Source organism: Streptomyces sp. HUAS TT7 (assembly GCF_051550175.1).
GTDB lineage: Bacteria > Actinomycetota > Actinomycetes > Streptomycetales > Streptomycetaceae > Streptomyces.
Map to the genome: position 1 here is coordinate 6,687,292 of NZ_CP196175.1, position 227,060 is coordinate 6,914,351.

At 71.1% G+C, this 227,060-nt stretch carries 193 protein-coding genes, 1 tRNA gene, 2 rRNA genes and 5 pseudogenes (2 of these 201 only partly in view); 126 read left to right on the plus strand and 75 right to left on the minus strand.

What is annotated here, in order from left to right; genetic code table 11:
• The 4 genes and pseudogenes from ACSHXC_RS30095 to ACSHXC_RS30110 form a co-directional block, all read left to right on the plus strand.
• Positions 1-147, plus strand: a 23S ribosomal RNA gene (locus ACSHXC_RS30095); it begins 2,976 nt to the left of the window's first position.
• 105 nt (positions 148-252) lie between these two features.
• Positions 253-369, plus strand: a 5S ribosomal RNA gene (rrf, locus tag ACSHXC_RS30100).
• 136 nt (positions 370-505) lie between these two features.
• Positions 506-1,513 (plus strand): annotated as a pseudogene (locus tag ACSHXC_RS30105) (hypothetical protein); the annotation flags it as partial.
• A gap of 387 nt (positions 1,514-1,900) precedes the next feature.
• Positions 1,901-2,782, plus strand: a complete 882-nt coding sequence (locus tag ACSHXC_RS30110) for a hypothetical protein (RefSeq protein WP_438296902.1) — start codon at positions 1,901-1,903, stop codon at positions 2,780-2,782.
• Between the two features lie 76 nt (positions 2,783-2,858).
• Here the strand turns inward: ACSHXC_RS30110 and ACSHXC_RS30115 are convergent, their stop codons facing one another.
• Complete coding sequence (locus ACSHXC_RS30115) at positions 2,859-4,142, minus strand: DUF1015 domain-containing protein (RefSeq protein ID WP_438294570.1); 1,284 nt, start codon at positions 4,140-4,142, stop codon at positions 2,859-2,861.
• Between the two features lie 72 nt (positions 4,143-4,214).
• Between ACSHXC_RS30115 and ACSHXC_RS30120 the strand changes: the two genes are divergently transcribed.
• From ACSHXC_RS30120 to ACSHXC_RS30135, 4 genes are all read left to right on the plus strand, one after another.
• Positions 4,215-5,243 carry an HAD-IIA family hydrolase gene (locus tag ACSHXC_RS30120; RefSeq protein WP_438294571.1) on the plus strand — a complete coding sequence of 343 codons (1,029 nt, stop codon included), beginning with the start codon at positions 4,215-4,217 and terminating at the stop codon, positions 5,241-5,243.
• Between the two features lie 51 nt (positions 5,244-5,294).
• On the plus strand, positions 5,295-6,350 hold the full coding sequence (locus ACSHXC_RS30125; protein ID WP_438296903.1) for a FecCD family ABC transporter permease: 1,056 nt from the start codon (positions 5,295-5,297) through the stop codon (positions 6,348-6,350).
• Complete coding sequence (locus ACSHXC_RS30130; protein WP_438294572.1) at positions 6,347-7,375, plus strand: FecCD family ABC transporter permease; 1,029 nt, start codon at positions 6,347-6,349, stop codon at positions 7,373-7,375. The genes ACSHXC_RS30125 and ACSHXC_RS30130 overlap by 4 nt, the downstream gene beginning before the upstream one ends.
• A gap of 65 nt (positions 7,376-7,440) precedes the next feature.
• Complete coding sequence (locus tag ACSHXC_RS30135) at positions 7,441-8,241, plus strand: ABC transporter ATP-binding protein (RefSeq protein ID WP_438294573.1); 801 nt, start codon at positions 7,441-7,443, stop codon at positions 8,239-8,241.
• Between the two features lie 276 nt (positions 8,242-8,517).
• Here the strand turns inward: ACSHXC_RS30135 and ACSHXC_RS30140 are convergent, their stop codons facing one another.
• Positions 8,518-8,865, minus strand: coding sequence for an SCP2 sterol-binding domain-containing protein (locus tag ACSHXC_RS30140; RefSeq protein ID WP_438294574.1), 348 nt, complete (start codon positions 8,863-8,865; stop codon positions 8,518-8,520).
• A gap of 42 nt (positions 8,866-8,907) precedes the next feature.
• On the opposite strand from ACSHXC_RS30140, the gene ACSHXC_RS30145 reads away from it, so the two are divergent.
• From ACSHXC_RS30145 to ACSHXC_RS30155, 3 genes are read left to right on the plus strand one after another with little or no spacing between them, the layout of a single operon-like run.
• Entirely contained in the window at positions 8,908-9,225 is a 318-nt protein-coding gene (locus tag ACSHXC_RS30145; protein ID WP_438294575.1) for a hypothetical protein, read from the plus strand.
• Between the two features lie 50 nt (positions 9,226-9,275).
• On the plus strand, positions 9,276-10,091 hold the full coding sequence (locus tag ACSHXC_RS30150) for a TlyA family RNA methyltransferase (RefSeq protein WP_438294576.1): 816 nt from the start codon (positions 9,276-9,278) through the stop codon (positions 10,089-10,091).
• Complete coding sequence (locus ACSHXC_RS30155) at positions 10,088-11,017, plus strand: NAD kinase (RefSeq protein ID WP_189961931.1); 930 nt, start codon at positions 10,088-10,090, stop codon at positions 11,015-11,017. Before ACSHXC_RS30150 ends, ACSHXC_RS30155 begins: the two co-directional genes overlap by 4 nt.
• A gap of 21 nt (positions 11,018-11,038) precedes the next feature.
• On the opposite strand, the gene ACSHXC_RS30160 is transcribed toward ACSHXC_RS30155, so the two are convergent.
• Positions 11,039-12,391: an FtsX-like permease family protein gene (locus ACSHXC_RS30160; RefSeq protein WP_438294577.1), complete on the minus strand. Its 1,353-nt coding sequence runs from the start codon at positions 12,389-12,391 to the stop codon at positions 11,039-11,041.
• A 168-nt stretch (positions 12,392-12,559) separates the two neighbouring features.
• Between ACSHXC_RS30160 and recN the strand changes: the two genes are divergently transcribed.
• The 3 genes from recN to ACSHXC_RS30175 all read left to right on the plus strand — a co-directional run bounded on the left by recN (position 12,560) and on the right by ACSHXC_RS30175 (position 16,331).
• Complete coding sequence (recN, locus tag ACSHXC_RS30165) at positions 12,560-14,278, plus strand: DNA repair protein RecN (protein WP_438296904.1); 1,719 nt, start codon at positions 12,560-12,562, stop codon at positions 14,276-14,278.
• Between the two features lie 19 nt (positions 14,279-14,297).
• Positions 14,298-15,020, plus strand: a complete 723-nt coding sequence (locus tag ACSHXC_RS30170) for a hypothetical protein (protein ID WP_438294578.1) — start codon at positions 14,298-14,300, stop codon at positions 15,018-15,020.
• A 231-nt stretch (positions 15,021-15,251) separates the two neighbouring features.
• The gene (locus tag ACSHXC_RS30175; RefSeq protein WP_438294579.1) at positions 15,252-16,331 is read left to right on the plus strand and encodes a glycosyltransferase family 4 protein; all 1,080 of its coding nucleotides are present in this window, start codon (positions 15,252-15,254) and stop codon (positions 16,329-16,331) included.
• Positions 16,332-16,334: 3 nt separating this feature from the next.
• On the opposite strand, the gene ACSHXC_RS30180 is transcribed toward ACSHXC_RS30175, so the two are convergent.
• Together ACSHXC_RS30180 and ACSHXC_RS30185 are read right to left on the minus strand one after the other, a co-directional pair.
• On the minus strand, positions 16,335-17,969 hold the full coding sequence (locus ACSHXC_RS30180; RefSeq protein WP_438294580.1) for a PucR family transcriptional regulator: 1,635 nt from the start codon (positions 17,967-17,969) through the stop codon (positions 16,335-16,337).
• A 184-nt stretch (positions 17,970-18,153) separates the two neighbouring features.
• Positions 18,154-19,959 (minus strand): glycoside hydrolase family 15 protein, encoded by a 1,806-nt coding sequence (locus tag ACSHXC_RS30185; RefSeq protein ID WP_438294581.1) that lies wholly within the window; start codon positions 19,957-19,959, stop codon positions 18,154-18,156.
• A gap of 424 nt (positions 19,960-20,383) precedes the next feature.
• Between ACSHXC_RS30185 and ACSHXC_RS30190 the strand changes: the two genes are divergently transcribed.
• From ACSHXC_RS30190 to ACSHXC_RS30250, 13 genes are all read left to right on the plus strand, one after another.
• Positions 20,384-22,060 (plus strand): CTP synthase, encoded by a 1,677-nt coding sequence (locus ACSHXC_RS30190; protein WP_438294582.1) that lies wholly within the window; start codon positions 20,384-20,386, stop codon positions 22,058-22,060.
• Between the two features lie 92 nt (positions 22,061-22,152).
• Positions 22,153-22,779: an NUDIX domain-containing protein gene (locus ACSHXC_RS30195; RefSeq protein WP_438294583.1), complete on the plus strand. Its 627-nt coding sequence runs from the start codon at positions 22,153-22,155 to the stop codon at positions 22,777-22,779.
• Between the two features lie 168 nt (positions 22,780-22,947).
• Complete coding sequence (locus tag ACSHXC_RS30200; RefSeq protein WP_438294584.1) at positions 22,948-24,975, plus strand: tetratricopeptide repeat protein; 2,028 nt, start codon at positions 22,948-22,950, stop codon at positions 24,973-24,975.
• A 163-nt stretch (positions 24,976-25,138) separates the two neighbouring features.
• Positions 25,139-26,254 carry an alanine dehydrogenase gene (gene ald, locus ACSHXC_RS30205; RefSeq protein ID WP_189962313.1) on the plus strand — a complete coding sequence of 372 codons (1,116 nt, stop codon included), beginning with the start codon at positions 25,139-25,141 and terminating at the stop codon, positions 26,252-26,254.
• A gap of 404 nt (positions 26,255-26,658) precedes the next feature.
• Positions 26,659-27,777: a ParA family protein gene (locus ACSHXC_RS30210; RefSeq protein ID WP_053723364.1), complete on the plus strand. Its 1,119-nt coding sequence runs from the start codon at positions 26,659-26,661 to the stop codon at positions 27,775-27,777.
• On the plus strand, positions 27,762-28,307 hold the full coding sequence (locus ACSHXC_RS30215; RefSeq protein ID WP_438294585.1) for a hypothetical protein: 546 nt from the start codon (positions 27,762-27,764) through the stop codon (positions 28,305-28,307). Before ACSHXC_RS30210 ends, ACSHXC_RS30215 begins: the two co-directional genes overlap by 16 nt.
• A gap of 108 nt (positions 28,308-28,415) precedes the next feature.
• Positions 28,416-29,501 (plus strand): segregation and condensation protein A, encoded by a 1,086-nt coding sequence (locus ACSHXC_RS30220; protein ID WP_438296906.1) that lies wholly within the window; start codon positions 28,416-28,418, stop codon positions 29,499-29,501.
• A complete protein-coding gene (gene scpB, locus ACSHXC_RS30225) occupies positions 29,498-30,118 on the plus strand; it encodes an SMC-Scp complex subunit ScpB (protein ID WP_053723367.1) in 621 nt (206 codons plus the stop codon). The genes ACSHXC_RS30220 and scpB overlap by 4 nt, the downstream gene beginning before the upstream one ends.
• On the plus strand, positions 30,118-31,281 hold the full coding sequence (locus ACSHXC_RS30230; protein ID WP_438294586.1) for a pseudouridine synthase: 1,164 nt from the start codon (positions 30,118-30,120) through the stop codon (positions 31,279-31,281). Before scpB ends, ACSHXC_RS30230 begins: the two co-directional genes overlap by 1 nt.
• Positions 31,282-31,440: 159 nt before the next feature.
• A complete protein-coding gene (pnuC, locus tag ACSHXC_RS30235) occupies positions 31,441-32,037 on the plus strand; it encodes a nicotinamide riboside transporter PnuC (RefSeq protein ID WP_438294587.1) in 597 nt (198 codons plus the stop codon).
• Positions 32,034-33,116, plus strand: coding sequence for an AAA family ATPase (locus ACSHXC_RS30240; RefSeq protein ID WP_438294588.1), 1,083 nt, complete (start codon positions 32,034-32,036; stop codon positions 33,114-33,116). The genes pnuC and ACSHXC_RS30240 overlap by 4 nt, the downstream gene beginning before the upstream one ends.
• Positions 33,113-33,892: an NUDIX hydrolase gene (locus ACSHXC_RS30245; RefSeq protein WP_386038576.1), complete on the plus strand. Its 780-nt coding sequence runs from the start codon at positions 33,113-33,115 to the stop codon at positions 33,890-33,892. The genes ACSHXC_RS30240 and ACSHXC_RS30245 overlap by 4 nt, the downstream gene beginning before the upstream one ends.
• Entirely contained in the window at positions 33,889-34,902 is a 1,014-nt protein-coding gene (locus tag ACSHXC_RS30250) for an ADP-ribosylglycohydrolase family protein (protein ID WP_438294589.1), read from the plus strand. The genes ACSHXC_RS30245 and ACSHXC_RS30250 overlap by 4 nt, the downstream gene beginning before the upstream one ends.
• A 7-nt stretch (positions 34,903-34,909) precedes the next feature.
• Here the strand turns inward: ACSHXC_RS30250 and ACSHXC_RS30255 are convergent, their stop codons facing one another.
• From ACSHXC_RS30255 to ACSHXC_RS30265, 3 genes are all read right to left on the minus strand, one after another.
• Positions 34,910-35,686: a nucleotidyltransferase domain-containing protein gene (locus tag ACSHXC_RS30255; RefSeq protein ID WP_438294590.1), complete on the minus strand. Its 777-nt coding sequence runs from the start codon at positions 35,684-35,686 to the stop codon at positions 34,910-34,912.
• A gap of 17 nt (positions 35,687-35,703) precedes the next feature.
• The gene (locus ACSHXC_RS30260; RefSeq protein ID WP_438294591.1) at positions 35,704-36,183 is read right to left on the minus strand and encodes a Rieske (2Fe-2S) protein; all 480 of its coding nucleotides are present in this window, start codon (positions 36,181-36,183) and stop codon (positions 35,704-35,706) included.
• 209 nt (positions 36,184-36,392) lie between these two features.
• On the minus strand, positions 36,393-36,728 hold the full coding sequence (locus ACSHXC_RS30265; protein ID WP_438294592.1) for a DUF952 domain-containing protein: 336 nt from the start codon (positions 36,726-36,728) through the stop codon (positions 36,393-36,395).
• Between the two features lie 270 nt (positions 36,729-36,998).
• Between ACSHXC_RS30265 and ACSHXC_RS30270 the strand changes: the two genes are divergently transcribed.
• From ACSHXC_RS30270 to der, 4 genes are all read left to right on the plus strand, one after another.
• Entirely contained in the window at positions 36,999-38,084 is a 1,086-nt protein-coding gene (locus ACSHXC_RS30270) for a prephenate dehydrogenase (RefSeq protein ID WP_438294593.1), read from the plus strand.
• Between the two features lie 157 nt (positions 38,085-38,241).
• On the plus strand, positions 38,242-38,949 hold the full coding sequence (gene cmk, locus ACSHXC_RS30275; protein WP_344375655.1) for a (d)CMP kinase: 708 nt from the start codon (positions 38,242-38,244) through the stop codon (positions 38,947-38,949).
• Between the two features lie 107 nt (positions 38,950-39,056).
• Positions 39,057-39,644 (plus strand): lysophospholipid acyltransferase family protein, encoded by a 588-nt coding sequence (locus tag ACSHXC_RS30280; RefSeq protein WP_438296908.1) that lies wholly within the window; start codon positions 39,057-39,059, stop codon positions 39,642-39,644.
• Positions 39,645-39,714: 70 nt separating this feature from the next.
• A complete protein-coding gene (gene der / locus ACSHXC_RS30285; RefSeq protein ID WP_438294594.1) occupies positions 39,715-41,163 on the plus strand; it encodes a ribosome biogenesis GTPase Der in 1,449 nt (482 codons plus the stop codon).
• Positions 41,164-41,197: 34 nt separating this feature from the next.
• Here der and ACSHXC_RS30290 read toward each other — a convergent pair whose 3' ends face one another.
• Both ACSHXC_RS30290 and ACSHXC_RS30295 read right to left on the minus strand, forming a co-directional pair.
• A complete protein-coding gene (locus ACSHXC_RS30290; RefSeq protein WP_438294595.1) occupies positions 41,198-41,590 on the minus strand; it encodes a hypothetical protein in 393 nt (130 codons plus the stop codon).
• A 127-nt stretch (positions 41,591-41,717) separates the two neighbouring features.
• Positions 41,718-42,491, minus strand: coding sequence for a hypothetical protein (locus tag ACSHXC_RS30295; RefSeq protein WP_438294596.1), 774 nt, complete (start codon positions 42,489-42,491; stop codon positions 41,718-41,720).
• Positions 42,492-42,996: 505 nt separating this feature from the next.
• Between ACSHXC_RS30295 and ACSHXC_RS30300 the strand changes: the two genes are divergently transcribed.
• The 3 genes from ACSHXC_RS30300 to ACSHXC_RS30310 all read left to right on the plus strand — a co-directional run bounded on the left by ACSHXC_RS30300 (position 42,997) and on the right by ACSHXC_RS30310 (position 46,016).
• Positions 42,997-43,668 (plus strand): transglycosylase family protein, encoded by a 672-nt coding sequence (locus ACSHXC_RS30300; protein WP_438294597.1) that lies wholly within the window; start codon positions 42,997-42,999, stop codon positions 43,666-43,668.
• A 243-nt stretch (positions 43,669-43,911) separates the two neighbouring features.
• Positions 43,912-45,192, plus strand: coding sequence for a glycosyltransferase family 4 protein (locus tag ACSHXC_RS30305; RefSeq protein WP_438294598.1), 1,281 nt, complete (start codon positions 43,912-43,914; stop codon positions 45,190-45,192).
• Positions 45,189-46,016 (plus strand): transferase, encoded by an 828-nt coding sequence (locus tag ACSHXC_RS30310; protein ID WP_438294599.1) that lies wholly within the window; start codon positions 45,189-45,191, stop codon positions 46,014-46,016. The genes ACSHXC_RS30305 and ACSHXC_RS30310 overlap by 4 nt, the downstream gene beginning before the upstream one ends.
• Here the strand turns inward: ACSHXC_RS30310 and ctaD are convergent.
• Entirely contained in the window at positions 46,013-47,734 is a 1,722-nt protein-coding gene (gene ctaD / locus ACSHXC_RS30315; protein WP_438294600.1) for an aa3-type cytochrome oxidase subunit I, read from the minus strand. The genes ACSHXC_RS30310 and ctaD overlap by 4 nt on opposite strands.
• 457 nt (positions 47,735-48,191) lie before the next feature.
• Here ctaD and ACSHXC_RS30320 point away from each other — a divergent pair, with 457 nt between their 5' ends.
• Positions 48,192-48,407 (plus strand): I78 family peptidase inhibitor, encoded by a 216-nt coding sequence (locus ACSHXC_RS30320; RefSeq protein WP_438294601.1) that lies wholly within the window; start codon positions 48,192-48,194, stop codon positions 48,405-48,407.
• Positions 48,408-48,499: 92 nt separating this feature from the next.
• Here the strand turns inward: ACSHXC_RS30320 and ACSHXC_RS30325 are convergent, their stop codons facing one another.
• Positions 48,500-49,504 carry a phosphatase PAP2 family protein gene (locus ACSHXC_RS30325; protein WP_438294602.1) on the minus strand — a complete coding sequence of 335 codons (1,005 nt, stop codon included), beginning with the start codon at positions 49,502-49,504 and terminating at the stop codon, positions 48,500-48,502.
• Positions 49,505-50,006: 502 nt separating this feature from the next.
• Between ACSHXC_RS30325 and ACSHXC_RS30330 the strand changes: the two genes are divergently transcribed.
• On the plus strand, positions 50,007-51,686 hold the full coding sequence (locus tag ACSHXC_RS30330) for an MFS transporter (protein WP_438294603.1): 1,680 nt from the start codon (positions 50,007-50,009) through the stop codon (positions 51,684-51,686).
• Between the two features lie 73 nt (positions 51,687-51,759).
• Positions 51,760-52,953 (plus strand): acyl-CoA dehydrogenase family protein, encoded by a 1,194-nt coding sequence (locus tag ACSHXC_RS30335; RefSeq protein WP_438294604.1) that lies wholly within the window; start codon positions 51,760-51,762, stop codon positions 52,951-52,953.
• Positions 52,954-53,060: 107 nt separating this feature from the next.
• On the opposite strand, the gene ACSHXC_RS30340 is transcribed toward ACSHXC_RS30335, so the two are convergent.
• A complete protein-coding gene (locus ACSHXC_RS30340) occupies positions 53,061-53,498 on the minus strand; it encodes a cell division protein SepF (protein ID WP_438294605.1) in 438 nt (145 codons plus the stop codon).
• A 322-nt stretch (positions 53,499-53,820) separates the two neighbouring features.
• Between ACSHXC_RS30340 and ACSHXC_RS30345 the strand changes: the two genes are divergently transcribed.
• Positions 53,821-54,972: a DUF5685 family protein gene (locus tag ACSHXC_RS30345; RefSeq protein ID WP_438294606.1), complete on the plus strand. Its 1,152-nt coding sequence runs from the start codon at positions 53,821-53,823 to the stop codon at positions 54,970-54,972.
• Between the two features lie 11 nt (positions 54,973-54,983).
• Here ACSHXC_RS30345 and ACSHXC_RS30350 read toward each other — a convergent pair whose 3' ends face one another.
• Positions 54,984-55,931 carry an ABC transporter substrate-binding protein gene (locus ACSHXC_RS30350; RefSeq protein ID WP_438296910.1) on the minus strand — a complete coding sequence of 316 codons (948 nt, stop codon included), beginning with the start codon at positions 55,929-55,931 and terminating at the stop codon, positions 54,984-54,986.
• A gap of 458 nt (positions 55,932-56,389) precedes the next feature.
• On the opposite strand from ACSHXC_RS30350, the gene ACSHXC_RS30355 reads away from it, so the two are divergent.
• The 10 genes from ACSHXC_RS30355 to ACSHXC_RS30400 all read left to right on the plus strand — a co-directional run bounded on the left by ACSHXC_RS30355 (position 56,390) and on the right by ACSHXC_RS30400 (position 66,692).
• Positions 56,390-57,244, plus strand: coding sequence for an amino acid ABC transporter permease (locus ACSHXC_RS30355; protein ID WP_438294607.1), 855 nt, complete (start codon positions 56,390-56,392; stop codon positions 57,242-57,244).
• On the plus strand, positions 57,241-59,013 hold the full coding sequence (locus tag ACSHXC_RS30360) for an FAD/NAD(P)-binding protein (RefSeq protein WP_438294608.1): 1,773 nt from the start codon (positions 57,241-57,243) through the stop codon (positions 59,011-59,013). The genes ACSHXC_RS30355 and ACSHXC_RS30360 overlap by 4 nt, the downstream gene beginning before the upstream one ends.
• A gap of 35 nt (positions 59,014-59,048) precedes the next feature.
• The gene (locus tag ACSHXC_RS30365) at positions 59,049-59,933 is read left to right on the plus strand and encodes an amino acid ABC transporter permease (RefSeq protein ID WP_438294609.1); all 885 of its coding nucleotides are present in this window, start codon (positions 59,049-59,051) and stop codon (positions 59,931-59,933) included.
• Positions 59,934-59,941: 8 nt separating this feature from the next.
• On the plus strand, positions 59,942-60,694 hold the full coding sequence (locus tag ACSHXC_RS30370; RefSeq protein ID WP_438296912.1) for an amino acid ABC transporter ATP-binding protein: 753 nt from the start codon (positions 59,942-59,944) through the stop codon (positions 60,692-60,694).
• Positions 60,694-61,701: an ABC transporter substrate-binding protein gene (locus ACSHXC_RS30375; protein ID WP_438294610.1), complete on the plus strand. Its 1,008-nt coding sequence runs from the start codon at positions 60,694-60,696 to the stop codon at positions 61,699-61,701. The genes ACSHXC_RS30370 and ACSHXC_RS30375 overlap by 1 nt, the downstream gene beginning before the upstream one ends.
• Before the next feature lie 113 nt (positions 61,702-61,814).
• A complete protein-coding gene (locus tag ACSHXC_RS30380) occupies positions 61,815-62,837 on the plus strand; it encodes an LLM class flavin-dependent oxidoreductase (protein ID WP_438294611.1) in 1,023 nt (340 codons plus the stop codon).
• The gene (locus tag ACSHXC_RS30385; protein WP_438294612.1) at positions 62,824-64,125 is read left to right on the plus strand and encodes an NtaA/DmoA family FMN-dependent monooxygenase; all 1,302 of its coding nucleotides are present in this window, start codon (positions 62,824-62,826) and stop codon (positions 64,123-64,125) included. Before ACSHXC_RS30380 ends, ACSHXC_RS30385 begins: the two co-directional genes overlap by 14 nt.
• 4 nt (positions 64,126-64,129) lie before the next feature.
• Positions 64,130-64,927, plus strand: a complete 798-nt coding sequence (locus tag ACSHXC_RS30390; protein ID WP_438294613.1) for a DUF1684 domain-containing protein — start codon at positions 64,130-64,132, stop codon at positions 64,925-64,927.
• A 192-nt stretch (positions 64,928-65,119) separates the two neighbouring features.
• Positions 65,120-66,025 (plus strand): S1 family peptidase, encoded by a 906-nt coding sequence (locus ACSHXC_RS30395; RefSeq protein ID WP_438294614.1) that lies wholly within the window; start codon positions 65,120-65,122, stop codon positions 66,023-66,025.
• Between the two features lie 187 nt (positions 66,026-66,212).
• Positions 66,213-66,692: a hypothetical protein gene (locus tag ACSHXC_RS30400; RefSeq protein WP_189961971.1), complete on the plus strand. Its 480-nt coding sequence runs from the start codon at positions 66,213-66,215 to the stop codon at positions 66,690-66,692.
• Between the two features lie 21 nt (positions 66,693-66,713).
• On the opposite strand, the gene ACSHXC_RS30405 is transcribed toward ACSHXC_RS30400, so the two are convergent.
• A complete protein-coding gene (locus tag ACSHXC_RS30405) occupies positions 66,714-67,610 on the minus strand; it encodes a DUF4231 domain-containing protein (RefSeq protein WP_438294615.1) in 897 nt (298 codons plus the stop codon).
• Between the two features lie 541 nt (positions 67,611-68,151).
• On the opposite strand from ACSHXC_RS30405, the gene fxsBH reads away from it, so the two are divergent.
• Genes fxsBH through fxsT form a run of 4 tightly spaced genes read left to right on the plus strand, consistent with a single transcriptional unit; the run spans position 68,152 to position 76,358 of the window.
• Entirely contained in the window at positions 68,152-70,341 is a 2,190-nt protein-coding gene (gene fxsBH, locus ACSHXC_RS30410) for a radical SAM/SPASM protein FxsBH, inactivated beta-hydroxylase extension form (RefSeq protein WP_438294616.1), read from the plus strand.
• On the plus strand, positions 70,322-71,107 hold the full coding sequence (locus ACSHXC_RS30415) for an aminoglycoside N(3)-acetyltransferase (RefSeq protein WP_438294617.1): 786 nt from the start codon (positions 70,322-70,324) through the stop codon (positions 71,105-71,107). Before fxsBH ends, ACSHXC_RS30415 begins: the two co-directional genes overlap by 20 nt.
• A 30-nt stretch (positions 71,108-71,137) precedes the next feature.
• Positions 71,138-72,451, plus strand: coding sequence for a TIR-like protein FxsC (locus ACSHXC_RS30420; RefSeq protein ID WP_438294618.1), 1,314 nt, complete (start codon positions 71,138-71,140; stop codon positions 72,449-72,451).
• Entirely contained in the window at positions 72,435-76,358 is a 3,924-nt protein-coding gene (gene fxsT / locus ACSHXC_RS30425; protein ID WP_438294619.1) for an FxSxx-COOH system tetratricopeptide repeat protein, read from the plus strand. The genes ACSHXC_RS30420 and fxsT overlap by 17 nt, the downstream gene beginning before the upstream one ends.
• Before the next feature lie 27 nt (positions 76,359-76,385).
• Here fxsT and ACSHXC_RS30430 read toward each other — a convergent pair whose 3' ends face one another.
• Positions 76,386-77,252 carry an alpha/beta fold hydrolase gene (locus ACSHXC_RS30430; protein ID WP_438294620.1) on the minus strand — a complete coding sequence of 289 codons (867 nt, stop codon included), beginning with the start codon at positions 77,250-77,252 and terminating at the stop codon, positions 76,386-76,388.
• A 136-nt stretch (positions 77,253-77,388) separates the two neighbouring features.
• On the opposite strand from ACSHXC_RS30430, the gene ACSHXC_RS30435 reads away from it, so the two are divergent.
• Entirely contained in the window at positions 77,389-78,249 is an 861-nt protein-coding gene (locus ACSHXC_RS30435) for an SPFH domain-containing protein (RefSeq protein WP_438296914.1), read from the plus strand.
• 220 nt (positions 78,250-78,469) lie between these two features.
• Positions 78,470-81,091, plus strand: a complete 2,622-nt coding sequence (gene adhE / locus ACSHXC_RS30440; protein WP_438294621.1) for a bifunctional acetaldehyde-CoA/alcohol dehydrogenase — start codon at positions 78,470-78,472, stop codon at positions 81,089-81,091.
• 69 nt (positions 81,092-81,160) lie between these two features.
• Here adhE and ACSHXC_RS30445 read toward each other — a convergent pair whose 3' ends face one another.
• The gene (locus tag ACSHXC_RS30445; protein WP_438294622.1) at positions 81,161-81,814 is read right to left on the minus strand and encodes an acetate uptake transporter; all 654 of its coding nucleotides are present in this window, start codon (positions 81,812-81,814) and stop codon (positions 81,161-81,163) included.
• A complete protein-coding gene (locus ACSHXC_RS30450; RefSeq protein WP_438294623.1) occupies positions 81,811-82,827 on the minus strand; it encodes a DUF3533 domain-containing protein in 1,017 nt (338 codons plus the stop codon). The genes ACSHXC_RS30445 and ACSHXC_RS30450 overlap by 4 nt, the downstream gene beginning before the upstream one ends.
• Positions 82,828-83,004: 177 nt before the next feature.
• Here ACSHXC_RS30450 and ACSHXC_RS30455 point away from each other — a divergent pair, with 177 nt between their 5' ends.
• The 3 genes from ACSHXC_RS30455 (at position 83,005) to ACSHXC_RS30465 (ending at position 88,317) form a co-directional block, all read left to right on the plus strand.
• A complete protein-coding gene (locus tag ACSHXC_RS30455; protein ID WP_438294624.1) occupies positions 83,005-83,793 on the plus strand; it encodes a VOC family protein in 789 nt (262 codons plus the stop codon).
• 94 nt (positions 83,794-83,887) lie between these two features.
• Positions 83,888-87,349, plus strand: a complete 3,462-nt coding sequence (locus ACSHXC_RS30460) for a DNA polymerase III subunit alpha (protein ID WP_438294625.1) — start codon at positions 83,888-83,890, stop codon at positions 87,347-87,349.
• Positions 87,346-88,317, plus strand: coding sequence for a DNA polymerase Y family protein (locus tag ACSHXC_RS30465; protein WP_438294626.1), 972 nt, complete (start codon positions 87,346-87,348; stop codon positions 88,315-88,317). Before ACSHXC_RS30460 ends, ACSHXC_RS30465 begins: the two co-directional genes overlap by 4 nt.
• A gap of 20 nt (positions 88,318-88,337) precedes the next feature.
• Here the strand turns inward: ACSHXC_RS30465 and ACSHXC_RS30470 are convergent, their stop codons facing one another.
• Complete coding sequence (locus ACSHXC_RS30470; RefSeq protein WP_438294627.1) at positions 88,338-89,000, minus strand: hypothetical protein; 663 nt, start codon at positions 88,998-89,000, stop codon at positions 88,338-88,340.
• A gap of 341 nt (positions 89,001-89,341) precedes the next feature.
• Between ACSHXC_RS30470 and ACSHXC_RS30475 the strand changes: the two genes are divergently transcribed.
• Positions 89,342-90,202: an esterase/lipase family protein gene (locus ACSHXC_RS30475; RefSeq protein WP_438294628.1), complete on the plus strand. Its 861-nt coding sequence runs from the start codon at positions 89,342-89,344 to the stop codon at positions 90,200-90,202.
• A 72-nt stretch (positions 90,203-90,274) separates the two neighbouring features.
• Here the strand turns inward: ACSHXC_RS30475 and ACSHXC_RS30480 are convergent, their stop codons facing one another.
• Positions 90,275-91,303, minus strand: a complete 1,029-nt coding sequence (locus tag ACSHXC_RS30480; protein WP_438294629.1) for a lytic polysaccharide monooxygenase — start codon at positions 91,301-91,303, stop codon at positions 90,275-90,277.
• A gap of 203 nt (positions 91,304-91,506) precedes the next feature.
• Here ACSHXC_RS30480 and ACSHXC_RS30485 point away from each other — a divergent pair, with 203 nt between their 5' ends.
• Positions 91,507-91,983 (plus strand): GNAT family N-acetyltransferase, encoded by a 477-nt coding sequence (locus tag ACSHXC_RS30485; protein WP_438294630.1) that lies wholly within the window; start codon positions 91,507-91,509, stop codon positions 91,981-91,983.
• A gap of 41 nt (positions 91,984-92,024) precedes the next feature.
• A pseudogene (locus ACSHXC_RS30490) lies at positions 92,025-92,606 on the plus strand (class I SAM-dependent methyltransferase); the annotation flags it as partial.
• Between the two features lie 64 nt (positions 92,607-92,670).
• On the opposite strand, the gene ACSHXC_RS30495 reads toward ACSHXC_RS30490, so the two are convergent.
• Entirely contained in the window at positions 92,671-93,171 is a 501-nt protein-coding gene (locus ACSHXC_RS30495; protein WP_438294631.1) for a DUF402 domain-containing protein, read from the minus strand.
• Between the two features lie 140 nt (positions 93,172-93,311).
• Here ACSHXC_RS30495 and ACSHXC_RS30500 point away from each other — a divergent pair, with 140 nt between their 5' ends.
• Positions 93,312-93,686 (plus strand): GntR family transcriptional regulator, encoded by a 375-nt coding sequence (locus ACSHXC_RS30500; protein ID WP_438294632.1) that lies wholly within the window; start codon positions 93,312-93,314, stop codon positions 93,684-93,686.
• A 166-nt stretch (positions 93,687-93,852) separates the two neighbouring features.
• Here the strand turns inward: ACSHXC_RS30500 and ACSHXC_RS30505 are convergent, their stop codons facing one another.
• On the minus strand, positions 93,853-94,947 hold the full coding sequence (locus ACSHXC_RS30505) for a DUF5925 domain-containing protein (RefSeq protein WP_438294633.1): 1,095 nt from the start codon (positions 94,945-94,947) through the stop codon (positions 93,853-93,855).
• A gap of 128 nt (positions 94,948-95,075) precedes the next feature.
• Between ACSHXC_RS30505 and ACSHXC_RS30510 the strand changes: the two genes are divergently transcribed.
• Positions 95,076-96,461 (plus strand): xylan 1,4-beta-xylosidase, encoded by a 1,386-nt coding sequence (locus tag ACSHXC_RS30510; RefSeq protein ID WP_438294634.1) that lies wholly within the window; start codon positions 95,076-95,078, stop codon positions 96,459-96,461.
• A gap of 8 nt (positions 96,462-96,469) precedes the next feature.
• Here the strand turns inward: ACSHXC_RS30510 and ACSHXC_RS30515 are convergent.
• The 5 genes and pseudogenes from ACSHXC_RS30515 to ACSHXC_RS30535 form a co-directional block, all read right to left on the minus strand.
• A pseudogene (locus ACSHXC_RS30515) lies at positions 96,470-97,666 on the minus strand (lipopolysaccharide biosynthesis protein); the annotation flags it as partial.
• Between the two features lie 154 nt (positions 97,667-97,820).
• On the minus strand, positions 97,821-98,627 hold the full coding sequence (locus tag ACSHXC_RS30520; protein WP_438294635.1) for a polysaccharide deacetylase family protein: 807 nt from the start codon (positions 98,625-98,627) through the stop codon (positions 97,821-97,823).
• Positions 98,624-99,649: a glycosyltransferase family 2 protein gene (locus tag ACSHXC_RS30525; RefSeq protein WP_438294636.1), complete on the minus strand. Its 1,026-nt coding sequence runs from the start codon at positions 99,647-99,649 to the stop codon at positions 98,624-98,626. The genes ACSHXC_RS30520 and ACSHXC_RS30525 overlap by 4 nt, the downstream gene beginning before the upstream one ends.
• The gene (locus ACSHXC_RS30530) at positions 99,646-100,509 is read right to left on the minus strand and encodes a glycosyltransferase family 2 protein (protein ID WP_438294637.1); all 864 of its coding nucleotides are present in this window, start codon (positions 100,507-100,509) and stop codon (positions 99,646-99,648) included. Before ACSHXC_RS30530 ends, ACSHXC_RS30525 begins: the two co-directional genes overlap by 4 nt.
• A gap of 329 nt (positions 100,510-100,838) precedes the next feature.
• Positions 100,839-101,255, minus strand: coding sequence for a hypothetical protein (locus ACSHXC_RS30535; RefSeq protein ID WP_438294638.1), 417 nt, complete (start codon positions 101,253-101,255; stop codon positions 100,839-100,841).
• A gap of 270 nt (positions 101,256-101,525) precedes the next feature.
• Here ACSHXC_RS30535 and ACSHXC_RS30540 point away from each other — a divergent pair, with 270 nt between their 5' ends.
• Positions 101,526-102,335, plus strand: coding sequence for an SGNH/GDSL hydrolase family protein (locus tag ACSHXC_RS30540; RefSeq protein WP_438294639.1), 810 nt, complete (start codon positions 101,526-101,528; stop codon positions 102,333-102,335).
• Positions 102,336-102,344: 9 nt separating this feature from the next.
• On the opposite strand, the gene ACSHXC_RS30545 is transcribed toward ACSHXC_RS30540, so the two are convergent.
• A complete protein-coding gene (locus tag ACSHXC_RS30545; RefSeq protein ID WP_438294640.1) occupies positions 102,345-103,967 on the minus strand; it encodes a serine/threonine-protein kinase in 1,623 nt (540 codons plus the stop codon).
• A 292-nt stretch (positions 103,968-104,259) separates the two neighbouring features.
• On the opposite strand from ACSHXC_RS30545, the gene ACSHXC_RS30550 reads away from it, so the two are divergent.
• Entirely contained in the window at positions 104,260-104,523 is a 264-nt protein-coding gene (locus ACSHXC_RS30550) for a hypothetical protein (protein WP_344375730.1), read from the plus strand.
• A gap of 28 nt (positions 104,524-104,551) precedes the next feature.
• On the opposite strand, the gene ACSHXC_RS30555 is transcribed toward ACSHXC_RS30550, so the two are convergent.
• The 3 genes from ACSHXC_RS30555 to ACSHXC_RS30565 are packed head-to-tail and all read right to left on the minus strand — an operon-like array spanning position 104,552 to position 107,538.
• Positions 104,552-105,748, minus strand: a complete 1,197-nt coding sequence (locus ACSHXC_RS30555; protein ID WP_438294641.1) for a CaiB/BaiF CoA transferase family protein — start codon at positions 105,746-105,748, stop codon at positions 104,552-104,554.
• Positions 105,749-105,796: 48 nt separating this feature from the next.
• The gene (locus ACSHXC_RS30560) at positions 105,797-106,579 is read right to left on the minus strand and encodes an ABC transporter permease (RefSeq protein ID WP_438294642.1); all 783 of its coding nucleotides are present in this window, start codon (positions 106,577-106,579) and stop codon (positions 105,797-105,799) included.
• Positions 106,576-107,538, minus strand: coding sequence for an ATP-binding cassette domain-containing protein (locus ACSHXC_RS30565; RefSeq protein WP_438294643.1), 963 nt, complete (start codon positions 107,536-107,538; stop codon positions 106,576-106,578). Before ACSHXC_RS30565 ends, ACSHXC_RS30560 begins: the two co-directional genes overlap by 4 nt.
• A 64-nt stretch (positions 107,539-107,602) precedes the next feature.
• Between ACSHXC_RS30565 and ACSHXC_RS30570 the strand changes: the two genes are divergently transcribed.
• Both ACSHXC_RS30570 and ACSHXC_RS30575 read left to right on the plus strand, forming a co-directional pair.
• A complete protein-coding gene (locus tag ACSHXC_RS30570; protein ID WP_438294644.1) occupies positions 107,603-108,310 on the plus strand; it encodes a TetR/AcrR family transcriptional regulator C-terminal domain-containing protein in 708 nt (235 codons plus the stop codon).
• Positions 108,311-108,357: 47 nt separating this feature from the next.
• On the plus strand, positions 108,358-108,891 hold the full coding sequence (locus ACSHXC_RS30575; protein WP_438294645.1) for a GNAT family N-acetyltransferase: 534 nt from the start codon (positions 108,358-108,360) through the stop codon (positions 108,889-108,891).
• A 7-nt stretch (positions 108,892-108,898) separates the two neighbouring features.
• Here the strand turns inward: ACSHXC_RS30575 and ACSHXC_RS30580 are convergent, their stop codons facing one another.
• The 3 genes from ACSHXC_RS30580 to hmgA form a co-directional block, all read right to left on the minus strand.
• A complete protein-coding gene (locus ACSHXC_RS30580; RefSeq protein ID WP_438294646.1) occupies positions 108,899-110,104 on the minus strand; it encodes a type ISP restriction/modification enzyme in 1,206 nt (401 codons plus the stop codon).
• Positions 110,105-110,213: 109 nt separating this feature from the next.
• The gene (locus ACSHXC_RS30585) at positions 110,214-110,963 is read right to left on the minus strand and encodes a GntR family transcriptional regulator (RefSeq protein ID WP_438294647.1); all 750 of its coding nucleotides are present in this window, start codon (positions 110,961-110,963) and stop codon (positions 110,214-110,216) included.
• A 23-nt stretch (positions 110,964-110,986) separates the two neighbouring features.
• Positions 110,987-112,312, minus strand: coding sequence for a homogentisate 1,2-dioxygenase (gene hmgA / locus ACSHXC_RS30590; RefSeq protein WP_438294648.1), 1,326 nt, complete (start codon positions 112,310-112,312; stop codon positions 110,987-110,989).
• Between the two features lie 102 nt (positions 112,313-112,414).
• Between hmgA and ACSHXC_RS30595 the strand changes: the two genes are divergently transcribed.
• From ACSHXC_RS30595 to ACSHXC_RS30615, 5 genes are all read left to right on the plus strand, one after another.
• Complete coding sequence (locus ACSHXC_RS30595) at positions 112,415-113,035, plus strand: TetR family transcriptional regulator (RefSeq protein WP_438294649.1); 621 nt, start codon at positions 112,415-112,417, stop codon at positions 113,033-113,035.
• A gap of 78 nt (positions 113,036-113,113) precedes the next feature.
• Positions 113,114-115,336 (plus strand): molybdopterin oxidoreductase family protein, encoded by a 2,223-nt coding sequence (locus tag ACSHXC_RS30600; RefSeq protein ID WP_438294650.1) that lies wholly within the window; start codon positions 113,114-113,116, stop codon positions 115,334-115,336.
• A 122-nt stretch (positions 115,337-115,458) separates the two neighbouring features.
• Entirely contained in the window at positions 115,459-116,853 is a 1,395-nt protein-coding gene (locus ACSHXC_RS30605; RefSeq protein ID WP_438294651.1) for a CitMHS family transporter, read from the plus strand.
• A 246-nt stretch (positions 116,854-117,099) separates the two neighbouring features.
• Positions 117,100-118,494 carry an aldehyde dehydrogenase family protein gene (locus ACSHXC_RS30610; protein ID WP_438294652.1) on the plus strand — a complete coding sequence of 465 codons (1,395 nt, stop codon included), beginning with the start codon at positions 117,100-117,102 and terminating at the stop codon, positions 118,492-118,494.
• Between the two features lie 89 nt (positions 118,495-118,583).
• Positions 118,584-119,663 carry a Zn-dependent alcohol dehydrogenase gene (locus ACSHXC_RS30615; protein WP_438294653.1) on the plus strand — a complete coding sequence of 360 codons (1,080 nt, stop codon included), beginning with the start codon at positions 118,584-118,586 and terminating at the stop codon, positions 119,661-119,663.
• A gap of 209 nt (positions 119,664-119,872) precedes the next feature.
• On the opposite strand, the gene ACSHXC_RS30620 is transcribed toward ACSHXC_RS30615, so the two are convergent.
• Complete coding sequence (locus tag ACSHXC_RS30620; RefSeq protein WP_438294654.1) at positions 119,873-120,877, minus strand: DMT family transporter; 1,005 nt, start codon at positions 120,875-120,877, stop codon at positions 119,873-119,875.
• A gap of 85 nt (positions 120,878-120,962) precedes the next feature.
• Entirely contained in the window at positions 120,963-121,616 is a 654-nt protein-coding gene (locus ACSHXC_RS30625; protein ID WP_438294655.1) for a TetR/AcrR family transcriptional regulator, read from the minus strand.
• Between the two features lie 66 nt (positions 121,617-121,682).
• Here ACSHXC_RS30625 and ACSHXC_RS30630 point away from each other — a divergent pair, with 66 nt between their 5' ends.
• From ACSHXC_RS30630 to ACSHXC_RS30640, 3 genes are all read left to right on the plus strand, one after another.
• Positions 121,683-122,840 (plus strand): acyl-CoA dehydrogenase family protein, encoded by a 1,158-nt coding sequence (locus tag ACSHXC_RS30630; protein WP_438294656.1) that lies wholly within the window; start codon positions 121,683-121,685, stop codon positions 122,838-122,840.
• Positions 122,841-122,928: 88 nt separating this feature from the next.
• Positions 122,929-123,216 (plus strand): YiaA/YiaB family inner membrane protein, encoded by a 288-nt coding sequence (locus ACSHXC_RS30635; protein ID WP_438294657.1) that lies wholly within the window; start codon positions 122,929-122,931, stop codon positions 123,214-123,216.
• Between the two features lie 72 nt (positions 123,217-123,288).
• The gene (locus tag ACSHXC_RS30640; protein ID WP_438294658.1) at positions 123,289-123,924 is read left to right on the plus strand and encodes a TetR/AcrR family transcriptional regulator; all 636 of its coding nucleotides are present in this window, start codon (positions 123,289-123,291) and stop codon (positions 123,922-123,924) included.
• A gap of 84 nt (positions 123,925-124,008) precedes the next feature.
• Here the strand turns inward: ACSHXC_RS30640 and ACSHXC_RS30645 are convergent, their stop codons facing one another.
• On the minus strand, positions 124,009-124,470 hold the full coding sequence (locus ACSHXC_RS30645) for a MaoC family dehydratase (protein ID WP_438294659.1): 462 nt from the start codon (positions 124,468-124,470) through the stop codon (positions 124,009-124,011).
• Positions 124,471-124,666: 196 nt separating this feature from the next.
• On the opposite strand from ACSHXC_RS30645, the gene soxR reads away from it, so the two are divergent.
• Positions 124,667-125,128, plus strand: a complete 462-nt coding sequence (gene soxR, locus ACSHXC_RS30650) for a redox-sensitive transcriptional activator SoxR (protein WP_438294660.1) — start codon at positions 124,667-124,669, stop codon at positions 125,126-125,128.
• 57 nt (positions 125,129-125,185) lie between these two features.
• Here soxR and ACSHXC_RS30655 read toward each other — a convergent pair whose 3' ends face one another.
• Both ACSHXC_RS30655 and ACSHXC_RS30660 read right to left on the minus strand, forming a co-directional pair.
• A complete protein-coding gene (locus ACSHXC_RS30655; protein ID WP_438294661.1) occupies positions 125,186-125,893 on the minus strand; it encodes a 3-keto-5-aminohexanoate cleavage protein in 708 nt (235 codons plus the stop codon).
• A gap of 152 nt (positions 125,894-126,045) precedes the next feature.
• The gene (locus tag ACSHXC_RS30660) at positions 126,046-126,657 is read right to left on the minus strand and encodes a hypothetical protein (RefSeq protein ID WP_438294662.1); all 612 of its coding nucleotides are present in this window, start codon (positions 126,655-126,657) and stop codon (positions 126,046-126,048) included.
• Between the two features lie 551 nt (positions 126,658-127,208).
• Between ACSHXC_RS30660 and ACSHXC_RS30665 the strand changes: the two genes are divergently transcribed.
• On the plus strand, positions 127,209-130,043 hold the full coding sequence (locus ACSHXC_RS30665) for a penicillin acylase family protein (protein ID WP_438294663.1): 2,835 nt from the start codon (positions 127,209-127,211) through the stop codon (positions 130,041-130,043).
• 18 nt (positions 130,044-130,061) lie between these two features.
• On the opposite strand, the gene ACSHXC_RS30670 is transcribed toward ACSHXC_RS30665, so the two are convergent.
• Positions 130,062-131,375: a serine-threonine protein kinase gene (locus ACSHXC_RS30670; protein WP_438294664.1), complete on the minus strand. Its 1,314-nt coding sequence runs from the start codon at positions 131,373-131,375 to the stop codon at positions 130,062-130,064.
• 114 nt (positions 131,376-131,489) lie between these two features.
• The gene (locus ACSHXC_RS30675; protein ID WP_438294665.1) at positions 131,490-132,713 is read right to left on the minus strand and encodes an exo-beta-N-acetylmuramidase NamZ family protein; all 1,224 of its coding nucleotides are present in this window, start codon (positions 132,711-132,713) and stop codon (positions 131,490-131,492) included.
• A gap of 581 nt (positions 132,714-133,294) precedes the next feature.
• Between ACSHXC_RS30675 and ACSHXC_RS30680 the strand changes: the two genes are divergently transcribed.
• The 3 genes from ACSHXC_RS30680 to ACSHXC_RS30690 all read left to right on the plus strand — a co-directional run bounded on the left by ACSHXC_RS30680 (position 133,295) and on the right by ACSHXC_RS30690 (position 136,387).
• Positions 133,295-134,068 carry an SDR family oxidoreductase gene (locus tag ACSHXC_RS30680; protein ID WP_438294666.1) on the plus strand — a complete coding sequence of 258 codons (774 nt, stop codon included), beginning with the start codon at positions 133,295-133,297 and terminating at the stop codon, positions 134,066-134,068.
• Positions 134,065-135,717: a class I adenylate-forming enzyme family protein gene (locus ACSHXC_RS30685; RefSeq protein ID WP_438294667.1), complete on the plus strand. Its 1,653-nt coding sequence runs from the start codon at positions 134,065-134,067 to the stop codon at positions 135,715-135,717. Before ACSHXC_RS30680 ends, ACSHXC_RS30685 begins: the two co-directional genes overlap by 4 nt.
• A 73-nt stretch (positions 135,718-135,790) precedes the next feature.
• Positions 135,791-136,387, plus strand: coding sequence for a TetR/AcrR family transcriptional regulator (locus ACSHXC_RS30690; protein ID WP_438294668.1), 597 nt, complete (start codon positions 135,791-135,793; stop codon positions 136,385-136,387).
• Positions 136,388-136,414: 27 nt separating this feature from the next.
• Here ACSHXC_RS30690 and ACSHXC_RS30695 read toward each other — a convergent pair whose 3' ends face one another.
• From ACSHXC_RS30695 to ACSHXC_RS30720, 6 genes are all read right to left on the minus strand, one after another.
• Complete coding sequence (locus ACSHXC_RS30695) at positions 136,415-137,629, minus strand: acyl-CoA dehydrogenase family protein (protein ID WP_438294669.1); 1,215 nt, start codon at positions 137,627-137,629, stop codon at positions 136,415-136,417.
• 9 nt (positions 137,630-137,638) lie between these two features.
• On the minus strand, positions 137,639-138,661 hold the full coding sequence (locus tag ACSHXC_RS30700; protein ID WP_438294670.1) for a phosphotransferase family protein: 1,023 nt from the start codon (positions 138,659-138,661) through the stop codon (positions 137,639-137,641).
• Between the two features lie 139 nt (positions 138,662-138,800).
• Positions 138,801-139,121, minus strand: a complete 321-nt coding sequence (locus ACSHXC_RS30705; protein WP_438294671.1) for a DUF202 domain-containing protein — start codon at positions 139,119-139,121, stop codon at positions 138,801-138,803.
• A complete protein-coding gene (locus tag ACSHXC_RS30710; protein ID WP_438294672.1) occupies positions 139,121-139,513 on the minus strand; it encodes a YidH family protein in 393 nt (130 codons plus the stop codon). The genes ACSHXC_RS30705 and ACSHXC_RS30710 overlap by 1 nt, the downstream gene beginning before the upstream one ends.
• Before the next feature lie 25 nt (positions 139,514-139,538).
• A complete protein-coding gene (locus ACSHXC_RS30715; RefSeq protein WP_438294673.1) occupies positions 139,539-140,054 on the minus strand; it encodes an NUDIX hydrolase in 516 nt (171 codons plus the stop codon).
• Between the two features lie 34 nt (positions 140,055-140,088).
• On the minus strand, positions 140,089-140,985 hold the full coding sequence (locus ACSHXC_RS30720) for a DMT family transporter (RefSeq protein ID WP_438294674.1): 897 nt from the start codon (positions 140,983-140,985) through the stop codon (positions 140,089-140,091).
• 166 nt (positions 140,986-141,151) lie between these two features.
• Between ACSHXC_RS30720 and ACSHXC_RS30725 the strand changes: the two genes are divergently transcribed.
• Positions 141,152-142,807: an FAD-binding dehydrogenase gene (locus ACSHXC_RS30725; protein ID WP_438294675.1), complete on the plus strand. Its 1,656-nt coding sequence runs from the start codon at positions 141,152-141,154 to the stop codon at positions 142,805-142,807.
• Here the strand turns inward: ACSHXC_RS30725 and ACSHXC_RS30730 are convergent.
• Positions 142,804-143,244: an ASCH domain-containing protein gene (locus ACSHXC_RS30730; RefSeq protein WP_438294676.1), complete on the minus strand. Its 441-nt coding sequence runs from the start codon at positions 143,242-143,244 to the stop codon at positions 142,804-142,806. The genes ACSHXC_RS30725 and ACSHXC_RS30730 overlap by 4 nt on opposite strands.
• Positions 143,245-143,430: 186 nt before the next feature.
• On the opposite strand from ACSHXC_RS30730, the gene ACSHXC_RS30735 reads away from it, so the two are divergent.
• From ACSHXC_RS30735 to ACSHXC_RS30750, 4 genes are all read left to right on the plus strand, one after another.
• Positions 143,431-144,381, plus strand: coding sequence for a hypothetical protein (locus tag ACSHXC_RS30735; protein ID WP_438294677.1), 951 nt, complete (start codon positions 143,431-143,433; stop codon positions 144,379-144,381).
• 74 nt (positions 144,382-144,455) lie between these two features.
• Complete coding sequence (locus tag ACSHXC_RS30740; protein WP_438294678.1) at positions 144,456-146,048, plus strand: APC family permease; 1,593 nt, start codon at positions 144,456-144,458, stop codon at positions 146,046-146,048.
• Positions 146,049-146,131: 83 nt separating this feature from the next.
• Complete coding sequence (locus tag ACSHXC_RS30745) at positions 146,132-146,863, plus strand: molybdopterin-dependent oxidoreductase (RefSeq protein ID WP_438294679.1); 732 nt, start codon at positions 146,132-146,134, stop codon at positions 146,861-146,863.
• Positions 146,805-147,470, plus strand: coding sequence for a cytochrome b/b6 domain-containing protein (locus ACSHXC_RS30750; protein WP_438294680.1), 666 nt, complete (start codon positions 146,805-146,807; stop codon positions 147,468-147,470). The genes ACSHXC_RS30745 and ACSHXC_RS30750 overlap by 59 nt, the downstream gene beginning before the upstream one ends.
• On the opposite strand, the gene ACSHXC_RS30755 is transcribed toward ACSHXC_RS30750, so the two are convergent.
• Together ACSHXC_RS30755 and ACSHXC_RS30760 are read right to left on the minus strand one after the other, a co-directional pair.
• Positions 147,456-148,862 carry a GntT/GntP/DsdX family permease gene (locus ACSHXC_RS30755; RefSeq protein ID WP_438294681.1) on the minus strand — a complete coding sequence of 469 codons (1,407 nt, stop codon included), beginning with the start codon at positions 148,860-148,862 and terminating at the stop codon, positions 147,456-147,458. The two genes, ACSHXC_RS30750 and ACSHXC_RS30755, sit on opposite strands and share 15 nt — an antisense overlap.
• 12 nt (positions 148,863-148,874) lie before the next feature.
• The gene (locus ACSHXC_RS30760) at positions 148,875-149,384 is read right to left on the minus strand and encodes a gluconokinase (protein ID WP_438294682.1); all 510 of its coding nucleotides are present in this window, start codon (positions 149,382-149,384) and stop codon (positions 148,875-148,877) included.
• A gap of 177 nt (positions 149,385-149,561) precedes the next feature.
• Between ACSHXC_RS30760 and ACSHXC_RS30765 the strand changes: the two genes are divergently transcribed.
• Both ACSHXC_RS30765 and ACSHXC_RS30770 read left to right on the plus strand, forming a co-directional pair.
• Positions 149,562-150,263: a FadR/GntR family transcriptional regulator gene (locus tag ACSHXC_RS30765; protein WP_438294683.1), complete on the plus strand. Its 702-nt coding sequence runs from the start codon at positions 149,562-149,564 to the stop codon at positions 150,261-150,263.
• 230 nt (positions 150,264-150,493) lie between these two features.
• Positions 150,494-151,951, plus strand: a complete 1,458-nt coding sequence (locus tag ACSHXC_RS30770) for an amino acid permease (protein ID WP_438294684.1) — start codon at positions 150,494-150,496, stop codon at positions 151,949-151,951.
• 63 nt (positions 151,952-152,014) lie between these two features.
• Here the strand turns inward: ACSHXC_RS30770 and ACSHXC_RS30775 are convergent, their stop codons facing one another.
• Complete coding sequence (locus ACSHXC_RS30775) at positions 152,015-152,722, minus strand: TetR/AcrR family transcriptional regulator (protein WP_438294685.1); 708 nt, start codon at positions 152,720-152,722, stop codon at positions 152,015-152,017.
• Between the two features lie 69 nt (positions 152,723-152,791).
• On the opposite strand from ACSHXC_RS30775, the gene ACSHXC_RS30780 reads away from it, so the two are divergent.
• The 4 genes from ACSHXC_RS30780 to ACSHXC_RS30795 are packed head-to-tail and all read left to right on the plus strand — an operon-like array spanning position 152,792 to position 157,789.
• Positions 152,792-154,333, plus strand: coding sequence for an APC family permease (locus ACSHXC_RS30780; protein ID WP_438294686.1), 1,542 nt, complete (start codon positions 152,792-152,794; stop codon positions 154,331-154,333).
• A gap of 36 nt (positions 154,334-154,369) precedes the next feature.
• Positions 154,370-156,013: an amidohydrolase gene (locus ACSHXC_RS30785; protein ID WP_438294687.1), complete on the plus strand. Its 1,644-nt coding sequence runs from the start codon at positions 154,370-154,372 to the stop codon at positions 156,011-156,013.
• 55 nt (positions 156,014-156,068) lie between these two features.
• The gene (locus ACSHXC_RS30790) at positions 156,069-157,154 is read left to right on the plus strand and encodes an S-(hydroxymethyl)mycothiol dehydrogenase (protein ID WP_438294688.1); all 1,086 of its coding nucleotides are present in this window, start codon (positions 156,069-156,071) and stop codon (positions 157,152-157,154) included.
• Entirely contained in the window at positions 157,154-157,789 is a 636-nt protein-coding gene (locus tag ACSHXC_RS30795; RefSeq protein ID WP_438294689.1) for an MBL fold metallo-hydrolase, read from the plus strand. Before ACSHXC_RS30790 ends, ACSHXC_RS30795 begins: the two co-directional genes overlap by 1 nt.
• Before the next feature lie 208 nt (positions 157,790-157,997).
• Here the strand turns inward: ACSHXC_RS30795 and ACSHXC_RS30800 are convergent, their stop codons facing one another.
• The 4 genes from ACSHXC_RS30800 to ACSHXC_RS30815 all read right to left on the minus strand — a co-directional run bounded on the left by ACSHXC_RS30800 (position 157,998) and on the right by ACSHXC_RS30815 (position 161,240).
• Positions 157,998-158,897: an amidohydrolase family protein gene (locus tag ACSHXC_RS30800; RefSeq protein ID WP_438294690.1), complete on the minus strand. Its 900-nt coding sequence runs from the start codon at positions 158,895-158,897 to the stop codon at positions 157,998-158,000.
• 46 nt (positions 158,898-158,943) lie between these two features.
• Positions 158,944-159,255 carry an L-rhamnose mutarotase gene (locus ACSHXC_RS30805; protein WP_438294691.1) on the minus strand — a complete coding sequence of 104 codons (312 nt, stop codon included), beginning with the start codon at positions 159,253-159,255 and terminating at the stop codon, positions 158,944-158,946.
• Positions 159,252-160,196 carry an aldo/keto reductase gene (locus ACSHXC_RS30810; RefSeq protein WP_438294692.1) on the minus strand — a complete coding sequence of 315 codons (945 nt, stop codon included), beginning with the start codon at positions 160,194-160,196 and terminating at the stop codon, positions 159,252-159,254. Before ACSHXC_RS30810 ends, ACSHXC_RS30805 begins: the two co-directional genes overlap by 4 nt.
• A gap of 108 nt (positions 160,197-160,304) precedes the next feature.
• Positions 160,305-161,240, minus strand: a complete 936-nt coding sequence (locus tag ACSHXC_RS30815) for a pseudouridine synthase (RefSeq protein ID WP_438294693.1) — start codon at positions 161,238-161,240, stop codon at positions 160,305-160,307.
• A 197-nt stretch (positions 161,241-161,437) separates the two neighbouring features.
• On the opposite strand from ACSHXC_RS30815, the gene ACSHXC_RS30820 reads away from it, so the two are divergent.
• Complete coding sequence (locus ACSHXC_RS30820) at positions 161,438-162,964, plus strand: beta-ketoacyl-[acyl-carrier-protein] synthase family protein (protein ID WP_438294694.1); 1,527 nt, start codon at positions 161,438-161,440, stop codon at positions 162,962-162,964.
• Between the two features lie 67 nt (positions 162,965-163,031).
• Here the strand turns inward: ACSHXC_RS30820 and ACSHXC_RS30825 are convergent.
• Positions 163,032-163,119, minus strand: a tRNA-Leu gene (locus ACSHXC_RS30825).
• 187 nt (positions 163,120-163,306) lie between these two features.
• Here ACSHXC_RS30825 and ACSHXC_RS30830 point away from each other — a divergent pair.
• From ACSHXC_RS30830 to ACSHXC_RS30840, 3 genes are all read left to right on the plus strand, one after another.
• Positions 163,307-164,638, plus strand: coding sequence for a M20/M25/M40 family metallo-hydrolase (locus ACSHXC_RS30830; protein WP_438294695.1), 1,332 nt, complete (start codon positions 163,307-163,309; stop codon positions 164,636-164,638).
• Between the two features lie 191 nt (positions 164,639-164,829).
• Positions 164,830-165,063, plus strand: coding sequence for a chaplin ChpH (gene chpH, locus ACSHXC_RS30835; protein WP_189962051.1), 234 nt, complete (start codon positions 164,830-164,832; stop codon positions 165,061-165,063).
• A 139-nt stretch (positions 165,064-165,202) separates the two neighbouring features.
• A complete protein-coding gene (locus ACSHXC_RS30840; protein ID WP_438294696.1) occupies positions 165,203-166,207 on the plus strand; it encodes a chaplin family protein in 1,005 nt (334 codons plus the stop codon).
• 73 nt (positions 166,208-166,280) lie between these two features.
• On the opposite strand, the gene ACSHXC_RS30845 is transcribed toward ACSHXC_RS30840, so the two are convergent.
• A complete protein-coding gene (locus ACSHXC_RS30845; RefSeq protein WP_438294697.1) occupies positions 166,281-166,469 on the minus strand; it encodes a DUF5703 family protein in 189 nt (62 codons plus the stop codon).
• 47 nt (positions 166,470-166,516) lie between these two features.
• Between ACSHXC_RS30845 and ACSHXC_RS30850 the strand changes: the two genes are divergently transcribed.
• Positions 166,517-167,191: a hypothetical protein gene (locus ACSHXC_RS30850; RefSeq protein ID WP_438294698.1), complete on the plus strand. Its 675-nt coding sequence runs from the start codon at positions 166,517-166,519 to the stop codon at positions 167,189-167,191.
• Positions 167,192-167,262: 71 nt separating this feature from the next.
• Here ACSHXC_RS30850 and ACSHXC_RS30855 read toward each other — a convergent pair whose 3' ends face one another.
• Together ACSHXC_RS30855 and ACSHXC_RS30860 are read right to left on the minus strand one after the other, a co-directional pair.
• Positions 167,263-169,563 (minus strand): helix-hairpin-helix domain-containing protein, encoded by a 2,301-nt coding sequence (locus ACSHXC_RS30855; RefSeq protein ID WP_438294699.1) that lies wholly within the window; start codon positions 169,561-169,563, stop codon positions 167,263-167,265.
• On the minus strand, positions 169,560-170,543 hold the full coding sequence (locus ACSHXC_RS30860; RefSeq protein ID WP_438294700.1) for an aldo/keto reductase: 984 nt from the start codon (positions 170,541-170,543) through the stop codon (positions 169,560-169,562). Before ACSHXC_RS30860 ends, ACSHXC_RS30855 begins: the two co-directional genes overlap by 4 nt.
• Before the next feature lie 171 nt (positions 170,544-170,714).
• Here ACSHXC_RS30860 and ACSHXC_RS30865 point away from each other — a divergent pair, with 171 nt between their 5' ends.
• Positions 170,715-171,770: an LLM class F420-dependent oxidoreductase gene (locus ACSHXC_RS30865; protein ID WP_438294701.1), complete on the plus strand. Its 1,056-nt coding sequence runs from the start codon at positions 170,715-170,717 to the stop codon at positions 171,768-171,770.
• Between the two features lie 229 nt (positions 171,771-171,999).
• Positions 172,000-172,788: a ferritin-like domain-containing protein gene (locus ACSHXC_RS30870; RefSeq protein ID WP_438294702.1), complete on the plus strand. Its 789-nt coding sequence runs from the start codon at positions 172,000-172,002 to the stop codon at positions 172,786-172,788.
• Between the two features lies 1 nt (position 172,789).
• On the opposite strand, the pseudogene corA reads toward ACSHXC_RS30870, so the two are convergent.
• A pseudogene (gene corA, locus ACSHXC_RS30875) lies at positions 172,790-173,777 on the minus strand (magnesium/cobalt transporter CorA).
• Between the two features lie 68 nt (positions 173,778-173,845).
• Here corA and ACSHXC_RS30880 point away from each other — a divergent pair.
• The 5 genes from ACSHXC_RS30880 to ACSHXC_RS30900 all read left to right on the plus strand — a co-directional run bounded on the left by ACSHXC_RS30880 (position 173,846) and on the right by ACSHXC_RS30900 (position 180,703).
• Entirely contained in the window at positions 173,846-174,532 is a 687-nt protein-coding gene (locus ACSHXC_RS30880; protein WP_438294703.1) for a histidine phosphatase family protein, read from the plus strand.
• 68 nt (positions 174,533-174,600) lie between these two features.
• Entirely contained in the window at positions 174,601-175,191 is a 591-nt protein-coding gene (locus tag ACSHXC_RS30885; protein WP_344375820.1) for a DUF3090 domain-containing protein, read from the plus strand.
• Positions 175,155-175,976 (plus strand): SCO1664 family protein, encoded by an 822-nt coding sequence (locus ACSHXC_RS30890; RefSeq protein ID WP_438294704.1) that lies wholly within the window; start codon positions 175,155-175,157, stop codon positions 175,974-175,976. The genes ACSHXC_RS30885 and ACSHXC_RS30890 overlap by 37 nt, the downstream gene beginning before the upstream one ends.
• Positions 175,977-176,301: 325 nt before the next feature.
• Complete coding sequence (gene mshC / locus ACSHXC_RS30895; RefSeq protein ID WP_438294705.1) at positions 176,302-177,531, plus strand: cysteine--1-D-myo-inosityl 2-amino-2-deoxy-alpha-D-glucopyranoside ligase; 1,230 nt, start codon at positions 176,302-176,304, stop codon at positions 177,529-177,531.
• 136 nt (positions 177,532-177,667) lie between these two features.
• A complete protein-coding gene (locus ACSHXC_RS30900) occupies positions 177,668-180,703 on the plus strand; it encodes an NPCBM/NEW2 domain-containing protein (protein ID WP_438294706.1) in 3,036 nt (1,011 codons plus the stop codon).
• A gap of 61 nt (positions 180,704-180,764) precedes the next feature.
• Here the strand turns inward: ACSHXC_RS30900 and ACSHXC_RS30905 are convergent, their stop codons facing one another.
• The 4 genes from ACSHXC_RS30905 to ACSHXC_RS30920 all read right to left on the minus strand — a co-directional run bounded on the left by ACSHXC_RS30905 (position 180,765) and on the right by ACSHXC_RS30920 (position 185,960).
• On the minus strand, positions 180,765-181,295 hold the full coding sequence (locus ACSHXC_RS30905; protein WP_438294707.1) for a hypothetical protein: 531 nt from the start codon (positions 181,293-181,295) through the stop codon (positions 180,765-180,767).
• Positions 181,296-181,349: 54 nt separating this feature from the next.
• Positions 181,350-183,086 (minus strand): S8 family peptidase, encoded by a 1,737-nt coding sequence (locus tag ACSHXC_RS30910; RefSeq protein WP_438294708.1) that lies wholly within the window; start codon positions 183,084-183,086, stop codon positions 181,350-181,352.
• Between the two features lie 416 nt (positions 183,087-183,502).
• Positions 183,503-184,900, minus strand: a complete 1,398-nt coding sequence (locus tag ACSHXC_RS30915; RefSeq protein ID WP_438294709.1) for an NADP-dependent succinic semialdehyde dehydrogenase — start codon at positions 184,898-184,900, stop codon at positions 183,503-183,505.
• Between the two features lie 76 nt (positions 184,901-184,976).
• Positions 184,977-185,960 (minus strand): PAC2 family protein, encoded by a 984-nt coding sequence (locus ACSHXC_RS30920; RefSeq protein WP_053723482.1) that lies wholly within the window; start codon positions 185,958-185,960, stop codon positions 184,977-184,979.
• Between the two features lie 368 nt (positions 185,961-186,328).
• Here ACSHXC_RS30920 and ACSHXC_RS30925 point away from each other — a divergent pair, with 368 nt between their 5' ends.
• From ACSHXC_RS30925 to ACSHXC_RS30945, 5 genes are read left to right on the plus strand one after another with little or no spacing between them, the layout of a single operon-like run.
• Complete coding sequence (locus ACSHXC_RS30925; protein WP_438294710.1) at positions 186,329-187,648, plus strand: enolase C-terminal domain-like protein; 1,320 nt, start codon at positions 186,329-186,331, stop codon at positions 187,646-187,648.
• Positions 187,645-188,421, plus strand: coding sequence for an SDR family NAD(P)-dependent oxidoreductase (locus ACSHXC_RS30930; protein ID WP_438294711.1), 777 nt, complete (start codon positions 187,645-187,647; stop codon positions 188,419-188,421). Before ACSHXC_RS30925 ends, ACSHXC_RS30930 begins: the two co-directional genes overlap by 4 nt.
• A gap of 26 nt (positions 188,422-188,447) precedes the next feature.
• Complete coding sequence (locus ACSHXC_RS30935; protein WP_438294712.1) at positions 188,448-189,485, plus strand: sugar ABC transporter substrate-binding protein; 1,038 nt, start codon at positions 188,448-188,450, stop codon at positions 189,483-189,485.
• Between the two features lie 2 nt (positions 189,486-189,487).
• Positions 189,488-191,047 carry a sugar ABC transporter ATP-binding protein gene (locus ACSHXC_RS30940; RefSeq protein ID WP_438294713.1) on the plus strand — a complete coding sequence of 520 codons (1,560 nt, stop codon included), beginning with the start codon at positions 189,488-189,490 and terminating at the stop codon, positions 191,045-191,047.
• Entirely contained in the window at positions 191,044-192,075 is a 1,032-nt protein-coding gene (locus tag ACSHXC_RS30945) for an ABC transporter permease (protein WP_438294714.1), read from the plus strand. Before ACSHXC_RS30940 ends, ACSHXC_RS30945 begins: the two co-directional genes overlap by 4 nt.
• Positions 192,076-192,163: 88 nt before the next feature.
• On the opposite strand, the gene ACSHXC_RS30950 is transcribed toward ACSHXC_RS30945, so the two are convergent.
• The 7 genes and pseudogenes from ACSHXC_RS30950 to ACSHXC_RS30980 all read right to left on the minus strand — a co-directional run bounded on the left by ACSHXC_RS30950 (position 192,164) and on the right by ACSHXC_RS30980 (position 200,096).
• Complete coding sequence (locus ACSHXC_RS30950) at positions 192,164-192,835, minus strand: FadR/GntR family transcriptional regulator (protein ID WP_438294715.1); 672 nt, start codon at positions 192,833-192,835, stop codon at positions 192,164-192,166.
• 64 nt (positions 192,836-192,899) lie between these two features.
• The gene (locus ACSHXC_RS30955) at positions 192,900-193,976 is read right to left on the minus strand and encodes an LLM class flavin-dependent oxidoreductase (protein WP_438294716.1); all 1,077 of its coding nucleotides are present in this window, start codon (positions 193,974-193,976) and stop codon (positions 192,900-192,902) included.
• A 126-nt stretch (positions 193,977-194,102) separates the two neighbouring features.
• Positions 194,103-194,510: pseudogene (locus ACSHXC_RS30960) on the minus strand (glycerol-3-phosphate dehydrogenase C-terminal domain-containing protein); the annotation flags it as partial.
• 568 nt (positions 194,511-195,078) lie between these two features.
• A complete protein-coding gene (locus tag ACSHXC_RS30965; protein WP_438294717.1) occupies positions 195,079-196,629 on the minus strand; it encodes an FAD-dependent oxidoreductase in 1,551 nt (516 codons plus the stop codon).
• Between the two features lie 5 nt (positions 196,630-196,634).
• Positions 196,635-198,161 carry a glycerol kinase GlpK gene (gene glpK / locus ACSHXC_RS30970; RefSeq protein ID WP_438294718.1) on the minus strand — a complete coding sequence of 509 codons (1,527 nt, stop codon included), beginning with the start codon at positions 198,159-198,161 and terminating at the stop codon, positions 196,635-196,637.
• Between the two features lie 40 nt (positions 198,162-198,201).
• Positions 198,202-198,978, minus strand: a complete 777-nt coding sequence (locus ACSHXC_RS30975; RefSeq protein WP_438294719.1) for an MIP/aquaporin family protein — start codon at positions 198,976-198,978, stop codon at positions 198,202-198,204.
• Between the two features lie 353 nt (positions 198,979-199,331).
• Positions 199,332-200,096: an IclR family transcriptional regulator gene (locus ACSHXC_RS30980; RefSeq protein WP_438294720.1), complete on the minus strand. Its 765-nt coding sequence runs from the start codon at positions 200,094-200,096 to the stop codon at positions 199,332-199,334.
• 291 nt (positions 200,097-200,387) lie between these two features.
• Between ACSHXC_RS30980 and metH the strand changes: the two genes are divergently transcribed.
• The 4 genes from metH to ACSHXC_RS31000 all read left to right on the plus strand — a co-directional run bounded on the left by metH (position 200,388) and on the right by ACSHXC_RS31000 (position 208,496).
• Entirely contained in the window at positions 200,388-203,909 is a 3,522-nt protein-coding gene (gene metH / locus ACSHXC_RS30985) for a methionine synthase (RefSeq protein WP_438294721.1), read from the plus strand.
• Between the two features lie 129 nt (positions 203,910-204,038).
• The gene (locus ACSHXC_RS30990) at positions 204,039-204,740 is read left to right on the plus strand and encodes an HAD family hydrolase (protein WP_438294722.1); all 702 of its coding nucleotides are present in this window, start codon (positions 204,039-204,041) and stop codon (positions 204,738-204,740) included.
• Between the two features lie 490 nt (positions 204,741-205,230).
• Positions 205,231-206,832 carry an ABC transporter substrate-binding protein gene (locus ACSHXC_RS30995; protein WP_438294723.1) on the plus strand — a complete coding sequence of 534 codons (1,602 nt, stop codon included), beginning with the start codon at positions 205,231-205,233 and terminating at the stop codon, positions 206,830-206,832.
• A 71-nt stretch (positions 206,833-206,903) separates the two neighbouring features.
• Positions 206,904-208,496, plus strand: a complete 1,593-nt coding sequence (locus ACSHXC_RS31000; protein WP_438296916.1) for an ABC transporter substrate-binding protein — start codon at positions 206,904-206,906, stop codon at positions 208,494-208,496.
• A gap of 337 nt (positions 208,497-208,833) precedes the next feature.
• On the opposite strand, the gene ACSHXC_RS31005 is transcribed toward ACSHXC_RS31000, so the two are convergent.
• Together ACSHXC_RS31005 and ACSHXC_RS31010 are read right to left on the minus strand one after the other, a co-directional pair.
• Entirely contained in the window at positions 208,834-209,505 is a 672-nt protein-coding gene (locus ACSHXC_RS31005) for a response regulator (protein ID WP_053723497.1), read from the minus strand.
• Between the two features lie 127 nt (positions 209,506-209,632).
• Complete coding sequence (locus ACSHXC_RS31010) at positions 209,633-210,490, minus strand: RecB family exonuclease (protein WP_438294724.1); 858 nt, start codon at positions 210,488-210,490, stop codon at positions 209,633-209,635.
• 88 nt (positions 210,491-210,578) lie between these two features.
• On the opposite strand from ACSHXC_RS31010, the gene ACSHXC_RS31015 reads away from it, so the two are divergent.
• The 3 genes from ACSHXC_RS31015 to ACSHXC_RS31025 all read left to right on the plus strand — a co-directional run bounded on the left by ACSHXC_RS31015 (position 210,579) and on the right by ACSHXC_RS31025 (position 213,640).
• Positions 210,579-211,925: a site-2 protease family protein gene (locus tag ACSHXC_RS31015; protein ID WP_438294725.1), complete on the plus strand. Its 1,347-nt coding sequence runs from the start codon at positions 210,579-210,581 to the stop codon at positions 211,923-211,925.
• Positions 211,926-211,981: 56 nt separating this feature from the next.
• Positions 211,982-212,869 carry a tRNA (adenine-N1)-methyltransferase gene (locus ACSHXC_RS31020; RefSeq protein WP_053723500.1) on the plus strand — a complete coding sequence of 296 codons (888 nt, stop codon included), beginning with the start codon at positions 211,982-211,984 and terminating at the stop codon, positions 212,867-212,869.
• Between the two features lie 189 nt (positions 212,870-213,058).
• Positions 213,059-213,640 carry a hypothetical protein gene (locus ACSHXC_RS31025; protein WP_438294726.1) on the plus strand — a complete coding sequence of 194 codons (582 nt, stop codon included), beginning with the start codon at positions 213,059-213,061 and terminating at the stop codon, positions 213,638-213,640.
• 32 nt (positions 213,641-213,672) lie between these two features.
• Here the strand turns inward: ACSHXC_RS31025 and ACSHXC_RS31030 are convergent, their stop codons facing one another.
• Positions 213,673-213,951, minus strand: coding sequence for a ferredoxin (locus tag ACSHXC_RS31030; protein WP_189962083.1), 279 nt, complete (start codon positions 213,949-213,951; stop codon positions 213,673-213,675).
• A 240-nt stretch (positions 213,952-214,191) separates the two neighbouring features.
• Between ACSHXC_RS31030 and arc the strand changes: the two genes are divergently transcribed.
• From arc to prcA, 6 genes are all read left to right on the plus strand, one after another.
• Positions 214,192-215,958, plus strand: a complete 1,767-nt coding sequence (arc, locus tag ACSHXC_RS31035; protein ID WP_053723538.1) for a proteasome ATPase — start codon at positions 214,192-214,194, stop codon at positions 215,956-215,958.
• A 234-nt stretch (positions 215,959-216,192) separates the two neighbouring features.
• Positions 216,193-217,704: a depupylase/deamidase Dop gene (dop, locus tag ACSHXC_RS31040; RefSeq protein WP_438294727.1), complete on the plus strand. Its 1,512-nt coding sequence runs from the start codon at positions 216,193-216,195 to the stop codon at positions 217,702-217,704.
• A 120-nt stretch (positions 217,705-217,824) separates the two neighbouring features.
• Positions 217,825-218,043: a ubiquitin-like protein Pup gene (locus ACSHXC_RS31045; RefSeq protein WP_016325855.1), complete on the plus strand. Its 219-nt coding sequence runs from the start codon at positions 217,825-217,827 to the stop codon at positions 218,041-218,043.
• A 104-nt stretch (positions 218,044-218,147) separates the two neighbouring features.
• Positions 218,148-218,345 carry an endonuclease domain-containing protein gene (locus tag ACSHXC_RS31050; protein ID WP_438296918.1) on the plus strand — a complete coding sequence of 66 codons (198 nt, stop codon included), beginning with the start codon at positions 218,148-218,150 and terminating at the stop codon, positions 218,343-218,345.
• Positions 218,297-219,142, plus strand: coding sequence for a proteasome subunit beta (gene prcB, locus ACSHXC_RS31055; protein ID WP_189962086.1), 846 nt, complete (start codon positions 218,297-218,299; stop codon positions 219,140-219,142). The genes ACSHXC_RS31050 and prcB overlap by 49 nt, the downstream gene beginning before the upstream one ends.
• A 55-nt stretch (positions 219,143-219,197) precedes the next feature.
• Positions 219,198-219,956: a proteasome subunit alpha gene (gene prcA, locus ACSHXC_RS31060; protein ID WP_344375862.1), complete on the plus strand. Its 759-nt coding sequence runs from the start codon at positions 219,198-219,200 to the stop codon at positions 219,954-219,956.
• A gap of 33 nt (positions 219,957-219,989) precedes the next feature.
• Here prcA and ACSHXC_RS31065 read toward each other — a convergent pair whose 3' ends face one another.
• The gene (locus ACSHXC_RS31065) at positions 219,990-221,012 is read right to left on the minus strand and encodes a LacI family DNA-binding transcriptional regulator (protein WP_438296920.1); all 1,023 of its coding nucleotides are present in this window, start codon (positions 221,010-221,012) and stop codon (positions 219,990-219,992) included.
• 175 nt (positions 221,013-221,187) lie between these two features.
• Between ACSHXC_RS31065 and ACSHXC_RS31070 the strand changes: the two genes are divergently transcribed.
• The 6 genes from ACSHXC_RS31070 to ACSHXC_RS31095 form a co-directional block, all read left to right on the plus strand.
• A complete protein-coding gene (locus ACSHXC_RS31070) occupies positions 221,188-222,447 on the plus strand; it encodes an MFS transporter (protein WP_438294728.1) in 1,260 nt (419 codons plus the stop codon).
• A 9-nt stretch (positions 222,448-222,456) separates the two neighbouring features.
• Positions 222,457-223,818 carry a Pup--protein ligase gene (gene pafA / locus ACSHXC_RS31075; RefSeq protein WP_053723508.1) on the plus strand — a complete coding sequence of 454 codons (1,362 nt, stop codon included), beginning with the start codon at positions 222,457-222,459 and terminating at the stop codon, positions 223,816-223,818.
• Between the two features lie 135 nt (positions 223,819-223,953).
• Positions 223,954-224,964: an FKBP-type peptidyl-prolyl cis-trans isomerase gene (locus ACSHXC_RS31080; protein ID WP_438294729.1), complete on the plus strand. Its 1,011-nt coding sequence runs from the start codon at positions 223,954-223,956 to the stop codon at positions 224,962-224,964.
• Positions 224,965-225,004: 40 nt separating this feature from the next.
• The gene (locus ACSHXC_RS31085; protein ID WP_053723510.1) at positions 225,005-225,376 is read left to right on the plus strand and encodes an FKBP-type peptidyl-prolyl cis-trans isomerase; all 372 of its coding nucleotides are present in this window, start codon (positions 225,005-225,007) and stop codon (positions 225,374-225,376) included.
• Between the two features lie 147 nt (positions 225,377-225,523).
• Positions 225,524-226,474, plus strand: coding sequence for a helix-turn-helix transcriptional regulator (locus ACSHXC_RS31090; protein ID WP_438294730.1), 951 nt, complete (start codon positions 225,524-225,526; stop codon positions 226,472-226,474).
• Between the two features lie 16 nt (positions 226,475-226,490).
• Positions 226,491-227,060, plus strand: the 5' portion of a protein-coding gene (locus tag ACSHXC_RS31095) for a helix-turn-helix transcriptional regulator (RefSeq protein WP_053723512.1). 405 nt of this gene lie beyond the right edge of the window; 570 of the gene's 975 nt are visible here — the first part of the coding sequence; the start codon lies at positions 226,491-226,493; the stop codon falls past the right edge of the window.

The window sequence follows — 227,060 nt, forward strand, 5'->3', positions numbered from 1 at the left end:
TCTAAGCGGGAAGCCTGCTTCGAGATGAGTGTTCCCACCCACTTGATGGGGTAAGGCTCCCAGTAGACGACTGGGTTGATAGGCCAGATGTGGAAGCCCGGTAACGGGTGGAGCTGACTGGTACTAATAGGCCGAGGGCTTGTCCTCAGTTGCTCGCGTCCACTGTGTTTGTTCTGAAGCAACGAACAGTTGCTGGTTGAGCAGAACCCACTTAATTGAAAAGTGTGCTTGTTCGCTCGAAACCGATAGGGTTTCGGTGGTCATAGCGTTAGGGAAACGCCCGGTTACATTCCGAACCCGGAAGCTAAGCCTTTCAGCGCCGATGGTACTGCAGGGGGGACCCTGTGGGAGAGTAGGACGCCGCCGAACAATATTTCAGGACCCTTGGTCCCAGCGTTCACGCTGGGACCAAGGGTCCTTTTGTTTTTCCGCTTTGCTTTGCCGAAGCGCGTCGGGCAGCCGACTGCGCGAGAATGACTGCAGTACCCGAAGACTAGGAGTCACGATGTCCACCAACTCTCCCGACGATCGTCCGGAGCGCGAGCCGCGCCGTCAGGACGGTGGTGACCGGGGCGGCTACCGCGGTGGTCGAGACGACCGCGGTCCGCGTCGTGACAACGACCGGGGTGGTTACGGCGGGCGTCGTGACGACAGCCGTGGTGGCTCCTCCGGCGGCGGTTACCCCCGCCGTGACGACCGCGGCGGCCGCCCCGCCGGCGGTGGCGGCTCGTACGGTCGCCGTGATGATCGTCCGGCGCCGCGTCGTGATGACGACCGTGGTGGGTTCCGTCGGGATGACAACCGCGGTGGTGGCGGTGGGTTCCGTCGTGACGACAGCCGTGGTGGCTCCTCCGGCGGTGGGTACGGTCGCCGTGATGATCGTCCGGCGCCGCGTCGTGACGATGACCGTGGTGGGTTCCGCCGCGATGACAACCGTGGTGGTGGCTCGTACGGCGGTGGCTTCCGCCGGGACGACAACCGTGGTGGCGGTAGCTCCTATGGCCGTCGTGATGATCGTCCGGCGCCGCGTCGTGATGACGACCGTGGTGGGTTCCGTCGGGATGACAACCGCGGTGGTGGCGGTGGGTTCCGTCGTGACGACAGCCGTGGTGGGTCCTCCGGCGGTGGGTACGGGCGTCGTGATGATCGTCCGGCTCCGCGTCGTGACGATGACCGTGGTGGGTTCCGCCGTGACGACAGCCGTGGCGGTGGTGGCTCCTACGGGCGTCGTGATGATCGTCCGGCTCCGCGTCGTGACGATGACCGTGGTGGGTTCCGCCGCGATGACAACCGCGGTGGCGGTGGTTCGTACGGGCGTCGTGATGACAACCGCAGCTCGTACGGGCGTCGTGATGATCGTCCGGCTCCGCGTCGTGATGACGAGCGTGGTGGGTTCCGTCGGGATGACAACCGTGGTGGTGGCTCGTACGGCGGTGGGTTCCGTCGTGACGACAGCCGTGGTGGCGGTGGTTCGTACGGGCGTCGCGACGACCGGCCGGCTCCCCGCCGTGATGACGACCGTGGTGGTTCGTACGGTCGCCGTGATGATCGTCCGGCGCCGCGTCGTGACGATGACCGTGGTGGGTTCCGTCGTGACGACAACCGTGGCGGTGGTGGCTCCTACGGGCGTCGCGACGACCGGCCAGCTCCCCGCCGTGATGACGAGCGCGGTGGCTATGGGCGTCGTGATGACCGTCCGGCTCCGCGTCGTGATGACGACCGTGGCGGGTTCCGTCGGGACGACCGGGGCGACCGGGGTGGGTACCGCGGGCGGGACGACCGGCGTGATGACCGCGGTGGCTACGGGCGTCGGGACGACCGGGATCGCGACCGCGAGCGCGAGCCCGTCAAGCGGCTGCCGATCGACGAGGACGTCACCGGCGACGAGATCGACGCGGATGTGCGCCAGGAGCTGATGAGCCTGCCCAAGGGCCTCGCCGAGGAGGTTGCGTGCAACCTGGTGATGGTCGCGCGGCTCATCGACGAGGAGCCCGAGCAGGCCTACGCCTACTCCCGCATCGCGCTCCGGCTCGCCTCCCGTGTGGCCGCCGTTCGCGAGGCCGCCGGATTCGCCGCGTACGCCACGCAGAAGTACTCGGAGGCCCTCGCGGAGTTCCGCGCCGCGCGCCGGATGACCGGCTCCGTCGAGCTGTGGCCCGTCATGGCGGACTGCGAGCGCGGGCTCGGCCGTCCCGAGCGGGCGCTGGCGATGGCCGGCGAGCCCGAGGTGGCCAAGCTCGACAAGGCCGGCCAGGTCGAGATGCGCCTGGTCGCGGCCGGGGCACGGCGGGACATGGGGCAGCTGGACGCCGCCATCGTGACCCTGCAGAGCCCCGAGCTCGCGTCGAACTCCGCGCAGCCCTGGACCGCGCGACTGCGGTACGCCTACGCCGACGCGCTCCTTGCGGCCGAGCGTGAGGACGAGGCCCGCGAGTGGTTCGCCAAGGCGCTTGAGGCGGACAAGGACGGCACGACCGACGCCTCCGACCGGCTCGCCGAGCTCGACGGTATCGACTTCGTGGACGCCATGGTCGAGGACGACATCGAGCCCGACAGCGACATCGACGCCGAGGGCGACCTCGACGAGCCGCGCGTCGAGATCGAGGACGAGCCCGACTTCGACGACGAGGGTGAGGAAGAGGACGACTTCGAGGGCGACGACTCGGAGATCGTCCGCGCCGCCGAGGTCGTCGACGCCGACCTGGTGGAGCCCGCGCCGGGCGAGCCCGTCCCGCCGGTCGAGAAGGTCGAGAAGGTCGAGAAGGTCGAGAAGGACGCCTGACGGCTGGCGAAGGACGCCTGACGTCTGACAAGTGAAAAGAGGCGGTGCCCCACCTGGGGCACCGCCTCTTTTTTGTTCAGTTCACGGTCAGGCTGCGCAGCACCAGGCCCGTGGCCGGTTTCGGGCCGAACGAGGTCGACTTGCGGGGCATCGTGACGCCCTGGCGGGCCAGGTCCCGGACGACTTCCTCGCGTACGGGATGCATCAGGACCGCCGTCTTGTTGTGGCGTTCCGCCTGCTCGACGGCCGCGGCCGTGTCATGGATGTACGCGATGTCGTCGGGCGTGTCCGGGATGTGCCAGATCTCGTCGAGCAGGGTCGAGTGCAGGACCGTGGCGTCGAGCGAGCGCCAGGCCGGCGGCCGGTCGGCCCGGATCGTACGGGCGAGCAGTGCCTCGTCCGGGCGGTCCAGGAGGTGGAAGCGGCCGTCGCCCGCGAGCAGGAAGGCGTTGCTCTCGGACGCCGCTTCACTCAGCGCCTCCAGGGCGCGGGCGAGCGGGACTTCGAGCGTGCGGACGCGGAAGGCGTCCGAATCCGTGACCGCGGCCAGGGCCTTGGACACCGGGAGGCGGTGCAGGAGGCGGTGGATCGCGCGGACCCGCAGCGGGTAGCGGGCGGTGTCGACGAGCAGGACCAGGCCGAAGTCCCAGGGGCCCGGCGAGGTCTGTTCGTCGCGCAGGCGCAGATAGGTGGCCCAGCGGTGGTGGCCGTCGGCGATGACCGCCTGGTGGGCCGTGAGATCGGCCTGGACCTCCGCGAGATCGGCCGGATCCGTGAGTGCCCACAGGCGGTGGCGGAAGCCGTCCTCCGTGGTGGTGCGCAGGAGCGGCTCGCGCAGGATGGTGCGGTCGATGACGGCGGTCGCGCCGGTCGGGGTGGTGTTGCCGTGGTAGGTCAGGAGCAGCGGTTCGAGGTGGGCGGCGGTGGTGCGCATGAGGTCCGCGCGGTCTTCGACGACGTGCGGCATCACGTCCTCGTGCGGCAGGACGATGCCCGCGGCCGGCTCGGACAGGGCGAGCGCCCCGATGAGACCGCGCTGCAGTATGCCGTCGCCCTCCTGCTCGTAGACGTACAGGGCGGGCTCGGGGTCAGGGGCGAGGACGCCCTCGTCGAGCCAGTCGTCCAGGGTCAGGGCGGCCTTCCGGTTGCGGGCGGCCGGAGAGGACGCCTGCGGGAGGATCAGCCGGACGATGTTGTAGGGATCCGCCGACTCCAGGTGTAGCAGCCCGTCGGGGCGTACAACGACGTCGTACGGCGGTGAGGTCACGGCGGCGAGGCTGCCCACCCGCTCGGGAACATAGCGCAGTCCGCGGAACGGGATCAGGCGCAGCCCGAGGTCCGCACGCCCAGTTGTGCTCATCCGTGCATCGTATGTGGGAGACGGGTATGCGCGATGATCGGGGGGAGAGCATCGAACGAGGAGTGGATGAAGATGAGCCAGATCGGCCGGATCATGCCGAGCGGCAGCGAGCGGGCGCTGAACGAGGCGTACGACACGGCCCTGCTGGATCTGGACGGGGTGGTCTACGCGGGCGGTGCGGCGATCGCGCATGCCGTCGATGCGCTGGCCGTGGCGCGGGACGGCGGGATGCATCTTGCTTATGTGACCAACAACGCGCTGCGGACGCCGGACGCGGTGGCCGCGCACCTCACCGAGCTCGGTGTGCCCGCCGAGCCGGCCGATGTGATCACCTCGGCGCAGGCGGTGGCCCGGCTCATCGCCGATCAACTCCCGCGGGGATCAAGGGTGTTGCTCGTCGGCGGCGAGGGGCTGCGGGTCGCGCTCCTTGAGCGCGGGCTCGTGCCGGTGGAGTCGGCCGACGACGATCCGGCGGCCGTGGTGCAGGGGTACGGCGGCCCGGACATCACCTGGGCGCGGTTCGCGGAGGCCTCGTACGCGGTGGCCCGCGGGGTGCCGTGGTTCGCCTCCAACACCGATCTGACGATTCCGAGCGGGCGGGGGATCGCACCCGGCAACGGTGCCGCGGTCGAGGTCGTCCGGATCGCGACCGGCGCCGAGCCCCAGGTGGCGGGCAAGCCGCTGCCCCCGATGCACCGCGAGACGGTGCTGCGGACCGGCGCCGAGCGGCCGCTGGTGGTGGGGGACCGGCTCGACACGGACATCGAGGGCGCGTTCAACGGCGGTGTCGACTCGCTGCTCGTGCTGACCGGGGTCACCGACGCCGCGCAGCTCCTGGCCGCGCGGCCCGAGCACCGGCCGACCTTCGTCGACGCGGATCTGCGCGGCCTGCTGACCGGGCAGCCCGAAGTGGCCGAGAGGGAGGGCGGGTTCGTGTGCGGCGGGTGGACCGCGTCCGTGGCCGACGGGGCGTTTGCGCTCGACGGGGACGGGGAGGCGATGGACGGGCTGCGGGCGCTGTGCGCGGCCGCCTGGACGCGGGCCGGCGACGGGGTGTGCGATCTCGACCCGTCGAAGGTGCTGGAACTGCTGGGCCTCTGAGCCCGGGGGTGCGTCTGAGTGAGTGCAGGGTAGGCTAGCCTAACTTGGGTGTTGGTAGACAGTCCTCCTCAGCCGCGTGACGGGACCACGTCCGCGCCCCCGGCCCCGACGGCCGGGCGCCGTACGCTACGGGCCGCCGGTCTGGTCGTGTCCGTGGGTGCCCTGGTGCTCGTAGCCGTCGCCAGCATCGCCGTCGGCGCGAAACCCATGCCGCTCGGAGACGTCTGGCACGGCCTCTTCCATGCCTCCGGTACCGCCAACGACGTCCTCATCCATGACGTACGGGTGCCGCGGACGCTGCTCGGGCTGCTCGTCGGGGCCGCGCTCGGGCTCGCCGGCGCGGTCATGCAGGCGCTCACCCGCAACCCGCTCGCCGAACCCGGCATCCTCGGGGTCAACGCCGGAGCGGCGGCCGCGGTGGTCTCCGCGATCAGCTTCCTCGGTGTCAACTCCCTTACCGGGTATGTGTGGTTCGCGTTCCTGGGGGCCGGCGTCGTGTCGGCCGCGGTGTACCTGCTCGGCGGCAGCCGGGCCGCCACCCCCGTGCGGCTCGCGCTCGCGGGGACCGCGGCGAGCGCCGTGCTGTACGGCTACATCAACGCCGTGCAGCTCACCGACTCCGCCGCCCTCAACCAGCTGCGGTTCTGGCAGGTCGGCTCGCTGGCCACGGCGGACATGGCGACCGTCACCAGGGTCGCGCCGTTCATCCTCGTCGGACTCGTCGCCGCCCTGCTGCTCGCGCGGCCGCTCAACGCGATGGCCATGGGCGACGACACCGCCCGCGCGCTCGGCGCCCATCTCACCCGGACCCGTATCACGTCGATGGTCGTGATCACCCTGCTGTGCGGGGCGGCCACCGCCGCGTGCGGGCCCATCGTGTTCATCGGCCTGATGGTCCCGCACGTCGTCCGGGCCATCACCGGGCCCGACCTGCGGTGGATCCTGCCGTACGCGGCCGTGCTCTCGCCTGTGCTGCTGCTCGGCTCCGACGTGGTCGGGCGGGTCATCACGCGGCCCGGCGAACTCCAGGTCGGCATCGTCACCGCGCTCATCGGCGGGCCCGTCTTCATCTATCTCGTACGCCGCAAGAGGATGGCCCAGCTGTGAAGGCGATACGTGTCCCCGGCGGCCTCTCCTTCCGGGCCGAGCCGCGCGCGCTCGCCGTGGTGTGCGGGCTCGCCGTCCTCGCGCTCGCGGCCGGCGTCGTCCTGATCGGCACCGGCGACTTCACGATCGCCCCCGCCGACGTCGTGAGCAGCCTGCTCGGCTCCGGCACGCCCGCGCAGGACTTCATCATCAACGAACTGCGGCTGCCGCGCGTGCTCGTGGCGCTGTTGGTGGGTGCCTCGCTCGGGATCTCGGGGGCGCTGTTCCAGTCCATCTCCCGCAATCCGCTGGGCAGTCCGGACGTCATCGGCTTCGGGCAGGGCTCCTCGGTCGGCGCGCTCACGGTCATCGTGTTCTTCCACGGCGGCGCGGTCGCGGTCTCGTTCGGTGCGCTGGCCGGCGGGCTCGCGACCGGTGTCGCCGTCTACCTCCTGGCCTGGAAGAAGGGTGTGCACGGCTACCGGCTCGTGCTCGTCGGCATCGGCGCGGCCGCGATGCTCACCGCCGGCATCCACTACCTGCTCACCAAGTCGACCCTGGTCGACGCCACGCGCTCGATGGTCTGGCTCACGGGCTCCCTCGACGGGCGCGACTGGGCCCAGGTCCGGCCGCTGTTCGTGCTGTTCGTGGTGCTGCTTCCGGTGGTCCTCACGTACGGGCGGCCGCTGAGGATGCTGGAGATGGGCGACGACGCGGCGTACGCGCTCGGCGTGCCGGTGCAGCGGACCCGTACCGTCCTGATGCTCAGCGCGGTGCTGTTGAACGCCTCCGCCACCGCGGCCGCCGGGCCCATCTCCTTCGTCGCGCTGACCGCGCCGCAGCTGGCCCGCCGCCTCACCCGCGCGACCGGGCCGAACATCCTCGTCTCCGCGTGCATGGGCGCGGCGCTTCTGGTCGTCGCCGACTGGGCGGCACAGCGGCTGTTCGGCGAGAGCACGCTGCCGGTGGGGGTGCTCACCGGGATGGTCGGCGGCGTCTATCTGCTGTGGCTCCTCGTCACCGAGCGCAGGGCGGGCCGCATGTGAGCCGCCCCGCGACGCCCACCACCAACTCCCTTGCGGATTACGGCACTTCACCCAGGAGTACGAGCATGCAGCGCCTCAGCGCCGAATCGGTCACCCTCGGCTACGACCAGCGGGTGATCGCCAAGGACCTGTCGGTCGAGATCCCGGACAACTCCTTCACAGTGATCGTCGGGCCCAACGCATGCGGCAAGTCGACCCTGCTGCGCGCCCTGTCCCGGATGCTCAAGCCGGACCAGGGGCGGGTGCTGCTCGACGGGCAGAGCATCCACTCGCTGCCCGCGAAGAAGGTCGCCAGGACGCTCGGACTGCTTCCGCAGTCCTCCATCGCGCCGGACGGGATCACGGTGGGGGACCTCGTGGCGCGCGGGCGCTACCCGCACCAGGGGCTGCTGCGGCAGTGGTCGCCCGAGGACGAGCGGATCGTCCAGGAGTCCATGGACGCGACGGGGGTCGGCGGGCTCGGTGAGCGGTATGTCGACGAGCTGTCCGGGGGGCAGCGGCAGCGGGTCTGGATCGCCATGGCGCTCGCTCAGCAGACGCCGCTGCTGCTGCTCGACGAGCCGACGACGTTTCTGGACATCCAGCACCAGATCGAGGTGCTGGACCTTTGCGCTCGGCTCCATGAGTCGCAGGGGCGGACGTTGGTGGCCGTGCTGCACGATCTCAACCAGGCGGCTCGGTATGCCTCTCACCTCATTGCCATGAGGGAGGGGCGGGTGGTGGCCGAGGGGGCGCCTTCGGAGGTGGTGACGGCGTCGCTCGTCGAGGAGGTCTTCGGGGTGCGGTGCCAGGTGATCCCGGATCCGGAGACGGGGACTCCGCTGGTGGTGCCGGCGGCGCCTCGGCGGGGGGCGTTGGTGGGCTGAGTCTTCCCCACCCCGCCCCTTCCCGCTGTGACACTCTGCGGCTCCGCCGCGTGGCCTCCGGGGGCTGGAAGGGGGTGAAGCCAGTTTTCCTGGGGCTCTGCCCCAGACCCCGTTCGCGCCTTAAGGGCGCTCGTCCTCAATCGCCGGACAGGCTGAAGATGTCGGTGCGGGCCAGCGCTGATGCTGCTAGGGGCGCGGGGAACTGCGCGAGCACGCACGGGCCGCAGACGAACAGGGTCTGGGGGCGCGGGGAACTGCGCGGGAGGCGGGCCGGGGTCAGAGCAGGGTTCTCAGGCGGAGGAGGTCTCGGAAGCCCGCTTCCAGGCGGACCCTGCCCGACGCCCAGGCCTTCGCGAAGTTCAGCTCCCCGTCCACCATCGCCACCAGATCGTCCCCCTTCATCGCCAGGCGGATCTGGGCCTTCTCCCGGGGCGGCCCGGAAGCCGTGTCGTGGACCTCGATGCGCCCGGACCGGAGGCGGCCCGCGAACGTGACGTCCAGGTCCGTGACGTGGCAGCTCAGCGAGCGGTCCAGCGCGGCGGCGGCCTGCACGTCGCCCTCCGCCCGGGCCAGATTGTCCGAAAGTTTGTCGAGTGCGCTGCGGCACTCCTCCATGGTCGCCATCGTGATCGACCGTACCTCAGGGCTTCGCGGTAGCGTCTTGGCATGAGCGACTCGATGCCGGGCCCCGAGGTGGAAGCCGTCGTGGAACCCGAGCCGGGACCCGAGGTGGCCGGGCCCTCTCCCCTGGACGTACCCCGTACCCCTACCGGCGACGCCGGGATCGACGCCCTCGTCGAGCGGCTCGGGGACGTCGACCACCTCGGTACGGACGGACACCTGGAGGTGTACGAGGATGTACACCGGGGGCTGCGCGACTCACTGACCGCGCTCGACGCCAGGCAGGGGCCTTCTCCCGGCCCGGGGGCCACGGCGCCGGGAACCTCCGGGACGGTCCGGCCGTTGGCCGACCAGCGCCCTTAGCGGTCCGCCGGACCGCCGACAGAACTACGACTACAGGAGCTGAACCGAACGTGGCAGGAGTGGCACGCCGCCGCCTCGACGCCGAGCTGGTGCGCCGGAAACTCGCGCGGTCGCGGGAGCACGCCGCCCAGCTGATCGCCGCGGGGCGGGTGAGTGTCGGCAAGACCGTCGCCACCAAGTCCGCGACCCAGGTCGAGACCGCTGCCGCCATCGTGGTCGTCGAGGACGACAGCGACCCCGACTATGTCTCGCGCGGTGGGCACAAGCTCGCCGGCGCCTTCGCGGCTTTCGTGCCGCAGGGGCTCAGGATCGAGGGGCGGCGGGCGCTCGACGCGGGCGCGTCCACCGGCGGCTTCACCGATGTGCTGCTGCGCGCCGGAGCCGGGCACGTGGTCGCCGTCGACGTCGGCTACGGACAGCTCGCCTGGTCCCTTCAGAGTGACGACCGGGTCACCGTGAAGGACCGTACGAACGTACGCGAGTTGACGCTCGACGACATCGACGGGCAGCCCGCGGACATCGTCGTGGGCGACCTCTCCTTCATCGCGCTCGGCCTGGTCCTGCCCGCCCTCGTGCGCTGCTCGGCGCCCGACGCGGACCTGGTCCTCATGGTCAAGCCGCAGTTCGAGATCGGCAAGGAACGGCTCGGGAGCGGCGGCGTCGTACGCAGCCCCGAGCTGCGGGCCGAGACGGTGCGGACCGTCGCGGCCCAGGCGGCCGCACTCGGCCTCGGGGTCGTCGGGGTCACCGCGAGCCCGCTGCCCGGGCCCTCCGGCAACGTCGAGTACTTTCTGTGGCTGCGGGCCGGGGCGCCCGCGCTCGATCCCGCGGACGTGGAGCGCGCAGTGGCGGAGGGACCTCGTTGAGCTCGTCGGAGAACAACCCGGAGAACAGCACGGCGGCACGCACCGTATTCCTGCTCGCGCACACCGGAAGGCCGGCCGCCATCCGCAGCGCGGAGCTGGTCGTACGGGGCCTGCTGCGCAGCGGCCTCGGCGTACGGGTGCTGCGGGCGGAGGCGGCCGACCTGCCGCTGCCCGCCGAGGCGGAGATCGTCGAGGAGGCCACCCCCGAGTGCCTCGACGCCTGTGAGCTGCTCATCGTCCTCGGCGGTGACGGCACCCTGCTGCGCGGCGCCGAGCTCGCCCGGGCGTCCGGCGTGCCGATGCTCGGCGTGAACCTCGGCCGCGTCGGCTTCCTCGCGGAGGCCGAGCGCGACGACCTCGACAAGGTCGTCGACCGGGTCGTGACACGGGCCTACGAGGTCGAGGAGCGGATGACCCTCGACGTCGTCGTGCACAACAACGGCGATGTGGTGCACCAGGACTGGGCCCTCAACGAGGCGGCCGTCCAGAAGGTGTCGCCCGAGCGGATGCTGGAGGTCGTCCTGGAGATCGACGGCCGGCCCGTGACCGGGTTCGGCTGCGACGGCATCGTGTGCGCCACCCCGACCGGTTCGACCGCGTACGCCTTCTCGGCCGGCGGGCCCGTGGTGTGGCCCGAGGTCGAGGCGCTGCTCATGGTGCCGATCAGCGCGCACGCGCTGTTCGCCAAGCCGCTGGTCACCTCGCCCACCTCGGTGCTCGCGGTCGAGGTGCAGCCGCACACGCCGCACGGCGTGCTGTGGTGCGACGGGCGCCGCACGGTCGAACTCCCTTCGGGCGCGCGGGTGGAGGTGCGGCGAGGGGCCGTTCCGGTACGGCTCGCCCGGCTGCACCACGCCTCGTTCACCGACCGGCTCGTCGCCAAGTTCGCCCTGCCGGTGTCGGGTTGGCGCGGCGCGCCGCACTGACCGGTCCGTATGCGGCGGGCCTCAGGACGCGGCCAGCGTCCTGATCGCCCGCCTGCGCAGCGCCGACCGCACCGGCACACCCGTGGCCAGCAGGGTGAGGACCAGCGTGCCGCCCGCCATGCCGAGTGCGGTCGGCCACGGCAGGTACGGGATCCACGAGCCGAACGCGGCCGTCAGCATCGGGGCCAGGGTCGCGAGCGCGACCACCGCGCCGAGCACCAGGGCCGTGGCCGCGACGATGCCCGCCTCCCACGCCGCCATCGAGCGGACCTGGCCCGGCAGGGTGCCGACCACCCTCAGCAGGGCTATGTCGCGGCGCCGCTCGAAGGAGATCATCGCCAGGGTGTTGGCCGCGGCGATCGCGGCGAAACCGGCGTAGAGACCCGTGCCGAAGTAGTCGAGCCAGACCTCGCCCGCGCTGCCCGCGGAACCCGTGTAGTGGGCCGCCGTCGTATGCATCGCGATCTTGGTGAGCCCGAAGCCGGTGACCAGGACCAGCGGCACCACCGCGGCCGAGAAGCGGCGCGGCTGTGAGCGGACGTTGAGCATCGCCAGGCGCGCGCTGCCGCCGAACCGGCGGGCCGGCGCCGAGACGAGGCGGGCGGCCGGGCCGACGATCTTCGGGCCGAGCAGCCCCGCTCCGACGCAGAACAGCAGCAGCACGAGGAACGAGGCCTGCCCGGCCTTGTCCGACGACTGGTGGGCCAGGGACAGCGACAGGGCGCCACCGCCCGCCACCGCGATCACGCCCAGCGGGGCCCGCACCTTGCCGAGCCCGCGCCGGCCCGCCGACGCCTCGTCCAGGGCCCGCGCCGGGCGCAGCATCGAGAAGCGCAGCGAGGCAAGGAACGCGGCGAGCGCCGAGGTCACCACGGCGACGGCCAGACATACGGGCAGCGCGAACCAGGTGAACCGGTACGTCACCTCGGCCGGGACCAGGCCGTGGTCGCGCAGCCCCGCGAACCAGACCCGGCTCAACAGGCCGCCGCCGAGCAGGAACCCGGCGAGCGCGGCCGGCACCGCGGCGGCCACTGCCTGGACCACCACGGCTCGCCGCACCTGCCGGGGCCGGGCGCCGATGGCGCGTACCAGGGCGAGCTCGCGGTGCTGCTGGGTCACCGCGGTGCCCATCGTCGAGGCGATCACGAAGATCGACATGTAGATGGAGCCGATGAGCATCACGGTCGCCATGTCGCCGATGCCGTTGGCCGCGAGTGCCCCGCGGGCCTGTGTGGACAGGCCCTTTGTCGATGTGCTGACGAGGAGGGTCATCGAAGCGCTCACCACGGTCGCGGCGAACAGCGCGGCCACGAACGTCCCGACGAATGCCGGGCGGTGGCCGCGCAGGGCGGAGTGGGCCAGTCCTGTGCTCATGCTTCAACCCTCCCGGGGAGGGTGGTGCCAGGACCATCCGGCCAGCATCATGATCTTGCTCGGGTTTTCCCCCGTACCGACGGTTGGGACTCCACGAGATGGTGACGGGCCGGGGGGCGTCGCACACCGGGCCCAGGACCTCGTAAGGTCGTGTCCGTGTTGGAGGAGATGCGGATACGGTCGCTCGGGGTCATCGACGACGCTGTCGTGGAGCTTTCGCCCGGTTTCACCGCGGTGACCGGCGAGACCGGTGCGGGCAAGACCATGGTCGTCACCAGCCTGGGGCTGCTGCTCGGCGGACGTGCCGACCCCGCCCTGGTACGGATCGGCGCCAAGGCGGCGGTCGTCGAGGGGCGGATCGCGCTGCGGCCCGGCACCTCGGCGGTGCTGCGGGCTGAGGAGGCCGGGGCCGAGCTCGACGACGGCGCGCTGCTCGTGAGCCGTACCGTTTCGGCGGAGGGCCGCTCGCGGGCGTTCCTCGGCGGGCGGTCGGTGCCGGTCGGGGTGCTCGCCGAACTCGCCGACGAACTCGTCGCGGTGCACGGCCAGACCGACCAGCAGGGCCTGCTGCGCCCGGCCCGGCAGCGCGAGGCGCTCGACCGGTACGCGGGTGACGCGGTGGCGGGCCCCCTCGCCAAGTACGCCGGGGCCTACAAGCGGCTGCGGGCCGTCGCCGTCGAGCTGGAGGAGCTGATCACGCGGGCGCGCGAGCGTGCGCAGGAGGCCGATCTGCTGCGGTTCGGGCTGAACGAGATCGCCGCCGTCGAGCCGTTGCCCGGCGAGGACGCCGAGCTCGCGGCCGAAGCCGAACGGCTCGGGCACGCCGAGGCGCTCGCCTCCGCGGCGGCCGTTGCGCACGCGGCCCTGGCCGGCAACCCCGAGGACCCGGAGAGCGTGGACGCGACGACCCTGGTCGCGGGCGCGCACCGGGCCCTTGAGGCCGTACGTTCCCACGACCCCGCGCTCGCGGCGCTCGCCGAACGCATCGGCGAGGTCGCCATCCTGCTCGGCGACGTGGCGGGCGAACTCGCCGGATACGCCGACGACCTGGACGCCGACCCGCTGCGGCTCGCCGCCGTCGAGGAGCGCAGGGCCGCCCTGACCGCCCTGACGCGCAAGTACGGCGAGGACATCACGGCCGTACTCGCCTGGGCGCAGGAGGGGGCCGCGCGGCTCACCGAGCTCGACGGCGACGACGACCGGATCGGGGAGCTCACGGCCGAGCGGGACGGGCTGCGGGCCGAACTGTCCGTCCTGGCCCAGGAGTTGACGGACGCCCGCACCGAGGCCGCGGCCCGGTTCGCGGAGGCCGTCACCGCCGAGCTCGCCTCGCTCGCGATGCCGCACGCACGGGTGTCGTTCGCCGTCGGCCAGAGCGAGGATCCCGAGGGCGTCGAGGTCGGCGGCAGGACGGTGGCGTACGGGCCGACCGGCGCCGACGAGGTCGAGCTGCTGCTCGCCCCGCACCCGGGCGCACCGCCCCGGCCCATCGCCAAGGGCGCCTCGGGCGGTGAGCTCTCGCGGGTGATGCTCGCCGTGGAGGTCGTCTTCGCGGGCACGGACCCGGTGCCGACGTATCTCTTCGACGAGGTCGACGCGGGCGTCGGCGGCAAGGCGGCGGTCGAGATCGGCCGCCGGCTCGCCAAGCTCGCCAAGTCGGCGCAGGTCGTGGTGGTCACGCACCTGCCGCAGGTGGCGGCGTTCGCCGACCGCCAGCTCCTGGTCGAGAAGACCAACGACGGCACGGTCACGCGGTCCGGCGTCACGGTCCTGGAGGGCGAGGACCGGGTGCGCGAGCTGTCGCGCATGCTGGCCGGCCAGGAGGACTCTCAGACGGCCCGGGCGCACGCGGAGGAACTCCTGGCCACCGCCCGCGCGGACGGATAGCCCCCGTAGGTTGATCCGTATGGCTGATGTGGCGGGTGGGATCAGGGCGTTCGGTGTGGCCGGAGCGGTGGCGCGGGCTGCCTACTCCGGGCTCAGGACCCGGCGGGACGAGCGGTTCACGCGGAAGAACTACGCGGGTCGCACCGTCGACCTGTACTCCGGTCCCGCACTCGCGCTCGGCGCGCTCGCCGGAAGCGCGACCCTGCGGACCCGTGCGGCCGGGCTCGTCGCCATCGGGGCGGGCGCACTGTGCGGGGCGTACGACGATGTCCGAAAGGACCACCGGCGCGGCTTCCGGGACCACCTCGCGGCGCTCGGGAGCGGCGAACTCACCAGCGGGGCCGTCAAGTTGATCGGGATCGGCGGGGCCGGTCTGGCCGCCGGGGCGCTGCTTAAGGAGCGGCCTGTCGACACATTGCTCGCCGGGGTGGTCGTGGCCGGGACCGCGCACCTCGTCAACCTGGTGGACCTGCGCCCCGGCCGCGCCACCGGCCTCGTACTCGCGCTCGGCGCTCCGGGGCTGCTGCGCGGGCCCGAGGCGGCCGTGCCGATGGGAGCCGCGGCCGCGATCCTCGCCGACGACCTCGGCGAGCGCACGATGATCGGCGACAGCGGCGCGCACGCGCTGGGGGCGGCCCTCGGCGTCGCCATCGCCGGCGGCAACGGGCGGACCGGACTCGCCGTGCACGCCGCCGCACTGCTCGCCGCGGCCGCCTGGGCGGAGTCCCGCATTCCGCGCTGAGGGCCTCGCGCGTCCGCACCGGACCGCCCGGGCGGAGCCCTGTATTCCGCGAGCCGGAACCCTTGGCGCACGTGTTCGTTCACCCATCGGAGTGCTTCAGGTGTGGTGATCTCCCCGGCGCGACACGGAAGGAACCTCCGGACGGTGCCGGAACGCCCGTACGGACTGGCATCCTTGGCCGGGAACCACCGACCTCCACCGCCGACTCGGCCGCTCCGGGAGCCTGTTCACGTGACTCAGCTGCGTACGGTCCAAGTGCTGGGCGGCGGCAGCGCGGGCAGCAGCGCGCACGTCAGGTCGCTCGCGGCCGGTCTGGCCGCGCGAGGCGTACGCGTCACCGTCTGCGCCCCCGCCGAACTGGAGCGGGAGTACGACTTCCGCGCCGCCGGGGCTCATTTCGTACCGGTCTCGCGGCGCAGCGACCCGGCGGCGGTCGGCGCCCTGCGGGCCGCCTGCGCCGACGCCGACGTCGTCCACGCGCACGGGCTGCACGCGGCCGTCCGTGCCGCCCTCGCGCTCCGGGGCCGCAAGGGCGTGCCGCTGGTCGTCACCTGGCACACCCGCGCGCACGCCGAAGGCGCCCGCGGCCAGGTCCTGCGCCTCCTGGAGCGCCGGGTCTCGCGGGCCGCGGCCGTGGTGCTCGCCACCTCGTCCGACCTCGTCGACCGGGCCCGCAGCCGCGGCGCGCGGGACGCCCGGCTCGCCGCGGTCGCCGTCCCCGCGCCCCGCCTTGCGTCCGGGCTCCTCGACGACAAGGCGCGGGCCGAACTCGGCGCCGTGGACCGGCCGTTGCTGATGGCCGTGGGCAGCCTCGTCGAACACCGCGGCTACGAGGTGCTCCTGGACGCGGCCCGCACCTGGCGCGATCTCGACACCGTGCCGCTGCTCGTCATCGCGGGGGAGGGGCGCGGGCGGGCCGCGCTGCAACGCCGGATCGAGGCGGAGTCCCTGCCGGTGCGGCTCGTCGGGCGGCGCGACGACATCACCGAGCTGCTCGCGGCCGCCGACATCGCGGTCCTGCCCAGCCGCTGGGAGGCCCGCTCGCTGCTCGCCCAGGAGGCGCTGCGCCTTGGCGTGCCGCTGGTCGCGACGGCCGTCGGCGGTGTGCCGGAGCTGGTGGGGGACGCGGCGCTGCTCGTCCCGTACGGGGACGCAGAGGCGCTCGCGGACGCGGTCGTACGCCTCCTGGCGGACCCCGGGGCGTGCCGCGCCCTGGCCGAGGCGGGGCGGGCGCAGGCCGAGACCTGGCCCACCGAGGACGAAACGGTTGCTCAAGTCCTCGCCGTCTACGACGAGTTGGCCCCTTCGTAGGTCCTAGCCCGCCACGTGCCGGCGGGCCCGCAGCGCGAGCGACAGGGCGAGCACCGTCTGAGGGTCGTCCAGATCCGTGCCGAGGAGGTCCGCGATGCGGGCCAGGCGGTTGTACAGGGTCTGCCGGTTGAGATGGAGCTCGCGGGCGGTCTCCGCCTTGCGGCCCGCGTGTGCCAGATAGGTCTCCAGGGTGGGCAGCAGGGGCGGGCGGGAGGCGCGGTCGTGGGCCTGGAGCGGGCCGATCGCGCGCTCCACGAACGCGGCGAGGTCGGGGTGTTCGCGCAGCCGCCACAGCAGCAGGTCGATGTCGAGGCGGCGGGCGTCGTACCAGGGCCGCTCGGGCAGGCCCTGGGCGGCCGCCGCGGTTTCCGCCGCGTGCCTCAGGCCGGCCCCGGCCGCCGCCCAGCCACCGGCCACACCCACCACGACCACCGGCTGCGTCCCGGCCCGCGCGCCCATGAGCCCGGCCCGCTCGACGCCCGCCCGCAGGGCCGCCGCGACCCGGTCGGACACCGCCGTACGCTCCGACTCCGAGCGCAGCCCGAGCAGCAGCGGCACCCGGCCCTCGACGGGGCGTACGCCGAGCAGGGCCGGCACGCCCACCGAGGACAGCTCTTCGAGGACGGCGCGTGCCAGGACCGCCCAGTTGCCCGTAGGGGCGAGCTCGGAGGCGAGGCGCATCACCACCGGGAGCAGCGGCCCGTCGCCGGGCTTGAAGCCGAGGACCTTGGCCTGGCCGGGCGCGTCCTCGGGGGTGATGCGGCCCTCGGCGAGGTCGGTCAGGAAGTCGCCCCGGCCGCGCGCGGCCAGCTCCTCCTCCTGGCGGGCCTGCATGAGGACGACGGCCAGGATGCCCGCGGCCCGCTCGGCCGCCATCCGGTGCACGGGAAGGAGCGGCGGGCCGACCGCGAGCAGCGCGAGGCGGGCCCGGACCGCGCCCGCGCCGTGGCCGCCACCCGGCACGTCCACCAGGACCGCACCCGTCGGCGGCCCCGACGCGCGGGCCTCGCGCTGGCCGCGCAGCCCCTCCCAGACCTGGAGCGGGTCCGCGGCCGCCTCGCCCGCCTCGCAGGCCGCGGCGTACAGGAGCTGGCCGTCGGGGGTCTCCAGGAAGACCGGGTTGGCGGTGAAGTCGGCCAGAATGCCGAGGACTTGAGGAATTCCGCCGCCCCCGAGCAGCGCGCCCGTACAGCGCTGGTGGACCTCCTCGGCGCGCTGGAGCAGGGCGTAGTGGCCGTTGACGATCTCGGTGTGGATCTCCTCGGTCACCGCGACGAACGGCACCTCGCGGTGCAGCTGGACCAGGGGGAGCCCGGCGGCCCGCGCGGTCTCCACGATGGTGGCCGGCAGCCGGGCGAAGCGCGGGCCGAGCTCGACCACCAGGGCCGCGATGCCCCGGTCCGCGAGCCTGCGGACGAAGGCGCGCTGTTCGGCGGGGCGGGTGCCCAGGCCCAGGCCGGTGGTCAGGAGGAGCTCGCCGCCCTTGAGCAGCGAGGCGATGTTGGGCACCTCGCCCGCGTGCACCCAGCGCACCGTGCGCTGCAGCCGCTCGGCGCCCGCCACGACCTCCGGGAGGCCGCCGCGCAGCCCCGGCAGCTCCAGCGCCCGCTGCACGGTGATCCCGCCCTGCGTGTCCACCGCACCCACCTCTCGTCCCGCGGGACCCGGAGCCCGACCCCGGGACGACACCGCATGCGCCGGACGCTACCTGCGGTTACGCGCCCGGACCCGCCCGTTGTGGCGTACGTCACCCCGATATGCGGACGGGCCGCCTCCGAGCGCCCGTGGGAGCTCGGGGACGGCCCGTGGGCCGGTCCCTCCGTCAGCCGCCGTACGCGCCCGACGCGGTAAGGCGCAGGGCCGTGTCGATCAGCGGAACGTGACTGAAGGCCTGCGGGAAGTTGCCGACCTGGCGCTGGAGGTGCGGATCCCACTCCTCCGCCAGCAGTCCGAGGTCGTTGCGCAGGGCCAGGAGCTTCTCGAAGAGCTTGCGGGCCTCGTCGACGCGGCCGATCATCGCGAGGTCGTCCGCCAGCCAGAACGAGCAGGCCAGGAACGCGCCCTCCTCGCCCAGGAGGCCGTCCAGGTTGTCCGCGTCGCCGCCCGTGGTCGGGTAGCGCAGGATGAACCCGTCCGGCGTGGACAGCTCGCGCTGGATCGCCTCGATGGTGCCGATCACGCGCTTGTCGTCCGGCGGCAGGAAGCCCATCTGCGGGATGAGCAGCAACGACGCGTCCAGCTCCTGCGAGCCGTAGGACTGCGTGAAGGTGTTGCGTTCCTTGTCGTAGCCCTTCTCGCAGACGTCGCGGTGGATGTCGTCGCGCAGCTCGCGCCACTTGTCGAGCGGGCCGTCCGCGTCGCCGGACTCGATGAGCTTGATCGTGCGGTCGACGGCGACCCAGGCCATCACCTTGGAGTGGACGAAGTGGCGGCGCGGGCCGCGCACCTCCCAGATGCCCTCGTCCGGCTGGTCCCAGTGGCTCTCCAGGTAGCGGATCAGCTTGAGCTGGAGCAGCGAGGCGTAGTCGTTGCGGGCCAGGCCCGTCATGTGCGCCAGGTGCAGGGCCTCGGTGACCTCGCCGTACACGTCGAGCTGGAGCTGGTGGGCGGCCCCGTTGCCGGCCCGTACCGGCGTCGAGTTCTCGTACCCGGGCAGCCAGTCGAGCTCGGTCTCGCCGAGCTCCCGCTCGCCCGCGATCCCGTACATGATCTGGAGGTTCTCGGGGTCGCCGGCGACCGAGCGGAGCAGCCACTCGCGCCAGGCGCGGGCCTCCTCGCGGTAGCCGGTGCGCAGCAGCGAGGACAGGGTGATCGCGGCGTCCCGCAGCCAGGTGTAGCGGTAGTCCCAGTTGCGCTCGCCGCCGATGTGCTCGGGCAGCGACATCGTGGGCGCGGCCACGATGCCGCCGGTAGGGGCGTAGGTGAGCGCCTTCAGCGTGATCAGCGAGCGGACCACGGCCTCGCGGTAGGGCCCGTGGTAGGTGCAGTGGTCCACCCACTCCCGCCAGAAGTCCTCGGTCGCGACCAGGGACGCCTCGGGCTCCGGCAGCGCGGGCTCCTCGCGGTGCGAGGGCTGCCAGCTGATGGTGAACGCGACCCGCTCGCCGGGCGAGACCGTGAAGTCGGAGTATGTCGTGAGGTTCTTGCCGTACGTCTCCGCCTCGGTGTCCAGCCACACCGAATCGGGACCCGCGACGGCCACCGTACGGTTGTCGACCTTGTGCACCCACGGGGTGATCCGCCCGTAACTGAACCGCATGCGCAGCATGGAGCGCATCGGGACCCGGCCGCTGACGCCCTCCACGATGCGGATCAGCTGCGGGGCGCCGTCGCGCGGCGGCATGAAGTCGGTCACCCGCACCGTGCCGCGCGGGGTGTCCCACTCGGACTCCAGGATGAGCGAGTCGCCCCGGTAGCGGCGGCGGTCGGCCGCCGGTGGCTGTTCCTCGGCACCGTGTGCCGGGCCGACCCGCCAGAAGCCGTGTTCCTCGGTGCCGAGCAGTCCGGCGAAGACGGCGTGCGAGTCGAAGCGGGGCAGGCACAGCCAGTCCGCCGTGCCGTCCCGGCAGACCAGTGCCGCGGTCTGCATGTCTCCGATGAGTGCGTAATCCTCGATGCGCCCGGCCACGTGCAATCTCCAGTCGAACGGCCACGTCCGCCCCTGGGGGCGCTTACAGCGACAGCGGTCAAGGGTTCGCCAACGAGCGCATGTTCCGGATGACGGACGGGGTGTTCCCGTGCTACCAGGTGGCTCGGCAAGCGAGTGTCCGAGCAGGATACGACGCACCCCAGTGATCCGCTTGAGCCTTCCTCGAACGCCGTTGGGCCGAATGGGTGAGGCTCGTACTCAGGGCTGACCAGCCGGATACAGAGCGTGGCCGGACGCGGTCTCCCGCTGTCGCTGATACCCTGGTAGCCCGTGGCCGGGTGCTGAAAAAAGCCCCGAACCGCAGCGACGGCACCCCTGGAAACGCGTACGGATTCCGTACAAGATCCACACAGGGTGACCGGCACGCATTCCACACAGCGACCACGGGAGCCCCCTCTTGGCCATGCAGCCCAAGGCTTTGCGAAACAGCGCAGCCACGACGACCAAGCACATCTTCGTCACCGGGGGTGTCGCCTCTTCCCTCGGCAAGGGTCTGACTGCCTCCAGCCTGGGTGCGCTCCTCAAGGCGCGGGGCCTGCGGGTCACGATGCAGAAGCTCGACCCGTACCTGAACGTCGACCCGGGCACGATGAACCCGTTCCAGCACGGCGAGGTGTTCGTCACCAACGACGGCGCCGAGACCGACCTGGACATCGGCCACTACGAGCGCTTCCTCGACGTGGACCTCGACGGGTCCGCCAATGTGACGACCGGCCAGGTCTACTCGCAGGTCATCGCCAAGGAGCGGCGCGGCGAGTACCTCGGTGACACCGTCCAGGTCATCCCGCACATCACCAACGAGATCAAGCACCGCATCCGCCGGATGGCGACCGACGACGTCGACGTCGTCATCACCGAGGTCGGCGGCACGGTCGGCGACATCGAGTCGCTGCCGTTCCTGGAGACCGTCCGTCAGGTCCGCCACGAGGTCGGCCGCGACAACGTCTTCGTCGTGCACATCTCGCTGCTGCCCTACATCGGCCCCTCGGGCGAGCTGAAGACCAAGCCGACCCAGCACTCGGTCGCCGCCCTGCGCAACATCGGTATCCAGCCCGACGCGATCGTGCTGCGCGCCGACCGCGAGGTGCCGCTGTCCATCAAGCGCAAGATCTCGCTGATGTGCGACGTGGACGAGGCCGCCGTGGTCGCCGCCATCGACGCCAAGTCGATCTACGACATCCCCAAGGTGCTCCACACCGAGGGCCTGGACGCCTACGTCGTCCGCAAGCTGGACCTGCCGTTCCGCGATGTGGACTGGACGCAGTGGGACGACCTGCTGGACCGGGTCCACAACCCGCTGCACGAGGTGACCGTCGCGCTGGTCGGCAAGTACATCGACCTGCCCGACGCCTACCTCTCGATCACCGAGGCCATGCGGGCCGGCGGCTTCGCCAACAAGGCCCGCGTCAAGGTCAAGTGGGTCACCTCCGACGACTGCAAGACCCCGGCCGGCGCCAAGAAGCACCTCGGCGACGTGGACGCGATCCTGGTGCCCGGCGGCTTCGGCGACCGCGGCGTCAACGGCAAGATCGGCGCGATCCAGTACGCCCGCGAGAACAAGGTGCCGCTGCTCGGCATCTGCCTGGGCCTGCAGTGCATCGTCATCGAGGCGGCCCGCAACCTGGCCGGCATCCCGGACGCCAACTCCACCGAGTTCGACGCCGCCACCGCCCACCCGGTCATCTCGACGATGGAGGAGCAGCTGGCCTACGTCGAGGGCGCCGGCGACCTGGGCGGCACGATGCGGCTCGGCCTGTACCCGGCGAAGCTCGCCGAGGGCTCCATCGTCCGCGAGGTCTACGACGACCAGCCCTACGTCGAGGAGCGCCACCGCCACCGCTACGAGGTGAACAACACCTACCGCGCGGAGCTGGAGAAGAAGGCGGGCATCGTCTTCTCGGGCACCTCCCCGGACAACAAGCTCGTCGAGTACGTCGAGTACCCGCGCGAGGTGCACCCCTACCTGGTCGCCACCCAGGCGCACCCGGAGCTGCGCTCGCGCCCGACGCGCCCGCACCCGCTCTTCGCGGGCCTGGTCAAGGCGGCCGTCGAGCGCAAGACGGGCAAGCCCGCCAAGTAGTCACCACCAGTTAACGTTGCCGGGGTACGGACCCTTTCAAAGGAGCCGTACCCCGGTTCTGTTTTGTGCGCGCACTGTGGGAGGACGCCGTCATGGCCATCGAGGACACCGCCGAACACTGGCAGGTCGTGGCGAGTGCCACCCCGTTCACCGGCCACAAGACCGGGGTGCGCACCGACGACGTCGTGATGCCCGACGGCGCGGTCCACCAGCGCGACTACCAGGTCCACCCCGGCTCGGTGGCGATCGTCGCCCTGGACGACGAGGGCCGCGTCCTGGTGCTGCGCCAGTACCGCCACCCCGTACGCCAGAAGCTGTGGGAGATCCCGGCCGGGCTCCTGGACGTGCCCGGCGAGAACCCGCTGCACGCCGCCCAGCGCGAGCTGTACGAGGAGGCGCACGTCAAGGCCGAGCAGTGGCACGTCCTGACCGATGTGTACACGAGCCCCGGCGGCAGCGACGAAGCCGTACGGATCTTCCTGGCGCGGGACCTGTCCGAGGCGGAGGGCGAGCGCTTCGAGGTCTCCGAGGAGGAGGCCGACATGGAGCTGGCCCGGGTCCCGGTCGCCGATCTCGTACGGGGCGCCCTCGCGGGGGAGCTGCACAACACCTGCCTGGTGGTCGGTGCCCTCGCGCTGGCTGCGGTCCTGAACGGCGACGGCGTCGACGCGCTGCGCCCGGCCGGGGCGCCCTGGCCGGCCCGCCCCTTCGAGGAGTGAGCCCGCCGTGCGGGTGACCGATCTGAAAATCCGCTGATCCGATCGGGCGACATCGGGCGGAAGTGGGCCCTGCTCCGCCCAAACGGTCACGAAGGGTGAACTACGCTCGGACCGACCGTGCGGAGACCCGCATGGTCTCCAGGTGCGCAGGCGGACGGAGCGTGGCCCGTGACGGATCAGGCGGTGGACGTTGGCGGCGCTGCCGCTGGGCAGCGCACGGGTCAATTCCTGGGCAGGCAGCGGGAGTTGAAGGAACTCCGGGCCGACATCGAACGGGCCGGACTTGACACTCTGTCAGGGAAGAAGTCGCCCCGGGCCCGGGTCCTGCTGATCGCCGGCCGACCCGGATCCGGCCGCACCGCGCTCGCCTCCGAACTCGCCCGCCAGGTGGCCGGCGACTACCCCGACGGCGTCCTGCGGGCTGCGCTCGCCGAACCCGGCGGGGTCCGTGTACCGGCCGACCGGGTCGCCCGGGACCTGCTCGACGCCCTGAAGGTCCCGGCGCCGCCCGGAGCCGGCCAGGACGAGCTGACCGAACTGGTCCGCGGCGCGCTCGCGGACCGCCGCGCGATCGTGCTGCTCGACGACGCGGCCGACGCCGAACAGGTCGGCCCGCTCCTGCCCGACACCTCCCCGTCCCTGGTCGTGGCCACCGCCGAGGGGCCGCTCACCGGAATCCCGGACGTGCGCCCCTGCACGCTCGGCGGCCTCGACGTGAAGTCGGCCGTCGAACTCCTGGAGGGCTTCACCGGCGCGGTCCGCGTCACGGTGGACCCGCGCGCCGCCGAGGCTCTCGTCGAGGCGTGCGGGGGACAGCCGGCGGCCCTCGTCCTGGCCGGCGGCTGGCTCCGCGCCCGCCCCAAGGCCGCCGTCTCCGACGTGGCCAGACAACTGCGCACCATGTCCGACGACGGGCCCGAACTCCCCATCGCCGCACGGCCGTTGGCGCGCTCCTTCCGCCTCGTGTACGACTCCCTCTCGCAGCAGGCCGCGCGGATACTGCGACTGCTCACGTTCGCCCCCGCGGGGATCGCCGACGCGCACACCGCCTCCGCGCTCGCCGGCTGTTCGGTCTCGGGCGCCCAGGCGGTGCTCGACGACTTCGTGGCGTGCGGCCTGCTGCGGCGGGACCCGGACGCGCCCGAGCAGTACCGGGTGCCCGGCGCCCTGGCGCCGCTGCTTCGCGCGCTCTGCGAGAGCGTGGACCGGCCCGGCGAGATCCAGCTGGCCCGGGCCCGGATGCTGGAGCGGACCGTGCGGCTGCTCCAGTCCTGCCGGGCGGTCACCGAGCCGGAGGGCTCGCCCGCCCGCAGGAAGCTCGCGGGCCTGCCGCGCGCGCTGCGGTTCCCCAGCGCGGACGTCGCCGACGCCTGGCTGCGCGGCCGCAGGCCCGCGCTGCTCGCGGCCGCCCGGCTCGCGGTGGAGGACGGCGAGCTCGACACCCTGGCCCGGCGCCTGGTGGCCGCGCTGGTCCGCGCGCTCGCCGCACACCGGGGCGCCGAGGCCGCGGCCCCCGACCTGTACGGCCTGCACCAGCTCGTCCTGGACGTCGCCGAGCGCCGCGAACTGCACCGCGAGAAGGCTGCGGCCCTGCTCAACCTGGGCGACCTGGACGCCGAGGCCGGGCGGACGGCCGAGGCCCTGGCCCGCTACCGGGCCGCCCTGGACGCGGGCCGCGCCGCGAACGACCCGTACGCGACCGGCCGTGCGATGGAATCCGTAGGCGGCGCCCACCAGGAGCTGGGCGACTGGCACCGGGCCGCCGACTGGTACGGGCGGGCCCTGTCCCAGCGGCTCGCGCGCGGCGAGCGGGCGGACGAGGCCCGGCTCTACGGGCGGCTCGCCACCGTGCACACGTATGCGGGCCGCTACGGAGAGGCGCTGCGCGGCTGGCGGGCCGCGGTGGCCGGATACCGGCGGCTCGGTGACCTCCCCAGCCAGGCAAGGGCGTTGAGCGAGGCGGCCCGGGTCCAGGAGTACGCGGGGCGCCCCGAGGAGTCGCTGCGCACCTGCCGCGAGGCGGTCGAGTCCGCGCGCAAGGCCGGTGATCTGCGCCTTGAGGCCGCGCTCCAGCTCAGGCTCGCCGACACCCTGGACCGGCTCGGCGACCCGGCCGCGGCCCGGCTGCACCGGGCCACGGCCGACAGATTGCTGGAAGATGAGCCGTCAAGGGCAGGGGACCTGCGAAATCCGTAGTGCTTCGGCCAAAGATTAAAGCTTTGTAAGGGTAGACAGCGGGAAGACCTTCATTAGACTGGGTGAGCCGCAACTTCCTGCGGTGTATCCCGGTGCGCCCGTGTGCGGCCGGGTATGTATCGCATTGCCCCCGTTTTCCCCTGAGTCAAGGACCGTGATCGACGTGAAGGTCGGTATCCCCCGCGAGGTCAAGAACAACGAGTTCCGGGTGGCCATCACCCCCGCCGGTGTGCACGAGCTCGTGCGCCACGGCCACCAGGTCTTCGTCGAGCAGAACGCCGGCGTCGGCTCCTCGATCACGGACGCCGAGTACGTCTCCGCCGGCGCGGAGATCCTCGCCACCGCTGACGAGGTCTGGGCCACCGCCGACCTGCTGCTGAAGGTCAAGGAGCCCATCGCGGAGGAGTACCACCGCCTCCGCAAGGACCAGACGCTCTTCACCTACCTGCACCTCGCCGCCTCCCGCGAGTGCACGGACGCCCTCCTGGAGTCCGGCACCACCGCGATCGCGTACGAGACCGTCGAGACGGCCAACCGCCAGCTGCCGCTGCTCGCCCCGATGTCCGAGGTCGCCGGTCGCCTGGCCCCGCAGGTCGGCGCCTACCACCTGATGCGCTCGGCCGGCGGCCGCGGTGTGCTGCCCGGCGGCGTCCCCGGCACCCACGCCGGCCGTGCCGTCGTCATCGGCGGCGGCGTCTCGGGCTGGAACGCGGCCCAGATCGCCGTCGGCATGGGCTTCCACGTGACCCTGCTCGACAAGGACATCAACAAGCTCCGCGAGGCCGACAAGATCTTCGGCACCAAGGTGCAGACGATCGTCTCCAACGCCTACGAGCTGGAGAAGGCCGTCATCGAGGCCGACCTCGTCATCGGCGCGGTGCTCATCCCCGGCGCCAAGGCCCCGAAGCTGGTCACCAACGAGCTCGTCGCCAAGATGAAGCCCGGAAGTGTCCTTGTCGACATTGCGATCGACCAGGGCGGCTGCTTCGAGGACTCGCGTCCGACCACCCACGCCGAGCCGACCTTCATGGTCCACAACTCGGTCTTCTACTGCGTCGCCAACATGCCGGGCGCGGTGCCGAACACCTCCACCTACGCCCTCACCAACGCCACGCTGCCCTACATCGTGTCGCTGGCGAACAACGGCTGGGTCGAGGCGCTGCGCCGCGACGCCGCGCTCGCGCTCGGCCTCAACACCCATGACGGCCAGGTCGTTTACGGCCCGGTCGCCGAGGCCCACGGCCTGGACCAGGTCGAGCTGCACGCGCTGCTCGGCTAGCAAAACGCCGGTTCGTCAACCCGGACCGTCAACCTCGTACATCCGGCCGGACCTTGTCGACCAAGGTCCGGCCGGATGTGTATCGCGACACTTCCGCCCACCTGTGCCAGGCTCGCTCAACTCGCCTCGAACGTAACCCTTTAACCGTTTCGCGCACCGGTGAAACGCGCGTCTGAGTGCCCGTACGCCCTTGACAGAGTGGTGTTCGGTTGCCGACACATCGGGCCGGGTCCGGCGGATTGTGTTGCTGCGGACCGGTGACACGCCATAGAGTCGCCAACCGTCGGCATGGTGCCACGCTGACCTATCGATAAAGTTTCCTGGTCACGTCCAAGGAGGTAAGACGACTTGTGAATGAGTCGACATTTACTCCCGGAGGTGGTCAGTCAGGAATCCCTGCGGGGATGTCCGTACGGGGCCAGAGCCCTTCGGGGCCCGAGGCTGTCGGCTCCGTCGCGGTCCGCACCTTCGAAACCACCCAGCACATGACGACAGCCCCACGGATGATGGACGGCCTACACGTGAACGCCACGGCCGGCAACGAGAGCGGCCGGGAGACCGCCGCTCTCGCCGACTTTGACGAAGTGCCCCAGGGGCACTTCTACGACCCCGACGCCGAGTACGAGCCCGACCCCGAGTACGCGGCCACCCTCGCACCCGACGCTGCCCGCCAGCGCCGCGAGCGGATCGGTCCGACCGGACGGCCGCTGCCGTACTTCCCGATCCCGGGTCCCCTGACCGACCACGGTCCCGCGAAGATCATCGCGATGTGCAACCAGAAGGGCGGCGTGGGCAAGACGACGTCGACCATCAACCTGGGTGCCGCGCTCGCCGAGTACGGACGCCGCGTGCTGCTCGTCGACTTCGACCCGCAGGGAGCCCTGTCGGTCGGCCTCGGCGTCAACCCGATGGAACTCGACCTCACCGTCTACAACCTGCTCATGGAGCGGGGCATGTCGGCCGACGAGGTGCTGCTCAAGACCGCGGTCCCCAACATGGACCTGCTGCCGAGCAACATCGACCTGTCCGCCGCCGAGGTGCAGTTGGTGAGCGAGGTCGCGCGCGAGTCCACGCTCCAGCGGGCCCTGAAGCCGCTGATGCAGGACTACGACTACATCGTGATCGACTGTCAGCCCTCGCTCGGCCTGCTCACCGTCAACGCCCTGACGGCGGCTCACAAGGTGATCGTGCCGCTGGAGTGCGAGTTCTTCGCGCTGCGCGGTGTCGCGCTGCTCACCGAGACGATCGAGAAGGTCCAGGAACGCCTCAACCCCGACCTGGAGTTGGACGGCATCCTCGCCACGATGTACGACTCCCGCACGGTGCACAGCCGGGAGGTCCTGGCCCGCGTGGTCGAGGCCTTCGACGACCACGTCTACCACACGGTCATCGGCCGGACCGTGCGCTTCCCGGAGACCACCGTCGCCGGTGAGCCGATCACGACGTACGCCTCCAACTCCGTCGGCGCGGCCGCCTACCGTCAGCTCGCCAGGGAGGTGCTCGCCCGGTGTCACGCCGAGTGAGTCTGCCCGGGGCCGACGAGCTGTTCCGTACGACCGGGGGGATGGCGCTCTCGCCGTCCGCCCCGAGGCGAGGGGCCAACGGCGAGGCGAGGGTGCCGGCTCCGGCGGGCGAGAGCGAGCCCGTCGCGGCAGAGCCCGCGCCCGAGGCGGAGCACACCGCCGCCGAGGAGGACTCGGGCTCTGCCGAACCGCGCAGCCGCGGCTCCGCCGAGACGGAGACCTCCAAGACCCGGCGCACGCCCGCGCAGGGCGGCTCCTCCGCCGGCTCCGGCACCGCCCAGCAGCGGCGCCGACAGCGGGCGGCCAACCGGCGGCCCAGCGGGCGCGAGCGGCACGACGAGAAGATCACCGTGTACGTCTCCGCGGAGGAACTCATGGACCTGGAGCACGCGCGCCTGGTCCTGCGCGGGGAGCACGGGCTCGCGGTCGACCGCGGGCGGATCGTCCGTGAGGCCGTCGCCGTCGTCCTCGCGGACCTGGAGTCGCGGGGCGACGCGAGCATTCTCGTACGGCGTCTTCGGGGGCGGTAGCCGTTAGCCTGCGGCGGAGCCGCTCCGCCCGCCTCTCCACCCTCTGGACCACTCTTGCCGACTGCTGACGAGCCCCCTGTCCCCGCTGTGCGTGCGGGGCGCCGTGCGCTGGGGCGGGGGCCGGGTGAGCCTTTCCCCACCCCGCCCCTTCCCGCTGTGACACTCAGCGGCTCCGCCGCGGGCCTCCGGGGGAGTTCGTCGGGCGCGGCTGAGTGGGCAGCACCGGGGGCTCCGCCCCCGGACCCCCGCTCCTCAAACTCCCCCAAGGACTACGTCCAGGGGGGACCCCCAGGGGCTGAATTTGAGCAGCCCGGCACTGAATCGTTCCCGGCCGACGACGAGTTGGCACTTGCCGAAGCCGAAGCCGGGACGCAAAGTGAGCCCGGGCCCTGTGACGGTCGGTTCACCGTTCGGCTGGCCAACTTCGAAGGGCCCTTCGACCTTCTGCTTCAGCTGATCTCCAAGCACAAGATGGACGTCACCGAGGTCGCCCTCTCCAAGGTCACCGACGAGTTCATGGCGCACATCAGGGGCATGGGGCCCGACTGGGATCTGGATCAGACCACCGAGTTCCTCGTGGTCGCCGCCACCCTGCTCGATCTCAAGGCCGCCCGGCTGCTGCCCGCCGCCGAGGTGGAGGACGAAGCCGATCTCGCGCTCCTGGAAGCCCGGGACCTGCTGTTCGCGCGGCTGCTGCAGTACCGCGCGTACAAACGCATCGCCGATATCTTCAGTGAGCGACTGGACGGGGAAGCGCGCCGCTACCCCCGTACCGTCGGCCTTGAGTCGCATCTTGCCGAGCTGCTGCCCGAGGTCGTCATCAGCATCGGTGCCGAGGGATTCGCCAAGCTGGCCGTGAAGGCCATGCAGCCCAAGGCGAAGCCGCAGGTGTACGTCGATCACATCCATGCCCCGCTCGTGTCGGTGCGGGAGCAGGCCGAGATCGTGGTGGCCCGGCTGCGGGAGGCCGGGGAGGTCAGCTTCCGGGTGCTTGCCGAGGACGCCCCGGACACGCTCACCGTGGTCGCCCGGTTCCTGGCCCTCCTGGAGCTGTACCGCGAGAAGGCCGTCGTCCTGGACCAGGACGAGGCGCTGGGGGAGCTGATGGTGCGCTGGAGCGGCGGAGACGGCGACGGGGCGCCGACGGTGACCGACGAGTTCGACCAAGTGGTGACGGAGGAGGAGAACGCGTGACGGAGGAGCTGGAGCTGAAGCCCGCCCTGGAAGCCGTCCTCATGGTCGTCGACGAGCCCGCCACCGAGGAACACCTCGCGAAGGTCCTGGAACGGCCCAGGCGAGCCGTGGCGGACGCCCTGCGGGAGCTGGCCGACGAGTACACCGTCCAGGGCCGCGGATTCGAGCTGAGGCTCGTGGCGGGCGGCTGGCGGTTCTACAGCCGGGCCGCCTACGCGGACGCCGTCGAGGGCTTCGTCCTGGACGGCCAGCAGGCCCGGCTCACCCAGGCGGCCCTGGAGACCCTGGCGGTCGTCGCGTACCGCCAGCCGGTGAGCCGCTCGCGGGTCTCCGCGGTGCGCGGAGTGAACTGTGACGGGGTCATGCGGACCCTGCTCCAGCGGGGTCTGGTCGACGAGGCGGGCACGGAACCCGAAACAGGTGCGATCCTGTACAGGACGACGAACTACTTTCTGGAGCGGATGGGCCTGCGAGGCCTGGACGAGCTCCCGGAGCTCGCGCCCTTCCTCCCCGAGGCGGACGCGATCGAGGCCGAGACGCTGGAGGGTGTGCCGTCGTTCGATCCGGACGCGCCGGACGCGCCGGAAACCCCCGCAGACGACAAGACGGAAATGTGATGCGAAGCAGCAGCGGCAGGAACAGCAGCGGAAACAACGGCGGGAGCCGTGGTGGCAACAGCGGCGGCCGCGGCAGCAGCAGTGGCGGCGGTGGCCGGGGCGGCAACCGCGGCGCCGGTGGCGGGCGCGACGACCAGCGCAAGAGCGGCGGCCCGCGCCAGAGCGGCAGCGGCAAGCCGCGCCCCCTGCGCCCCGAGGAGCGCACCTACGACGTGGGCGGCGACGCCCCCCGCAGCGGACGCGGCGCCTCGGCGCGCGGCGGCGCCAAGGGCGGCCCGAAGTCGCCCCAGGGCGGTACCCCGGTGCGCCGCGGCCCGCACGGCCAGCGCCTGGGCCAGGCCCGCCCGCGCGAGCTCGACGCCAAGATCGAGCAGCGCAACCGCGACCGGTACGCCGACAAGCCGGACGTGAAGACCCCCAAGACCTTCCCCGGCGCCGAGCAGGAGGGCGAGCGGCTGCAGAAGGTCCTCGCCCGGGCCGGCATGGGCTCGCGCCGAGCCTGCGAGGAGCTGATCGAGCAGGCCCGTGTCGAGGTCAACGGCGAGATCGTGCTCGAACAGGGCAAGCGCGTCGACCCCGAGAAGGACGAGATCAAGGTGGACGGCCTGACCGTCGCCACCCAGTCGTACCTGTTCTTCGCGCTGAACAAGCCGGCCGGCGTCGTCTCCACCATGGAGGACCCGGACGGCCGCCAGTGCCTCGGTGACTACGTCACCAACCGCGAGACCCGGCTCTTCCACGTCGGCCGGCTCGACACCGAGACCGAGGGCATCATCCTGCTCACCAACCACGGCGAGCTGGCCCACCGTCTGACCCACCCCAAGTACGGCGTGAAGAAGACCTACCTGGCCGCCATCACGGGCCCGCTGCCGCGCGAGATCGGCAAGCGCCTCAAGGAGGGCATCCAGCTGGAGGACGGCTACGCGCGGGCCGACGCCTTCCGCGTCGTCCAGCAGACCGGCAAGAACTATCTCGTCGAGATCGAGCTCCACGAGGGCCGCAAGCACATCGTGCGCCGCATGATGGCCGAGGCCGGCTTCCCGGTCGAGAAGCTGGTGCGGGTCTCCTTCGGCCCGATCGGGCTCGGCGACCAGAAGTCCGGCTGGCTGCGCCGCCTCACCAACACCGAGGTCGGCATGCTGATGCGCGAGGTCGACCTCTAGACACCGCCAACACCCGCTGACAGAGCCCGGTTTCCCGTTTCGTACGGGGAGCCGGGCTCTTTCGTCGCGTGCGCCCCCACCTTGTGCGCCCGCCCGAACGGCCTTGTGCGGCCACCCCGACACCTTTATAGTCAAAGTGACCATTAAGGAGGTGCGGGCGTGAGCCTCACCTGGACCGAGATCCTCGGCTTCGCGACCGGCGCGCTGTGCGTCTGGCTGGTGGCCCGGCAGCACATCGCCAACTGGCCGGTGGGACTCGCCAACAACGTGTTCTTCATCGTGCTGTTCCTCCAGGCGGGCCTGTACGCGGACGCCGGACTCCAGGTCGTCTTCATCGCCCTCGCCGTGTACGGCTGGTGGACCTGGGCCCACGGGGGTGGATCGGGTTCCGGCGCGCTCGTGGTCCGGCGGATGACCCGCACCGAGTGGCTGTGGCTGCTCGCGGCAGGGGCGGTGGGGACCGTGGCGCTCACCTTCCTGCTCGGCGCGGCCACCGATTCGACCGTCCCGTTCTGGGACGCGCTCACCACCGCCCTGTCGCTGACGTCGACGTACGGGCAGTGCAGGAAGCTCGTCGAGTCCTGGTGGCTGTGGATCGCGGCGGACGTGGTCTACATCCCGCTCTACGCCTACAAGGAGCTCTATCTGACCTCGCTCCTGTACGCCGGGTTCCTGACCCTGTGCCTGGTCGGACTGCGCGGCTGGCGGCGCGAGCTCGGCGCGCGCCCGGCCCGGCTCGCGGAGGTGGCGGCATGAAGGCCCACGAACACGGCCTGGTCCTCGGCAAGTTCTATCCGCCGCACGCCGGCCACCACCATCTCGTACGCACCGCGGCCGACCGCTGCGAGCGGCTCACCGTCCTGGTGTGCGCGGCCTCCGTCGAGACGATTCCGCTGGCCGAGCGGGTCCAGTGGATGCGCGAGGTGCACCCGGACGCCCGGGTCCTGGGAGCCGTCGACGACGTGGAGATGGACCTCAACGACCCCGGCATATGGGACGCGCACATGGCCGTCTTCCGGGGCGCCGTGCCCGAACGCGTCGACGCGGTCTTCACCTCCGAGTCGTACGGCGGCGAACTCGCCCGCCGCTTCGGCGCCGAGCACGTCCTCGTCGACCTCGACCGCACCCTGTTCCCGGTCTCCGGCACGGCCGTGCGCAAGGACCCGGTGGGCACCTGGGACTTCCTCGAAGCGCCGGTACGGGCCTGGCTCGCCCGGCGCGTGGTCGTGCTCGGCGCCGAGTCGACCGGCACCACCACGATGGCCCGAGCGCTCGCCGGGCACTACCGGGAGCGCGGCGGCCCCTGGGCGGGCACCCGGTGGGTCGAGGAGTACGGGCGCGAGTACAGCGAGGGCAAGCTCGCCGCCCTGCGCTCCCGCTACCCGCAGGCGCAGTGGGAGGACGTCGAGTTCGGCTCGGACGAGTTCCCGGTGATCGCCGAGCGGCAGAACGAGCGCGAGAACACCGCGGCCGGGCTCGGCTCGCCCGTGCTGTTCTGCGACACCGACTCCTTCGCCACCACCGTGTGGCACGAGCGCTACATGGGCCGCCGCAACCCGCGCGTCGAAGCCGTCGCCGAACGGGCCGCCGCCCACCACCTGTGGCTGCTCACCGACCACGAGGGCGTGCCCTTCGATGACGACGGACTGCGCGACGGCGAGGAGCTGCGGCCCTGGATGACCGACCGGTTCCGGGCCGAACTGACCCGTACCGGGCGGGAGTTCATCGAATTGCGCGGCCCGCACGAGGAGCGGCTCGCCACCGCCGTCGCCGCCGTCGACGCGCTGCTTGAGCGGGGCTGGGGCCTCGCCGACCCGCTGCCGGAGCGACGATGACCGCCGTCGGCCCCCGGGCCCTGGAGGGGGGCGCCCGGGGGCCGGCGGGAAACGTGCCCGAGGGGTACGACCCGCACGCCTTCGAACCGTTCGCCGTCACCGTGGACCTCGCCGTCTTCACGGTCCGCGGCGGCGCCCTGCACGCGCTGCTCATCCGGCGCGGCCAGGAGCCGTACGCGGGGGCGTGGGCGCTGCCCGGCGGGTTCGTGCTGCCGCGCGAGTCCGCCGAGCTCGCGGCCCGGCGCGAACTGGCCGAGGAGACCGGCCTGCCCGACGACGTCGTGGCCGGGCTGCACCTGGAACAGCTGCGCACCTACAGCGAGCCGGACCGCGACCCCCGCATGCGGGTCGTGTCGGTGGCCTACACCGCGCTCGTGCCCGACCTGCCCGAACCGCGCGGCGGAGGCGACGCGGCGCACGCCGAGTGGATCGCCTTCGGCACCTGCGGACAGCTCGCCTTCGACCACGCCGACATCCTCGCCGACGCCCGCGAACGCGTCGGCGCCAAGCTCGAATACACCTGCCTCGCGACGTCGTTCTGCCCGCCCGAGTTCACCCTCGGCGAGCTGCGGCAGGTCTACGAGACGGTCTGGGGCACCGCCCTGGACCGCCCCAACTTCCGCCGCAAGGTCCTTGCCACGCCCGGCTTCGTCGAGCAGGTGGCAGGCGCCTCGCGGCTGACCGGCGGCCGGGGCAAACCGGCCGCGCTCTACCGGGCGGGTCCGGCCACCGCGCTGCATCCGCCCCTTCTGCGCCCGGAGGGACGACAGACATGAACCGTGCTGCGAAACAGACGGCGACCGGTGCCTTGATCGGCCTCGCGCTGGGGGACGCCCTCGGCTTCCCGACCGAGTTCAGCGATGTGCCCGCGATCCTCGCCAAGTGCGGGCCGTGGCGCGAGATGGCGCTGCCCAACCCCGCGTTCGTCACCGACGACACCCAGATGACGCTCGCGCTCGGCCGCGGCATCCGCACCGCCATGGACCGCGGACTGCTCGGCCCGGCCCGGCTCGAAGGCCCGGTCCGCGCGGAGTTCGTCGACTGGTACCACTCGCCCGAGAACAACCGGGCCCCCGGCCGTACCTGCCTGGTGGCCTGCGCGAAGCTCGACAGCGGGCTGCCCTGGCAGCAGGCCAGCCAGCTGGGCTCCAAGGGCTGCGGCGCCAACATGCGGGTCGCCCCGATCGGGCTCGTACCGGGCCTGAGCGAGGAACAGCGGGCGGGCGCCGCCCAGTTGCAGTCCGCCCTCACCCACGGCCACCCGACCGCGCTCGCCGCCTCCGACCTCACCGCGCGGGCGGTGTTCCTGCTCGCCCAGGGCGCCGACCCGATGGGCCTGGTCGGTCAGCTTCGCTCGTACGCGTACGAGAACCGCAACCGGTACCACGACCGCTGGCTCGGCGACCTGTGGACGCACGCGCAGGATCCGACGCCCGGCCACTTCATCGCGCGCGGCTGGGACGAGTGCCTGGACGCGCTCGACCGGGTGCTCAAGGCGCTGCGCAACCCCTCGCCCGAGACCGACCCCTGCCTGGAGACCGGCGACGGCTGGATCGCCGAGGAGGCCTTCGCCACGGGCCTGCTCTGCTTCCTGCTCTTCCCCGACGAGCCGCTCACGGCGCTCCGCCGGGCCGCCTGCACCCAGGGCGACTCGGACTCCATCGCCTGCCTGGCCGGCGCGTTCGCGGGCGCCCACCTGGGAGCCGCGGCCTGGCCCAAGGAGTGGGCCGAACGCATCGAGTACCGCAGCGAACTCCTGACCCTGGGGGCCCTCTGGGATGCCTGAGCCCGTGCTACCGCCCGGCGCCGCCGGGAATGACGCGCTGCACGACTTCCTCGTACGTGTCCGCCTTGAGGGCTGACTCGCGGCGCACCCGGAACAGGAACTCCGCCACCCGGGCCCGGTCGGGCTCGGGCGGCAGGGGAGAGGTGGCGGCCGCCTCGTCGGACTCGGTGGCCAGGCGGGTCATCCAGGACTCCACTTCCGGCCAGGAGAACTCGCCCCGCCTGACCGCGAGCAGCCGCTCGCGGTCGGCGCCGACATCGATGGTGAGCTCGCCGGTGCGCAGCAGATCACGGCAGCTCGTCAGCAGCCGCAGCAGATGCATGGCGTGCTTCCACCGCGGCGCGCCGTGCTGCCGCACATCCGCGTCGAGCTTCTTGCGCTGGCTCAGCGCGTACCGGGCGAACGTCACGTGGGCCTGCCGGGAGAGGAACGCGCCGCGCAGGGCCAGGAGTTCCCTCCCCGTGTCGTCGATGTGCTCGACGAGCGGAGAGTGCAGGCACTCCAGGATGTTCGGATTGGCGCGCAGGGCCAGCTCGCAGAACCGCTCCAGCTCCCAGCTGAACTGCTCGTCTTTCCCCAAGCTCTCAACTCCGTTCGAGCAGGGGAGACCCCATTGGCCCTCGACATGCGTCGGGGGCTTCTCGAAGCGCCAGAACAGCGGGGTCGGCGCCAGATAGATCCCGCGCACGTCGGTGTCGCTCTCCGCGGTCGCGAGGCCGAAGGCGCGCGAGCCCATGACGCAGGAGTAGATGGTGTGGCCGGCGACGAGTTCCTCTGGCGTCATGGCTTCATGGTCGCCGGTCAGGGCAGCAGGATCGAATCCTTTTCGACGGTGATCTGCTGCGCGGGCAGTGGACGCTGGGCGGGTCCATTGGTCACCGAGGCGTCCGCGATCCGGTACTTGCTGCCGTGGCAGGGGCAGTTGATGGTGCCCCCGGACACGCTGGAGACCGTGCAGCCCTGGTGGGTGCAGATCGCCGAGAAGCCCTTGAAGGTGCCCGCCTCCGGCTGGGTGACGACGACCTTCTGCTCCGCGAAGACCTTGCCGCCGCCGACCGGGATGTCCGAGGTCTTGGCGAGGACCTTGCCGGCCTGGGCGGGCGGGCTGGACTGGCCGGAGGAGCTCGCGGGCGGGTCCGCCTCGCCCGGGGCGGCGGAACCGGTGACCGTCGGAGGCGGCGTCGAACTTCCGCCGCCGTCCCCGGAGTTCGAACAGCCCGCCAGGGCCGCCGCTCCGGCCGCGGCCACGAGTACCGTCCTGCGGCTGTTGACTGCGTCCATCGTGTGCTCCTCAAGTCGTCACGCCGAACATGAAGCCGTCACGCCGAACCTCCGGCCGGCCGGAGGTCTTCGTCCCGTCCGTCCGGAAGCACGTGCGGCAGGAGCATCCTGGCGTCGAATGCCCCCGGGACGAAGCACCGACGGCCCGGATGTCCCCCGCGCGTACTCACCCAACCCCGTCGCCCGGGCCGGGAACAGGTCCCCCGGGGTCACATCCGGGGCGTGAGGCCCAGCGCGCGCCCCTCGGCGTCCCGGCGTACTTCGAGGACCGCCGTCACGGCCGCCCGCTCGACGGGCCCGTACACATGCGGGAACAGGACGTCCCCGGTGCCTTCCCAGCGGACCTCCGCGGCCAGCGCCGACTCGTCGATGCGCAGGACCAGGAGCGGGCCGGGCACATCGCGGTAGTGGGCGTCGGCGACGGACAGCGCGGAGGCCTCGTCGGCCGAGCAGTGCACGAAGCCCTCGGCGGCCAGCGAGGGCGGGGTGTAGGGCAGGCCGGAGGCGGCCGACCACTCGTCCAGGGGAACCACGTGCAGGATCATCCGTCGGTTCTACCGCAGCCCCGCCCCGAGCGGCTCCCCGGGACGCGGTTCGCCCAAGTGGCGGAGCCGGAACGACGGGGTCCCCGAAGGACCTGATCCGGTGGCGGAACCTGTGGCGCGGACGGCACGCGGCGGCCGTCCCCGTCTCGCAGTGCGGCCGCCGCGTCCGCGATGTCGGTGACGCTGACTACGCTGAACGGGAACGAAGAAGGCCGAGATCGCCCACGTCTACCTCGGCTCCGCCGCCGCCCTGCGCAAGGACATCGCCCAGTGAGAACCGCCCTCGTCATCGGTACCGGCCTGATCGGCACCTCCGCCGCCCTGGCCCTCGCGAGCCGCGGGATCACCGTGCACCTCGCCGACCACGACCCGGGCCAGGCCCGCACCGCCGCCGCGCTCGGCGCCGGCACGGACGAGCCGCCCGAGGGCCGGGTCGACCTCGCCGTCGTGGCCGTGCCGCCCGCGCACGTGGCCGAGACCCTGGCCGGGGCGATACGGGACGGGATCGCCCGCGCGTACATCGACGTGGCCAGCGTCAAGGGCGGCCCGCGCCGCGAGCTGCTCGCGCTCGGCTGCGACCTGAGCTCGTACATCGGCACCCACCCCATGGCGGGCAAGGAGCGCTCGGGCCCGCTCGCCGCCACCGCCGACCTGTTCGAGGGCCGGCCCTGGGTGCTCACGCCGACCCGGGACACCGACACCGAGGTGCTCAACCTGGCGCTCGAACTGGTCGCGCTCTGCCGCGCCGTGCCGGTCGTCATGGACGCCGACGCCCACGACCGGGCCGTCGCGCTGGTCTCGCACACCCCGCAGCTGGTCTCCTCCATGGTCGCCGCCCGCCTCGAAGAGGCCGACGAGACGGCGGTACGGCTGTGCGGCCAGGGCATTCGCGACGTCACCCGCATCGCGGCCTCCGACCCCGGGATGTGGGTCGAGATCCTCTCCGCCAACCCGGGCCCGGTCGCCGACGTCCTGTCCGGGATCGCCGCCGACCTCGACGAGACGGTGCGCGCCCTGCGCTCCCTGGAGTCCGCCGACGAGGACAAGCGGCGCGGCGGCGCCGCCGGCATCGAGGACGTGCTGCGGCGCGGCAACGCGGGGCGCGTCAGGGTGCCCGGCAAGCACGGCGCGGCGCCCGCCACGTACGAGATCGTCGCCGTGCTCCTGAGTGACGAGCCGGGCGGTCTCGCGCGGCTGTTCGCGGACGCGGGCCGGGCCGGGGTCAACATCGAGGACGTCCGCATCGAGCACGCCACCGGCCAGCAGGCGGGTCTGGTCCAGCTCATGGTCGAGCCGGCCGCGGCCCCCGGCCTGACCGCCGCGCTGCGGGAGCGGGGCTGGTCGATCCGGCAGTGAGGCCGTGGGCCGCCGCGCTGCAGTAACCTTGTACGGGGCGGGGGCCCCGCCCCGTACCAGGAAGGTGTCCGTCACCGTGGAAAGCGCCGCCCGGACCGCTCCGGCAGGCCGTGGGCCGCCCGGGCAGTGATAACCTTGTGTCGCCATCGACAGGAAGGTGTCCGTCACCGTGGAAAGCGCCGCCCGGACCGCTCCGGCAGCAGTGATTGTCGCCATCGACGGCCCCTCCGGCACCGGCAAGTCCAGCACCTCCAAGGCGGTCGCCGCCAAGCTGGGGCTGAGCTATCTGGACACCGGAGCCCAGTACCGGGCGATCACCTGGTGGATGATCAGCAACGGGATCGACATCGACGACCCGGCGGAGATCGCCGTCGCGGCCGCCAAGCCCGTGATCGTCTCCGGCACCGACCCGTCGGCGCCGACCATCACCGTCGACGGCGAGGACGCCTCCGGGCCGATCCGCACCCAGGACGTCACGTCCAAGGTGAGCGCGGTCAGCGCCGTCCCCGAGGTGCGGGCCCTGATCACCCAGCTCCAGCGCGACATCGCCGCGGGCGCCGGGCAGGGCATCGTGGTCGAGGGCCGTGACATCGGCACGACCGTGCTGCCCGACGCCGACCTGAAGGTGTTCCTCACCGCGTCCCCCGAGGCACGCGCGGCCCGCCGCAGTGGCGAGATCAAGGGCTCCGACGTGGCGGCCACCCGGGAAGCCCTGATCAAGCGGGACGCGGCCGACTCCGGCCGCAAGACCTCCCCGCTGGCCAAGGCCGACGACGCGGTCGAGGTGGACACCACCGAGCTCACCCTGGACCAGGTCATCGAGTGCGTGGTCACCCTCATCGAGGAGAAGCAGGCCACCAAGTGACGGCCCTCCCGCCGCCCGGCAACCGCCCCTCATGGAGCCGCTTCGCGACGCACCTGCCTGTCGCGGAGCGGGGCGCCGAGATCGGGCGCCGGATCGGTGTCGGCCTGATGTACGGGCTGTGGAAGCCGCGAGTGCTCGGCGCCTGGCGGGTTCCGGCGAGCGGTCCGGTGATCCTCGCCGTCAACCACTCCCACAACATCGACGGCCCGATGGTCATGGGCACCGCCCCGCGCGGCACCCATTTCCTGATCAAGAAGGAAGCCTTCGTCGGGCCGCTCGGCCGGTTCCTCGAAGGCATCGGCCAGCTCAAGGTGGACCGGGCGGTCGCCGACCGCGCCGCGATCACCGACGCACTGGCCGTGCTCGACCAGGGCGGCGTCCTCGGGATCTTTCCCGAGGGCACCCGGGGCGACGGAGACTTCGCCTCGCTGCGGGCCGGCCTCGCCTACTTCGCCGTACGGTCGGGGGCGCCCATCGTCCCGGTCGCGGTGCTGGGAAGCACCGAGCGCCGCGGGCGGTTGATAAAGGGGCTGCCGCCGCTGCGCAGCCGCGTCGACGTCGTCTTCGGGGACGCCTTCGAGGCCGGCGACGGCAGCGGACGGCGCACCCGCAAAGCCCTGGACGAGGCCACCGTCCGCATCCAGGACCGGCTCACCGGCCACCTGGAGAACGCCAGGCGCCTGACCGGGCGCTAGGCCAGACTTTCAGTAGTGGACCGCCCGATCGCGATCCACCGATCACCACGATGAACGAGGTACGGACTTCATGAACGACCAGCACGAACACGGAGCGCTCGGTGACGCCGAGTACGCGGAGTTCATGGAGCTCGCCGCCGAAGAGGGCTTCGATGTCGAGGATGTCGAGGCCGCCATCGACGAGGCCGGCCACGGCCCGCTGCCGGCCCTCGCCGTCGTCGGCCGCCCGAACGTCGGCAAGTCGACCCTGGTGAACCGCATCATCGGCCGCCGCGAGGCCGTCGTCCAGGACAAGCCCGGCGTCACCCGTGACCGCGTCACCTACGAGGCCGAGTGGGCCGGCCGCCGCTTCAAGGTCGTCGACACCGGCGGCTGGGAGCAGGACGTCCTCGGCCTCGACGCCTCCGTCGCCGCCCAGGCCGAGTTCGCCATCGAGGCCGCCGACGCCGTGGTCTTCGTCGTCGACGCCACCGTGGGCGCCACCGACACCGACGAGGCCGTCGTCAAGCTGCTGCGCCGGGCCGGCAAGCCCGTCGTGCTCGCCGCGAACAAGGTCGACGGCATGTCCGGCGAGTCCGACGCCGCGGTCCTGTGGTCGCTCGGCCTCGGCGAGCCCTTCCCGATCTCCGCGCTGCACGGCCGCGGCACCGGTGACCTGCTCGACGAGATCCTCAAGGCGCTGCCCGAGGCCCCGCCGCAGCGCTTCGGCACCGCGGTGGGCGGCCCGCGCCGCATCGCCCTCATCGGCCGCCCGAACGTCGGCAAGTCCTCGCTCCTGAACCAGGTCGCGAAGGAGGAGCGGGTCGTCGTCAACGAGCTGTCCGGCACCACCCGCGACCCGGTCGACGAGCTGATCGAACTCGGCGGAATCACCTGGAAGTTCGTCGACACGGCCGGCATCCGCCGCCGCGTCCACCTCCAGGAGGGCGCCGACTACTACGCCTCGCTGCGTACCGCCGCCGCCGTCGAGAAGGCGGAGGTCGCGGTCGTCCTCATCGACACCAGCGAGTCGATCTCCGTGCAGGACCAGCGCATCATCACGATGGCCGTGGACGCCGGGCGCGCGCTGGTCATCGCGTACAACAAGTGGGACACCCTCGACGAGGAGCGGCGCTACTACCTGGAGCGCGAGATCGAGACCGAGATGCAGCAGGTCGCCTGGGCGCCCCGGGTCAACGTCTCCGCGCTGACCGGCCGCCACATGGAGAAGCTGGTCCCGGCGATCGAGACGGCCCTGGCGGGCTGGGAGACCCGGATCCCGACCGGTCGTCTCAACGCCTTCCTCGGCGAGCTCGTGGCCGGCCACCCGCACCCGATCCGCGGCGGAAAGCAGCCGCGCATCCTGTTCGGTACGCAGGCGGGCACCAAGCCGCCGCGGTTCGTGCTCTTCGCCTCCGGCTTCATCGAGGCCGGCTACCGGCGCTTCATCGAGCGCCGGCTGCGCGAGGAGTTCGGCTTCGAGGGCACCCCGATCCACATCTCGGTGCGGGTGCGAGAGAAGCGCGGCCGTAAGAAGTAACCCCCTTGCGGGAGCGGGCCCTTCGCGAGGAGGGCTAGAGGCCCCTGCGGGGGCCGGGCGGCAGTGCTGCCGGGACCTGGTGCCCGGCGTACTGCCGCCCGTGCGCGTTCATGGCGGGGTGCAGATGCCAGTTCCCGGCGTACGTGACGGGGAAGTGCTGGGTCTGGTGGCCGGTCTGCTGGCCGGCGCGGTTGCCGTGCACCGCGGTGAACCCGCCGCCGAGCGCTCCGAACGCGGTGAACCCGAGATCCTCCTCACCCGACCGGTCACCGGGGAGGGTGCGGAAGGACCTGAGGTACTCGGAGTAGAGCGCGTCGTAGATCGGCGTGGGGGACGTGGGGGAGTGGGCTCCCGATGCGTCGCCCGAGGGGCGCATGGCAGGGATCTGGGCCTGGTACGGCTGGCGGGGCGGGTCGTATGTGTGCACGTATGTGCCAACGACCCCGTACGGCCGGGGATGCGGGGTGTTTCGGCTTATCGGTAGCGCAGGGCCGGATGGCCCACGCCCCTTCCGCGCCCACCCCGTACCGGCCGGGGCGGGCGCGCGGGACATCTCAGGTGCCGGCGAGCGGCATGGCGGCGGCCACCAGGCGGCCGTCGGCGGCGGCCTTCTCCAGGGCGTCCCTGAGCAGGTCCTCGCGCGGCTGCTGGCCGATCATGCCGACCGGGGCCGCGAAGACCAGGACGCGCTGGGACTTGTTGGCCGCGGCCCGCCAGCCGTCCGTCACCTGGAGCGGCTGGTGCGCCTGCCACCAGGAGACCGAGCTGCTGCCGCCGCCGGTGCCGGGCTGCAGGACCGCGTGCAGCTGGCCCATCGCGAGCAGCACGGACCAGCCCGGAAGCACCGAGGGCAGCCGCCCCATGTCGGTCACCGGCACGAAGCCCTGCTCGATGAGGAGCGGGAGGAATTCGTCGGTGCTGCCGCCGGAGCCCGGCCGGACGATAGGCCCCGTCGGCTCGACGACGAGCGCGGGGTGCAGATCTCCCTCGATCAGCACCAGGCCGCTGGTGATGCCGAGGACCGCCTGCTCGGGCGCCCCGCCGGCCGGCTCCGCGCCCGTGATGGAGCGTACGGCGCCCTGGAGCTGCTCCTCGGCGACCTGGACGACCTGGGAGGGGATGCAGCTGGCGTGGGCGAAGGCGAGGACGGCGGTCTCCTCGCCGACGAACAGGACGGTGCTGGTGCGCTCCTGCTCGGAGTCGCCCGGCGTGCGGCAGGAGGTGCAGTCGTAGCTGCCCGGGGCGTTCTCGCCGGCGAGCAGCCGCTCGGCTTCTTCGTCGCCGATCTCGGCGCGGACGTCCTCACTGACGTCGAGCATGCGCGGCACGGGTGGCTCCTAGGAACTGAGTGGATGCGCCGGGCGGTTCCCGGCTTCTCTCGTACAAACGACAACGGGCGATCTGTGGCCGGGGTCACGCGCGAAGGCGAACGGAATCGAACCGTCCCCAGCGGAGGGTGAATTCACCCGCGGAACCCTTCACTCCCTGTCAACACCTGTGGGCCACATGGAAGTTGAGTGGGTGAGCTGAGTCACAGATCACTTCGACGACAGGTCGACAAATGACGATATCCGCGCATCAAGTGGGTGTCCGGAAATCGACGATACTCCCGGTAACGGGCAACTGGCCTGGAATGACGGGGCATTGGTTGATGCCGGAGCGTGCGGGTCCCTAGATTCCACCGCCGTGTGCATCGAGCACCGCCCGGGAACGCCCGCCGGCCGCACAGCCAGCTACGACCTTCCGGTGGGCGGGGGCGGCACGGAACGAGGCGCCGGACGCGCCGAAGGCCGCGCCGCCCAGGGGGACCCCGGGTCCTTCGAGAGGGATTTCATGTCTGTTGGTACCAGTGGTTCCAGCTCCATACGCAGGCGTGGGACGGCAGTGCTGATCGGGGCCGCAGTCGTGGCACCGCTGGCCCTGCTCAGCGTCGCCGGTCCGGCCTCCGCGGCGGACAGCGGTGTGTGGGACCGCATCGCCCAGTGCGAGAGCGGTGGAAACTGGCACATCAACACCGGCAACGGCTACTACGGCGGGCTCCAGTTCGCCGCCGGGACCTGGCGGGCGCACGGCGGCGGGGCATACGCCTCCACCGCCGACAAGGCCAGCAGGGCCCAGCAGATCGCCGTCGCCACCAAGGTCCAGCACTCGCAGGGCTGGGGCGCGTGGCCGGTCTGCTCGCGCCAGGCGGGGGCGTACGGCAGCGCCCCTGATGCGGGCGAGCCCGCCCACAAGCCCGCACAGAAGAAGGCCGAGAGCAGCCCGCAGCAGGCCGCCCCGAAGCCGCACAAGGCGCCGGCGCCACAGCCGCGCACCGCCCCGCTCCGCACGGAGAGCGCGCCCGCCGCCCCGGCCGGCGGCTCCTACACGGTCCGGAGCGGCGACACCCTGTCCGCCGTCGCGGCTGCCCACGGCACCGGGTGGGAGGCGCTGTACGCGGCCAACAGGTCCGTCATCGGGGGTGACCCGGATCTCATCTTCCCGGGGCAGCAGCTGAAGATCTGAGGCCCAGAGCCCCGTCCGGCCGTCCGGACGGGGCTCGCCGCTGTCCGGAAAGCGCCCCATCGCCGCCGCCCCAGCCCGTCCCCGGGTGGACCTGCGGTGATCAGCCCTTGGAGTACAGGTGACGGTCAACCCAAGTACAGTCCGTTCGTGACCGAAGGGTTTCGGTCCCGACCGACCCGACCGGTCGAATGATCAAGAGCATGATCGACCGATCGACCGAACGACCAAGGGGACGCGCAGCGCATGCACATCTCATTCCTGCTGCACAACGCGTACAGCCTGGGCGGCACCATACGGTCGACCTTCAACCTCGCCGGTGAGCTCGCCCGACGGCACGACGTCGAGATCGTCTCCGTCTTCCGCCACCACGACGAGCCCACCCTCCCCGCGCCCGAAGGCGTCCGCCTGCGGCACCTGGTCGATCTGCGCAGGGGCAGCCCCGGATACGAGGGCGACCACCCCCAGCACCACAGGCCGGCCAAGGTCTTCCCGCGCGGCGACGGCCGCCACAGCCAGTACAGCCGGCTCACCGACGCCCGGATCGGCGACCACCTGCGGACGGTCGAGGCCGACGTCGTCATCGGCACCCGGCCGGGCCTCAATGTGCACATCGCCCGCGAGACCCGGCCCGGCGTGGTCCGCGTCGGCCAGGAACACCTGACCCTCGCCGGACACAGCTACCGCCTCCGCAGCGAGATCGCCCACTCCTATCCGCTGCTCGACGCGATCACCACGGTCACCCGGGCCGACGCGGCGGCCTACCGGGGGCTGCGGCTGCCGGACGTACGCATCGAGGCGGTGCCCAACGGCGTACCCGGGCCGCGTATCGAGCCCGCCTCCGGCGACGGCAAGCTGGTCGTGGCGGCTGGGCGGCTCACCCCGGTCAAGCGGTACGACCTGCTGGTGAAGGCGTTCGCGCAAGTCGTCGCGGTACGGCCGGACTGGAAGCTGCGGATCTACGGCTCCGGCGACGCCTTCGGCAACGAACGCGAAGCCCTGCGGAACCTCATCGACGATCTTGGCCTCTACAACCATGTGTTCCTCATGGGCCTGGCCGGCGATCTCGACAGCGAGTGGGTCAAGGGTTCCCTCGCGGCTGTCACCTCCAGCCACGAGTCCTTCGGCATGACCATCGTCGAGGCGATGCGCTGTGGACTCCCCGTCGTCTCCACGGACTGCCCACAGGGACCACGCGAAATCATCGACGACGGGGTGGACGGCCGGCTCGTGGAGGCCGGCAACGCCGACGCGGTGGCCGCGGCCCTGCTCGAACTGATCCAGGACGACGGACTGCGCCACCGCATGGCCAAGGCGGCCCTGGAGAACTCCGGGCGCTTCGACCCGGCCAGGATCGCCGAAAGCCACGAGGCGATCTTCGACGAGCTGCACGCCCAGGGCGGTGGCAGCCGCTCCGCCGGGGCGCTGCGCGACTCGCTGCACAGGGCCCGCAGCACCGCCCTCGACGGGGCCTACGCCCTGCGTCACAAGGCCGCCTCCGTGCTCCGGAAAGGGCAGACCGCATGACCACCACCGCCGAGTCCCCGGACACGGGCAGCGCCCCCGCGGCCCCGCGCGCCGACTGCATAGCCGACTCCGCGGGCGGGGTGACCTTCGACATCACGGGCGCCGGACGGCCGGGTGCCGCGCTCGTCCTGCGCCGCCGCGGCACGAACCCCGGCCCCGATGTGCTGCTGCCGCTCACCCCGGCGGCCGAGGGGCTGCTCCGGGCGGTGCTGCCCAGCACGGTCGACCTCGCCGAGGGCGTGTGGGACGCCTACCTGCGCTTCGGCGAGGGCGCCGAGCAGCGCCTGGAGCCGGGCACCAGGGATCTGCGTGCCCTCGTCGACCGCGAACCGGGCCCGGACGCCGACCGGGTCGCGGTGCGCATCCCCTACCCGGGCCGCTCCGGCGAGCTCGTCGTCCGCAGCTGGCTGCGCAGACCGCACGCCGAGACCGGCACGATCGGCTTCGGCGCCGACGGCGTCACCGTGCACGGGCGGCTGTACGGGGTGGAGCTCGGCCCCGGCGCAGCCGTCGAGGCGCGGCTGCGGGGCGGAGGCGGCCGCGTCCACCGGGTGCCCGCGACCGCAGACGGCGACGGCTTCGCCTTCACGCTTCCCTACGCCCCGCTCGCGGAGGGCCTGGACGCCAAGGAATGGCTCTGGGACCTCTGGCTGCTCACCGGTACCGGTGGCCCCGCCGTGCGCCTGGCCCGCATCCTGGACGACGTCCCGCTGAAGCAGGTGATCTTCGTGTACCCGGGGTCGATGGTCGGCCCGGGCGTGGTCCGCCCGTACTACACCGGCGCGAACGACCTGAGCGTGCGCGTCGACGCGGTACGGGACTAGTCCCCGGGCTCCGCAGCCCCGGGCTCTCCCGCGGACGGCACCGCCACCGGCTCCTCCCCGGGCGGCAGGTCGTCACGGAACGGGGCGAACTCCGGGTGGTGCAGGTCGAAGGCCGGGGACTCGGTACGGATGCGCGGGATGGTCACGAAGTTGTGCCGGGGCGGCGGGCAGGACGTGGCCCACTCCAGCGAGCGGCCGAACCCCCACGGGTCGTCGACCTCCACCTTCTTGCCGTACCGCGCGGTCTTCCAGACGTTGTAGAAGAAGGGCAGTGTGGACATGCCGAGCAGGAACGCGCCGATCGACGAGATCATGTTCAGCGCCGTGAAGCCGTCCGCCGTCAGGTAGTCCGCGTACCGCCGGGGCATGCCTTCCGCGCCCAGCCAGTGCTGGACCAGGAACGTGATGTGGAAGCCGATGAACAGCGTCCAGAAGTGGATCTTGCCGAGCCGCTCGTCGAGCATCTTGCCGGTCAGTTTCGGCCACCAGAAGTAGAAGCCGCCGAAGGTCGCGAAGACCACCGTGCCGAACACCACGTAGTGGAAGTGCGCCACCACGAAGTACGAGTCGGTGACGTGGAAGTCCAGCGGGGGCGAGGCCAGGATGACGCCCGTCAGGCCGCCGAACAGGAAGCTCACCAGGAAGCCGACCGCCCACAGCATGGGTGTCTCGAAGCTCAGTGAGCCTCTGAGCATGGTGCCGGTCCAGTTGAAGAACTTCACTCCGGTGGGCACCGCGATCAGGAACGACATGAACGAGAAGAACGGCAGCAACACCGCTCCGGTCGCGAACATGTGGTGGGCCCACACCACGATGGACAGCCCGGTGATGGCCGCCGTCGCCCCGACCAGGGTCATGTAGCCGAAGATCGGCTTGCGCGAGAAGACCGGGATGATCTCCGTGATGATGCCGAAGAACGGCAGCGCGATGATGTAGACCTCGGGATGGCCGAAGAACCAGAAGAGGTGCTGCCACAGCAGCGCCCCTCCGTTCTGCGCCTCGAAGACCACCGAGCCGAACCTGCGGTCCGCCTCCAGGACGAGCAGCGCCGCCGCGAGCACCGGGAACGCGATGAGCACCAGGATCGACGTGAACAGGACGTTCCAGGTGAACACCGGCATCCGGAACATCGTCATCCCGGGGGCGCGCATCCCGATGATGGTGGTCACGAAGTTGACCGCGCCGAGGATGGTGCCGAAGCCGGCGAGCGCGAGCCCCATGATCCAGAGGTCGGCCCCGGCGCCGGGGGAGCGGGTCAGCGAGTTGAGCGGGGCATAGGCGAACCAGCCGAAGCTCGCGGGCCCGGTCGGCAGCAGCACCGAGCCGAGCACGATCAGACCGCCGAAGAGGAACAGCCAGTACGCGAACATGTTCAGCCGCGGGAAGGCCACGTCCGGGGAGCCGATCTGCAACGGCATGATCGCATTGGCGAACCCGGCGAAGGTCGGCGTCGCGAAGAGCAGCAGCATGATCGTGCCGTGCATGGTGAAGAGCTGGTTGTACTCCTCGTTGGTCATGATCTGCAGCCCCGGGCGGGCCAGTTCGGCCCGCATCAGGAGGGCCATCACACCCGCGATGAGGAAGAAGACGAACGACGTGATCAGGTAGAGGTGCCCGATCTTCTTGTGGTCGGTGGTGGTCAGCCAGTCCACGATCACCGCGCCCGGCCGGCCGGTCCTCGCGGGCTTCGCCGCCGGGGTCACCGTCTCCGTACCCATTGCACCCCCAGAGGTGTCTGGCGTCAGGCCAGGGGCCATGATGCTCGCGGTCGGCCCACCGCAACAGGGGGCGTACGCCATCCGGCCGAGCTTCGAAGGGCCCCGGTCACGGGGTTGCGGGTAGGGATTGTGTAAGGGTGAGGTGAATTACCTATGCGCCGTCAATTCCATTCGCTGGGCCGCCGAGTTGGAATTACCCATGTGTCCGGCGTAAGAATTCCGTCAATTGCAGTAATGCGTTCGGCCGGCCGGAAGTGCGGCGTGCGATAACCGGGCAAGGGGTCAGGAACTGCCCGTACGAGTGACAGAGTTCGAAGCGCACCCGAGCCCGGATCCTGTGACAGAAGTGTGACTGGTGGGGTACCGGGGGCGGACAACCAGCGGGTTCCCACCCGGCTCACGGACCCCGGCGGCCCCCCGCTTCCGTCGTCGGGGCGGCACGCCTACGGTGGGTGGCATGGCACCGATACCGTCCCACTCCGCACATCCCGACGACGCCCCCGAGTCCTATGTCGGCCTCGACGCGGAGGGCGCCGAGCAACTCGCCAGGTCGCGCGGCTGGTCCACCGTCAGGTCGCTTCCGCCGGGCTCGATCATCACCATGGAGTATCTGGCGGGGCGGCTGAACTTCGAGGTCGAGGACGGCACCGTGACCCGCTGCTGGCACGGCTGAGACGGCTCCCGAGCGCGGATACGACGAAGGCCCCCGGTATCCACCGGGGGCCTTCGTGCCGTTGTGCGTACCGTGCGGGTCGTCCGCGGGCCTCAGCCGCCCAGGGGGCGGGCGGGGGCGGTGCGCGGCGTCCGCTCGGTGTGCGGGGGGCGCCGGGTGCCTGCCGGGACGACCGGGGGGCGCTCCGAACGGGCCGGCTGGTACGGCCTGGCCGGGAGCGGCCGGCCGGGACCGCGCCCGCTCGCGACGCCGACCGGCTCGCGCACGGGGGCGTCGTCCTCCTCGTGCCCGCGCTGGGGCGGCATCGCGGGCACCGAGGGGACCGGAACCGGGGCCGGGGCCGGGGCGCTCGCGCGGGGCCGCCTGCGCTCGCGCACCTTCTCGCGCACGGCGAAGACAAAGGCCTCCGCGCGGGCGATCAGCGGCTCGAACCAGGGCAGGGCGAGCAGGATGAGCAGCCCGGCCGCCCAGCCGAGGAGCACGTCGCTCACCCAGTGCGTGCCGAGGTAGACCGTGGTCGCGCCGACGCCCAGGGCCACCATGGCCGAAATGACCGAGAGCCAGCGCCGGGCGCGCGGCGTGGTGGCGAGGTAGGCGAGGATGCCCCAGGTCACGACCGCGTTGGCGGTGTGCCCCGAGGGAAATATGTCGCCGCCGGCGAACAACTCGGCGGACCCGATCTGCGTCGCGTAGTGCGGGCCGAGCCGGCCGAGGCCGAGCTTGACCGAACCGACCGTCATGTTGAGCAGCAGAAGGGCCGCCCCGAGGGTCAGGAGCGGCCGGAGTGTGTGCTGGCGCCAGGAGCGCCAGCCGAGCCAGGCCATCACCATCACCGCGGTGGGTCCGCGCTGGCCGAGGACCACGAAGTAGTCCAGGAAGGCGTGCAGCTGCGGCCACTGCTCGTACGGCCGGTACAGCATGACCTTCCAGTCCAGCTCGACGAGCCAGGAGGAGCCCAGCACAGCGACGACGATGGCGAGGTAGAACGCCATCGTCGCGCCGAAGAGGGCCACGCGGTGACGGCTCATCCGCGGGATCTCTATCTTCGGTGGCTCGGGCTCCCGGTCCAGGCGGGCGAAGATTCGGTCAGTACGCACTCAATCGACGTTACAGCGAGTGAGTGTGCGCCCAGGCCGATCCGGGGCCTTTGTGATGACGATGTGATGTGGAGTATGTCTCACGCCCACCTTTATTCCCGGGCGCCGTGGAATACCCCGGGGCCTTGTCCTCTATTCATTCGACTCGGCGCAGGAAGGCTTGTTTGTATCCGTCGGAATTCCGTTTGCCGGGCAGGGGAGCGGAATTCACGCTTCGGTCACCGGTCGGGTACGGAGCGTAAAGATCACCCCATGGGTGGAACCCGGGGTGGCGCACACCACACCTCGGCGGGGTTCGCCGTGAGAGGTGGACCACGCGCCACTCGGGTGAACTCGCGTAGTCTGACGAATCACTCGCCCGTCGATGCCGGGCCTCGGGGATCCCGATCAGGGCTGGTCACTGGTCCACCGGGCCCACCGACCGCGAGAGTGGTGACGGCACGGTCCGTTGCGACCGCACCGTCCCGGACCCGGAGGGTCCGCAGTACTGGGAGGTACGTACATGACAGGGACGACCATGACCGGTGCGCGCCCCGGTGCCCGCGCCGGCGGTGCCAACCGCTGGGTCATCCTCGTCGTCCTCTGTGTGAGCCTGCTGTTCGTGGCGCTCGACGCCACCGTCCTGCATGTCGCGATTCCCTCGGTCACCGAGGACCTGCGGCCTGGCTCCGTGGAACTCCTCTGGATCGTCGACGCCTACCCGCTGGTCTGCGCCGCCCTCCTCATCCTCTTCGGCACCCTGGGCGACCGGGTCGGCCGGCGCCGGGTGCTGCTGCTCGGCTACGCGATCTTCGGCGCCGCCTCCGCGGTCGCGGCGCTCGCCGAATCGGCGCCCGTACTGATCGCGGCCCGTGCGCTGCTCGGCATCGGCGGCGCGATGATCATGCCCGCCACGCTCTCCATCCTCCGCGTCGTCTTCCCCGACCGCCGCGAGCGGGCCACCGCCATCGGCATCTGGACGGCGGTCGCCGCGATCGGCGCCGCCGTCGGACCGGTCCTCGGCGGCTTCCTCGTCCAGCACTTCTGGTGGGGCTCGGTCTTCCTCGTCAACATCCCGCTGATGGCGCTGATCCTGCCGATCGGGCGCTGGATCGTGCCCGAGTCCAAGGGCAGCTCCGACGGACCGTGGGACGTGCTCGGCGCGCTGATGGCGGCCGGCGGCATACTCGCCGTGGTGTTCGGCGTGAAGCGGCTCGGCGCCGGACACGGCATATTCGACGGCCGCACCCTGGCCGCCCTCTGCCTCGGCACCGCCCTGCTCATCGTCTTCGTCCGCAGGCAGCGCCGCCGCGCGCACCCGCTCATCGACATCCGGATGTTCTCCCGGCCCGCCTTCGCCACCTCGGTCGGCTGCATCATCGTCGCCATGCTGGCCCTGGTCGGCCTGGAGCTCATAGCCGTCCAGTACCTCCAGCTCGTCCTCGGCCTTTCCCCGCTCCAGACCGGTCTGCGCATGCTGCCGCTCACCTTCGCCGCGATGGCGGCGGGCGCGACCGGGTCGTACACCCTGCGCAGGCTCGGCCCGCGCCGGATGGTCTGTACGGGCTTCGTCCTGACCGCGGGCGCGGTGCTGCTGCTCGTCCTCATGGGCCAGACCGACTGGCCGTCACTGATGTTCGTCTCGTTCGTCATGCTCGGCTTCGGGCTCCAGACCACGCTCTTCGCGGCGTACGAATCGATGCTCAGCGAGGCCCCGCCCGAGCGGGCCGGCGGCGCGGCCGCCATCGGCGAGACCTCCTACCAGCTCGGCGCCGGCATGGGCATCGCGCTGCTCGGCAGTGTCATGAACGCCGCCTACGCACCCGGCCTCGCATCCGTCGGCGGCGTCCCCGCCAAGGCGTCGGCCGCAGCCTCCAACTCGCTCGGCGAGGCCTACGACGTTGCCGGCCACCTCGGCGGCCCGGCCGGCGAGGCGCTGCGCACCGCGGCCCGGAACTCCTTCGTGCACGGCCTGCACGTCACGCTGTTCGTCAGCGCCGCGCTGCTGCTCCTCGGCGCGGTGGCCGGGCTTCGGCTGCCGCGGGTCATGGACTGCTCGGTCGCCGGGCAGGAGCGGGAAGCCGAGCCGGAGGCCGCGTTCGAGCCCGAGTCGCGGCAGGCGCAGCAGCTGAGCGTCAAGCTGCCGTCCCCGGTGCGGCCCGGCGATGTGGCGACCGTGGAGTCTGGACGCACGGGACACTGACCCGTAACGTCAGCGCTCAGGTAATAACTAACACTGCTAGTTTTAGTTGAGCGAGAGCCGCGGAGGCGCCCTCATGTCCGCTCCTTCCTCCAAGCTGCCCCCCTTCGACCCGGCCGACCCGCTCGGCATCGACGACCTGCTGAGCCCCGAGGACCTCGCGATCCGCGACACCGTCCGCTCCTGGGCCGCCGACCGGGTCCTGCCGCACATCGCCGAGTGGTACGAGAGCGGCGAGCTGCCCGGCATCCGTGAACTGGCCCGCGAACTCGGCTCGATCGGCGCACTCGGCATGTCCCTGACCGACTACGGCTGCGCGGGCGCCACCGCCGTCCAGTACGGCCTCGCCTGTCTGGAGTTGGAGGCCGCCGACTCCGGCATCCGCTCGCTCGTCTCCGTACAGGGCTCGCTCGCCATGTACGCGATCTGGCGGTTCGGCTCCGAGGAGCAGAAGAAGCGCTGGCTGCCCGGGATGGCGGCGGGCGAGATCATCGGCTGCTTCGGGCTCACCGAGCCCGACCACGGCTCCGACCCGGCCGGCATGCGTACGTACGCGAAGCGGGACGGCACCGACTGGGTGCTGAACGGCCGCAAGATGTGGATCACCAACGGTTCGGTGGCGGGCGTCGCGGTGGTCTGGGCCCAGACCGACGACGGTATCCGCGGCTTCGCCGTGCCGGCCGGCACCCCCGGCTTCTCGGCCCCCGAGATCAAGCACAAGTGGTCGCTGCGGGCCAGCGTCACCAGCGAGCTGGTCATGGACGAGGTGCGGCTGCCCGCCGACGCCGTACTCCCCGAAGTCACCGGCCTCAAGGGCCCGCTCAGCTGCCTCTCTCACGCGCGGTACGGAATCGTGTGGGGCGCGATGGGCGCGGCCCGCGCCTCCTTCGAAGCGGCGGTCGACTACGCCAAGACCCGCGAACAGTTCGGAAAGCCCATCGGAGGCTTCCAGTTGACCCAGGCCAAGCTCGCCGACATGGCGCTCGAACTGCACAAGGGGATCCTGCTCGCCCACCATCTCGGCCGCCGCATGGACGCGGGGCGGCTCCGCCCGGAACAGGTCAGCTTCGGCAAGCTCAACAACGTACGGGAGGCGATCGAGATCTGCCGCACCTCGCGCACGATCCTCGGCGCCAACGGGATCTCCCTGGAGTACCCGGTGATGCGGCACGCCACCAACCTGGAATCGGTGCTGACCTACGAGGGCACCGTCGAAATGCACCAGCTGGTGCTGGGCAAGGCGCTCACCGGACTCGACGCGTTCAGGTAATCCGGCGGGCGCCCTGCCTCAGCTCTGATCGCCGTGTCTTCCCGGGGGCGCTGCGCCCCATTGCGGCTGCGCCGCGGGCCGGACCCCCGGCCGGTGGCATCTGTACCTCAGCTCTGATTGAAGAAGCCACCGGTCCGGCGGCCGGCGGGCTCGCCGTTGACGATCTGGGTGTCGACGGGGGTCAGCAGGAAGACCCTCGTCGCCACGCGCTCGATGGAGCCGCGCAGACCGAAGGTGAGTCCGGCCGCGAAGTCGACGACGCGCTTGGCGTCACCGGCGTCCATGGACGTCAGGTTCACGATGACCGGCACGCCCTCGCGGAACAGTTCCCCGATGCCCCGCGCGTCCCCGAAGCCGTCCGGCGTGACGGTGGCGATCCGGCGGCCCTGGTCCTCGGCCGCCTCGGAGGCCACCCGCACGCGCGGGTCCGTCACCCAGGCCTCGCCGGACTCGGCGGCACCTTCGGTGTACTCGTCGTCGTAGTAGCGGTCGTCGTTGTCCTCGACAAGTCCCAGCCAGGCACTCGCCTTGCGCACCGATCCCATGGACGCCTCCTCTCACAGCGGTCTTCTTCATGCCACGTCTTCAGTTCCGCATCCCTATGGTCGTCCATGATGCGGATACCGCGCCAAGTGGATAGTCGCCGCGCAGGTGATTCGTGACGGTACTGGCACAGATCATGTGGCGATTCGTCAGGAATCTTCCGGGATAGGCACGGTACGTGAAACCCGGCGTAACAAAATTATGTATGTCCCTCCACATGAGTGACACGGGGCTCGTACGGGTGAACGGATCACTCGATACGATGCCTGCCGCACTGAAGAACGATGCGTTGGGCGGGTGCTCAACGTCACTCGGGGGAGAACTGTGTTCGGAATCGTCAGGCCCTGTTCGCACCGGCTCACCGAGGGCCTGAAGACGGAGTGGATGGCCCATCTCTGCGGGCTCTGCCTGGCACTTCGCTCCGACCACGGGCAGCTCGCCCGGGTCGTGACCAACTACGACGGCCTGATCGTCTCGGTTCTGACGGAGGCTCAGGCCGAGCGGAGCACCGGCTGGCGGCGCACCGCCGGGCCCTGCCCGCTGCGCGCGATGCGGACCGCGCCCGTCGCGCGGGGCGAGGGCGCCCGGCTCGCCGCGGCCGTTTCGCTGGTGCTCGCCTCGGCGAAGGTCCGCGACCACGTGGCCGACAGGGACGGCCTGTTGGGGCGCAGGCCGGTCGCGGTGGCGGCCCGCCGCATAGCCAGGAGCTGGGACCGGGCGGGCGCGCGCACCGGTGCCTCGCTCGGCTTCGACACGGCCGTGCTCGTGGACGCCGTCGACCGCCAGGGCGGCATCGAGGCGCTCGCCGGGCCCGGCACCTCGCTCCTCACCGTCACCGAGCCCACCGAGACGGCCACCGCGGCCGCCTTCGCGCACACCGCCGTACTCGCCGGAAAGCCGCACAACGCGGCGCCGCTCGCCGAGGCCGGCCGGCTCTTCGGCCGGCTCGCGCATCTCCTGGACGCCGTGGAGGACCGGGAATCCGACGCCGCTTCGGGTGCCTGGAACCCGCTCGCCGCGACCGGTACGGATCTCGTCGAGGCGCGCAGGCTCGCCGACGACGCGGTGCACGGCATCCGGCTCGCCCTGCGCGAGGTCGACTTCGTCGACGGCAAGCTCGCCCACGTCCTGCTCGCGCACGAGCTGACCCAGTCCGTGAACCGCTCGTTCCGCACGACGGAGTGCGGCCACGCCCACGACGCCGAGCACCGAGCCTCGTACGGCCCCTACGGCCAGCCGCCCCAGCACGGCGGCAACCCGTACGGCTTGCCGCCGGAGCCCCCGCGCCCCCAGCCGCGCGGCTTCTTCGCGGGCTGCGCCGCGTTCCTCGGGCTCTGCTGCACCTGCAAGATGTGCTGCGCGGACGAGTACGAGGGGCCCTGGTCGCGGAAGAAGCGCGAGGGGTGCTGCAGCGACTGCGACTGTGACTGCTGCGATTGCTGTGATGCCTGTGAGTGCTGCAGCTGCGACTGCTGACGGTCCGTCGGCTACTTGTGCTCCGGCGGTGAGATCTCCGACCGCTCTATGCCCGACTCCGTCGTGCCCCACTTCGCCAGGATCCTGTCGTACGTCCCGTCCTTCTTCAGCTTGTTCACCGCGGCCTGGAAGGCGGGGGCCAACGGGGTGCCCTTCTTGAAGGCGAAGCCCACGTCCAGGCGGTGGAACTCGTTGAGGAACTTCAGCCCTTCCTGCTGGCCCACCGCGTACCGCAGGCCGTTGATCGTCGACATGACGACATCGCTGCGGCCCTGCTGGAGCGAGATCCACAGCGCACCCTGGTCGCTGTAGGTCTGCACCGCGTACGGCTTCTTGCCCGCGGCCCGGCACTTGGCCTTGTTCTTCTCCAGGGTCGCCTCGAACGTGGTGCCCGCACCGGTCGCCACGTTCAGCCCACAGAGCTGGGCGAGGTCGGTGACGTTCCCGAGCTTGCTGTCCTTGCGGACGGCGAAACCCTGGCCGTCGTTGATGTAGGTGACGAAGTCGATCGTCCGGCGGCGCTCGTCGGTGACGCCGAAGTTGCCGGTGCCCAGGTCGTACTTGCCGCTGTCGAGTGCGGGCAGGATCACCTCGAAGGAGGCCACCTCGCGCTTCAGCTTCAGGCCTAGCACCTTGGCGACGGAGTCCGCGAAGTCGACGTCCTGCCCGGCCACCGTCTTCCCGTCCTCCAGGTAGGTGGCCCCCGGCGGGGTCCCGACGCTGGTGGCGATGGTGAGGGTGCCCGCCTTGCGGACGCTCTCGGGCAGCAGCGCCGCCGCGGCCTCGTCCTTCTGGACGGCCGACACCACATCGGCGGTGGGGACCTTTCCTTTCTGGCCGGCGGGCGCGGCGTTGCCCGCCGCCCCCACGTCCGCCGGGTCCCCGGACCCGCACGCGGTGAGGCCGAGTGCCGCGGCGGTGATCAGGGCGAACGCGGCGTAGTTGCGCGATCTGCTCAGGCTTCGGGACCTGCTCATGACGGGGCGCTCTCCAGAGATTTCGGGCAGGCGGAAATGCCAGGCGTGATACGAGGCGTGACGAGGGGAGGGGTGCGCGAGTGATCAGTGATGTGAAGGCGCGAGGAAGCGGCGCGAAGGCGCACGCAGGACGCGGAAGAAGCAGCCGTACGGGGGGTCAGCTCAACAGGAGGAGGACCACACTCGACCGAAGTCGATGTGGGAGCGCGTGACCAGCCACTGCTGCGGATGCATGGCCCAAGTGGAACAGGCATCCGTTTCCGCGTCAACTGCGCTGAGACGTAACGCCCACAGTGCGGACAAGCTTGACAACCTTCAGCATGCAGCGCATAGCCTCGGGAGCGGAAACCGTGCTGAGGGGCTCGGTTCCGCACCGCATCGCGCCATGTGTTCGTGAAGGCCATTCCCGTGTTCGATCTCTGCATCCACGGAGCCTTCGCATGTCCCTCGCCCTGTCCAAAAGCCCGTCCGTAGCTCCCGAGGACGGCACTCCCGAAACCCTGCGCATCGTCCCCCTGCGCCGAACCGGCCGGCGGGCCACGGCCGTTGTCGTGCTCGTGCTGCTCGGTCTCGTCCTCAACTCCGTCGTGCGCAACGAGGCCTTCCAGTGGGGCGTGGTCGCCGACTACTTCGCCACCACCGCCGTACTGCGCGGACTCTGGCTCACCCTGTGGCTCACCGCCGCCGTGATGGCGCTCGGGTTCGCACTCGGCACGCTGCTCGCGGTCATGCGGCTGTCCGCCAACCCCGTTCTGCGGGCGGTGAGTTGGGGCTATGTCTGGCTGTTCCGGTCGACGCCGATCCTGGTGCAGCTGCTCTTCTGGTTCAACATCGGGGCGCTGTACCCGCAGATCCTCGGCGTCCGCACGGTCGACCTGATGGGCCCGGTCGCCGTCGCCGTCGTCGGGCTCACCCTGCACGAGGCCGCGTACGCCGCCGAAGTGGTGCGCGGCGGCATCCTCTCCGTCGAGCGCGGCCAGATCGAGGCCGCCCAGTCGCTCGGCCTCGGACCCTGGCGCCGGCTGCGCCGCATCGTCCTGCCGCAGGCCATGCGCTCCATCGTGCCGCCCGCCGGGAACATGCTGATCGGCACCCTCAAGGGCACCTCGATCGTCTCCATCATCGCTGTCAACGACCTGCTGTATTCCGTGCAGTTGGTGTACCACCGCACCTACCAGGTGGTCCCGCTGCTCCTTGTCGCCACCATCTGGTACGTCGTGGTGACCTCACTCCTGTCGGTGGGCCAGTACTACGTCGAGCGGTACTATGCGCGCGGCTCGGCGGGTGCCCGGTGAGCGCGTCCATAGTGGTGGTGGGAGCCGGACCGCGGGGGACCGGCTTCCTGGAGCGGCTCGCCGCCAACATCCCTTCCCTGTACGGGGACCAGGTCCTGGACGTCCATCTGGTGGACCCGCATCCCGCGGGCGGCGGGCGGATCTGGCGGGCCGACCAGTCGCCGCTGCTGTGGATGAACTCCATGGCCGAGGACGTCACCATGTTCACCGACGACACCGTCCAGCAGGACGGCCCGGTGCGCCCGGGACCCACCCTCGCCGAATGGTCCGGCCTGGACGCCCGCACCTTCCCCAGCCGGCGGGCGCAGGGCGAGTACCTGCGCTGGGTGTACGAGGACGCCGTGGCCGCGCTGCCGCCCACCGTCACCGTGTACGAGCACCGCACCCGGGCCACCCGGGTCGGCGGGCCGCGCGAGGGGCGGCAGCGGGTGTGGCTGGAGGGCCGCACACAGCCGCTCGTCGCCGACCTGGTGGTGCTCACCCTTGGTCACTTGGATGCCGAACTCGACGAGGAACAAAGGGAGTTGGCCGACTTCGCCGACCGGCACGGCCTGGTGCATCTGCCGCCCGCCTTCACCGCCGACAGCGACCTGTCGGCCCTGCGCCCCGGCGAACCCGTCATCGTCCGCGGCTTCGGGCTCGCCTTCGTCGACCTCATGGCCCTGCTCACCGAAGGCCGTGGCGGCCGCTACGACGCGGACGGCGCCTACCACCCCTCCGGCCGGGAACCCGTCCTGTACGTCGGATCCCGGCGCGGCGTGCCCTACCACTCCAAGATCGGCTACACCTGGACCGGCGAACGCCCGCCGCTGCCCCGCTTCTTCGGCCCCGCCGAGGTCGACGAACTCCTGAGCCGCCCGCACCGGCCCGACTTCCGGCGCGACCTCTGGCCCCTGATCGGCAAGGAGCTGGGCTTCGCCCACTACCACCGCCTGTTCACCGCCCACCCCGAGCGCACCGCCGTCGACTGGCCCGACTTCGAGGAGAAGTACGCCGCCGCGGACCCCGGCGGCCCCGCACTGCTGGCCCTGATCGCCGCCTCCGTCCCCGACCCCGCCGACCGCCTCGACCTCGAAGCCCTGGACCACCCGCTCGACGGGCTCCGCTTCACCTCGTACGAGAGCCTCCAGGACGGCCTGCGCTCCTATATCCGGGCGGATCTGACGAGACGTCATGACCCGTTCCACAGCGCGGACTCGGGGGTGTTCCTCGGGCTGCTGTCGGTCTACGGGCAGCTGCTGCGCGTCGGGGACGTGGGTGGCTGGTGGCACGGGTTCTTCAGCTTCCTCGCCTCGGGGCCGCCCGGGCCCCGGCTGCGGCAGCTGCTCGCGCTGTCCGACGCGGGCGTCGTGCGCTTCCTCGGGGCGGGCGTCACCGTCGAGGCCGACGAGTCCAAGGGCGTGTTCCGGGCCGGCAGTGCCAGCGTGCCCGGGCAGTGGATCGAGGCGGCGGCGCTCGTCGAGGCCCGGCTGCCCGAGCCCAGTGCGGATCGGCCCGGCAGCCCGCTGCTGCGCGCGCTGTACGAGGAGGGGGCGGCCGCGGCCGACACCGGGCTGCTCCAGGTGGACCCCGCCGACGGCCGCATCACCGGACGCGACGGCCGGGCCCACCCGCGCCGGTTCGCGCTCGGCCCCTTCACCGTCGCGCGCGCGTCGGGGGCGTTCACCAGGCCCCGCACCGGAGGCGCCGCCTTCCGGCAGAACGACGCCACGGCCCGCGCCGCGCTGACCTTCCTGCGCGATCTCGCGTGTCGCCGCCTCAGCGCGTGACCGCCACCCCCGTACCCCCTTCCCGAAGGATCCCCATGTCGCTCACCAGCGATCCACCCCTCGACACGGCCGCGCCCGCACTGCGGCCCGACTACGCCTCGCTCACCGTGGTGCCGGTGCGCCGGCCCTGGCGCTGGGCCGCGGTCGCCGTCACCGCCGTGCTCGTCGCCCAGTTCGGGCACGGGCTGCTCACCAACCCGGCCTGGGAGTGGGACGTCTTCGCCCGCTTCTTCACCACCGAGACCATCCTCAAGGCCGTCTGGATCACCCTCCAGCTCACCTTCTACGGAACGGCACTCGGCTTCGCGCTCGGCATCGTCCTCGCCTTCATGCGCCTGTCGGGCAGCCCGTTCCTGAAGGCGGTGGCGTTCGGCTACACCTGGGCGTTCCGCTCGATCCCGCTGATCGTGCAGCTGTTGTTCTGGTTCAACCTGGCCTATCTGTACAAGGAGCTGTCGTTCGGCATCCCCTTCGGGCCGGGCCTGTTCACCTTCGACACGGTGGGGCTCGTCGGCGCGATGAGCGCGGCCGTCCTCGGGCTCGCCCTGCACCAGGCGGCGTACGCGGCCGAGATCGTACGCGGCGGTGTACTGGCCGTCGACGGCGGCCAGGTGGAGGCGGCGGCCGCTCTCGGCATCCCCCGGCTGCGGCAGATCCGGCGGATCGTGCTGCCGCAGGCGATGCGCTCGATCCTGCCGAACGCCGCCAACGAGATCATCTCGCTCTTCAAGGGCACCTCGATCGTCTCCGTCATGGCGATCGGCGAGCTCTTCTACCAGGTCCAGGTCATCTACGGCCGCAACGGCAGGGTCGTACCGCTCCTCATGGTCGCCACCGTCTGGTACGTGCTCCTCACCACCGTGCTCTCCGTCCTCCAGCACTACGTCGAACGCCACTACGCGAAGGGGGCCGTGCGATGAGCACCTCCATGGTCGAAGTCCGGTCCGTGCACAAGAGCTTCGGCTCGCTCGAAGTCCTGCGGGGCATCGACCTGGACGTCCTGGCCGGCGAGGTCACCGTCGTCCTCGGACCGTCCGGCTCGGGCAAGTCGACGCTCCTTCGCACCATCAACCATCTGGAGAAGGTGGACAGCGGCTGGATCACCGTCGACGGCACGCTCGTCGGCTACCGCCGGTCCGGAAGCAAGCTGTACGAGCTGCGCGAGCGCGACGTCCTCAGGCAGCGCACCCAGATCGGCTTCGTCTTCCAGAACTTCAACCTCTTCCCGCACCTCACCGTCCTCGACAACATCGTCGAGGCGCCGGTCGCGGCCCTGAAGCGGCCCCGGAAGGACGCGGTGGCCGCAGCGGAGAAGCTGCTCGCCCGGGTCGGTCTGGCCGACAAGGCGGACTCGTACCCGGGGCAGCTCTCCGGCGGACAGCAGCAGCGCGTCGCCATCGCCCGCGCGCTCGCCCTCGAACCGAAGCTGCTGCTCCTCGACGAGCCGACGTCCGCGCTCGACCCCGAGCTGGTGGGTGAAGTCCTCGACGTCATCAAGGACTTGGCGGTCTCCGGCACCACGATGATCGTCGTCACGCACGAGATCGGCTTCGCCCGCGAGGTCGCGGACACCGTCGTGTTCATGGACGGCGGGGCGATCGTCGAGCAGGGCCCGCCCGCCGAAGTGCTCGACGCCCCGCGGCACGAGCGCACCCGCGCCTTCCTCTCGAAGGTCCTGTGATGTCCCTTCCCAGCAGTTTCAGGAGTACGTACGTGTTCTCGCGCCGCACCCTCGCCGCAGCCCTCGCCACGCTGGCCGCCGCCGGGCTCCTCACCGCCTGTGGCACGGGCGACGCCGCGACCGACGAGGTCGCGCCCAAGGGTGCCAAGGGCACCGGCATCAACCTCGGCCCCGACCAGCACCGCATCAGGGAGCAGAAGGTCGAGGCGATCGCCGCCAAGCTTCCGGCGGGCGTACGCGACCGGGGCACCCTCAGCGTGGGCGTGGCCACCGGGTCGGTGCCACCGCTCAGCTTCTACGCGACCGACGACAAGACGCCCATCGGCGTGGAGCTCGACATCGCCACGCTGGTCGCCGACACCCTCGGTGTGAAGCCGCAGTTCCAGCCCGTCTCCTGGGAAAACCTCTTCGTCGGGCTCGACAGCGGCAAGTTCGACGGGGTGTTCTCCAACGTCACCGTCACCGAGGAGCGCAAGGACAAGTACGACTTCGCGACCTACCGCAAGGACCAGCTCGCCTTCGAGGCGAAGAAGGGTTCCGGCTGGAAGGTCGCCGGGCCGCAGGACGTGGCGGGCAGGACCGTCGCGGTGTCCTCCGGGACCAACCAGGAGAAGATCCTTCTCGACTGGAGCGAGCAGAACGTGAAGGCCGGGCGCAAGCCCGTGTCCATCAAGTACTTCCAGACGGCGACGGACTACTACCTCGCCCTCCAGTCCGGGCGCATCGACGCCTACCTCGGGCCCAACCCGTCGGCCGCGTACCACGTGGCGTCGGCGGGCCGGACCGAGATCGTCGGCACGTACTCCGGTGGCGGCGCCGGGCTCCAGGGGGAGATCGCCGCGACGACGAAGAAGGGGAGCGGGCTCGTGGCCGCCTACGCGGCGGCTCTGGACCACGTGATCCAGGACGGGTCCTACGCGAAGGTCCTTGCGAGGTGGGGGCTTTCCGCGGAGGCGGTGCCGCGGTCCGAGATCAATCCGCAGGGGTTGCCCAGGGTCGCGAAGTGACCCGGGATTCCCGGGGGCGCCGCCCCCGGACCCCCGCTCCTCGAACTCCCCCGAGGACTTCGTCCAGGGGGGACCCCCAGGGGCCGACCGGCACCCTCCAGAAAGGTTCACCCATGTCCACACCCCTGGTCCGCAGCCCCGTGCACCTCGCTGTCTCTCTCGACGGGGCCGGGCGCTACGACCCCGGGTATTTCGTTCAGCTCGCCCGGCTCGCCGAGCAGGGGACGCTCGACTTCGTCACGCTCGGGGACTCCTTCGTGAAGGCGGGGCTCGACGCGCTTGCCGTGTTGTCCCGGGTCGCGCCCGCCACCGGGCGGATCGGGCTCGTGCCGGTGGTGAACACCACGCACACCGAGCCGTTCCACGTGTCCTCCGCCGTGGCCACCCTCGACTGGGTGAGCCGGGGCAGGGCCGGGTGGAGTCCCGAGGTGTCCACCTCCGAGGCCGAGGCACGGCTCTTCGGGCGGCGGCCTGCCGCCCGCGCCGCCGAGGCGTGGCACGAGGCACGCGAAGTCGCCGATGTGGCGGCCAGGTTGTGGGACTCCTGGGAGGACGGCGCCGAGATACGCGACGAGTCGACCGGGCGGTTCATCGACCGCGACAGGCTGCACTACGTCGATTTCGAGGGGCGCACCTTCTCGGTGCGCGGGCCGGCCATCGTGCCCCGGCCGCCCCAGGGGCACCCCGTCACCGTGCTCGACGCGACCGCCGCCGAGCCGAGGGCCGCCGCCGTACGGCATGCCGACGTCGCGCTCGTCCGCACCCAGGATCCGCTCGCCGCCCGCACCGCCCGCGGGGAGCTGCGCGACCGGGCCCGCGCGCACGGCAGGGACCCCGAGCGGCTGCGGGTGCTCGGCTCGATCCCGGTGGCCCTTGCCACCACCGCCGACGCCGTGGAGCTGGCCGGCCTCATCGGCGACTGGCACGAGGAGGGTGCCGTCGACGGCTTCCACCTGCGCCTCGCCGACCCCGAGCGCGACCTCGCGCTCATCGTGAAGGCCACCGTCCCGGTCCTCCAGCACCGCTGTCTGCTGCGGCGCTTCTATCCCGGCGCCACCCTTCGCGAACACCTGGGCCTGGCACGGCCCGTCAACCAGTACGCCACCGCAGGGGGAGGCCGCCATGAGCGCGACTAAGAAGCAGATCCACCTCGCCGCCCACTTCCCCGGTGTCAACAACACCACCGTCTGGGCCGACCCGCGCTCCAAGTCGCAGATCGACTTCTCCTCCTTCGAGCACCTCGCCCGGACCGCCGAGCGGGGGAAGTTCGACTTCTTCTTCCTTGCCGAAGGGCTCCGGCTGCGCGAGCACAAGGGACGGATCCACGACCTCGACGTCGTCGGGCGGCCCGAGTCGATCACCCTGCTCAACGCGCTCGCCGCCGTCACCGACTGGCTCGGGCTCGCCGCCACCGTGAACGCGACCTTCAACGAGCCGTACGAGATCGCCCGCCGCTTCGCCTCGCTCGACCACCTGAGCGGTGGCCGGGCCGCCTGGAACGTGGTCACCTCGCCCGATGCCTTCACCGGCGAGAACTTCCGCCGCGGCGGCTTCCTCGATCGGGGGGACAGGTATACCCGTGCCGCCGAATTCGTCGCCACCACACGGGAGTTGTGGGACTCCTGGGGGCCGGACGGGGTGCCGCGGCCCTTCGCCCACCACGGGCGGCACTTCTCCATCGAGGGGAAGTTCGGGGTGCCGCCCTCCCCTCAGGGGCACCCCGTCGTCATCCAGGCCGGTGACTCCGGCGAGGGGCGCGAGTTCGCGGCCTCGGCCGCCGACGTCATCTTCACCCGGCACGGCACCCTGGAGGCGGGCCGCGCCTTCTACGCCGATGTGAAGGGGCGCCTGGCCCAGTACGGCAGGGAGCCCGACGATCTCAAGATCATGCCCGGGGTCACCTTCGTGCTCGGCGACACCGCGGCCGAGGCCCAGGAGAAGGCCGCCGAGATCCGTCACCAGCAGGTCTCGCCGCAGAGCGCGATCCTCGCCCTCGAACAGATCTGGGGCCGCGACCTGTCCGCCCATGACCCCGACGGCCCGCTGCCCGCCATCGACCCCGACCCGGACTCATCGCTCGTCCAGGGCCGGGTGAAGATCACCAATGCCTTGGAGATCGCCGCCAAGTGGCGTGCCCTGTCCGAGGCCAAAGGCCTCTCCATCCGGCAGACCGTCATCGAGACCACCGGCCGACAGTCCTTCATCGGCACCCCGGACACGGTCGCCGCCGAGCTCGACGCGTTCGTGCAGGGCGGCGCCGCCGACGGTTTCATCCTCGTACCCCATCTCACCCCCGGCGGCCTGGACGACTTCGTCGACCAAGTGGTGCCACGGCTCCAGGAACGCGGCGCGTTCCGCACGGAATACACCGGGGCCACGCTGCGCTCGCACCTCGGACTGCGTACCCCGGTATGGAAAGGTTGATCGCATGAGCGCGCAAGCACCGCAGGATCCCCGGTCCGACCACGCCCTCGACTGGAAGAAGTGGCACGAGCACCGCATCGCCTCGGTCTCCTCGCCCTACGGACCGCTCGCCCTGACCGGCACCCACTGGCTCGCGGACGGCGTGCCCGAGGAGCTCGGCCGGTGGCGCGAGGACGGCGACGAGGTGGTGCTCATCGCAGGCGAGGAGCACCGACTCAGCCTGGACGGCGCCCCGTTGACCGGGGAGGCGCGGCTCGGTGCAGACGTCGGTCCGGCCGGCGAGTCCCGGCTCGCGCAGGGTGACCGCAGGCTCGTCGTGCTGCGCCGCGAGGGGCTGTGGGCGGTGCGCGTGTGGGACCCGGCGTCCCCGGCGCGCCAGGCCTTCGCGGGCATCGACGCCACCCCGTACGAGGAGCGCTTCCGGTTGCCCGGCACCTTCCGCCCGTACGAGCGGCAGCGGGTGAAGGTGCCGGGCGCCGACGGGGTCGAGCGCGGGCTCGACCTCGCCGGGGAAATCGTCTTCACGCTCGGCGGGCAGGAGCACACGCTCCAGGTCTCGGTCGAGGCCGACGGTTCGCTGTGGGCCGTGTTCGCCGACGGGACCAGCGGGAAGTCCACCTTCCGGTTCCGCTTCCTGCGGCCCGAAGCACCGGCTCCCGATGGCGCGGTGACCGTCGACTTCAACCGGGCGCAGCTGCCGCCCTGTGCCTTCGCCGACCACTTCATCTGCCCCTTCCCGCCCCCGGGCAACACCCTTCCCCTCGACATCCCGGCGGGGGAGCGGAACATCCGCACCAGCTGACCCCGGCGCGCGCATCCTCGCGGAACCCGGCCTAAAGGCGCCCTTGCGCGCACCGGCCGGGCCCCCGAATACTCCTCCGCAGCGCTTGTCAGGATCACGGCTTGCGCCTTGTTGTGCTGCCGTCGTCCTTGGCTGCGCCTCACGGGGTCCTTCTTTTCACGGGCCCCTCGATTCCCCTCGGGAGGAAAAGAAGTGAGGATCAAGCGCACCACCCCCACACCCCCCACCGGTCTCGCGAGACGCACCAGGCTCGCAGCCGTCGCCACCGGCCTGCTCGCCGCGGTGGCCATAGCCGTCCCCAACGCCAACGCCACCCCGACCCATGCCTTCGGCGTCGCCGCCCTGACCGCCGCCAGCGACGCCGTGCGCGGAGCGGACGTCGCCGGAACCGCCTGGAGCGTCGACAGCGCGACCGGCAAGGTCGTCGTCACCGCCGACTCGACCGTCTCGGCGGCCGATCTGGCCAAGATCAAGCGCGAGGCCGGAGCCAACGCGGGCGCCCTGCGCATCGAGCGGACCTCCGGCAGGTTCACCAAGCTGCTCTCCGGCGGCGACGCCATCTACACCACCAGCTGGCGCTGCTCGCTGGGCTTCAACGTCAAGAAGGGCTCCACGTACTACTTCCTGACGGCCGGTCACTGCACCCAGGGCTACCCGAACTACTACACCAGCTCGTCGCACTCGACGAGCATCGGCCCGACCGTGGGCACCAGCTTCCCGGGCAACGACTACGGTCTCGTGCAGTACACCAACACCTCGCTCGCGCACCCGAGCGCGGTGGGCGGCCAGCGCATCACCAGCGCCGCCAACCCGACGGTCGGCCAGACGGTCACCCGGCGCGGCTCGACCACCGGCATCCACAGCGGCAAGGTCACCGCGCTCAACCAGACGGTCAACTACGGCAACGGCGACATCGTCTCCGGCCTCATCCGGACCACCGTGTGTGCCGAGCCCGGCGACTCCGGCGGCCCCCTGTACGCAGGCTCCACCGCGCTCGGCCTCACCTCGGGCGGCAGCGGCAACTGCACCTCCGGTGGAACGACCTTCTTCCAGCCGGTGGTCGAGGCCATGAATGCCTATGGTGTGAGCCTTTTCTGACGATACGTCACTGAAATGTGATGGCGCGTCACCGTACATCGGCCGACCACAGGCCAAGGCCCCCGTCCCGGACGACCGGACGGGGGCTTCCGACTGGACGTGATGCGCTGTTTTGAGAGGATGTGCAGGGGCACGACGTAGAACAGGTCCGTCAGTGACCGGCGCCGGACACACGGGGTGAGACGCATTGAAGCGCATCGGAGTGACCGGTCACCGCGACATCCCGCCCGACGCCTTCGAGGAGATCCGCGACCGGCTGCGCGCCCTGCTCTGCGGCCACGACGGCTCCCTGGAGGCGCTCTCCAGCCTGGCCACCGGCGCCGACCAGCTCTTCGCCGACATCGCCCTGGACTGCGGCGCCGCCCTCACCGTGGTGATCCCGAGCGGCGACTACGAGGCGGGCTTCGCGGACGCGGCCGAACTGGCCCGCTACCGGGGCCTGAAGCGGCGCGCCAGCCAGGAGATCGCGCTCGGCTACCCGCACTCCACGGACGAGGCCTACTATGCGGCCGGAGCCTACATCGCGGACAACTGCGACCGGCTCGTCGCCGTCTGGGACGGCCTGCCGGCCCGCGGCCTCGGCGGCACCGGCGACATCGTGCAGTACGCCCGCGGCCTCGGCCGGCCCGTGACCGTCATCTGGCGGGACGGCAGCCGAAGGGCGTGACGCGGGGCCGGACCGCCGCGCTCAACTGCGCAGCCGGGCAAGCCAGTCCGTGTGCTGGGGCGAGACGATGCGCTCGGTCTCGTACACGGCCTGCGGCCACTGCCGTTCGGTCACCATGTTCTCCATCGCCACATGCATCTCCATGAGGTCCTGCTCGACCAGCGAGTGTGCCGAGATCAGCGGCTGGTGGCGGCGGATCTCGCTCCAGGCGAGACAGGCCGCGGCCGATGCTGACAGAACACCTGCCATGTTTACCTTTTCCGCGACCGAGAAGGTTTGGAGAGTGGCGAAAAAAAGGGCGAGGAGGGTCAACAGTGTGATCGCTGTCGACCACAGCCTGGTCGCGCGCCGCGAGGTCTCCTGGCGGCGCCGGTACCAGTTGCGCTGCTCGATGAGCCGGTCGCGTACGTATGTCTCCTTGCGTACGTTGAACGACTTGCCCCGTAACTCCCGCATGCTCGGGGTCACAAGGCCTCCCGAGGCGAGCTCGCCGTCGTCGCGGGGGTCGCGCCAGCCGACCTTCTTCAGCTCCCGCAGGCCCTCCTCGACGCGGGTCACGAACAGGGCGTCCGGGTCGGGGACGCCCAGGTCGAAGGGGGCTCCGTGAACGGCGTAGCGCCAGCACATCGACTTGATGAACTCGGCGGCGGAACGGTTGAGCTGCCAGTGCGAGGCGGCGTGCCGCCGGGCCGCCCCGAAGCTCGCGAGCAGCACTCCCGCGTAGGCGAGCGCACTCAGCGCGCTGAGTACCTGGAAGTCCTCGCCGACCCTGACCTGCGGCAGCGCCGCCGCGACGGCGCCGACGACGAGGAGCGAGAGCTGGGTGCGGGTCAGCTTGACCGCCGACTGCTGCCGGCCGATCGCCAGCGCGTCCGCGTGATGGAAGAGGCCCGGCAGATCCGCGTTCCGGAAGACCATGCTCTGCAATGGGCCGGGAATCGCCGTCACATGCACCCCCGTCTGCGGTTTTGCCTTCATTCTTTCGTAGGGATGGCAGGTGTGCGCTCCGTTTGCGTGCTCCATCCACTGGTTGGGATGAGAGTAAAGTCGTCCCGCCGGTACTGCAACGGTGCATGTGCCGGTGCCACTGTCCACGTGCGGTTGTCACTCACCCCAGGGACGAACGTGAAACCCTCCGTAAACTCAGCAGATTCCGTAAATTCAGCCTCATTCTCCGCTGCGAAGAAGGACCGGGTACCGCTGGCCGAACTGGCCGCGAAGGTCGCGGACCGGGCCTGCGGGAGGAGCCTCGGCAGGGTCCTGGCCGCCCGGGAAGACCACCGGCCGATCGCGGCGTGCACCTTCAACTCCGCGCTCTGACGCGGGAGTTGGGGAGTCGGCCCTGCCGGGTGCGCCCGGCGGGGACCATGGGGCACCAGGGCAGGGCGGGGGCTCCGGGACATTTCCGGAGAACTCCCGGGCCGGGCGCGCGCATTCCCGTCCTCGCTAAACTGGCGGAATGACAGGGCCGCTGGTCCCATTCCGCGAGATCGTGCTCAAGGTGCACAGCAGGTGCGACCTGGCCTGTGACCATTGTTATGTGTACGAAGCCGCAGACCAGAGCTGGCGCGAGCAGCCCCGGGCGGTCTCCGACGACGTCATTTCGGGCACTGCCCGACGGCTGGCCGAGCACGCCGAAAAGCACCGTCTGAGTTCCGTTTCGGTGATTCTGCACGGCGGCGAACCGCTGCTCGCCGGACCCGAACGGCTGCGCCGGGTCTGCGAGGTGCTGACCGCCGCCGTCACACCGGTCGCGGAGCTCGATCTGCGCATCCACACCAACGGCGTGCTGCTCGGCCCGCGCCACCTCGACCTGTTCGAGGAGTTCGGGGTGAAGGTCGGCATCTCGCTCGACGGTGACCGCGCCGCCAACGACCGCCACCGGCGCTACGCCGACGGCCGCAGCAGCCATGCGCAGGTCCTGGCCGCCGTCGAGCTGCTCCAACAGCCGTGCCATCGGAAGCTGTTCGCCGGTCTGCTCTGCACCGTCGACCTCGCCAACGACCCGGTCGCCGTGCACGACGCGCTCGTGGCGCTCGACCCGCCCCGCATCGACTACCTCCTGCCGCACGCCACCTGGGAGACCCCGCCCGCGCGCCCCGACGCGATCCCGGCCCCGTACGCCGACTGGCTGCTCGCCGTCTTCGACCGCTGGGACGAGCAGGGCCGGACCGTGCCGGTGCGGCTCTTCGAGTCGGTGCTCTCCACCCTGCACGGCGGCCCCAGCCTCACCGAGTCCCTGGGGCTCGCCCCCACCGACATCGTCGTGGTGGAGACCGACGGCTCGCTCGAACAGGTCGACTCGCTGAAGTCCGCCTACGAAGGCGCCGCCGCCACCGGGTTCTCGGTGTTCCAGGACGACTTCGACGCGGTGGCCGCCCACCCCGGAGTCCGCGCCCGCCAGCGCGGCCTCGCCGGGGTCGGCGAACAGTGCCGCCGCTGCCCGGTCGTCCGCTCCTGCGGGGGCGGCCACTACACCCACCGCTACCGCGCGGGCCGCGGCTTCGCCAACCCGTCGGTCTACTGCCCCGACCTGATGGCCCTGGTACGCGGCATCGAGGCCCGCACGCCGGTCCCCGAGCTTCCCGGTCCTCGTCAACTCACCGATTCAGGACTGGAGTTGAACCGCCTGCTGCTCGCCGAACTGCATACCGGGCTCGACGGGCGGGGCGGCGCCGAGTGGGACCGGATCTGGGAGCTCACCACCGCCGTCGACGGGCCGGGGCTCGACACCGTCCTGGCCCACCCCTACGCCCGCGGCTGGTTCCTCGCCGCACTGGAGGCGCTCCGCGACGGAGGTCCCGAGGCGGTGGCGACGGCGTGCCGCCTGGCCGCGTACACGGCGGCCGCGGCCGTGCACGACGGCGCCGGCCCGGCCGTCCCCGTCCGCTGGTCCGACGGCCGGCTCCACCTGCCGACCCTGGGCGAACTGCGCCTGCCCGCCGCCGAGGGCGTGGCCGAGGTCGCCGTCGCGGGGAGCGGCTTCCGGGTGCGGCACGCGAGCGGCGAGCGGCACATCGTCCGCCCTGCCGAACCGGCCCCGGACTGGCGGCCGTCGAGGAGGGTCGAGGGCCTGCTCCTGGACGACCTCGACCCGTACCGCGACTGCTTCGACAGCCCCGTGCTGCCCCGATTGGGGCCGCGCGAGGCGGCGGAGTGGGGCCACCGGGTGGCCCGGGCTCGCGCGCGCCTGGACGAGACCGTCCCGCGGTACGCCGATGCGCTTGACGCGATCACCACGCTCACCCCGCTCGCGCAGGGAGCGGGGCCGGTGGTCGGGCGGCACGGCTTCGGCGCGCTCGGCCTTCCCCTCGCTCTCGCGGACGAGCCGCTCGCCCTGGCCCTGCTGCGCGGGGGGCGCAGGGCGGCCCTGCGCGCCCTCCTCGACGTCGAGGACCTGTACGACATGGACGGGGCGTGGCAGCATCCGACGCCCTGGGGGCCGCTGCCGGTCTCCCGGCTGCTCGCCGAGACGTACGAAGGGGTCGCGGTCGCCGCGTACCGCGGTGGCGCGCCGACCCCGGCGGAGCTCGGCCGGGCGCTGGAAGCTCTGGAGCGGGCGGCCGAACTCACCGTCACCGGAAAGCACCTGGTGCACACCGTGCGCCAGGAATGGGAAGAGGTATCGCGTGGGCGAGAACACCACTGAGGTTCCTGGAGAGCCCGGCCCGGCCGACCAGCTGCGCGCCCTCGGCGTGGCGGAGGGCGGGGTCCTGCTCGTGCACGCCTCGCTGCACGGCACCGGGCTCCGCGCCGAGGAGCTCCTGGACGCGCTGCGCACGGTGCTCGGCCCCGAAGGCACGCTGGTGGTCCCCGCGTTCACCCCGGAGAACTCCGACACCTCGCCCGCCCACCTCGCCCTGGTGAGCCGGGCCCCCGACCCGGCCGCGTTCCGGGCCGCGATGGAGCCCTTCGACCCGGACCGCACCCCGTGCCCGCTGATGGGGCGGTTCGCCGAGCGGGTCAGAACCACCGAGGGCGCCGCCCGCAGCGACCACCCGCAGACCTCCTTCGCGGCGCTCGGCGCCCGGGCCGCCGAGCTCATGAAGGGCCACGCGCTCGACTGCCACTTCGGCGAGGAGTCCCCGCTGCCCAAGCTGATCGCCGCCGGGGCGCAGGTCCTGATGGTCAACGTCGGCTTCGCCGTGTGCACCGCCTTCCACTTCGCCGAATACCTGGTGCCGCCGCGCCCGGTGCGCACCTACCGCGCGGTGATCAGGGACGAGCGGGGCGGGTCCACCTGGTTCGCCTACGAGGACGCCGTGCTCGACGACAGCGACTTCGCCCGCATCGGCGCCGACTTCCCCGCCGAGCACGTACGCGGCGGCCCGCTCGGGCGGCGTGGAGCGCGGCTCTTCCCGATCCGGGCGGCGGTCGAGCACGCGGCCGCCTGGATGGCCGAGAAACGGCACTGACCGATGGCCGGGAAGGGCGATGAGGGGCCCGTGCCCGACGGGCCGTACTTCTTTCTCAGTTACGCTCCCGCCGCGGGCCGCGGCGGGAGCGGACCCGACCCCGACATGTGGGTGGGACGGCTCTTCGAGGACCTCTGCCAGGGCGTGGCGGAGCTGACCGCGCTGCCCGCCGGAACACCGCCCGGCTTCATGGACCGCGGGCCGCGCCCCGGCTCCGGCTGGTCCGAACAGCTCGGCCGCAGCCTCGCCTCCTGCCGCGTGTTCGTGCCGCTCTTCTCGCCCCGCTACTTCGCCAGCGAGTGGTGCGGCAAGGAGTGGTACGCCTTCGCGCAGCGCGCCATCCGCCACCAGGCCGCCACCAACCGGCCCGCCGACGCCATCGTCCCGGCGCTGTGGATACCCGTACCGCCCCGTCAACTTCCGCTACCAGCCGAGCAGTTGAGGTTCGACCACCGCGACCTGGGGGAGCGGTACGCCGCCGACGGGCTCTACGGGCTCATCAAACTCCGGCTGTTCGCCGAGGAGTACCGGCGGGCGGTGCACTGCCTCGCCCGGCACATCGTCGGCGCGGCCCACGCCGGCCGCGTCGGCCCCGGCCGCCCCCTCGACCACCGCACGCTCCCCAGCGCCTTCGGCACCGCCGCGGGGCCCCGCCCGCTGCGGGTCACCGTCGCCGCCCCCGCCCGCGACGACCTCCCCGAGGGGCGCGACGCCGTCTACTACGGGCAGAGCCCGCTCGACTGGAACCCCTACCACCCGGACACACAGCGGCCGTTGGCCCTGATCGCCGAGGACATCGCGGGCTCGCTCAACTACCGGCCCACCGTGGCCTCCTTCGACGACGAGAGTCCGCCGGGCGAGGAGAACGGGCCCCCGAGCCGCCCCGAGGTCCTGCTCGTCGACCGCTGGGCGCTCCGGGACGAGAACCGGCGCGCCCGGCTCGCCGCCCTCGACGCCGCGAACCGGCCCTGGATCAGCGTGGTGGTCCCGTGGAACCGGGACGACCCGCAGAGCCGGGCCGCGGCCGACGAGCTCACCGCCCGCACGGCGGCTACGCTGCCCAACAGAGCGAGCCACGGGCGGCCCGCCTGCCGGGCCGCGGCCCGGGGCGTGGAGTCCATCGACGCCTTCGAGGAGCTGCTGCCGCACGTGGTCGAGGCGGCCGCCCAGCAGTACCTGAGACACGCTCCGGCCCACCCCCCGGCCGGCCGCGCACCCGGCCGACGGCCGCGCCTGATCGGCCCGATGGGCAACGGCCCCGAGGCCGGGCACCGCACCGTACAACCGCACGACGCGCTCGATGGGGCACCCGATGTGGAGGACACGGATGACAGCCAGCCGTGACGGACGTGTCGTCACGTTCTACTCGTACAAGGGCGGCACCGGGCGCACCATGGCGCTCGCCAACACCGCCCTGATCCTCGCTGCGAACGGCAAGCGGGTGCTCGCGGTGGACTGGGACCTGGAGGCACCGGGCCTGCACCGCTTCTTCCACCCCTTCCTCGACCCCGCCACCCTCGGCGCCACCAGCGGCGTCATCGACCTGGTCGGCGAGTACGCCTGGGCCGCCACCAACCCCGAACACCCCGACGAGGACTGGTACTTGGCACTGGCCCGAATCCAGCCGCACGCCGTGTCCCTGGTACCTGACCATCTGGGCTGGCAGTTCCCCGACGGCGGCACCCTCGACTTCGTGTCGGCGGGCCGGCAGAACCGCGAGTACTCCGCGACGGTCTCCACCTTCGACTGGGACAACCTCTACAGCCGGCTCGGCGGCGGCACCTTCTTCGACGCCCTCCAGGCCGACATGAAGGCCAACTACGACTACATCCTGATCGACAGCCGCACCGGGCTCAGCGACGTCGCCGACATCTGCACCGTCCACCTGCCCGACATCCTCGTCGACTGCTTCACCCTCAGCGACCAGTCCATCGACGGCGCCGCCGCCGTCGCCCGCCAGATCGCCGAGGGCTACGGGGCCCGCAGCATCCGCGTACTGCCCGTGCCCATGCGCATCGACGAGGGCGAGAAGGAGAAGGCGGACGCCGGACGGGCGCTGGCCCGGCTCAAGTTCGACGGCTTCCCCGCCGGGCTCGCGGGCGACCGGCTCGCCGCGTACTGGGGCTCGGTGGAGATCCCGTACCGCCCCTACTACGCGTACGAGGAGTCGCTCGCCACCTTCGGCGACGAGGCCGGGCTCTCCAACTCGCTGCTCTCCGCCTTCGAACGGCTCACCGCGGTCATCACCGACGGCGAGGTCACCTCCATGCCGGCTGTGAACGACGAGGCCCGGCTGCGGATCAAGGAGGCCTTCACCCGCCGCCGCCCCGCACAGGCCGTCGACGTCCACCTCTCGTACGCGGCCGAGAACCGGATGTGGGCCGACTGGATCGAGGCGGTCCTGAGCCGGGCCGGCTTCCGGGTCCACCCGCGCGACGTCTCCGACCCGGCACCCGACCGCCCCGACCCCGCCGCCGACAACGGGCGGACCGTGGTGGTGCTCTCGGCCGCCTACCTCAAGTCGGCCCGGGCGATGGGCGTCTGGCAGGAGGCGGCCTCCGCCGACCCGACCGGGCTTCGCCGCACGATGCTGTCGCTGCGCGTCGACGACGTACGCCTGCCGGGCGCCTACCTGGACCGCAACCCCGTGGACCTGTTCCGGCTCGACCAGGCGCACGCCACCGAGGCCCTGCTGCGCGCCCTGGACCGGCCGGGCCAGAGCGGCGGGCAGAGCGGCGGCCCGCGGTTCCCCGGCACCGTGCCGCGGATCTGGAACGCGCCGCCGCGCAACCCCGAGTTCACCGGCCGCTCCGAGGCCCTGGAGCGGATGCGCGACCAGCTCGGCAGCGGCCTCGCGGTCGTCCTGCCGCAGCCGCAGACCCTGTACGGACTCGGCGGCGTCGGCAAGACCCAGGTCGCGCTCGAATACGCGCACCGCTTCATGGCCGACTACGACCTGGTCTGGTGGATCAACTGCGCCCGCGCCGGAGACGTGGCCGCGGGCCTCGCCGAACTGGGCGGGCGCCTCGGCGGCCAGGGCGGCGACGACATCGGGGTGGCCTCGCGCGAGGCCGTCGACCTGCTGCGGCGCGGGGTGCCCACCGAACGCTGGCTGCTGGTCTTCGACAACGCGGACGACCCCGAGGCGCTCAGGCGGTTCATCCCGCCGGGCGGCCCCGGCCACATCCTGGTCACCTCGCGCAACCAGGACTGGTCGCAGTACGGCGACGCGCTGTCCGTCGACGTGTTCCGGCGCGAGGAGTCCGTCGAGCACCTCCGGCGGCGGGCGCCCGGCCTGTCCGTCGACGAGGCGGACCGGGTCGCGGCCGCGCTCGGCGACCTGCCGCTGGCCGTCGAGCAGGCGGCCGCCTGGATCGCGGAGACCGCGACCCCGGTCGCCGACTACCTCGACCAGCTCGCCGAGCAGACGGCCGGCGTGCTCTCGCTCAACCAGCCGGTCGGCTACCCCGAACCGGTCGCCGCCACCTGGAACGTCTCCATCGAACTCCTCAAGGGGCGCTCGCCGGCCGCGGTGCGCCTCCTCCAGCTCTGTGCCTTCTTCGCGCCCGAGCCGATCTCGGCCGGCCTCCTGTACAGCAAGGAGATGATCGACGCGCTCAAGCCGTACGACCCCTCGCTCCAGGAGAAGCTGGTGCTCGGCCGCATCATCCGCGAGATCGGCCGGTTCGCGCTCGCCAAGGTCGATCCGGTCAAGGGCTCCATCCAGGTGCACCGGCTCGTCCAGGCCGTGGTCCGCTCGCAGCTGAGCGAACAGGAGCGGCACGAGGCGCAGCACACCGTCCACCGGATCCTGGCCGGCGCCCGCCCCGACGCCGACGAGCCGATCGACGACCCGGACACCTGGCCGCAGTTCGCCGGCATCTGGCCGCATCTGGGCCCCTCCGAGGCCCGCCGGTGCACCGAACCCGAGCCCCGCAGGCTCCTGATCGACCGGATGCGGTACCTGTGGAAGCGCGGGGAGTTCACCGCGGCCTCCGCGCTCGGCGAAGAGCTGCGCGAACAGTGGCGCGAAGAGCTCGGCTGCAACGACATCCAGTACCTCTACCTGCGCTTCCACATCTCCAACGTCTGCCGCTCGCAAGGGCGTTACACGGCGGCCCTCGAACTGGACGAGGAGACCCTGGAGCGCCAGCGCGCCACGCTGGGGCCCGAGCACCCGCACACGTACATGACCACCAGCGCGCTGGCCATGGACCTCGGCGCGCTGGGCCAGTACGCCCGGGCCATGGACCTGGCGACCGAGGCGTACGACGGCTTCCGCACGATCTTCAACGACTCGCACCCGAGAACGCTGGCCGCGGCCAACAACCTGGCCCTCACCCGGCGCATGGTCGGCGACTACGCCGGGGCCAGGGTGCTCGACCAGGAGGTGTACGACAGCCGCACCGTCGTCCTGGGCCCGGAGCACCCCTACACGCTCTCCTCGGCGATGTGCCTGGCGCGCGACCTGCGGGAGATCGGCCGGTACGAGGACTCGGTGTCGCTCCTGGAGCGTACGTACGCGACCTCCAAACAGCGGCTCGGGCGCTCCTTCCCCGGCACCCTCGCGGCCGCCAAGAGCCTGTCCGTGGCGCTGCGCAGGACCGGCCGCTTCGAGGACGCCCGGCGCCTCACCCAGGCGGCCCGCTCGCGCTACCGGGCCAAGTACACCTCGGTGAACCCGGACTCGCTGGCCTGCGAACTCAACCTGGCCGCCGACCAGTTCGCGGCGGGCGAGCACGAGGCGGCCCGGGACACCGCGCGCGAAGTGGCCGAGGAGTACGGCAGGAACCCGGGCCCCGCCCACCCCTACACCCTGGCCGCGCTCAACAACCTGGGCATCTACCAGTGGGGCTGCGGAGACCTGCCGACCGCTCGGGAGGTTCTCCGGGGCGCGATCACGACCATGCGCGAGGTGCTCGGCGCCGAGCACCCGCACACACTGTTCGCGGCCGTCAACCTGGCCAATGTGAAGGCGGACCTCGGCGAGCTGCACGACGCCCTGGAGCTCGAACGGGCGGCGGTCGCCGGGCTCGGCAAGACGCTGGGCCGCCACCACCCCGAGCGGCTCGCGTGCTCGGCGAACCTGGCCCTCACGCTGGACGCGCTGGGACGCCGGGACGAGGCCCAGCGGCTGCGTTCGGAGGCGCTCCTGGAGCTCGCGCGGCTGCTCGGCGAGGACCACGTCGTCGTACGGTCGGCGCGTGAACTGCGCCGCGCGCACCGGGACCTGGAGCCGCTCGCGGTGTGAGGGGCCCGATTTCCGACAGGTCCGTGCTCACTCCTGGATGAGCCAGCGCAGCACCCGGGGCAGCGCGTGCAGGGCGTCGAAGTGGGCGGCGGCCGGCTCCAGGACGGCCGTCACGCCCGGAATGCGCTCGGCCAGCCAGTGGTAGTGGCCCACGGGCGAGAACACGTCCTGCTCGCCGTGCCACAGCAGGACGTCACCGGGGATCGTCGCCGGGTCGAACCCCCACGGGTTGCAGAACGCGAGCGCGTCGTCGATCCAGCCGTACGCCGAAGTCCTCAGCGCCTCCTGGTAGTTGCGCAGCAGCATCGAGCGGACCCCGGCGTCCTTGACCACCATCCGGTCGGCGTGGGTGAGCTCCTTGCGCAGGTCGTCGAGGAGCTGGACCGGGTTCTCGCGGATGCGTGCCGAGCGCGCGATGAAGTGTGCGGCCATCTCGTCCGGGTCGGCGGCGCCCGTCGTGTAGGCGAGGACGTTGGAGGCGGCCATGCCCTCGAACCAGTCGAGCCCGTCGGCGTCCGGCGGCGCGAGGGTGACCAGGGCGGCGGCCCGCGTGACCCGCTCGGGCAGCAGCGCGGCACAGGCCAGGGCGTGCGGGGCGCCCCCGGAGCGTCCGACGACCGCGAAGCGTTCGAACCCGTAACGGTCCGCTATCGCCTCGACGTCCCGCGCCGCGTCGGCGACCCGGCGCCCCTTGAGCCGGTCGGAGTCGCCGTAGCCGGGCCGGTCGTACGCGATGACCTGCATGCGGCGGTGGTAGAGCACCATGCTGCGGGGAGCGGGGCCCAGCCTGCTGCCGGGTGTGCCGTGCAGCAGGAACACCGGGCTGCCCAGCGGGTCCCCGAACCGCTCCACCGTGAGAATCCGCCCGTCGGCCGTGCGCACCCGGTCCCGCACCGTGGCCCCCTCGCCCGGTAGCCCGCCATCCGGCCGCAGCCTACTCGCGCGGAGGGGGCCGGACGGGGTCTCCCCTTGCGGGAGATGCGGAGTTACCGTCGAGGTACACGTCCGATTCGGACCCTTGGGGGCCGTGATGGTCGAGGAGCTGGTGGCGGCGGGCATCGCCGTGGGTTCCGCCGGTGTCGTCTATGCGCTGGCGGCGGCGCGGGTCGTCAAGCAGTACGAGCGAGGAGTGGTCTTCCGGCTCGGCAGGCTGACGGATTCGGTGCGCGGGCCGGGCTTCACGATGATCCTTCCGTTCGTCGACCGGCTGCGGAAAGTGAACATGCAGATCGTGACGATGCCGGTGCCCGCACAGGACGGCATCACGCGGGACAACGTCACGGTCCGGGTGGACGCGGTGATCTACTTCAAGGTCGTCGACCCGGCGGACGCGGTCATCCAGGTCGAGGACTACCAGTTCGCGGTCTCGCAGATGGCGCAGACCTCGCTGCGGTCGATCATCGGCAAGAGCGACCTCGACGACCTCCTGTCGAACCGGGAGAAGCTCAACCAGGGCTTGGAGCTGATGATCGACAGCCCGGCCATCGGCTGGGGCGTGCAGATCGACCGCGTCGAGATCAAGGACGTGTCGCTGCCGGAGACGATGAAGCGCTCGATGGCCCGCCAGGCGGAGGCCGACCGTGAGCGGCGGGCCCGGGTCATCAACGCGGACGCCGAGCTCCAGGCCTCGAAGAAGCTGGCCGAGGCGGCGGGCGTGATGTCGGAGCAGCCGGCGGCCCTCCAGCTGAGGCTGCTGCAGACCGTGGTGGCGGTGGCCGCCGAGAAGAACTCGACGCTGGTGCTTCCGTTCCCGGTCGAGCTGTTGAGGTTCCTGGAACGCGCGGCACCTTTGCCCACGGAGCCGGCAGCTGCGCCCACGCCGGACGTTCCTCCGGCGCAGGCGCATTCGGAGATCCTGGGGGAGGGAAGTACCCAGCAGGAAAACTTGTGAAAGTTTTCACAAGTGCGCATGGGGCGAAAGTCCTTATGTATCTGTGCAGGTCAGGGGCATATTTTTCGTGACGTCCGGTCAATTGAAGGGACGTTCTACCCCCAGGAACAGGGCTTTGTCGGGCCCGCGAGCGCGGTGAACAGGTGTCGAATTGAGACATCGGAAAAGGCATCGCAACGCTCGCAATACCCGTAGCGCTCGACAAGAAGGAGTTCCTGCCATGGAGGCCAAGAACGCCGAGAACGTCACGACCGCCGAGGTCATGGTCGACCAACTGGTGCAGGGAGCCCTTTCGGCGCTCGGCCGGTTCGAGACGTTCACCCAGGAGCAGGTCGACCACATCGTCAAGAAGGCCTCCCTGGCAGCGCTGAGCGAGCACGGCGAACTGGCCCGCCTCGCCGTCGAGGAGACCGGCCGCGGCCTCTTCGAGGACAAGGCCGTCAAGAACCTCTTCGCCTGCGAACACGTCGTCAACTCGATGCGCGGCCTGAAGACCGCGGGCGTCATCGGCCGCGACGAGCTGAACGGCATCACCGAGATCGCCGAACCGGTCGGTGTCATCTGCGCGATGACCCCGGTCACCAACCCCACCTCGACCACCGTCTTCAAGGCGCTGATCGCGCTGAAGACCCGTAACCCGATCGTCTTCGCCTTCCACCCCTCCGCGCAGAACTGCTCGGCCGCGGCCGCCCGCGTGGTGCGGGACGCGGCGGTCGAGGCCGGGGCGCCCGAGGACTGTGTGCAGTGGATCGCCGAGCCGTCGATGGAGGCCACCGGCCTGCTGATGAACCACGAGGGCGTCTCCACCATCCTCGCCACCGGCGGCAACGCGATGGTCAGGGCCGCCTACTCGTGCGGCAAGCCCGCCCTCGGCGTCGGCGCGGGCAACGTCCCCGCGTATGTCACCAGGAGCGCCAAGGTCGGCCGGGCCGTGCACGACATCGTCCTGTCGAAGTCCTTCGACCACGGCATGATCTGCGCCTCCGAACAGGCCGTGATCCTCGACAAGGAGGTGTACGAGCGGGGCCTGGCGGAGTTCGGGCGGCTCGGCGCGTACGTCCTGAGCGCGGCCGAGAAGACCAAGCTGGAGGAGTTCGTCTTCGGCACGACCGCCTTCGCCGCCAACTGCGCGGGCGCCAAGCTGAACGCCTCCGTCGTCGGCAGGTCCCCGCAGTGGATCGCCGAGCAGGCCGGCTTCGAGGTGCCGGCGACCACTTCGGTCCTTCTCGCCGAGTGTGCGGAGGTCGGCGAGGGCGAGCCGCTCACCCGCGAGAAGCTGTCCCCGATCCTGGCCGCCCTGAAGGCCGACTCCACCGAGCACGGCCTCCAACTCTCCGCGCAGATGGTCGAGTTCCACGGCCTGGGTCACAGCGCCGCCATCCACACCGAGGACGACGAGCTCGCCGAGGAGTTCGGCCGGCGGGTCAAGGCGATCCGCGTGATCGTGAACGCGCCCTCCACCTTCGGCGGCATCGGCGACGTCTACAACGCCTTCCTGCCCTCCCTCACCCTCGGCTGCGGCAGCTACGGCCACAACTCGGTGTCCAACAACGTCTCCGCGGTCAACCTGGTCAACGTCAAGCGGATCGGACGGCGCAACAACAACATGCAGTGGTTCAAGGTCCCGCCGAAGATCTACTTCGAGCGCAACTCCATCCGCTACCTCGGCGAGATGGCCGGCCTGGAGCGGGTCACCATCGTCACCGACAAGACGATGGGCAGGCTCGGCTTCGTCCAGAGGATCAGCGACATCCTCCAGGCCCGCCCCGGCCCGGTCGTCCTCCAGGTCATCGACAACGTCGAGCCCAACCCCGAGCTGGCGACGGTCCAGGCAGGCGCCGCGATGATGCGCGACTTCCGGCCGGACACGATCGTCGCGCTCGGCGGCGGCTCGGCCATGGACGCGGCCAAGATCATGTGGCTGATGTACGAGCACCCGGAGATCGAATTCGCGGACACGAAGGAGAAGTTCTTCGACATCCGCAAGCGCGCCTACAAGTTCCCGGCACTCGGCGAGAAGGCGAAGCTGGTCGCCATCCCGACCACCTCGGGAACCGGCAGCGAGGTCACTCCGTTCGCGGTCATCTCAGATCCGAAGGCCGCCCAGAAGTACCCGCTGGCCGACTACGCGCTGACCCCGAACGTCGCGATCGTCGACCCGATGCTCCCGATGGGCCTGCCCGCCACCGTCACCGCCGACTCCGGCTTCGACGCCCTGACCCACGCCACCGAGGCGTATGTCTCGGTCTACTCCAACGACTACACCGACGGCCTCTGCCTCCAGGCCATCAAGCTGATCTTCGAGAACCTGGAGCGCTGCGTCGTCGACGGGGCGGGCGACCCCGAGGCCCGCGAGAAGATGCACAACGCCTCGACCGTGGCGGGCATGGCCTTCGCCAACGCCTTCCTCGGCCTCGTACACGCCATGGCGCACACCCTCGGCAACACCTTCCACGTCGCCCACGGCCGCACCAACGCGCTGCTCCTGCCGCACGTCATCCGGCACAACGGCCAGGTCAGCGGCAAGGCCACCCCGTGGCCGAAGGCCGAGGTCTACCGGGCCCCGGAGCGCTTCCAGGAGATCGCGAAGATGCTCGGCCTGCCGGCCGCGACCCCTGAGGAGGGCGTCGAGTCCTACGCCCGCGCGGTCGAGGAACTGCGCGCCAAGTGCGGCATCCCCGCCTCCTTCCAGGAGGAGGGCGTGGACGAGACCGCCTTCATCGAGGCCCTGCCGGTCCAGGCGATGAACGCCTACGCCGACCAGTGCGCCCCGGCCAACCCGCGGATGCCGATGATCGATGACATGAAGGAGCTCATGACCCGGGCGTACTACGGCAAGTAGGTCTCCCGGAGGCGGGGCCGTCCCACCCGGGGCGGCCCCGCGGTCTTGTCCGTCCGGTACGTATCCGGGTCACGCCTCCTGGCGTTCGAGCGGCGTCAGGAAGCGGCCCATGGGCAGCACCGGGCGGCCCCACGTCGAGGCGAGGATCTGGCCCGCGAGGATGTAGGTCGCCCCGAGCGCAGCACACAGACCGGCCCACCCGGTGATCCGGGTCCAGATCACCTCACCCGTGAAGCCGATGCAGACGAGCCCGACGAACACGACCAGTACGCAGGTGAACGTCGAGAGCAGCGCCAGATGGATGCGCCAGCTGCCCAGCCACAGGACGAACACCACGAACACCCAGGGCAGCGTGAAAAGCCCCATCGCGTCGCCGCGCAGCGACGGATCGAGGCCCGGCAGCACCCACTGGAGCATCAGGGCCTTCGACATCCAGAACACCCCGAAGCCGCCGAAGACCGTGGCGTGCCAGGTGTCGCCGCGCTGGGCCTGGAAGAGCCCGGCGAGCAGCTGGGCGAGGCCGCCGATGAAGAACCCGACCAGCGGAAGCACGGATGCCGAGAGCTTCTCGGGGAAGATCCCCGCGTCGATGCCGGTGGCGATGGTGGTGACCACGATGAACCCGGTCAGGCCGAGCGCACCGAGCTGAGCCTGCGCGCTCGGCTCCATCCGCCGTACGGAGAAGGCCTGTTCGGCCGGGCCGGAGCGGCGGGGGACGGTCATGCGCCCACCGGCTTCTCGCCGCGGTCCCGGTTCAGACCGGCAAGGACCACCGTGATGACGGCGCCGAGCAGCGCCCAGATCGAGAGCACCTGGAGCGGGCCGCTGATCGACTCGCCCTTGAAGTACGCGATGGAGCGGGCCGCCCAGGTGCCCGCGCCCGGCGGCAGCCCGGGCCCGATCGTCCGCCAGAACGGCGGGAGCAGCGGATACGGATAGGCGCCGCCCGCGCTCGGATTGCCGAGGACGACGACGACCAGGATCGCCAGGCCGATGCCGACCACCCCGGCGAGCCCCTGGAAGGCGAGGGTCGTCGCCCCCACCGCGAACACGACGAGGGCGCCGAGCCCGGCGAGCCCGATGTAGCTGCCCGGCAGCGCGCCGAGCACCGGCCCGATGATGAGCGAGCCGAGCAGCCCCGCGGCGATCGCGTACACCGCGAGCACCGCGAGCCGGATCAGCGCCCGGTGGGTGTTGGCGGGCCGGGCGCCCGCGCTGATCGCCAGGATCGCGGCGCACAGATAGCCGCCCACGCACCAGCCGACGACGAGGTAGAACGAGGACAGGGTGCGGGAGTCGCCCGCGGAGGCGGGCGCGACGTCGATCACCTTCACGCTGCGCTGCTGCGCCTTCTCGGCCCCCGTCGCGATCGCCTCCACGGCCTGCGCGAGGGAGGCCCCGCCGCCGCTCGCCACGAGCAGCTTGTCGGTGGTGCCCCGCGGGTCGACGACCAGGACCCCGTCGACGCGGCGGTCGCGCAACTGCCGGGTGGCGTCGGCCTCGTCCTTGGCCGTCCGTACGTCCAGCGGATGGCCGGGCAGCGCGCCCAACTGCTGGGCGAGCTGTCCGCTGACCTGCGCGGGCGCGACCAGGGCGAAGGGGATGTCCTTCGGTTTCGGGTGGTGGAAGGCGCCTGCGTAGGACGTGATGAAGGCGACCATCAGGCCCAGTACGCCGATGACCAGCAGGGCGGCCCGCACGGTGACGGCGCTCTTCACCTCGTCGACGAAAGTCATGCCCCCTACGCTCTGCCGCACTGCGCGTTCACGCAGTCGGTGCGCGGCCGAATGGCTGAGAGCCGATGTCCGGACCGAGGCATCCGGCTGTCGGGGGGAGGCGCCCGCTGCCACGCTGGAGACAGGTTCCCGGGACCGTCGTCCCGGGCGGACGACGCACGCGACAGGAGCACCTCCATGCTGACCTCGACACAGGTACCGGGCGGGCTGAACTGGCTCGACCTGGGGACCCCCGACATCGACGCGGCCGTCGCCTTCTACACCGGCCTGTTCGGCTGGCAGTTCCAGTCCGCGGGACCGGAGGCCGGGGGCTACGGCTTCTTCCAGAAGGACGGCAGGACGGTGGGCGCCGCCGGCCCGCTGACCGAGGAGGGCGCGAGCTCGGCCTGGACGGTGTACTTCCGCACCGTGGACGCCGACGCCACCGCCAAGTCCGTCGAGCAGGCGGGCGGCTCGGTCCGGGTCCCGCCGTCGCAGGTCTTCACGGCCGGGCGGATGGCCGCCTTCACCGACCCGACGGGCGCCGATTTCGCCGTGTGGGAGCCCGGCGACACGGACGGCCTGGAGCTCGTCAACGACCCCGGCAGCGTCAGCTGGATCGAGCTGTACACCACCGACGCCGCGGCCGCGAAGGCGTTCTACGGCAGCGTCCTGTCGTGGGAGACCCGGGACATGCCGATGGGTGGCGGCATCGTCTACTCCATCGCCGGGCCGGCCGGCGGCGGCGAGCAGACCATGCACGGCGGCCTCATGGAGCTGCCGCAGGAGAACCGGGACGCCGGCTCGACCTCCGAATGGCACCCGTACTTCGAGGTCGAGGACTGCGACGCCACGGTGGCCAGCGCCCAAGGGCTCGGCGCGACCGTCATCATCCCGGCCACCGACGGCGAGGGCGTGGGGCGGTTCGCGATGCTGCTCGACCCGTTCGGCGCCCCGTTCGCGGTGATCAAGAGCGCCACGGCCTGACAGCGGCATTCGAACATATGTGTCGCACGTGCGTTCGAAACTGGTCTATGGTGGAAGGGAGGGGGAGGTGAGAACGGATTGGTAGGAGGTGCGGATGCCCGGTTTCACGCATCTGCACACCGTTTCGGGATTCTCCCTGCGGTACGGGGCTTCCCACCCGGAGCGGCTGGCGGAACGTGCCGTCGAACGCGGCATGGACGCCCTCGCACTGACCGACCGGGACACCCTCGCGGGCACGGTCCGCTTCGCCAAGGCCTGCGCCGGGGCGGGGATCCGGCCGCTGTTCGGCGCCGATCTCGCCGTGCCGGAACACCTCGGGGAAACCGGCCCCGCCCGGGGGTGGGCTCGGCGGCGCACGCCCGTACGGGGCGGTGCGTTCGTCGACGAGTCCGCCCCCCGGGTCACCTTCCTCGCGCGTGACGGCGCGGCCGGCTGGGCCGAGCTCTGCCGCCTGGTCAGCGCCGCGCACACCGCCGAGGGCCGCCCGCTGCTGCCCCGCGCCGAGCTGCCCGCCGAAGGGCTCACCGTGCTGCTCGGCCCGGCCTCCGAGATCGGCCGCGCGCTCGGTGCGGGCCGCCCAGACCGGGCCGCGAAACTCCTCGCGCCCTGGCGGGAGATCTACGGCGACGCGCTCCGCCTCGAAGCCGTCCACCACGGACTCAGGGGGACCGGCCCGGGATCGCTCCGGCTCGCCGCGCGCACCGTCGGCTTCGCCGCCGAACAGGGCGTACGCGCCGTCCTCACCAACGCCGCGCGCTACGCCGACCCCGGGCAGGGCCAGGTCGCCGACGTCCTGGACGCGGCGCGGCGCCTGGTGCCGGTGCGGGCGCCGTTCGACAGCGGTGAGCGCTGGCTCAAGGGCCCGGACGCCATGTTCAAGATCGCCGAGCGGGTCGCCGAGGCGGCCGGCTGGCGCCGCGACGTGGCCCACCGGCTGCTCGCCATGACCGAACAGACCGCCGCCGAGTGCCTCGTCGACCCCCAGGACGACCTCGGCATGGGCACCGCCAGCTACCCCGAGCCGTATCTCGTCGGCGCCGCCCACCGCGCCCCGCAGCGGGTCCTCGCCTCGCGGGCGGCGGCCGGCATGGTGCTGCGCGGCTACGCGGGCCGGCGCGCGTACTGGGAGCGGATGCACCACGAGCTGGACATCATCGCGCACTGGGGATACGCCTCCTACTTCCTCACCGTTGCCCAAGTGGTGGACGACGTACGGGAGTTGGGCATCCGGGTGGCCGCGCGCGGCTCCGGCGCGGGCTCGCTCGTCAACCACCTCCTCGGCATCGCCCACGCCGACCCGGTCGAGAACGGGCTCCTGATGGAGCGCTTCCTGTCCAAGCGGCGGCCGGTGCTGCCCGACATCGACATCGACGTGGAGTCCGCCCGCCGGCTCGACGTCTACCGCGCGATCATCGACCGATTCGGCACCGAGCGGGTCGCCACCGTCGCCATGCCCGAGACCTACCGGGTGCGGCACGCCATCCGGGACGTGGGCGCCGCCCTGTCCATGGACCCCGCCGTGACCGACCGGATCGCCAAGTCCTTCCCGCACATCCGGGCCCGCGACGCCCGCGCCGCGCTGGAGGAACTTCCCGAACTGCGGGCCCTGGCAGGGGAGATGGACCGGTACGGCAAGCTCTGGGAGCTCGTCGAGGCCCTGGACGCCCTGCCGCGCGGCATCGCCATGCACCCGTGCGGAGTGCTCCTCTCGGACGCCTCCCTGCTGCGCCGCACGCCCGTCATGCCCACCAGCGGCGAGGGGTTTCCGATGTCCCAGTTCGACAAGGAGGACGTGGAGGACCTCGGCCTGCTCAAGCTGGACGTCCTGGGTGTACGGATGCAGTCCGCGATGGCCCACGCGGTCGCCGAGATCGGCCGGGCCACGGGCGAGAAGCTCGACATCGACGACCCGGCACAGGTCCCGCCGGGCGACGCCAGGACGTACCGGCTCATCAGGTCCACCGAGACACTGGGCTGTTTCCAGATCGAGTCGCCGGGCCAGCGCGACCTGGTCGGGCGGCTCCAGCCGTCGACCTTCCACGATCTCGTCGTCGACATCTCGCTGTTCCGCCCCGGGCCGGTCGCGGCCGACATGGTGCGCCCGTTCATCGAGGCCCGGCACGGGCGCGCCCCGGTCCGCTTCCCGCACCCCGACCTGGCGGACGCGCTGCGCGACACCTACGGGGTGGTCGTCTTCCACGAGCAGATCATCGAGATGGTGAACATCATGACCGGCTGCGGCCGGGGCGAGGCCGACCGGGTGCGGCGCGGGCTCTCCGATCCGGAGTCGCAGGCCCGCATCAAGGTCTGGTTCGCCCAACGCGCCGAAGGGCGCGGCTACTTGCCCGAGGTGATCGCCCGCACCTGGGAGATCGTGGAGGCCTTCGGGTCGTACGGCTTCTGCAAGGCGCACGCGGTCGCCTTCGCCGTGCCCACCTACCAGTCGGCCTGGCTCAAGGCGCACCATCCGGCCGCCTTCTACGCCGGACTGCTCACCCACGACCCCGGGATGTACCCGAAGCGCCTGCTGCTCGCGGACGCGCGGCGGCGCGGGGTGCCGATCCTGCCGGTGGATGTGAACCGGTCCTCGGTCGCACACGGAATCGAACTGGTGTCCGGTGAATGGGGGGTGCGGCTCGCGCTCTGTGACGTCCACGGGATCAGCGAGGCCGAGAGCGGACGGATCGAGGCCGGCCGGCCCTACGCCTCACTGCGTGACTTCTGGCAGCGGGCCAGGCCCGGCCGCCCGGTCGCCGAACGGCTCGCCCGGATCGGCGCGCTCGACGCGTTCGGCGCCAACCGGCGCGACCTGCTGCTCCACCTCTCCGAACTCCACGGCGCCCGCCGCGCCGCAGGCGGCCAACTCCCGCTGGACGGCGGCACGTTGACGGCCCGCGCCGGACTGCCCGACCTGGACGACGCGGAACGGCTCAGCGCCGAACTCGGCGTCCTCGGCATGGACGCCTCCCGCCACCTGATGGAGGATCACACGGCGTTCCTGAACGAACTCGGCGTCGTCTCCGCCAAGCGGCTGCGCGACGCCGAGCACGGCCGGACCGTCCTGGTCGCGGGCGCCAAGGCGGCCACCCAGACCCCGCCGATCCGCTCCGGCAAGCGGGTCGTCTTCAGCACCCTGGACGACGGCACGGGCCTCGTGGACCTGGCCTTCTTCGACGACAGCCACGACGCCTGCGCCTACACCGTCTTCCACTCCTGGCTGCTCCTCGTACGGGGCGTCGTGCAGCGACGCGGCCCGCGCAGCCTGAGCGTCGTCGGCTCGCGCGCCTGGAACCTCGCCGAACTCGTCGAACTGCGCCGCGAGGGCGGCCTGGACGCGGTCTCGGCCCGCCTCGCGACCCCGCCCGAACCGGTCGAGGCGCTCGGATCCATGGCCGAAGAAGCCGGGACCACGACCGAGGGCTCCCCCGACAACGGCCGCCGCATCCACCTGTCCACCGGCTACGAACTGAACCCCTGGGCCGACCTGCAGCCGGCCGGTGAACAGGCCGCCACCGGGCGGAAGTTGTGGCATTCGAGCCCGGGGAGCGCGGGATGATCCTCTGTGCACGTTTCCACCTCCCTCCGATGTACGAAGCGGCGCTGCCCGCCCTGATCGCGCTGGCCGAGGGCCTCACCCCGGTCGTCCAGGCACTCCCGCCCGACGGCCTCCTCGCCGACCTGGCCGGCGCCGAGAAGTACTTCGGCCAGGACGCCGGGCAGCTCGCCGCCGTCCTGCGGGTCCGCGCGCTCGCCCACTTCGGCCTGGACTGCGCGATCGGGCTCGCACCCAACCCGATGCTGGCCAGGACGGCGGCCCGGGACGCCGGACCCGGCACGACCCGCACGGTGCTCCCGGACGAGGTGGACCGCTTCCTCGCCGCGAAGCCGGTCCGCGCCCTGGACGGCGTCGGCCGCTCCACCGCCCGCACCCTCTGCGCGTACGGCCTCGACACGGTGGGGCGCCTCGCGGATGCGCCGCCGGGCGCCGTCCAGCGGATCCTCGGCGCCCGGCCGGGGCGCGACCTCCAGGAGCGGGCCCGCGGCATCGACCGCACCCCCGTGGTCCCGAACGCCTCCGCACGGTCCCTAGCTGCCGAACGCTCCTTCCCTCGCGACGAGTTGGACCCGGTACGCCACCGCCGGGCGCTGCTCTCCCTCGCCGAGGAACTCGGCGTCCGGCTGCGCGGCGCCGGTCAGGTGTGCCGCTCCCTCGACCTCACCGTGCGCTACGCCGACCGGTCCACCACCACCCGCACCCGCACCCTGCCCGAGCCCTCGGCCCACTCGCCCGCACTGGCCGACCTGGCCTACGCCCTCCACGCGGCGCTCGGCCTGCAACGAGCCAGGGTCCGAGGCATCTCGCTACGGGCCGAGGGCCTCGCTCCGGCCGAACGAGCCGCCCACCAGCTGACGTTCGATCCCGGGGACGAGCGGGCCCGCCGCATCGAGGCGGTGGCCGACCGGGCCCGCGCCAGGTTCGGCCCCCGGGCCATCGTCCCGGGCACCCTGTCGGACGCGGCCTGAGGCCGGTGGAGCAGCCGCCTTCAGGAAGCAAGCCGCTTCTTGACGTCGGCCACCTGGGGTCCGGAGTCGGTCGGCGGGATCGTCCAGCGGCTCGCGGACCTGGTGGCGTCCGTGTAGACGAGCGTGCCTCCTGCTTCGGCCTGTTCCGGTGTCAGGTCGAAGACCTCGGAGCGCATCTGGTAGGTCCCCGGCTCGATCTTGCCGACACCGCTGTACCCGGTCACCAGGACCTTGTACGCGGTGCCGTTTCCCTCGGCAACGCTCTGTCCATTGGCTGCGATCCAGCGCCAGCCGCCCTTGGTCCCGTTGGCGCCGGCGGGCTCCTCGTCCGCGGCGTTCGCCGTCAGCGAGGCGTCTTTGGTGGTGATGACGGCGAAGGTGCCGAACCGTGAGGCCGTCCCATCCCCCTCCTTGGTGTAGACGACGGTCGTGGGCGTGATCTCCAGGATGCCGACGAGCTTGGTCCCCACGGTCCGGGACGGCACGCCGAGAGCCAGAGAGGCCTGGCTGGCCCCGGGGCCCGAACTCGACGGCGTGGCCGAGCCGCCCCCGGGGGTGCCGGCGGGCGTGGGCGTTGTGGGCATGGGTGTTGCGGACGGCTTGCTTCCCGACCCGCCGCCGGGATTGCAGGCGGTCAGGGCGAGACAGGCGGTGGCGGCGGTCGCGAGCAGGATCTTGCGCATGGTTCCCCCCAAGGCATCGGCACTCGCCGTGAACGTACAGCGATGGAGGTGATACCCGGCGTGCAGTCGCCGGACTGGGACGAACCGGGGGCGTGTCGTTGCGAACTCCCTACAACTGGACCGGAGTTGAGGGAACTCGGGGGTGGCTGCCGGTCCGTCGCAAGCACATCGACAGGACGACACGACACTTTTTACTGACGCGTAACTTCACTCCTACGCTACTCGTGCGTAATTTGGCGTGCGCACGCCCCGTACGCACCCAGTACGGCACCTCACTTGTGGTCCGGGCCGCAGGGCGAACCCCCCATCGAAATTCCCTTGAGCCGCAAGGAGATCACCCGATGCTGCCCTGGAAACGTGTGCTCAGACCGCTGTCGGCGCTGTTGCTCGCCGCCGCGGCCTCGCTCGCCCCGGCAACCGCAGCGCACGCCCAGTCCGCGCCGAGCAGCGGCTGGAACGACTACTCCTGCAAGCCGTCCGCCGCCCACCCCCGGCCCGTCGTCCTCGTACACGGAACCTTCGGCAACGGCACCGACAACTGGCTGGCCCTCGCCCCGTATCTGGTCAACCGCGGGTACTGCGTCTTCTCGCTCGACTACGGCCAGCTCCCCGGAGTGCCCCTGTTCGACGGGCTCGGCCCCATCGACAAGTCCGCGGCCCAGCTCGCCGCCTTCGTCGACAAGGTGCTCGCGGCGACCGGCACGCCCAAGGCCGATCTGGTCGGCCACTCGCAGGGCGGCATGATGCCGCGCTGGTACCTGAAGTTCCTCGGCGGCGCCTCCAAGGTCAACGCCCTCGTCGGGATCGCCCCCGACAACCACGGCACCACCCTCGACGGCCTGACCCAGCTCCTGCCGTACTTCCCCGGCGCCCAGGACCTGCTGACGCTCGCCACCCCGGCACTCGCCGACCAGATGGCAGGGTCGCCGTTCATCACCAAGCTGAACCAGGGCGGCGACACCGTCCCCGGAGTTCACTACACGGTCATCGCGACCAAGTACGACGAGGTGGTCACCCCCTACCGCTCGCAGTTCCTGGACGGTCCCGACGTCAACAACGTCCTCCTCCAGGACAAGTGCGTGCTCGACCTCTCCGACCACGTGGCGATCGGTCTCACCGACCGCGTCGCCTACCACGAGGTGGCCAACGCGCTGGATCCGGCGCATGCCACCCCCACCACCTGCGCATCCGTCATCGGCTGACCCCCGCCGGACCGTGCGAGCGTGCGAAGCCGCCCCTCCCGGCATCCGGGAGGGGCGGCGTGTGCGTGCGGGTCAGCGGCTGTGGCGGCCCGCCGCCGCGGCCTTGCGGCGCAGTGTCGCGAAGAGCGCGGCGGCGCCGACGGCGATCGCGCCCGCGCCCGCGATGGCGAGGTACGGGGTGCTGCTGTCGCCCCCGGTCTCGGCCAGGTTCTGCGTGCCGGCCGCGGCGACCGGAGTGGCCGCCGCCCCGTCCGCCTGCGGCTGGTTGCCGGTTGTACCGGCCTCTGCCGCAGGGGCGGTGCTCGGCTGCGTACCCGTGGTGGCGCCGCCGTGATGGTGCTGGACCGTCGACTTGGACGCGCCGTCCGCGATCTCCTTGTCGGTGGGCGCGGAGGCCGCCGGAGCGGGGGCGCCCGCCGTACCGCTGTCCTTGCCGAACACCACGTCGGAGCACGTGTAGAAGGCCTCGGGGCTGTCCGAGCGCTGCCAGATCGAGTAGATCAGGTGGCGTCCCGACCTGGCCGGGATCTTCCCGTCGAAGACGTAGTCGCCGCCCTGCATCGGCGGGTCGGTGACCTTGACGAACGGCGTCGCCTCCAGGTCCGACCACTTCAGCGGCTTCGACGGGTCGTAGCCGTCCTTGGTGATGTACAGCTCGAACGAGCCCTTGTGCGGGGCCGTTCCCTTGTAGTGGAAGGTGTGGCTGCCCGCCGAGAGCTTGGTGGCCGGCCAGTCGGCACGCGGCAGGTCCAGGCCCCGGTACTTGTCGTTGCCGCCGCTGCACAGCTTGCCGTCCGGGATGATCTCCTTCGACTTGCCCGCGGCGTTGGCCATGTTCACCGCGTTCCAGTCGTAGAAGGCCTGCGCACCGCTGACCGCGGCGGCGGCCTTGCACGCCGCGGACCTGGGGCTCTCCGGCCCCTCCGCGTAACAGGCCGAGACCCGGCTGACCGGGTCCGTCATGGAACCGTGGGCCGCGGCGGGCCCGGCCGCAAGCCCCGTCAGAGCGAGCGGTGTGAAGCCGAGCGCGGCGACGACGGCGGCCCTGCGCCGACGGGGTCCCCGCTGCTCGAACGCGGTGGAGAGCTGGGGGAAGGTCATCGTGGCGTACTCCTTCGATGGTGCACGGGCATGGGGGCGTGGGGGTTTCGACTGCCGGATGTCCCGTCCGGCGATCAGCACGCTAGCCCCGGGAAACCGTGAAATCCCCTGCTGGGAGCGGGTGATGGCGATCCTTATGGTCGCTTTAAGGACCCACTCAGAACTGATTAAGAACAGGCCCGTCCGCGACGTACCGTGGCCCCATGAACGATGAGATCCGGCTCGCGACCCCCGACGACGTGCCCCGCGTGAAGGAGGTCACCGATGCCGCCTATCACCCCTATGTCGAACGGATCGGTGTCGTGCCCGTGCCCATGGAGGCCGACCATGCGGCGAACGTCGCGGCGGGGCGGGTCTTCGTCACCGGTGACCCGGTCGTCGGGGTCCTCGTCCTCGTCCCCGAGCCGGACCACCTCTTCCTCGACTCGATCTCCGTCCACCCCGACGTCAAGGGCACCGGCCTCGGGCGCCGGTTGCTGCACTTCGTGGACGAGCGCGCGCGGGCGCTCGGCCTGCCCGAGGTCCGGCTCTACACCAACGCGATGATGTGGGAGAACCAGAAGATCTATCCGCGGTACGGGTACGAACTCGTCGAGCGCCGTGTGGACGGGCCCTACGACCGCCTCCACTACCGCAAGGTGCTGGGCCCGCGAGCCGGTGGCGAGGCGGGCTGGGGCTGATCGGCGGGCCGATTGTCAGTGGTGCCTGGCACGATCGGGGCATGGACATCGACTGGGACGAAGAGGCCGACACGTTCGACGAGGAGCCCGATCACGGGCTGCTCGACCCCGCGGTGCGGGCCGCGTGGGACGAGCGCCTCGCGGGATGGCTGCCGGACCGCGCGGGCGACCTCCTCGACCTCGGGTGCGGCACCGGGAGCCTGTCGCTGCTCGCCGCCGGGCGGGGCCACCGGATCACGGCCGTCGACCTGTCGCCCCGGATGGCCGAGCGGGCCCGCGCCAAACTGGCCGGTACCGGCGCGGAGGTGCTGACCGGGGACGCGGCGCGGCCGCCCGTCGAGGGCCGCACCTTCGATGTGATCCTGGCCCGCCATGTGGTGTGGGCGCTGCCCGACCACGAGGCGGCGCTGCGGCACTGGTGGTCGCTGCTGCGGCCGGGCGGCAGGCTGATCCTGGTCGAGGGGGTGTGGGGCGGCACCGGCATACCGGCCGAGCAACTCATCGGCGCACTCGGTGAGTTGAAGGCCGAGGCGCGCTATGAACGGCTGTCGGGGGACGCGCGGTTGTGGGGACGCGAGGTGGACGATGAACGGTATGCGGTGGTCGCCACGGTGGCGGTGCCGGTCGCGGCCTGACCGCGGCAGTCGCCGGGGAGCGGGCTGTACGCCTCCGCGGCCGCGGCGGGCCTCAGTCGATCAGTGCCGTGAACCGGCCCAGTTTCGCGAGGAGTTCGAGCTCGTCCAGGGCGGCCACGGCGCGGGCCGCGGCCTCGGGGTCGCGTTCGGTCAGGCCGCTCTCGGCGAACTCGTCCTCGTCCAGGCGCAGTACGGTCGCGCCGTCGGCCGAGACCCAGAGGTCGAGGTCCAGGTCCTCGGCGATCAGCTCGCCGCCCTGGACCACCGCGGGCCGGGTGATGTCGCAGTACCAGCCCTTCAGCACCGAGTCGGCGTCGCGGACCTCCTTCACGGCGTACCAGCGGTCGCGCCAGTAGTGCTCGGTGAACACATCGCCCGGCTCGAACCGTACGAAGCCGAAGTCGCGGGTGCCCTCCGCCGCCCAGGGGGCGTGCACGGTCAGCCGGGTGCCGTCGTCGGACACCACCGACGCCGGGTAACGCAGCTTCGTGCGCCCGGCCTTGACCAGGACGACCTCGATGCGGGTGCCGGCCTCGGCCGAGCTCGCGGACATGACGTACCTCCGTGGCACATATCTCGTAGCGGAAGGATTCGCACGGTACGTGGGAGCGCAGGCCGGGTGCCTCCCATTTTCGCCCCGCACGCGGCGCCGCCCGTTTTCGCGGAGCGCGGCCGCGGGGGAGAATCGGGGCTGTGACCCTCAAGATCGTGATTGACCAGGGCGCGGCCACCGCGCCGTACGAGCAACTGCGCGCCCAGATCGCCGACCGGGCCCGGTCCGGGAAGCTGCCCGTGGGCTACAAACTGCCCACCGTCCGGGGCCTCGCGGAGGAACTCGGGCTTGCCGCGAACACGGTGGCCAAGGCGTACCGGGCCCTTGAGGCGGACGGGGTCATCGAGACCCGGGGGCGCAATGGGACGTTCGTCGCGGCGGCGGGGGATGCTTCCCAGCGGCTCGCGGCAGCCGCCGCCGCGGCGTACGCGGGGGAGGTCCACCGGCTCGGCCTCGGCCGCGACGCCGCCCGCGCCGCAGTCGAGGATGCGCTGCGGGCGGCGTACGGGAAGTAGGGCGCCTGCGGCGGGCTGTTCCCCTCCCCGCCCCTTCCCGGCCGTGACACTCTGCGGCTCCGCCGCGTGGCTCCGGCGGTGAGAGCCGACGAGAGACCGGGTGCGGTTTGGGGGTGGCTGGTCGCGCAGTTCCCCGCGCCCCTCGGGAGTCACAAGGCGCAGGGAGTTACAGATACAGCCCCTCGTCCGACGCACCCCGCTGATCGGGCACCGATGCCGGGGACGTTCCACGGCGCAGGGCGTACAGCTCGGCCAGGGTGGTTCCGTCGCGGGCGATGCCCTCCTCCGTGCCCAGCCAGCCGACCGCCTCCGCCCGGGTCAGCGGGCCGACCTCGATGCGGGCGAGGCAGCGGCCGGGGCGTACCACCGCGGGGTGCAGGCGTTCCAGGTCCTCGTTGGTGGTGACGCCCACCAGGACGTTGCGGCCCTGGCCGAGCAGGCCGTCGGTCAGGTTGAGCAGCCTGGAGAGGGCCTGGCCCGCCGTGTGCTTGGCCTCGCCGCGGATCAGCTCGTCGCAGTCCTCCAGGAGGAGCAGCCGCCAGCGGCCCTTCGCGCTGCCGTCGTCCTCGCCGATCGCGATGTCCATCAGATAGCCGACGTCGTTGAAGAGCCGCTCCGGGTCGAGCACGCAGTCCACCTGGCACCAGTCGCGCCAGGACCGGGCCAGGGTGCGCAGTGCCGAGGTCTTGCCGGTGCCCGGCGGCCCGTGGAGCAGCAGCAGCCGGCCCGCGATGTCGTCCGGGGTCACCTTCATCAGGCGGTCCATCGCATCGGCCACCGGCGCCGTGTAGTTGGGCCGCACCTCGTCCCAGGTGCCGGCCGCGATCTGCCGGGTCGTGCGGTGCGGGCCGCGCCGAGGGGACACGTACCAAAAGCCCATCGTGACGTTCTCGGGCTGCGGCTCCGGCTCGTCCTCGGCGCCCTCGGTGGCCTGTCTCAGGACTTGGGCGGCGAGCTCCTCGGTGGTCGCGGTCACCGTCACGTCCGCGCCCCGGTTCCAGCGCGAGACGAGCAGGGTCCAGCCCTCGCCCTCGGCGAGCGTGGCGCTGCGGTCGTCGTCGCGGGCGGCGCGCAGCACCTTCGCGCCGGGTGGCAGCAGGCTGAAGCCCTTCTTGACCCGGTCGATGGACGAGCTGTGCGAGAACGGCTGCTCGCCCGTGGCGAAGCGGCCGAGGAAGAGCGCGTCGACCACATCGGAGGGCGAATCGCTGTCGTCCACGGTCAGCCGGATCGGCAGCGCGGCTTCTGGGGCAGGGGACATGCCCCCATGATCCGGCAACAGCCCCGCGCGTGCACCTGTTTTGTCCCGTTGATGGTTGGGGGACGTTCTGTCCCTGTTCAGGTAAAAACTGACCGGAATGGCATCTACCGCCGATACGCTGCCCCGTGATGGAACGTCATCGTGGAACCACCGTCCGCAGCCGCAGGCCCGACAGGGCGCGGCCCAGGACCCCGGCGGTGCTGGTCGCCGCGCTCCTGGCCGCGCTCGCCCTCATCCTGACGACCGGCGGCTGTACGAGCAGAAACGCGGGCGAGTCCGGACCCGGCCGGACCGGCGCGAGCAACACCGACCCCGCGCTCGGCTGGGGCTTCACGCACACCCAGTACAGCGCCGACACCGGCGACGGCGACGCGGTGACGCGCGCCCGGGACCTGCTCTCGGCCCAAGGCCTGCCGCAGGACCAGGCGATCATGGGCTGGGGCGCGGGCAACCCCGAGCCGTCGCCGGGCACGTACGACTTCTCGGATCTCGACCGAAGGGTCAAGTTCATCCGCTCCACCGGGGCCACTCCCGTGATCACGCTGTGCTGTGCGCCCGACTGGATGAAGGGCGGCCGGGCCGGGGCGAGCAAGACGGACTGGAGCGTCAATGCGCTGGAGTCGGCGCCGCTGCCGACCCACTACAAGGACTTCGCCGCCCTGGCCGCGAAAGTGGCCCAACGCTACCCGGACGTACGGCACTTCATCGTCTGGAACGAGCTCAAGGGCTTCTACGACGACTCCGCGCAGCGCTGGAACTACGAGGGCTACACCCAGCTCTACAACCAGGTCTACGACGCCCTGAAGAAGGTCAACGGGAACAATCTCGTCGGCGGGCCCTATCTGGTCATGGACAGCTACGGGCCGCAGGACCAGTCGTACGCGTCCGGCCTCAAGGGCCCCTGGGGCTCGGTCGACCAGCGGGTGCTCGACGCCTTCACCTACTGGAACAAGCACAAGAAGGGCGCCGACTTCGTCGTCGTCGACGGCGCCAGCTTCACCCGCACCAACCAGATGCTGCCCAACGCGTTCGGCGCCGCCGACAAGCTGACCGCCGTCACCGAGTGGGTGCGCAAGCAGTCCGGCCTGCCCGTGTGGTGGGCCGAGTACTACGTCGAGCCCGACAAGTCCGGCTGGAGCGAGCAGCAGCGCGTCGCCACTCAGGCCGCCGGCATGATGGCCCTGGCGCGCGGCGGCACCAGCACCGCCTTCTACTGGAGCCCTCAGGAGCAGAGCGGCGCGTGCCCCGGCTGTCTGTGGACGCCGACCCAACGGGACGACGGGGGCAAGGAGTTGCCCATGTACGCGCTGATCGCCAAGTTCGCCAAGGCCTTCCCGCCGGGCACCGACTTCACCACCGTGAGCATCGCCGCCGACGACGTGCCGAACGTGCGCGTGCTCGCCAGCGGCAAGGACGTGCTCGTCGTCAACACCCTCGACCGGTCCATCGACGCCAAGGTCGACGGCAAGTCGTTCCCGATGGCCGCCTACGAGGTGCGCTGGCTGACCCGCTGAGGCTCGGTCGAGCGCAGCACCCCGAACAGCTTGACCGCCGCGATCGCCGCGATCACCGAAAGGCTCGCGACCTCCGCGATGCCGACGCCCGTCAGGCCCAGCGGATGCAACAGCGCGAGCGTGGACCCGAGCACGAGGACGCACAACGCGCCCTGGAGACAGGCGAGTCCGGCCGTACGGCTCCGCGCGCGGAGCACCGCGAAGTACAGCTCGATCACCACCCGCAGCAGCGCCCCGACCACCAGCCAGCGCAGCAGCGCCGTGGCGTGGCGGGAGTACCCCTCGCCGAACACGTGGAGGATGTGCGGCGCGAAGGCGAAGAGGAACCCGCAGATCGGCACCACGATCTTGATCATGCGGAGCAGCGCGGCCCGCGCGTTGCGGCCGAGCCGCTCGGGATCGTGCGCGCCCTCGACGGTCAGCGAGGCGCCCATGTTGATGGCGAGCAGTTCGACGGTGCCGCCGATGGTCGCGGTGATGTAGAAGTACGCGTTGTCGGCCGAGCTGATCTGCGAGGCCACGATCACCGGCACCAGGTAGACCACGGCGAGCGCGAACAGAGAGCCCGTGTAGTCGCCGGCCAGGAAGCGGCCCAGCTCCCGGTAGCTCGGCGGCCGGGCGGTGTGCACGGTGAGCTCCACATGGCGGGGGACAAGGCGTCGGAACACCAGCCAGCCCAGCGGCAGCACGGACACGGCGATCGCCGCGACCCACGACACGAACACCCCGCTGGTCGGCAGCGAGGCCGCGATCGCCACCAGGAGCACCAGCTTGACCGCGGAGAACGCGGTGTTGCCGACCGGCACCCAGAACGCGCTGCGCAGCCCGGTGAGCACCCCGTCCTGCAGCGTGAGGATCGACCAGGCGATCACCGCCGCGATGAACCCGAGCCCCTTGAGCGGGCCGTGCAGGAACCGGTACGAGGGCCCCCAGAAGTCCAGCGTCTCCATGAAGACGAGCGCGGCCACGCCGACGACGCACGCGCTCAGGGCGTACGTGCGCAGGACCAGGCGACCGGTGGCGGCGCCCGACACGGGGATGAAGCGGGCCAGCGCGCCGGTCAGGGTCAGCGCGGTGATCCCGGCGAGGAACTTCATCGCGGCGATCGCCGCCGAGCCCTGGCCTACCGCGTCATCGGTGTAGTACCGGGCGGCGATCAGCCAGAAGCCGAGCCCGAGCACCGCGCTGATGCCCGTGTTCAGCATCAGGGCGTAGGCGTTGCGGAAGAGGGGGGTGCCCCGGCGCTTGTCCGGGGTCGGGGCAGCGAGGTCCTGGGCGGTGCTCACGTCGGCCACGGGTACCGCTCACCTTCTGATTGTTCGTCAGATCCAGTGTCCGAGTGGGGTCCGGTACACGGCTCTATCGGTTGCCGCCGAGCCTGCGCCCGGCCCGCCTGGCCCCGCGGACCATGGCGTAGCCCTTCGTCAGGACGCGGTCACCGGCGAAGTCGCGCGCGATGTCGCGGCCGGTGCCCACGACGAGCCGCTCGAACTCGTCGAGACCGGTGGTGCGCCGGACCGTCACCCGCTCCAGGGCGTACGGACCCTGGCGCCGCTCGGCCAGTGCATTGCCCACGGCGAGCGCCTGGGCGAAGCCCGCGGAGCGCACCGTGCGCCGCACTCGCCGGCTGGAGTAGCCGTACGGATAGGCGAACGAGACGGGGCGCCGGCCGAGCTCGTCGGTGAGGATCTCCTTGCAGCGCAGCGTCTCGAACCAGAGCCGCTCATCGGTGAGTTGGTCCATCTGCGGGTGGCTGTGGCTGTGCCCGCCGATCTCGCAGCCGCCCCGGGCGAGCTCGCGCACCTGGTCCCAGTCCAGCATGGTGTCCAGGGCGCCTCCGTCGTCGTACGCACCGCGCAGCCAGCCCGTGGAGACGAAGAGCGTGGAGGCGAAGCCGTGCTTGGTGAGGACCGGAAGGGCGTGGCGGTGCACGCCCTCGTACCCGTCGTCGAAGGTGATCAGCACGGGGCGGCGTGGAAGCGCTCCCGCCGTGCGCCAGGCGTGCGCCAGCCGGGCCGTGGTGACCGGGGTGCACCCGAGCTCGGCGAGCAGCTCCATCTGGTCGGCGAAGGCGTCCGGCGAGACGGACAGGCCGAACGCCGCCTTCGCGGGGCTGTGCGCCACCGCGTGGTACATGAGGATGGGCACGGGACCGCTCGCCGTCATGCCGCCTCGCCCTCCTCGTCCGTCTCCGTGACCGGTACGCGTTCGATGGGGGCCACGGTGAAGGTGACTTCGCCCCTCAGTGCCCGTACGGTGCCGAGCAGATAGCCGCCGGTCGCCACCGCGACGCCGGTCACGATCGCGCCCGCCCGGCCCGCGCCGCCGGCCCGGCCGAGCACCGCGTCCCGCACGCCGCGCACCACACCGGCCGGAAGCACCCGTGTCGTGTAGCGCCGCTCGGACTCAAGTCCCCTGCCGGAGCCCACACTTCGGGCCACGAGAGCCTTGGAGAGGCCCTCCGCGTACGCCCTCGTACGGAAGTAGCCGAAGCGCTCGCGCGCCGCGGGCACGCGGTGGTGGATCACCGAGCGGTCGTCGATGAGCAGCACGGCGTCGGGCAGTGCCTTGCTGAGCCGGATGCACAGCTCGGTCTCCTCGCAGCCGAGCGGGCGCTTGTCGCCGTCGCGGCCGATGCCGGTCGCGAAGCCGCCCGCCGCGTCGAAGGCGGACGTACGGAAGGAGGCGTTGCCGCCCAGGACGTTGCGGACCTCGACGCGGCCCGGCGGCAGCCCCCGGTAGGTGCAGCCGACGATCCAGTCGAACTCCTCGGGGAACCAGGCGGGCCTGCGCCCCGAGGCCCAGGCGGGCATCGTGCGGCCGCCGACCGCCATCACGCGCGGGTCGTCGTACCCCTCGGCGAAGTGCCGCAGCCAGTCGCGCTCGGCCACCGCGTCGTCGTCGAGGAAGGCCACGAACTCGCCCCGGGCCACCGAGATCGCCGTGTTGCGGCCGGCCGAGAGGCCGCGGGGGCCCGCGTTGGCGAGCACCCGCACCTCCCCGGACGCCGCGTACTCCTCGAACTCCTTGGTGAGCCGGTCCAGGAGCCGCTCGTTGTGGTCCACCACGAGCAGCGTCTCCAGGGCCGGCAGCGACTGCGTGCGCACCGAGGAGACCGCCGCCAGGATGTCCTCCCAGCGGTCCTCGGTGTACACGCAGATCACCACGGAGAATTGACGCTCCGTCAAGATGCTTCTCCCCGCCGTGTGTTCAGGAAGACGGCCTGCGTGCGCCGGTGTGCCCGGGGCACGGCCTTCTCCCGGAGTATCACCTTCAGGACGCGGATGCCGTCGCGCACCGCGCTGAGGTTGGAGACACCGTGGATCCGGTTGTACTCGTAGCTGGGGACCTCCTGAACACGCAGGCCCGCCTTGACGATCCGGATGTTGATCAGGGTCTCGATCTCGAACCCGGAGCAGTCGAGCACGATCTTGTCCAGGCAGTGCTTCCAGAAGGCGTTGTAGCCGTAGCAGAGATCGGTGTAACGGGCGCCGAACTTGCGGTTCACGATGCCGCACAGGACGGCGTTGCCGAGCTTGCGGATCGGGGTCATGTCGTCGGTGCCGCCGCCGTTGGCGAAACGGGACCCCTTGGCGAAGTCGGCGCCGCCCACCAGCGCGGAGACGTAGCTGACGATCTCCTCGCCGTCCGCCGAGCCGTCCGCGTCGACCATGACGATGATGTCGCCGGTGCAGGCGGCGAAGCCACTGATCAGGGCGTCGCCCTTGCCCTTGCCGACCTGCTTGACGACCTTGACGTCGGGCCACAGCTCGCGGGCGACCTGCACGGTGTTGTCGGTGGAATTCCCGTCGACCAGGACGACTTCGTGGATCCAGTCCGGAAGTGTCTTGAACACATGCGGAAGGTTTTCGGCCTCATTCATCGCCGGGATCACGACGCTCACCGGCGGTGCAATGGCGAGATTCGCCGAAACCGGTCGGTACGCAGCGGATATTCGGCTGTTGGTGCCGGAGGTCGCGTGACCGGCCGGCGATTCCGCAATTAATTGATCTTGGCCCGGGACAGCCGGGCGCACGGAAGAAGTCATGATGAGTCTCTGTCCCTCTCGTCCGGTGGACCGCCCGCCCCCGGGTGGTCCGGATGAGTTTCCGGTTACGAAAGGGGGGTTCTCACCCCGGTCATGACGGCATGGCGCACCGCACTAATTGGGTGAGCTGGCTTTGCTGGCCGCGCGGCCCGTGTTCCGGCCCACGCATGACGAAGACCGAGCACGGCACCCCCCTACCGCGCCCCGCCCCGGTATCCGTCGCGGCGCTTGAGCCCTCCCCTAGCGCCGTTTTGCATGATGGACCGTTGCGGGTGGATGTAAGACGGTATTGATGACTGGGACTGTATGGCAAGACCTCAGTCGAGGCCTCACGTTTCTGTGTTTTTGACCGGACTTTCACGGTCACATCCGGAGCGATTCACCCCCGTCCCAAGCAGGAAGAGGAGAAGGCTGATCACGCCCACGGCTGCGATGCCGTTCCGGGTCGACCAAAGGTGCAGACCTGCCATGCTTTCGGCAGTCAGTACATCGATGAGTACTGCTCCTGATAACGACGCCACCATGCGGGCGAGCGGTTCCAGTCGGCGCAGTGCGAATACGGCCGCTTCCGCGGGTGCGGCCACCAGGTAGAAGAGCGCGAGCGGAGCGCGCAGCGGAGAGTCCAGGCCGGCGAAGGCCAGGACGGCACCCACGGCCGAGACGGCGAGAGCCGCTCCCGCGAGGACGGGCGGCAGGTCGGCGGCGACGGACGCGCCCACTGCCGATCTGTCACTGATGGTCTGCATTGGCGACGGTTCCCCCCGATGCGCCGGATGCGAGGCTTCAATGTGACGCAGTTCGGACAGTCCCGTCAAGACACCGATTCGCGTGTGGTGAACGAGTATTGACGGACAGTCAGCGGAGTGTGGTGCTCCGGTGAAGGATTACTCGCGAGTTGCTGACGGATCGCCAGATAGCCGCAGATGTCCGTCGGTTGTTCTTGGCATGGACACTTCCCGCGACCTGTGGGGGCTGGTACCACTGCCGTGGCGGAAAACCCGCTACAAGGAGGTTCCATGAAACTGTCCCGAATCGCGGCATATGCATGGGCGCTCGTGCTGGCTGTCGCGCTTTCCCTCACCGGGGCCGGCGTGGCCGCTGCGGCAACCCAGGCGGCCGGATCCCACTACGTGGCCCTCGGCGACTCGTACTCCTCCGGCGTCGGAGCCGGGAGCTACGACAGTTCGAGCGGCAGCTGCAAGCGCTCCACGAAGGCCTACCCGGCCCTGTGGGCGGCGGCGCATTCCCCCGCATCGTTCAGCTTCACCGCGTGCTCCGGAGCTCGTACGGGTGATGTGACGTCAAGTCAGCTCGGCCCGCTCAGCTCCACCACCGACCTCGTCTCGATCACCATCGGAGGCAACGACGCCGGCTTCTCGGACGTCATGACCAACTGCGTCCTGTACTCGGAGTCCACCTGCCTCAGCAAGGTGGCATCGGCCCGCGCCTACGTCGACTCGACGCTGCCCGGTCTGCTCGACTCGGTGTACTCGGCGATCAGATCCAAGGCTCCCAACGCCGACGTCGTCGTCATCGGCTACCCGCACTTCTACAAGATCGGCGGCAACTGCGTCGCGGGCCTCAGCGAGAACTCGCGCTCCGCGATCAACGGCGCCGCCGACGAGCTCAACTCGGTGACCGCCAAGCGCGCCGCCGACCACGGCTTCAGCTTCGCGGACGTCGTGCCGGCCTTCACCGGACACGAGATCTGCTCGGGCAGCCCGTGGCTGAACAGCGTCGTCTGGACCAACATCGGCGAGTCCTACCACCCCACCGCGGCTGGCCAGGCGGGCGGCTACCTGCCGACCTTCACCAACGCGGCCTGATCATTTCGCTCACCCGCCGGGCGGAGCCGAGCCCGGTGGCGAGTACGAGGAGGAGGCCCCGCCCGTCGGGGTCTCCTCCTTGCAAGTGACTTTGTACGCACCTGCGTCGGACGACACCTTCACGGGCCGGCGCACCTCGACATGAAGCTCGTTGGAGCCGCTCTGCGCCGGCGACTCGGTGTGCACCACCTGCCGGGTGCGCGGCCCGCCCGCGGCGAACGAGAGCGTCTTCCACCCCGGGTCCGAGGACTGGCCGTCCCTGGTGACCCAGCGGTACTCCACATCCGCCGGCGTACGCCCCACGGTGAAGACGGCGACCATCGAGGGCGCCTGGGCGTTCGGCGCCGGGCACACCCCTTCGTAACTCCCGCGCACCACCTGGAGGCTGACCTCCACCGACTGGGCGGGCGGCGACGAGGAGGCGGAGGAGGAGGGGCTCGCGCTACCGCTCGGCGACGAGGACGGGCTGTTCCCGCCGCTCGTGGCGGCGGAGGTGCCGGGCACCTGGGAGGAGTGCGAGACGGAGGGGGCGGGAGAGCCGCCGCTCGATGAACCTCCGTGGCCGCTCTGCCCGTTGTCCCGCACCAGCGCGTACACGAGCCCGCCGAGCGCGAGCAGCAGCACCAGGATCCCGGCGAGCAGCACCGCCCCCGTGTGCCGGGAGGGCTCGGCGTCCCGCGTCGCCGTCGTGCCGCCGCCGGGAGGGGCCGCGGGGAGCGGCATCGCGGGCGTCGGCGGCACGCCCGGAGCTCCGGCCGCCACCGTCGTCGCCTCGGACGGCCCCGTCGGAGGCCGCACCGAGCCGCCCGCCGCGACCACCCGCAACTGGTGCTCGGCCTCCTCGCCCGCCCAGCGCTCGGCCGGGTCCTTGCGCAGCAGCCCCTCGATCACCGGCGTCAGCGGACCCGCCCGGCGCGGCGGCGGCAGCGCGTCGTCGACCACCGCCCGCAGCGTGGACAGCGGAGTGTTCTGCCGGAACGGCGAGTTGCCCTCGACCGCCGCGTACAGGAGCACCCCGAGGGACCACAGGTCGCAAGCCGGTCCCGGCGTGCGCCCCAATGCCCGTTCGGGGGCCAGGAATTCGGGCGATCCGACGACTTCGCCGGTCATGGTGAGCGTCTGTGTCCCCGCCACCGTCGCGATGCCGAAGTCGGTCAGGACCACCCGGCCGTCATTGGCGAGCAGCACGTTCGCCGGCTTCACATCGCGGTGCAGCACCCCCGCCTCGTGCGCCGCCCGCAGCGCCGCGACCACCTCGGCGCCGATGCGCGCGGTGCGCTGCGGACCCAGCGGGCCCTCCGCGTCCAGGACGTCGGACAGCGCGAGGCCGCGCACCAGCTCCATGACGATCCACGGCCGCCCGTCCTCGGTGGCCACGTCATACACGGTCACCACGTTGCGGTGCGAGATCCGGGCCGCCGCCCAGGCCTCCCGCTCCAGACGGGCGTACAGCCGGCGCACCTCGGGGGAGTCGAGGGAGGCCGGGGCCAGGACCTCCTTGACGGCGACCTCGCGGCCCAGGACCTCGTCCCGCGCACGCCACACGACGCCCATGCCGCCCCGGCCCAGGGGGGAGAGAAGCCGGTAGCGCCCCGCGATCAATCGCTGCTCACTGCCCGGCACTTCGCTCACTGGCGAGCCCCCCCATCCGCGGCGGAGAAACCCTTCCAAGTTAGCTCAGGGGCGGGCCGCTGCCGCCCCCTTGAACGGCAATCCATACCCCGTGCGAACACAGGTCGCGACTCTGCGTGATGACCAGTCAGTGATGTGTCCAACTCGCCCTGGAATCAGCGGTATTCGGAGCGTAGTTGTCAACCTGCGGCCCCTCAAGGTGAATCCTGCCACCGGGATACACGAGTGTGATGCGGGGGCGATAGGGTTAACCTGCCCGGGGCCGGGTGCCCTCGTACGGGTGGGGAGTGACATGGAACAGATAACAGTGCGCAGCAGGGCGCGAGTGCCTGCCATCACCTGCGGGAGCAGTGCGACCAGCTCGCGGCTCGACCGCCACCTCTCGGTGCTCGGCGGCCCTGCCGTCCCGCAGCGCGAGGCGGCCGAGGCGACGTTGCTGATGCGCGAGCTGACCTCGCGTGACGTTGCGCACACCCGCAAGAGCAAGAGCGCTCGCGTCTCGCTCTTCGCACCGCTGCGGCGGCTGCGCCGCTCGCTCTTCGGCAGCCGCGGCTGAACCTATCCCCGACTCCCGGCGCCCCCGTTCAGGCGATCACGCCGTCCCGGCGCAGCTCTGCCAACTGCTCGTCCGTCATTCCCAGGGCCCGCAGTGTTGCGCAGGTGTGCTCGCCGAGCGCGGGCACCGCACCCATACGCGCCTCCTGACTGCCGCCCAGATTGATGGGCGGCAGCAGCGCCCGCAGCGGCCCCACTGGTGATTCCACCTCCCGCCAGCGGTCCCGTGCCGCCAGCTGCGGATGCGCGGCCACATCCTCGACCGTGTTGAGCCGGGCGCAGGCGATCCCCGCCGACTCCAGCCGGCCGACCGCTTCGGCCGCCGTGAGCCCGGCCAGTGCCTGTGCCACCACCTCGTCGGTCTTCATCCGGTGCGTGACCCTCGCCGCATTGGTGGCGAAGGCCGGGTCGTCCGCCAACTCGGGCTGTTCCAGGACGAGTTGGGCGAGCCGTCGCCATTCCCGGTCGTTCTGGACCGACAGCAGCACCTGCCCGCCGTCGGCCGTGGGATAGGCGTCGTACGGCGCGATCACGGCGTGCGCGACGCCGGTGCGCGCCGGTTCGGCGCCCCCGTGCATCACATGGTGCAGCGGATGTCCGAGCCACTCGGCGAGCGCCTCCAGCATCGAGATCTCCACCGGACCGCCGCGTCCGGTCGTGCCGCGACGCACCAGGGCCGCCAGGACGCCCGAGAAGGCGTACATGGCGGCCGCGATGTCGGCGGCCGGGACCCCGGCCTTGACGGGCTGCTCGGGCGTCCCGGTGACCGACACCAGGCCCGCCTCGCACTGCACCAGCATGTCGTAGGCCCGCTTGTGCGCGTACGGGCCCTCGGAGCCGTACCCCGATATGTCCACGGCGACGAGCCTCGGGTGCGCCGCGCAGAGGGTGGCCGCGTCCAGTCCGAGCCGGGCGGCCGCGCCGTGTGCGAGGTTCTGCACGAAGACGTCGGCGTCCGCGATCAGCCGGTGCAGTACGTCCAGGCCGCGCGGGTCCTTCAGGTCGAGGGCCACCGACTCCTTGCCCCGGTTGCACCACACGAAGTGCGAGGCGAGGCCGCGAGCCGCGGTGTCGTAGCCGCGGGCGAAGTCGCCGCCGTCGGTGCGCTCGACCTTGATGACGCGGGCCCCCAGATCGGCGAGCTGGCGGGTCGCGAACGGTGCCGAGACGGCCTGTTCGACGGCGACGACGGTGATGCCCGCGAGGGGCAGCGGCTGAGTGCTCATAGCCGTACCTATCGCGTACGGACCGCCCTTGTCACCTCTTGGCGCTGCTCAGCGACCCGAATTCGCGTAGCGGCGTACCGCGAGCGGCACGAAGACGAGCAGCAGGAAGGCGCACCAGGCGAGCGAGCCGGCCACGGGGTGGGCGACCGGCCAGGCGGCGTCCGGGGCGGGCGAGGCGTTGCCGCAGAGGTCGCGGACGGCCGAGGCGACGGCGCTGATCGGGTTCCACTCGGCGATCGTGCGCAGCCAGCCGGGGAGCTTGTCGGTGGGGATGTACGCGTTGGAGAGCAGCGGCAGGATGAACGTCGCCGAGCCCAGCTGCCCGGCGGCCTCCTCGCTCTGCGTCAGGAGCCCGAGGAACGAGCCCATCCAGGTGGTCGCCAGGCGGAGCAGCATCAGGAGCCCGAAGGCGCCGAGCGCGCCCAGCGGCCCGTTCTCGATCCGCCAGCCCACCGCGAGCCCCACGAGCATCAGCGGGATCATGCCGAGGGCGGTGGTCAGCAGATCGGCCGCGCTCTGGCCGACCGGCACCGCGGCCCGGCTCATCGGCAGGGTGCGAAGCCGGTCCATCACGCCGCGGTGCGAGTCCTGGGCGGCCTGGAACATCCCGGTCATCAGGCCGTTCGCGGCGGTGGCCACCAGGAGGCCGGGCACCAGATAGGCCCGGTACTGCTCGCCCGGCATGGCGAGCGCGCTGCCGAAGACGTAGCCGAAGAACAGCAGCATCGTGATCGGCATGGTCTGGGTGAGGATCAGCACGCCGGGCGCGTGCTTGATGCGCTGGAGCTGGCGGCCGAGCAGGGCTGTGCTGTCGTACGCGAGTGAACTCATGTCACAAGCTCCTTGCGGGAGTCGGCGGTGTCGGTGAGGCGCAGGAACACCTCGTCGAGGGTGGGCGGGCGCAGGCTCGCGTCGAGGATCGGGACCCCGGCCGCGTCCAGTTCGCGCACGATGCGGGGAAGGGTGAGGGTGGCATCCATGGAGACCGCGCCTACCGTCCGCCCGGCGGCGTCGAGTTGGGGTTCGGAGCCGGTCAACTGGTCCAGAACGGCGGCGGCTTGGGCCATGCCGTCCCCGGCGGCGACCACCACCTGGGCGTATGAGCCGATCCTGGCCTTGAGCTCGGCGGGGGTGCCGGTGACGGCGGAGCGGCCCTGGTCGATCAGGACGATGTCGTCGGCGAGCCGATCGGCCTCCTCCAGGTACTGGGTGGTGAGCAGCACGGTCGTGCCCTCGGCCGTCAGGGCGCGCACGGCGGCCCAGATCCGGTTGCGGCTCCCCGGGTCGAGCCCGGTCGTGGGCTCGTCGAGGAAGAGCACGCGGGGGCGGGTGAGCAGGCTCGCGGCGAGGTCGAGGCGGCGCCGCATGCCGCCGGAGTACGTGCCGGCCGCGCGGTCGGCCGCGTCCAACAGGCCGAACTGATCGAGGAGTTCGGCCGCGCGCTCACGTCCGGCCGCCCCGCGCATGCCGTGCAGCTTGGCGAACAGCTGGAGGTTCTGCCGCCCGGTGAGCTCGACGTCCACCGAGGTCGACTGGCCGGTGACGCCGATCTGCCGGCGTACCGCGTCCTGCTCGCGCACCACGTCGTACCCGGCCACCCGGGCAGAGCCCGCGTCCGGCGCGAGCAGCGTGGTCAGCAGGCGTACGGCTGTCGTCTTGCCCGCGCCGTTTTGGCCGAGCACCCCGCAGACGGTGCCTTCGGCGACCGCGAGATCGAGCCCGCGCAGCGCGTGGACCTCGCCGAAGCGCTTCTCCAGACCTTCACTAAGTACAGCGTACGTAGTTGTCATGCGGCACACCATAGCGCACTACGTACGGCGTACGTAACTAGGATGGGGGGCGAGGTGATGATCCATGGCAGGGCGACCTGCTGAACCAGAAGTGATCTGGGCGCGCCCCGAGCGCGCCGGACGGGGCCCCAGGCCCGCATTCAGCCGTGCCGACATCGCGGCCGCCGCCGTGCGGATCGCGGACGCGGACGGCATCGACGCGGTCTCCATGCGCCATGTCGCGGCCGGGCTCGGCTGCGGAACGATGTCGCTGTACAACTACGTGCCGCGCAAGGAGGACCTCTACGAGCTGATGGTGGACGCGGTCAGCGCCGAGTACGAGCTGAGCGACCCGACCGGCAACTGGCGGGCCGACATGCTCGGCCTCGCCCACCAGACCCGGGCGCTGATGCACCGCCACCCCTGGGTGCCGCGCCTCATGTCCCCGGTGTACGGCTTCAGCCCGAACGCGCTGCGCTACCTGGAGCACTGCATGACCTGCCTGGACCCGCTCGATGCCAGGTACGGCGCGAAGATGGAGCTGATCGCCTCGGTGAACGGCGTCGTCACCACCTACGTCGCCAACGAGATCGCCACCGCCGAGCGCACCCGGTCGCTGCCCTGGTCGCAGGAGCAGGAGCACGGGGTGCGGATCGGCTACCTCCTGAGCCAGGTCTCCACGGGCCGCTACCCGCGCCTCGCCGCGGCCTTCGCGGAGGATTCGGGGCCCATCGACCTGGACGCGGTCTTCGAGCGGGCGCTGACCAGGACGCTCGACGGGTTCGACAAGTAGCGGGGGGCGGATTTCCGGCTCGGCCCCAGTCCGTGCAGGATGGGTCCATGACCGAGATCCGCACCCCCCGCCTGCTGCTGCGCCGCTGGACCGACGACGACCTCGTCCCCATGGCGGAGATCAACGCCGACCCGGAGGTCATGCGCTGGATCGGCGACGGCTCGGTCCGCGATCTGGAGACGACCGCCGAGAACATCGAGCGCTGGGAGGACGAGTGGGACGACGAGGGCTTCGGGCTCTTCGCCGTCGAGCTCCTCGGCTCCGGCGAGCTGATCGGCTTCACCGGCCTGTCCGTGCCGTACTTCCTGCCCGAGGCGGCGCACGAGGTGGAGATCGGCTGGCGGCTCGGCCGGCCGTTCTGGGGTCAGGGGTACGCGTCCGAGGCCGCCCACGCCTCGCTGGAGTTCGCGCTCCAGGACCGCGGGCTCGACCGGGTCATCAGCATCTCCCGGGTGGGCAACGAGGCCTCCGAGAACGTGATGCGCAAGCTCGGCATGAAGCTGGAGCGCGAGACGGTGCACCCCGAGTTCGGGCACGCGCTCAACATCCACTCCATCGATCTGACGGAATATCAGGCCTGAGCGCTGCTCAGATCAGCGCGAACTGACCCCCGGGTCCCTCCTCGTGGTGATCGAGTACGGACGCGGGATGCCGCGCCCCGTCCGGTACGGGCAGTACACCGGCCGTGCGGAGCTCGCCGCGCGTCAGCGGCTTCGTGATCGCGTCCGTCAACTCGGCCTGTTGTGAACCCAGTTCGCCGAGCAGGGCGAGCACCGTGATCAGTTCGAGCAGGTCCGAGGTCCGCTCCTGGGGCCAGTCGGCCGGGCCGACCGCGGCGAGCGTGCCCGGCTCCGCGGGCTCCGTGCGCCGCTGGAACCACAGATCGAGGATCCGCACCCCGCCGGCCTCGAACTCCCACGCCTCGCGCGGCACCGGCGAGATCCGCCCGCCGTCGCCCACGTGCAGGGTCTCCTCCTCGGCGTCGTAGCGCAGCTCCCGCGGGCGGGCCGGCAGTGCCGCCCGCACATAGGGCCGCCGCCCGCCGGGCAGCCGCGGCTTCTCGCCGCCGCGTGCCCCGCGCACCATCAGCGCGGTCATGCGCCGCCCCAACTCGACGCCGATGGGCCAGAGTCGGGGATCCCGCGGCAGCGGCACCGCGCACCCCGCGGCGCTCGGACGGGCGGCCGCCATAGCCCAGGCGAGCACGTCGTACGGAGCGACCTCGCATCCGTACGCCTGCGCGAGGAAGGGGAGCAGGCCCGGCGCGAGGTTCGGTTCGAGGCCGCCCGGGCGGCGGTGCAGCGGGCGGATGCGGCCCGGCCGCCCGGCGGGGGAGCGGCCGTCGGGCAGCACGGCGGAGACGGTCAGCGCGGGCCCGGCGTCCTTCGGCACGTACGCCTGCTCCACCGCGAAGAGCTGGTGCTCGTCCGCCACCCGCCACAGCTCCGGCCGGGCGGCGTCGATCAGGCGCTGGTCCGGTATCAGCCACTGCTCGTCGAGGGGGCCGTACCGGATGCGGACCGGGTCGGGGCACGGGCCCCGCTCCTGCGCCAGCGGGCCGGTGCCGGAGGTCCGGCCGGGCAGCGCGGCGACCGCCGAGCGGAGCGTACGGGACCGGGTCGGGCCGAAAAGACGTTCCCGCTCGGCCCCTTCGGACCGTACGAACAGGTCCCAGCGGGATCGCAGGGTGCGCTCGTCGGGTGCGACCACCCAGTCGCGCCCCAGCCGCGGCGGAGCCACCGACCAGGGCATCAGGTCGTCGAGGAGAGGCACGTCATCGCTCACAGCCAGCATGCTAAGCGCGCCGCGGGAGTGGCGGTCTTCGGCTGCGGACCGGCCGTGGCTGGTCGCGCAGTTCCCCGCGCCCCTTCAGGGCGCGGTACCGCACCGGACTTTCACAGGATCAGCGCGCCTCGACCGTCACCGAGAACGAGAAGCGGTCGCCGCGGTAGTGGATCCGGGCCACGTCGACGACCCGGCCCTTCGGGTCGTACGCCACGCCCGTGTAGTGCAGGATCGGCGAGAGCAGCGGGACCTGGAGCAGCTCGGCGGTCACCGGGTCGGCGAGGCGGGCCTCCACCGTGTCCGTGATGCGCGCGATGTCCACTCCGACCGCGTCCCGCAGCACCTTGGTCATCGGCCAGCGCTCAAGATCCGCGAGGTCGATCGCGGCGGCCACCTCCGGACGCACGGCGTTGTGGGCCCAGTTGGTCGGCTCGCCGCTCTCGTCGCACCGCAGCCGCCGGTACGTCACGACCTCGGGGCAGCCCGGAAAGTACTCGGCGAGTTCGCCGGGGACCGGCTCCGGGCCGTGGCCCAGGATCGTGGTCCGCTCGCCCGACTGCTGGGCCACGATCGCGTCGATCGAGCCGAGCAGCCGGACCGGGGACGCCCGCCGGGCGGCCGGCTCGATGAACGTGCCGCGCCGCCGGTGCCTGCTGATCAGGCCCTCCTCCTCCAGCTCCTTGAGTGCCTGACGCATCGTCAGCACGCTCACCCCGTAGTGCGCCGCGAGCTGCTCCTCGGTGGGCAGGCGCAGCGAGGCGTCGGGGGAGCGGCCCAGTATCGAGGCGCGCAGCGACTGGGAGACCTGGTACCAGAGCGGCAGCTTCCGGTTCAGGACCAGGGAGTCGGGTGCGAAGGAGGAGGTCACAGGGATTCCGTATCAGGCGGTGCTCAGGAGCGGAAGTGGCGCTGGAGACCCTGCCACACCTCGTCGTAGCCCCGCTGGAGGTGGTCGGCGGTCGCCGCCTGCTCGGTGGCGGTGACCGGCCAGCGCGTCTCGAACATGAAGGCCAGGCCGTCGTCGATCTTCTGCGGCTTCAGCTCGGCGGCGCTCGCCCGGTCGAAGGTCTCGCGGTCCGGACCGTGCGCCGACATCATGTTGTGCAGCGAACCGCCGCCGGGCACGAAGCCTTCGGCCTTGGCGTCGTACGCGCCCTCGATGAGGCCCATGTACTCGCTCATCACATTGCGGTGGAAGTACGGCGGGCGGAAGGTGTCCTCGCCGACCAGCCAGCGCGGCGCGAACACCACGAAGTCGACACCGGCCAGGCCCGGAGTGTCGGACGGCGAGGTGAGCACCGTGAAGATCGACGGGTCGGGGTGGTCGTAGCTGATGGTGCCCATCACGTTGAAGGTGCGCAGGTCGTAGACGTACGGCGTGTGCGTGCCGTGCCAGGCGACGACGTCCAGCGGCGAGTGGTCGTAGGTGGCGGTCCAGAGGTTGCCGCAGAACTTGTTCACCACCTCCACCGGGCCCTCGACGTCCTCGTACGCCGCTACCGGTGCCCGGAAGTCCCGTGCGTTGGCGAGGCCGTTGGCGCCGATCGGGCCGAGCTCGGGCAGCTCGAAGGGGCGGCCGTAGTTCTCGCACACGTACCCGCGGGCACTCTCGTCGAGGAGCTCGACGCGGAAGCGGACGCCGCGCGGGATCAGGGCGACCTCGCCGGGGCGGGCGGCGAGCAGGCCGAGCTCGGTGCGCAGGAGCAGGCCGCCGCGCTCGGGGACGATCAGGAGCTCGCCGTCGGCATCGCTGAACACCCTTGAATCCATGGAGGAGTTGGCGTGATAGAGGTGCACGGCCATGCCGGTGCGCTGGGTCGCGTCGCCGTTGCCGCCGAGCGTCCACAGGCCCGCCAGCCAGTCGGTGCCCGCCGGGGGCTCGGGCAGCGGGTTCCAGCGCAGCCGGTTCGGGTCGGGCACGGACTCGGTGAAGGGGGCCGAGCGGAGGTGTCCGTTGTCGGTACGGGCGAACGGGGGGTGCGCGGCCGATGGCCGGATCCGGTACAGCCAGGAGCGGCGGTTGTCCGCACGCGGCTCGGTGAAGGCTGATCCGCTCAGCTGCTCCGCGTACAGGCCGAGCGGGGCGCGCTGGGGTGCGTTGCGGCCGTGCGGAAGGGCGCCGGGGACGGCCTCCGAGCTGTGCTCATTGCCGAAGCCGTGGGAGTGGCCGAGGCCCTCCGCGATCTTCCTCGCCTGTTCGCCGGTGGTGGTCGTCATCGTCCGCTCTCCTGCTCCCGTGCCGGAATCCTATGCTCAACCGTAGGATTACGATGCGGTCGCGTCAACGGGAAATCCGGCCGGGCGGGGGATGATGGGCGCGTGTCTCCTGCTCCTGATCTCCACGCGAACCTCCGCCGGGCACCCGTGCAGCAGCGCAGCGCCGAGCGGCTGTCCCGGATACTCGACGCCTGCGCCGAACTCCTCGACGAAACCGGTTACGAAGACCTGTCCACCAGGGCGGTCGCCCAGCGCGCGGGCGTGCCCATCGGGTCCGTCTACCGCTTCTTCGGCAACAAGCGGGCGATGGCCGAGGCGCTCGCCGCCCGCAACCTCGACCGTTACGCCGGCATGATCAACGCGCGCCTGGAGAACATCGAGGCGGCCGACTGGCGGGGAGCGGTCGACGCGGTCCTGGACGAGTACCTCGTCCTGAAGCAGACGGTGCCCGGGTTCAACCTGGTCGACTTCGGCGGCCCCCAGCCGGTGCCCGACCCGGACTCCGACGCCAACCACATCCTCGCCGACCGCCTCGCCGAGCTCCTGCCGTCCCAGTTCGGCCGCACCCTGGACGCGGATCTGCGCCGGGTCATCCTGGTCGCGGTGGAGGCCGCCGACGCCACGCTGCGCCTCGCCTTCCGCACGGACCCGCAGGGAGACCCGGGCATCGTCGCGGAGACGCGGCAGCTCCTTCACGCCTACCTCGCCCGCACCCTGGACTGACCCCGGCCGGACCCTCCCCCACATGCCTACCGGTCGGTATGCTCAAAGGGCCCGTGCGCCGTCGCCCTGGGAGGACGAATGCCCCGCACCGCCCTGCGTATCTGCCCGCTCTGCGAAGCCACCTGCGGGCTGAGCCTCACCGTCGACGGCGCCCGGGTCACCGGCGCCCGCGGGGACAGGGACGACGTGTTCAGCCAGGGGTTCATCTGCCCCAAGGGCGCCTCCTTCGGCGAGATCGACGCCGACCCCGACCGGCTCACCGGCCCGCTCGTCCGCCGCGACGGCGTACTGGAGGAGGCCGGCTGGGCCGAGGCCTTCGACGTGATCGCGGCCCGCCTGCGGCCCATAGTGGAGCAGTACGGGCCGAACGCGATCGGCGTCGTCCTCGGCAACCCCAACGTCCACACCATGGCAGGCGCGCTCTACCCGCCGGTCCTGCTCGGCGCGCTGCGCACCCGCAACCTCTTCACCGCGAGCACCCTCGACCAGATGCCCAAGCACGTCTCCAGCGGGCTCCTGTTCGGCGACCCGTTCGCCATCCCCGTGCCCGACCTCGACCGCACGAGCCATCTGCTGCTGCTCGGTGCCAACCCGCTTGAGTCGAACGGCAGCCTGTGCACCGCCCCCGACTTCCCGGGCAAGCTGAAGGCGCTGCGGGCGCGCGGCGGCACCCTCACCGTCGTCGACCCGCGCCGCACCCGTACCGCGAAACTCGCCGGCCGGCACGTCGCGATCCGGCCCGGCACCGACGCCCTGCTGCTCGCCTCGATCACCCAGGTGCTCTTCGAGGAGAAGCTCGTAGCGCCGGGCGAGGCTGAGGCGCACATCGAGGGAATCGCCGAAGTCGCCGACGCCGTAAGGGAGTTCACGCCGGAAGTGGTCGGACCGGTATGCGATGTGGACCCCGGCGACATCCGGGTCATCGCCCGCGAACTGGCCGCCGCACCCGCCGCCGTATACGGCCGGATCGGCAGCTGCACCGTCGAGCACGGCACCCTGGCCAGCTGGCTCGTCGACGTACTCAACGTGCTGACCGGCAACCTCGACCGGCCGGGCGGTGCGCTCTTCCCGCTCTCCGCCACCGACCGCACCCCCCGCCCGGCGGGCCCCGGCAAGGGCTTCGCGCTCGGGCGCTGGCACAGCCGGGTCGGCGGGCACCCCGAGGTGAAGTCCGAACTGCCGCTCGCCGCCCTCGCGGAGGAGATCGAGACGCCGGGCGAAGGACAGATCCGCGCGGTCATCGCCTCCGCCGCCAACCCGGTCCTCTCCGCGCCGGACGGGGACCGGCTCGACCGGGCGCTGGCCGGGCTCGACTTCATGGTCAGCATCGACCCGTACCTCAACGAGACGTCGCTGCACGCCGACGTCGTACTGCCCCCGCCGCCGCCCTCCCAGAGCGCGCACTTCGACTTCGCCTTCAACGGCTTCGCGGTCCGCAACCAGGTCCGCTACACCCGGCCCGCCGTGCCGCTCGCCGAAGGGCGCATGGACGAGTGCGAGATCCACGCCCGGCTCGTGCTCGCCGCGAGCGGGATGCACGGCGCCGAACCCGCCGCCGTGGACGCGATGGTCGTCGACAGCGCGCTGGCCAAGGCCGTTGCCGACCCGCACTCGCCCGTACACGGCCAGGACGCGAAGGAACTCGCGGCCGGGCTCACCGGAGCCAACGGCCCCGAGCGGCGCCTCGACCTCATGCTCCGGCTCGGCCCGTACGGCGACGGCTTCGGCGCCGACCCCGACGGACTCACCCTGGACCGCGTGCTCGCCCACCCCCACGGCATCGACCTCGGACCGCTTCGGCCGCGCCTGCCGCAGGTGCTCAGGACCCGCAGCGGGCGCATCGAGCTGCTGCCCGCACCGATCGCCGCCGACCTGCCCCGGCTGCGCGCCGCCCTCGGCGAACGGCCCGCCTCCCTGGTCCTGGTCGGCCGGCGCCATCTGCGCTCCAACAACAGCTGGCTGCACAACATCCCCGCCCTGAACGGCGGTTCCAACCGCTGCACCCTCCAGATCCACCCCGAGGACGCGGCCCGGCTCGGCCTCGCCGACGGCACCGACGTACGGATCACTGCGGACGGGGGAGAGGTCGCGGCCCCCGTGGAGATCACCGACAGCGTCCGCAGGGGTGTCGTGAGCCTGCCGCACGGGTGGGGGCACAGCAGGCCCGGCAGCCGGCTCGCGGTCGCCGAGGACCGCCCCGGCGTCAACGTCAACCAGCTCCTCGACGGCTCCCGGCTCGACCCGCTGTCGGGGACCTCCGTGCTCAACGGCTTCCCCGTCGAACTCGTACCCCTATCGTGACCTGGACTTTTGCTCGTATTGCTCAGGTGTCAACATCTTGTTAAGGATTGAAACGGCGACCTAACGTCATCCGCACCGCCAGCCCCTGGTGGGAGTTCAAGGGTGAACGTTAGGTGTCCTCCATGCTGACCATCCTCGGCTTCGGCATGATCGCGACCTTCCTGGTCCTGATCATGCTGAAGAAGATGTCGCCGATCGCGGCGCTGGTTCTGATCCCCGCTCTCTTCTGCGTCTTCGTCGGCAAGGGAGCCCATCTCGGCGACTACGTCATCAAGGGCGTCGGCTCGCTGGCGCCCACCGCCGCGATGCTCATGTTCGCGATCGTCTACTTCGGCGTGATGATCGACGTGGGCCTCTTCGACCCGATCGTGCGAGGCATCCTGCGCTTCTGCAAGGCCGACCCGATGCGCGTGGTCGTCGGCACCGCGCTGCTCGCCGCCGTCGTCTCGCTCGACGGCGACGGCTCCACCACCTTCATGATCACCGTCTCGGCGATGTACCCGCTCTACAAGCGGCTCGGCATGAGCCTCGTCGTGATGACGGGCGTCGCCGCGATCGCCAATGGTGTCATGAACACGCTTCCCTGGGGCGGCCCGACCGCCCGCGCCGCGACCGCGCTCAAGCTGGACGCCTCCGACATCTTCGTGCCGATGATTCCCGCGCTCGCGGTCGGCCTGGTCGCCGTTCTCGTCCTCTCGTACGTGCTCGGCATGCGCGAGCGGAGGCGCGTCGGCCATCTGTCGCTCGACAAGGTCCTGGAACCGGAGACCGAGACCGTCCTGGTCGGGGCCGGCGGCGCAGGCTCGGGCTCGGGTGGGGCGCCGCGCAAGGCGAGTGGTGGCGGCACCGGTGCGGACGCCCCGGAAGGCGACGACTTCCAGGGGCTCGCCCCGGCCCGGGAGACCCTGCGCCCCAAGCTGTACTGGTTCAACGCGCTGCTCACCGTCGCCCTGCTCACCTCCATGATCATGGAGTGGCTGCCGATCCCGGTGCTCTTCCTGATCGGCGCGGCCCTCGCGCTGACCGTGAACTTCCCGCACATCCCGGACCAGAAGGCCCGCATCGCCGCCCACGCCGACAATGTCGTCAACGTGTCCGGCATGGTCTTCGCGGCCGCCGTCTTCACGGGCGTCCTCAGCGGCACCGGCATGGTCAAGCACATGGCCGACTGGCTGGTCGGCGTGGTGCCGGACAGCATGGGCTCGCAGATGGGCCTGGTCACCGGGGTGCTCAGCCTGCCGCTCACCTACTTCATGTCCAACGACGGCTTCTACTTCGGCGTCCTGCCCGTCCTCGCCGAGGCCGGTGCCGCGCACGGCGTCTCCCCGCTGGAGATCGCCCGCGCCTCGCTGGCCGGACAGGCCCTGCACATGTCGAGCCCGCTCGTCCCGGCGGTGTACGTCCTGGTCGGCATGGCGAAGGTCGAGTTCGGCGACCACACCCGGTTCACGGTGAAGTGGGCGGCGCTCACCTGTCTGGTGGTGCTCGGCTCGGGCATCCTCTTCGGCATCATCTGACCCCTCCCTTTCGGCCAACTCCGCCGGTGCGGCACGTCCTTCGTGCCGCGCCGGCGTGCGTGCCGGGCGATCTCGGGTTGGTGGCCGAAGGGGGTGTCTGGCGGAGTGCCGCCCGGGACCAGGAGGATGGCGCCGGTGAGAACCACCGCGGCCGGGTCCCGGCCGCACGGGCCGCCTCTGGCGCCCAAAAACTAACGGCGCTAGTTTGAGCGGCGTACGACACCGGTCCGGCTCGGGAGGAATGCGATGAAGGCCCACGACGGGATGTACATCGGCGGCGAGTGGCGAGCTGCCGCAGGCCAGGACACCATCGCGGTGGTGAACCCGGTCGACGAGCGGGTCATCGCCCATGTCCCGGCGGGCACGGCCGAGGACGTCGACAGTGCGGTGCACGCCGCCCGCGCGGCACTCCCGGCCTGGGCCGCGACCCCGCCCGCCGAGCGCGCTGCGGGGCTCGCGGCGCTGCGGGACCGCCTGGTCGCCCGCAAGGACGAGATCGCCGCGACCATCAGCGCGGAACTGGGCGCGCCGCCGGCCTTCGCCCAGGCCGTGCAGACGGGCCTGCCGATCGCGATCGCCGGTTCGTACGCCGAACTGGCCGCCTCGTACGCCTTCGAGGAGAAGATCGGGAACTCCACCGTCTACCAGGAGCCGGTGGGGGTCGTCGGTGCGATCACGCCCTGGAACTATCCGCTGCACCAGATCGTCAACAAGGTAGCTCCCGCACTGGCGGCGGGCTGCACGGTCGTCCTCAAGCCCGCCGAGGACACGCCCCTGACCGCGCAGCTCTTCGCCGAGGCGGTGCACGAAGCCGGCCTGCCCGCCGGTGTGTTCAACCTGGTCACCGGCCTCGGCCCGGTCGCGGGCCAGGCGCTCGCCGAGCACGAAGGGGTCGACCTGGTCTCCTTCACCGGCTCGACGGCCGTCGGAAAGACCATCGGCGCCACGGCGGGCGCCGCCGTCAAACGGGTCGCCCTGGAGCTGGGCGGCAAGTCCGCCAACGTCATCCTGCCCTCCGCCGACCTCGCCAAGGCCGTCGGCGTCGGCGTCGCCAACGTGATGGGCAACTCCGGCCAGACGTGCAGCGCCTGGACGCGGATGCTGGTCCACGCCGACCAGTACGACGAGGCCGTCGAGCTGGCCTCGGCCGCCGCCGCCAAGTACACCGTCGGCGACCGCGTCGGCCCGCTCGTCAATGCCAAGCAGCTGGCGCGCGTACGCGGCTACATCGAGAAGGGCGTCCAGGAGGGCGCGCGCATCGTCGCGGGCGGCCCGGAAGCGCCCCTGGAGCAGGGCTACTACGTCACGCCGACGATCTTCGCGGACGTCACCCCCGAGATGACCATCGCCCAGGAGGAGATCTTCGGCCCGGTCGTCTCGATCATCAAGTACGTGGACGAGGACGACGCCCTGCGGATCGCCAACGGCACCGTGTACGGCCTGGCGGGCGGGGTCTGGGCGGCCGACGACGCGGAGGCCGTGGCCTTCGCGCGCCGCATGGACACCGGCCAGGTCGACATCAACGGCGGACGCTTCAACCCCCTTGCCCCCTTCGGCGGTTACAAGCAGTCGGGCGTGGGCCGCGAGCTCGGCGTGCACGGCCTGACCGAGTACCTCCAGACGAAGTCGCTCCAGTTCTGAGACGCACCGGTTCTGAGGGACGCACCGGCTGCGGATCCGCCGCCATCCCTTCCTCTCCTCCTTCTTACCCTTCAGGAGTAACGCAAGCCATGGTTCGCGCCGCCGTACTGCCCGCCGTCGGCTCTCCGCTGGAGATCACCGACATCGACCTTCCCGAGCCGGGACCCGGCCAGGTGCGGGTCCGCCTGGCCGCCGCCGGGGTCTGCCACTCCGACCTCTCGCTCACCAACGGCACCATGAGGGTCCCGGTCCCCGCCGTCCTGGGGCACGAGGGCGCGGGCACGGTGGTCTCCGTCGGCGAGGGCGTCACATCGGTGGCCTCCGGTGACGAGGTCGTCCTCAACTGGGCGCCGTCCTGCGGGAGTTGTCACCCCTGCTCGCTCGGCGAGGTGTGGCTGTGCGTCAACGCGCTGAACGGCGCGGCCTCCGTGTACGCGCGCACCGCCGACGGCACGGAGCTGCACCCGGGCCTGAACGTGGCCGCGTTCGCCGAGGAGACCGTCGTCGCCGAGAACTGCCTCATCCCGCTCCCCAAGGGCATCCCGCTGACCGAGGCGGCGCTGCTCGGCTGCGCGGTCCTCACGGGGTACGGGGCGATCCACCACTCGGCGAAGGTGCGCTCGGGCGAGACGGTCGCGGTGTTCGGCGCGGGCGGCGTGGGCCTGGCCACCCTCCAGTCGGCCAGGATCGCGGGCGCCGCGCAGATCATCGCCGTCGACGTCTCCCCGGAGAAGGAGGAGCTGGCCCGCCGGGCCGGCGCGACCGACTTCGTCGTCGCCTCCGAGACCACGGCCAAGGACATCCGGGGGCTCACCGGCGGCCAGGGCGCGGACGTGGCCGCCGAGTGCGTGGGCCGCGCGGTGACCATCCGTACCGCCTGGGAGTCGACCCGGCGCGGCGGCCGCACCACCGTCGTCGGCATCGGCGGCAAGGACCAGCAGGTCACCTTCAACGCCCTGGAGATCTTCCACTGGGGCCGCACGCTGGCGGGCTGCGTGTACGGCAACTCCGACCCGGCGACCGACGTCCCGATCCTGGCCGACCACATCCGGGCGGGCCGCCTGGACCTCACCGCGATGGTGTCCGAGCGCATCGCCCTCGACGGAATCCCGGCGGCTTTCGACAACATGCTGGCAGGGAAGGGGGGACGGGCGCTGGTGGTGTTCTAAACGGGTGCCGGCCGCCCTGCGAGTGGACCTCGCGCCCCAGTGCTGACAGGGGCGCGGGGCCGTGACATTGTGCGGCTCCGCCGCGATGGGGGTCCCCCCTGTTCATGGGGGTCCCCCTGGCCCTTTAGGCCTTGGGGGAGAAGCCGAGAGCTTGGGGGAGCGACCAGCCACGGACAACCCGCACCCGACCAATCGACCGGCGGAACCCCTCAGTTGACCCGCTCGGGGTCGGGCTCGCCCGCATCCTCGGGCGTGGGCCCGGACGGCCCGCCCCCACCCGTGGACGTGGCCCCGGACGCCACAGTGGCCCCGCCCCCGGAGGCCCGTGGACGGGACCGAGAAACAGCCACCCCCGCGAGGCAGATCGCCCCACCGACCAGGGTGAGCACGGCCGGGACCTCGTCCAGCACAGCCCAGGACATGAGCACGACCATCGCGGGCACCACGTACGTCGTCGCACCCATGCGACTCGCCGACGTACGGGCCAGCGCGAACGCCCACGTAGTGAAGGCGAGCGCGGTCGGGAACACTCCCAGGTACACCATGTTCAGCGTCGCGGAGGCGGGCGCGTGCGAGGCGTCCGAGATCAGCTGCCCGCTGAACGGCAGACAGGCCACCGCCCCCACCAGGCAGCTGAAGAAGGTGACTTGGAGCGGGCTGCCGTGCCGCAGGGCCGGCTTCTGCAGGACGACTCCGGCCGCATAGGTCGCCGCCGCGACCAGGCACAGCACCACCCCGAGCACCGAGGCGTGCCCGTCGCCCGACATGGAGAGCCCCACCGCGATCGCGCCCGCGAACGAGACGGCCATGCCGGCGATCAGCCGCGGCGGCAGTGCCTCGCCGAGGAAGCGCGAGGCGAGCAGCGCCATGAGGATGGGCCCGATGTTCACGATCATCGCGGCGGTACCCGCATCGACCTGCCGCTCGCCCCAGTTGAGGGCCACCATGTAGCAGGCGAACCACAGGAAACCGGACGCCAGGATGCCCGGCCAGGCGGCCCGCGGCGGCAGCCCCTCGCGGCGTATGAGCAGGAAGAGCCCGAGCACGAGCGCCCCGGAGAGCAGGCGGCCGAGGGCGAGCGCGCCGGGGGAGTAGGCCTCCCCGGCGCTGCGGATCGATACGAAGGCCGAGGCCCACAGCACGACGGAGACCGCCACGGCGGCCAGGGCGAGCCGAGCGGAGCGGCGCTCGGGGGAGGTGTTGGTCATGGTCATGCACAGTAGGCGAGGGGAGGCCCGAGGCCGGCCGAATTATCACGCGGGCCCGGGCTGCCCCGAAGGCCGGAAGGGGAGCGGGACTTCAGGAGACCGGCTGGTCGCCCAGCGCCGCGTACTGCATCGAAAGGCCGTCGAGCAGAGCCCGCAGCCCCGTCTCGAAGGCGCCCTCGTCGATCTTCTCCTGCCGCTCGGCGAGCAGGTGCGCCTGCCCCAGGTGCGGATAGTCCGCCGGGTCGTACGCCGCCTCGTCGTCCACGAAGCCGCGGGCGAAGGAGCCGAGCGCCGAGCCCATGATGAAGTACCGCATCAGCGCGCCGATGCGGGTCGCCTGGGCCGGAGGCCAGCCCGCCGCGACCATCGCGCCGAACACCGCGTCCGCGAGCCGCAGGCCGGCCGGGCGCCGGCCGGGCCCCTGGGCGAGGACCGGGACGATGTTGGGGTGGCGGGTCAGGACCGCGCGGTAGGAGAGCGCCCAGTCGTGCAGGGACGTACGCCAGTCGCGGTCGTCGTCCGCGTCGAACATCGACAGGTCGACCTGTGCGGAGGTGGCGTCCGCGACGGCCTCCAGGATCTCGTCCTTGGTGCGGAAGTGGTTGTAGAGCGAGGGCCCGCTGACCCCGAGCTCGGCGGCGAGGCGGCGGGTCGAGACGGCCGCCAGACCTTCCGCGTCCACGAGCGCGCTCGCCGCCGTGACGATGCGGTCGGTGCTCAGGAGGGGCTTGCGCGGTCGGGCCATGCGGCACATAGTAGGGCCTGCCAACCGAAAACTAGCAGTGGTAATTAAATCTGGGGTGCAGGGAAAATGAACCTGGAGCTGAGCGAGGAACAGGCGGCCGTCCGGCAGCTCGCCGAGGAGTTCGTCGGCCGCGAGATCACCCCGCACGTCGTCGAGTGGGACCGCTCCGAGAACATCGACAAGTCGATCGTGAAGAAGCTGGGCGAGCTCGGCTTCCTCGGGCTCACCATCGACGAGGAGTACGGCGGCTCGGGCGGCGACCACCTCGCGTACTGCCTGGTCACCGAGGAACTCGGCCGCGGCGACTCCTCGGTCCGCGGCATCGTCTCGGTCTCGCTCGGCCTGGTCACCAAGACCATCGCAGCCTGGGGCAGCGAGGAGCAGAAGCGCGCCTGGCTGCCCCGGCTCACCTCCGGCGACGCCCTCGGCTGCTTCGGCCTCACCGAGCCGGGCACGGGCTCGGACGCCGGAAACCTCTCCACGAAGGCCGTCCGGGACAGCGCTTCCGGCGACTACGTGATCAACGGCGCCAAGATGTTCATCACCAACGGCACCTGGGCCGACGTGGTTCTGCTCTTCGCCCGCACCAACGACACCCCCGGCCACCGGGGCGTCTCCGCCTTCCTGGTCCCCACCGATACCCCGGGCCTCACCCGCCGCACCATTCACGGCAAGCTCGGCCTGCGCGGCCAGGCCACCGCCGAGCTGGTCCTCGACGACGTACGGGTCCCGGCGGGCGCGCTGCTCGGCCCCGAGGGCAAGGGCTTCTCCATAGCGATGTCGGCGCTCGCCAAGGGGCGGATGTCGGTCGCGGCCGGCTGCGTCGGCATCGCCCGGGCGGCGCTGGACGCGGCCGTCGGGTACGCGGGCGAACGCGAGCAGTTCGGCAAGCCGATCGCCCACTACCAGCTCGTCCAGGAGCTGATCAGCGACATCTCGGTGGACGTGGACGCGGCCCGGCTGCTGACCTGGCGGGTCGCCGATCTCATCGACCGGGGCGAGGAGTTCGCGACCGCCGCGTCCAAGGCGAAACTGTTCGCCTCAGAGGCCGCGGTGCGCTCCGCCAACAACGCCCTCCAGGTCTTCGGCGGCTACGGCTACATCGACGAGTACCCGGTCGGAAAACTGCTGCGCGACGCCCGCGTGATGACTCTGTACGAGGGCACCAGCCAGATCCAGAAGCTCATCATCGGCCGAGCGGAGACCGGGGTTTCGGCCTTCTGATCAAGGGGCGCCGGGCCTCGGCGTCCGAGTACGTACTGAGTACGAGAGCGGATGTGGCACGCGCCACATCCGCTCCATGCTGTGCGCCATGAGTGAGACACCGGTCAAGCAGCAGAACACCGCGGCGTACTACGGACAGGCCGTCGCCGCCTTCTCGATCGCGCTCGCCGCGACCGCGATCGGCATCCTGCGTCTCCAGGCGGACGCCTGGGTACGAGCGTTCCTCGGCATAGCGGTCCTCTATCTCCTCACGTCCGCCTTCACCCTGGCCAAGGTGATCAGGGACCGGCAGGAGGCCGGGCAGATCGTCAGCCGCGTCGACCAGGCCCGCCTGGAGAAGCTCCTGGCCGAACACGACCCGTTCCAGAAGCTCTAAGCGCTTGCTCACCCTCGGGGTATGGTGTTCGTCCTGCTGAACGGAAGCGCGGACGGACGGAAGGGGCGAGCGATGGGCACGGCTGACGTGACTGACGAGACGGCCGGCAGCGAGGAGAAGCCGTGGGGCGAGGTCACGCCCGAGGCTGCCAGGAGGCTGCTCGTCGCCGCTGTCGAGGCCTTCGCCGAGCGCGGCTACCACGCCACCACGACCCGGGACATCGCGGGCCGGGCCGGGATGAGCCCGGCCGCGCTCTACATCCACTACAAGACCAAGGAAGAGCTGCTCCACCGGATCAGCCGGATCGGCCACGACAAGGCACTGGAGATCCTCCAGTCCGCGGCCGAGGGTGAAGGCAGCGCCGCCGAGCGGCTCTCCGCCGCGGTGCGCTCCTTCGTCCGCTGGCACGCGGGGCACCACATGACGGCCCGCGTGGTCCAGTACGAACTCGACGCGCTCGGCGCCGAGCACCGTACCGAGATCGTGGAACTGCGCAGGCAGAGCGATGCCGCGGTGCGCCGCATCCTCAACGAGGGCGTGGCGGCGGGCGAGTTCGACGTGCCGGACGTGCCGGGCACCACGCTCGCCGTGCTGTCGCTCTGCATCGACGTGGCCCGCTGGTTCAACACCCAGGGCCGCCGCACGCCCGACGAGGTCGGTGCACTGTATGCCGACCTCGTCCTGCGGATGGTGGGCGCCCAGAAGTAGCGGGCCCGGCCCGGCTGGATTCCGGGCCGGGCCGGGAAGTCCGGCCGGGTCCGGAAGGCCAGGAGGCCGGAGGTCCGGCCGGGCTCAGAAGAAGTAGCGCGAGACGGACTCCGCCACACACACCGGCTTGTCGCCGCCCTCGCGCTCGACGGTGACCTTCGCCGTCACCTGGACGCCGCCGCCCGCCTCCACGACCTCCGTGAGAACTGCCGTGGCGCGCAGCCGCGAGCCGACCGGCACGGGGGAGGGGAAGCGGACCTTGTTGGTGCCGTAGTTGATGCCCATCTTCATGCCCTCGACGCGCAGCACCTGCGGGACCAGCGTCGGCAGCAGCGACAGGGTGAGATAGCCGTGCGCGATGGTCGTCTTGAACGGGCCGGCCGCGGCCCGTTCCGGGTCGACATGGATCCACTGGTGGTCGCCGGTCGCGTCGGCGAACAGGTCGATCCGCTTCTGGTCGATCTCCAGCCAGTCGCTGTGCCCGAGCTGCTCGCCCACCCCGGCCTTCAGCTCCTCGGCGGACGTGAAGATCCTCGGCTCTGCCATGTCCCTGGTCCCTGCCTCTCGCGACGCTCTCGCAGTGATGGAAAAGCGCATGCGTCAACGCATGTACAAGCGCTTGCTCAGCTAGCTCAGCATGGTTGGGGCCGCCGGTCCTGTCAACGATGTACGGGGTGGGGCCGGGCCTGTTCGAGTGGGGCGCCCGGCGGAGGCCGGGGGCGGGGCCAGTAGGGTTCGAGGGGTGCCGCAGATTCCAGAGAAGATCCACGAGCTCACGGTCGGGCAGCTGTCCGCGCGCAGCGGGGCTGCCGTGTCCGCCCTGCACTTCTACGAGTCCAAGGGCCTGATCAGCAGCCGCCGGACCTCCGGCAACCAGCGCCGCTACTGCCGGGACACCCTGCGCCGCGTGGCCTTCATCCGGGCCGCGCAGCGCGTCGGCATCCCCCTGGCCACGATCCGGGACGCCCTGGCCGAGCTCCCCGAGGAGCGCACCCCCACCAAGGAGGACTGGGCCCGCCTGTCCGAGAACTGGCGCGCGGAACTCGACCGGCGCATCACACAGTTGGGCCGGCTGCGCGACCACCTCTCGGACTGCATCGGCTGCGGCTGTCTGTCCCTGGACAACTGCGTCCTGTCCAACCCGGACGACGTCTTCGGTGACAGCCTCACCGGCTCCCGGCTGCTCGCCGAGCGCAAGGGCTGAGCTGCCGGCCTCTTACGGGCACGTCCCTGGATCCGTACCGGCAGGGCCTCCTGCCCCTCACGCGCAGGCCAGCGCCGCCCGCACCAACTGGGCGTTGGACTCGGCCCGTTCGCCGTCCGGAAGGGCCAGCACGTCCTCCAGGCCTATGCGGGTGTCGAGCCCCAACCCGAGCGCCAGGCGCAGCACCGGCCAGGTGCCGCCGTCGTGGCTGTGCAGCAGTATGGGCCTGCCGTGCGCGGTGCCCAGCTCGGCGAGCAGGGAATGCGCCGTCGGCTCGGCGGCCTCCGTGGACGTGCCGATCACCTCGGCGAGGATGCGCAACACCCTTGAGGAGTAAGGGGAGTTGAGGAAGCGCTGGGCGGCGGGGGTGTCGGACCAGATGCCCGCCTCGATGCCCACGCCCCGGTCGAGCAGCGCGGCCGCCACCTCGTCGGCGCCGTCCTCGTGCCAGTTGACCGACGCGTAGTCGGGCAGCACCGTCCAGGATCGGACGCGCTCCACGCGGCGGGCCGGATCCGGCTCCGCCCAGGCGCCCGTGGTCACCCCGACCGGCACGGACACCGCGGCCCGTATCGCCTCAAGTGCCGGGCCCACCACGCGCGGTGAGAGCGAATCGCTTCCGCAGGGCGTCTTGGGATGGACATGGACCTCGGCCGCACCGGCGGCCACCGCCGCTGCCGCGGACTCCGCTAGGGCGGCCGGGGACAGCGGCACCGCCGAGCCGTCCTCCGCACTTCGTACGCCGTTCAGGCAGACCTGGATCATGTCTTCGATGGTGCCAGAGCCCACTGACAACGCGGGCGCCACTGTCGATGAAAAGTCCTCCGGCAACGCGGGGCGCTCCGACAATGCGGGGCCCTCAGGCAGCGCGAGGCCCTCTGACAACGCGGGGGAGAGTCGGCTCGCCCCCGCGCCGCTCACGCCACCGATGCCAGTTCTCCGCGCCGTGCCGCCTTGGCCCGTGCCACCGCCTCGGAGGTCAGTACCGGGCGCGGCACCAGAATTCCGCAGCCCGAGCAGACCGTTCCGAACCACGGCTCGTGGGTGAGATCCTGGTTCCACACCAGCCGGCTTCCCCCGCACACCGGGCACACCGTGCCGGGCGCGGCCCGCAGTGCCGCGATCATGCGGCCGAGCACCTCGGCCAGCGGCTCGGTGGGATGTGTCGTGGGATCGTCGCACCAGGCCACCCCGAAACCGCCCCAGGTGCGCCGGTGCCAGTCGTCGAAGGAGCCCGGGCGCCGCAGCCCCGCGTGCTTCTCGCGCTTCCTGCGCGCAGCGAACTCCACTTCGTAGGCGAGCCAGACGGCTCTGGCCGCCTCCAGCTCCTCCAGTGCGGCCACCAGCCGCGCCGGATCGGGTGCCCGGTCCTCGGGTCCGATGCGGTGCCTGCCGCACAGATGGTCCCAGGTCGCCCGATGCCCGTAGGGGGCGAACCGCTCCAGACACTTGCGCAGCGAATAGCGCCGCAACGCGAGGTCGTTCCTCGGGTCGCGCACCTGTCTCGCCAGACTGCGGAAACCAGCCATGGCCCTGCCACCTCCGTCGCTCGTACTTCGGCGTCGAGGAATGGACGTACCCGAAGGCGATCCGGCTCCATCGAAATTCCGATGGCGTCCATTACGGGGGATTCGCCTACCCTGTCCCAACCGTTGGAATCCCATTCTCATGAACTCCTCAGAACGTGGCCCATATGGACCCTTCCCCCCGCCGACCTGCTGGAACGGTCGAAGAGGCCAGGCTGTGGCGGTGCCGGGGAAGTGCCGAGGCCGGCAAAGGATCAGCCCCCATCAGGCGCTCCGCCACATCCGGAATCCCTTCAACCGGTTTGGCCCCCATGGCCACTTGGGCACCAACGGCACGGCTCGTATTCGACCGTCCCACATAACCCTGCGGAGTCCGGAAGGAATACGCGTGCCGACGGAGGCCGAAAGGGCACAGCTTCCGGAGCCGTCCCGCCGTGATCGCGGAGCCGGTCGGGCGGGCGTGTGGGGATTCCGAGAAGGTGACGCATGTTCACCTTACGGTGCGGTGTTACCCCAAGTAGCCTCCCGCGCATCGGCCCCCACTAGGAGCGCGCATGCGACGACGCACCGCAAGGCTCACAACAGCCAGGAAACACAGCAGACTTCGACTCGTGACGGGCATCGGGCGCGGCAGAGCCGCCGCCTGCGCCGCCACCGTCATCGCCCTGTCCGCCGCCCTGCTCGGTCCCGCGGTCCCGGCCGGCGCGGCCGAGCCCGCGGACGGCGACCACTGCCAGGGGCAGTGCTCCGACATCCTGCCGCCCGGCGCCAACGGCAACGCCACCCTTGTCGAGATCCTCGGGAACAAGGTGTTCGGGACCCACCCCGCGCACAGCAACGACGAGCTCGGCAAGTACGACGCCCTGGTCGCAGGCCAGTCCTCGCTCACCGACGACAAGCTCAACAGCTTCTTCAACGACGCCTCCTTCGGCGTCCCGAACGGGCAGGCGGAGTCCACGGCCTCGCCCCGCCCCGACGTCACCATCACCCGGGACAAGGCGACGGGCGTGCCGCACATCAAGGGCACCACGCGGTACGGCACCGAGTACGGCGCCGGGTACGCGGCCGGGCAGGACCGGCTCTGGCTCATGGACCTCTTCCGCCACATCGGGCGCGGCGAGCTCACCTCCTTCGCGGGCGGCGCCCTCGCCAACCAGGGACTTGAGCAGGAGTTCTGGCCGCAGGCCCCGTACACCGAGGCCGATCTCCAGGCGCAGGTCGACCGCATCCGCACCACCAACGGGGCCCGCGGCGAGCAGGCCATGGCCGATGCCCAGGCGTACGTCGACGGCATCAACGCCTACGCCAAGCAGTCCAAGGACGGCCGCTACTTCCCCGGTGAGTACGTCCTCACCGGCAAGATCGACTCCATTACGAACGTCGGGGAGATCCAGCCCTTCAAGCTCACCGACCTGATCGCGCTCGCCTCCGTAGTGGGCGGGCTCTTCGGCGGCGGCGGGGGAGGCGAGGTGCAGGCCGCGCTCTCGCTCCAGGCCGCGCAGGCCAAGTACGGCGTGGCCGAGGGCACCAAGGTCTGGGAGTCCTTCCGCGAGCGCAACGACCCCGAGTCCGTGCTCACCGTCCACGACGGCACCAGCTTCCCGTACGCGGGCAAGCCCGCCAACGCCCAGGGCGCCGCCATGCCCGACCCCGGCACGGTCGTCCCCGAACAGCTCGTCTACGACCGCACCGGCTCGGCGAACACCCATGCCAAGGCGGACGTGAAGGTTCCCAAGCAGCTCAAGCCATTGAAGGGCGTGTACGACAACGGCGCGCTGCCCGGCATCGACCTCGGCAAGCCGCGCGGCATGTCCAACGCCCTCGTGGTGTCGGGCTCGCACACCGCCAGCGGCAACCCTGTAGCGGTGTTCGGCCCCCAAACCGGCTATTTCGCGCCACAGTTGCTGATGCTCCAGGAGATCCAGGGCCCCGGCATCAGCGCCCGGGGCGCCTCCTTCGCCGGGGTCGGCATGTATGTCCAGCTCGGCCGCGGCCAGGACTACGCCTGGTCGGCCACCTCGGCGGGCCAGGACATCACCGACACGTACGCGGTCGAGCTCTGCCAGGACGCCACCCACTATCTCTACCGGGGCGTGTGCACCCCGATGGAGAAGCTGGAGAAGGCCAACGCCTGGAAGCCGACGGTCGCCGACAATACGGCGGCCGGTTCCTACCGGATGCAGGTGTGGCGCACCAACTACGGCATCGTCACCGCCCGCGCCACCGTCGGCGGCAAGCCCGTCGCGTACACCTCACTGCGCTCCACCTATCGTCACGACGCCGACTCGATCATCGGCTTCCAGATGATGAACGACCCCACCTACGTCAAGGACGCCAAGACCTTCCAGGAGGCGGCCCAGCACGTCGACTACACCTTCAACTGGTTCTACGCGGACTCCCGCACCGCCGCCTACTACAACAGCGGCCTGAACCCGGCCCGCAATCCGAACGTCGACGCCTCGCTGCCCGTCAAGGCGGAGCAGGCCTATGAGTGGCAGGGCTTCGACCCGGCCGCCAACACGGCGGCCTACACACCGCCCGCCCAGCACCCCCAGTCGATCGGCCAGGACTACTACGTCTCCTGGAACAACAAGCAGGCCAAGGACTACTCCACGGCAGGCTTCGGCGACGGCTCCGTGCACCGCGCCAACCTCCTCGACGACCGCGTGAAGGCGTTGGTCGCCCAGGGCGGCGTCACCCGCTCCTCGCTCACCCGGGCCATGGCCCAGGCCGCCGTCACCGACCTGCGCGGCGAGGACGTGCTGCCCGAGCTCCTCAAGGTGCTGCGCAGTGCGCCGATCACCGACCCCCAACTGGCCACGTCGGTACAGCAGTTGGAGGCCTGGCAGGCCGACGGCGCCCAGCGGCGCGAGACCTCGCAGGGCTCGCACACCTACACCCACCCCGACGCGGTGCGCCTGATGGACGCCTGGTGGCCGCTGCTCGTCGAGGCCGAGTTCCGCCCAGGGCTCGGCGACCCGCTCTACAACGCCCTGACCGCCAACCTCGGCATCGACGAATCGCCCTCGGCCGGGCACGGCCCGACCGGCGCGCACGCCGGGTCCGCCTTCCAGTACGGCTGGTGGAGCTACGCCGACAAGGATCTGCGTACGGTCCTCGGCGAGCCGGTGCAGGGGCCGCTGGCCCGCGCCTACTGCGGCGACGGCAAGCTCGACGCCTGCCGCGACAGCCTGCTCGGCACGCTCAAGCAGGCCGCGGCCAAGACCCCGGCCCAGGTCTACCCGGGTGACGCCGGCTGCGCGGCCGGCGACCAGTGGTGCGCCGACAGCATCGTGCAGCGCCCGCTCGGCGGCATCACCCAGTCCGCGGTCAACTGGCAGAACCGGCCGACCTACCAGCAGGTCGTCGAGTTCCCCAGCCATCGCTAGCGCGTGAACGGCCGCGGGTCAGGTCCTGCCGATCCGGCCCGCGGCCAGCACCACCTGGGCGAGCTCTGGGTGGCAGATGTCGCTGTGCGCACCCGAGGGCGGCCCGCCGTCCTTCACCACCGCGGCCGCGTCCACGCTGACGCAGCCCGAATCCGGCACCCCGTCGCGCAGCGCCTCGGCCAGCGTGAGCGTGGTGCAGGGGCTGACGGCCTGGATGCCGTCGTGGCCGATCGCCCACCACCGCTTGTCCAGGCCGGGCAGTGCGCTCGCGTAGTCCCCGGAAAGGGCGGACGCCAGCGGGTAGATGACGCCGAGCGCGGTGTCCAAGTGCGAGTAGCAGGAGACGACCGGGCCGTCGATCCGGCCCTGCGCGTCGCTCAGCGCGCCCGCTCCCGAGAGGCCGTCGGGCAGGTGCTCGGCGAAGGCGTAGTGCGAGAAGGCCCCTTCGAGCAGCGTCACCGACTTCACGTTGCGCGCGCCCGCGGGCAGCCCCTTCAGCGCGAACGAGACCACGCGCGCGCCCTGGCTGTGGCCGACGAGGTGCACGCGCAACTCGGGCCTTGTGTCGGCCAGTTGACCGATCAGCGGACCGAGGCCGAGCTGCCCCACCTTGCCCGCCCGGCGCTTCATCTCGTAGTAGGTCGTCTGGCGCAGCACTTCCTTCGCGCCGTCCCACAGGTGCTTGAGGGAGCCGCCGATCGAGAACGAGGGCCCGGGCGGTCCCGGCTGCACGTCCATGCCGGTGACGGCGAGCGCGGCCGTGAACTTCTGGCACAGCGCCAGGACGTCATCCGTCAGAATCGCGGGCGAGGCGCCGGGTCCGTCCTCCACCGCCAGATCGCCGACGGCCCCGGCCCCGCTCGTGGCGGCCGTCGTCACCAGCTGCCGGGTCAGCCGCCCGAAGTCGTTGAACGCCTCCTCGGAGTCGGGCTGCCCGGCGAGGTGGGCGGCGATCCGGTCGACGGTCGCGTCCTGGCCGGCGAAGAAGCCCTTGAGCGCCGAGACGGTCTCGTCGTCGAGCCCGGGGCCGGGGGCGTCCGCCGTTGCGTGCGGATAGTTCGGGATGGTCTCGTCGGTGAAGCGGATCGACGGCCAGATCACGCCCCCGTACCCGAGCCGCACCTGGGGCGAGCCCGCGAGCAGCGCGGGAAACGGCGCGAAGAACGCCTGGTACAGACTCCGGGCCGCCGACGGGGTGTTGTTCCAGCCGTGGCAGAACAGCACCAGGTCCGTGGCGTCCACGCCGGTCAGGGCCGTGCGCTCGGCGGGATTCGCGTCGCCGTCCGCGTCGAAGGTGATCTCCTGGTACGGCTCGACTCCGATGTCCGTCATGGCCCGACCTCCGGTCCGCTCGACGATGAGCGCCACCCATCGTCCCGCCGCGCTGCGGAGCTGGCCATATGCGTGACAGGGGAGAGCCTGCGACTCCGGTTCGGCTCACTCGCATCAGTCGTACATCAGGTATTTCCGGCGTACGGTCCGGAACGTCGCGAGCCCCGGCTGCCAGGCGGCGACGACCTCGTCGGTCCCGGCGCCCGCGTCGACCATCGTGCGGACCAGGGCCGAGCCCGTGAGCTTGTCGATCCAGTGGTCCGGACGCCAGGCGAAACCGCGCCAGACCCGCTTGGCGGTCACGAGGAGGGCGACTCCGGTGCGTACGGGATCGAACAACTCCCGCTGGTGTACGTGGAGTTGGACCCCTCCGACGGTCCTCCCCTCGAACTTGGAGAAGGTCGGTGCGAAGTAGGCCTCGCGGAACCGGACGCCGGGCAGGGCGAGTTCATTGAGCGCGGCGGCCCACTTGCCGTCGATTCCCTCCGCGCCGAGCAGCTCGAACGGCCGAGTCGTGCCGCGCCCCTCCGACAGGTTGGTGCCCTCGAAGAGGCAGGTGCCGGCGTAGGCGAGAGCGGTGTCAGGGGTGGGCATGTTGGGGCTGGGCGGCACCCAGGGGAGCCCGGTGTCGTCGAAGAAGGCGGATCGCCGCCACCCGCTCATTTCGACGGTGGTCAACCGCACTTGGCTGTTGAGGAATTGGGCGTTGAAGAGCCTGGCCAGTTCGGCTGCCGTCATCCCGTGTGCCTGCGCGATCGGCCGCCGCCCGACGAAGGTGGCGAACGCCGGGTCGAGGACCGGGCCGTACGCCGCGCGGCCGGTCACCGGGTTGGGGCGGTCGAGGACCACGAAGCGCTTGCCGGCGAGTGCGGCCGCCTCCATGCAGTCGTAGAGGGTCCAGATGTAGGTGTAGAAGCGCGCGCCGACGTCCTGGATGTCGAAGACGATCGTGTCCACGGCGGAGGCGTTGAAGATGTCGGCGAGGGGCTGTCCGCTCTTCGTGTACGTGTCGTACACGGGGAGCCCGGTCGCGGGGTCGGTGGAGCGGCCCTCGGAGCCGCCGGCCTGGGCGGTGCCGCGGAAGCCGTGCTCGGGGCCGAAGACGGCGCTCAGGCGCACGCGGGGGTCGGCGTGCATGACGTCCACGATGTGGCGTACGTCCTGGGTGATGCCGGTGGGGTTGGTGACGAGGCCGACGTTCTGGCCGGCGAGGGGGGCGTAGCCGTCGGCGGCGAGGCGGGCGAAGCCGGTGCGGAGCCGGCGTTCGGCGGGGGCGGGGGTGGTGAGGGGGGCCGTCGCGAGTGTGCCGGCGAGCAGGGCGCGTCTGGACAGGGTCATCCGTACACCTCCGGGTTCGTACGGGCCGTCATGCCCCCGCACGGTAGTGGCCGCCGGGCGCGCGGCAGGGCGGCCACGCCTGGGGCTCCGCCCCAGACCCCGGGATGCCGCACCCCACCCCTTCCCGAAACCCGCCGGGGGTTGTCGTTGGGCTGAGGCCCGGTGGTCGTTCCTGGGGCTCCGCCCCAGACCCCGTTCGCGCCTGAAGGGCGCTCGTCCTCAATCGCCGGACAGGCTGGGAGTGGGCTGACGTCCGTGATCATCGATCGGCCTGGGGCGCCTGCTTGGCCACCCTGCCAAGTCCAGCCCTGCCAAGGGCGCGGGGAACGGCGCGGCAACCGTGCACGGTGCGCGGTCGAAGGGGTTTAGGGGCGCGGGGAACTGTGCGACCGGCCACGTACTGCCCGCAGTCGACAGCGGAGCCGATAGGGGGCGCGGGGAACTGCGCAGCCGCCCCCCCCCCGCAGGGTGAAACACCACGGGGGCCGGGGGCGCAGCCCCAGGGGGATGGGGCCTTCCCAGGGGACATACCGACTGGTTAGTCTGTCGGGGCATTCGGCACCGCAGAGAGGCGGGTCTCCATGAGCACGGGACAGGCGGTCCAGGGCGCCGCAGTGGTCGTCACCGGCGCAGGCGGCGGCATCGGCGCCGCCCTCGCGCGCAGATTCGCGGCGGAGGGCGCCCGGGTCGTCGTCAACGACCTGGACGCGGACAAGGCCCGTAAGACCGCCGAGGAGATCGGTGCGACGGCCGTGCCCGGCGATGCGTCCGCCGTCGTCGGGGACGCCCGCGACGCCCTCGGCGGAACCATCGACATCTACTGCGCCAACGCGGGCCTGGGATCCGGCGGTTCGGAGTCCGCCCCCGAGGACGTATGGGCCGCGGCCTGGGACGTCAACGTGATGGCCCACGTCAGGGCCGCCCGCGAGCTGCTGCCCGACTGGCTGGAGCGTGGTGCCGGGCGGTTCGTGTCCACCGTCTCCGCCGCCGGGCTGCTCACCATGATTGGCGCGGCCCCCTACAGCGTCACCAAGCACGGCGCGCTCGCCTTCGCCGAGTGGCTTTCGCTGACCTACCGCCACCGCGGCATCCAGGTCCACGCGATCTGCCCGCAGGGCGTGCGCACCGACATGCTGGACGCCACCGGATCCGCCGGCGACCTCGTGCTCAAGCCCACCGCCATCGAGCCGGACGACGTCGCGGACGCGCTCTTCGCCGCCATGGCCGACGACCGCTTCCTCGTGCTGCCCCACCCCGAGGTCGCCGACTACTACACCGCCCGCGCCGCCACCCCCGACCGCTGGCTGACCAGCATGAACCACCTTCAGCAGAAGTGGGAGACGAGCGCCGAATGACCTCGATCTACGCGGCCAAGCCCTGGCTCGCCCAGCTCAGCGATGCCCAGCGGGCGGACGTCGCCCCGCCCGAGACGGTGCTGCACTCCTTCCGCGCCGCCGTCGCCCGCGCCCCCGGACGCACCGCGCTCGCCTACTTCGACGGCTGCCTCAGCTACGCCGAGACCGACGCGCTCTCCGACTCTGTGGCCGGCCACCTCGCCGCCCGGGGCCTGGTCCGCGGCGACCGCGTCGCGCTCATGCTGCAGAACACCCCGCACTTCGTGATCGCCCTGCTCGGCGCGTGGAAGGCCGGGGCCACCGTCGTCCCGCTCAACCCCATGTACAAGTCGGGCGAGGTCGCGCACGTACTCAAGGACTCGGACGCCGCCGCGCTCATCTGCTCCGACCGCGCCTGGGAGGACTATCTGCGCGACACCGCCGCCGGCTCACCGGTCCGCATCGCCCTCACCGCCTGCGAGCTCGACCTTCAGACGGAGAATGACCAGAGAGTGCTCGGCTTCGAGCGGGTGCCGGCGCCCGGCGACACCGACGACCTCGTCGGCGTCGCCCGGCAGGGGCTCGACGCTCCCTCCGGGCGGGAACTTTCCGGCGGTGACACGGCGTTGATCAGTTACACGTCAGGCACCAGCGGCACCCCCAAAGGCGCGATGAACACCCATCGCGGCATCACCTACAACGCGGAGAGGCAGCGCACTGGACATCCGATAGCAGAAGGCTCGGGCTACTTCGCGCTCGCGCCGCTCTTCCACATCACCGGCATGGTCTGCGAACTCGCCGCCTGCATCGCCAATGCGGGCACCCTGATCCTGGCCTACCGCTTCCACCCGGGTGTCGTCCTCGACGCCTTCGCCGAACACCGCCCCGCCTATACGGTCGGCCCCTCCACGGCCTTCATGGCGCTCGCGGCCACCCCCGGCGTCACCCGGGAGCACTTCGCGTCCTTCCAGGTCATCTCGTCGGGCGGCGCCCCGCTGCCGCCCGCCCTGGTCGAGAAGTTCCGCGAGGGCTTCGGGCCGTACATCCGCAACGGCTACGGACTGACCGAGTGCACCGCCCCCTGTGCCTCGGTGCCGCCCGAGAAGGAAGCGCCGGTCGACCCCGTCTCCGGGACGCTCTCGGTCGGTGTGCCCGGGCCCGAGACGGTGGTGCGGATCGTCGACCTCGAAGGCAATGAGGTGCCGTTCGGCGAGCAGGGCGAGATCGTGGTGCGCGGGCCGCAGGTCGTGCCCGGCTACTGGCGCCGCCCCGACGCCACCGCCGAGGCGTTCCCCGACGGCGAGCTGCGTACCGGCGACGTCGGGTTCATGGACCGCGACGGCTGGCTCTACGTGGTCGACCGCATGAAGGACATGATCAACGCGTCCGGGTTCAAGGTCTGGCCGCGCGAGGTCGAGGACGTCCTGTACACCCACCCGGCGGTCCGCGAGGCGGCCGTCGTGGGCATCCCCGACGCGTACCGGGGCGAGAGCATCAAGGCGTACGTCAGCCTGCGCCCGGGCGCCGAGGCGGACCCGGCCGAGCTCGCCGCGTACTGCAAGGAGCGGCTCGCCGCCTACAAGTACCCGCGCGAGGTGGAGATCCTGGCGGAGCTTCCCAAGACCACGAGTGGGAAGATCCTCAGGCGGGAACTGCGCACCCAGGCGTAGCTCCCGGCACACACGACCAGCACGGCACGACCAGCACACGGCTTCGCGCACGTACGAGAGAAAGGTGGCGGCGATGGCCAAGGCGACGGACACAAGCGGCACCACCCCCGTCCCCCAGCGGCTGCTCGCCGCCGCCACCCGCCTCTTCGCGGAGAACGGATACGACCGGACCTCCGTGCAGGAGATCGTCGAAGCGGCGGGCGTCACCAAGGGCGCCCTCTACCACTACTTCGGCTCCAAGGAGGACCTCCTCCAGGAGGTGTACGCCCGGGTGCTGCGGCTCCAGCAGGAGCGGCTCGACGCGTTCGCCGACGCGGACGAGCCCATCGAGCAGCGGCTGCGCGAGGCGGCCGCCGACGTGGTGGTGACCACCATCGACAACCTCGACGACGCGGCGATCTTCTTCCGCTCCATGCACCACCTGAGCCCGGAGAAGAACAAGCAGGTCCGGGCCGAGCGCCGCCGCTACCACGAGCGGTTCCGCGCGCTCATCGAAGAGGGGCAGGCCGCCGGGGTGTTCTCCACCACGACCCCGGCCGACCTGGTGGTGGACTACCACTTCGGCTCGGTCCACCACCTGTCCACCTGGTACCGCCCGGACGGCCCGCTCACCGAGCAGCAGGTCGCCGACCACCTGGCCGACCTGCTGCTGCGCGCGCTGCGACCCTGAACCGCCCGGCCGCTACAGGTACTTCTGTCACAGGTACTTCTTCAGTTCGCGGCGGGCCAGCGAGCGCTGGTGGACCTCGTCGGGACCGTCCGCGAGCCTCAACGTCCTTGCCGCGGCCCAGAGTTCGGCCAGCGGGAAGTCCTGGCTGACGCCGCCCGCTCCGTGCAGCTGGACCGCCTTGTCGATGATGTCGACGACCGTGCGCGGGGTGGCGATCTTGATGGCCTGGATCTCGGTGTGCGCCCCGCGGTTGCCCACGGTGTCCATCAGCCAGGCCGTCTTCAGGACGAGCAGCCTGAGCTGCTCGACCGCGACGCGGGCGTCCGCGATCCACTCCTGGACCACGCCCTGCTGGGCGATGGGCTTGCCGAACGCGGTACGGGACACGGCCCTTCGGCACATCAGCTCGATGGCCCGCTCGGCCATGCCGATCAGCCGCATGCAGTGGTGGATCCGGCCCGGCCCGAGCCGCGCCTGGGCGATCGCGAAGCCGCCGCCGGCCTCGCCGACCAGGTTGCTCGCGGGCACCCGGGCGCCGTGGAAGACGACCTCCGCGTGACCGCCGTGGGAGTGGTCCTCGTAGCCGTACACGTGCATGGCGCGGCGGATCTCGACGCCCGGGGTGTCGCGCGGGACCAGGATCATCGACTGCTGGCGGCGCACGTCGGCGCCCGCCGGATCGGTCTTGCCCATCACGATGAAGATCTTGCAGTCCGGGTTCATCGCGCCGGAGATGTACCACTTGCGCCCGGTGATGACGTACTGGTCGCCGTCGCGCTCGATCCGGGTCTCGATGTTGGTGGCGTCGGAGGAGGCCACCTCGGGCTCGGTCATCGCGAACGCCGAGCGGATCTCCCCGGCGAGCAGCGGCTCCAGCCACTGCTTCTTCTGCTCGTCCGAGCCGAACTGGGCGAGGACCTCCATGTTCCCGGTGTCCGGCGCCGCGCAGTTGAGGGCGGTCGGCGCCAGGTGCGGGGAGCGGCCGGTGATTTCGGCCAGCGGGGCGTACTGGAGGTTGGTGAGCCCCGCGCCGTACTCCGCGTCGGGCAGGAACAGGTTCCACAGGCCCTGCCTGCGCGCCTCGGCCTTGAGGTCCGCCACCACCTGCGGGGTGTCCCACGGCGATGCGAGCAGGGCGCGCTGCTCGTCGGCGACCGCCTCGGCGGGGTGGACGTAGTCGTCCATGAAGGCGAGGAGCTTGGTCCGCAGTTCTTCGGTGCGGGCGTCGAATGCGAAGTCCATGAGGGGCGTTCAGCCTTCCTGAAGGGTGGTGAGGCCGTGCTCGATGAAGACCGGGACCAGCTCGCCGATGCGGTCGAAGCCGGCGCCCACGGTCTGGCCGAGGGTGTAGCGGTAGTGGATGCCTTCGAGGATCACGGCGAGCTTGAACCAGGCGAACGCCGTGTACCAGGAGATGGCGGAGGTGTCGCGGCCGGAGCGGGCCGCATAGCGTTCGATCAGCTCGGCGGGGGAGGGGTGGCCGGCCGCGCCGGCGGTGGTGGAGACCGGCGAGTCCGGGACCTCCAGCTTCGCGCTGTACATGACCAGCAGGCCGAGGTCGGTCAACGGGTCGCCCAGTGTGGACATCTCCCAGTCCAGCACCGCCTTGATCCGGTCGTCGTCGCCGATCAGCACGTTGTCGAGGCGGTAGTCGCCGTGGACGACGGCCGGGGCGGGCGAGACGGGAAGGTCACGGCCGAGGGCCGCGTGCAGCTCGTCGATGCCGGCCAGGTCGCGGTTGCGGGAGGCGTCGAGCTGCTTGCCCCAGCGGCGCAGCTGCCGGTCGAGGAAGCCCTCGGGCCGCCCGAAGTCGCCGAGCCCGACGGCCTCGGGGTCCACCGCGTGCAGCTCGACGAGCGTGTCGACCAGCGCGAGCACGGCCGCCCTGGTCCGCTCGGCGCCGAGCGGCGCGAGCTGTTCGGCGGTGCGGTACGGCGTCCCGGCCACGTACTCCATGACGTAGAACGGCGAGCCGAGGACCGACTCGTCCTCGCAGAGCAGCACCGGCTCGGGCACCGGGACGGCCGTGGGGTGCAGGGCGCTGATCACCCGGTGCTCGCGCTTCATGTCGTGCGCGGTGGCGAGCACATGGCCGAGCGGTGGCCGTCGCACGACCCACTGGCCGGCCCCGTCCGTGACGACGTACGTCAGATTGGAGCGGCCCCCCTCGATCAGCCGGGCGCTGAGCGGTCCGCTCACCAGACCCGGCCGCACGCGGTCGAGGCAATCCCGCAGCTGCTCCGGGTCGAGGCCTGGCGGGGGGACTGTGCTCATCTTCGGCACCTCCGGAACGGGGTCGGGCGTCCTGTCCGGAGACACGCTACCGACCAGTCGGTATGCCGTCCAGAGCGGGCCGCTGATTGCGGCGTACCCACGGGAGGCAGGCGGGCCGAGAACAGCCCGGCGGCAGGGGTCAGAACAGTAGGGCGACGGCGAAGCAGGCCAGGGCCACCGTGCAGGCGGCCGTGGCGACCGCGGCGCGCACCCCGAGAACCCGGGGCCGGGCGGAGTCACTCAGGGTCTGGATGCGGCGGTGCGCGACGGCCAGGAACCCGAGCCACACAAGACCGCTGAGCGTCAGCGCGACGAGCCCGAGCGGTGAACTCCCGCTGTGCACCGCCTGTCTGGCGGCGAGCACGGCCGCCACGGTGCAGGACAGCGTGGTACGCCGCCAGGCGAGCCGGGTCCGCTCCGGCTGGAGCCCCGGGTCCCGGGCGGGCACGGGCGAGGGCATCAGCCGGCCCAGCCGAAGACGACGACCACCACCATCACCACGGCGACCACCGCGACGGCGAGGCTCAGGAGTGTGGGGAACCGTGACACCGGCAGGTCCTCGCCGCGCCGCATGGCCCGCTCGCAGCGCACCCAGTGGTTCACCGCCCGCAGCGCGCACAGCACCCCCGCGGCGAGCAGCGTGAGGGCGAGTGCGACGCGTACGCCCCAGCGCAGGTCGGGCAGGAACTGGTCGACCGCGAAACCGCCCCCGACCAGCGCGAGCGAGGTCCTTATCCAGGCCAGGAAGGTGCGCTCGTTGGCGAGCGAGAAGCGGTAGTCGGGGGTCTCGCCCTCCTCGCCGATGCGCTGGGGCGCGAACCACAGCCGCAGGGTCTGCACGATCGTGATCACCCGCCGCACCCTACCCGGCACCCCCTCAGGACAGATCGATGCCCGAGGCGCGCAGCCGCCGCCAGGCCGCCAGGCCGTCCGGCACCCACTCCCACGCCCCGATCCGGCGCTCCAGTTCCGCGAGCGGCAGGAAGTCGTGCCAGGCGACCTCCTCCACCTGCGGATTCACCGGGAACTCGCAGCGGACCTCGTACACGGCCGACCACCAGCTCTGCTCGCCGTTCTCGTAGAGGAACTTGAACAGCGGCACGGGCTGCGGCAGCCCCAAGACGCCGAGCTCTTCCCCGGCCTCGCGCAGCGCCGCGTCGTCGTACGACTCGCCCGCGCCGACCACCCCGCCGACGAACATGTCGTACAGGGAGGGGAAGACGAGCTTCTCCGGCGTGCGGCGGTGCACGAAGATCCGGCCCGCCGCGTCTCTGGCCAGGATGAACACGCAGCGGTGCCGCATGTTCCGGGCGTAGGCGTCGGCGCGCCGGGCCTGCCCGATCACGGTGTCCTGCTCGTCGACGATGTCCAGGATCTCGTCAGCCGGATTCATGGGGCCATGAAACCACCGAAGGGCGCAGTACCTCTCAGTGTGGCTGGAGGTCGCGGGCCTCCTGCTGCGGCGCCGTGCCCGACGGCATCGCCGGGTGCAGCCCGAGCAGCACGATCCCCGTCACGATCGCGGCGAGCCCGGCCGCCTCCCAGGCCAGCGCGCCCGCGTCGGTACGCAGCCGGTCCCCGAGGAAGCCGACCCCGCAGGCGATCCCCGCGAGCGGCTGGGCAGCCGTCAGGGCGGGCAGCGACATCCGCAGCGGGGCCGTCTCGAAGGCGCTCTGGACCAGGACCAGACCGGTCACCCCGAGCGCGATCACTCCGTACGGCTGCCAGCTCGTCATCAGCTCCGGCCAGCCGCCGGCCGACAGACGCTGGCCGCTGATCCGGGTCAGCGCGTCCTGGAGGCCGTACAGCAGGCCCGCGGCGATGGCGAGCATCACCGGGGCCGCGACGCTCAGCCGGTCGTGTTTGGCGAGGCCCGCCAGCATCAGCGCGATCCCGACCACCAGGCCGACGATCAGCCAGTGCCGCAGCGCCCCCGCCTCCGAGACACCGCCGTGCGGCTGACCCGCCACGATGAACGCGGTCACCCCGCCCGCGAGCAGCGCGAGCCCCGCCCAGCCCTGGCGGCCCAGCGGCTGGCGGGTCCAGAGTCTGGACAGCCACATCGCGAAGAACAGATTGGTGGCCACCAGCGGCTCGACCAGCGAGACCTCGCCCCAGCCCAGCGCGAGGGCGCTGAGCACCATGCCCGCCACCATCAGCCCTATCCCGGCCAGCCAGCGCGGCATCCGCACCAGGTCGAGCAGCAGCCGCGGCGACATGAAGTCGCTGAGAGGGGCGTGCTGCGCCGCGTTCTGCTGCAGCACGAAGCCCGAGCCCAGACAACACGCTGCGCTCACGGCGAGGACGAGGACCAGAACCGACACGAGGTGCACCTCAAGTACGGCCGGGGGGCGCTGACTTGGCCGACGATAGCGCCCCGGGGGCGCTGATGCCTCCCGGGTGCCCGCAGCCGGGCGGTTGACGCCGGGTTACTGCCCGCCGAAGATCTGACGCACGGGTAACTTGGCGGACGAGCGGAGTGACGGGCCCATGGCGTACGACGCCGATGTGATCGTGGTCGGGGCGGGGCTCGCGGGCCTGGTGGCCACGGCCGAGCTGGCGGACGCCGGCAAGAAGGTGATCCTGCTCGACCAGGAGCCCGAGCAGTCGCTCGGCGGCCAGGCCCATTGGTCCTTCGGCGGGCTCTTCCTCGTGGACTCGCCTGAGCAGCGCCGCATGCGGATCAAGGACAGCCGGGCGCTCGCGCTGCAGGACTGGTACGGCACGGCGGGCTTCGACCGGGACGAGGACCACTGGCCGCGCAAGTGGGCCGAGGCCTACGTCGACTTCGCGTCCGGCGAGAAGCGGGCGTGGCTGCACGCCCGGGGAGTCCGGTTCTTCCCCGTGGTGGGCTGGGCCGAACGGGGCGGTTACGACGCCAACGGGCATGGCAACTCCGTTCCCCGCTTCCACATCACCTGGGGCACCGGGCCGGGCATCGTGGCCCCGTTCGAGCGGAGGGTGCGGGAGGCCGCCGCCCGGGGGCTTGTTCAGTTCGGGTTCCGGCACCGGGTCACCGGCCTCGGACGCACCGCCGGGGCCGTCGACACCGTGACCGGCGAGATCCTGGAGCCGTCCGGCGCTGCGCGCGGGACCGCGTCCACCCGGACCGTGACCGGTTCCTTCGAGCTTACGGCGCAGGCGGTCATCGTGACCAGCGGCGGCATCGGAGGCAACCACGACCTCGTGAGGTCACAGTGGCCCCAGCGGCTCGGCACCCCGCCCGAGTACATGCTCTCCGGTGTGCCCGCCCATGTCGACGGCCTCATGCTCGGCATCGCGGAGGAGGCGGGCGCCCACCACATCAACCGCGACCGGATGTGGCACTACACCGAGGGCATCCAGAACTGGAACCCGATCTGGGCCCGGCACGGCATCCGCATCCTGCCCGGCCCCTCCTCGCTCTGGCTGGACGCGCGCGGCAACCGGCTGCCCGTGCCGCTCTTCCCCGGCTTCGACACCCTGGGCACGCTCGACCACATCATGAAGACCGGCCACGACTACACGTGGTTCGTGCTCGACCAGAAGATCATCGGCAAGGAGTTCGCGCTGTCGGGCTCCGAGCAGAACCCCGACCTCACCGGCAAGTCCGTACGGGGCGTCATCGGGCGGGCGCGGGCCGACGTGCCGGGCCCGGTGAAGGCGTTCATGGACCACGGCGCCGACTTCGTCGTCGAGAAGGACCTCGCCTCGCTGGTGCGCGGTATGAACGCGCTCACCAAGGAGCCCCTGATCGACGAGGCCGCGCTGCGCCGCGAGATCGTGGCCCGCGACCGCGAGATCGCCAACCCGTTCACCAAGGACCTCCAGGTCACCGCCATCCGAGGGGCGCGCAACTACCTCGGCGACAAGCTCATCCGCACCGCGACCCCGCACCGCATCCTCGACCCGAAGGCCGGCCCGCTGATCGCGGTCAAGCTGCACATCCTGACCCGCAAGTCGCTCGGCGGCCTGGAGACCGACCTCTCCTCCCGCGTGCTCACGGCCGGCGGCGACCCCCTTCCGGGCCTGTATGCGGCGGGGGAGGCGGCCGGCTTCGGCGGCGGAGGCGTCCACGGCTACCGCTCCCTGGAGGGCACGTTCCTGGGCGGCTGCATCTTCTCGGGACGGGCGGCGGGACGGGCGGCGGCGAAGGCGGTGTCCTAGGACCCGCCCGGTGAGTCCACCCGCTCCACCAGCCGGAACCGGGTGGCGATGACCAGGGTCTCGTCGGTGACCTCGAACGACGGGTCGCCGACGGCCTGCAGCATCTCGGGGCTGCGCCAGAACTTCTCGTGGTTGGCGCGCCACCCGGCGAGGGACTCGTCCCCCTCGCCCTCGTCGATCGCGTGCCGGAGGTCGACCTCGGCCAGTGGCAGGACCCGTACGTCGGTCACCTCGATCACGGCGACCGCCTCGCCCGCCGAGTCGATGAGGCGGCTGCGTTCGCCGACGTACGGCAGTGGATCGCCCGCGTGCTCGTAGTCGGCGAGCAGCCCGGTCGTCGAGGTCTTCGCGCCGCTGAGCACCGCCGACACCAGTTGGTCACGCAGGGGACCCGGAAAGGCCAACAGGAATTCGGGCAGGGGCTGTTGTTCGCTCATGGGCTCAGCCTATGCCGGTCGCCGGTCCCTCAACTCCCTTGAACAAGGCTCACGTTCGGCGGAGCGCAAGGGCCGAACGACCTTGACGCGGAGCACCCCGTACCGCTTTGCTGTCGGCGACCATCGCGCACATGTTCAGCGCACATCTATGCCCACCGCGGCATCGCCCACACAGGAAGTACGCGGATGTCCCCGCCTCCGCCCCCGCTCGGCCGCCCCCGCCGATGGGGCAGCCGGTCGTTCGACGCGGCCCTCGACGACACCGAACTCGCCACGGTCCGGGACCAGTTGGCGCAGGGCCGGTGGACCAGGGCCCGCTCGCTGCTCGGTGCGACCGGCGACGACTGGGACCGCCGCGGCCACCGCCTCACCGTGCTCGCCGAGCCCGCCACCAGCGCCGTCTGGGCCCGCGAGTGGCTGTTCGCCGAACCCGACAGCGCGGATGCCGCGGCCCTGTTCGCCTGCGCCGGCGTCCAGAAGTGCCTGCGCGGCAAGGAGTCCGAGGACCGCGCCCGCCAGGCCTGCCTGACCGCGGCCGGGCGCGCCCCCGCCGACCCCACCCCCTGGCTCGCCCTGCTCCGGCTGGCCCGGGCGCGTGGCACCGAGGACGAGGCGGTGCGGGCCTTCGAGGAAGTGCGCGCCCGCCATCCCGAACACCACCACGCCCACCACCTGATGGCCGCCCGCCTCGCGGAACGCCGCCCCGGCGAGAGCCCCGACCCGCTGCACGAGGTGTACGACTTCGCCGCCTCCGCGGCCGCCCGGGCTCCCGCCGACTCCCCGCTCGCCCTGCTCCCGCTGATCGCCCACACCGAGCGCTACCGGGTGCTCGCCGCGGCCGGAGGCCGGCCCGGTGACCCCGCCGCGTCCGGGCACTGGACCGGCCGCCGGGCCGGCCAGGTGATCAGGGCCGCGTTCGACTGGTGGCTGGAGTGGGAGCGCGAGGACCACCCCAGGGCCGGCATCGACCTCAACTTCCTTGCCCACGCGAAGCATTGCGAGGGCCGCACTGCCGAGGCCGCCGCCCTGTTCCACCGCATCGGGCGCCACATCACCCCCGCGCCCTGGTCGTACCCCAACCGCGACCCGTACCGCGCCTTCCACGCCGCGCGCAGCGCCGCACTCGGTTCCGTGTAGCGAGCGGACCCGGCCCGCATCATGGCCGCACCCCCGTCCTGTTCCCAAGGCAGTACCGAAAGGGCAGACCCCGCATGCCGAGCCAGACCAGCGAGACCGAGATCAGCACGTACAAGGGGCAGGACCGGGCGCTGCGCGCCGACCGCCTCGGCACCCCGGGACTGCTCCTCTCGGTCCTCGCGGCGAGCGCGCCCCTGATGGTCGTGGCCGGGGTGATGCCCACCGCGTTCGCCGCGATGGGCGTCGTCGGACAGCCGCTGCTCTTCCTGATCCTCGGCGCGGTCCTCGCCCTGTTCAGCGTCGGCTACGCCGAGATGAGCCGCCATGTGCACAACGCGGGCGCGTTCTACGCGTACATCGCGCGCGGCCTCGGCCCGACCGCGGGCGCCGCCGCCTCCTATGTGGCGCTCGCCGCCTACAGCGCGCTCCAGGTCGGCATCTACGGGATGTTCGGCTTCGAGGTGTCCGGGCTGCTCGACACCTACCTCCACGTGAGCATCGACTGGTGGGTGCCCGCGCTGCTCGCGGTCGCCCTCGTCGGGGCGCTGGCCTGGCTGAAGATCGACCTCAACGCCAAGGTGCTCGGGGTGCTCCTGATCCTGGAGGTCGTGATGGTCGTCGCCTTCGACGGCGCTGCCGTGGCGAAACCGGCCGTCGACGGGCTCTCGCTGCACGCCTTCAACCCGCACAGCCTGAGCGGCGGCAGCGTCGGCATCGCCCTGTGCTTCTGCATCGCCGCGTTCACCGGCTTCGAGCAGGCCCCGGTGTACGCCGAGGAGACCAGCCGCCCGCACGTCGTCGTCAAGCGCGTCATGTTCCTCGCCGTCGGCTTCGTCGCCCTCTTCTTCGCGCTCAGCTCCTGGGCGCTGACGCTGGCGACGGGCCCGCGCGACATCGTCGACTCCGCCCAGAAGCAGGGCCCCGGGCTGTTGTTCGCGCTGGCCGACAAGAACCTCGGCGGCACGTTCACCGATGTCCTCCACGTCCTGTTCGTGACCGGCATGTTCGCGGCGCTGCTCAGCTTCCACAACGTGGTCGCCCGGTACGTCTTCGCCATGGGCCGCGAGGGGCTGCTGCCCGCCGGCTTCGGCCGCACCAGCAGCACCAGCGGCGCCCCGGCGGGCGGCTCCCTGCTCCAGACCGTGATCTCGGTGGTGGTCGTCGCGGCCTTCGCGCTCACCGACCGCTGGCCGGCCGGCGACCCGACCGCCCCCGTCATGCACCTGTTCACCTGGATGGGCAACGTCGGCGCGCTCGGCGTGATCCTGCTGATGGCCGCGGCCTCGCTCGCCGTGATCGTCTTCTTCGTACGCCGGGGAGCGGCCGGGGCCCAGCTGTGGCGGCTGCTCGCCGCGGGCGCCGCGGGCATCGCGCTGCTCGGCATCGCCGCGTACACCGTCAAGCAGTTCCATGTGCTGGTCGGCGCGGGCCCGGACGACGCGCTCAACTGGGTGCTGCCCGGCATCATCGTCCTCGCGCTGGTGGCGGGCCTGGGCTACGGCCTGGTGCTGCGGGCGCGCAAGCCCGGGGTGCACGCCAGGATCGGCCTCGGCAACGAGGCCTTCCAGCTGGAGCGGACGGCCGCCGCCGAGCGCGGTGCTCAGGGCCTGGTGCCGGGCAGCCGTCGGCACCAGGAGCGGGAGCCGGGCCGCGCCGCCGAGCTGTGAGCCGCCTTCGGGATTTCTGACGGAACGGTGACGTACCGCCGGGATCCCTGGCAGGACCGGCCGCGGGGTGTTCGAATCGTCCGGTGACACCAGAACCAACCCCTCCACCCGCGCGGGGCGCACCCGTCGGGCGCCGGCTCGTGCTCGGCATGCTCGGCCTCGGCGTGGCCGGGGTCGCCTCGGCGCGCTACGTCCAGGGCGGCCTGGAGTCGTTCCTGGGCGCCGCCGCCGACAAGGACCCCACCGGGCTCACCAATCTGCTGCCCAACGGCGGCGGCTTCCGCTACTACTCGGTCGCCGCCTCCGTGCCCGACAGGAGCGCCGCCGACTACCGGCTCACCGTCGACGGCCTGGTCACCAGGCCCGCCACGTACACACTCGACACGCTGCGCGCGATGCCGCAGACGCGCCTGGTGCGCGATGTGCAGTGCGTGACGGGATGGCGGGTGCCGGGCACGCCCTTCGCCGGGGTGCAGTTGTCGCGGCTCCTGGATGCGGCCGGGGTGCGGCCGGGCGCCGGGGCGGTCCGCTTCACCTGCTTCGACGGCGCGTACAGCGAGAGCCTCACCCTCGAACAGGCCCGCCGCGACGACGTGTTGATCGCCCTGAGCATGCAGGACAAGCCGGTCAGCCACGCCCACGGCGGGCCGGCCCGGCTGTATGTGGCGCCCATGTACTTCTACAAGTCGGCGAAATGGCTGTCCGGGATCACCGTGACGGAAAAGGCCGAGCGGGGATACTGGGAGGAGCGAGGCTATGACACCGACGCCTGGGTCGGCCGGTCCAACGGACGCGAAGACACCCCCACCTCCTGAACTCCCGTACACGGTAAGGAGGTTCACGCCGGGGGAGCGGTGGGTGCACCGGGCCACGGCCGCTCTGATGGGTGCCTGCGTGGTCACCGCGGCGATCCTCTACGTTCCGCAGTTCGCCGAGGCCGTCGGCCGCCGCGAGCTGGTGGTGCGGGTGCACGAGATCTGCGGGGTGCTCCTTCCCGCGCCGGTCCTGCTCGGCCTCGCCTCGCGGGCGTTCCGCGCGGATCTCGGCCGCCTCAACCGCTTCCTGCCGTACGACAGGACCTGGCTGCGCACGGCGCTGCGCCGGGAGCGGGAGCCGCGCCCTGCCGGGAAGTTCAACGCCGGGCAGAAGGTGTACGCGGGCTGGATCGCGGGAGCCGCCCTGGTGATGCTGGGGACGGGGCTGCTGATGTGGTTCACGCACCTCGCGCCCATCGAGGTGCGGATCGGGTCCACGTTCGTGCACGACTGGCTGTCCCTTGCCGTCGGCATCGTCGTCATCGGGCATGTGTGGATGGCGATCGGCGCCCCGGAGGCACGCCGTGGCATGCGCACCGGGTCGGTCGAAAGGCCCTGGGCGAAACGTGAACACCCGTTGTGGGAACCGGAACTAGACGACGAGTGAGAGCAGCAGGACGAAGCCGAGTGCCACCACGGAGATGATCGTCTCCATCACCGACCAGGTCTTGACCGTCTGGCCGACGTTCATCCCGAAGTACTCCTTGACCAGCCAGAACCCGGCGTCGTTGACGTGGCTGAAGAACAGCGAACCGGCGCCGACGGCGAGCACGAGCAGGGCCGCGTGCGCAGTCGACATGTCGGCCGCGAGCGGTGCCACCAGGCCCGCCGCGGAGATCGTCGCCACGGTCGCGGAGCCCGTCGCGAGCCGGATCGCCACCGCGATCAGCCAGGCGAGCAGCAGCGACGGAATCGCCCAGTCCTTGGAGAAGTCCAGGATCATCCGGCCGACGCCCACGTCGATCAGCGTCTGCTTGAAGCCGCCGCCCGCGCCCACGATGAGCAGCACGCCCGCGATCGGCGCGAGGGACTTCTCGACGGTCGTCGAGATCCGCTCCTTGGTGAACCCGGCCGCCCGGCCCAGCGTGAAGATGCCGACCAGGACGGCCGCGAGCAGTGCGATCAGCGGCGAGCCGACGACGTCGGTGACCCGCTGGACATGGTTCTTCGGGTCGTCGACCACGATGTCGACCAGTGCCTTGGCCAGCATCAAGGCGACCGGGAGGAGCACGGTGGCGATGGTCGCGCCGAAGCTCGGCCGCCTCTCCAGGTCCTCCGAGGGACGGGTCGGCACCATCTTGTCCGGGGCCGGGATGTCGACCCAGCGGGCCGCGTACTTGGAGAACAGCGGGCCCGCGATGATCACCGTAGGAACGGCGACGACGACACCGAGCGCCAGCGTCACGCCGAGGTTGGCGCCGATCGCGTCGATGGCGACGAGCGGCCCCGGGTGCGGCGGGATCAGGCCGTGCATCACGGACAGGCCGGCGAGCGCGGGGATGCCGATCCGCATCAGGGAGTAGTTGCCGCGCTTGGCGACGAGCAGCACCACGGGGATCAGCAGCACGATGCCGACCTCGAAGAACAGCGGGAGTCCGATGATCGAGGCGATGGCCACCATCGCCCAGGGCATCGCCCGCCCGCCGGACTTCCCGGCCTTGGCCAGGATGGTGTCGACGATCTGGTCCGCGCCGCCGGAGTCGGCGAGCAGCTTGCCGAGGATGGCGCCGAGCGCGATCAGCACGCCGACGCCCGAGACCGTGCTGCCGAGGCCGCCGCTGAAGCTGGCGATCGCCTTGTCGAGCGGGGCGCCCGCGAAGGCGCCGAGCGCCAGCGAGCCGATGGTCAGGGCCAGGAAGGCGTGCAGTTTGAACCTGGTGATGAGCAGGACGATGACGGCGATGCCCGCGAGTACGGCAATGCCCAGCTGGGTGTTGCCGGCCGAGGTGATCGGCTGCGTGGCGTCCGCTGCCAGGAACTCGACGCTGAGTCTGGTCACGGTGGGGGTTCCTTAGATGGTGAGCGGTCGCAGCGCGGCGGCGGCCCGCTCCGCGATGTCCTCGGGGGTGCCGGACACGTCGACGGCGACGCCCGCCTCGTCCCGGCCGAGGGGCTGGAGGGCGGCGAACTGGGAGTCGAGCAGCGCGGCCGGCATGAAGTGCCCCTTGCGCTCGGCCATCCGCCGCTCGATGAGCGCGCGGTCGCCGGTGAGGTGCAGGAAGACGAGGCCGGGGGCGGCCGCCCGCAGCCGGTCGCGGTAGCTCCGCTTGAGCGCGGAGCTGGAGACGACCCCGCCGAGCCCGGCCCGGCCGTGCGCCCACGCGCCGATCGCGTCGAGCCAGGGCCAGCGGTCCTCGTCGTCCAGCGGGATGCCCGCGGACATCTTGGCGACGTTCGCCGCGGGGTGGAAGTCGTCGCCCTCGGCATAGGGGACGCCGAGCCGTGCTGCGACCAGCGGCCCGATGGTCGTCTTGCCGGTCCCGGCGACGCCCATCACGACGATGGTCAGGGGGGAGTTCATGCGGGTGGTGCCTCGCTGTCTTCGTCGACATCGATGTCCGTCGCGCACACTCAAACCCATTAGGTACGACATATTCAAGAGGTCGTGATTTAAAAGTCATACTTTTGAGGCTTCGGTGCGGCCCGCGGCTCTCCAAGGCGGCCCGTAGGCCTCGACGGCGGCCCTTAGGCTTGGCCCATGACGACTCAGGCCCGGGGGCTCCACACGCATGTGCTCGACAGCCTGGGTCTGGCGATCACCGCGGGCGAGTACCCGCCGGGCAGCGTGCTGCGCACCGACGAGCTCGCCCAGCGCTTCGACGTCTCGCGCACCGTGGTCCGCGAAGTGGTCCGCGTCCTCGAATCGATGGACCTGGTCGAGTCCCGGCGCCGGGTCGGCGTGACCGTGAAGCCGGCCGAGCAGTGGAACGTGTACGACCCGCAGGTCATCCGGTGGCGGCTGGCGGGCGCCGACCGGCCGCGCCAGCTGCGCTCGCTCACCGTGCTGCGCTCCGCCGTGGAGCCGGTGGCCGCCGGGCTCGCCGCGCTCAGGGCCACCCCCGCCCAGTGCGCCGACCTCACCGAGCAGGCCCTCGGCATGGTCGCCACCTCGCGCGGGCGCCAGCTGGAGGCGTACCTCGTGCACGACGTCGCCTTCCACCGGATCGTGCTCAACGCGTCCGGCAACGAGATGTTCGCCCGGCTCGGCGACGTGGTCGCCGAGGTCCTCGCCGGCCGCACCCACCACCAGGTGATGTTCCCCGATCCGGACCCGGCGGCCGTCACTTTGCATGTGCGGGTGGCTGAGGCGGTCCGCGAACGGGACGCCGCGGAGGCCGAGCGACTGACCCGCGAGATCGCGGTCGGTGCCCTTCAGGAACTGGACGTCCTCGCACCATAGGTACCCTAGGCAACAAAAAACGCTCAGCGGATACCTTTTAGTTACCTCTGAAACACCTCAAATCTGTCTCTACGTGACATTGGACACTGCCAAACTGTGCCGACAGCCGGGACTATGGGCCGCTGGTCCGTGCCAAGGTGACGTCTAGTCCCTGCCAAGGTGACGACCTGCATCACCGGTACGGCCGGTCCCGCACGACCGCATGACCCCTCACAAAGGCGAACTACTCCATGAGTGACCGCACCATGCCTGCGGCCGAGACCCAGGATGCCCCCGCGGGGGCATCGACGGGCACCCCCCACATCGACGCCGGTGACGCCGGTTACAGCAAGGACCTCAAGTCCCGCCACATCAACATGATCGCCATCGGCGGCGCGATAGGCACCGGCCTCTTCCTCGGTGCCGGCGGCCGGATGGCGGGCGCGGGCCCCTCGCTCGCGATCGCCTACGCGGTCTGCGGCGTCTTCGCCTTCTTCGTCGTACGGGCGCTGGGTGAGCTCGTGCTCTACCGCCCCTCCTCGGGCGCCTTCGTCTCCTACGCCCGTGAGTTCATGGGCGAGAAGGGCGCCTACACGGCGGGCTGGCTCTACTTCCTGAACTGGTCGACCACCGCCGTCGCCGACATCACCGCGGCCGCGACCTACGCCCACTTCTGGGCCATGTTCAGCGACATCCCGCAGTGGGTCTGCGCGCTCGTCGCGCTCGCCGTCGTCCTCACCGCCAACCTCATCTCGGTGAAGTACTTCGGCGAGATGGAGTTCTGGTTCGCGATCATCAAGGTCGTCGCCCTCGTCGCCTTCATGGCGGTCGGCATCTACCTCGTGGTCACCCAGCACGACGTGGACGGCACCACGCCGGGCTTCGCCAACATCACCAGCCACGGCGGCATCTTCCCGATGGGCATGCTGCCCATGCTGCTCGTCATCCAGGGTGTCGTCTTCGCGTACGCCTCGGTCGAGCTGTGCGGCGTCGCCGCCGGCGAGACGGAGAACCCGGCGAAGGTCCTGCCCAAGGCGATCAACTCGATCATGTGGCGTGTGGGCATCTTCTACGTCGGCTCGGTCGTGCTGCTCGCGCTGCTGCTTCCGTACACCGAGTACTCCGAGAGCCAGAGCCCGTTCGTCACCGTCCTCGACAAGATCGGGGTGCCGGGTGCGGCCGGCGTGATGAACCTGGTGGTCCTCACCGCGGCTCTGTCCAGCCTCAACTCCGGCCTGTACTCCACCGGCCGCATCCTGCGCTCGATGTCGCTCGCCGGCTCCGCGCCCAAGTTCGTCGGCGTCATGAACAAGGGCAAGGTCCCCTACGGCGGCGTGCTGCTCACCGCCGGGTTCGGCGTCCTCGGCGTCGCCCTGAACGGCATCGTCCCCGGCGACGCCTTCGAGATCGTGCTGAACTTCGCCTCCATCGGCATCCTCGGCACCTGGGCGATGATCATGATCTGCTCGCTGCTCTTCTGGCGCCGCGCGCAGCAGGGCCGTCTGCAGCGCCCCTCCTACCAGCTGCCCTGGGCCCCGTACACGCAGATCGTGACGCTGTTCTTCCTCGCGTCCGTGGCGTTCCTGATGTGGTACGGCGGGGGAGTCGGCCGCACCACGATCTACTGCCTCCCGATCATCGCGGCCCTGCTCGTCGGCGGCTGGTACCTGGTCCGCAAGCGGGTCGGCGCGATCGCCTCGGGCGAGTAGCACCGGCTCATCGCATCGCGAGGGCGGCACCCCTGGTCACGGGGGTGCCGCCCTTTTTCATGCTCATGCCCGTACGTGCTGCAGGCGGGACGCGGCCGCCGCGAGCATCATCTCCAGGGCCGCCGGATAGGCGCTGCGGCCCATCTCCGCCACCAGCGTCGGCGCGGTCGCGGCCACATGCGGATGGGTGTCCGCCGGGAGCCGCGCGTACCGCTCCCGCCAGGCCCGCTCCTCCAGGGTCCGGGACTCCTTCGGCAGCGTGAGCACGGCCGCGTCAAGGGCCGCGAACGACAGGGCCTGGTCGACGAACACGTGGTAGATCCGCACCGCCTCGGCGTCCGGGAACCCGGCCCCGCGCAGAATCCCGAGGATCGTCTCCACCGACCGCATCTCGTGCACCCGCCCGGTCACCCGCGTGCAGGTGAGCAGCGCCGCCTGGGGATGGGCCTGGTAGTCGGCGTGGATCCGCAGCCCGAGGGAGCGCAGGTCGGCCCGCCACTCGCCGCTCGGCCGCCAGACCTTCAGGGTGCGGCCGATGAGCTCGTCCGCCACCGCGAGCAGCAGATCGTCGGTGTCGTGAAAGTAGCGGTACAGCGCGCTCGGATCCGCGCCGAGCGCCGTGCCCAGCCGGCGCACGGTCAGCGCCGCCGCCCCGTGCTCGCCGATCAGCCGCAGCGCCGTCTCGACGATCAGCTCCTCGGACAGGACCGTGCCCCGCTTGGTGGGCCGGCGCCGCCGCCGCTCCCCGTCCGGTACGACTCGCTCGCTCATGCGCCGCACCCTACGAAGCGCCGTGCTTTATGACAACAGCGTTGACGCACCGACTTCACCCGGAGTTCGATGTGCCGCCATCGGGGCCGAAAAGCGCCCCTCGGCGAAGGAGCGACCGTGCGCACTCCCTACGGCAGTGACCCACCCGTCCTGCGCAAGAGCCTCGGCGTCCTCGACGGCGTCGCCATCGCGGCCTCCTCCACGGCCGCCACCACCAGCATCGGCATCGGACTCGGCGTCACGGCCGGCGCCGTGGGCCTGCACCTCCCGATCGTCATGCTGCTCGCGTTCGTCCCGATCCTGGGCATCGCGAGCGCGTACACGCGGCTCAACAAGGTCGAGCCCAACATGGGCAGCGGCTATGTGTGGGTGGGCCGCTCGCTCAGCCCCTGGCTGGGCTTTCTGACCGGCTGGATCGGCATCGTCTCGACCGTCGTCTTCCTCTCCTACACCACCGCCGTCACCGGCTCCGCCCTCATCCAACTGGCAGGCGAGGCAGGCCTGCACGCGCTCGGCGGGCTGCGCCTGGACCCCGATTCCACGGCCCAGTCCACCGCCATCGGCATCGTGATCCTCATCGCCGTCACCTTCACCGCGGTCGTCGGCATCCGCTCGGCCGCCACCCTCCAGAAGTGGCTCCTCGTCTTCGAATACGCCGTACTGCTCGGCTTCTGCGGCTACGGGCTCGTCAAGGGCTCGCACCCCTTCAGCCTCGACTGGCTGAACCCGTTCACCATCCCCTCCGGCCAGGCCCTCGCCCAAGGTCTTCTGCTCTCCGTCTTCTGCTACTGGGGATTCGAGGCGACGTTCAGCGTGAACGAGGAGATCCGGGACCCCGAGGACGCCTCCAAGGCCGGACTCATCACCCTGTTCACCATGCTCGGCCTGTTCCTGCTCGGCTCCTTCGCCTTCCAACGGGTGCTCTCCCAGGACGAGTTGGTGGGCCACGGCGCCCAGGGCCTCACCTTCTTCGGCGATCGGCTCGCCGCCCAGCCGCTCGCGGCCCTGCCCCTGGTCGCGCTGACCTTCTCGGCGGTCGCCTCGCTCCAGTCCGGCGTCATCCCCACCGTGCGCGGCATGTTCGCGATGAGCCGCGACCGCACGCTCGGCCCGCTCTGGCTCAAGGTCAGCCCCCGGTACGGGACTCCGGCGGCCGGCACGATCGCGATCGGCTGTGTCGCGGCCGCCATCGCCGTCCTCTCGCTGCTCATCCCCAAGGTCGGCGACCTGATCCTGGCCTCCGTCAATGCCATCGGGATCGTCGTGTCGCTCTACTACGCGCTGACCGCCCTGGCCGCGGCCAGCCGCTTCCGCGGTGCGCTGAAGGAGGGCGTGGGCGAGGCCGTACGAGCCGTGGTGATCCCGGTCCTGAGCGCCCTGTTCCTGCTCGGCCTCGGCGGCTACCTCGGCTGGACCTTCTACATCTCCGCCGACCACTTCGAAGTCAGCCCCGACAATGGCTGGTTCATGCTCCTGTGCCCCGCGGTGATGCTGCTCAGCGGCTTCGTCGCCGCGGCCTGGGCCAAGTGGGTAAGGAAATCCCCGTACTTCGTCACGGGACTCTCGACCATGGAAACCGACCCGGCACCGCTGGGCGCGGAAGCCGTCTGAATCATCAGCCACTCCCTGACAGAAATGGATCCACGCATGCGCCACACCCCCGCCGACCTGGTCTTCACCGGCGGCCCGGTTCTCACCCTGGACGCCGCCCGCTCCCGGGCCACCACCGTGGTCGTCACCGGGGACCGCATCACCGCCGTCGGCCACGACGAGGTGCGCGAGCTGATCGGCCCGAAGACCCAAGTCGTCGACCTGGCGGGGAAGCTGCTGATCCCCGGCTTCCAGGACGCCCACGTCCATCCGGTGTCGGCGGGCATCGAGCTCGCGCGCTGCGACCTCACGGGCCTCATCACGGCGGCAGACACCCTGGCGGCCGTACGGGCTTACGCCGATGCCCACCCCGAGCAGGAGTGGATCACCGGCGGAGGCTGGTCGATGGAGGCGTTCGAGGGCGGCAGCCCCACCCGGGACCTCCTCGACCGCGTCGTGCCCGACCGGCCCGTCTACCTCCCCAACCGGGACCACCACGGAGCCTGGGTCAACACCCGCGCCCTCGCCCTCGCCGGGATCACCCGCGACACCCCCGACCCCGCCGACGGCCGCATCGAGCGCGACGCGGCCGGCGAGCCCAGCGGCCTGCTCCAGGAGGGGGCCATGGACCTGGTCGGCCGGCACACTCCCCGCTCCACCCCCGCCGAACGGCTCGCCGCCCTGCTGCGGGCCCAGGCCCACCTCCACTCGTACGGGATCACCGCCTGGCAGGACGCGATCGTCGGCAGCTTCGGCTCGATGGACGATCCCGCCGACGCCTATGCGGCCGCCGCCCGCGACGGCTCGCTGACCGCGCGGGTCGTCGGCGCGCTGTGGTGGGACCGCGAGCGCGGCGCCGAGCAGATCCCCGAACTGGTCGAACGGCGACGGGAGTTGAGCCGCGGCCGGTTCAGCGCCTGGTCGGTGAAGATCATGCAGGACGGTGTCGCCGAGACCGGCACCGCGGCCCTGCTCGGCCCCTACCTCGACGCCTGCGGCTGCGCGACCGCCAACACCGGCACCAGCTTCGTCGACCCGGCCGAACTGCGCTCGTACGTCACGCAGTTGGACGCGCTCGGCTTCCAGGCCCACTTCCACGCGCTCGGCGACCGGGCCGTGCGCGAGGCGCTCGACGCGGTGCAGGCGGCCCGCGAGACCAACGGCTGGACCGACACCCGCCCGCACCTCGCCCACCTCCAGATCGTCCACCCCGACGACATCGACCGCTTCCGCGCGCTCGGGGCGACGGCCAACATCCAGCCCCTGTGGGCCTCGCACGAACCCCAGATGGACGAGCTGACCATCCCCTTCCTCGGCGAGGAGCGGGCGGGGTGGCAGTACCCGTTCGCGGCGCTGCTCCACTCCGGGGCGACCGTGGCGGCGGGCTCGGACTGGCCGGTCAGCAGCCCCGACCCGATGGAGGGCATCCACACGGCGGTGAACCGGATCGCGCCCGGCGAGAAGGGCCCGGCCTTCCTTCCCGCGCAGCGGATCACCCTGACGGCGGCGTTCGCCGCGTACACCGCGGGAACGGCCCATGTGAACCACCTCGACGAAACGGGCTCGATCCGCACGGGCGCCCTCGCGGACCTCGCGGTGCTCGACCGGGACCCGTACGCGGGACCGCCGGAGGAGATCGGCGCGACCCGAGTGCTCGCGACGTACGTCGGGGGCCATCAGGTGCACGACGCCACCTCATAGGGTGTATTCCAGGTACACCCGAATACGCCCAACGGCATGAACAGGGAGTGGCGGAATGTCGCAGCAGGTCCAAGGGGTCATCGCACCGGGGAAGAACCAGCCCGTACGGGTGGAGACCATCGTGGTGCCCGACCCGGGCCCCGGCGAGGCGGTGGTGAAGATCCAGGCCTGCGGCGTCTGCCACACCGACCTGCACTACAAGCAGGGCGGCATCAACGACGACTTCCCGTTCCTGCTCGGCCACGAGGCGTCCGGGATCGTGGAGTCGGTGGGCGAGGGCGTCATCGACGTCGCGCCCGGCGACTTCGTGATCCTCAACTGGCGTGCGGTGTGCGGGAGTTGCCGGGCCTGTCTGCGCGGCCGCCCGCAGTACTGCTTCAACACGCACAACGCGCGCCAGAAGATGACGCTCCTTGGGGGCACCGAGCTGTCGCCCGCCCTCGGCATCGGCGCGTTCGCCGAGAAGACGCTGGTCGCGGCGGGCCAGTGCACCAAGGTCGACCCGGCGGTGTCCCCGGCCGTGGCGGGCCTGCTGGGCTGCGGAGTGATGGCCGGCATCGGCGCGGCCATCAACACCGGCAACGTCGGCCGGGGCGACTCGGTGGCCGTCATCGGCTGCGGAGGCGTCGGCGACGCGGCGATCGTGGGCGCGAGGCTCGCGGGCGCGGCCCGGATCATCGCCGTCGACATCGACGACCGCAAGCTGGCGACGGCCAAGTCGATGGGCGCCACGCACACGGTCAACTCCCGTACGCAGGACGCCGTCGAGACGATCCGCGAGCTGACCGGCGGCAACGGGGCGGACGTCGTCATCGAGGCGGTGGGCCACCCGGAGACGTACAAGCAGGCGTTCTACGCCCGCGACCTGGCGGGCACGGTGGTGCTGGTGGGTGTCCCGACCCCGGAGATGAAGCTGGAGCTGCCGCTGCTGGACGTCTTCGGCCGGGGCGGCGCCCTGAAGTCCTCCTGGTACGGAGACTGCCTGCCCTCGCGCGACTTCCCGATGCTGATCGACCTGCATCAGCAGGGGCGGATCGACCTCGGGGCGTTCGTCACCGAGACGATCGCGCTGGACGAGGTCGAGAAGGCGTTTGAGCGGATGCACGAGGGCGATGTGCTGCGCTCGGTGGTGGAGTTCTGATGACCGTTCGCGCACGCATCGATCATCTGGTCACGTCCGGCACGTTCGCTCTCGACGGGGGTACGTGGGATGTCGACAACAATGTGTGGATCGTCGGGGACGACGAGGAGGCCGTCGTCATCGACGCGGCGCACGACGCGGAGGCGATCCTGGCGGCGCTGGGCGGCCGCAGGCTGAAGGCGATCGTCTGCACGCACGCCCACAACGACCACATCGACGCGGCACCGGCACTGTCGGAGGCGACGGGAGCACCGGTGCTGCTGCACCCGGCGGACCTCCCCCTCTGGAAGCAGACCCACCCGGACCGCATGCCGGACGGCGAACTGACGGACGGCGAGCGGGTGTCGATCGCGGACGTCGAGCTGGAGGTGCTCCACACTCCCGGCCACGCCCCGGGCGCGGTCTGCCTGTACGCCCCGGCGCTGGGCACGGTCTTCACGGGCGACACGCTGTTCGCGGGCGGCCCGGGCGCGACGGGCCGCTCCTTCTCGCACTTCCCGACGATCATCGACTCGCTCAGGGAGCGGGTGCTGGTGCTGCCGGGGGAGACGGTGGTGCGGACGGGGCACGGGGAGGGTACGACGGTTGGCGCGGAGGCGCCGCACCTTGGGGAGTGGGTGGCGCGGGGGCATTGACTCCGGGGGAGGGGTGCGCGTCGACGGCGGGGGGCGTGGAGGGCTGTTTGCGCGGTTCCCCGCGCCCCTAGCAGCATCGATGCTGGCCCGCACCGGAGCATTTCAGCCCGTCATGGGGGTCCCCCCTGGCCCTTAAGGCCTTGGGGGAGATTGAGGACGAGCGCCCTTGAGGCGCGATACGGGGTCTGGGGCGGAGCCCCAGGGTCCTTCACTCCCGGAGGGTCTCGGGAAGGGGCGGGGCGGGGGACTGGGCCGGAGGCCGCAACCCGTACACCCCCCGGGCCGTCCCCCCGAACACCGCCCCCCGCTCACCCGCACTCAACCCCGCCACAACCCCCCGAGCCGCCCCCACCACACCCCCGTACGAGGACGCCAGCACGCACACCGGCCAGTCCGACCCCCACAGAACCCGCCCCGCCCCAAACGCGTCGAGCACCGTCTCGGCGTAAGGCAGAAGGTCCGCCACGGTCCAGGCAGCCCAGTCCGCCTCCGTCACCATCCCCGACAGCTTGCACACCGTGTTCGGCAGGGCGGCCAGCGCCCGAACGTCCGAGGCCCAGGGCTCAAGCGCCCCGGAGGCGATGGGAGGCTTCCCCAAGTGGTCCAGGACAAAGGTGAGTTCGGGGTGCAGCGCGGCGACCCGCACGCACGCGGGCAGCTGGTCCGCGCGCACCACCAGGTCGTACGCGAGCCCGGCCGACGCCACCGCCCGCAGCCCCCGCCGCACATCGGCGCGCAACAGCCACCCGGGATCCCGCTCGCCCTGCACCTGGTGCCGGATCCCCACAAGGCGTCGACCGCCGGGCAGCACGCGCAGCCGGGCCAGCTCGTCGGCGACGCCGGGCGAGGTGAGGTCGGTCCAGCCGACCACCCCGGCCACGAGATCACTGCCGTCCGCGAGCGAGAGAAGTTCCGGCGTCTCCTCCGCGACGGTCACGGTCTGGACGACCACCGTCGCCGCAACCCCGGCGGACGAGGCCTCGGGACGCAGGTCGTCCAGCGTGAAGTTCCTCCGCAGCGACGCGAGTTGGGGCCCGGTGATCCAGTCCTGGTCGCGGACGCCCAGATCCCACACATGATGATGAGCATCGACGAAGCCCGCGCTCACCGGAGCCCCCGCACAGGACGCCGCGTGTCGGCGAAGCCCGCCCCGCTCACAGCTCCCACACCACAGGAAGCCCGGCCCCCGCGCCTTCGCTCGAATAATCGTGCGCGACATCGAGCAGTTCGCTCATCCGGAGCTGCCAAGCCACATTCACCGGCAGTTCCGCCAACTCGCTCAGCAGACGACCGTAATCCGCGCATTCGATCAAATGGAACAGCTCAGTACCGCTGCGCCAGATCGTCCAGGAAGTAGCCCCGGCCGCGGAGATCGCGGCCCTGAGTTCCGGCGGTACCCCGCGGTGCGCGGCCTCGTACTCCGATATGCGGTCGGCCCGGACCCGCGTGTGCAGCGCGACCCTCATATGCCCAGCTCCTCCCAGAGCGCGTCCGGCACCGGCGTGGCGAACATGGCCGCTGCATCGGCGACTTCGGCCGCCGAACGCGCTCCGACCAGCACGCTCGCCACCGCCGGATGCCGCAGCGGAAAGGCCAGGGCGGCGGCCCGCAGAGCGACCCCGTGCCCCGCGCAGACCGCCTTGATCCGCAGCGCCCGTTCGACGAGCTCCGGGGGAGCGGCCGCGTAGTCGTACGTCGCGCCGGGCCGCGGATCGGCGAGCAGCCCCGAGTTGAAGACCCCGCCGACCACCACGCTCCTGCCCCGTGCGGCGGCCTCCGGCAGCAGTTCGTCGGCCGCACGCTGGTCGAGCAGCGAGTAGCGTCCGGCGCAGAGCACGGCGTCCACGTCCGACTCGCGCAGAAAGCGGGTCAGCATCCCGGTCTGGTTCATCCCGGCGCCTATGGCTCGTACAACACCCTCCGCGCGCAGCCGTTCCAGCGCCGGGTACGCCTCGCGGAGTGCCTGCTCGCCGTGGTCGTCCGGGTCGTGGAGGTAGACGACGTCGATCCGGTCGAGCCCGAGCCGCTCCAGGCTGGCCTCGATGCTGCGGCGCACCCCGTCCGCGCTGAAGTCCCAGCGGCGCCGGTGCGTGGCCGGGACGGCGAACCCCTGAGCGAGATCGTCCCCGCCGCCCTCCCGGGGCTCCAGGATCCGGCCGACCTTGGTGGAGAGCGTGTACGCGTCCCGGGGCCGGCCCCGCAGCGCCGCGCCCATCCGGCGCTCGGAGAGTCCGAGTCCGTAGTGCGGGGCGGTGTCGAAACAGCGGACACCGGCGTCCCAGGCCGCGTCGACCGCGCCCCGGGCCGTCTCGTCGGACAGCGGCGTGAAGAGGTTGCCGAGAGCGGCGCCGCCCAAGGACAGAGCGGTCACCGGACAGCGGCCCGCACCCAGCGAGGTAGCACGCATGCCCGCATATTTATCAGACCTTTGCGGGGTCAAGGCACCCCTGGGGCCCCAATTTCCGTACGGGGAGCTCCAATTGATCCGATGTCTGGAGCGCAGCCCTCCAGGTCCTTACTCAGTCGGCCAAGCTGCCAGCCGAAGGCGGCTCTCAAACCTGTGGACCCGCCCATCCACCGGATCGGTGAACTCCAGGACCTTGGCGAGCAGTTGCAGCGGTGCCCCGAAGTCGTCCGGCTCGGGCTCCGGCAGGACCACCGGATACACCGGATCGTTGAGGATCGGCAGCCCGAGCCCGTGCATATGGACCCGCAGCTGGTGGGTGCGGCCGGTCGCGGGCAGCAGGCGGTAGCGGCCGAGCCCGCCGCGCCGCTCGGCCAGTTCGACCCGGCTCTCGGCGTTGGGCTCGCCCGCCTCCTCGCGGGCGGCGATGACCCCGCGCTCCTTCACGATCCGGCTGCGTACGGTCACGGGCAGCGCCACGGCGGGGTCGTACGCGGCCACCGCCTCGTACTCCTTGCGCACCCGGCGTCCGCTGAACAGGTTCTGGTACGCACCCCGGTCCTCGGGCCGTACGACGAACAGGGCGAGGCCCGCCGTCAGGCGGTCGAGCCGGTGGGCGGGCTGGAGCGCGGGCAGCGCCAGATCCCGCCGCAGCCGGGCCACGGCCGTCTCGGTGATGTGCCGGCCCCGGGGTGTGGTGGCGAGGAAGTGCGGCTTGTCGGCGATCACGATCCGCTCGTCGCGGTACACGATCCCGATCTCGAACGGCACCGGCACCTCCGGCGCGAAGTCCCGGTGGAACCACACGTGCATCCCGGCCCGGTACGCCTCCGCCCCGCTCAGCGCCCCCTCGGCCCCGACGAACCGCCCCTCGCGCAGCATCGCGGCCACCCGCTCCGCGCCGACCGCCCCCTCGAACCGGCCCAGCAGATGATCACCGACCGTGGCCCAGAGACCCTCCGGGTCGGCGGGCAGCCGCACACGTACCGGATCGATGCCGTCGCGCTGAGCGAGCGGGGCGGCCGGGGTCCTGGATCTGCGTCTCACGGAACCAGAGAACCCCAATGGACCCGGCAGAAGCAAGAGATTCCCAGGTCAGCGCCGCTTCCGCGCGGGGCGGGACCGAAGAGAAACAGGCGAGAGGGATCTCCTGAGCCTGCTTTCTTCGCGATCGGGAGGCATGCTGCCTGAGGGGATTGAGTACGAAATGTCAGCACTTCCCGTAAGTGAGGCAAAGGGGAACGATGAGCGAAGAGTCGGTCATGGGCGGCAAGTGCGTCCTGCTCACCACGAGTGAACTGGTGCCCGGGGACGTCATCGCGACGGACCCGGACGGCCCCTGGCTCGTGGTGGTGCGCACCGTGCCCGTGACCGAGACGAAGACCCGGCTGCACCTGCGCCCCCTGACCGGCGGCCCGGACCTGGAGCGTGTGCTGCCGCGCTACGAACGCCAGGTCGTCCGTACGACGCGGGTCGACCCGGCCGATCTGCCGGACCCGTCGCGGTGGGCCCTGCCCCGGCACCGCCGGGTCGTGGTGACCGGCCTCGGCGCCGTCAGCCCGCTCGGCGGCGACGTACCGGGGCTGTGGCAGGGCCTGCTCGAAGGCCGCTGCGGGGTCTCGGTCGTGGAGGGCCCGGACTTCGAGGTGCTTCCGGTACGCCTCGCCGCCCGGGCCGCGATCGACCCCGCCGACCTGCTGCCGAGGCCGGTGGCGCGGCGTATGAACCGGTCCACCCAGTTCGCGCTGCTCGCCGCCCGCGAGGCCTGGCGGGACGCGGGGCTCGACCTCTCGGGCACCGTGGCCAGCGGGCTGCGCCCGGCCCGTACCGGAGTGTCCATGGGCACGATCATCGGCGGCGCGCCCGTCATGGTCGAGAGCCGGCTCACGCTCATCGCGCGCGGACCGAGGGCGGTCTCCCCGCACACCTCGCCCATGACCGTGCCGTCCGCCTCGGCCGCCCAGATATCCAAGGACCTCGACATCCGCGGCGAGGCCAGAACCTTCGTGTCCGCCTGCGCCTCCGGTACGGAGGCGATCGGGCAGGCCATCGACGCCATCCGTGCCGGGCGGGTCGACCTCGTCGTCGCGGGCGGCACCGAAGCCGTGATCACCCCGGAGATCCTCGCCGCGTTCGCCGCGATGCGGGCGGTGTCGACCCGGAACGACCAACCGGGCGCGGCCTCACGGCCGTTCGACGCCGAACGCGACGGATTCGTGCTGGGCGAGGGAGCCGGCGTGCTGATCCTGGAGGACGAGGAGCACGCCCGGGCGCGCGGCGCCCGCATCTACTGCGAGGCGGCCGGCTGGGGCCTGTCCGCGGACGCCTTCCACATGGCGGCCCCCGAACCCGAGGGCCGCGGCGTGGAGGCGGCGCTGCGATCCGCCCTCGCGGACGCCGGAGCCACGCCCGCCGACGTCGCCCACGTCAACGCGCACGCCACGGCGACCGTCGACGGCGACCGCACCGAGGCCCGCGCGCTGTGCCGCCTCTTCGGCAGCCACACCCGCGACATCCCCGTCACCGCGAACAAGGGCGCCCTGGGCCACCTCCAGGGCGGCGCGGGCGGAGTGGAGGCGGTCGCCACGGTCCTGACCCTGCGCGACGGCCTGATCCCCCCGACCGTCGGCTGCGACCACCCCGAGGAGAGCCTGGGCCTGGACGTGGTCCGCGGCACCCCCCGCCCCCTGCCGCCCTGCGGCGACATAGCCCTGAGCAACTCCTTCGGCTTCGGCGGCCACAACGCGGTCCTGGCCTTCCGGCGGCCTTGAACCGGGCGCGGCCAGGGCCCAACGCCCCAGGAAACGCAAAAGAACCCCACCGAAGTGGGGTTCCTGCTGGTGTCCGAGGGGGGACTTGAACCCCCACGCCCGATAAAGGGCACTAGCACCTCAAGCTAGCGCGTCTGCCATTCCGCCACCCGGACAAGGTGTCTGTCTCGCGGGCCGTGCCCGTTCCGACGTGGAAAACAATAGCAAACATCCGGGGGTGCTCGATCACCCCCCTGGCCTGCGTGAACGCGGGATGTCGGCGGGAAGCCGCCCTTGGGCGGCGAGGGGGCGCGGGGGCAGGATGGGGGCGGACCACACGGAGCGACAGCGGGAGGAAGCAGCGTGAGCGAGTCGAGCACGACCCGGACCGGCGGCGTGACCGGTGAGGACGAGGTCGTCGACCTCTGTCGCGATCTGATCAGGATCGACACCAGCAACTACGGCGACCACTCCGGACCCGGTGAGCGTGCGGCCGCGGAGTACGTCGCGGAGAAGCTCGCCGAGGTCGGCCTGGAGCCGAAGATCTTCGAGTCGCACAAGGGCCGCGCCTCCACCGTGGCCCGGATCGCGGGCGAGGACCCGTCGCGGCCCGCGCTGCTCATCCACGGCCACACCGATGTCGTACCGGCCAACGCCGACGACTGGACCCACGACCCCTTCGCCGGCGAGATCGCCGACGGCTGTGTGTGGGGCCGGGGCGCCGTCGACATGAAGGACATGGACGCGATGACCCTCGCGGTCGTACGCGACCGGCTCAGGAGCGGCCGCAAGCCCCCGCGCGACATCGTCCTCGCCTTCCTCGCCGACGAGGAGGCCGGCGGCACGTACGGGGCGCGGTTCCTCGTGGACAAGCACCCCGAGCTCTTCGAGGGCGTCACCGAGGCGATCAGCGAGGTCGGCGGGTTCTCGTTCACCGTCAACGAGAAGCTGCGGCTCTACCTCGTGGAGACGGCCCAGAAGGGCATGCACTGGATGAAGCTGACCGTGGACGGCACCGCCGGGCACGGCTCGATGATCCACAAGGACAACGCCATCACCGAGCTGTCCGAGGCCGTGGCACGGCTCGGCCGGCACAAGTTCCCGGTGCGGGTGACCAAGACGCTGCGGCACTTCCTCGACGAGCTCTCGGACGCGCTCGGCACCGAGCTCGACCCGGAGAACATGGACGAGACGCTCGCCAAGCTCGGCGGCATCGCCAAGCTCATCGGCGCCTCCCTCCAGAACACCGCAAACCCGACCCAGCTGGGCGCCGGTTACAAGGTCAACGTCATTCCGGGACAGGCGACCGCCCATGTCGACGGGCGCTTCCTGCCGGGGTACGAGGAGGAGTTCCTCGCCGACCTGGACCGGATCCTGGGGCCGCGCGTGATCCGCGAGGACGTCCACGCGGACAAGGCCCTGGAGACCACCTTCGACGGCGCTCTGGTCGACGCCATGCAGGTCGCGCTGCAGGCCGAGGACCCGATCGCGCGCGCCGTGCCGTACATGCTCTCGGCCGGCACCGACGCCAAGTCCTTCGACGACCTCGGCATCCGGGGCTTCGGCTTCGCGCCGCTGAAGCTGCCGCCGGAGCTCGACTTCGCCGGGATGTTCCACGGCGTGGACGAGCGGGTCCCGGTCGACGGCCTGAAGTTCGGCGTGCGGGTCCTCGACCGGTTCATCGACGCGTCCTGAGGTCGGCGACGGCCTCCGGGCATCCCGGCATCGGGTGCGTGCCGAAACGACGCTGCATTAATCGTTTGAGCGTACGTATCCGACTGGAAAGAGTGAATGCACTCATATGCTCGTAGCCCCATAACTTCCTCCTCGTTACAGGGTGTGCGGTCCGCGGCTGGGATCGCGCATTTGCCAACAAGGAGGAAGTAATGATCAAGAAGGTCGTCGCTGCTGCGGCTGTCACTGGTGGTCTGGTTCTCGCGGGTGCGGGCCTGGCTGTCGCCGACGCGGGCGCCGAGGGTGCTGCTGTGCACTCCCCGGGCGTCGTGTCCGGCAATGTCCTCCAGGTCCCCGTGCACGTGCCGGTGAACGTGTGCGGCAACACGGTCTCCGTGATCGGGCTGCTGAACCCCGCCTTCGGCAACACCTGCATCAACAAGTGACGTTGTGCCTCGACCCGTGAGGGTCTGAGCCGGGCGGCCCCGGAGTGCGCGCCATGCACTCCGGGGCCGCCGGGCATTTCAGCCCGGGCGCAACGGCGCATCCGGGCTTTCCGGAAGGCAGAAGGCAGGGAACGAATCTATGCGACAGGTCACCCGCAAGGGACTGATCACCATGGCGGCCGCGAGCGGCGTCATCGCCATGGCCAGCGGTGCCGCGCACGCCGACTCGGCGGCCCAGGGCAGCGCCACGAACTCGCCGGGCGTGCTGTCCGGCAACACCGTCCAGGTCCCGGTGCACGTGCCGGTCAACGCGTGCGGCAACACCGTCAACGTGATCGGCGCGCTCAACCCGGCGTTCGCCAACAGCTGTGCCAACAAGGGTGGCGGACACCCGGGCGGTGGAGCCGTGGCGTCCGGCCACACCGGCAACTCGCCCGGTGTGGCGTCCGGCAACACGATCCAGGCGCCCATCGACGCACCCGTGAACCTCTGCGGGAACAGCGTGAACGTGGTGGGCGTCGGCAATCCGGCGTTCGGCAACGACTGTGCCAACAAGGGTGGCGGACACCCGGGCGGTGGAGCCGTGGCGTCCGGCCACACCGGCAACTCGCCCGGTGTGGCGTCCGGCAATACGATCCAGGCGCCCATCGACGCACCCGTGAACCTCTGCGGGAACAGCGTGAACGTGGTGGGCGTCGGCAACCCGGCGTTCGGCAACGACTGCGTCAACGGCGAGAGCGGCCGGCCCGGCCAGCCGCAGCACCCCGGCCACCCCGGGCACCCGCAGCACCCCGGTCAGCCCCACCACCCGGGCGAGCCGCACCACCCCGGGACGCCGCACGAGCCCGGCCAGCACAAGCCCTGTCCTCCCGAGCAGCCGGGTCACCCCCAGCAGCCCGGGCACCCCGGGGTTCCGCAGCACCCGGTCAGCCCGATCGCGCACCAGCCGGCCAAGCCCGGGCAGCCCGCCGCGCCCGCCAAGCCCGCCGCCCCGGTCACCCAGACCGTGACCGCGCCGAAGGCCCCGGCCGCCTCGCTCGCGCACACCGGCTCCGAGGGCATGGGCTTCGCCGCCCCGGCCGCCGCCGGTCTGGTGCTCGGCGGAGCGGTGCTCTACCGCCGCGGGCGCGCCGCGCAGCGGTAGCCGTTACGCACGAGCTGTCATGACGGAGCGGGCCCCGCACATGTGCGGGGCCCGCTCCGTCATCACCGCGGGCTCACCATGTGGCCCGCACCTGGCGGATGATCCGCCTGCGCAGCCGCGCTCTGCGGCTGCCGTCCCGGCGCAGACTCAGTCGGTCCAACTCCCAGTGTCCGTACTCGGCATGGTCGGTCAGCAGGCGTGTCGCCTCCTTGCGGGACACCCCGCGCGGGACGTACACGTCGACAAATTCGTATTCCGGCATCGCATCTATTGTGCGGGCAGAGGCCCGGTACGGATAGCGTCTGCACTATGTCTGATGCTGCGCAGCCCACCGCTGCCGAGGTACGTGCCGCCGCCGAGGCGGTCAAAGCCGCGCTGGACCGTCACCTCGATGCGGTCGAACGCCGCACGGGGGACGACGACCCCGACGTGTACGAGGCGTTCAACGCGCTCGCGGCGGCCGCCGAGGCGTACGACGAGCGGCTCTACGACCGCTACGACGAGGTGACTCCCTTCGAGATCCCCGGCGCCGACGACTCCCTGCCGCCCTACGCGGGCCCCGAGGAACCCAACGCCCTCAGCGTCCTCATCCGGCGCGACTACGCCGTGGCCGAGCCCCAGCGACTGCTCGCCCAGGCGCAGCGGATCACCGATCTCGACCCCGAGGCGGAGGAGCCGGACGCGGGCGAGCGCACGGCCCCGGTCGTCGGCAGCAGCATCCATGCCGCGCTCGGCGTGCTCTTCGGCGAGTACGAACCGGACGAAATCGCCTCTCGGCACAAGGAGTTCGGCCTGGAGGAGGGCGACTCCACGCTGTGGGTGTCGGCCGCCGACGAGCTCCCGGAGCCGGGCGAGTGGCTGAGTACGCCGTTCGACCACGCCGACCCGCAGCGCGTGGTGTGCCGCTTCGATGTGAGCGCCGTGTTCGACGAGGAGGAGCTGGAGGACGATCTCGACGAGGAGGACCTCCGGCCGGCCCCCTGACCGGGCTGCCGCATGGCAGAGGCCGCGCACCCCGCGAGAGGGGTGCGCGGCCTCTGCCATGGTGCGATGTACTACTCGGCGGTCTTCAGGAGGCCGTGAAGCAGCGGGGTCAGGCGGGTCGTGCGCGGCGCCGGGAGGATTTCCGCGACGGCCCGGGGGAGTGCCTGGTCCACGCCGTGGACGACGGACAGGTGCTGCTCCGCGCGGCCGAATGCCGTGTAGACCCAGGCCCGGTTGAGCCCCTGCGCCGCGTCTCCGGGCAGCACCGCGACCACCGCGGGCCAGCGCATCCCGACCGCCTGGTGCGCGGTCAGCGCCCAGCCGTGCCGCAGCGTGGACTCGACCCGCTCCCTCGGTACGAGGACGGGGGTGCCCGCGCAGTCGATCCGCAGGCCCTCCGCGTCCGCCCCGACGACCGTGCCGATCACGGTGCGGCCCGGGACCTCGGCGTACGCCACCTTGTCGGCCGGGTCGAAGCCGCCGAAGCGGCCGGGGCCGGGGTTGAGGCGCTGCTTCAGGGCCGTGTTCAGCGCGCGGGTGCCCGCAGAGCCGCCGTGGCCGACGGTGATGACCTGGGTCTGCTCGGGCGGGATGCCGATCGCCCGGGGGATCGAGTCGGCCAGGAGCTGCACGCAGCGGTGCACGGCCTCTCCCGCGTCCCGCACCGGGACGATCACGACTTCCTTGCCGGGGGCCGCGACCTGGTTCAGCTCGCCGATGCCGATGCCCGAGACCAGCTCGCCGACCGGCCCGGGGTCGGGCAGCCTTGATGCCACCACGGGGCAGACCCGGGCGGCCAGCAGGTCGTGGAAGACCAGGCCCGCTCCCGCCGCGCCGAGCACTCCGGGGTCCCCGCTCAGTACGAGCCGGCAGCCGTCGGGCAGCGACTCCACCAGCATGGCCGCGGTCTCCACGTCGAGCTGTGTCGCGTCCTGCAGCACCAGGACGTCGAGGGCGAGCGCGCCGTCCGCGTCCCGGCCCGGGCCCTCGGCGGACAGCAGGCCGGCGACCGTGAACGCGGCCAGCGGGCCGGTCAATTGGGCCAGGCGGCGCTGCCCGTCGGCGGTGTGCGCGGCGCCCGCGGCACGCAGTCCGGCCGCCGCTGCCGCCGTCACCACCGCCGCCGACTCGGCGCGCGCGGCCTCGCCGCCGGTGTGCGCCACCAGGCCGCTGCCCGCGACCGCGCGGACCAGCTCGCCGCCCTCCGGCCACACAGAACCGTCGTCCCGCACCGGCGAGTTGAGCAGCCGGGCGAGCCCGTCGGCCAGGCTCTCCTCGGCCAGCGCGTACCGGTCGAGCCCGAGCAGCACCTCGACCGGCTCGGCCGCCTCTTCGGCGTCCTCGGCATCCTCGGAGGGCTCCGGCTCGTCCGCCAGGCCGTCCTGGAAGACCAGCACCACGCCCTCGGCGATGGCCTGCTGCACCGCCTCGTCCGGATCGGGAACGGAGCGAGCGGCCAGCGCCTTGCGCACGGCGTCGGCCGTTAGGGCCGTATGCCCCTGCACGGCGGCCTGTTCGAGGATCCAGCCGACCAGCGCGGCCGCCCTGCGTTCGTCGTCCGGCCGGCACTCGGCGCCGAGCAGCGCCCGGGCGAAGCCGTCGGCCTGCTCGGGCCGCACTCCGGGCACCGCGAGGAGCTGCCAGGGGTCCGCGCCGAGCCGCTCGGCCGCCTGCTCGCCGAGGGCGCCGGTGACCTGCGCGGCCAGCGCCTCGGGCGCGCCACCCCGGGTCAGCACGGCACGTACGGAGGCGAGGGCCTCGGCCGAGGTGGCGGGCGCCTGGGCGGGCTCGGGCGCCCGGGGGCGCACCGGAGCGGACGGCTGGGCGGGGGCGGGTCTGCGGGGGGCGGGGGTCGGGCCGTCGAAGAACGCTGCGCCCGGCTTCTCGCCGCTCTCCACGGCCCGTACGGCGGCGAGAAGGTCGGCCGCCTGCCCGCTCAGCTTGGTGCCGGCCGGGATCGGAGCCTCCTTCTCCGCCTTGCGCCGCTCGATCCTGGCCCGCAGCTCCCGCTGAGCCGCCAGCTCGGCGGCGGCCTCGGAGATCTCGGGGGCCTTGGTGTCGGCGGCCTCGGAACCGGCGGCGGACTCGGACTCCTCGGCGGTTGCGTCAGCGGTACCCGTCTCGCCGTCGGGCTCGGCATCCTCGGCAGCTGGCTCGGGCTCCTGGGTCCTTGCGGCGGGCGTCTCGGAGTCGCCGGCGGATTCCGGCTCGGTCGCGTCGGTGGTCGCCATCCCCAAGGCGCCTGCGGCGTCAGCGCCATCCACCGCGGGGTCGCCGGCGGCGATGCCCTCCGCGGGCTCGGGCGCCACCTCCGCCTCGGCGGATTCGTCGGCCGTGGTTCCAGGGGCCGAGCCCTGGGGAAGCGCAGTCACAGCGTGCTCCAGTCCTGATCGGGATAGCGGTGCACGGGCGCCGACACATCGTCGAGCGCCTGGCAGATCTCGTCAGGAAGACTAAGGGCCTCCACTGACAATGCGGCCGCGAGCTGCTGCGCGTTGCGCGCGCCGATGATCGGCGCCACCACTCCCGGCCGGTCCCTCACCCAGGCCAGCGCCACCTGAAGGGGTGTCGCGGCGAGTCCGTCGGCCGCTATGGAGACGGCGTCGACGATCCGGCTCGCCGCCTCGTCGAGGTAGGGCGCGACGAACGCCGAGAGCCCCTCCGACGCGCCGCGCGAGTCCGCCGGCGTCCCGTGCCGGTACTTCCCGGTCAGCACGCCCCGGCCGAGCGGCGACGAGGGCAGCAGGCCGACCCCCAGGTCCAGGGCGGCCGGCAGGACCTCGCGCTCCACCCCGCGCTGGAGCAGCGAATACTCCATCTGGGTGCTGGCGAGCCGGGTGCGCACCCCGGGCGCGGCGAGCTGCCAGGTCGCGGCCTTGGCCAGCTGCCAGCCGCTGAAGTTGGAGATGCCCGCATAGCGCGCCCGCCCGCTGCTGACCGCGATGTCGAGGGCCTGGAGGGTCTCCTCCAGCGGCGTCCCGCAGTCGAAGGCATGCACCTGCCAGAGGTCTACGTAGTCGGTTCCGAGGCGCTCAAGAGACGCGTCGAGGGCGCCGAGGAGATGGCCGCGCGAGCCGTCGAAGCGGCGGTCGGGGTCGGGCACGCTGCCCGCCTTGGTCGCGATCACCAGGTCCCGGCGCGGCGCCAGACGCTCCGTCAGCTGCCCGAGCAGGCACTCCGCGTCCCCGCCGCCGTACACGTCCGCCGTGTCGACCAGCGTGCCGCCCGCCTCCCAGAACGCCTTCAGGAGCTCGGCGGCATCCTGCTCGCCGACGTCCCGGCCCCATGTCAGGGTGCCGAGCCCGATCCGGGATACGCGCAGGCCCGTGCGGCCGAGATGCCTCTGCTCCATGGGCGCTGAGATTACTGGCCAAGGGCCCACGGGGAGAGAGCCTGTGGACAACTCTGCCCTGCCGCACCACGCCCACGCGCGCTAGAGTCCCCGGCACAGGAACGTTACTCATCAGTAAGACGCGAGACCGGACGCGTACGTACGCGTCCCGACGAGTAAGGGGATTCGGCCATGCGGCTCGGCATCAACCTCGGCTACTGGGGCGCGGGAATGGACGGCGACAACCTCGCCGTCGCCAAGGAGGCCGACAAGCTCGGCTACGACGTCTGCTGGGCGGCCGAGGCCTACGGCTCGGACGCGCCGACCGTCCTCGCCTGGGTCGCCGCCCAGACCGAGCGCATCGACGTGGGCTCCGCGATCCTCCAGATCCCGGCCCGCCAGCCCGCCATGACCGCGATGACGGCCGCCACCCTCGACTCCCTCTCCGGCGGCCGCTTCCGCCTGGGCCTAGGCGTCTCGGGACCGCAGGTCTCCGAGGGCTGGTACGGCGTCAAGTTCGACAAGCCGCTCGCCCGTACCCGGGAGTACGTCGAGATCGTCCGCAAGGCGATGACGCGGGAGCGGCTCTCCTACGAGGGCGAGCACTGGACGCTGCCGCTGCCCGGCGGCCCCGGCAAGCCCATCAAGCTGACCGTGCACCCCGAGCGCGAGCACATCCCGCTCTACATCGCCGCGATCGGCCCCAAGAACCTGGAGCAGACCGGCGAGATCGCCGACGGCGCGCTGCTGATCTTCCCTGCCGCCGAGCACATCGAGGCCACCGCGATCTCCCACATCCGCGCGGGCCGCGAGAAGGCCGGCCTGACCATGGAGGGCTTCGACGTCTGCCCGACGCTGCCGATTTCGCTCGGCGCCGACGCGGACGTCCCCGCACTCGCCGACATGTTCCGCCCGTACACCGCGCTGTACGTCGGCGGCATGGGCAGCCGCAAGCAGAACTTCTACAATCAGCTCGCCCAGCGCATGGGGTACGAAAAGGAAGCCGCCGAGATCCAGGACAAGTACCTGTCCGGCGACAAGGCGGGCGCGGGTGCCGCGGTGCCGCAGCAGCTCATCGACTCGACCACGCTGCTCGGCTCGGTCGAGCGGATCGCCGACCGGATGCAGGCGTACGCGACCTCCGGCGTCACCACGCTGACCCTGGCCCCGGCCGGCTTCACGCTCGACGAGCGGCTCGCCTCGCTGCGCGCGGGCACCGAGGCGCTGGAGCGCGCGGGCCTCGCCTGAGGGGATCGTCCAAGGAGATTGTCACTGCGGCCGTGGTGGGGGCTCGGGGGTCTTCCCCGCCACGGCCGTCATGTCTGACAACGCCCCGACACGCCGCCCGGTTACGGCGATGTGGGCACCGCACATTCCTTCGTTCGGCCCAGTGGGGCCCGACCCCTGTTGCCGCCGGTGGTTCGCCGCATTTGACTCGGTTCCGCATGGTCACTGTGCGCACCCCGGAGGTACGGCGATGCTCTCGGCCAAGAGCCTGTTCCAGGAGATCCTCGACCACGACGAGTCGTTCCGGCTCTTCTGCTCCATCGCGGCCAGCGGCGAGTCCCAGGGCGGCTGGGAGAACGGCCGGATCGCCGCCCTCCTGCCCCGGAGCTGCCGTGACCTCGCCCCCAAGGTCGCCCGGCACGGCGCCGACGAGGACAAGCACGGGCGGATCTTCAACGCGCTGCTGAAGAGGCGCTGCCTGAGCCCCGTCGAGGTACCGCCCGACACCGACTACACGATGCTGCTCGAACAGCACGGCATCGGGCTCGGCCACGAACAGCTCCGGGGCGAGGCGCCGCTCACCGAACGGGACGTCGTCGTCTACCTCGCCCACAGCCGGGTCACTGAGCAGCGCGCCTCCGAACAGATGGAACTCCTGCGCAGACACTTCGGCTCGAACCCCGACATCGGCCGGGCGGTGCGGATGATCTCCGACGACGAGGACAACCATCTGGCGTACTGCCACGAGGAGTTGCTGCGCCTGGCCCGGGCCGGACACGGTCCCACCATCCAGCGCGTACTGCGCGAGTGCGCGCTCGCCGAGATCCGCGTGTACCGCGACGTCAGCCTCGCCGTGATGGCCCACATGGGACGGATCCTCGCCTGGCCGCGCACCAAGGCGGCGGTCCTCGCGGCGGGCATCCACGCGGTGTACGCCTACGAACGGCTCGGCGGGTGGCGGCGGATGGTCAGCCTGACCATGCCCGAGCGGCGCGACGCCCTGGGCGGCCCCGCCGTCCCCGCGCCCGGATTCGCCTGACCTACAGCCAGCCCCGGCGCTTGAACAGCCGGTACAGCGAGATTTCGAGAACCACCATCACGAGGATCACCGCCGGGTAGCCCCACCACCAGTGGAGCTCCGGCATGTGGTCGAAGTTCATGCCGTAGACGCCGGCCACCATCGTGGGAACCGCCGCCATCGCCGCCCACGCCGAGATCTTCCGCATGTCGTCGTTCTGGCGGACGCTCACCTGGGCGAGATGGGCCGAGAGGATGTCGGAGAGCAGCCGGTCCAGGCCCTCCACCCGCCTCGTTGGTCTTCATCAGGTGGTCGTCCACATCGCGGAAGAACGGCTGCGACTTGGCGTTCACGAACGGCACGCCCGCGCTCGCGAGCCGCTGCACGGGCTGCGCGAGCGGGCCGGTCGCCCGGCGGAACTCCAGGAGCTGCCGCTTGAACGTGTAGATCCGCGAGGCGGTGTTCTTGGTGTCGCCGCCGCCCGTCGGCGAGAAGATCTGCGCCTCCAATTCCTCCAGGTCGGTCTGGAGCTCCGCCGCCACGTCCGTGTAGTGGTCGACGACCGCGTCGCTCACCGCGTACAGGACCGTCGTCGGCCCGTGCTTGAGGAGCTCCGGCTCGGCCTCCAGCCTGCGCCGCACCGCCTTGAGCGGGGCGCCCTCGCCGTGCCGGACGCTCACCACGAAGCAGTCGCCCACGAAGAGCATCAGCTCGCCGGAGGTCACGGTGTCGCTGTGCGGCTCGTACACAACCGGCTTCAGAACCATGAACAGCGAGTCGTCGTAGACCTCCAGCTTCGGCCGCTGATGCGCCTTCAGGGCATCCTCCACGGCCAGCCTGTGCAGCCCGAACTCGCTGCTGACCAGCTCGAATTCGTCTTCCGTCGGCTCGTAGAGGCCCAGCCAGAGGAAGCTGTCACCGATGGCGCGCGCCTGGTCGAGGGCGTCCGAGAAGTCCGTCGGGCCCTCGGTGCGGCGCCCCTCGCGGTAGATGGCACAGTCGACGATCATTGCGGGCATTGTCCCTTGATCGGGAGCCGCCCGCACCCGAGGGCGGCCGGGCGCCTAGGCTGGCGGGCATGGCCACGCTGATCCTCGTACGCCACGGACGTTCCACCGCCAACACGGAGGGGGTGCTGGCCGGCTGGACGCCGGGTGTCGCCCTCGACGAGCGCGGCCGCGCCCAGGCCGCAGCCCTGCCCGCCAGGCTCGCCTCCGTCTCCCTCGCCGCCGTCGTCACCAGCCCGCTGCAACGCTGCCGCGAAACCGTGCAGCCGCTGCTCGACGCCCGCCCCGGCCTGCCGCTGCACCCCGAGGACCTGATCGGCGAGTGCCACTACGGCGACTGGTCGGGCCGCAAACTCTCCGAGCTCTCCACCGAACCGCTGATGGAGGTCGTGCAGCAACACCCCTCCAACGCGGCCTTCCCCGGCGGCGAGTCGATGCGCGCCATGCAGGCCCGCGCCGTCGAGGCGGTACGGGACTGGAACACCCGGATCGAGACCGAGCACGGCCCCGACGCGGTGTACGCCATGTGCTCGCACGGCGACATCATCAAGTCGATCGTGGCGGACGCCCTCGGCATGCATCTCGACCTCTTCCAGCGGATCTCGGTGGAACCGTGTTCCCTCACCGTCATCCGTTACACCCGCCTGCGGCCCTTCCTCGTACGCCTCGGGGACACCGGCGACCTCGCCTCGCTGGCCCCGCGCGAGAAAGCCGCGGACGAACAGGCCGAGGTCGGTGGCGGTGCGGGAGCACCGTGATCGCCGCGCGCAGTAGGGTGGACGCGCCGAAAACCGCTGCTCCAACTCCGAACTAGGGAGACCAGAACGTGTCCCGTCAGGTGTTCTTCTACGACCCGCCGGACCGTTTCGTGGCCGGCACGGTCGGGCTGCCCGGGCGCCGTACGTTCTTCCTCCAGGCGTCCGCGGGCAGCCGCACCACCAGCGTCGCCCTGGAGAAGACCCAGGTGGCAGCCCTTGCCGAGCGGATCGACGAACTGCTCGACGAGGTCGTGCGCAGGACCGGAGGAAACGCTCCTGTGCCCGCCGTCGCCCCGCCCGACGTCACGGACACCGCGCCCCTCGACTCGCCCGTCGAGGAGGAGTTCCGGGTCGGCACCATGGCGCTGGCCTGGGACGGCGACGAACAGCGCATGATCATCGAGGCGCAGGCCCTGGTCGAGCTCGACGCGGACACCGAGGACGACCTCGCCGAGGCCGAGGAGCGCATGCTCCAGGACGAGGAGAACGGCCCGCCGATGCTGCGGGTGCGCCTGACCGGGGCCCAGGCCCGGGCCTTCGCCAAGCGCGCGCTCGACGTCGTGAACGCGGGCCGGCCGCCGTGCCCGCTGTGCAGCCTGCCGCTCGACCCGGAAGGACACGTATGCCCGCGCCAGAACGGATACCGCCGCGGAGCCTGACCTCCGCCGAGCTCCTCGCCAAGGGTGAGCTCACCGTCCTCGGGCGGATCCGTGAGGCGTCCAACGCGGTCCTGTACTGCTCCGTCGCGTACGGGGACGACAGCGCGGAATGCGTCTACAAGCCCGTCGCGGGGGAGCGGCCGCTGTGGGACTTCCCCGACGGCACGCTCGCCCAGCGCGAGGTCGCGGCGTACGAGGTGTCGCAGGCGACCGGCTGGGACCTCGTGCCGCCCACCGTGCTGCGCGACGGACCCTACGGCGAGGGCATGGTCCAGCTGTGGATCGAGCCGGTCGAGGGGGACTCCGGGCTGCTCGCGCTCGTCGACGACGAGGAGCCGGCCGAGGGCTGGAAGGCGGTCGCCCTCGCGGAGGTCGGCGAGGGCCGCACCGCGCTGCTCGTGCACGCGGACGACGCACGGCTGCGGCGGCTCGCGGTGCTCGACGCGGTGATCAACAACGGGGACCGCAAGGGCGGGCATCTGCTGCCCGGGCCCGACGGGCGGCTGTACGGGATCGATCACGGGGTCACGTTCAACGTGGACGACAAGTTGCGGACGCTGCTGTGGGGGTGGGCGGGTGAGCCGCTCACCTCGGAGGCGGTGGGCGCCTTGAAGGGCCTGGCCGAGGCCCTTCGACCCCTGGAGCCGCTTGCCGTGCGCCTGGGCGGGCTGATCACTTCGGCGGAGGTGGATGCGGTGCGGAAGCGGGTTGCCGCGCTGCTGTCGGCCGGGGTTCACCCCGCCCCCTCCGGAGAGTGGCCGGCCATTCCGTGGCCGCCGGTCTGAGAGTGTCCCCCACCCCGCCCCTTCCCGAAACCTGCCGGGGGATGGGGCGGGGTGAGGTACATGTGGCGTCGGTCTGCTGCGGGTCGTGTGTGGCTGGTCGCGCAGTTCCCCGCGCCCCCTAGCGGCATCGATCCTGGCCGCGCTGGCATCCTCAGCCTGTCCGGCGATTGAGGACGAGCGCCCTTTAGGCGCGAACGGGGTCTGGGGCGGAGCCCCAGCAGGGTGGGGGCTTAGCACCCCCGATCCCGGTGGCGCAAGAGGGCCTATTCGGCCAAGCGCGGGGTCCGGTTCGTATCCGGAACCCGCGTCCGGTTACGCTCAAGACATGCATGCCTGGCCCGCTTCTGAGGTCCCCGCCCTGCCCGGCAAGGGCCGCGACCTCCGGATCCACGACACCGCGACCGGCGGCCGAGTCACCCTCGACCCCGGTCCCGTCGCCCGTATCTACGTCTGCGGGATCACCCCGTACGACGCGACCCACATGGGTCACGCGGCGACCTACAACGCGTTCGACCTCGTTCAGCGCGTGTGGCTCGACACCAAGCGGCAGGTTCACTACGTCCAGAACGTGACGGACGTGGACGACCCCTTGCTGGAGCGAGCCATCCGCGACGGCAAGGACTGGGTGGAGCTCGCCGAGGGCGAGACCGCGCTGTTCCGCGAGGACATGACCGCCCTGCGCCTGCTCCCCCCGAAGCACTACATCGGCGCGGTCGAGTCGATACCCGGGATCGTCCCGCTCGTCGAACGGCTGCGGGACGCGGGAGCCGCGTACGAGCTCGAAGGGGACATCTACTTCTCCGTCGAGAGCGACCCGCACTTCGGCGAGGTCTCGCACTACGACGCCGCCGCCATGAAGGCGCTGTCCGCCGAGCGCGGCGGCGACCCCGAGCGGCCCGGCAAGAAGAACCCGCTCGACCCGATGCTGTGGATGGCCGCCCGCGAGGGCGAGCCGAGCTGGGACGGCGCCTCCCTCGGGCGTGGCCGCCCCGGCTGGCACATCGAGTGCGTCGCCATCGCCCTCGACCACCTCGGTATGGGCTTCGACGTGCAGGGCGGCGGCTCCGACCTGATCTTCCCGCACCACGAGATGGGCGCCTCCCACGCCCAGGCGCTGACCGGCGAGTACCCCTTCGCCAAGGTGTACGTGCACGCCGGCATGGTCGCCCTGGACGGCGAGAAGATGTCCAAGTCCAAGGGCAACCTGGTCTTCGTCTCGAAGCTGCGGCGCGACGGCGTCGACCCGGCCGCCATCCGCCTCACCCTGCTCGCCCACCACTACCGGGCCGACTGGGAGTGGACCGACCAGGTGCTCGAGGACGCCGTCGAGCGCCTCGGGCGCTGGCGGGCCGCCGTGTCGCGGCCCGACGGGCCGTCCGCGGACGCGCTGGTCGAGCAGGTCCGCGAAGCCCTCGCCGACGACCTCGACGCGCCCGCCGCGCTCGCCGCGGTGGACCGCTGGGCCGAGCGCCAGGACGCCGAAGGCGGCACCGACGAGGCCGCCCCCGGTCTCGTCTCCCGTACGGTCGACGCCCTCCTCGGCGTCGCCCTCTAGGCGCGGGCCCCTCACCGGACAGCACCAACCGGCTCTGTCCGCACCGCCCTTGGACTCCTCGTGAGTCCGGGGGCGGTTTCGTTTTTCCTGGGTCCGCCCCATGGTCCAGTGCTCGTTTGTGCGCTAAACACGCTCTATGCAATCACCAATACGCACGAGAGTGGCGCTCGCGGGTGCGGCCGTGCTCGGTCTGCTCGCGGTGTTCGCGGGGCCCGGCGGCGCGCAGGCCGCCGCGCCCGCCGACACCTCCGTAGGGGACGTGACCGGCTTCGAGGCCGCCGCGGGCTCCGTCTTCAAGCTGCACGCGGGGGCGGCCGAGGCCCGCGTCAGCTTCGTCACCGCCGACACCTTCCGCATCGAACTCGCCCCGGACGGCAAGTTCACCGACCCGACCGGCGCCGACATCGTCCTGCCGCAGGGCAAGCCCCCGGCCGCCCGCTGGAAGGACAAGGGCGACCGCTATGAGCTGAGCACCGACAGGGTCACCCTGCGCGCCTTCAAGTCCCCGCTCCGCTTCGCCCTCCACAAGGCGGACGGCACCCAGCTCTGGACCGAGACCAAGCCGCTGAGCTGGACCAAGGACACCACCACCCAGACCCTGTCGCGCGGCGCCACCGAGCAGTTCTACGGCGGCGGCATGCAGAACGGCCGGGGCAACACCTCGCACCGCGACCAGACGGTCCAGGTCGGCGTCGACGACAACTGGAACGACGGAGGCCATCCCAACTCCGTCCCGTTCTACCTCTCGACGGCCGGCTACGGTGTCTTCCGCAACACCTACGCCCCCAACACGTACGTCTTCGGGCAGCCCGTCACCGCGAGCGCCAAGGAACAGCGCTTCGACGCCTACTACTTCGCGGGCGACGCCAAGCAAGTCATCGGCGACTACACCCAGTTGACCGGAAAGCCGTTCCTGCCACCGGTCTACGGCCTCGAACCCGGCGACTCCGACTGCTATCTGCACAACGCCAACCGCGGCGAGCGCCACACCCTCGACGCCCTCAAGGTCGCCGACGCGTACAAGACCCACGACATGCCGGGCGGCTGGATGCTCGTCAACGACGGCTACGGCTGCGGATACGAGAAGCTCGCCGAGACGGCCAAGGGCCTGCAGAACGACTCCATGCACATGGGGCTGTGGACCGAGGACGGCCTGGACAAGCTCGCCGACCAGGTCAAGGCGGGCCAGCGCGTCGCCAAGCTCGACGTCGCCTGGGTCGGCGACGGATACAAGCACGCGCTCGACGGCTGCAAGGCCGCCTACCAGGGCATCGAGGCCAACAGCGACGCGCGCGGCTTCACCTGGGCCCCGGAGAGCTGGTCCGGCGCGCAGCGCTGCGGCGTCCAGTGGTCCGGCGACCAGTCGGGCAGCTGGGAGAACATTCGCTGGCAGATCCCGACGTACGCGGGCGCGACCCTGTCCGGCCTCGCCTACACCAGCGGCGACATCGACGGCATCTTCGGCGGCAGCCCGAAGACATACACGCGCGACCTCCAGTGGAAGTCGTTCCTGCCCGCCGTGATGACGATGGACGGCTGGGCCGCCAGCGACAAGCAGCCCTACCAGTACGGGGAGCCGTACACCTCCATCAACCGCAGCTACCTCAAGCTCAAGGAGTCGCTGCTGCCCTACATGTACTCCTACGCCCACGAGGCGACGAAGACCGGCATCGGCCCCGTCCGCCCGCTGGCGCTCGAATACCCCGACGACCCGAAGGCGGCCACCGACGCCGCCGAGTACGAGTTCCTGTCCGGCGAGGACTTCCTGGTCGCGCCGGTCTACCAGGACACGACCGTACGCAACGGGATCTACCTCCCCAAGGGAACCTGGATCGACTACTGGAGCGGGCGCACCTACCAGGGCCCGACCTCCGTCGACCACTACAGCGCGCCGCTCGACACGCTGCCGCTGTTCGTGAAGGCGGGCGCCGCCGTCCCGATGTGGCCCGGCATCCGCTCCTACCGGGACCGCACCGCCAACTCGCCGCTGGCCTGGGACATCTACCCGCAGGGACGCTCCTCCTTCCAGCTGTACGAGGACGACGGCGTGACGCGGGCGGACCGGACCGGCGCCTTCGCCACCCAGCGTGTCGACGTCTCGGCTCCGCAGCGCGGCTCGGGCGATGTGCGTGTCCAAGTGGGCGCCGGCAAGGGTGAGTTCAAGGGCAAGCAGACCGCCCGCCCCTACGAGCTGACCCTGCACACGGGCAGCGCGCCCGCCGGGGTCGAGGTCCAGGGACGGCAGCTCGCGCGGCTCGGCTCGAAGGCCGCGTACGACAAGGCCGCCACCGGCTGGTTCTACGACCAGGGCGACCGGGGCGGCGTGGTCGTGGTGAAGACCGCGAGCCTGCGTACGGACAAGGCGTTCGAGGTGACGCTCAAGGACACGAGCGCCGTCGGCGGCCGCACCCCGGGCGACCGGGTCACGCTGGCCGCGCCCGCCGGGCAGGAACTCGGCGCCGGTGCGCCCGGCAAGGTGGCCGTGGACGTCACCGCCGGGACCAAGGACGCGACCGGCGTCCGGGTGTCCCTCGACGCGCCGGCCGGGTGGACCGTAACCCCGGCCGCCGCGCTCGACCGGATCCCGGCGGGCACGACCCGGCGCGTCGAGGTGGGCGTCGCTCCAGCCAGGGACGCCAAGCCCGGCGAGGTCACGCTGAATGTCAACTCAACGTCGAACCAAGGGAGTTCGGAGCAGCGGATCGCGGTCTCCGTGATGCCCGCGCCGCCCGCGGCCGACACCTGGGCCGGCGACATGGTCTGGCTGACGTCGGCCAACGGGTACGGGCCGCCCGAACGCGACCGCTCCAACGGCGAGTCGGGAGCGGCCGACGGCCACACCCTCACGCTCGCGGGGAAGACGTACGCCAAGGGCATCGGCGCCCACGCCGACTCCGACATCGAGGTCTACACCGGCGGGCGGTGCACCGCCTTCACCGCCGACGCCGGCATCGACGACGAGATCAACGGCTACGGGGAGGTCACCTTCTCCGTCGAGGCGGACGGCAAGGTCCTGTGGACCTCGCCGAAGGTGACCGGGGCGTCGGCGACCGTGCCGGTCGACGTGCCGCTCGGCGGCGCCCGGCACGTCCACCTGAAGATCACCGACACCGACAACTCCAAGTCCGGCGACCACGGGGACTGGGCCGGCGCCAGGTTCAGCTGCGCCTAGACACACGGCAGGCGCCGGGCGGGGACGTGCCCACCCGGCGCCCTCTGTGCGGGAGTTGGCCCTACTGCTTGTTCACCACGATCGCCTGGATGACGCTGTTGGTGTTGTCGTAGAACCCGATGACCTGCTGCCCGAACGCGAAGGCTTCCTGGACCTCGTCATGGGTGACGGGGTTGGGGTTCGCGAGCTGGCGCCAGTTGCCGTCGATGAACAAGTACAGGATCGACGGCTGGCCGGGGAGCGGGGTCACGACGTCCCAGAACTTCGTGGCGATGCCGCTGACCAGGGCGGCGCTGTTGACCGCGGCCGGCAGCACGAGCGGCTGGCCGATGGTCTGCTGCTGGCCGCCCATCTGCTGGAGCAGCTGCTGGTAGGGCTGCTGCTGGCCGAGCTGCTGGAGCTGCTGCTGGATCTGCGGCGGCAGCTGCTGGCCGATGCCCTGCTGGCCGTACTGCGGGGTGAAGCCCTGCTGGCCGTAGCCCTGCTGCTGGCCGAAGCCCTGCGGCGGGGACGTGCTGGGGCCCTGCTGGGTCATCTGCTGACCGTACTGCTGCTGTTGGTGCTGCTGGCTCATCTGCGGGGTGGTGCTCATGCGGGTGTCACCTTCCCTTTTGTGAGTTCCGTTGGCTGTCCGGTGTCCGGAGACTCAGCCGGCGACCACCAGGCCGACGACCTCGTCGTCCGAGAACCAGACCCGTATGTCCGGCCGTCCGGCCGCGAAGGCGGAGTGCACCGCCTGGCGGAGTTCGGGCGCGGGGTTGTTCAGGTTGCGCCATGCCCCGGCCACGAACAGCCGGAGCCTCGGGGGCAGTTCATGGGGGTACGGGATCAGTTCGTCCCAGTACCGTTCGGCCTGGCCGGTGCCGACCGTCGAGGGCATCAGACGGGTCACCGCGGCCTTGATGTCGGGCCGGTTGCCGATGCGCTGCGAGGCGGGGCGGCCCGGCGCGTCCTGCTGCGGGGAACCGGACGACCGCAGGATCGTACGGGCCCGCTCCGGCGTCATCGGGTCCTGCCCGGTGGCCTTCAGCATGCCCTGCAGCGAGGCGAGGGCGCCGACCACGATGGGCGAGGCCGACGACGTCCCGGAGAACGTGTCCGTGTACCAGGCGATCTCCTCGGCGCCGCCCTGGAGGTCGCCCGCCCGGTCCCAGAACCCGCCGGTCGTGGTGGTCTCGCGGCCCCAGCCCTGGGCGTCCAGGCGGGCGCCGTAGTTGGAGAACGCGAGCCGCGAGCGGTCCGGGCCGTGGTCGCGGCCGTGCGTGCCGGGCGGCGGGGCGCCCGCGCCCACCAGGACCGCGCCCGAGGACTGGTTGGACGGGTTGAACGGGTTGCGCCAGTCCTGCGGGAACCCCTCGGGCCGCCGCTCGTACAGCGCGTCGTCCAGGCTCTCGCCGCCGTTGCCGCCGGCCGCCACCACCAGAACGCCCTTCGCGGTCGCCCAGCGGATCGCCGCGAAGTCGTCAGGCCACCACTCGATCGGGATGTAGCCCGCCTGGTCGTCCCGGTCCTGGAAGTCGAACCTCGGCCCCGGGCGGTGCAGTTCGATCAGGACGATGTCGCCGGGCGAGAGCCGCTCGGCCGCGGCGTGGATCGCCGCCGCCGTGCCGATGCCCTGGAACGAGGCAGCCGCCGTGACCGCCTCCGGGGCGATCCCGGTGACGCCCTTCTCGTCCCGGTCGCCGCCGATGACCCCGAGCACGGCCGTGCCGTGGTTGCGCCACGCCACGTCCTGCACCGGGTTGCCGACCACGATCCCGGCGAGCTTCTCCACCAGGTCCTCGTGGCCCAGCTGCCAGGCGCCCTCGACGTCGATGACGGTGACGCCCTCGCCGGAACCGCCCGGGCGCAGCCACGCCCAGTAGGCGTCGACGCCCTCGGGTGCGGGGTTCAGATAGCCCTGCCGGCCGGTGTAGTCGGGCGTCGCGGGGGCGCCCTCCTTCAGCCGCTTGATGGTCTCCTCGTCGCGTCCCGTCATCGAGGCGGGCACGGCGCCCGGCTTCACGTACGCCGTCTCGACCTCGGGCAGCGCGGCGAGCCGGGCGCTCAGCTCCGCGACCCGCTCGCCGCCACCGCGTACCCGGTAGTAGAGGGACAGGTCCGGGAGCGCCTCGCGGGCGGTGCCCTGCGGGACCTGGGCCAGTCGCTCCTCGCGGCCGAACAGCGGCTCCAGGGCGATCTGTTCATCGGCGAGGAACATCGAGAGAGCCGAGGTGTCGGCCCCGGAAGCCGAGCGGATGCCCTCGGCGCCGACGCGCAACCGGGCCTCGGCCCGCGCGACGACGATCAGTTCCGGCTCGGCTCCGTGATAGGTGAATCCAGCTCCATCGGGTCCTGGCCCCGCCGTTCCGGGGCCCTGGCCCGGGTGAATCCGATCGGTCATCGCTTCCGCCGCTCCCCTCGGGTGCTGTGCTTGGCGTGCCTACGGGGACACACCTTGCTACCGGAGCGGCGGAACGTAAACCCCGCTTGCGCGAACAAAGTTTGAAATCAAGCTGAATGGGCAACCCGTGCATTTGGACCGGAAACCGATGTCACGCCGCAATCCCGCCAAATACGGTTGAGTTTGATGGGGCACGGTGGGATGGGTGCGGCCCCTGTGGCAGGGAGGCTGACGTGGATGCGCGGGTTGGCCGGATACGTATCCGAGGAGCCGGGACGACCGCCCCGGCCCGCCTTCCGGATTGCGACGTTGGCGGTTCGGGGGCACGACCGGTTCCGGCAGGCGGCAACGCCCTGAAGGGGCGCGGGGGCTGTGACCTTGGGCGGCCCCCACCGGCCCGCACCCGAAGCGCTCAGCTACCGGCCGGCGGCATGCCAAACCGTCGTGACGTTGCAGAACTCCCGAATCCCGTGCCCGGACAACTCGCGCCCGTACCCGGACCGCTTGATCCCCCCGAAGGGGAAAGCGGGATGAGACGCGGTCATCCCGTTGAAGAACACCCCGCCCGCCTGAAGGTCCCGTACGCAGCGTTCGACCTCGGCGTCGTCACGGGTCCAGACGTTCGAACTCAGGCCGAACGGCGAGTCGTTGGCGACCGACACCGCCTCGTCGAGGTCCCGCACCCGGTACAGCGTGGCGACCGGGCCGAAGGTCTCCTCCTGGTGGATCCGCATGTCCTGGGTGATGCCGGCCAGGACGGTGGGCAGGTAGAACCAGCCCCGGCCGCTCCCCTCGGGACGGCTCCCGCCGCACAGCGCGGTCGCTCCCTTGCGTACCGCGTCGTCGACGAGCTCCTCCAGGTCGGTGCGGCCCTGCTCGCTCGCCAGCGGGCCCACGTCGGTGTCCTCCAGGAGCGGGTCGCCGACCTTCAACTCCCGCATCCCCGCGGTGAATTGATCGGCGAACGCGTCGTAGACGTCGGTGTGCACGATGAAGCGCTTCGCGGCGATGCAGGACTGCCCGTTGTTCTGCACCCGGGCGGTCACCGCGGTCCGCGCGGCCCGCTCCACATCGGCGGAGGGGAGCACGAGATAGGGGTCGCTGCCGCCGAGTTCGAGCACCGTCTTCTTGATCTCGTCGCCGCAGATCGCCGCGACGGAGCGGCCCGCCGGCTCACTGCCGGTCAGCGTCGCGGCCGCCACCCGACGGTCGCGCAGCACCTTCTCGACGCCGTCGGAGCCGATGAGCAGAGTCTGGAAGCAGCCGTCGGGGAAGCCCGCCCGACGGAACAGATCCTCCAGGTACAGCGCGGTCTGCGGCACGTTCGAGGCGTGTTTGAGCAGGCCTACGTTGCCCGCCATCAGCGCGGGCGCCGCGAACCGCACGACCTGCCAGAGCGGGAAGTTCCACGGCATCACGGCGAGGACCACGCCGAGCGGCCGGTAGTGGACCCGGACCCGCTCGGCGCCGGAGTCGTGGACGTCGTCCTCGGCCGGCTCCTCGTCGGCGAGCAGGGCGGCCGCGTGCTCGGCGTACCAGCGCATCGCCTTCGCGCACTTCGCAGCCTCCGCCCGGGCCGCCGCGATGGGCTTGCCCATCTCCAGGGTCATGGTGCGCGCGATGTCGTCCCGGTCGCCGTCGAGCAGGTCGGCGGCCCGCAGCACCAGCCGCGTGCGTTCGCCGAAGCCGGTCGTGCGGTAGTCGGCGAAGGCGGCCCCGGCGGTGGCGAGGCGGCGCTCCACCTCCTCGGGTCCCATGGCACCGAAGCTCTTGAGCGTCTCACCGGTAGCCGGATTCACCGTGGCGATGGCCATGACGTACGACACCTCCCGAAGGCACTGGTCCTTCGACCTTCCCGCGCGAGGGGAGGCGCCGCAACGCGAACCGGGGCTACTCCTCGGAGGTGTCCTCGCCGGGGTCGTCCGTCTTCGGCGGCTTCGGGGGCCGGGTGCGCCCGCTGGAGGTGTCCCGCAGGTACGAGCCGTCGCCCTCGGTGGCGTGGCCGCCCGCCGTGGCCTGACCGGGGCCGGGACCGCCGTCCCGGCGCCGCAGATACCGCTCGAATTCGCGGGCGATCGCCTCGCCGGACGCCTCGGGCAGGTCCGCGGTGTCGCGCGCCTCCTCCAGAGTCTGGACGTACTCGGCCACCTCGCTGTCCTCGGCGGCCAGTTGGTCGACGCCGAGCTGCCAGGCCCGGGCGTCCTCGGCGAGTTCGCCGAGCGGAATCCTGAGGTCGATCAGGTCTTCCAGACGGTTGAGCAGGGCGAGTGTGGCCTTGGGGTTCGGCGGCTGGGACACGTAGTGCGGCACCGCGGCCCAGAGGCTGACCGCGGGAACTCCCGCATGCGTACAGGCCTCCTGGAGGATGCCGACGATGCCGGTCGGGCCCTCGTACCGGGTCTCCTCCAGGTCCATGGTCCGCGCCAGGTCCGGGTCGGAGGTCACGCCGCTGACCGGCACCGGCCGGGTGTGCGGGGTGTCGCCGAGCAGCGCGCCCAGGATCACCACCATCTCCACGCCCAGCTCGTGCGCGAAGCCCAGGATCTCGTTGCAGAACGAGCGCCAGCGCATCGACGGTTCGATGCCGCGCACCAGGACCAGATCGCGCGGCTTGTCGCCGCCGACCCGCACCACGGAGAGCCGGGTGGTCGGCCATGTGATCTTGCGGACCCCGCCGTCCAGCCACACGGTCGGCCGGTTGACCTGGAAGTCGTAGTAGTCCTCCGCGTCCAGCGCCGCGAAGACCTCGCCCTTCCACGCCCCGTCCAGGTGCGCGACAGCGGAGGAGGCGGCGTCGCCCGCGTCGTTCCAGCCCTCGAACGCGGCGATCATGACCGGGTCGACCAGCTCGGGAACGCCCTCCAGCTCGATCACCCAGTGCCTCCCTCAGAAGTTCCCTTGCGTACGTCCCAACCTTACGGCTTCAGACCTACCCATCCGCAGCCCCCGTGCACGGCCCTCCGGCGTCGGGAGTGACAGAGGAATGAAGGGGCCCCGGGCGGGGCAGCAGCACATTCGGACCACGATTCATCCGAGCTGTGAGCGGTAGATTGGTGCACGGCCCTGGACTCTGACGCTTGTCCGGGGATATACATCGGATGACCGGAAGAGATCCGATGTCCACACGGACGTTCCCCTCAAGGTTCCTGCGGACGTTCGTTCAGCGATTCATCGGCTCATTCGGGCGGAGATCCACGGGTAGGTCCACGGGTAGATCCACGTGTTCATCCAGGGGGGCGTGCATGAGGCCGAGCGTCACGGGGTTCGAGGTACACGACATCCGCTTTCCCACCTCGGAACGGCTCGACGGCTCGGACGCCATGAACCCGGACCCCGACTACTCGGCCGCCTATGTGGTGCTGCGCACCGACGACGGCCACGAGGGCCACGGCTTCGTCTTCACCATCGGCCGCGGCAACGAGGTGACCGCCGCCGCCATCGAGGCGCTGCGGCCCTACGTCGTGGGCCGCCCGGCACCGGCTGCCGCGGCCGACCTCGCCGCCCTGCACCACGACCTGACCCACGACTCCCAACTCCGCTGGCTGGGGCCGGAGAAGGGGGTCATGCACATGGCGGCGGGCGCCGTCGTCAACGCCGCCTGGGACCTGGCGGCCACCTCGGCGGGCCTGCCCGTGTGGGAGTTCCTCGCCTCCATGTCGCCCGAGGACCTCGTCTCGCTCGTCGACTTCCGCTATCTCACGGACGTACTGACCCGCACCGAGGCGCTCGCCATCCTGCGCGCCGCCGAACCCGGCCGGGCCGAGCGGGCCCGGCTCCTTCGCGCGGAGGGCTACCCCGCCTACACCACCTCGCCCGGCTGGCTCGGCTACGACGACGCCAAGCTGGTCCGGCTCGCCAAGGAGGCCGTCGCCGACGGCTTCGTCCAGATCAAGCTGAAGGTCGGCGCCGACCTCGACGACGACGTCCGCAGACTCGGCCTGGCCCGCGCCGCCGTGGGTCCCGGCATCCGCATCGCCGTCGACGCCAACCAGCGCTGGGACGTCTCCGAGGCGATCCGCTGGATGGCCGCGCTCGCCCCGTACGAGCCGCACTGGATCGAGGAGCCGACCAGCCCCGACGACATCCTCGGCCACGCCGCCGTGCGGGCCGGGCAGCCGGTGAAGGTCGCCACCGGTGAACACGTCGCCAACCGGGTCGTGTTCAAGCAGCTCCTCCAGGCGGGCGCGGTCGACTTCGTGCAGATCGACGCGGCCCGGGTGGCCGGGGTCAACGAGAACCTGGCGATCCTGCTGCTCGCCGCCAAGTACGGCGTGCCGGTCTGCCCGCACGCGGGCGGGGTCGGCCTGTGCGAACTCGTCCAGCACCTCGCCATGTTCGACTTCGTCGCCGTCTCCGGCAGCCGCGAGGACCGGGTCATCGAGTACGTCGACCACCTCCACGAGCACTTCGCGGCGCCCTCCGTCGTCGAGGCCGGCCGCTACCGTGCCCCGACCGCCCCGGGCTTCTCCGCCCGTATGCACCCCGCCACCATCGCCGCCTACCGCTACCCGGACGGCCCGCAGTGGCTCGCCCGCCGACCGGCCCAGGAGGTCAACTCATGAGCAGCACAAGGGACTTCGCGGACATGGCGGCTCTTGTCACGGGCGGTGCCTCGGGCATCGGAGCCGCAGTCGCCGAACTCCTCATGGAGCGCGGCGCCCGCGTCGCCGTGCTCGACCGGGACGTGAAGGGCGCCCCCGGCGGCACCCTCGCCCTGGAGGCCGACGTCACCGACGACGCGGGCGTACGGGACGCGGTCGCCCGGACCGTGGCCGAACTCGGCGCCCTGCACACCGTCGTCTCCAACGCGGGCATCGGCGCCATCGGCACCGTCGAGGACAACGACGACGCCGAATGGCACCGCGTCCTGGACGTCAACGTCCTCGGCATGGTCAGGGTCGCCCGGCACGCGCTGCCCCATCTGCGACGCACGGCCGGGGAGCGGCCCGGCTGCGCGTCCCTCACCCAGACCTGTTCCATCGCCGCCACCGCGGGCCTGCCGCAGCGCGCCCTCTACAGCGCGGCCAAGGGCGCCGTCCTCTCCCTCACCCTCGCGATGGCCGCCGACCACGTGCGCGAGGGGGTGCGGGTCAACTGCGTCAACCCCGGCACTGCGGACACCCCCTGGGTCGCCCGGCTGCTCGACCGGGCGGACGACCCGGAGGCCGAACGCGCCGCCCTCCGGGCCCGCCAGCCGATGGGACGCCTCGTCTCGGCGGCCGAGGTCGCCGCCGCGATCGCCTACCTGGCCAGCCCAGCGGCGGCCGCCGTCACCGGCACGGCCCTTGCCGTGGACGGCGGCATGCAGGGCCTGCGCCTGCGACCGAGTACCTGAGCCGCAACTCCACCAAGGACGGGACCATGAGAGTGCGTACGACAACTGCCGCCGCTTGCACCGCACTTGTCGCGGTCGCGCTGCTCACCGGCTGCAACCGCGAGTCCGGCGGCGGTACGGGATCCCAGAAGGTCGGCATCGACCTGCCGCGCAGCGACAGCGACTTCTGGAACTCCTACCAGCAGTACATCGAGAAGGGCGTCAAGGCCGGCGAGGTCTCCGCGCTGCCGCTCACCAACTCCCAGAACGACGTGGGCAAGCTGGTCGCCGACGTCACCGCCTTCACCGACCAGGGTGCCAAGGCGGTCGTCATGGCCCCGCAGGACACCGGCGCGATCGCCTCCACCCTGGAGAGCCTGAACCAGCGGGGGATCCCGGTCATCAGCGTCGACACCCGCCCCGACAAGGGCGACGTCTACATGGTCGTACGCGCCGACAACAAGGCGTACGGCGAGAAGGCCTGCAAGTACCTGGGGGAGCAGCTCAAGGGCAAGGGCGAAGTCGCCGAATTCCAGGGCGACTTGAGCTCCATCAACGGGCGCGACCGCTCCGAGGCCTTCAAGTCCTGCATGGACAGGAGCTACCCCGGCATCAAGGTCTACGAGCTGGCCACCGACTGGAAGGGCGACGTGGCCTCCGCCAAGCTCCAGTCCACGCTCGCCGCCCACCCCGGCCTGAACGGCATCTACATGCAGGCCGGTGGCGTCTTCCTGCAGCCGACCCTCGCCCTGCTCCAGCAGAAGGGCCGGCTCCTGCCGCCGGGCACCGCGGGGCACATCACGATCGTCTCCAACGACGGCATCCCCGAGGAGTTCGACGCGATCAAGGCCGGGAAGATCGACGCGACCGTCTCCCAGCCCGCCGACCTCTACGCCAAGTACGCGCTGTACTACGCGAAGGCGGCCCTGGACGGCAAGACGTTCAAGGCGGGCCCGACCGACCACGGCTCGAACATCATCAAGATCGACAATGGTTACGAGGACCAGCTGCCGGCGCCCCTGGTCACCAAGGACAACGTGAACGACGCCTCGCTGTGGGCCAACCAGTCGCAGAAGAAGAGCTAGCGATGGCACCCGAATCGGCGCAAGGGCGGGGCCTGGTGTCCGAACCCGCCCTGCACGCCCACGGCATCGTCAAACGCTTCGGGCCCACGCTCGCCCTCGACGGCGTCGGCCTGACCGTGCGGCCCGGCGAAGCGCACGCGCTGGTCGGCCGCAACGGCGCCGGGAAGTCCACCCTGGTCGGCGTGGTCACGGGGCTGCACCGGCCGGACGCGGGGGCCGTCACGTTCGGCGGCGCCCCCGCACCGGCCTTCGGCGACCGGGCCGGCTGGCAGTCCAAGGTCGCCTGCGTCTACCAGAAGTCCATGGTCGTCCCGGACCTGACCGTCGCCGAGAACCTCTTCCTGAACCGCTTCGAGGGCGGACGCATCCGCTGGAGCCGGCTGCGCCGCCGCGCCCGCGACCTCCTCGCGGAGTACGGCGTGAACGTCGATCCCGATGCGCGTGCGGGTCAACTGCCCGCGGAACAGCGGCAGTTCGTCGAGATCGCCCGCGCCCTGTCGTTCGGTGCCCGCCTGATCGTCCTGGACGAGCCGACCGCGCAGCTCGACGCCCGCGGTATCCAGCGCCTGTTCACCAAGCTCCGTGAACTCCAGGCGCAGGGCGTGGCGTTCCTGTTCATCTCGCACCACCTCCAGGAGGTGTACGACCTGTGCACCGCGGTCACCGTCTACCGCGACGCCCGCCAGGTCCTGACGGCCCTCGTCGCGGACCTCCCCAAGGGCGAACTGGTCGCGGCGATGACGGGGGAGCGGCCGGGTGTGGCCGGGGCCTCCTGGAGGGCGGGAGTCAAGGAAGTCCGTCCGTCGGAACCGGTCCTGCTGGCCGAAGGACTCGCCCTTGAGGGGGAGTTCGAGGCGCTCGACCTCGCGGTGCACCCGGGCGAGGTGCTCGGGGTCGCCGGAGCCGCGGCCAGCGGGAACACCGCGCTCGGCGAAACGCTGGTCGGGATGCGCCGGGCGAGCGCGGGCCGGGTCAGTGTGCGTGGCCGGGCAGTGAAACCGGGCAGCGTGCCGCACGCGCTCGACGCGGGCATCGGCTACATCCCGGAGGACCGCCACCGCCAGGGCCTCGTCCCGGACCGCTCCGTCGCCGAGAACGCGACGCTCACGGTGACCGGACAGCTCGGGCCCTGGGGGACCGTACTCCCCTCCAGAACAAGGGAGTTCGCGCTCTCGATGATCGGCTCGCTCGACATCAGGACGCAGGGCCCCGAGCAGCCGGTGTCGGGCCTTTCGGGCGGCAACCAGCAGAAGGTCGTGGTGGCCCGCGCCCTCGCCCGCGAACCGGTGGCCCTGGTCGCGGTACGCCCCACGGCGGGCGTGGACGTGAAATCCAAGGACGCCCTCCTCGGTGTGGTGCGGCGGGTGGCCGACGAGGGCCGCGCGGCGGTGATCGTCTCCGACGAACTCGACGACCTCAGGGTGTGCGACAGGGTGCTCGTGCTGTTCCACGGGCGGGTCGTCGCGGAGTACGGCAGCGGGTGGGCCGACGGGGAGCTGGTCGCGGCGATGGAAGGTGTGCGGGACGTGGAAGGTGTGGAGAGGGCGGGGGAGCGGCCATGACCGATACGGCGACCGAGGCACCGGCGGGCGTACGGGATGCGAGCCCGCTCGGGCGCCTGGCCCACATCCGCTGGAGCGACTTCTCCCTCGTGCCCGTGATCCTCGTCCTGATGGTCATCGGCTTCATCGTCTCGCCGGTGTTCCTCACCTCGGGCAACCTGATCAGCGTCATCCAGCAGTCCTCCGAGCTGAGCCTGCTGGTGCTCGGCCAGGCCCTCATCCTGATCTGCGGGCGCATGGACCTGTCCCTGGAGTCGACGATCGGCATCGCGCCGGTCATCGCGATGTGGCTGGTCCTGCCGTCCTCGGCGCCGGCCGGCCGTTTCACGGGCGTCGGCCTGCTGCCCGGCTGGACGGCGATCCCGGTGTGTCTCCTGGTCGGCCTGGCGATCGGCGCGTTCAACGGCTTCCTGATGCTGAAGCTGAACGTCAACGGGTTCATCGCGACGCTCGGCATGCTGACGATGCTGCGGGGTCTGCACATCGGCATCACCGGCGGACGCTCGATCATCGACATGCCGCCGTCCTTCCGCTACCTCGGCATGACGGACTGGCTCGGCGTACCCGCCGCGGTCTGGATCTGCCTCGCGCTCTTCGCGATCGGCGGGGCGGTGCTTGCGTGGCTGCGGCACGGGCGGGCGCTGTACGCGATCGGCGGGAACGCGGAGGCGGCGCGGGCGGCGGGGATCCGGGTGGACCGGGTGACGTGGATCGTTCTGGCGGTGGGCGGTCTGCTGGCCGCGTTCGCGGGGATTCTGTATACGGGGCATTACGGTTCGGTCGCGGCGAACCAGGGGAACGGGTGGATCTTTCAGGTGTTCGCGGCGGCGGTGATCGGGGGGATCTCCCTGAAGGGCGGACGGGGGACGCTCCTCGGCGCGCTCACCGGGGTGCTCACCCTCCAACTGGTCGTGAACGTCATGACGTTGGGCGGGGTGCCGGCGCTCTGGAACCAGTTCCTGAACGGGGCGATCATCATTGTGGCGCTGGTGATCAGCCGCTACGCGAGCGGCGAAAAACAGGACTAGCTCCCCGCGCCCCTGGCAGGGCCAGCCTCGCCAGGGGCGCGGGGCTGTGACATCGTGCGGCTCCGCCGCGATGGGCCCCTCGGGAGACCTACAGGGTTGACCTGAGCCACTGCTCCACGCTGGCGATGTGCACAGTCGCCCAGGACCGGGCCGCCTCCGCATCCCGGTCCCGCAGGGCCGAGAGGATCGCCCGGTGCTCGTGCAACGTCCGGCTCACCGCGTCCTCCTGGGTGAGGCCCCGCCAGATGCGGGCCCGGGTCGTGGGCCCGGACAACCCGTCGAGGAGCGAGCACAGCACCGAGTTCCCCGACCCCGCCACGATCCCCCGATGGAATTCGAGGTCGGAAGCCACCAGTTCCTCGACGGAGGGCGAGGTCCCCAGCGCGTCCAACTGGGTGGACAGCGCGTCGAGTTCGGCATCGCTGATGCGCGACACCGCCATCGCCGTGGCGGCCGGCTCCAGAATGCGGCGTACCGCGAGGAACTCCAGGACCGTGTCGTCGCGGTGGAAGTCGACGACGAAGCTCATCGCTTCGAGCAGGAGCTGCGGGTCCAGGCTGGTGACGTAGGTGCCGTCTCCCTGGCGGACGTCCAGGATGCGGATCAGGGACAGCGCCCGCACCGCCTCGCGCAGGGAGTTGCGGGACAGGCCGAGCTCCGACGCCAGTTCGCTCTCCTTGGGGAGCCGGTCGCCCGGCCGCAGCGCACCGGAGACGATCATTTCCTTGATCTTCTCGATGGCCTCGTCGGTGACAGCCATGGGCGACCTCCATACATCCGATGTATCGGCCCCCATTATGCGCGTCCCGCCCTCCTCCCAGCCCTCACTCCCCGAGAGAGCCGGACTCCCACAGCGTGCTCGGCGCCTCTTTCCGCACGACCGGGGCGATCTCCTCGGCGAACCGTGCCAGTGTCTCGACCTGCTCGGCCGTGGAGAGCCCGAACCCGTCGACGGTGACGGACTGGAGGTCGTGCCGGTACGCCTCGTGGAAGCCGAGGATCTTGTCGATGATCTGCTGCGGGGAGCCGATGAGCTGGGGCCCGTCGGCGATGGCGTCCTCGATGGTGCGGAACGGGGTGTTGTATCCCGCCTTGCCCTCCAGATGCGGCTTGAACGTCTGCCGCACCCTCGCCTCGTACACCTCCCGGTAGCGCGAGACCGCCTGCTCGGCCGTGTCGGCGATCAGCAGCCCGCCCGAGCCCGCCGCGACGTGTGCCCGCGCCGGGTCGTGCCCGTACTCCTCGAACTTCTCCCGGTAGTGCGCGATGAGCTTCGCGTAGGCCGCGCGCGGCTGGATCGCGTTGGCCGTGAACAGCGGATCGCCGTGTCGGGCCGCGAGTTCGGGGGAGTTGAGCGAGGTCGCCGAGCCGTGCCAGATCCGCGGCACCCCGTCGTACGGCCTCGGCACGGTCGTGACGTCGGTCAGGGGCGGACGGAATTCGCCCTGCCAGTGCACGCCCTCCTCGCTCCACAGCCGCCGCAGGAGCTCGTACTTCTCCCGCTGGAGGTCCCACTGGCGGGACTCGTCGAGCCCGAACAGGTCGAAGTGGCCGGCCTCCGCGCCCTTTCCGATCACCAGCTCGACGCGGCCGCGCGAGATCTGGTCGAGCGTCGCGTAGTCCTCGGCCACCCGTACCGGGTCGAGGATCGCGACGACGGTCACCCCGGTGAGGAGCCGGATGCGCCTGGTGCGCGCGGCGAGTGCGCCGAGCAGCACGGTCGGGCTGGAGGAGAGATAGGCCCCGGCGTGCCGCTCGCCGATGGCGTACGCGTCGTAGCCGAGCCGCTCGGCCTGCTCGCCGACTTCGAGGACCTGCGCCAACCGGTCGGCGGGAGTGGGGAGTTCACCCGTCAGCGGGTGCGGGGCGTGGCCGACGATGGAGAGTACTTGAAACTTCATGCCCCTACTCTCGCCCCGCCCTGTTGCAGGCGCGTGTACGCGACATGGCGGCGGCCCCGGCGCGCACGCCGAAGGGGCGGCTCCCGTGCAGGAGAGCCGCCCCTTCGTCAGATCGCTGACGTTTCGTCAGTTCTTCTTCTGCAGCAGGACGTCGACCTTGTCGCGGATCTCGTCCGTCGCCAGACCCCGGATCGTCAGGGTCGTGCGGCGGCGCAGCACGTCGTCCGCCGTCTCGGCCCACTCGTGGTCGCGGGCGTACACGACCTGTGCCCAGATCTCCGGCGCGTCCGGGTGGATGCGCTCGGCCAGGGCCGCGTCGTCGTTGGCCAGGCGCGCGATGTCGAAGGACAGCGAACCGTAGTGCGTGGCCAGGTGCTTGGCGGTGTCGGCCGCCATGCGCGGGCCGGGCGCCGGGCCGTCCACCATCAGGCGGTGGGCGACGGCGCGCGGGTTGGCGATGCCGGGCAGCGGCATCTTGCCAGGCAGTTCGGAGATGGGCTCGAAGTCGTCGCCGAGCGGGTGGCCCGGCAGCTGCATTCCATTCCATTCCATTCCATTCCATTCCATTCCATTCCATTCCATTCCATTCCATTCCATTCCATTCCATTCCATTCCATTCCATTCCATTCCATTCCATTCCATTCCATTCCATTCCATTCCATTCCATTCCATTCCATTCCATTCCATTCCATTCCATTCCATTCCATTCCATTCCATTCCATTCCATTCCATTCCATTCCATTCCATTCCATTCCATTCCATTCCATTCCATTCCATTCCATTCCATTCCATTCCATTCCATTCCATTCCATTCCATTCCATTCCATTCCATTCCATTCCATTCCATTCCATTCCATTCCATTCCATTCCATTCCATTCCATTCCATTCCATTCCATTCCACATTCCATTCCATTCCATTCCATTCCATTCCATTCCATTCCATTCCATTCCATTCCATTCCATTCCATTCCATTCCATTCCATTCCATTCCATTCCATTCCATTCCATTCCATTCCATTCCATTCCATTCCATTCCATTCCATTCCATTCCATTCCATTCCATTCCATATATATATCCATTCCATATATATATCCATTCCATTATATATGATGGGTCGTGCGGCGGCGCAGCACGTCGTCCGCCGTCTCGGCCCACTCGTGGTCGCGGGCGTACACGACCTGTGCCCAGATCTCCGGCGCGTCCGGGTGGATGCGCTCGGCCAGGGCCGCGTCGTCGTTGGCCAGGCGCGCGATGTCGAAGGACAGCGAACCGTAGTGCGTGGCCAGGTGCTTGGCGGTGTCGGCCGCCATGCGCGGGCCGGGCGCCGGGCCGTCCACCATCAGGCGGTGGGCGACGGCGCGCGGGTTGGCGATGCCGGGCAGCGGCATCTTGCCAGGCAGTTCGGAGATGGGCTCGAAGTCGTCGCCGAGCGGGTGGCCCGGCAGCTGCTCCAGCTTCTTCATCACCGTACGGCCGATGTGGCGGAAGGTCGTCCACTTGCCGCCGGCCACCGACAGCATGCCGCCGCGGCCCTCGGTGACGACCGTCTCGCGCTTGGCCTTGGAGGTGTCGCCCGGACCGCCGGGCAGCACCCGCAGACCGGCGAAGGAGTACGTGATCAGGTCGCGCGACAGCTGCTGGTCGCGGATCGAGAACGCGGCCTCGTCGAGGATCTGCGCGGTGTCCGCCTCGGTGACGCGGACGTCCGCCGGGTCGCCCTCGAACTCCTCGTCGGTGGTGCCGAGCAGGAGCATGTCCTCCCAGGGCAGGGCGAACGTGATGCGGTACTTGTCGATCGGGGTCGCGAGCGCGGCCTTCCAGGGGGCGGTGCGCTTGAGGACCAGGTGCGCGCCCTTCGAAAGGCGTATGGAGGGAGCCGAGTTCGGGTCCTCCATCTTGCGCAGGTGGTCGACCCAGGGGCCGGTCGCGTTCAGGACGAGGCGGGCGTTGACGCCGAACTCCTCGCCGTCCATGCGGTCCTTGAGGTCGGCGCCGGTGACCCGGCCCTTGGTGAAGCGCAGGCCGGTGACCTCGGCGTGGTTGAGGACGACCGCGCCGGCCTCGACGGCCGCGCGGACCGTCATCAGGGCCATGCGGGCGTCGTTCATCTGGTCGTCGCCGTACACGGCCACGGCCTTCAGGTTGTCCGTACGCAGCTCCGGCACGTCCGCCGCGGCCTTCGCGGGGGAGAGCAGGTGGCCGACGCCGTCGCCGAAGGCGGAAAGCGCCGAGTAGGCGAAGACGCCGGCACCCAGCTTGGCGGCGCCGTGCGGGCCGCCCTTGTACACGGGCAGGTAGAACGTGAGCGGGTTGGCGAGGTGCGGGGCCACCTGACGGGACACCGCACGCCGCTCGAAGTGGTTCTCCGCGACCAGCTTCACCGCGCCGGTCTGCAGGTAGCGCAGACCGCCGTGGAGCAGCTTGGAGGAGGCGGAGGAGGTGGCGCCGGCGAAGTCACCGGCGTCCACCAGGGCCACCCGCAGACCGGACTGCGCGGCGTGCCAGGCGGTGGAGATGCCCAGGATGCCGCCGCCGATGACCAGGAGGTCGTACGTCGCCTTGGACAGTTGCTCCCGAGTCTCGGCGCGGCTCGGGTGGGAGCCGGAGGCCGGGTGCGTCCCGAGGGCAGGGACGCTCTGCAGGGTGGTCATGTCGATTACTCCTCGTCCTCGATCCAGCCCATGGTCCGCTCGACGGCCTTGAGCCAGTTCTTGTACTCGCTGTCACGCCTGTCGGCGTCCATGCGAGGGGTCCATTCCGCCGCCCGGCGCCAGTTGGCGCGCAGCGCGTCGGTGTCCGGCCAGAAGCCGACGGCCAGACCGGCGGCGTAGGCGGCGCCGAGGCAGGTCGTCTCGGCGACCATCGGACGCACGACCGGCGCGTCCAGGAAGTCCGAGAGGGTCTGCATCAGCAGGTTGTTGGAGGTCATGCCGCCGTCGACCTTCAGCGCGGTCAGCTCGACGCCCGAGTCCTTCGTCATGGCGTCGGTGATCTCGCGGGTCTGCCAGGCGGTGGCCTCAAGGACGGCGCGCGCGATGTGCGCCTTGGTGACGTACCGGGTGAGGCCGGCGATCACACCGCGGGCGTCGGAGCGCCAGTACGGGGCGAACAGGCCGGAGAAGGCCGGCACGAAGTAGGCGCCGCCGTTGTCCTCGACCGAGGAGGCCAGGGTCTCGATCTCCGCGGCGGTCTTGATCATGCCCATCTGGTCGCGCATCCACTGGACGAGCGAGCCGGTGACGGCGATGGAGCCTTCGAGGGCGTAGACCGGCTTCTGGTCGCCGATCTGGTAGCCGACCGTCGTCAGCAGGCCGTTGTAGGAGTTGACGGGCTTGTCACCGGTGTTCATCAGCATGAAGGTGCCGGTGCCGTAGGTCGACTTGGCCTCGCCCTCGGAGAAGCAGGTCTGGCCGAACAGGGCCGCCTGCTGGTCACCGAGCGCGGAGGCGACGGGGATGCCGTCCAGGACGCCGCCCTTGGCGTGGCCGTACACCTCGGCGGAGGAGCGGATCTCGGGCAGCACGGCCGCCGGGATCTCCATGGACGACAGGATCTTGTCGTCCCACGCCATCTCGTGCAGGTTCATCAGGAGGGTGCGCGAGGCGTTGGTGACGTCCGTGACGTGCACACCGCCGTCGGTGCCGCCGGTCAGGTTCCAGATGACCCAGGAGTCCATGGTGCCGAAGAGGATGTCGCCGCGCTCGGCGCGCTCGCGCAGGCCCTCGACGTTGTCGAGCAGCCAGCGCACCTTCGGGCCCGCGAAGTACGAGGCGAGCGGCAGGCCGGTCTCGCGGCGGAAGCGGTCCTGGCCGACGTTGCGGCCGAGTTCCTTGCAGAGCGCGTCGGTGCGGGTGTCCTGCCAGACCAGCGCGTTGTGCACGGGCTCGCCGGTGTTCTTGTCCCACATCAGCGTGGTCTCACGCTGGTTGGTGATGCCGATCGCCTTGACGTCGGCGGCGGTGATGCCCGCCTTCTCGATCGCGCCGGCCACGACTTCCTGGACGTTGGTCCAGATCTCGGCGGCGTCGTGCTCCACCCAGCCCGGCTTCGGGAAGATCTGCTCGTGCTCCTTCTGGTCGACCGAGACGATCCGGCCGTCCTTGTCGAAGACGATGCAGCGGCTGGAGGTGGTGCCCTGGTCGATGGCCGCGATGAACGGGCCGGTGGTGTGCGTGTCGCTCATGGGGTGCTCCCGGTAGGTCCGAAGGGGGTCGCGTCGTGTCTCAGGCGAAGGCGATGTTGTAGATGCCACCGGCGATCGCCCCGCCGATCAGCGGGCCGACGACGGGGATCCACGCGTAGCTCCAGTCCGAGCCGCCCTTGTTGGGCAGGGGCAGCAGGGAGTGCACGATGCGCGGGCCGAGGTCGCGGACCGGGTTGATGGCGTAGCCGGTCGGACCGCCGATCGAGAGACCGATGCCCACCACGACGAGCGAGGTGATCAGGACACCGATGACGCCGAGACCCTTGCCGTCGCCGTTGAGGCCCTGGGTCAGGATCGCGAGCACCAGAATGATGGTGGCGATGACTTCCGTGACCACGTTCTGGACCACGTTGCGGATCTCCGGGCCGGTCGAGAAGATGCCGAGCACGGGGCCTGCCTGGCGCTCGCGGGCCTCGACCGCCTTGCCGTCGCCCACGATCTCGGGGTCGGTGAGGTGCGCGTGGAACTGGCCGTAGTAGGCGAGCCACACGAGGACCGCGCCGAGCATGGCGCCGAGGATCTGTCCGCCGAGGTACACGGGGACGTCGCTCCACTTGGTGCCGCCCTCGATCGCGAGACCCAGGGTCACCGCGGGGTTGAGGTGGGCGCCCGAGAGCGGGGCCGAGATGTAGGCGGCGGTCAGCACGGCGAAGCCCCACCCGAAGGTGATCGCGAGCCAGCCGGCGTTCCGCGCCTTCGAGCGCTTCAACGTGACGGCGGCGCACACGCCACCGCCCAGCAGGGTGAGAACGGCGGTACCAATGATCTCGCCGGTGAAGATGTCGTGGCTGGACACCCGCGACTCCTTTGTCCTTCGTCCAGGGGGAAATCCCAACAAGCAGAGCACCGGGTCCCTCCGGTGATCCGCGCCCTCAATGGCTGAGGGCTGTCCGGCCCATGGCGTTGTCACACTCTAACTCGTATTGCCGGTAGGTGTTCGACAATGCCGACCGCTGAACGGCAGTTTTGCCCCCGGGTTAACTGGACGTCAATACTTCTGTGGCTGGAATCCCTGATCGTTACCAGGTGGTACGAACCACCAAACATGGACCCAGTTCCAGGATCAAGATCATGTACTGGTATGGCGCGGGTCGCTCCGGCAGTGTTCCGCCCTGCGGCGAGCGGGCTTGAGCGCCCGGCGCCGCACCGCTAGAAGCGGCCGGCGCCCAGGTCCCGCGAGACCGCGCGGGCGCAGTCGCGTACCGCGGCCACCAGCTCGGGCCGCACCTCGCCGTCCTTGCAGACCCGCTCGACGGCGCCCGTGACGCCCACCGCGCCGACCGGCATCCGGCGCCGGTCGTGGATCGGGGCGGCCACCGAGGCGACGCCCTCCCAGGTCTCCTCGATGTCCGAGCCCCAGCCGCGCGCCCGGGTGACGTCGAGCAGCCCCTCGAAGCTCTCGGGCGCGGTGACCGTGTGGGTCGTGAACGCCTCGCGCATGCTGTCCACGGCCTCGGTGTGCGCCACCGGGTCGTACGCGGAGAGCACCTTGCCCAGGGCCGTGGAGTGCAGCGGCTGCATGGCGCCCACTTCGAGCACCTGGCGGCTGTCGTCGGGCCGGAAGACGTGGTGCATGATCAGCACGCCCTGCTGGTGGAGCACCCCCACGTACACACTCTCGCCGCTGGACCGCGCCAGGTCGTCCGTCCACACCAGGGCGCGCGCCCGCAGCTCGTGGACGTCCAGGTAGCTGTTGCCCAGGCGCAGCAGCTCGGCGCCCAGCTGGTAGCGGCCGGAGGCCGGGTCCTGCTCCACGAAGCCCTCGGCCTGCAGGGTGCGCAGGATGCCGTGCGCGGTGCCCTTGGCGAGGCCCAGTGCGGAGGCCACCTCGGACAGTCCGAGCCGCCGCTCGCCCCCCGCGAGCAGCCGCAGCATGGCGGCCGCCCGTTCGAGCGACTGGATGTTGCGCGCCATCGCGCTCCCTCCCTTTTCGGGCACTGCTGAACCGGCTGTCGCCGCTGAAGCGGCCGGCTCTCACATCGACTGGTTCGACAATGCTGAACAGTATCGGCCGTTGCCGACCTCGTGTCACCGCGAGTGCGGCCCCTCCCGACACTTCCGGACACTCAAATTCGGCCGAGCCCCGGCCGTCCGCCCCCTGATACACCCGCGCGTCGCCCGGGGCCGCCCGGTTAGGCTGGCCGCGTGCGCCCTCCCACCGGAAGGCGCAAAGCCGACAGCCGTCGCACTCCAGGGAGCACATCCATGGCCTCGTTGCCGACCCCTTCCGCTGACAGCCGGACCCGTATCGACGCCCTCCGTGAGGCGCTGGCCACCCGGGTGGTGGTGGCCGACGGTGCGATGGGCACGATGCTGCAGGCGCAGGATCCCACCCTGGAGGACTTCCAGGACCTCGAAGGGTGCAACGAGGTCCTGAACGTGACCCGCCCCGACATCGTGCGCTCGGTCCACGAGGCGTACTTCTCGGTCGGCGTGGACTGCGTGGAGACCAACACCTTCGGCGCCAACCACACCGCGATGAGCGAGTACGACATCCCGGAGCGGGTGCACGAGCTGTCGCAGGCGGGCGCCCGCATCGCCCGCGAGGTCGCCGACGAGTTCACCGCCTCGACCGGACAGCAGCGCTGGGTGCTCGGCTCCATCGGGCCGGGGACGAAGCTGCCGACGCTCGGCCACATCGGCTACCCCACGCTGCGCGACGGCTTCCAGGCGAACGCCGAGGGCCTGATCGCGGGCGGCGCGGACGCTTTGATCGTCGAGACCACCCAGGACCTGCTCCAGACCAAGTCCGCCATTCTCGGCGCCCGCCGCGCGATGGAGGCCACCGGGGCCGATCTGCCGCTCCTTGTCTCGCTCGCCTTCGAGACGACCGGCACGATGCTCCTTGGTTCCGAGATCGGCGCCGCGCTGACCGCCCTTGAGCCGCTCGGCGTCGACATGATCGGTCTGAACTGCTCGACCGGCCCCGCCGAGATGAGCGAGCACCTGCGCTACCTCACCCGGCACTCCCGCATCCCGTTGCTCTGCATGCCCAACGCCGGCCTGCCCGTCCTCACCCGGGACGGCGCCCACTTCCCGCTCGGGCCCGAGGGCCTGGCCGATGCGCAGGAGAACTTCGTCCGCGACTACGGCCTGTCCCTGGTGGGCGGCTGCTGCGGTACGACGCCGGAGCACCTGCGCCAGGTCGTCGAGCGGGTGCGCGGAAGCGCCCCCGGCGAGCGCCACCCGCGCCCGGAGCCGGGCGCCGCCTCGCTCTACCAGACCGTGCCGTTCCGCCAGGACACCTCCTACCTGGCGATCGGCGAGCGGACGAACGCGAACGGGTCGAAGAAGTTCCGCGAGGCCATGCTGGAGGGCCGCTGGGACGACTGTGTGGAGATGGCCCGCGACCAGATCCGCGAGGGCGCTCACATGCTCGACCTGTGTGTCGACTATGTCGGCCGGGACGGTGTGGCCGACATGGCCGAGCTGGCCGGCCGCTTCGCGACGGCCTCCACCCTGCCCATCGTCCTGGACTCGACGGAACTCCCGGTCATCCAGGCCGGGTTGGAGAAGCTGGGCGGCCGCGCGGTCATCAACTCGGTCAACTACGAGGACGGCGACGGGCCCGAGTCGCGGTTCGCGAAGGTGACCGGGCTGGCGGTCGAGCACGGCGCCGCGCTGATCGCGCTGACCATCGACGAGGAGGGCCAGGCCCGCACCGTCGAGACGAAGGTCGCGATCGCCGAGCGGCTCATCGCGGACCTGACCGGGAACTGGGGGGTGCACGAGTCGGACATCCTCATCGACGCCCTCACCTTCACCATCTGCACCGGCCAGGAGGAGTCGCGCGGCGACGGCATCGCCACCATCGAGGCGATCCGCGAGCTCAAGCGCCGCCACCCGGACGTGCAGACCACGCTCGGCCTGTCCAACATCTCCTTCGGCCTGAACCCGGCCGCCCGCGTCGTCCTCAACTCCGTCTTCCTGGACGAGTGCGTGAAGGCCGGCCTGGACTCGGCGATCGTGCACGCCTCGAAGATCCTGCCGATCGCCCGCCTGGAGGAGGAGCAGGTCAAGGTCGCCCTCGACCTGATCTATGACCGCCGCGCCGAGGGCTACGACCCCCTGCAGAAGCTCATGGAGCTGTTCGAGGGCGTCAACATGAAGTCGATGAAGGCGGGAAAGGCCGAGGAACTCCTCGCCCTGCCGCTGGACGAGCGCCTCCAGCGCCGCATCATCGACGGCGAGAAGAACGGCCTGGAAGCCGACCTGGACGAGGCCCTGACGACCACGCCCGCCCTCGACATCGTCAACAACACCCTGCTCGAAGGCATGAAGGTGGTCGGCGAGCTGTTCGGCTCCGGCCAGATGCAGCTGCCGTTCGTGCTCCAGTCCGCCGAGGTCATGAAGTCGGCGGTCGCCCACCTGGAGCCGCACATGGAGAAGTCGGAGGCGGAGGGCAAGGGCACCATCGTGCTGGCCACCGTGCGCGGCGACGTCCACGACATCGGCAAGAACCTCGTCGACATCATCCTGTCCAACAACGGCTACAACGTCGTCAACCTCGGCATCAAGCAGCCGGTCTCCGCGATCCTGGAAGCCGCCGAGGAGCACCGCGCCGATGTCATCGGCATGTCCGGCCTCCTGGTCAAGTCCACCGTGATCATGAAGGAGAACCTGGAGGAGCTCAACCAGCGCAAGCTGGCGGCCGAGTACCCGGTCATCCTCGGCGGCGCGGCCCTGACCCGGGCCTATGTCGAGCAGGACCTGCACGAGATCTACGAGGGCGAAGTCCGCTACGCCCGCGACGCGTTCGAGGGGCTCCGCCTCATGGACGCCCTGATCGGCGTCAAGCGCGGCGTGCCCGGAGCCGTACTCCCGGAACTGAAGCAGCGCCGCGTCCCCCAGCGCCCCGTCACATCCGAGGCCGGCACCCCGGAAGCCGGGGAGCCCGAGGGCGCGGTGCGCTCGGATGTGGCCACCGACAACCCGGTGCCCACCCCGCCGTTCTGGGGCACCCGCGTCATCAAGGGCATCCCGCTCAAGGAATACGCCTCCTGGCTGGACGAGGGCGCCCTGTTCAAGGGCCAGTGGGGGCTGAAGGAAGCCCGCAAGGGCGGACCGACGTACGAGGAACTGGTGGAGACCGAGGGCCGCCCGCACCTGCGCGGCTGGCTCGACAAACTGCACACCGAAGGCCTCCTGGAGGCGGCCGTCGTGCACGGCTACTTCCCCTGTGTGTCCAAGGGTGACGACCTGATCCTGCTGAACGACGACGGCAGCGAGCGCACCCGCTTCACCTTCCCGCGCCAGCGGCGCGGACGGCGGCTGTGCCTGGCGGACTTCTTCCGCCCGGAGGACTCCGGCGAGGTGGATGTCGTGGGCCTCCAGGTCGTCACCGTCGGCTCCCGCATCGGTGAGGAGACCGCCAAGCTCTTCGCGGCCAACTCCTACCGCGACTACCTCGAACTGCACGGCCTGTCCGTCCAGTTGGCCGAGGCACTCGCCGAGTACTGGCACGCCCGGGTGCGCTCCGAGCTCGGCTTCGCCGGTGAGGACCCCTCCGACGTCCAGGACATGTTTGCCCTGAAGTACCGCGGCGCGCGCTTCTCGCTCGGCTACGGGGCCTGCCCCGACCTGGAGGACCGGGCGAAGATCGCCGAGCTGCTCGAACCGGAGCGGATCGGCGTCCACCTCTCCGAGGAGTTCCAGCTCCACCCCGAGCAGTCCACCGACGCCATCGTCATCCACCACCCCGAAGCCAAGTACTTCAACGCCCGATGACGGGGCGCGGCACATAATTCAGCGCATGTTCAGCGGGCCGGACGTACACTGGTCGGCCCAGTAAAGGCCGGTCGCTTTTCCCAGCTGGGGAAGGCGACCGGCCTTCTCGTCCCTTCAGGAGGTGTGCCGATGACCAGTACGGTCCCCGCAGCCATGACACGTACAGCCGAAGGCTCGGCCCTCCAGGCCGTCTTCCTCGACATGGACGGCACCCTGGTCGATACCGAGGGCTTCTGGTGGGACGCCGAGCGCGAGGTCTTCGCCGACCTCGGGCACGCCCTCGACGAGTCGTGGCGGGACGTGGTGGTGGGTGGCCCGATGACGCGCAGCGCGGGCTTCCTCATCGAGGCCACCGGTGCCGACATCACCCTGGCCGAGCTGACCGTACTGCTCAACGAACGCTTCGAGGCGCGCATCACCCGCGGGGTGCCGCTGATGCCCGGCGCCGCCCGGCTGCTGAGCGAGCTCGCCGCCCACAACATCCCGACGGCCCTGGTCTCGGCCTCGCACCGCCGCATCATCGACAAGATCGTCCACTCGCTGGGCCCGTCCAACTTCGCCCTGACCGTCGCCGGCGACGAGGTGGCCCGTACCAAGCCGCACCCCGACCCGTACCTGATCGCCGCCGGCGGACTCGGCGCCGATCCCGCCAGGTGCGCCGTCGTGGAGGACACCGCGACCGGCGTCGCGGCGGCCGAGGCGGCCGGCTGCCGGGTGGTCGCGGTGCCGTCCGTCGCCCCGATCGCGGCCGCCGCGGGCCGGGTCGTGGTCGGCTCCCTCGAAGAGGTCGACCTGGCATTTCTGCGCACCTTGATCACCAGGATGAACTGACCCGCACACCGAGCGTGCGCCGCTGAATGCAACGGAAACTCATCGCAGCCGCGCGTTCATTTTCCGTGACCCCCGCCGTGACGAATTCACATCCTGTCAAAGGGACCCGGGTGGTGACGTTCGTCACCCGGCAGGGGGTCGACAGGAGCCCGATCCGGCCACTCCGGGCCCCCCGGACGCACCCTTGTGTCCCATTTGGTGATCTCGTGTACGAATCATTCCGTCCCCCGTATATCGGTGGGCCGGTATTGCGGCGGACAGATTGATTCCCCGTGCACCAGAGCCAGTTCCAGCTTTTCGTACGGCGCGCACTAATCTCGTCCGAGAACTTCGCCGCACCCTCATCTGCCCCGCCGCACACCAAGCGGACGGGAGCGCAGGTCCGATCGCACAAACCCGGCCCGATCGCCCCGCCCCGAACGGGCGGACGCGGCGGAGTGTCCCGTACACAGCTGTACCCCAAAGTGCCGGACAAGGGAGATCGTCCAGGATGAACCGCAAGACTTTGGTGCTGCCGGCCGTAGTGGCCTTGCTCGCTCCCGTACTCGCCGCCTGTGGCGGATCGGAGAGCGGGGGAGACGGCGGCAAGACCATCGTCGTGGGCACCACGGACCAGTTCGTGGCAACCAAGGACGCCCCTGCCCCCCTCGATCCGGCGCACGCCTATGAGACGGGCATCTGGAACGTGATGCGCCAGACCACGCAGTCGCTGGTCCACGTTCCGCGCGGCGGCGGCATGCCCGTCCCCGACGCGGCCTCCGCCTGCAACTTCACCGACAAGGAGAACGAGAGCTACCGCTGCACCCTGCGCAGCGGCCTCGAGTTCGCCGACGGCACCAAGGTGACCGCCGACGACGTGAAGTACTCCATCCAGCGCGTGGCCGACATCAAGGACGACAACGGTCCCTCCGGTCTCATCGACAACATCGACACGATGGAGACCAAGGGTGACGCCGAGATCGTCTTCCACCTCAAGACGCCGGACGCCACCTTCCCGTACAAGCTCGCGACGCCCGCCGCGGGGATCGTTCAGAAGGACAAGTACGGGCCGAAGAAGCTCCGTGACGGCTTCGAGATGGACGGCTCCGGGCCGTACAAGATGAAGGCCGAGGTCAAGGGCGAGCAGGCGGTGAAGTTCACCTTCACCAAGAACTCCAACTACAAGGGTGACGTCAAGCTCGCCAACGACAAGATCGAGCTGCGCTCCTTCCCGACGGCCGAGGCCATGGGCACCGCGCTCGCCAAGGGCGAGATCGACATGATGACCCGCGCGATGACGCCGGCGCAGATCCAGCAGATGCAGGTCAGCCCCAGCAAGGACATCAACCTGGTCGAGATGCCCGGTCTGGAGATCCGCTACCTGGGCTTCAACACCGAGGACCCGTCGGTGAAGAACAAGGCCGTGCGCCAGGCGATGGCCCAGGCCATCGACCGCAGCCAGCTCGTGAGCAAGGTGTACGGGCAGAGCGCCGAGCCGCTGTACTCGCTGATCCCGACCTCGATCGCCGGGCACACCAACTCGTTCTTCAACAAGTACGGCGAGGCCAGCAAAGCCAAGGCCCAGGCCATCCTGAAGAACGCCAACATCCAGACGCCCGTCAAGCTCACCCTCAACTACACGAAGGACCACTACGGTTCGATCACCGAGGACGAGTTCAAGAATCTCTCCTCGCAGCTGAACGCGACTGGGCTTTTCAGCACTACGATCCAGGGAACCGAGTGGTCGAAGTTCCGTCCGGCGCAGAAGAAGGGTGAGTACGCGGTCTACGGCCTCGGCTGGTTCCCCGACTTCCCGGACCCGGACAACTTCGTCGCGCCGTTCTTCGGCAAGGACAACTTCCTCAACACTCCGTACGTCAACAACGACATCCGCAACACGCTGATCCCGGAGTCGCGGGTGGCCGCCGACCGCAACCAGGCGTCCAAGCCGTTCGAGTCCATCCAGGACATCGTCGCGGGCGACGTCCCGGTCCTCCCGCTGTGGCAGGGCAAGCAGTACGTCGCTGCCCGCAGCGACATCACCGGCACCGAATGGGCCATCAACTCCTCGTCCGACCTGCAGCTCGGGGAACTGGCGCGAGGAAAGAAGTAACGCAAGACCCGGCCGCGATCCTTCCGTGCCGGCCAGTAATTTCCGTGAGCAGGACTGTGAGGCACGTGCACGTGAAGATCCGGAACCGATGGCTGACGACCCCGCTCGCCGCGGGTGTGGCGGCCGGGCTCCTGAGTGGCTGCGGTACCCAGCAGGGCGGCGACGCCGCGTCCGACGGGGGCGGTTCGGTGGTCATGGGGATGTCCGACGACATCCTGGCCACCGACCCCGCCTCCGGTTACGACCCGGGTTCGTGGCTGTTGTTCAACAACGTCTTCCAGTCGCTGCTCAGCTTCCCCAAGGGCAGTTCGACGCCGCAGCCGGAGGCCGCCCAGGCGTGCAGCTTCGACAAGGGCGGCTCCACGGTCTACCGCTGCACCCTGCGTTCCGGCCTCACCTTCAGCAACGGCGACAAGCTGACCTCCGAGGACGTCAAGTACTCCTTCGAGCGCGTGCTGAAGATCAACGACCCCAACGGCCCGGCGCCGATGCTCGCCACCCTGGGCAAGATCGAGACCCCGGACGAGAAGACGGTCGTCTTCCACCTCAAGGTCCCGGACGCCACCTTCCCCAGCAAGATCGCCTCCGGTGCCGGCTCGATCGTCGACCACAAGGAGTACCCGGCCGACAAGCTCCGCACCGACGGCAAGGCGGTCGGCTCCGGCGTCTACAAGCTGAACTCCTTCGGCGACGACAAGGCCGTCTTCTCGGTCAACTCCTCCTACGAGGGCACGGTCAAGGCCAAGAACTCCGGCATGACCCTGAAGCTCTACCACGGCGACCAGAAGGCCCTGGCCGCCGCCCTGAACAAGGGCGACGTGGACCTCGTCTACCGAGGCCTGACCGCCAAGGACACCGCGGCCCTGCAGAGTTCGCCGACGGCGGACAAGAAGGGCATCGAGGTCATAGAGGGCACCAGTGCCGAGGTTCAGGACCTGGTCTTCAACATGAAGGACCCGGTCGTCGGCAAGGTCGGGGTGCGCAAGGCGATCGCCTACCTCGTCGACCGCGAGGCCCTGGTGCGCGACGTGTACTCGTCCACCGCGAGCCCGCTGTACTCGGTCATTCCGAGCGGCATCACGGCCCACAACACCGCCCTGTTCGACACGTACGGCGGCAGCCCCCAGCCCGCCAAGGCGAAGGCGGCCCTGCACTCGGCGGGCATCACCGGCAAGGTGAAGCTGACCCTGTGGTCCACGCCGAGCCGCTACGGCCCGTCCACCGACGACGAGTTGAAGGCGATAGCCGGGCAGCTCAACGCGAGCGGCCTGTTCGACGCGGATGTGAAGTCGGTCGAGTTCAAGCAGTACGAGAAGGACATCGAGGCCGGGAAGTACGGCGTGTACGTGAAGGGCTGGGTCCCCGACTACCCGGACCCGGACAACTTCACCCTGCCGTTCTTCGGCAAGGGCAACGTGCTGTCCAACAACTACGCGAACAAGCAGATCACCGACGAGATCCTCCCGGCGACCGCGGGCACCGCCGACCGCTCGGCCACCGAGGGCGACTTCGCCAAGCTCCAGGACATCGTCGCCGACGAACTCCCCGTCCTGCCCCTGTGGCAGGGCAAGCAGTACGCGGTGGCCCGGACCGGCATCACGGGCCTGGAGTGGACCCTGGACGCATCAACGGTGTTCCGCTTCTGGGAAATCAAGAAGGGCTGAGGGGAAACCCTGCCAGGGCGCGGGGCCGCGCCATGTCGCGGCCCCGCCAACGGTACTGGGCGCCCTACGGGGGCGCGGGACTTTGGCGTCGTGCGGCTCCGGGCCGCAGCCCGAGGGAGCCCGGACCGATCCTGCCAGGGGCGCGGGGCCGTGACATCGTCCGGCTCCGACGTGTGGGCGCGACCAGCGGTACCGGGCGACCTACAGGGGCGCGGGGAACTGCGCGACCAGTCAAGTACGGCCCGCAGTCGAAAGCCGACCAGATCCAGCCCCTCCGGCGTCTGAGGAGCGGGGGCCCGGGGGCAGAGCCCCCGGTACCTCAGGGAGCCACCCCGCCCTACTGCGCACCGGGCCGCACAAGCCCACTCTCGTACGCGTAAACGGCCGCCTGCACCCGGTCCCGCAAGCCCAGCTTCGTCAGTACATGCCCCACATGCGTCTTCACCGTCGTCTCGCTGACAAACAGATCCGCCGCGATCTCCGCGTTGGAAAGCCCGCGGGCGACCAGCTTCAGGACCTCGACCTCGCGGTCGGTCAGCGTGTGCAGCGTGTCCGGCACCGGCTCCTCGCCGGACGGCAGGTGGTCGGCGTACTTGTCGAGCAGCCGGCGCGTGATCGACGGCGCCAGCATCGCTTCGCCGGCCGCGACCACCCGGATCGCCTGCACCAGCTCGTTGGCGGGCGCGTCCTTCAGGAGGAAGCCGCTGGCCCCCGCCTTGAGCGCCTCCACCACGTATTCGTCGAGGTCGAAGGTGGTCAGGACGAGCACCTTCGCGGGGCCGTCCTTGCCGGGCCCGCTGATCTGCCGGGTCGCCTCGACGCCGTCCATCCGGGGCATCCGGATGTCCATGAGGACCACATCGGGCTGAAGTGCCCGGACCTGATCGAGGGCCTGCAGACCGTCACCGGCCTCGCCGACCACCGCGATGTCCTGCTCGGCCTCCAGGATCATCCGGAAGCCGGTGCGCAGCAGCGGCTGGTCGTCGACCAGTAGGACGCGGATCGCCACGGGTACTCCTCATCAGGATTGCTGGACCGGGCCCATTCTGCCCTGCTCACCGGTGGTGGATGCGGCCGGGCGAGGGCCTGGGCGGCCGCATCCCCGGGGAGGACCGGGCCGAAGGCCGCCGCTGAACTCAGCCTGCCGACTCCGGCGCCGGAGTGATGGACAACGGGTATACCGGGGGAGTCCCCCCGAATTCCGGACAGACCGCCTGGTGGTCGCACCAGCCGCACAGCTTGGTGGGCCGGGGTCGCCAGTCGCCCGTCTCGGTGGCGAGCCGGATCGCTTCCCACAGCGCGAGCAGCTTCCGCTCCACCTGGACGAGATCCGCCTCGACGGGGTCGTACGTCAGCACATCGCCGCTGCCCAGGTACACCAGCTGAAGCCGGCGCGGCACGACCTGCTTCAGCCGCCACACCACCAGGGCGTAGAACTTCATCTGGAAGAGCGCGCCCTCCGCGTACTCCGGCCGCGGCGCCTTGCCCGTCTTGTAGTCGACGATCCGCACCTCGCCGGTGGGCGCCACGTCCACCCGGTCGATGACCCCGCGCAGGCGCAGCCCCGAATCCAGCTCGGTCTCGACGAAGAACTCCCGCTCCACCGGCTCCAGGCGCGTGGGATCCTCCAGCGAGAACCACCGCTCCACCAGCCGCTCGGCCTCGCCCAGCCACTTGGTGAGCCGCTCGCCCCCGGTGTCCTCGGCGAACAGCTCGGTCAGCTCCGGCTTCGATTCGAGCAGCCGGTCCCACTGCCCCGGGATCATCGACTTGGCACGCGGCGCCGTGCGCTCGGCCGCCGGGTCGTCGAAGAGCCGCTCCAGAACGGCGTGCACCAGCGTGCCGCGCGTGGCCGCCTCGCTCGGTTTCTCGGGCAGTCTGTCGATCACCCGGAACCGGTACAGCAAGGGGCACTGCATGAAGTCGTTCGCCCGCGACGGCGACAGCGACGTCGGCTGCTGTGCGGCCGCGGCCCCACCGGTGCTCGTACTCATGACACAGACCCTACGACCCGCCACTGACAGCGAGCGGAATACCATCGACGACAGGCGCCCTCACCCTGCATGATCGTGGCATCGCACCATGCAGCGAACATTCGGCGGACGGGGAGAGTCCGGCCGGGGCTCCGGGGCAGATTTCCCGGGGCAGGCATCGTACCGACGAAGGGAACCCGTGGAAGACAGCGGCGAGAGCGGCGAGCGCGGACGGCCGCAGTCCGGCGCGGAGGGCAACACCCCCGATCCGGGCCCGGGCAACGGCAAGCAGCCCCGCTCCGGACCCGGCGGCGGGCTCCTGATGGGCCGCCCCTTCGGCGTGCCCGTCTACGTCGCCCCCAGCTGGTTCTTGGTCGCCGCCCTGATCACCTGGGTCTTCGGCGGCCAGCTCGACCGGGTCCTGCCCGAACTCGGCGCCGCCCGCTACCTCGTGTCGCTCTTCTTCGCCGTGGCCTTCTACGCCTCCGTACTGGTCCACGAACTCGCCCACACCGTGGCCGCGCTCCGCTTCAAGCTGCCGGTGCGCCGCATCCAGCTCCAGTTCTTCGGCGGGGTCTCCGAGATCGAGAAGGAGACCGAGACACCGGGCCGCGAGTTCGTCCTCGCCTTCGTCGGCCCGCTGCTCTCGCTGGTCCTGGCCGGCGTCTTCTACCTCGGCATGAAGGCCGTCGAACCCGGCACGGTGCCCGGCGTGCTGCTGGCAGGCCTGATGATCTCCAACCTCATCGTGGCCGGCTTCAACCTGCTGCCCGGCCTGCCCCTGGACGGCGGCCGCATGCTCCGCGCCGTCGTCTGGAAGATCACCGGCAAGCCCATGAGCGGCACGATCGCCGCCGCCTGGGTCGGCCGCGCGCTCGCCGTCACCGTTCTCATCGGCCTGCCGCTGCTCACCCAGACCGGGGTGCTCGGCAACTCGCCCGACGAGGTCAGCGGCATGGACACCGTCACCGACGCGCTGCTCGCCGCCATCCTCGCCGCGATCATCTGGACCGGCGCCGGCAACAGCCTGCGCATGGCCCGGCTGCGCGAACACCTCCCCGAGCTGCGCGCCCGCACCCTCACCCGGCGCGCCGTCCCCGTCGAGTCCACCACCCCGCTCTCCGAGGCGCTGCGCCGCGCCAACGAGGCGGGCGCCCGCGCCCTGGTCGTCGTCGACGGGCACGGCGACCCGACCGGTCTCGTCCGCGAGGCCGCCATCGTCGGCGTCCCCGAACACCGCCGCCCCTGGGTCGCCGTCAGCGGCCTCGCCCAGGACCTCACCGACGGCATGCGCGTCCCGGCCGAACTCGCCGGAGAGCCCCTGCTCGACCTGCTCCGGGCTACCCCCGCCACCGAGTACCTGGTCGTCGAGGAGACCGGTGAGATCTACGGAGTGCTGTCCGCGGCCGACGTGGAGAAGGCGTTCGTCGCGGCCATGGCGCGGCCCGGCTCCTGACACCGGGCGCCGTCGCCGTGGCGTTCGCGGCCCCGTACGGCCGGTACTCTGGTCGTATGTCCGAACCGACCGGTGCCGCCCGCCGTCGCGGGCCCTTCAAGGTCGGGGACCAGGTCCAGCTCACCGACCCCAAGGGACGCCACTACACGTTCACGCTCGAAGCCGGGAAGAATTTCCACACCCACAAGGGTTCCTTCCCGCACGACGAGCTGATCGGTGCTCCCGAGGGCAGTGTTGTCCGTACCACGGGAAACGTTGCCTACCTCGCGCTGCGCCCCCTGCTCCCCGACTTCGTCCTGTCCATGCCCCGCGGCGCGGCCGTGGTCTACCCCAAGGACGCGGGGCAGATCCTGGCCTTCGCCGACATCTTCGCCGGCGCCCGTGTCGTCGAGGCCGGGGTCGGCTCGGGCTCGCTGAGCGCCTTCCTGCTGCGCGCCATCGGCGACCACGGGATGCTGCACTCCTACGAGCGCCGCGAGGACTTCGCCGAGATCGCCACGCAGAACGTGGAGCGCTACTTCGGCGGCCCGCACCCCGCCTGGCAGCTCACCGTCGGCGACCTCCAGGACAACCTGTCGGACACCGACGTCGACCGCGTCATTCTGGACATGCTCGCCCCCTGGGAGTGCCTGGACGCCGTCTCCAAGGCGCTCGTCCCCGGCGGCATCCTGTGCTGCTACGTGGCCACCACCACCCAGCTCTCGCGCACCGTCGAGTCCATCCGCGAGATCGGCTGCTTCGCCGAGCCGCAGCCCTGGGAGTCGATGATCCGCAACTGGCACGTCGAGGGCCTGGCCGTCCGCCCGGACCACCGGATGATCGGCCACACCGGCTTCCTGGTGACCGCCCGCCGCCTCGCGGACGGCGTGGAACCCCCGATGCGCCGCCGCCGCCCCGCCAAGGGCGCGTACGGCGACGACTACGAGGGCCCCAACAAGGACTGAGTTCCAGTCCTGGGGCTGGGCCTCGTACAACGAACCGGCGCCGCCGCCGAGTTCCCGGACCGACACGGGAACTCGGCGGCGGCGCCTTTACGTTGAGCCTGTTGCCCCGGTATTCCGCCCACCTGTGACGTGTGGCACGATGCTGGCCACCCCCACCACCCGCACCGCCCTTCACAGGAGACCTCCCGCGTGCAGACTGCCGCCGTCCCTGAGCTCGCGCACACCCACGCCCGCCCCGTTCACTGGATCGCCACCGCAACCGCGATGGCCGCCGTGGTCGCGATCGCGGGCTTCCTGCAGCCGGACGCCGCCAAGGCCTCCCAGACACCCGGCGAGCGCGGCACCGCCCCTCTGACGACGGCGGCCGCCCCCGACACGGGCGCGGTCACCTTCCCGCTCGACTGCGGGAGCATCGGCACGGTGGTGGAGAAGAAGGCTTCGGGCGACCTCGACGGCGACGGCGTCCCCGAAACCGTCGCGGTCGTGCACTGCAACGCCGGCGGGGGCACCCCGCCCAGCGGCATCTACGTCCTGACGAAGCCGGTCGTGAAGGGAGCGCCGCCGCGCGTGGTGGCGACGCTGGTGGACCCCAAGGAGAAGCAGACCGTCGCCGACTTCGACGTACGGGACGGCGCGGTAGCGGCGACCCTGCTCGGCTACTCCTCCGACGACGTGCCCCGCTTCCAGCCGGATGTGCGCCAGCAGGTCAAGTGGCGCTGGCGGGGCGGGAAGTTCGTCCGCTCGGCCGGCGCCGCCGCGATGGGCGTCTGAGCGACCCGGTGTAGCACCGGGTCACCCTCCGCTCACTCCGCGTCGGGGCCGTACACCTCGACGCTGTCCGAAACCCGACGTACGTGAATACAGTCGCCCGGGCACTCCTTCGCGGAGTCCACGACGTCCTGGAGCAGCGGCAGCGGTACGGGTGTTGTGGCCCCGGGCGTCTGCAGCAGCTCGTCCTCGGAACTCTTCACATACGCAAGCCCGTCGATGTCCAGCTCGAAGACCTCGGGGGCGTACTGGACGCAGATGCCGTCGCCGGTGCACAGGTCCTGGTCGATCCAGACTTCGAGAGCCTCGTTCATGTGTCTGCCGTTCCTGCGCGAGTGAATCAATCGGTGCCAGCCCTGACGGGTGTTGGCCCCATCGACGATAACAACCGCCCGCTTTCCGATGTTGATGGGTGGGTATTCCCCTGGCGTGAGGGAGAGCGCAAGGGTGAAGATCAGACACACCTCAGAGTCTTTGTGATCTAGGGGTTTCAATCACCACCAGCCCAGGTAGGGTCAGGAAGCGTCCAGCTCCCCTTGGAGGAGGTGAGGACCGTGGCAGCCCACGACGACGACATCAACCGCGGCATCCGGCCCGGGCGGGGGTCTGAGGACCCAGCCGGCCAGGTTGCCTATCTAGAGCAGGAAATCGCCGTCCTGCGACGTAAGCTCGCCGACTCGCCGCGTCATACGAGGATTCTCGAAGAGCGGATCGTCGAGCTGCAGACCAGCCTGGCGGGCGTGTCCGCGCAGAACGAGCGGCTCGCCAACACCCTCCGCGAGGCCCGCGACCAGATCGTGGCCCTGAAGGAGGAGGTCGACCGGCTCGCGCAGCCGCCGGCCGGCTTCGGAGTCTTCCTGCAGTCCAACGAGGACGGCACCGCCGACATCTTCACCGGGGGCCGCAAGCTCCGGGTGAACGTCAGCCCCAGCGTCGAGCTCGACGACCTGAGGCGCGGCCAGGAAGTCATGCTCAACGAAGCCCTCAACGTGGTCGAGGCCATGGAGTTCGAGCGCGCCGGGGACATCGTCACCCTCAAGGAGATCCTGGAGGACGGCGAGCGCGCCCTGGTGGTCGGGCACACCGACGAGGAACGGGTGGTGAGGCTCGCCGAGCCGCTCCTGGACATCACCATCCGCCCCGGCGATGCGCTCCTGCTGGAACCCAGGTCCGGCTACGTCTACGAAGTGGTACCGAAGAGCGAGGTCGAGGAACTCGTCCTCGAAGAGGTCCCGGACGTCGACTACGACAAGATCGGCGGTCTGGGCAACCAGATCGAGCTGATCCGCGACGCCGTCGAGCTCCCCTACCTCTACCCGGACCTCTTCAAGGAGCACGAACTGCGGCCGCCGAAGGGCATCCTGCTCTACGGTCCGCCGGGATGCGGCAAGACGCTGATCGCGAAGGCGGTCGCCAACTCCCTTGCCAAGAAGGTCGCCGAGGTGACCGGCCAGCCCGCGGGGAAGAGCTACTTCCTCAACATCAAGGGCCCCGAGCTCCTCAACAAGTACGTCGGTGAGACCGAGCGGCACATCCGCCTCGTCTTCCAGCGTGCGCGGGAGAAGGCGAGCGAGGGCACGCCCGTCATCGTCTTCTTCGACGAGATGGAATCCCTCTTCCGCACCCGCGGATCAGGTGTCAGCTCGGACGTGGAGAACACCATCGTCCCGCAGCTGCTCGCCGAGATCGACGGTGTGGAGGGCCTGGAGAACGTCATCGTCATCGGCGCCTCCAACCGCGAGGACATGATCGACCCCGCGATCCTGCGGCCCGGTCGGCTCGATGTGAAGATCAAGATCGAGCGTCCGGACGCGGAGGCGGCGAAGGACATCTTCGCCAAGTACCTCCGCTCCTCCCTGCCGCTGCACGCCGACGACCTCGCCGAACACGGCGGGGACGCGGACGGCACCACCCACGCGATGATCCAGTCCGTGGTGGAGCAGATGTACGCGGAGACCGAGGAGAACCGCTTCCTGGAAGTCACCTACGCCAACGGTGACAAGGAAGTCCTGTACTTCAAGGACTTCAACTCCGGCGCCATGATCCAGAACATCGTGGACCGGGCCAAGAAGATGGCCATCAAGGCCTTCCTCGACCAGAACCAGAAGGGCCTTCGGATCTCCCACCTCCTCCAGGCTTGCGTGGACGAGTTCAAGGAGAACGAGGACCTGCCGAACACCACCAACCCGGACGACTGGGCCAGGATTTCCGGAAAGAAGGGCGAGCGGATCGTATTCATCCGCACCCTTGTCACCGGAAAGCAGGGCGCGGACACCGGACGCTCCATCGACACGGTGGCCAACACCGGTCAGTACCTGTAAAAGGCAGGCCGGCTGCGGGTGCCCGGGCGGGCATCCGCAGCCGACTGCTTTTCAGGCCACAAGCAGGGCAAGAGCAATGACGGAATTGATCTCCCCACCAGCGCAAAGGCGTTCTAGGCTCTTCGGTACCGCCGAGTCGCGCAGTGCGGGGACGGGCACCGCACACGCACCGGAGAACCAGCGGTACTTGAGCGCCGCTCCCGCGGGGGAGCGCCGCCGGGCAAGGAGGGCCGCATGACCGTACGGCGAGTAATGGGCATCGAGACGGAGTACGGGATCTCCGTCCCCGGCCACCCCAACGCCAATGCCATGCTCACCTCGTCCCAGATCGTCAACGCCTATGCGGCGGCGATGCACCGGGCGCGCCGCGCCCGCTGGGACTTCGAGGAGGAGAACCCGCTGCGGGACGCCCGCGGCTTCGACCTCGCCCGCGAGGCCGCGGATTCAAGTCAGCTGACCGACGAGGACATCGGCCTCGCCAACGTCATCCTCACCAACGGGGCGCGGCTTTACGTCGACCACGCGCACCCCGAGTACAGCTCACCCGAGGTCACCAACCCGCGCGACGCCGTCCTGTGGGACAAGGCCGGCGAGCGCATCATGGCCGAGGCGGCCGAACGCGCGGCCCAGCTCCCCGGCGCCCAGCCGATCCACCTGTACAAGAACAACACCGACAACAAGGGCGCCTCGTACGGCACGCACGAGAACTACCTGATGAAGCGGGAGACCGCCTTCTCGGACATCGTGCGCCACCTGACACCGTTCTTCGTCTCGCGCCAGGTCATCACCGGCGCCGGACGCGTGGGCATCGGCCAGGACGGCCACGAGCACGGCTTCCAGATCAGCCAGCGCGCCGACTACTTCGAGGTCGAGGTCGGCCTGGAGACGACCCTCAAGCGCCCGATCATCAACACCCGCGACGAACCGCACGCGGACGCCGAGAAGTACCGCCGCCTGCACGTCATCATCGGCGACGCGAACCTGTCGGAGATCTCGACGTACCTCAAGCTGGGCACGACCTCCCTGGTCCTGTCCATGATCGAGGAAGGGTTCATCAACGTCGACCTGGCCGTGGACCAGCCGGTCCGCACCCTCCACCAGGTCTCGCACGACCCCGGTCTGCAACGCCTGGTCACGCTCCGCAGCGGCCGCACGCTGACGGCCGTCCAACTGCAGATGGAGTACTTCGAGCTGGCGCGCAAGTACGTCGAGGAGCGGTTTGGGGCGGACGCCGACGAGCAGACCAAGGACGTCCTGGTCCGCTGGGAGGACGTCCTGAACCGGCTGGAGAACGACCCGATGAGCCTGTCGGGCGAGCTCGACTGGATCGCCAAGCGCGAGCTGATGGAGGGCTACCGGCGCCGCGACGGCCTCGACTGGGACGCGGCCCGGCTGCACCTGGTGGACCTCCAGTACGCCGACGTACGGCCCGAGAAGGGCCTCTACAACCGTCTGGTGGCCCGCGGCAAGATGAAGCGGCTCCTGGACGACCCCGGCGTCCTGCGGGCGCAGACCAAGCCCCCGGAGGACACCAGGGCGTACTTCCGCGGCCGCTGCCTGGAGCAGTACGCGGACGACGTCGCGGCGGCCTCCTGGGATTCCGTGATCTTCGACCTGCCGGGCCGTGACTCGCTCCAGCGGGTGCCAACCCTGGAACCCCTACGCGGAACGCGTAATCACGTGAAGGCGCTGCTCGACCGGTGCCGCACGGCCGAAGATCTGGTGCGGGTGCTCTCCGGCGGCTGAAAGGCCGCAGGTATGGGAAACACAGAGGTAGGCCCCGCACGTTCCAGAAAGTGCGGGGCCGATGTCAGACCCTGCTTGTAGGGTCTGATCATGGACATCGAACCGAGCGGGGTGAGGTAGATGGCGACCAAGGACACCGGCGGCGGCCAGCAGAAGGCGACGCGCTCCACCGAGGAGGTCGAGGAGCAGGCGCAGGACGCGCAGGCTTCGGAGGACCTCAAGGAGCGCCAGGAGAAGCTCTCCGACGACGTGGACTCCGTCCTGGACGAGATCGACGACGTCCTTGAGGAGAACGCCGAGGACTTCGTGCGGTCCTTCGTTCAAAAGGGCGGACAGTAGTTCACGGACGTGAACGTCGGGGTGCGTCGTGGGAAGCCCGGACAGGGACGCGGGCTTCCCACGGCAGCACTGCCCGGCACTCCAGGGGCAACCGCGTAATTGGCCTGTCCCGCCCAGCCGTTCATGTGGATCATTGCCGCACGGCGGGTAGGGTCCCAGGCGTACTGTGCTTCAACTGCAATTCGGCCATCGGCCTGTTGGGGGAAATCCCCAGCACCGTCCGTCGGGCTGCCGCCTACTTGGAAGGAAACTCGTGGAAGCCAACACTCGTGGCACCGGGCGTCTACCAGCTGCCTTCCTGACGCCTGGCTCCTCCTCATTCATGGACTTCCTGTCCGAGCACTCGCCGGAGATGCTGCCCGGCAAGCGCGCCCTGCCGCCCGTGCAGGGTCACATCGAAGCGCCGCACGGCACGACGATCGTCGCGGCGACGTTCCCCGGCGGGGTCGTGCTGGCCGGCGACCGGCGGGCCACCATGGGCAACATGATCGCCCAGCGCGACATCGAGAAGGTCTTCCCGGCCGACGAGTACTCGGCGGTCGGCATCGCCGGCACCGCCGGCCTCGCGGTCGAGATGGTGAAGCTCTTCCAGCTGGAGCTGGAGCACTTCGAGAAGGTCGAAGGCGCCACGCTCTCCCTGGAGGGCAAGGCCAACCGGCTCTCCACGATGATCCGCAGCAACCTGGGCATGGCCATGCAGGGCCTCGCCGTGGTCCCGCTCTTCGCGGGCTACGACGTGGACCGCGACAAGGGCCGGATCTTCTCCTACGACGTCACCGGCGGCCGCTCCGAGGAGCACGGCTTCGCCGCCACCGGCTCCGGCTCCATCTTCGCCCGGGGCTCCATGAAGAAGCTCTACCGCGACGATCTGACGGAGCAGGAGACGACCACGCTCGTCATCCAGGCGCTCTACGACGCCGCCGACGACGACTCGGCGACGGGCGGCCCGGACATGGCCCGCCGGATCTTCCCGATCGTCACCGTCATCACCGAGGACGGCTTCCGCAGGCTCACCGAGGCGGAGTCCTCCGAGCTCGCCCGCACCATCCTGGAGCGGCGGCTGGAGCAGCCCGACGGCCCCCGGGCCTCCCTCCTCTGAGGCCCGAGCAGGCCCCGAGATGACCCAGCCACTGACAGAAAGGGACGGTTAGCCGGTGTCGACCCCGTTCTATGTCTCACCCCAGCAGGCCATGGCCGACCGTGCGGAGTACGCCCGCAAGGGCATCGCCCGCGGCCGCAGCCTGGTCGTGATCCAGTACGCCGACGGCATCGTGTTCGTCGGTGAGAACCCGTCCCGCGCGCTGCACAAGTTCAGCGAGATCTACGACCGGATCGGCTTCGCGGCCGCCGGCAAGTACAACGAGTACGAGAACCTCCGCATCGGCGGCGTCCGTTACGCGGATCTGCGCGGATACACCTACGACCGCGACGACGTGACGGCCCGTGGGCTCGCCAACGTCTACGCGCAGACGCTGGGCACCATCTTCTCCAGCGTCGGCGAGAAGCCGTACGAGGTGGAGCTGGTCGTCGCCGAGGTCGGCAGCACCCCCGAAGACGACCAGATCTACCGGCTGCCGCACGACGGCTCGATCGTGGACGAGCACGGCTCGGTCGCGGTCGGCGGCAACGCCGAGCAGATCAGCACGTTCCTGGACCAGCGCCACCAGGACGGCATGTCGCTCGCCGAGGCGCTGAAGCTGGCCGTGCAGGCGTTGTCGAACCAGGCGAACGGCGCCGACCGGGAGATCCCCGCCGAGCGCCTGGAGGTCGCGGTCCTGGACCGGACGCGGCCGCAGCAGCGGAAGTTCAAGCGCATCGTCGGCCGTCAGCTCTCCCGGCTGCTCCAGGCCGATGTGGCCAAGACGGAGCCCACCGAGGCCCCTTCGGACCTGGAGGAAACGGAGGACGAGTAGTCCCCCCGCTTCCGCACGCGCCCCGGTTCCGCCTCAGGCGGGCCGGGGCGCGGCCGTTGAGCCCCGTACGGCCAGCGAGACGGGCAGGTCCCCGGTCTCGGGCGGGCGCCCCTCAAGGACGGCGAGCAGCGCCGCCATGCCGCGGGCACCGACCTGCTCGGCGGGCAGCGCGAGCGTGGTGAGCTCCGGCTCCAGGGCGGTGGCGAGGGTGAGGCCGTCGAATCCGGTGACCGACACGTCGCCGGGGATGCGCAGGCCGAGCCGGTGGGCCGCCTTGCAGGCGCCCGCGGCCAGGAAGTCGTCGTCGCAGACCAGGGCGGTCGGGCGCGGGCCGGGGGCGCGCAGAGCCTGCTCGGCGGCCTCCCGCCCGGAGTCCACGCCGAGCGCGGCCCGGACCGTACGCAGCTCGGCGCCCGGCACCCCGGCGAGCGCGTCGGCCCAGGCCCGGGCGCGTACGACGAAGGTCCAGGAGTCCACGTCCGCCGCGACATGCAGGAACCGGCGGTGGCCGAGCCCGAGCAGATGCTCCGTCAGGCGCCGTACGCCGTCGGCGATGTCGAGGTTGACGTGGGCCGCGGGGCCCGGCTCCTCGGGGTCGCTGTCGAGCATGACCAGCGGCAGGTCGCTGCCGCGGATCGAGGCGAGCGCGCCCGCCGCCATCGAGGAGGCGATCACCCCGTCGAGCGCGGTGCGGGCGGAGTCGAAGGGGTCGCGGGCCGGGCCGATGCCCTCGGGGGAGGGGTAGAGCACCACCCCGAAGCCGTGCTCGGCGGCGACCTTGGCCGCGCCCGCGTAGACCCGGGCGAAGAACTCGCTGGTCATGGCCGGCACGACGAGCAGCGCCGTTCTGGTGCGGCCGAGCCGCAGGCTGCGCGCGGCCAGGTTGGGGCGGTAGCCGAGCTCGCGTGCGGCCTCCCTGACCAGGCCCGCGGTCCGCTCGGAGACCCGGCCGCGCCACTTGTCGCCCAGGACCAGCGAGACGGTGGCCTGCGATACGCCCGCCGCGCTCGCCACGTCCCGGCTGGTGGGCCGGGACCCGGCCGGCCGCCCGGACATCGCGGCGCGGGCGGCGCGCACCCCCGCGCGGGCCGCCACCGGAGTGGATTCCGGTCTTTCCGGGCTGGTCACAGGTCCTCCAGGGCGGCTGGTGGGCGGGCGCGGGGTGGACCCGCGGACTTGCCACATGGTACGTATGACGTCGCAAGTTATACGTAACACTTGAGGAGTGGCCATGGCGGCGGGATACGCGGAGATCCTTCGGACGCGGCATGCCGCGCGGCTGCTCGCGGGCACCCTCACCGGCCGGCTGCCGAACGCGACCGCCGCGATCGCAGTCGTCTTCTTCGTACGGGCCGAGGGCGGCAGCTACTCGCTCGCGGGCGCGCTGACCGCCGTGTACGGCGTGGCCACGGCCGTCGGCCAGCCGCTCCTTGGGCGGGCCGTGGACCTGTACGGACAGCCGCGCGTCATGTTCCCCGCCTCCGTCGTCGCGGCCCTCGGCATGGTCCTGCTGGCCGTGGTCGGCATCGAGCCGGTGGCCGCCGCCTATGCGGCCGTCCTCGTCGCCGGGCTCGCCACACCGCCCCTCGAAGGCGGCCTCCGCGCCCTGTGGCCCAGCGTCCTCAAGCGCGAGGACCAGGTGCACACCGCGTACGCCATGGACGCGATAGCCCAGGAGGTGATGTTCACGGTCGGCCCGCTGCTCGTCACCGTGTCCATAGCCCTCTGGTCGCCCGCCACCGCGCTGCTGCTCATCAACGCCCTCGGGGTGCTCGGCGCGCTCAGCGTCGTACTCTCCGAGCCGTCCAGGACCTGGCGTTCGGCACCCCGTGAGGCGCACTGGCTCGGCGCGCTGCGCTCGCCCGGACTGCTCGCGCTGCTCGGCTCGTTCTTCTTCGTCGGCCTCGCGCTCGGCGCCATCATCGTCGCCGCGTCCGCCTACGCCGACGACCACGGCAGCGACACGATCTACGGCTGGCTGATGGCGGCCAACGGGCTGGGCGCGCTGCTCGGCGGGCTCGTCTACGGGGCCCGCCAGTGGGGCGGCGCCCCCGAGAGGCGGCTGCGGATCCTCGTGGCGCTGCTCGCCGTCGGCTACCTGCCGCTGACGCTGGTCCCCGGCGTTCCCGCGATGGCCGCGCTCACCGTCGTCTCCGGCCTCTTCCTCGCGCCGTCCATCGCCTGCGCGTTCATCGTCGTCGACCGGCATGCACCGCGAGGCACGGTCACCGAGGCCTTCTCCTGGCTGGTGACGGCCTTCGGCGTCGGCACCGCGCTCGGCACGGCGGCCGCGGGCCCGGCGGTCGAACTCGGCGGAACGGGCGCCAGTTTCGCGGTCGCGGGCGGCGGCGGCCTCGCGGCCCTCGTCGTACTCCTCGCCACCCAGCGCGTCCTGGCAGCTCCCGGGCGTCGGCCTGATGTCGCCGGAGTTGACGAAAATGATCGAAACCGTGCCGTCGAACCCGGTTTCAGCTCAGGCCATCAGGCGTAATGTTCACTCATGGACCGCCGCATTTTCGGGCTGGAGAACGAGTACGGCGTCACGTGCACGTTCAGGGGACAGCGCCGACTGTCTCCTGACGAAGTGGCGCGCTACCTCTTCCGCCGTGTTGTGTCATGGGGCCGCAGCAGCAACGTCTTTCTGCGGAACGGCGCCCGCCTCTACCTGGACGTGGGATCGCATCCGGAATACGCAACTCCCGAATGCGACAACGTGACCGAACTGGTCACCCACGACAAAGCCGGCGAGCGCATTCTCGAAGGCCTGCTCGTCGACGCCGAACGCCGCCTGCACGAGGAGGGAATCGCGGGCGACGTCTATCTCTTCAAGAACAACACCGACTCGGCGGGAAACTCCTACGGATGCCACGAGAACTATCTCGTCGCCCGGCACGGAGAGTTCTCCCGGCTCGCGGACATCCTCATTCCGTTCCTCGTCACCCGCCAGTTGATCTGCGGCGCCGGCAAGGTGCTGCAGACCCCGCGCGGCGCGGTCTACTGCGTCAGCCAGCGTGCCGAGCACATCTGGGAGGGCGTCAGCTCCGCCACCACCCGCTCGCGTCCGATCATCAACACCCGGGACGAGCCGCACGCGGACGCCGAGCGCTACCGGCGCCTGCACGTCATCGTCGGCGACTCCAACATGTCCGAGACGACCATGCTGTTGAAGGTCGGGGCCACCGACCTCGTCCTGCGCATGATCGAAGCGGGCACGGTCATGCGCGACCTCACCCTGGAGAACCCGATCCGGGCCATCCGCGAGGTCTCCCACGACATCACGGGCCAGCGCAAGGTACGCCTGGCCAGCGGTCGCGAGGCCTCCGCCCTCGAAGTGCAGCGCGAGTACTACGAGAAGGCCGTGGACTTTGTGGAGCGCCGCGGCATCCGTACCGGCACCGTCGACCAGGTCCTCGAACTGTGGGGCCGCACCCTGGACGCGATCGAGGCCGAGGACCTCGACCGGATCGGCACCGAGATCGACTGGGTCATGAAGTACAAGCTCATCGAGCGGTACCGGGCCAAGAACAACATGACCATGTCGCACCCGCGGGTCGCGCAGATAGACCTCGCCTATCACGACATCCACCGCCGGCGGGGCCTGTACTACCTGCTGGAGCGCAAGGGCCAGGCGGCCAGGATCTGCAACGACCTGAAGATCTTCGAGGGCAAGTCGGTGCCCCCGCAGACCACCAGGGCCCGCCTTCGCGGCGACTTCATCCGCCGTGCCCAGGAGCAGCGCCGGGACTTCACCGTCGACTGGGTGCATCTGAAGCTCAACGACCAGGCGCAGCGCACCGTGTTGTGCAAGGACCCGTTCCGGTCGGTCGACGACCGGGTGGAGAAGCTGATCGCCGGCATGTGAGACGTACCAGAGGTTCCGGCCGTGGGCCCCGTGCGCTGTTGCGTACGGGGCCCACGGGCATGCCGGACCCTTGTGGTACCGGAGTGGGGCCGTAGAGTGGCGGCTCCGACCGTTCCAGCTACCCCGAGGACCACTGTGCGACGCCGACTTGCTGCCGCGCTCATCGTGCCGGCCCTGATGCTCACCGCGGCCTGCGGAGGAGGTGACGACTCGGCGAAGAAGAAGGACGCGTCCGCTTCCCCCTCCGACCAGGCGTCCCAGCCCGCCGCCCCCAAGCCGGTGTCCGACGCCTCGCCGATGCCCACCGTCGCGGGCGACCTGGGCAAGAAGCCCACGATCACCATCCCCAAGGGCGACCCGAGCGGGAAGTTCGTCGTCAAGACGCTGACCGCTGGCACCGGCCCCGAGGTCAAGAAGAACGACCTCGCGGTGACGAAGTACACCGGGAAGATCTGGAAGAGCGGCAAGGACCTCGCCGGTTCCTACGACAAGGACGGCGTGCCCCAGGTCATCCCGGCCGGCTCGCAGACCTACATCCCCGCGTTCAGCGAGGCGGTGCTCGGCCAGAAGGTCGGCGCCCGCGTCCTGGTCGTCGCCCCGCCGTCCGCCGCGTTCGGCGCCGCGGGCAAGCAGGAGCTCGGCGTCTCCGGCACCGACAACCTGGTCTTCGTCCTCGACGTCGACAGCGTGATGCCGAAGAAGGTCGAGGGCACCCAGGCCGCCATCCCGTCCGACCTGCCGCAGATCAAGGCGGACAAGGACGAGGCCGCCACGATCACGGTCCCGAAGAACGACCCGCCGAAGAAGCTCGTCGACCAGGTCCTCATCGAGGGCAAGGGCGCCGAGGTCAAGAGCGGCCAGACCGTCTACATGCAGTACAGCGGCGCCACCTGGAAGCCCAACGAGGGCCTGCCGCAGGCGAAGCTGTTCGACACGTCCTGGAAGACCGGCGCCCCGTTCTCGACCCAGATCGGCCAGGGCCAGGTCATCGAGGGCTGGGACAAGGGCCTGGTCGGCAAGAAGGTCGGCAGCCGTGTCCTGCTTGTCATCCCGCCGGAGCAGGGCTACAAGGACAAGGCCCAGGGTGCGGACATCCCGGCCAACTCGACCCTGGTCTTCGTCGTGGACATCCTCGGAGCAGTGTAAGACTGTCCCGGTTGCCCATAGCGATTAGTAGGAGCATTACGTGAGCATCGACAAGCCCGAGATCGACTTCCCCGAGGGCCAGCCGCCGGCTGACCTGGAGATCAAGGAGATCTGGGAGGGTGACGGCGCCGTCGCCAAGGCCGGAGACTTCGTCAAGGTCCACTACGTGGGCGTGGCCTTCTCCACCGGCGAGGAGTTCGACGCCTCCTGGAACCGCGGCAACCCGCTGGAGTTCAAGCTCGGCGCCGGCCAGGTCATCTCCGGCTGGGACCAGGGCATCCAGGGCATGAAGGTCGGCGGCCGCCGCCGGCTGACCATCCCGGCCCACCTCGCCTACGGCGACCGCGGCGCCGGCAGCGCGATCGCCCCTGGCGAGACGCTGATCTTCGTCTGCGACCTGGTCTCCGTCTGAGACGCACCTCGATCAGTCCCGAGCGATCGGACCTGATCAGACCGAGGGCCCATGCCTGCTGGCATGGGCCCTCGGCTTTTGCCCGGGCAGCCGGGGGCGGTACGGTCAACGGTCGTAGCGCACAACGAGAGAGGGCGTAGGGCATCGATGGCGATTGCCAAGGCCGAGCGGCTGATGAACCTGGCGCTGTGTCTGCTCGGGACACGGCGCGCACTCAGCAAGCGGGAGCTGCGCGAGTCCATCGAGGCCTATCTCGAAGCCGGGTCCGACGACTCCTTCAACCGGATGTTCGAGCGGGACAAGGACGACCTGCGGGAACTCGGCCTGGTCATCGAGACCGTCGAGAACCTCGACGGCGAGACCGGCTATCTCGCCCGCCGCGACAGCAACCGCCTGCCGCCGGTCCAGCTGGATGCCGAGGAGGCCGCGGCCCTCGGGCTCGCCGCCCGCGTCTGGCAGCAGGCCCGGCTCGCGGGCGCGGCCAGCGGAGCACTCCAGAAGTTGCGCGCCGCCGGCATGCCGGAAGCGGACAACCCGTACGAGCACAGCGCCATCGAGCCACGCATCCCGGTCCATGAGACGGCCTTCGAGCCTTTGATGCTGGCCTGCCGCGACCGGCGCCCGGTCGTCTTCGACTACCGCAAGGTCACCGCGGTACGCCCCGAGACCCGGCACGTCGAGCCCTGGGGCCTGGAGTGCTGGCGCGGCCACTGGTACCTGGCCGGCTGGGACCGCGACCGGGGTGCCGAGCGGGTGTTCCGCCTCAGCCGCATCTCCGGCCGGGTCCGCTCCCGCGCGGGCGCCTTCACCGCGCCCGTGCCCGATGTCGTCACCGTGCGCGAGACCGTCGAGAGCTGGGCGGGGGAGACCGCGACCCGCTCGGCCAGGATCCGGCTGCGCGCCGGGGCCGGCTACCCGCTGCGCTCGCGGGCCGCCTCGACGCGGGAACTCGGCGACGGGTGGGACGAGTTGGAGATTCCGTACGGGCATGGGCTGGATGCCCACCTCGTGGAGTTCGGCCCCGATGTGGTCGTGCTGGAGCCCGCCGACCTGCGGGCCGACGTGATGGACCGGCTGCGCGCCGTGGCCAAGGGCTGAGGGGGACCGTACGACCATGGCTGCAAACGCCATCGACCAGACGCGGCGGATGCTGTCGCTGGTGACCTATCTGCGCGAGCGCCCCGGCGCCCATGTCGCGGACGTCGCCCGCGCCTTCGGCATCACCGAGGACGAACTGATCTCCGACCTCGACGTGCTGCCCATGTGCGGCACGAGCTTCCGTGGCGGCGACCTCCTGGACATCGACACCGACGGCGACCGCATCTGGTGGCACAACCCGGACGACGTCGCGGCCCCGCTCCGGCTCGCCGCCGACGAGGCGACCGCGCTGCTCGTCGCCGCCCGCGCCGTCTCCACGCTGCCCGGCCTGCGCGAGGGCGACCGGCAGGCGCTGCTGCGGGCCACCGCCAAGCTGGAGGCCGCGGCCGGCGAGGCCGCCGGCGCCAGCTCCCGGCTGTCGGTCACGTTCGAGTCCGAGGGCGGCGTCTTCGCCGAGGTCGACCGGGCCATCTCGGAGCGCCGCCGGCTGTGGGTGAAGTACTACTCGCCCGCCCGCGACGAGCTCACCGAGCGCGAGGTCGACCCGATCCGGCTCTTCGCCGTCGGCCACACCTACATGGAGGCG

Excerpts from the sequence above, each read along its gene's own strand:
- glpK (WP_438294718.1), bottom strand. The coding sequence starts at position 198,161 with ATGAGCGACACGCACACCACCGGCCCGTTCATCGCGGCCATCGACCAG.
- ACSHXC_RS30495 (WP_438294631.1), bottom strand. The coding sequence starts at position 93,171 with ATGTCCGCGAGCTCGGCCGAGGCCGGCACCCGCATCGAGGTCGTCCTG.
- ACSHXC_RS30955 (WP_438294716.1), bottom strand. The coding sequence starts at position 193,976 with ATGAAGTTTCAAGTACTCTCCATCGTCGGCCACGCCCCGCACCCGCTG.
- ACSHXC_RS30725 (WP_438294675.1), top strand. The coding sequence starts at position 141,152 with ATGGCGTACGACGCCGATGTGATCGTGGTCGGGGCGGGGCTCGCGGGC.
- ctaD (WP_438294600.1), bottom strand. The coding sequence starts at position 47,734 with ATGGGTACGGAGACGGTGACCCCGGCGGCGAAGCCCGCGAGGACCGGC.
- ACSHXC_RS30690 (WP_438294668.1), top strand. The coding sequence starts at position 135,791 with ATGGCCAAGGCGACGGACACAAGCGGCACCACCCCCGTCCCCCAGCGG.
- ACSHXC_RS30730 (WP_438294676.1), bottom strand. The coding sequence starts at position 143,244 with ATGAGCGAACAACAGCCCCTGCCCGAATTCCTGTTGGCCTTTCCGGGT.
- pafA (WP_053723508.1), top strand. The coding sequence starts at position 222,457 with ATGGACCGCCGCATTTTCGGGCTGGAGAACGAGTACGGCGTCACGTGC.
- ACSHXC_RS30715 (WP_438294673.1), bottom strand. The coding sequence starts at position 140,054 with ATGAATCCGGCTGACGAGATCCTGGACATCGTCGACGAGCAGGACACC.
- ACSHXC_RS30790 (WP_438294688.1), top strand. The coding sequence starts at position 156,069 with ATGTCGCAGCAGGTCCAAGGGGTCATCGCACCGGGGAAGAACCAGCCC.
- ACSHXC_RS30305 (WP_438294598.1), top strand. The coding sequence starts at position 43,912 with ATGCACATCTCATTCCTGCTGCACAACGCGTACAGCCTGGGCGGCACC.
- ACSHXC_RS30760 (WP_438294682.1), bottom strand. The coding sequence starts at position 149,384 with ATGAACTCCCCCCTGACCATCGTCGTGATGGGCGTCGCCGGGACCGGC.
- ACSHXC_RS30210 (WP_053723364.1), top strand. The coding sequence starts at position 26,659 with ATGTCCGTACGGGGCCAGAGCCCTTCGGGGCCCGAGGCTGTCGGCTCC.
- ACSHXC_RS30845 (WP_438294697.1), bottom strand. The coding sequence starts at position 166,469 with ATGCCGGAATACGAATTTGTCGACGTGTACGTCCCGCGCGGGGTGTCC.
- ACSHXC_RS30355 (WP_438294607.1), top strand. The coding sequence starts at position 56,390 with ATGTCCCTCGCCCTGTCCAAAAGCCCGTCCGTAGCTCCCGAGGACGGC.
- dop (WP_438294727.1), top strand. The coding sequence starts at position 216,193 with ATGACCGTACGGCGAGTAATGGGCATCGAGACGGAGTACGGGATCTCC.
- ACSHXC_RS30505 (WP_438294633.1), bottom strand. The coding sequence starts at position 94,947 with ATGTCCCCTGCCCCAGAAGCCGCGCTGCCGATCCGGCTGACCGTGGAC.
- ACSHXC_RS30385 (WP_438294612.1), top strand. The coding sequence starts at position 62,824 with ATGAGCGCGACTAAGAAGCAGATCCACCTCGCCGCCCACTTCCCCGGT.
- ACSHXC_RS30780 (WP_438294686.1), top strand. The coding sequence starts at position 152,792 with ATGTGCCGCCATCGGGGCCGAAAAGCGCCCCTCGGCGAAGGAGCGACC.
- ACSHXC_RS30520 (WP_438294635.1), bottom strand. The coding sequence starts at position 98,627 with ATGACGGCGAGCGGTCCCGTGCCCATCCTCATGTACCACGCGGTGGCG.
- ACSHXC_RS30280 (WP_438296908.1), top strand. The coding sequence starts at position 39,057 with ATGTACGGGCTGTGGAAGCCGCGAGTGCTCGGCGCCTGGCGGGTTCCG.
- fxsT (WP_438294619.1), top strand. The coding sequence starts at position 72,435 with ATGACAGCCAGCCGTGACGGACGTGTCGTCACGTTCTACTCGTACAAG.
- ACSHXC_RS30300 (WP_438294597.1), top strand. The coding sequence starts at position 42,997 with ATGTCTGTTGGTACCAGTGGTTCCAGCTCCATACGCAGGCGTGGGACG.
- ACSHXC_RS30765 (WP_438294683.1), top strand. The coding sequence starts at position 149,562 with ATGACGACTCAGGCCCGGGGGCTCCACACGCATGTGCTCGACAGCCTG.
- ACSHXC_RS31010 (WP_438294724.1), bottom strand. The coding sequence starts at position 210,490 with ATGAGTACGAGCACCGGTGGGGCCGCGGCCGCACAGCAGCCGACGTCG.
- ACSHXC_RS30160 (WP_438294577.1), bottom strand. The coding sequence starts at position 12,391 with ATGAGCACAGGACTGGCCCACTCCGCCCTGCGCGGCCACCGCCCGGCA.
- ACSHXC_RS30820 (WP_438294694.1), top strand. The coding sequence starts at position 161,438 with ATGAGCGAAGAGTCGGTCATGGGCGGCAAGTGCGTCCTGCTCACCACG.
- ACSHXC_RS30795 (WP_438294689.1), top strand. The coding sequence starts at position 157,154 with ATGACCGTTCGCGCACGCATCGATCATCTGGTCACGTCCGGCACGTTC.
- ACSHXC_RS30655 (WP_438294661.1), bottom strand. The coding sequence starts at position 125,893 with ATGATCCAGGTCTGCCTGAACGGCGTACGAAGTGCGGAGGACGGCTCG.
- ACSHXC_RS30630 (WP_438294656.1), top strand. The coding sequence starts at position 121,683 with ATGAACCTGGAGCTGAGCGAGGAACAGGCGGCCGTCCGGCAGCTCGCC.
- ACSHXC_RS30260 (WP_438294591.1), bottom strand. The coding sequence starts at position 36,183 with ATGGACGCAGTCAACAGCCGCAGGACGGTACTCGTGGCCGCGGCCGGA.
- ACSHXC_RS30250 (WP_438294589.1), top strand. The coding sequence starts at position 33,889 with ATGAACCGTGCTGCGAAACAGACGGCGACCGGTGCCTTGATCGGCCTC.
- ACSHXC_RS30230 (WP_438294586.1), top strand. The coding sequence starts at position 30,118 with ATGCGAAGCAGCAGCGGCAGGAACAGCAGCGGAAACAACGGCGGGAGC.
- ACSHXC_RS30330 (WP_438294603.1), top strand. The coding sequence starts at position 50,007 with ATGACAGGGACGACCATGACCGGTGCGCGCCCCGGTGCCCGCGCCGGC.
- ACSHXC_RS30930 (WP_438294711.1), top strand. The coding sequence starts at position 187,645 with ATGAGCAGCACAAGGGACTTCGCGGACATGGCGGCTCTTGTCACGGGC.
- ACSHXC_RS30310 (WP_438294599.1), top strand. The coding sequence starts at position 45,189 with ATGACCACCACCGCCGAGTCCCCGGACACGGGCAGCGCCCCCGCGGCC.
- ACSHXC_RS30870 (WP_438294702.1), top strand. The coding sequence starts at position 172,000 with ATGCTCTCGGCCAAGAGCCTGTTCCAGGAGATCCTCGACCACGACGAG.
- ACSHXC_RS30675 (WP_438294665.1), bottom strand. The coding sequence starts at position 132,713 with ATGACCCTGTCCAGACGCGCCCTGCTCGCCGGCACACTCGCGACGGCC.
- ACSHXC_RS30805 (WP_438294691.1), bottom strand. The coding sequence starts at position 159,255 with ATGAGGGTCGCGCTGCACACGCGGGTCCGGGCCGACCGCATATCGGAG.
- ACSHXC_RS30470 (WP_438294627.1), bottom strand. The coding sequence starts at position 89,000 with ATGCGCAAGATCCTGCTCGCGACCGCCGCCACCGCCTGTCTCGCCCTG.
- ACSHXC_RS30850 (WP_438294698.1), top strand. The coding sequence starts at position 166,517 with ATGTCTGATGCTGCGCAGCCCACCGCTGCCGAGGTACGTGCCGCCGCC.
- ACSHXC_RS30785 (WP_438294687.1), top strand. The coding sequence starts at position 154,370 with ATGCGCCACACCCCCGCCGACCTGGTCTTCACCGGCGGCCCGGTTCTC.
- ACSHXC_RS30600 (WP_438294650.1), top strand. The coding sequence starts at position 113,114 with ATGCCCCGCACCGCCCTGCGTATCTGCCCGCTCTGCGAAGCCACCTGC.
- ACSHXC_RS30950 (WP_438294715.1), bottom strand. The coding sequence starts at position 192,835 with ATGGCTGTCACCGACGAGGCCATCGAGAAGATCAAGGAAATGATCGTC.
- ACSHXC_RS31015 (WP_438294725.1), top strand. The coding sequence starts at position 210,579 with ATGCAGCGAACATTCGGCGGACGGGGAGAGTCCGGCCGGGGCTCCGGG.
- ACSHXC_RS30140 (WP_438294574.1), bottom strand. The coding sequence starts at position 8,865 with ATGGCGACCATGGAGGAGTGCCGCAGCGCACTCGACAAACTTTCGGAC.
- ACSHXC_RS30775 (WP_438294685.1), bottom strand. The coding sequence starts at position 152,722 with ATGAGCGAGCGAGTCGTACCGGACGGGGAGCGGCGGCGGCGCCGGCCC.
- ACSHXC_RS30390 (WP_438294613.1), top strand. The coding sequence starts at position 64,130 with ATGAGCGCGCAAGCACCGCAGGATCCCCGGTCCGACCACGCCCTCGAC.
- ACSHXC_RS30190 (WP_438294582.1), top strand. The coding sequence starts at position 20,384 with ATGCAGCCCAAGGCTTTGCGAAACAGCGCAGCCACGACGACCAAGCAC.
- ACSHXC_RS30890 (WP_438294704.1), top strand. The coding sequence starts at position 175,155 with ATGCCCGCGCCAGAACGGATACCGCCGCGGAGCCTGACCTCCGCCGAG.
- ACSHXC_RS30265 (WP_438294592.1), bottom strand. The coding sequence starts at position 36,728 with ATGATCCTGCACGTGGTTCCCCTGGACGAGTGGTCGGCCGCCTCCGGC.
- ACSHXC_RS30555 (WP_438294641.1), bottom strand. The coding sequence starts at position 105,748 with ATGAGCACTCAGCCGCTGCCCCTCGCGGGCATCACCGTCGTCGCCGTC.
- ACSHXC_RS30995 (WP_438294723.1), top strand. The coding sequence starts at position 205,231 with ATGAACCGCAAGACTTTGGTGCTGCCGGCCGTAGTGGCCTTGCTCGCT.
- fxsBH (WP_438294616.1), top strand. The coding sequence starts at position 68,152 with ATGACAGGGCCGCTGGTCCCATTCCGCGAGATCGTGCTCAAGGTGCAC.
- ACSHXC_RS30540 (WP_438294639.1), top strand. The coding sequence starts at position 101,526 with ATGAAACTGTCCCGAATCGCGGCATATGCATGGGCGCTCGTGCTGGCT.
- ACSHXC_RS30375 (WP_438294610.1), top strand. The coding sequence starts at position 60,694 with ATGTCCCTTCCCAGCAGTTTCAGGAGTACGTACGTGTTCTCGCGCCGC.
- ACSHXC_RS30695 (WP_438294669.1), bottom strand. The coding sequence starts at position 137,629 with ATGGACTTCGCATTCGACGCCCGCACCGAAGAACTGCGGACCAAGCTC.
- ACSHXC_RS30840 (WP_438294696.1), top strand. The coding sequence starts at position 165,203 with ATGCGACAGGTCACCCGCAAGGGACTGATCACCATGGCGGCCGCGAGC.
- ACSHXC_RS30530 (WP_438294637.1), bottom strand. The coding sequence starts at position 100,509 with ATGACTTCTTCCGTGCGCCCGGCTGTCCCGGGCCAAGATCAATTAATT.
- ACSHXC_RS30465 (WP_438294626.1), top strand. The coding sequence starts at position 87,346 with ATGATCCTCTGTGCACGTTTCCACCTCCCTCCGATGTACGAAGCGGCG.
- ACSHXC_RS30980 (WP_438294720.1), bottom strand. The coding sequence starts at position 200,096 with ATGGCGCGCAACATCCAGTCGCTCGAACGGGCGGCCGCCATGCTGCGG.
- ACSHXC_RS30245 (WP_386038576.1), top strand. The coding sequence starts at position 33,113 with ATGACCGCCGTCGGCCCCCGGGCCCTGGAGGGGGGCGCCCGGGGGCCG.
- ACSHXC_RS30940 (WP_438294713.1), top strand. The coding sequence starts at position 189,488 with ATGGCACCCGAATCGGCGCAAGGGCGGGGCCTGGTGTCCGAACCCGCC.
- ACSHXC_RS31090 (WP_438294730.1), top strand. The coding sequence starts at position 225,524 with ATGGCGATTGCCAAGGCCGAGCGGCTGATGAACCTGGCGCTGTGTCTG.
- ACSHXC_RS30935 (WP_438294712.1), top strand. The coding sequence starts at position 188,448 with ATGAGAGTGCGTACGACAACTGCCGCCGCTTGCACCGCACTTGTCGCG.
- recN (WP_438296904.1), top strand. The coding sequence starts at position 12,560 with ATGCGGATACGGTCGCTCGGGGTCATCGACGACGCTGTCGTGGAGCTT.
- ACSHXC_RS30575 (WP_438294645.1), top strand. The coding sequence starts at position 108,358 with ATGACCGAGATCCGCACCCCCCGCCTGCTGCTGCGCCGCTGGACCGAC.
- adhE (WP_438294621.1), top strand. The coding sequence starts at position 78,470 with ATGGAGGCCAAGAACGCCGAGAACGTCACGACCGCCGAGGTCATGGTC.
- ACSHXC_RS30240 (WP_438294588.1), top strand. The coding sequence starts at position 32,034 with ATGAAGGCCCACGAACACGGCCTGGTCCTCGGCAAGTTCTATCCGCCG.
- ACSHXC_RS30740 (WP_438294678.1), top strand. The coding sequence starts at position 144,456 with ATGCCGAGCCAGACCAGCGAGACCGAGATCAGCACGTACAAGGGGCAG.
- ACSHXC_RS30365 (WP_438294609.1), top strand. The coding sequence starts at position 59,049 with ATGTCGCTCACCAGCGATCCACCCCTCGACACGGCCGCGCCCGCACTG.
- ACSHXC_RS30570 (WP_438294644.1), top strand. The coding sequence starts at position 107,603 with ATGGCAGGGCGACCTGCTGAACCAGAAGTGATCTGGGCGCGCCCCGAG.
- ACSHXC_RS30620 (WP_438294654.1), bottom strand. The coding sequence starts at position 120,877 with ATGACCATGACCAACACCTCCCCCGAGCGCCGCTCCGCTCGGCTCGCC.
- ACSHXC_RS31070 (WP_438294728.1), top strand. The coding sequence starts at position 221,188 with ATGGCGGCGGGATACGCGGAGATCCTTCGGACGCGGCATGCCGCGCGG.
- ACSHXC_RS30340 (WP_438294605.1), bottom strand. The coding sequence starts at position 53,498 with ATGGGATCGGTGCGCAAGGCGAGTGCCTGGCTGGGACTTGTCGAGGAC.
- hmgA (WP_438294648.1), bottom strand. The coding sequence starts at position 112,312 with ATGACGACCACCACCGGCGAACAGGCGAGGAAGATCGCGGAGGGCCTC.
- ACSHXC_RS30115 (WP_438294570.1), bottom strand. The coding sequence starts at position 4,142 with ATGAGCACAACTGGGCGTGCGGACCTCGGGCTGCGCCTGATCCCGTTC.
- ACSHXC_RS30335 (WP_438294604.1), top strand. The coding sequence starts at position 51,760 with ATGTCCGCTCCTTCCTCCAAGCTGCCCCCCTTCGACCCGGCCGACCCG.
- ACSHXC_RS31065 (WP_438296920.1), bottom strand. The coding sequence starts at position 221,012 with ATGTCCGGGCGGCCGGCCGGGTCCCGGCCCACCAGCCGGGACGTGGCG.
- ACSHXC_RS30445 (WP_438294622.1), bottom strand. The coding sequence starts at position 81,814 with ATGACCGTCCCCCGCCGCTCCGGCCCGGCCGAACAGGCCTTCTCCGTA.
- ACSHXC_RS30460 (WP_438294625.1), top strand. The coding sequence starts at position 83,888 with ATGCCCGGTTTCACGCATCTGCACACCGTTTCGGGATTCTCCCTGCGG.
- ACSHXC_RS30560 (WP_438294642.1), bottom strand. The coding sequence starts at position 106,579 with ATGAGTTCACTCGCGTACGACAGCACAGCCCTGCTCGGCCGCCAGCTC.
- ACSHXC_RS30610 (WP_438294652.1), top strand. The coding sequence starts at position 117,100 with ATGAAGGCCCACGACGGGATGTACATCGGCGGCGAGTGGCGAGCTGCC.
- ACSHXC_RS30535 (WP_438294638.1), bottom strand. The coding sequence starts at position 101,255 with ATGCAGACCATCAGTGACAGATCGGCAGTGGGCGCGTCCGTCGCCGCC.
- ACSHXC_RS30770 (WP_438294684.1), top strand. The coding sequence starts at position 150,494 with ATGAGTGACCGCACCATGCCTGCGGCCGAGACCCAGGATGCCCCCGCG.
- ACSHXC_RS30120 (WP_438294571.1), top strand. The coding sequence starts at position 4,215 with ATGAGCCAGATCGGCCGGATCATGCCGAGCGGCAGCGAGCGGGCGCTG.
- ACSHXC_RS30860 (WP_438294700.1), bottom strand. The coding sequence starts at position 170,543 with ATGGAGCAGAGGCATCTCGGCCGCACGGGCCTGCGCGTATCCCGGATC.
- ACSHXC_RS30910 (WP_438294708.1), bottom strand. The coding sequence starts at position 183,086 with ATGACCGATCGGATTCACCCGGGCCAGGGCCCCGGAACGGCGGGGCCA.
- ACSHXC_RS30255 (WP_438294590.1), bottom strand. The coding sequence starts at position 35,686 with ATGACGCCAGAGGAACTCGTCGCCGGCCACACCATCTACTCCTGCGTC.
- mshC (WP_438294705.1), top strand. The coding sequence starts at position 176,302 with ATGCATGCCTGGCCCGCTTCTGAGGTCCCCGCCCTGCCCGGCAAGGGC.
- ACSHXC_RS30485 (WP_438294630.1), top strand. The coding sequence starts at position 91,507 with ATGAACGATGAGATCCGGCTCGCGACCCCCGACGACGTGCCCCGCGTG.
- ACSHXC_RS30880 (WP_438294703.1), top strand. The coding sequence starts at position 173,846 with ATGGCCACGCTGATCCTCGTACGCCACGGACGTTCCACCGCCAACACG.
- ACSHXC_RS30480 (WP_438294629.1), bottom strand. The coding sequence starts at position 91,303 with ATGACCTTCCCCCAGCTCTCCACCGCGTTCGAGCAGCGGGGACCCCGT.
- ACSHXC_RS30370 (WP_438296912.1), top strand. The coding sequence starts at position 59,942 with ATGGTCGAAGTCCGGTCCGTGCACAAGAGCTTCGGCTCGCTCGAAGTC.
- ACSHXC_RS30660 (WP_438294662.1), bottom strand. The coding sequence starts at position 126,657 with ATGGCTGGTTTCCGCAGTCTGGCGAGACAGGTGCGCGACCCGAGGAAC.
- ACSHXC_RS30380 (WP_438294611.1), top strand. The coding sequence starts at position 61,815 with ATGTCCACACCCCTGGTCCGCAGCCCCGTGCACCTCGCTGTCTCTCTC.
- ACSHXC_RS30810 (WP_438294692.1), bottom strand. The coding sequence starts at position 160,196 with ATGCGTGCTACCTCGCTGGGTGCGGGCCGCTGTCCGGTGACCGCTCTG.
- ACSHXC_RS30700 (WP_438294670.1), bottom strand. The coding sequence starts at position 138,661 with ATGAGCACAGTCCCCCCGCCAGGCCTCGACCCGGAGCAGCTGCGGGAT.
- ACSHXC_RS30320 (WP_438294601.1), top strand. The coding sequence starts at position 48,192 with ATGGCACCGATACCGTCCCACTCCGCACATCCCGACGACGCCCCCGAG.
- ACSHXC_RS30615 (WP_438294653.1), top strand. The coding sequence starts at position 118,584 with ATGGTTCGCGCCGCCGTACTGCCCGCCGTCGGCTCTCCGCTGGAGATC.
- chpH (WP_189962051.1), top strand. The coding sequence starts at position 164,830 with ATGATCAAGAAGGTCGTCGCTGCTGCGGCTGTCACTGGTGGTCTGGTT.
- ACSHXC_RS31030 (WP_189962083.1), bottom strand. The coding sequence starts at position 213,951 with ATGAACGAGGCTCTCGAAGTCTGGATCGACCAGGACCTGTGCACCGGC.
- ACSHXC_RS30195 (WP_438294583.1), top strand. The coding sequence starts at position 22,153 with ATGGCCATCGAGGACACCGCCGAACACTGGCAGGTCGTGGCGAGTGCC.
- ACSHXC_RS30475 (WP_438294628.1), top strand. The coding sequence starts at position 89,342 with ATGCTGCCCTGGAAACGTGTGCTCAGACCGCTGTCGGCGCTGTTGCTC.
- metH (WP_438294721.1), top strand. The coding sequence starts at position 200,388 with ATGGCCTCGTTGCCGACCCCTTCCGCTGACAGCCGGACCCGTATCGAC.
- ACSHXC_RS30625 (WP_438294655.1), bottom strand. The coding sequence starts at position 121,616 with ATGGCCCGACCGCGCAAGCCCCTCCTGAGCACCGACCGCATCGTCACG.
- der (WP_438294594.1), top strand. The coding sequence starts at position 39,715 with ATGAACGACCAGCACGAACACGGAGCGCTCGGTGACGCCGAGTACGCG.
- ACSHXC_RS30965 (WP_438294717.1), bottom strand. The coding sequence starts at position 196,629 with ATGACCACCCTGCAGAGCGTCCCTGCCCTCGGGACGCACCCGGCCTCC.
- ACSHXC_RS30405 (WP_438294615.1), bottom strand. The coding sequence starts at position 67,610 with ATGGTCTTCCGGAACGCGGATCTGCCGGGCCTCTTCCATCACGCGGAC.
- ACSHXC_RS30550 (WP_344375730.1), top strand. The coding sequence starts at position 104,260 with ATGGAACAGATAACAGTGCGCAGCAGGGCGCGAGTGCCTGCCATCACC.
- ACSHXC_RS30645 (WP_438294659.1), bottom strand. The coding sequence starts at position 124,470 with ATGGCAGAGCCGAGGATCTTCACGTCCGCCGAGGAGCTGAAGGCCGGG.
- ACSHXC_RS30635 (WP_438294657.1), top strand. The coding sequence starts at position 122,929 with ATGAGTGAGACACCGGTCAAGCAGCAGAACACCGCGGCGTACTACGGA.
- ACSHXC_RS31020 (WP_053723500.1), top strand. The coding sequence starts at position 211,982 with ATGTCCGAACCGACCGGTGCCGCCCGCCGTCGCGGGCCCTTCAAGGTC.
- ACSHXC_RS30750 (WP_438294680.1), top strand. The coding sequence starts at position 146,805 with ATGACACCGACGCCTGGGTCGGCCGGTCCAACGGACGCGAAGACACCC.
- ACSHXC_RS30915 (WP_438294709.1), bottom strand. The coding sequence starts at position 184,900 with ATGGCCATCGCCACGGTGAATCCGGCTACCGGTGAGACGCTCAAGAGC.
- ACSHXC_RS30605 (WP_438294651.1), top strand. The coding sequence starts at position 115,459 with ATGCTGACCATCCTCGGCTTCGGCATGATCGCGACCTTCCTGGTCCTG.
- ACSHXC_RS30705 (WP_438294671.1), bottom strand. The coding sequence starts at position 139,121 with ATGCCCTCGCCCGTGCCCGCCCGGGACCCGGGGCTCCAGCCGGAGCGG.
- ACSHXC_RS30455 (WP_438294624.1), top strand. The coding sequence starts at position 83,005 with ATGCTGACCTCGACACAGGTACCGGGCGGGCTGAACTGGCTCGACCTG.
- ACSHXC_RS31045 (WP_016325855.1), top strand. The coding sequence starts at position 217,825 with ATGGCGACCAAGGACACCGGCGGCGGCCAGCAGAAGGCGACGCGCTCC.
- ACSHXC_RS30900 (WP_438294706.1), top strand. The coding sequence starts at position 177,668 with ATGCAATCACCAATACGCACGAGAGTGGCGCTCGCGGGTGCGGCCGTG.
- ACSHXC_RS30945 (WP_438294714.1), top strand. The coding sequence starts at position 191,044 with ATGACCGATACGGCGACCGAGGCACCGGCGGGCGTACGGGATGCGAGC.
- ACSHXC_RS30640 (WP_438294658.1), top strand. The coding sequence starts at position 123,289 with ATGGGCACGGCTGACGTGACTGACGAGACGGCCGGCAGCGAGGAGAAG.
- ACSHXC_RS30735 (WP_438294677.1), top strand. The coding sequence starts at position 143,431 with ATGTCCCCGCCTCCGCCCCCGCTCGGCCGCCCCCGCCGATGGGGCAGC.
- ACSHXC_RS30450 (WP_438294623.1), bottom strand. The coding sequence starts at position 82,827 with ATGACTTTCGTCGACGAGGTGAAGAGCGCCGTCACCGTGCGGGCCGCC.
- ACSHXC_RS30865 (WP_438294701.1), top strand. The coding sequence starts at position 170,715 with ATGCGGCTCGGCATCAACCTCGGCTACTGGGGCGCGGGAATGGACGGC.
- ACSHXC_RS30510 (WP_438294634.1), top strand. The coding sequence starts at position 95,076 with ATGGAACGTCATCGTGGAACCACCGTCCGCAGCCGCAGGCCCGACAGG.
- ACSHXC_RS30135 (WP_438294573.1), top strand. The coding sequence starts at position 7,441 with ATGCAGCGCCTCAGCGCCGAATCGGTCACCCTCGGCTACGACCAGCGG.
- ACSHXC_RS30665 (WP_438294663.1), top strand. The coding sequence starts at position 127,209 with ATGCGACGACGCACCGCAAGGCTCACAACAGCCAGGAAACACAGCAGA.
- ACSHXC_RS30905 (WP_438294707.1), bottom strand. The coding sequence starts at position 181,295 with ATGAGCACCACCCCGCAGATGAGCCAGCAGCACCAACAGCAGCAGTAC.
- ACSHXC_RS30670 (WP_438294664.1), bottom strand. The coding sequence starts at position 131,375 with ATGACGGACATCGGAGTCGAGCCGTACCAGGAGATCACCTTCGACGCG.
- ACSHXC_RS30170 (WP_438294578.1), top strand. The coding sequence starts at position 14,298 with ATGGCTGATGTGGCGGGTGGGATCAGGGCGTTCGGTGTGGCCGGAGCG.
- ACSHXC_RS30680 (WP_438294666.1), top strand. The coding sequence starts at position 133,295 with ATGAGCACGGGACAGGCGGTCCAGGGCGCCGCAGTGGTCGTCACCGGC.
- ACSHXC_RS30565 (WP_438294643.1), bottom strand. The coding sequence starts at position 107,538 with ATGACAACTACGTACGCTGTACTTAGTGAAGGTCTGGAGAAGCGCTTC.
- ACSHXC_RS30145 (WP_438294575.1), top strand. The coding sequence starts at position 8,908 with ATGAGCGACTCGATGCCGGGCCCCGAGGTGGAAGCCGTCGTGGAACCC.
- ACSHXC_RS30990 (WP_438294722.1), top strand. The coding sequence starts at position 204,039 with ATGACCAGTACGGTCCCCGCAGCCATGACACGTACAGCCGAAGGCTCG.
- ACSHXC_RS30435 (WP_438296914.1), top strand. The coding sequence starts at position 77,389 with ATGGTCGAGGAGCTGGTGGCGGCGGGCATCGCCGTGGGTTCCGCCGGT.
- ACSHXC_RS30925 (WP_438294710.1), top strand. The coding sequence starts at position 186,329 with ATGAGGCCGAGCGTCACGGGGTTCGAGGTACACGACATCCGCTTTCCC.
- ACSHXC_RS30580 (WP_438294646.1), bottom strand. The coding sequence starts at position 110,104 with ATGCTGGCTGTGAGCGATGACGTGCCTCTCCTCGACGACCTGATGCCC.
- ACSHXC_RS30685 (WP_438294667.1), top strand. The coding sequence starts at position 134,065 with ATGACCTCGATCTACGCGGCCAAGCCCTGGCTCGCCCAGCTCAGCGAT.